At 44.1% G+C, this 178,357-nt stretch carries 164 protein-coding genes, 7 tRNA genes, 1 rRNA gene, 3 pseudogenes and 1 CRISPR repeat array; of the genes and pseudogenes, 141 read left to right on the top strand and 34 right to left on the bottom strand.

The features are described from left to right. The first annotated feature begins 26 nt into the window (after positions 1–26). A tRNA-Asn gene (locus tag C0979_RS10055) sits at positions 27–99 on the top strand. Here the strand turns inward: C0979_RS10055 and C0979_RS10060 are convergent. Further along, complete coding sequence (locus C0979_RS10060) at positions 100–435, bottom strand: YbaK/EbsC family protein (RefSeq protein WP_242962687.1); 336 nt, start codon at positions 433–435, stop codon at positions 100–102. Continuing rightward, entirely contained in the window at positions 425–592 is a 168-nt protein-coding gene (locus C0979_RS12150) for a proline--tRNA ligase (protein ID WP_242962688.1), read from the bottom strand. The genes C0979_RS10060 and C0979_RS12150 overlap by 11 nt, the downstream gene beginning before the upstream one ends. A 139-nt stretch (positions 593–731) precedes the next feature. Here C0979_RS12150 and C0979_RS12330 point away from each other — a divergent pair, with 139 nt between their 5' ends. The 5 genes from C0979_RS12330 to C0979_RS10080 all read left to right on the top strand — a co-directional run bounded on the left by C0979_RS12330 (position 732) and on the right by C0979_RS10080 (position 4,410). After that, positions 732–944, top strand: coding sequence for a LysR family transcriptional regulator (locus tag C0979_RS12330; protein ID WP_200816260.1), 213 nt, complete (start codon positions 732–734; stop codon positions 942–944). Continuing rightward, complete coding sequence (locus C0979_RS10065; RefSeq protein ID WP_200816261.1) at positions 941–1,564, top strand: LysR family transcriptional regulator substrate-binding protein; 624 nt, start codon at positions 941–943, stop codon at positions 1,562–1,564. Before C0979_RS12330 ends, C0979_RS10065 begins: the two co-directional genes overlap by 4 nt. Positions 1,565–1,663: 99 nt before the next feature. Then, the gene (locus tag C0979_RS10070; RefSeq protein WP_101695864.1) at positions 1,664–2,569 is read left to right on the top strand and encodes a S66 peptidase family protein; all 906 of its coding nucleotides are present in this window, start codon (positions 1,664–1,666) and stop codon (positions 2,567–2,569) included. Between the two features lie 40 nt (positions 2,570–2,609). After that, positions 2,610–3,698: a DUF3810 domain-containing protein gene (locus C0979_RS10075; protein WP_101695865.1), complete on the top strand. Its 1,089-nt coding sequence runs from the start codon at positions 2,610–2,612 to the stop codon at positions 3,696–3,698. A gap of 85 nt (positions 3,699–3,783) precedes the next feature. Continuing rightward, positions 3,784–4,410 (top strand): DUF1847 domain-containing protein, encoded by a 627-nt coding sequence (locus C0979_RS10080; RefSeq protein ID WP_101695866.1) that lies wholly within the window; start codon positions 3,784–3,786, stop codon positions 4,408–4,410. Between the two features lie 56 nt (positions 4,411–4,466). Here the strand turns inward: C0979_RS10080 and C0979_RS10085 are convergent, their stop codons facing one another. Continuing rightward, positions 4,467–6,680 (bottom strand): DNA topoisomerase III, encoded by a 2,214-nt coding sequence (locus tag C0979_RS10085; protein ID WP_101695867.1) that lies wholly within the window; start codon positions 6,678–6,680, stop codon positions 4,467–4,469. A gap of 188 nt (positions 6,681–6,868) precedes the next feature. Between C0979_RS10085 and C0979_RS10090 the strand changes: the two genes are divergently transcribed. From C0979_RS10090 to C0979_RS10115, 6 genes and pseudogenes are all read left to right on the top strand, one after another. Further along, a tRNA-Glu gene (locus C0979_RS10090) sits at positions 6,869–6,940 on the top strand. Positions 6,941–6,943: 3 nt separating this feature from the next. Further along, positions 6,944–7,014, top strand: a tRNA-Cys gene (locus C0979_RS10095). Between the two features lie 113 nt (positions 7,015–7,127). Continuing rightward, the gene (locus C0979_RS10100) at positions 7,128–7,508 is read left to right on the top strand and encodes a DUF6198 family protein (protein WP_101695868.1); all 381 of its coding nucleotides are present in this window, start codon (positions 7,128–7,130) and stop codon (positions 7,506–7,508) included. 244 nt (positions 7,509–7,752) lie between these two features. Further along, positions 7,753–7,823: transfer RNA gene (locus C0979_RS10105), tRNA-Cys, on the top strand. A 216-nt stretch (positions 7,824–8,039) separates the two neighbouring features. Next, the gene (locus tag C0979_RS10110; protein ID WP_101695869.1) at positions 8,040–13,349 is read left to right on the top strand and encodes a family 43 glycosylhydrolase; all 5,310 of its coding nucleotides are present in this window, start codon (positions 8,040–8,042) and stop codon (positions 13,347–13,349) included. Positions 13,350–13,540: 191 nt separating this feature from the next. Next, positions 13,541–13,817: pseudogene (locus C0979_RS10115) on the top strand (sugar transporter); the annotation flags it as partial. Positions 13,818–13,972: 155 nt separating this feature from the next. Here the strand turns inward: C0979_RS10115 and bilS are convergent. From bilS to C0979_RS10135, 4 genes are read right to left on the bottom strand one after another with little or no spacing between them, the layout of a single operon-like run. Beyond that, positions 13,973–14,500 (bottom strand): flavodoxin family protein BilS, encoded by a 528-nt coding sequence (gene bilS / locus C0979_RS10120; protein ID WP_101695871.1) that lies wholly within the window; start codon positions 14,498–14,500, stop codon positions 13,973–13,975. A 21-nt stretch (positions 14,501–14,521) separates the two neighbouring features. Further along, positions 14,522–15,268 (bottom strand): DnaJ domain-containing protein, encoded by a 747-nt coding sequence (locus tag C0979_RS10125; protein WP_101695872.1) that lies wholly within the window; start codon positions 15,266–15,268, stop codon positions 14,522–14,524. Positions 15,269–15,271: 3 nt separating this feature from the next. Next, positions 15,272–16,156, bottom strand: coding sequence for a DUF5685 family protein (locus tag C0979_RS10130; RefSeq protein WP_101695873.1), 885 nt, complete (start codon positions 16,154–16,156; stop codon positions 15,272–15,274). 11 nt (positions 16,157–16,167) lie between these two features. Further along, positions 16,168–16,563: a zinc ribbon domain-containing protein gene (locus C0979_RS10135; RefSeq protein ID WP_101695874.1), complete on the bottom strand. Its 396-nt coding sequence runs from the start codon at positions 16,561–16,563 to the stop codon at positions 16,168–16,170. 293 nt (positions 16,564–16,856) lie between these two features. Between C0979_RS10135 and C0979_RS10140 the strand changes: the two genes are divergently transcribed. The 7 genes from C0979_RS10140 (at position 16,857) to C0979_RS10170 (ending at position 21,751) form a co-directional block, all read left to right on the top strand. Further along, complete coding sequence (locus C0979_RS10140; RefSeq protein ID WP_101696012.1) at positions 16,857–18,197, top strand: L-cysteine desulfidase family protein; 1,341 nt, start codon at positions 16,857–16,859, stop codon at positions 18,195–18,197. Positions 18,198–18,209: 12 nt separating this feature from the next. Continuing rightward, on the top strand, positions 18,210–19,478 hold the full coding sequence (gene srtB, locus C0979_RS12265; RefSeq protein WP_101695875.1) for a class B sortase: 1,269 nt from the start codon (positions 18,210–18,212) through the stop codon (positions 19,476–19,478). Continuing rightward, positions 19,478–19,687 (top strand): DUF951 domain-containing protein, encoded by a 210-nt coding sequence (locus C0979_RS10150; RefSeq protein ID WP_101695876.1) that lies wholly within the window; start codon positions 19,478–19,480, stop codon positions 19,685–19,687. The genes srtB and C0979_RS10150 overlap by 1 nt, the downstream gene beginning before the upstream one ends. A 110-nt stretch (positions 19,688–19,797) precedes the next feature. Then, positions 19,798–20,085: a 30S ribosomal protein S6 gene (gene rpsF, locus C0979_RS10155; RefSeq protein WP_101695877.1), complete on the top strand. Its 288-nt coding sequence runs from the start codon at positions 19,798–19,800 to the stop codon at positions 20,083–20,085. Between the two features lie 21 nt (positions 20,086–20,106). Beyond that, positions 20,107–20,553 carry a single-stranded DNA-binding protein gene (locus C0979_RS10160; protein WP_101695878.1) on the top strand — a complete coding sequence of 149 codons (447 nt, stop codon included), beginning with the start codon at positions 20,107–20,109 and terminating at the stop codon, positions 20,551–20,553. A 20-nt stretch (positions 20,554–20,573) separates the two neighbouring features. After that, positions 20,574–20,840, top strand: a complete 267-nt coding sequence (gene rpsR / locus C0979_RS10165; protein ID WP_101695879.1) for a 30S ribosomal protein S18 — start codon at positions 20,574–20,576, stop codon at positions 20,838–20,840. Positions 20,841–20,947: 107 nt separating this feature from the next. Next, positions 20,948–21,751, top strand: a complete 804-nt coding sequence (locus C0979_RS10170; protein ID WP_101695880.1) for an MBL fold metallo-hydrolase — start codon at positions 20,948–20,950, stop codon at positions 21,749–21,751. A gap of 56 nt (positions 21,752–21,807) precedes the next feature. Here C0979_RS10170 and gnpA read toward each other — a convergent pair whose 3' ends face one another. Further along, positions 21,808–23,964 (bottom strand): 1,3-beta-galactosyl-N-acetylhexosamine phosphorylase, encoded by a 2,157-nt coding sequence (gene gnpA / locus C0979_RS10175; protein ID WP_101695881.1) that lies wholly within the window; start codon positions 23,962–23,964, stop codon positions 21,808–21,810. A 240-nt stretch (positions 23,965–24,204) separates the two neighbouring features. On the opposite strand from gnpA, the gene C0979_RS10180 reads away from it, so the two are divergent. Both C0979_RS10180 and nagB read left to right on the top strand, forming a co-directional pair. Beyond that, complete coding sequence (locus tag C0979_RS10180; RefSeq protein ID WP_200816262.1) at positions 24,205–24,837, top strand: carbohydrate-binding family 9-like protein; 633 nt, start codon at positions 24,205–24,207, stop codon at positions 24,835–24,837. Positions 24,838–24,867: 30 nt separating this feature from the next. Next, positions 24,868–25,605, top strand: coding sequence for a glucosamine-6-phosphate deaminase (gene nagB / locus C0979_RS10185; protein ID WP_101695882.1), 738 nt, complete (start codon positions 24,868–24,870; stop codon positions 25,603–25,605). A 28-nt stretch (positions 25,606–25,633) separates the two neighbouring features. Here the strand turns inward: nagB and C0979_RS10190 are convergent, their stop codons facing one another. Further along, positions 25,634–26,548 carry a helix-turn-helix domain-containing protein gene (locus C0979_RS10190; protein WP_101695883.1) on the bottom strand — a complete coding sequence of 305 codons (915 nt, stop codon included), beginning with the start codon at positions 26,546–26,548 and terminating at the stop codon, positions 25,634–25,636. 219 nt (positions 26,549–26,767) lie between these two features. Between C0979_RS10190 and C0979_RS10195 the strand changes: the two genes are divergently transcribed. The 9 genes from C0979_RS10195 (at position 26,768) to dnaB (ending at position 37,232) form a co-directional block, all read left to right on the top strand. Next, positions 26,768–28,069, top strand: coding sequence for an ABC transporter substrate-binding protein (locus C0979_RS10195; protein ID WP_101695884.1), 1,302 nt, complete (start codon positions 26,768–26,770; stop codon positions 28,067–28,069). A 118-nt stretch (positions 28,070–28,187) separates the two neighbouring features. Next, on the top strand, positions 28,188–29,093 hold the full coding sequence (locus C0979_RS10200; RefSeq protein ID WP_101695885.1) for a carbohydrate ABC transporter permease: 906 nt from the start codon (positions 28,188–28,190) through the stop codon (positions 29,091–29,093). A gap of 15 nt (positions 29,094–29,108) precedes the next feature. Beyond that, positions 29,109–29,993: a carbohydrate ABC transporter permease gene (locus tag C0979_RS10205; protein WP_101695886.1), complete on the top strand. Its 885-nt coding sequence runs from the start codon at positions 29,109–29,111 to the stop codon at positions 29,991–29,993. A gap of 48 nt (positions 29,994–30,041) precedes the next feature. Further along, positions 30,042–30,968, top strand: a complete 927-nt coding sequence (locus tag C0979_RS10210; protein WP_101695887.1) for a nucleotidyltransferase family protein — start codon at positions 30,042–30,044, stop codon at positions 30,966–30,968. Beyond that, positions 30,969–32,093: a phosphotransferase enzyme family protein gene (locus tag C0979_RS10215; protein WP_101695888.1), complete on the top strand. Its 1,125-nt coding sequence runs from the start codon at positions 30,969–30,971 to the stop codon at positions 32,091–32,093. 20 nt (positions 32,094–32,113) lie between these two features. Beyond that, positions 32,114–33,133 (top strand): UDP-glucose 4-epimerase GalE, encoded by a 1,020-nt coding sequence (galE, locus tag C0979_RS10220; protein WP_101695889.1) that lies wholly within the window; start codon positions 32,114–32,116, stop codon positions 33,131–33,133. A gap of 227 nt (positions 33,134–33,360) precedes the next feature. Continuing rightward, positions 33,361–35,415 carry a DHH family phosphoesterase gene (locus C0979_RS10225; protein WP_173814940.1) on the top strand — a complete coding sequence of 685 codons (2,055 nt, stop codon included), beginning with the start codon at positions 33,361–33,363 and terminating at the stop codon, positions 35,413–35,415. Further along, the gene (rplI, locus tag C0979_RS10230; RefSeq protein ID WP_101695891.1) at positions 35,416–35,865 is read left to right on the top strand and encodes a 50S ribosomal protein L9; all 450 of its coding nucleotides are present in this window, start codon (positions 35,416–35,418) and stop codon (positions 35,863–35,865) included. Between the two features lie 26 nt (positions 35,866–35,891). After that, positions 35,892–37,232: a replicative DNA helicase gene (gene dnaB / locus C0979_RS10235; protein ID WP_101696014.1), complete on the top strand. Its 1,341-nt coding sequence runs from the start codon at positions 35,892–35,894 to the stop codon at positions 37,230–37,232. Here the strand turns inward: dnaB and C0979_RS10240 are convergent. Beyond that, positions 37,215–37,574 (bottom strand): hypothetical protein, encoded by a 360-nt coding sequence (locus C0979_RS10240; protein ID WP_101695892.1) that lies wholly within the window; start codon positions 37,572–37,574, stop codon positions 37,215–37,217. The two genes, dnaB and C0979_RS10240, sit on opposite strands and share 18 nt — an antisense overlap. Before the next feature lie 175 nt (positions 37,575–37,749). Continuing rightward, positions 37,750–37,920, bottom strand: a complete 171-nt coding sequence (locus C0979_RS10245) for a 4Fe-4S ferredoxin (RefSeq protein ID WP_101695893.1) — start codon at positions 37,918–37,920, stop codon at positions 37,750–37,752. Between the two features lie 227 nt (positions 37,921–38,147). On the opposite strand from C0979_RS10245, the gene C0979_RS10250 reads away from it, so the two are divergent. Further along, positions 38,148–39,362 (top strand): substrate-binding domain-containing protein, encoded by a 1,215-nt coding sequence (locus C0979_RS10250; RefSeq protein WP_101695894.1) that lies wholly within the window; start codon positions 38,148–38,150, stop codon positions 39,360–39,362. 94 nt (positions 39,363–39,456) lie between these two features. On the opposite strand, the gene C0979_RS10255 is transcribed toward C0979_RS10250, so the two are convergent. The 3 genes from C0979_RS10255 to C0979_RS10265 are packed head-to-tail and all read right to left on the bottom strand — an operon-like array spanning position 39,457 to position 43,996. Further along, the gene (locus C0979_RS10255) at positions 39,457–40,875 is read right to left on the bottom strand and encodes a sensor histidine kinase (protein WP_101695895.1); all 1,419 of its coding nucleotides are present in this window, start codon (positions 40,873–40,875) and stop codon (positions 39,457–39,459) included. A gap of 11 nt (positions 40,876–40,886) precedes the next feature. After that, the gene (locus C0979_RS10260; RefSeq protein WP_101695896.1) at positions 40,887–41,591 is read right to left on the bottom strand and encodes a response regulator; all 705 of its coding nucleotides are present in this window, start codon (positions 41,589–41,591) and stop codon (positions 40,887–40,889) included. A 29-nt stretch (positions 41,592–41,620) separates the two neighbouring features. Then, entirely contained in the window at positions 41,621–43,996 is a 2,376-nt protein-coding gene (locus tag C0979_RS10265; protein ID WP_101695897.1) for an endonuclease MutS2, read from the bottom strand. 126 nt (positions 43,997–44,122) lie between these two features. On the opposite strand from C0979_RS10265, the gene C0979_RS10270 reads away from it, so the two are divergent. From C0979_RS10270 to C0979_RS10285, 4 genes are all read left to right on the top strand, one after another. Continuing rightward, positions 44,123–45,367 carry a S1C family serine protease gene (locus tag C0979_RS10270; RefSeq protein ID WP_101695898.1) on the top strand — a complete coding sequence of 415 codons (1,245 nt, stop codon included), beginning with the start codon at positions 44,123–44,125 and terminating at the stop codon, positions 45,365–45,367. Positions 45,368–45,419: 52 nt separating this feature from the next. Next, the gene (locus C0979_RS10275) at positions 45,420–46,361 is read left to right on the top strand and encodes a 3'-5' exoribonuclease YhaM family protein (RefSeq protein WP_101695899.1); all 942 of its coding nucleotides are present in this window, start codon (positions 45,420–45,422) and stop codon (positions 46,359–46,361) included. Between the two features lie 81 nt (positions 46,362–46,442). Next, on the top strand, positions 46,443–48,152 hold the full coding sequence (gene rlmD, locus C0979_RS10280) for a 23S rRNA (uracil(1939)-C(5))-methyltransferase RlmD (protein ID WP_101695900.1): 1,710 nt from the start codon (positions 46,443–46,445) through the stop codon (positions 48,150–48,152). 456 nt (positions 48,153–48,608) lie between these two features. Further along, entirely contained in the window at positions 48,609–48,821 is a 213-nt protein-coding gene (locus C0979_RS10285) for a hypothetical protein (RefSeq protein ID WP_101695901.1), read from the top strand. Positions 48,822–48,834: 13 nt separating this feature from the next. Here the strand turns inward: C0979_RS10285 and C0979_RS12400 are convergent, their stop codons facing one another. Continuing rightward, positions 48,835–49,044, bottom strand: coding sequence for a helix-turn-helix domain-containing protein (locus C0979_RS12400; RefSeq protein WP_101695902.1), 210 nt, complete (start codon positions 49,042–49,044; stop codon positions 48,835–48,837). 333 nt (positions 49,045–49,377) lie between these two features. Between C0979_RS12400 and C0979_RS10295 the strand changes: the two genes are divergently transcribed. The 10 genes from C0979_RS10295 (at position 49,378) to C0979_RS10350 (ending at position 57,380) form a co-directional block, all read left to right on the top strand. Continuing rightward, positions 49,378–50,034: an FxLYD domain-containing protein gene (locus tag C0979_RS10295; RefSeq protein WP_145995116.1), complete on the top strand. Its 657-nt coding sequence runs from the start codon at positions 49,378–49,380 to the stop codon at positions 50,032–50,034. Positions 50,035–50,112: 78 nt separating this feature from the next. After that, complete coding sequence (locus C0979_RS10300; RefSeq protein ID WP_278336534.1) at positions 50,113–50,370, top strand: hypothetical protein; 258 nt, start codon at positions 50,113–50,115, stop codon at positions 50,368–50,370. A gap of 110 nt (positions 50,371–50,480) precedes the next feature. Beyond that, positions 50,481–51,065 carry a hypothetical protein gene (locus C0979_RS10305; RefSeq protein WP_101695905.1) on the top strand — a complete coding sequence of 195 codons (585 nt, stop codon included), beginning with the start codon at positions 50,481–50,483 and terminating at the stop codon, positions 51,063–51,065. A gap of 177 nt (positions 51,066–51,242) precedes the next feature. Then, positions 51,243–52,739 (top strand): AAA family ATPase, encoded by a 1,497-nt coding sequence (locus C0979_RS10310; RefSeq protein WP_101695906.1) that lies wholly within the window; start codon positions 51,243–51,245, stop codon positions 52,737–52,739. Between the two features lie 16 nt (positions 52,740–52,755). Beyond that, the gene (locus C0979_RS10315) at positions 52,756–53,229 is read left to right on the top strand and encodes a hypothetical protein (RefSeq protein WP_101695907.1); all 474 of its coding nucleotides are present in this window, start codon (positions 52,756–52,758) and stop codon (positions 53,227–53,229) included. 361 nt (positions 53,230–53,590) lie between these two features. After that, a complete protein-coding gene (locus C0979_RS10320; RefSeq protein WP_101695908.1) occupies positions 53,591–54,136 on the top strand; it encodes a hypothetical protein in 546 nt (181 codons plus the stop codon). 203 nt (positions 54,137–54,339) lie between these two features. After that, positions 54,340–54,588, top strand: coding sequence for a hypothetical protein (locus C0979_RS10325; RefSeq protein WP_101695909.1), 249 nt, complete (start codon positions 54,340–54,342; stop codon positions 54,586–54,588). Next, the gene (locus C0979_RS12165; protein WP_242962689.1) at positions 54,588–56,360 is read left to right on the top strand and encodes a recombinase family protein; all 1,773 of its coding nucleotides are present in this window, start codon (positions 54,588–54,590) and stop codon (positions 56,358–56,360) included. Before C0979_RS10325 ends, C0979_RS12165 begins: the two co-directional genes overlap by 1 nt. A 257-nt stretch (positions 56,361–56,617) precedes the next feature. Next, complete coding sequence (locus tag C0979_RS10345; RefSeq protein ID WP_101695910.1) at positions 56,618–57,001, top strand: hypothetical protein; 384 nt, start codon at positions 56,618–56,620, stop codon at positions 56,999–57,001. Beyond that, on the top strand, positions 56,946–57,380 hold the full coding sequence (locus C0979_RS10350) for a hypothetical protein (protein WP_145995117.1): 435 nt from the start codon (positions 56,946–56,948) through the stop codon (positions 57,378–57,380). The genes C0979_RS10345 and C0979_RS10350 overlap by 56 nt, the downstream gene beginning before the upstream one ends. A 570-nt stretch (positions 57,381–57,950) precedes the next feature. Here the strand turns inward: C0979_RS10350 and C0979_RS10360 are convergent. From C0979_RS10360 to C0979_RS10370, 3 genes are all read right to left on the bottom strand, one after another. Further along, positions 57,951–58,508 (bottom strand): TetR/AcrR family transcriptional regulator, encoded by a 558-nt coding sequence (locus C0979_RS10360; protein WP_101695912.1) that lies wholly within the window; start codon positions 58,506–58,508, stop codon positions 57,951–57,953. Continuing rightward, positions 58,501–59,172 carry a hypothetical protein gene (locus C0979_RS10365; protein WP_101695913.1) on the bottom strand — a complete coding sequence of 224 codons (672 nt, stop codon included), beginning with the start codon at positions 59,170–59,172 and terminating at the stop codon, positions 58,501–58,503. The genes C0979_RS10360 and C0979_RS10365 overlap by 8 nt, the downstream gene beginning before the upstream one ends. A 177-nt stretch (positions 59,173–59,349) precedes the next feature. Continuing rightward, complete coding sequence (locus tag C0979_RS10370; protein ID WP_101695914.1) at positions 59,350–61,212, bottom strand: right-handed parallel beta-helix repeat-containing protein; 1,863 nt, start codon at positions 61,210–61,212, stop codon at positions 59,350–59,352. 227 nt (positions 61,213–61,439) lie between these two features. On the opposite strand from C0979_RS10370, the gene C0979_RS10375 reads away from it, so the two are divergent. Together C0979_RS10375 and C0979_RS10380 are read left to right on the top strand one after the other, a co-directional pair. Beyond that, entirely contained in the window at positions 61,440–66,758 is a 5,319-nt protein-coding gene (locus C0979_RS10375; RefSeq protein ID WP_159459875.1) for a beta-L-arabinofuranosidase domain-containing protein, read from the top strand. A 125-nt stretch (positions 66,759–66,883) separates the two neighbouring features. After that, the gene (locus C0979_RS10380; RefSeq protein WP_242962690.1) at positions 66,884–68,284 is read left to right on the top strand and encodes an MATE family efflux transporter; all 1,401 of its coding nucleotides are present in this window, start codon (positions 66,884–66,886) and stop codon (positions 68,282–68,284) included. Between the two features lie 56 nt (positions 68,285–68,340). Here C0979_RS10380 and C0979_RS10385 read toward each other — a convergent pair whose 3' ends face one another. From C0979_RS10385 to C0979_RS10415, 7 genes are all read right to left on the bottom strand, one after another. Next, entirely contained in the window at positions 68,341–69,267 is a 927-nt protein-coding gene (locus tag C0979_RS10385; protein ID WP_101695916.1) for an alpha/beta fold hydrolase, read from the bottom strand. 27 nt (positions 69,268–69,294) lie between these two features. Next, positions 69,295–70,287, bottom strand: a complete 993-nt coding sequence (locus C0979_RS10390; RefSeq protein WP_242962691.1) for a CPBP family intramembrane glutamic endopeptidase — start codon at positions 70,285–70,287, stop codon at positions 69,295–69,297. A 6-nt stretch (positions 70,288–70,293) separates the two neighbouring features. After that, complete coding sequence (locus C0979_RS10395) at positions 70,294–71,109, bottom strand: Cof-type HAD-IIB family hydrolase (RefSeq protein ID WP_101695918.1); 816 nt, start codon at positions 71,107–71,109, stop codon at positions 70,294–70,296. A 22-nt stretch (positions 71,110–71,131) separates the two neighbouring features. Further along, on the bottom strand, positions 71,132–72,502 hold the full coding sequence (locus C0979_RS10400; protein WP_101695919.1) for a UDP-N-acetylmuramoyl-tripeptide--D-alanyl-D-alanine ligase: 1,371 nt from the start codon (positions 72,500–72,502) through the stop codon (positions 71,132–71,134). Further along, positions 72,499–73,602: a D-alanine--D-alanine ligase family protein gene (locus tag C0979_RS10405; RefSeq protein WP_101695920.1), complete on the bottom strand. Its 1,104-nt coding sequence runs from the start codon at positions 73,600–73,602 to the stop codon at positions 72,499–72,501. Before C0979_RS10405 ends, C0979_RS10400 begins: the two co-directional genes overlap by 4 nt. Before the next feature lie 15 nt (positions 73,603–73,617). After that, positions 73,618–75,072 carry a nicotinate phosphoribosyltransferase gene (locus C0979_RS10410; RefSeq protein WP_101695921.1) on the bottom strand — a complete coding sequence of 485 codons (1,455 nt, stop codon included), beginning with the start codon at positions 75,070–75,072 and terminating at the stop codon, positions 73,618–73,620. 125 nt (positions 75,073–75,197) lie between these two features. Continuing rightward, positions 75,198–75,932: a lysophospholipid acyltransferase family protein gene (locus tag C0979_RS10415; RefSeq protein WP_101695922.1), complete on the bottom strand. Its 735-nt coding sequence runs from the start codon at positions 75,930–75,932 to the stop codon at positions 75,198–75,200. Positions 75,933–76,127: 195 nt separating this feature from the next. Between C0979_RS10415 and C0979_RS10420 the strand changes: the two genes are divergently transcribed. From C0979_RS10420 to C0979_RS10630, 44 genes and pseudogenes are all read left to right on the top strand, one after another. After that, positions 76,128–76,532 (top strand): protease complex subunit PrcB family protein, encoded by a 405-nt coding sequence (locus tag C0979_RS10420; protein WP_101695923.1) that lies wholly within the window; start codon positions 76,128–76,130, stop codon positions 76,530–76,532. 15 nt (positions 76,533–76,547) lie between these two features. Beyond that, positions 76,548–78,107, top strand: a complete 1,560-nt coding sequence (locus tag C0979_RS10425) for a DUF3794 and LysM peptidoglycan-binding domain-containing protein (protein ID WP_101695924.1) — start codon at positions 76,548–76,550, stop codon at positions 78,105–78,107. Between the two features lie 33 nt (positions 78,108–78,140). Further along, positions 78,141–79,016 (top strand): 4-(cytidine 5'-diphospho)-2-C-methyl-D-erythritol kinase, encoded by an 876-nt coding sequence (gene ispE, locus C0979_RS10430; RefSeq protein ID WP_101695925.1) that lies wholly within the window; start codon positions 78,141–78,143, stop codon positions 79,014–79,016. Positions 79,017–79,019: 3 nt separating this feature from the next. Continuing rightward, positions 79,020–79,697: a GntR family transcriptional regulator gene (locus C0979_RS10435; RefSeq protein ID WP_101695926.1), complete on the top strand. Its 678-nt coding sequence runs from the start codon at positions 79,020–79,022 to the stop codon at positions 79,695–79,697. A gap of 77 nt (positions 79,698–79,774) precedes the next feature. Next, positions 79,775–80,488 (top strand): stage II sporulation protein R, encoded by a 714-nt coding sequence (spoIIR, locus tag C0979_RS10440; protein WP_101695927.1) that lies wholly within the window; start codon positions 79,775–79,777, stop codon positions 80,486–80,488. Further along, the gene (locus tag C0979_RS10445; RefSeq protein ID WP_101695928.1) at positions 80,485–81,669 is read left to right on the top strand and encodes a cation diffusion facilitator family transporter; all 1,185 of its coding nucleotides are present in this window, start codon (positions 80,485–80,487) and stop codon (positions 81,667–81,669) included. The genes spoIIR and C0979_RS10445 overlap by 4 nt, the downstream gene beginning before the upstream one ends. Continuing rightward, positions 81,656–82,378: an acyl-[acyl-carrier-protein] thioesterase gene (locus C0979_RS10450; protein WP_101695929.1), complete on the top strand. Its 723-nt coding sequence runs from the start codon at positions 81,656–81,658 to the stop codon at positions 82,376–82,378. The genes C0979_RS10445 and C0979_RS10450 overlap by 14 nt, the downstream gene beginning before the upstream one ends. Positions 82,379–82,474: 96 nt before the next feature. Continuing rightward, positions 82,475–83,314 carry a CvfB family protein gene (locus C0979_RS10455; protein ID WP_101695930.1) on the top strand — a complete coding sequence of 280 codons (840 nt, stop codon included), beginning with the start codon at positions 82,475–82,477 and terminating at the stop codon, positions 83,312–83,314. A gap of 39 nt (positions 83,315–83,353) precedes the next feature. Further along, complete coding sequence (locus C0979_RS10460; RefSeq protein WP_101695931.1) at positions 83,354–83,587, top strand: polya polymerase; 234 nt, start codon at positions 83,354–83,356, stop codon at positions 83,585–83,587. 146 nt (positions 83,588–83,733) lie between these two features. Continuing rightward, positions 83,734–87,210, top strand: coding sequence for a DNA polymerase III subunit alpha (locus C0979_RS10465; protein ID WP_101695932.1), 3,477 nt, complete (start codon positions 83,734–83,736; stop codon positions 87,208–87,210). A gap of 63 nt (positions 87,211–87,273) precedes the next feature. Beyond that, positions 87,274–88,251 carry a 6-phosphofructokinase gene (pfkA, locus tag C0979_RS10470; RefSeq protein WP_101695933.1) on the top strand — a complete coding sequence of 326 codons (978 nt, stop codon included), beginning with the start codon at positions 87,274–87,276 and terminating at the stop codon, positions 88,249–88,251. 183 nt (positions 88,252–88,434) lie between these two features. Further along, a complete protein-coding gene (murI, locus tag C0979_RS10475) occupies positions 88,435–89,256 on the top strand; it encodes a glutamate racemase (RefSeq protein WP_101695934.1) in 822 nt (273 codons plus the stop codon). Positions 89,257–89,260: 4 nt separating this feature from the next. Then, positions 89,261–89,707: a YwiB family protein gene (locus tag C0979_RS10480; protein WP_101695935.1), complete on the top strand. Its 447-nt coding sequence runs from the start codon at positions 89,261–89,263 to the stop codon at positions 89,705–89,707. A 43-nt stretch (positions 89,708–89,750) separates the two neighbouring features. Then, positions 89,751–89,927, top strand: a complete 177-nt coding sequence (locus C0979_RS11900) for a DUF6472 family protein (protein ID WP_159459876.1) — start codon at positions 89,751–89,753, stop codon at positions 89,925–89,927. A 44-nt stretch (positions 89,928–89,971) separates the two neighbouring features. Beyond that, the gene (locus tag C0979_RS10485) at positions 89,972–90,481 is read left to right on the top strand and encodes a GNAT family N-acetyltransferase (RefSeq protein WP_200816263.1); all 510 of its coding nucleotides are present in this window, start codon (positions 89,972–89,974) and stop codon (positions 90,479–90,481) included. Positions 90,482–90,726: 245 nt separating this feature from the next. Continuing rightward, the gene (locus C0979_RS10490; protein WP_101695936.1) at positions 90,727–91,296 is read left to right on the top strand and encodes a glycerol-3-phosphate responsive antiterminator; all 570 of its coding nucleotides are present in this window, start codon (positions 90,727–90,729) and stop codon (positions 91,294–91,296) included. Between the two features lie 72 nt (positions 91,297–91,368). Then, complete coding sequence (gene glpK / locus C0979_RS10495) at positions 91,369–92,865, top strand: glycerol kinase GlpK (RefSeq protein WP_101695937.1); 1,497 nt, start codon at positions 91,369–91,371, stop codon at positions 92,863–92,865. A 16-nt stretch (positions 92,866–92,881) separates the two neighbouring features. Beyond that, the gene (locus C0979_RS10500; protein ID WP_101695938.1) at positions 92,882–93,592 is read left to right on the top strand and encodes an MIP/aquaporin family protein; all 711 of its coding nucleotides are present in this window, start codon (positions 92,882–92,884) and stop codon (positions 93,590–93,592) included. 167 nt (positions 93,593–93,759) lie between these two features. Continuing rightward, the gene (locus C0979_RS10505) at positions 93,760–95,196 is read left to right on the top strand and encodes an NAD(P)/FAD-dependent oxidoreductase (RefSeq protein ID WP_101695939.1); all 1,437 of its coding nucleotides are present in this window, start codon (positions 93,760–93,762) and stop codon (positions 95,194–95,196) included. 36 nt (positions 95,197–95,232) lie between these two features. Next, positions 95,233–96,498: an NAD(P)/FAD-dependent oxidoreductase gene (locus tag C0979_RS10510; RefSeq protein ID WP_101695940.1), complete on the top strand. Its 1,266-nt coding sequence runs from the start codon at positions 95,233–95,235 to the stop codon at positions 96,496–96,498. 3 nt (positions 96,499–96,501) lie between these two features. After that, a complete protein-coding gene (locus tag C0979_RS10515; protein WP_101695941.1) occupies positions 96,502–96,864 on the top strand; it encodes a DUF1667 domain-containing protein in 363 nt (120 codons plus the stop codon). A gap of 141 nt (positions 96,865–97,005) precedes the next feature. Next, a complete protein-coding gene (locus C0979_RS10520) occupies positions 97,006–98,409 on the top strand; it encodes a uracil-xanthine permease family protein (protein WP_101695942.1) in 1,404 nt (467 codons plus the stop codon). Between the two features lie 218 nt (positions 98,410–98,627). Next, on the top strand, positions 98,628–99,431 hold the full coding sequence (locus tag C0979_RS10525; RefSeq protein ID WP_101695943.1) for an FAD binding domain-containing protein: 804 nt from the start codon (positions 98,628–98,630) through the stop codon (positions 99,429–99,431). A 3-nt stretch (positions 99,432–99,434) separates the two neighbouring features. After that, a complete protein-coding gene (locus C0979_RS10530; RefSeq protein WP_101695944.1) occupies positions 99,435–99,917 on the top strand; it encodes a (2Fe-2S)-binding protein in 483 nt (160 codons plus the stop codon). A gap of 1 nt (position 99,918) precedes the next feature. After that, positions 99,919–102,210: a xanthine dehydrogenase family protein molybdopterin-binding subunit gene (locus tag C0979_RS10535; protein WP_101695945.1), complete on the top strand. Its 2,292-nt coding sequence runs from the start codon at positions 99,919–99,921 to the stop codon at positions 102,208–102,210. A gap of 40 nt (positions 102,211–102,250) precedes the next feature. After that, entirely contained in the window at positions 102,251–103,699 is a 1,449-nt protein-coding gene (yqeB, locus tag C0979_RS12270; RefSeq protein ID WP_101695946.1) for a selenium-dependent molybdenum cofactor biosynthesis protein YqeB, read from the top strand. After that, on the top strand, positions 103,656–104,321 hold the full coding sequence (gene yqeC, locus C0979_RS10545; RefSeq protein WP_101695947.1) for a selenium cofactor biosynthesis protein YqeC: 666 nt from the start codon (positions 103,656–103,658) through the stop codon (positions 104,319–104,321). The genes yqeB and yqeC overlap by 44 nt, the downstream gene beginning before the upstream one ends. Continuing rightward, complete coding sequence (locus C0979_RS10550; protein WP_101695948.1) at positions 104,302–105,366, top strand: XdhC family protein; 1,065 nt, start codon at positions 104,302–104,304, stop codon at positions 105,364–105,366. Before yqeC ends, C0979_RS10550 begins: the two co-directional genes overlap by 20 nt. Then, complete coding sequence (gene moaC / locus C0979_RS10555; protein WP_242962692.1) at positions 105,366–105,899, top strand: cyclic pyranopterin monophosphate synthase MoaC; 534 nt, start codon at positions 105,366–105,368, stop codon at positions 105,897–105,899. The genes C0979_RS10550 and moaC overlap by 1 nt, the downstream gene beginning before the upstream one ends. Positions 105,900–105,917: 18 nt before the next feature. Next, entirely contained in the window at positions 105,918–106,886 is a 969-nt protein-coding gene (gene moaA, locus C0979_RS10560; RefSeq protein ID WP_101695949.1) for a GTP 3',8-cyclase MoaA, read from the top strand. Between the two features lie 62 nt (positions 106,887–106,948). After that, positions 106,949–107,437 carry a MogA/MoaB family molybdenum cofactor biosynthesis protein gene (locus C0979_RS10565; protein WP_173814902.1) on the top strand — a complete coding sequence of 163 codons (489 nt, stop codon included), beginning with the start codon at positions 106,949–106,951 and terminating at the stop codon, positions 107,435–107,437. Between the two features lie 80 nt (positions 107,438–107,517). Further along, the gene (locus C0979_RS10570; protein ID WP_101695950.1) at positions 107,518–108,543 is read left to right on the top strand and encodes a molybdopterin-binding protein; all 1,026 of its coding nucleotides are present in this window, start codon (positions 107,518–107,520) and stop codon (positions 108,541–108,543) included. A gap of 3 nt (positions 108,544–108,546) precedes the next feature. Then, positions 108,547–108,984: an MOSC domain-containing protein gene (locus tag C0979_RS10575; RefSeq protein WP_101695951.1), complete on the top strand. Its 438-nt coding sequence runs from the start codon at positions 108,547–108,549 to the stop codon at positions 108,982–108,984. Positions 108,985–109,011: 27 nt separating this feature from the next. Beyond that, positions 109,012–109,839, top strand: a complete 828-nt coding sequence (gene modA / locus C0979_RS10580; RefSeq protein WP_242962693.1) for a molybdate ABC transporter substrate-binding protein — start codon at positions 109,012–109,014, stop codon at positions 109,837–109,839. 21 nt (positions 109,840–109,860) lie between these two features. Then, positions 109,861–110,532: a molybdate ABC transporter permease subunit gene (gene modB, locus C0979_RS10585; RefSeq protein WP_101695952.1), complete on the top strand. Its 672-nt coding sequence runs from the start codon at positions 109,861–109,863 to the stop codon at positions 110,530–110,532. Further along, on the top strand, positions 110,517–111,638 hold the full coding sequence (locus C0979_RS10590; protein ID WP_101695953.1) for a sulfate/molybdate ABC transporter ATP-binding protein: 1,122 nt from the start codon (positions 110,517–110,519) through the stop codon (positions 111,636–111,638). Before modB ends, C0979_RS10590 begins: the two co-directional genes overlap by 16 nt. A gap of 167 nt (positions 111,639–111,805) precedes the next feature. Continuing rightward, positions 111,806–112,807 (top strand): ABC transporter substrate-binding protein, encoded by a 1,002-nt coding sequence (locus C0979_RS10595; RefSeq protein ID WP_101695954.1) that lies wholly within the window; start codon positions 111,806–111,808, stop codon positions 112,805–112,807. Between the two features lie 91 nt (positions 112,808–112,898). Continuing rightward, a complete protein-coding gene (locus C0979_RS10600; RefSeq protein WP_101696020.1) occupies positions 112,899–113,837 on the top strand; it encodes an ABC transporter permease in 939 nt (312 codons plus the stop codon). 8 nt (positions 113,838–113,845) lie between these two features. Then, positions 113,846–114,643, top strand: coding sequence for an ABC transporter ATP-binding protein (locus C0979_RS10605; RefSeq protein WP_173814954.1), 798 nt, complete (start codon positions 113,846–113,848; stop codon positions 114,641–114,643). A 172-nt stretch (positions 114,644–114,815) separates the two neighbouring features. Further along, positions 114,816–115,440 (top strand): annotated as a pseudogene (locus tag C0979_RS12405) (DUF4143 domain-containing protein); the annotation flags it as partial. 320 nt (positions 115,441–115,760) lie between these two features. Continuing rightward, a complete protein-coding gene (gene yaaA / locus C0979_RS10615; protein WP_101695956.1) occupies positions 115,761–116,516 on the top strand; it encodes a peroxide stress protein YaaA in 756 nt (251 codons plus the stop codon). Between the two features lies 1 nt (position 116,517). Then, positions 116,518–117,102 (top strand): prolyl-tRNA synthetase associated domain-containing protein, encoded by a 585-nt coding sequence (locus C0979_RS10620; protein ID WP_101695957.1) that lies wholly within the window; start codon positions 116,518–116,520, stop codon positions 117,100–117,102. Beyond that, on the top strand, positions 117,099–117,755 hold the full coding sequence (locus tag C0979_RS10625) for a YkgJ family cysteine cluster protein (protein ID WP_101695958.1): 657 nt from the start codon (positions 117,099–117,101) through the stop codon (positions 117,753–117,755). The genes C0979_RS10620 and C0979_RS10625 overlap by 4 nt, the downstream gene beginning before the upstream one ends. Positions 117,756–117,792: 37 nt before the next feature. After that, complete coding sequence (locus C0979_RS10630; protein ID WP_101695959.1) at positions 117,793–120,564, top strand: translation factor GTPase family protein; 2,772 nt, start codon at positions 117,793–117,795, stop codon at positions 120,562–120,564. A 119-nt stretch (positions 120,565–120,683) separates the two neighbouring features. Here the strand turns inward: C0979_RS10630 and C0979_RS10635 are convergent, their stop codons facing one another. After that, a complete protein-coding gene (locus C0979_RS10635; RefSeq protein WP_101695960.1) occupies positions 120,684–121,145 on the bottom strand; it encodes a sporulation initiation factor Spo0A C-terminal domain-containing protein in 462 nt (153 codons plus the stop codon). 178 nt (positions 121,146–121,323) lie between these two features. On the opposite strand from C0979_RS10635, the gene C0979_RS10640 reads away from it, so the two are divergent. The 8 genes and pseudogenes from C0979_RS10640 (at position 121,324) to C0979_RS10675 (ending at position 129,840) form a co-directional block, all read left to right on the top strand. Continuing rightward, positions 121,324–121,683: a helix-turn-helix transcriptional regulator gene (locus tag C0979_RS10640; protein ID WP_101695961.1), complete on the top strand. Its 360-nt coding sequence runs from the start codon at positions 121,324–121,326 to the stop codon at positions 121,681–121,683. A gap of 286 nt (positions 121,684–121,969) precedes the next feature. After that, on the top strand, positions 121,970–122,713 hold the full coding sequence (locus tag C0979_RS10645) for a helix-turn-helix domain-containing protein (RefSeq protein WP_101695962.1): 744 nt from the start codon (positions 121,970–121,972) through the stop codon (positions 122,711–122,713). 85 nt (positions 122,714–122,798) lie between these two features. Next, positions 122,799–123,977 carry a flagellin lysine-N-methylase gene (fliB, locus tag C0979_RS10650; RefSeq protein ID WP_101695963.1) on the top strand — a complete coding sequence of 393 codons (1,179 nt, stop codon included), beginning with the start codon at positions 122,799–122,801 and terminating at the stop codon, positions 123,975–123,977. Next, positions 123,970–124,761, top strand: a complete 792-nt coding sequence (locus tag C0979_RS10655) for a nitroreductase family protein (protein WP_101695964.1) — start codon at positions 123,970–123,972, stop codon at positions 124,759–124,761. Before fliB ends, C0979_RS10655 begins: the two co-directional genes overlap by 8 nt. A gap of 170 nt (positions 124,762–124,931) precedes the next feature. Next, positions 124,932–125,465 (top strand): type II toxin-antitoxin system RelB family anti-toxin, encoded by a 534-nt coding sequence (locus tag C0979_RS10660; protein WP_101695965.1) that lies wholly within the window; start codon positions 124,932–124,934, stop codon positions 125,463–125,465. Positions 125,466–125,531: 66 nt separating this feature from the next. Further along, positions 125,532–126,611: pseudogene (locus C0979_RS12225) on the top strand (ABC transporter ATP-binding protein); the annotation flags it as partial. 497 nt (positions 126,612–127,108) lie between these two features. Then, on the top strand, positions 127,109–127,945 hold the full coding sequence (locus C0979_RS10670; protein WP_101695967.1) for an ABC transporter permease: 837 nt from the start codon (positions 127,109–127,111) through the stop codon (positions 127,943–127,945). A gap of 2 nt (positions 127,946–127,947) precedes the next feature. Continuing rightward, positions 127,948–129,840 carry an extracellular solute-binding protein gene (locus C0979_RS10675; protein WP_101695968.1) on the top strand — a complete coding sequence of 631 codons (1,893 nt, stop codon included), beginning with the start codon at positions 127,948–127,950 and terminating at the stop codon, positions 129,838–129,840. A 210-nt stretch (positions 129,841–130,050) separates the two neighbouring features. Here C0979_RS10675 and C0979_RS10680 read toward each other — a convergent pair whose 3' ends face one another. Next, positions 130,051–130,707 (bottom strand): Fic family protein, encoded by a 657-nt coding sequence (locus C0979_RS10680; protein ID WP_159459877.1) that lies wholly within the window; start codon positions 130,705–130,707, stop codon positions 130,051–130,053. 446 nt (positions 130,708–131,153) lie between these two features. Between C0979_RS10680 and C0979_RS10685 the strand changes: the two genes are divergently transcribed. After that, positions 131,154–131,555, top strand: coding sequence for a hypothetical protein (locus tag C0979_RS10685; RefSeq protein ID WP_101695970.1), 402 nt, complete (start codon positions 131,154–131,156; stop codon positions 131,553–131,555). Between the two features lie 105 nt (positions 131,556–131,660). Here C0979_RS10685 and C0979_RS10690 read toward each other — a convergent pair. After that, a tRNA-Leu gene (locus C0979_RS10690) sits at positions 131,661–131,743 on the bottom strand. 72 nt (positions 131,744–131,815) lie between these two features. After that, positions 131,816–132,934: a DUF4317 domain-containing protein gene (locus C0979_RS10695; RefSeq protein WP_101695971.1), complete on the bottom strand. Its 1,119-nt coding sequence runs from the start codon at positions 132,932–132,934 to the stop codon at positions 131,816–131,818. A gap of 178 nt (positions 132,935–133,112) precedes the next feature. On the opposite strand from C0979_RS10695, the gene sdaAB reads away from it, so the two are divergent. After that, positions 133,113–133,784, top strand: a complete 672-nt coding sequence (gene sdaAB / locus C0979_RS10700; RefSeq protein WP_101695972.1) for an L-serine ammonia-lyase, iron-sulfur-dependent subunit beta — start codon at positions 133,113–133,115, stop codon at positions 133,782–133,784. A 14-nt stretch (positions 133,785–133,798) separates the two neighbouring features. Next, positions 133,799–134,668 carry an L-serine ammonia-lyase, iron-sulfur-dependent, subunit alpha gene (gene sdaAA / locus C0979_RS10705; RefSeq protein ID WP_101695973.1) on the top strand — a complete coding sequence of 290 codons (870 nt, stop codon included), beginning with the start codon at positions 133,799–133,801 and terminating at the stop codon, positions 134,666–134,668. A gap of 16 nt (positions 134,669–134,684) precedes the next feature. Here sdaAA and C0979_RS10710 read toward each other — a convergent pair whose 3' ends face one another. Then, positions 134,685–135,317, bottom strand: coding sequence for an HAD family hydrolase (locus tag C0979_RS10710; protein ID WP_242962694.1), 633 nt, complete (start codon positions 135,315–135,317; stop codon positions 134,685–134,687). A gap of 99 nt (positions 135,318–135,416) precedes the next feature. Between C0979_RS10710 and C0979_RS10715 the strand changes: the two genes are divergently transcribed. Both C0979_RS10715 and C0979_RS10720 read left to right on the top strand, forming a co-directional pair. Next, a complete protein-coding gene (locus C0979_RS10715; protein ID WP_101695975.1) occupies positions 135,417–136,139 on the top strand; it encodes an NAD-dependent protein deacylase in 723 nt (240 codons plus the stop codon). Next, the gene (locus C0979_RS10720) at positions 136,140–136,430 is read left to right on the top strand and encodes a hypothetical protein (protein WP_101695976.1); all 291 of its coding nucleotides are present in this window, start codon (positions 136,140–136,142) and stop codon (positions 136,428–136,430) included. A 99-nt stretch (positions 136,431–136,529) separates the two neighbouring features. Here the strand turns inward: C0979_RS10720 and carB are convergent, their stop codons facing one another. After that, on the bottom strand, positions 136,530–139,757 hold the full coding sequence (carB, locus tag C0979_RS10725; protein ID WP_101695977.1) for a carbamoyl-phosphate synthase large subunit: 3,228 nt from the start codon (positions 139,755–139,757) through the stop codon (positions 136,530–136,532). A 209-nt stretch (positions 139,758–139,966) separates the two neighbouring features. On the opposite strand from carB, the gene C0979_RS10730 reads away from it, so the two are divergent. From C0979_RS10730 to C0979_RS10825, 20 genes are all read left to right on the top strand, one after another. Next, the gene (locus tag C0979_RS10730; protein WP_101695978.1) at positions 139,967–140,497 is read left to right on the top strand and encodes a ferredoxin domain-containing protein; all 531 of its coding nucleotides are present in this window, start codon (positions 139,967–139,969) and stop codon (positions 140,495–140,497) included. Positions 140,498–140,623: 126 nt separating this feature from the next. Further along, positions 140,624–141,814, top strand: coding sequence for a coenzyme F420-0:L-glutamate ligase (locus tag C0979_RS10735; RefSeq protein ID WP_101695979.1), 1,191 nt, complete (start codon positions 140,624–140,626; stop codon positions 141,812–141,814). Between the two features lie 76 nt (positions 141,815–141,890). Beyond that, a complete protein-coding gene (gene guaA / locus C0979_RS10740; protein WP_101696021.1) occupies positions 141,891–143,198 on the top strand; it encodes a glutamine-hydrolyzing GMP synthase in 1,308 nt (435 codons plus the stop codon). Positions 143,199–143,457: 259 nt separating this feature from the next. Then, positions 143,458–145,236: an LPXTG cell wall anchor domain-containing protein gene (locus C0979_RS10745; RefSeq protein ID WP_101695980.1), complete on the top strand. Its 1,779-nt coding sequence runs from the start codon at positions 143,458–143,460 to the stop codon at positions 145,234–145,236. Positions 145,237–145,360: 124 nt separating this feature from the next. Further along, positions 145,361–146,098, top strand: a complete 738-nt coding sequence (locus C0979_RS10750) for a hypothetical protein (RefSeq protein WP_145995118.1) — start codon at positions 145,361–145,363, stop codon at positions 146,096–146,098. Between the two features lie 2 nt (positions 146,099–146,100). After that, positions 146,101–147,117, top strand: coding sequence for a YeeE/YedE family protein (locus C0979_RS10755; RefSeq protein ID WP_101695982.1), 1,017 nt, complete (start codon positions 146,101–146,103; stop codon positions 147,115–147,117). Between the two features lie 187 nt (positions 147,118–147,304). Further along, entirely contained in the window at positions 147,305–149,449 is a 2,145-nt protein-coding gene (locus tag C0979_RS10760) for a CRISPR-associated helicase/endonuclease Cas3 (protein ID WP_101695983.1), read from the top strand. Between the two features lie 307 nt (positions 149,450–149,756). Beyond that, positions 149,757–150,224, top strand: a complete 468-nt coding sequence (locus C0979_RS10765; protein WP_101695984.1) for a DUF3990 domain-containing protein — start codon at positions 149,757–149,759, stop codon at positions 150,222–150,224. Beyond that, complete coding sequence (locus C0979_RS10770) at positions 150,208–150,648, top strand: hypothetical protein (protein WP_101695985.1); 441 nt, start codon at positions 150,208–150,210, stop codon at positions 150,646–150,648. The genes C0979_RS10765 and C0979_RS10770 overlap by 17 nt, the downstream gene beginning before the upstream one ends. Before the next feature lie 25 nt (positions 150,649–150,673). After that, positions 150,674–151,336, top strand: a complete 663-nt coding sequence (gene cas5c, locus C0979_RS10775) for a type I-C CRISPR-associated protein Cas5c (protein ID WP_101695986.1) — start codon at positions 150,674–150,676, stop codon at positions 151,334–151,336. Further along, the gene (gene cas8c, locus C0979_RS10780) at positions 151,333–153,087 is read left to right on the top strand and encodes a type I-C CRISPR-associated protein Cas8c/Csd1 (RefSeq protein ID WP_101695987.1); all 1,755 of its coding nucleotides are present in this window, start codon (positions 151,333–151,335) and stop codon (positions 153,085–153,087) included. Before cas5c ends, cas8c begins: the two co-directional genes overlap by 4 nt. Then, positions 153,088–153,999 carry a type I-C CRISPR-associated protein Cas7/Csd2 gene (gene cas7c / locus C0979_RS10785; protein ID WP_101695988.1) on the top strand — a complete coding sequence of 304 codons (912 nt, stop codon included), beginning with the start codon at positions 153,088–153,090 and terminating at the stop codon, positions 153,997–153,999. Then, on the top strand, positions 153,999–154,664 hold the full coding sequence (gene cas4, locus C0979_RS10790) for a CRISPR-associated protein Cas4 (protein WP_101695989.1): 666 nt from the start codon (positions 153,999–154,001) through the stop codon (positions 154,662–154,664). Before cas7c ends, cas4 begins: the two co-directional genes overlap by 1 nt. Next, complete coding sequence (gene cas1c / locus C0979_RS10795) at positions 154,661–155,692, top strand: type I-C CRISPR-associated endonuclease Cas1c (protein WP_101695990.1); 1,032 nt, start codon at positions 154,661–154,663, stop codon at positions 155,690–155,692. Before cas4 ends, cas1c begins: the two co-directional genes overlap by 4 nt. A gap of 11 nt (positions 155,693–155,703) precedes the next feature. Then, entirely contained in the window at positions 155,704–155,994 is a 291-nt protein-coding gene (gene cas2, locus C0979_RS10800) for a CRISPR-associated endonuclease Cas2 (protein WP_101695991.1), read from the top strand. 168 nt (positions 155,995–156,162) lie between these two features. Next, positions 156,163–157,314: direct repeats of the CRISPR family, unit length 32 nt; unit sequence GTCGCTCCCCTCGTGGGAGCGTGGATTGAAAT. A 247-nt stretch (positions 157,315–157,561) separates the two neighbouring features. After that, the gene (locus tag C0979_RS10805; protein WP_101695992.1) at positions 157,562–157,936 is read left to right on the top strand and encodes a PH domain-containing protein; all 375 of its coding nucleotides are present in this window, start codon (positions 157,562–157,564) and stop codon (positions 157,934–157,936) included. 192 nt (positions 157,937–158,128) lie between these two features. After that, positions 158,129–159,481 carry an MATE family efflux transporter gene (locus tag C0979_RS10810; protein ID WP_101695993.1) on the top strand — a complete coding sequence of 451 codons (1,353 nt, stop codon included), beginning with the start codon at positions 158,129–158,131 and terminating at the stop codon, positions 159,479–159,481. Between the two features lie 72 nt (positions 159,482–159,553). Continuing rightward, complete coding sequence (locus tag C0979_RS10815; RefSeq protein ID WP_101695994.1) at positions 159,554–160,309, top strand: MerR family transcriptional regulator; 756 nt, start codon at positions 159,554–159,556, stop codon at positions 160,307–160,309. A gap of 120 nt (positions 160,310–160,429) precedes the next feature. Further along, on the top strand, positions 160,430–161,302 hold the full coding sequence (locus C0979_RS10820; RefSeq protein ID WP_101695995.1) for a phosphoribosylaminoimidazolesuccinocarboxamide synthase: 873 nt from the start codon (positions 160,430–160,432) through the stop codon (positions 161,300–161,302). Between the two features lie 249 nt (positions 161,303–161,551). Next, positions 161,552–162,352 carry an SDR family NAD(P)-dependent oxidoreductase gene (locus tag C0979_RS10825; RefSeq protein ID WP_101695996.1) on the top strand — a complete coding sequence of 267 codons (801 nt, stop codon included), beginning with the start codon at positions 161,552–161,554 and terminating at the stop codon, positions 162,350–162,352. A gap of 93 nt (positions 162,353–162,445) precedes the next feature. Here the strand turns inward: C0979_RS10825 and C0979_RS10830 are convergent, their stop codons facing one another. Together C0979_RS10830 and C0979_RS10835 are read right to left on the bottom strand one after the other, a co-directional pair. Then, positions 162,446–163,144, bottom strand: a complete 699-nt coding sequence (locus C0979_RS10830; protein ID WP_101695997.1) for a DUF4234 domain-containing protein — start codon at positions 163,142–163,144, stop codon at positions 162,446–162,448. Between the two features lie 70 nt (positions 163,145–163,214). Then, positions 163,215–164,132: a LysR family transcriptional regulator gene (locus C0979_RS10835; RefSeq protein WP_101695998.1), complete on the bottom strand. Its 918-nt coding sequence runs from the start codon at positions 164,130–164,132 to the stop codon at positions 163,215–163,217. 196 nt (positions 164,133–164,328) lie between these two features. On the opposite strand from C0979_RS10835, the gene C0979_RS10840 reads away from it, so the two are divergent. From C0979_RS10840 to C0979_RS10855, 4 genes are all read left to right on the top strand, one after another. Next, entirely contained in the window at positions 164,329–165,786 is a 1,458-nt protein-coding gene (locus C0979_RS10840; protein WP_101695999.1) for an SLC13 family permease, read from the top strand. A 60-nt stretch (positions 165,787–165,846) separates the two neighbouring features. After that, positions 165,847–167,109, top strand: a complete 1,263-nt coding sequence (locus C0979_RS10845; RefSeq protein ID WP_101696000.1) for an FAD-dependent oxidoreductase — start codon at positions 165,847–165,849, stop codon at positions 167,107–167,109. 19 nt (positions 167,110–167,128) lie between these two features. After that, positions 167,129–167,686, top strand: coding sequence for a chorismate mutase (locus tag C0979_RS10850; protein WP_101696001.1), 558 nt, complete (start codon positions 167,129–167,131; stop codon positions 167,684–167,686). A 161-nt stretch (positions 167,687–167,847) separates the two neighbouring features. Beyond that, complete coding sequence (locus C0979_RS10855) at positions 167,848–169,257, top strand: alanine/glycine:cation symporter family protein (protein ID WP_101696002.1); 1,410 nt, start codon at positions 167,848–167,850, stop codon at positions 169,255–169,257. A 132-nt stretch (positions 169,258–169,389) separates the two neighbouring features. Here the strand turns inward: C0979_RS10855 and C0979_RS10860 are convergent, their stop codons facing one another. Then, positions 169,390–169,758, bottom strand: coding sequence for a VOC family protein (locus tag C0979_RS10860; RefSeq protein WP_101696003.1), 369 nt, complete (start codon positions 169,756–169,758; stop codon positions 169,390–169,392). A gap of 157 nt (positions 169,759–169,915) precedes the next feature. On the opposite strand from C0979_RS10860, the gene C0979_RS10865 reads away from it, so the two are divergent. The 13 genes from C0979_RS10865 to C0979_RS10925 all read left to right on the top strand — a co-directional run. Continuing rightward, positions 169,916–170,434 carry a YcxB family protein gene (locus tag C0979_RS10865; protein WP_101696004.1) on the top strand — a complete coding sequence of 173 codons (519 nt, stop codon included), beginning with the start codon at positions 169,916–169,918 and terminating at the stop codon, positions 170,432–170,434. Between the two features lie 17 nt (positions 170,435–170,451). Then, a complete protein-coding gene (gene tsaE / locus C0979_RS10870; protein ID WP_101696022.1) occupies positions 170,452–170,877 on the top strand; it encodes a tRNA (adenosine(37)-N6)-threonylcarbamoyltransferase complex ATPase subunit type 1 TsaE in 426 nt (141 codons plus the stop codon). Beyond that, complete coding sequence (gene tsaB / locus C0979_RS10875; RefSeq protein ID WP_101696005.1) at positions 170,865–171,602, top strand: tRNA (adenosine(37)-N6)-threonylcarbamoyltransferase complex dimerization subunit type 1 TsaB; 738 nt, start codon at positions 170,865–170,867, stop codon at positions 171,600–171,602. Before tsaE ends, tsaB begins: the two co-directional genes overlap by 13 nt. Continuing rightward, positions 171,583–172,617 (top strand): threonine aldolase family protein, encoded by a 1,035-nt coding sequence (locus C0979_RS10880; protein ID WP_101696006.1) that lies wholly within the window; start codon positions 171,583–171,585, stop codon positions 172,615–172,617. Before tsaB ends, C0979_RS10880 begins: the two co-directional genes overlap by 20 nt. Further along, on the top strand, positions 172,618–173,064 hold the full coding sequence (rimI, locus tag C0979_RS10885; RefSeq protein ID WP_101696007.1) for a ribosomal protein S18-alanine N-acetyltransferase: 447 nt from the start codon (positions 172,618–172,620) through the stop codon (positions 173,062–173,064). It abuts the gene before it with no gap. Positions 173,065–173,168: 104 nt separating this feature from the next. Continuing rightward, on the top strand, positions 173,169–173,408 hold the full coding sequence (locus tag C0979_RS10890) for a hypothetical protein (protein WP_101696008.1): 240 nt from the start codon (positions 173,169–173,171) through the stop codon (positions 173,406–173,408). Positions 173,409–173,436: 28 nt separating this feature from the next. Beyond that, complete coding sequence (locus C0979_RS10895) at positions 173,437–174,345, top strand: ribonuclease Z (protein WP_101696009.1); 909 nt, start codon at positions 173,437–173,439, stop codon at positions 174,343–174,345. 16 nt (positions 174,346–174,361) lie between these two features. Then, positions 174,362–175,390: a tRNA (adenosine(37)-N6)-threonylcarbamoyltransferase complex transferase subunit TsaD gene (gene tsaD / locus C0979_RS10900; RefSeq protein WP_101696023.1), complete on the top strand. Its 1,029-nt coding sequence runs from the start codon at positions 174,362–174,364 to the stop codon at positions 175,388–175,390. A gap of 51 nt (positions 175,391–175,441) precedes the next feature. Then, a complete protein-coding gene (ispD, locus tag C0979_RS10905; protein ID WP_101696010.1) occupies positions 175,442–176,161 on the top strand; it encodes a 2-C-methyl-D-erythritol 4-phosphate cytidylyltransferase in 720 nt (239 codons plus the stop codon). Between the two features lie 130 nt (positions 176,162–176,291). Then, a tRNA-Ser gene (locus C0979_RS10910) sits at positions 176,292–176,377 on the top strand. Between the two features lie 165 nt (positions 176,378–176,542). Then, positions 176,543–177,673, top strand: a complete 1,131-nt coding sequence (locus tag C0979_RS10915) for a CD225/dispanin family protein (RefSeq protein ID WP_101696011.1) — start codon at positions 176,543–176,545, stop codon at positions 177,671–177,673. Positions 177,674–177,846: 173 nt separating this feature from the next. Then, a tRNA-Ser gene (locus tag C0979_RS10920) sits at positions 177,847–177,935 on the top strand. 305 nt (positions 177,936–178,240) lie between these two features. Next, positions 178,241–178,357 (top strand): 16S ribosomal RNA (locus C0979_RS10925); the annotation flags it as partial.

Genomic DNA, 178,357 nt, shown 5'->3' on the forward strand with positions numbered 1-178,357 from the left:
TTTTTATTTACTTTATAATAAAATATTCCTCCTTAGCTCAGTCGGTAGAGCACTCGGCTGTTAACCGAGTTGTCGTTGGTTCAAGTCCAACAGGGGGAGCTAGAAGAACCGTAAATGTTTTACATTTGCGGTTTTTCTGTATTTAAAAAAAGAGAATTGTTTTTTTGAAAAAGCTGCCATGTTCAAAGAACTCAACATGGCAGCTTTTTCTAGGGGTATTTGTATTTCGATAATTACGGGTTTATGTTTGGAAAATGGTAAAAACTTATCAATAATATCTGCAGTTCGGAGTTTAAGGTAACAGGTAGTTGTTCCGTCGCTGCATCCGTAATAGTCTTCATTTGCAACGTCTTTGTCGATAATTACCTGTACATCTCTATCCAGGTCTAAAAGTGTTCCAAATACGGTTGCAGCACCGATTTTATTACCCAGCATTTCCTCCATCAGTTCTGCGGGAGCAAAAAATAGCTTCATCTGTGTCTACACGATCAAAGGGGATTTTCAGCTGTGCCAGGGCTTTGTAAGTCTCCTGCTGCAGATGGTTCTTATATTCGTCAGGTGCTGTTGTCATAATTTCGCTAATATAAAACATTTTTCTTCTCCGTATAAACATAAAAATTTGTCATTGCGCTATGACTTGTTAATAGTGTAGCATAATTTCATAGATAATAAAAACGAATAATTCTCATCCTATATACATGCTTTCAACTTAAATAAAGGAAATATATTTTATGGATGTAAATTTGCAAAAATATTTGGCTTTTGTAAAAGCCGTAGAATATAAAAATTTTACAAAAGCTGCTGCGGTACTAAATTATTCCCAGTCTGGAATCAGTCGTATGATTTCTGATCTGGAAAAGGAATGGAATGTGACTTTGTTGGAACGGAACCGCGCTGGAGTTCAGCTGACTTCTGATGGAAAGGAGCTGTGCCCTATGCGATGAGTCTCTGTGCAGAATATGAAAAATTACAAACTAAGGTAGACGATTTACATGGTTTGAAAGCAGGGCTTATTCGCATTGGTACTTTCTCCAGTGTGGCGACACATTGGCTCCCCAAGGTGATAAAAGCTTTTCAGAATGATTATTCGCAGATTGAATATGAGATTCTTTTAGGAGACTATACAGAAATTGAGAAATGGATTATTGAGAGACGTGTAGACTTTGGATTTTTAAGGCTGCCGACGCTGTCACAGTTTGAGACTATGTTTCTTGCACAGGATGAATTAATGGTTGTGCTCCCGGAAGCGCATCCGATGGCAGAGGCAGATGTATTTCCTATGGCTGCATTGTGTAAGGAGCCTTTTCTATTGCTTGAAAAAGATAAAAATATTGTTGTCTCGGATATTTTTAGAAAGAACCAATTAAAACCGGATATAAGGTTTACAACATGGGATGATTATGCCATTATGTCGATGGTTGAAGCAGGACTTGGTATTAGTATATTACCTAGTTTAGTTCTTCAAAGAATTCCTTATCGAATTGTGATAAAAAAGCTGGAAATGCCGCTTATCGGAAAATCGGTATTGCTATGCCTGATAAAAGGCAATGTTCTAAAGCAGTAAAAGAGTTTATCAAATATCTAGATAATAGATAAGCTTTCAGGAAAAATCAACAAAGCTTTCAGGTAGAGAAGTTGTGAAAAAGAAAGGATAGGTTTATTTATGCAGGAGATTATTTATCCGAGATCATTACAAAAAGGAGATCAGGTGTGTCTGATTGATCCGGCAAATGCATATACGGAGGCTGGAGTTGATGCGGCGGTTTCTTTTTTAGAAGGAAAGGGTCTGCAAGTAAGGGTCGCTGATGATATGGCATTTCGTCATGGGACGCCGATAGAACGGGCAGGAAAGCTGAACCGGATTTTTCAAGATGAAAACTGCGGGGGGATTTTTTGTATCTGGGGTGGATATGGAACCATGTCCCTTTTGGATTATTTAGATTATGATGCAATCAAAAAGAATCGGCAGGTTTTTACCGGTTTTAGTGATATTACAGCGATGCATTTGGCTATTGGCCAAAAATCAGGGCTTGTGACCTATCATAGCCCTGCGCTTTATAGCGAGAAACGGCCAACGACAGCGGAAGCTTTCGAGCAATTCTGGGATAAAATCGAAAACGTGGAGCGGGAGCGTGAACTAAAAAATCTGAATGGGGAAGATTTTCAGGTCCTTCGGGAAGGAGATTTTGAAGGGATTGTAACGGGTGGCAACATGACCCTTGTTAGTCGACTAATGGGAACGGAATACGAGATTGATACGAAGGGTAAAGTTTTATTTTTGGAAGAAGTAGGAGAAATGCCATATCGGCTTCATGGAATGCTTTCACAGCTTCGGATGGCTGGAAAGCTACAAGATGTGAAGGGGATTTTGATTGGCGCTTTAACGGATTGTGACACGAAAGGGCGACCGGGAAGTGCGATGGCATTGGTACAGGATGCATTAGAAGGAATTGACATTCCAATTATTGCAAACGTGCGGGCAGGTCATATTAAGGATCCGATTACGATTCCGCTTCATGGGAAATTAAAAGCTTCAGGAGGACGGATTTGGCAGTGTGCCGCAGAGTGAATGGATAGCGTATTACAGGAGTTAGAATAGGAGTAGGTGGATGCAGGAATGGATGAAAAGCAGAATGAATCAATGGAGTATCTGTTTGATATTATCAGCGTCTGCTTTAATAATAACAGCCAGATGTTCAAGTGAGTTTGCACATTGGTATAGTGTACACATTTATCAGGGAGTTGTAAATGTAATTGGAAGAGCAATGGGAATGATACCGATTTCTGTATCAGAAAGTCTGCTGTACCTTTTGATTTTTGCGGCTCTTTATCAATTCGTTAGAAGAATTTTCGGTACTTATAAGAGGAGGACTGGAGGAAGAAGTGTTTTTTTCCTGATGTCGGTACTGTATTTTTTATATGTGGTAAATTGCGGTGTGAATTATCAGCGGGAATCCTTTGCGGAAAATATTGGGTTGGAAATTCCATCTTATACGGTGGAAGATTTAAAGACGGTATGTCGAAAACTGACAAAAAAGGTCAATGAAACTGCAAATCAAGTATCGCGCGGGGAGGATGGAACTATGATCCTTTCAGAGGAGATAGACCGACAGGTGGTGGAAACGATGGAAGCGCAGGGGAAAGTATATGAAGTACTTTCCGGCTGTTATCCAAAGCCGAAGGGGCTTCTGTTTCCTTGGATTTTATCGATACAGAATTTGACAGGAGTATATTCTCCGTTTACCGTTGAAGCCAATTATAATACGGAGATGCCAGCTTATAATATTCCTTTTACAGCATGCCATGAACTCTCCCATCTTCGTGGATTTATGCAGGAGGAAGAGGCGAATTTTATTGCATATCTTTCGTCCAGTCAGTCGGATTATAAGGAGTTTCAATACAGTGGATCTTTGATGGGGTGGATTTATTGTATGAATGTACTTTATCAAGTGGAGTATGATTCCTGGGAAACGATTCGTGCAGAGTTATCGCCTCAGACAGAGGTTGATTTGGAGGAAAATAGCAAGTTTTGGGGAAAATATGATACGAAAGTGGCGGAAGTGGCAAATCAGGTTAATGATACGTACTTGAAAGCAAATGGCCAGAGTGATGGCGTAAAAAGTTATGACAAGGTGGTGGATTTAATCGTTGCGTATGAAATGCAGAAGGGAGGGCTGACATCAATCACGGGAAATTAGTGATTTCTCAAAGAATAAAGAAAATAGTCATGCACGGAAACAAAAAAGAGAAAACAAAAGAAAAGAGGAAAGGAAGGAAAAAGAAATGGAAAAGACGGAAATGTCATGTATTGATTGCGCAGTAAAAAACTGTGATAAAATGGACAGCAAATATCCAGAATTCTGTTTGACGACTCATATGGATGAACAGATATTGGAAGGAGCCATGAGATGCTATACAGAGGATGAGAATCATAAGGTCATGGTCGCCGCAGCAGAGGTGGAGGCAGATCATTACTGTCAGTATACAAGGGTAGAGGAAATTATTGCATTTGCCGAAAAGATAGGAGCCAAGAAGATCGGTATTGCGACCTGTGTTGGCTTGCTGAAGGAGAGCAGAATATTAGCATCTATTTTAAGAAATCGGGGATTTGAGGTATTTGGAATTACCTGTAAAGCAGGAGTACAGAAAAAGACTTCTGTAGGAATTCCGGAAAGATGTAATTGTGTAGGGGAGAATATGTGTAATCCAATTCTTCAGGCAAAGATGCTGAATGCAGCGAAGACGGATCTAAATGTGGTGGTTGGTTTGTGCGTGGGGCATGACAGCTTATTTTATAAATATGCGGAAGCGTTAACAACGACTGCCGTAACGAAGGATAGAGTGCTGGGTCATAATCCGGCGGCAGCATTATATACTGCGGATTCCTATTATTCAAAATTAAAAAAATAGAACGTTAAGAACAACAGCCTTCAGGAGAATGTGTTTCCTCCTGAAGGCTGTATGCATTAGTCTAGTTTAATTCCAGATAAAGCCTGGGCAAAAGCGTTATTGATGGGTTCATCCTTTTGTTTCTTCAGATATTTTTGAACATCCTTTTTGGAAACACCGGCGCCTTCTTTTTCCCGTCGTTTTTTGAAAGCGGACAGTTTTTCTTTGTATCCGCACTGACATACAAAGGTTTCTTCATCGCCCTTCTTGATCAGTTCCATTTTCTTATGGCAGTTTGGACACCGGGCATTGCTTGTGCGTGCGATGGTTTCGCGGTAGCCGCATTCACGATCCTGGCAGACCAGAAGGCGGGCATTTTTGCCATTGACGGCAAGCATTCGTTTTCCACAGCGAGGACATTTGCTGTTGGTTAAATTATCGTGGCGGAAGGTTCCGTCAGCTGTCTTGATTTCGGAAATCAGTTCCTTTGTATAGGTTTGGATTTCTTCAATAAAGGCTCGATCCTTTTGGGATCCTTGAGCGATTTTAGACAGCTTCATTTCCCATTTGGCAGTCAGTTCCGGCTTTTTAAGATCTTCAGGAACAAGCTCTAAAAGCTGGCGTCCTTTGGAAGTGATTAGAAGTTCGCTGCCCTTCTTTTCGATCAGAAATGAGTGGAATAATTTCTCGATAATATCAGCTCTAGTGGCAACGGTTCCAAGGCCGCCTGTTTCACCGAGGGTTTTGCGAGCCTGCGCATCCTTAGACTCCATATATTTTACGGGATTTTCCATGGCGGATAAAAGAGTACCTTCTGTAAATCTTGCCGGAGGAGTTGTCTTCCCGGTGGTCATAGATAGCCTGCGTATGGAAAGAGTATCACCTTTCGTCAGCTTGGGGAGCCTTTGGAGAGAACTGCTTTGCGCTTCTTTGTCATCAGGAAAATCACTGTCAGAATCATCTTCCCAGTCGGGAAGGTCCAGACTTTCATAGACGGCTTTCCAGCCAGCGGCAAGAACGACCTGTCCCTTAGCAGTAAATGTTTCTCCATTGACAGATGCTTTGATGGTCGTCTGTTCATATTCGGATGCCGGGTAGAAAACACTGATAAATCTGCGTACGACTAAATCATAAATTTTCCGCTCTTCGTTCGTCATATGTGTCAGTGGAACGGATTCTTCGGTAGGTATGATTGCATGGTGATCACTGACCTTGCTGTCATCGACAAATGCTTTCGAGGTTTTCAAAGGGGCTTTTAGAAGCGCTGGAATATAAGCTTTGTAAGGTCCTGTATTGCAGGCTTTTAACCGTTCTTTGAGGGTCGGAACAATATCATTTCCAATATAACGAGAATCCGTTCGAGGATAAGTCAGAACCTTGTGGTTTTCATATAGACGCTGCATAATGTTCAGTGTCTGTTTGGCAGAAAATCCAAAGCGTCTGTTGGCATCTCTTTGAAGTTCTGTCAGATCATAGAGACCGGGAGCGGGAATCTTTTTTGCTTTTTTCTGCACATCGGTGATGGTAAGATCGGAGTGGTTTATAAGTGACTGCAGATTTTGAATCCTCTCTTTATGAAAAGAACGGGACGTTCCATGCTTAGAATCCTGCCAGGAAAAGGAAGCCGCGTCAGTGACCGCTTTCAGACCATAATATTCCTGAGGCTGAAAAGAACGGATCTCATCCTCGCGTTTGGCAATCATAGCAAGAGTAGGCGTCTGAACACGTCCGCAGGAAAGCTGCGCATTATATTTGCAGGTCAGCGCGCGGGTTGCGTTGATACCAACCAGCCAATCAGCTTCGGCACGGCTTTTAGCGGCAGAATAAAGATTGTTGTATTGGCGGCCATCCTTTAAATTCGCAAAGCCTTCCCGAATTGCTTTATCCGTGACAGAAGAGATCCACAAACGTTTGATGGGTTTATGACAGCCGGTTTTCTCAAGAATCCATCTTGCGACAAGCTCTCCTTCGCGTCCGGCATCTGTTGCGATAATAATTTCTGAGACATCCTTGCGGAAAAGTTGAGATTTCACATGCTGAAACTGCTTGGATGTCTGTTTGATGGTTACCAGCTTCCAGTGATCGGGAATCATAGGGAGATAAGAAAGATTCCACTCTTTGAATTGCTTGTCGTATTCTTCCGGGTCTGCCAGTGTTACAAGGTGGCCAAGAGCCCAGGTTACAATATATTTACTGCCTTCGATTGCGCCAGGCAGAGCTTTGTGGCAGCTCAGCACTCGTGCGATATCGCGGGCAACGGATGGTTTTTCTGCTAATACTAGTGATTTCATAATCAGAACTCCTTCTATAAATCGAATCTGCTTTCAACATATCGAATTTATGGAGGTTTGTCAATCGAAAATAAAATGGAAGCGCATAAAAAAATCAAGAAATACAAATAAAATGTAAAAAACATCTTGCAAATATATAGAACTTATGTTATAGTATAACACGGTCACGTTTTAAGAATAAAATATATGGCTCCATGGTCAAGCGGTTAAGACATCGCCCTTTCACGGCGGTAACACGGGTTCGATTCCCGTTGGAGTCATTTGGCGCCATAGCCAAGTGGTAAGGCAGAGGTCTGCAACACCTTCATCACCAGTTCAAATCTGGTTGGCGCCTCTTGAGGAACACGGAAATCTTGAAAAAGATTTCCGTGTTTTTTCTTGTGCAACAGGATGGGCGGATGATATGATGAAGCAGGAACCAGTGAGAGAATTTATGGGGATATGCTTATGAAAAAATGGAAGATCAGCAGTGAAATTGTCTATTTGATTGGGACGGTGATTTTAGCACTTGCAACAGCAATGCTGACAGCGGCGGATTTTGGATTGTCCATGGTAGTTGCGCCGGCTTATATCGTTAGTTTAAAGTTTGATTTTCTTACATTTGGACAGGCAGAGTATATTGTACAGGGGCTATTATTTGTTGTGTTCTGTATGGTGGTGATCGTGGTATCGTTGCTGCTTCTTCATAAAATAGAAGGGATCGGCCCCGGAACGGTTGTACTTGCGGGATGCAATGGGATGTTGATCGGCTGGTATGGGAAATGGTTTGACAGAAAGTTTGAGGCAGAGCCGACGTGGAAGCGGCTGGCGGGGAAGTTTGAGTTGTAAAAGGGTTGAAGAATCGGTATTAAAAGTAATGAGTTCACATATACTAATGGAAGAATAGCGATGATCGCGATCATGGACGTAGTTGTGACGAAAATTGCGCTGAAAATGCAGGATGTATTTATTGAGAATGTATATAAGACACGTCAGGCGTTGGAAAAAGAAAAATAGTATTTATATAGAAAATAGAAGAGGTTAAACTTGACTATGTTATAAAGATTTGCTATACTAAAGAGGTCGGTAGCAAGGCGCCATAGCCAAGTGGTAAGGCAGAGGTCTGCAACACCTTCATCACCAGTTCAAATCTGGTTGGCGCCTTTAAAAAGAGACCAAAATCTTTAGAGGAGATTTTGGTCTCTTTTTATATATTTAAGGAAAGAATCTAACTAAATCTAACGGAAATTTTAAATTCTTTGAATCACAAAAAAAATGAAAAAACTTCCAAAAAAAATCTATTTAAAATAAAATAGCCCGGTGCTATTGTAGATATAAAATGAAATTTTTTTTATAAAAGGAGGAAAAGGAGGAAAAAGGATGAAAAGAAAGAGAAAATACTGGGGGGTGGCGAGTATTCTGCTTATTCTAGCCATGATATGTAGTTTACTCCCCGTAAATTATTTGGAAGCGTCTTCGTCTTCGGATAATGGAGATGGAACGTTTACAAATCCGGTTATTTATGCAGATGTTCCAGATTTGGATGTAATCCGTGTGGGAGACGCTTATTATATGGTAAGCACAACCATGCATTTGTCTCCAGGATGCCCAGTTATGAAATCTACGGACATGGTTAATTGGGAAATTGTCAATTATGTCTATGATACCTTGGGAGATGAAGACAAGCTGGCGTTGAGAAATGGAGAAAGCGATTACGGAAATGGTTCATGGGCAGCAAGTCTTCGGTATTTTAAAGAAAAATACTATGTGACTTTTGCAAGCTTAAGTACGGGAAAGACGTATATCTACTCTACGGCGGATATTGAAAATGGACCATGGCATAAGTCAGAGTTTAAGGGATATCTTCATGACATTTCTCTTCTTACGACAGAAGACAAGATGTATGTAGTGTATGGAAGCGGTACCGCTCTTTGCCGAGAATTGTCAGAAGATGAAAATGGAGATATTTCTTTTGGAGAAGAATCTACATTAATTAAACATACAGCACTTGATAACGAAGGAAATCCGGTTAATGGTGCGGTAAATTATGTTTCAGAAGGAATTCACGCATATCAGATCGGGGATTATTACTATCTGTTTATGATTCAATGGCCAAGCGGCGGACGCCGCCAGGAGATCTGCTGGAGATCGAAAACGCTTGATTCAAAAGGCTGGGAGAGCAGAAAGATCTTTGATTCAGGCTTAGAGTTCGATGGCAAGATGGATGAAGCTGGGGTTGCCCAGGGCGGAGTTGTAGAGACGAAAGACGGAAAGTGGTATTCATATTTATTCCAGGATCACGGATCAGTCGGAAGAGTTCCGGTGCTGGTTCCGGTGGAATGGAAAGATGGCTGGCCGGTGTTTGGTGATGAGAATGGCAAAGCAGAATCAGTTATGAAGATTCCGGGAGTCTCAAGTGATGAGAAGAATATTGTAGTATCCGATGAATTCTATAATGGAGAAACCAGAAAAGTTTATTCGGATAAAGATGCGGTTGTTCAATCTTCTGAAGAGCCAAAAAAGGCAGTGAAGAATAAAGAAAATAAGGCAGAGAAAGAAATAGTCGAAGTGCTGAAAAACGGCGGATTTGAAGAAGGAACGAAAGGCTGGACAACACAGCAGCCGGGAACACTTACGGAAGTAACAGATGTGATTGTAAGTGGAGAAAAGGCTGTAAAAGTGACGGATAGAACGTTGACCGCATCAGGTCCAAAGCAGGTGATTACCGGCAAAATAAAGGCTGGACAGAAAGTCAATGTCAGCGCCAAAGTAAAGTATGATGAAGGGCCAGACGTTAGGACTTTTAATATTTGCATTCAGAATAATAAAGATGGAAATGTATGGGATGGAATTGAAATTGCGGCCACAGCCGAAGTGAAAAAAGGAGAGTGGACGACAATTCAGGGAAGCTGTACGATTCCGGCCAATGCAGATATGTCTTATAGTGGACTTTTTGTTGAGACAGGATGGGTACCAGAGCCTTCCAAGGACAAGGATCTGATGGATTTTTATGTGGATGACGTATCCTGCAGTTATGAAGCGAATTACGGTATTATTGAAAACGGTGGATTTGAATCTGGTTTAGCCCCATGGCAGATGCAGGATGGCAAAGGGAACTTAGAAGTTACAGATACAGATGCAGCATCAGGAACATACAGTGTATTGGCAAAAGACAGAGTGGCAACAGGAAATGGTCCGATGCAGAACTTGACAGGTAAGGTGAATGCAGGCAGAAAGTATAAGGTTGCTGCGAAAGTAAAATATACATCAGGACCAGACAGCAGAGATTTTGCATTTACCTTCCGTTACGGAGATGGAACGTTTAAAAATGCCCAAATTGCAACGGTAAAGAAAAATGAATGGACACTGATAGAAGGAAGCTACAAGATTCCGGCAGATGCAGATATGTCAGATGTCTGTGCATTTCTTGAGACGACATGGACAGTAGAACAGGATAAGCGGAAGGATTTAATGGATTTCTATGTAGATGATGTCTCAATTGTCGAAGAACCAAAAGAAGAGCAGATTGAAAATGGCGAGAACGATTATAATGGATCAAATTTGAAGCTGGAATGGCAGTGGAATCACAATCCAAATAATAATAACTGGTCATTGACAGAGAGAAATGGTTATCTGCGTCTGACAACGGGAAATGTTGTGACGAATATTGTTGAAGCTCGAAATACTTTGACACAGCGAACATATGGACCAGCTTGTTCCGGCGATGTGGCTTTGGAGGTTTCAGGCATGAAAAATGGTGATGTAGCAGGTCTTGCTGCATTCCAAAAGCATTATGGATACGTCGGAGTCAAGATGGAAGGCGGAACCAAATATTTGGTTATGGTGAAGACGGAAAGTGATGATAACCCAAATGGAAATGAGATCGAACGGGTAGAACTTGATCCTTCTGTAGAGAGAGTTTATTTGCGTGCAGATATGGACTTTAAACAGAAGACGGATAAAGCGGTATTCTTTTATAGCCTGGACGGAAAAGAGTGGTCTCAGATTGGCGATACTCTGCAGATGGCATATACGCTTCCGCATTTCATGGGATATCGCTTCGGATTATTTAATTATGCGACTATAGAAGCCGGTGGATATGCAGATTTTGATTATTTCCACGTGGGAGATATGGGAGAAGAAAGTGCGCCGACAGGATTGAATGTATCGTTAGAGGATATCGAAGGAGTATCAGGAATTGCAAATGCAGAGGTGAAGCTCCCGATTCAAATGGACGCACTTCCGGATGGAGAGTATTCCGGAATTGAGATGTCTATGAATATTCCAGAAGAATTCCGAGTGGCAGATGTTGCTTTCCAGGACAAAAATGTATCAGGAAATACTTCTTATTCTTACTTGAATGGACGACTGGTTCTTTCAGTTACAGGGGATAAAGTTGATTACAACAATACAGAAGGACAGGAATTTGCAACGGTAACATTGCGATTAGCGGATTATCTTACCGAAGATAAGACGGTAACAGTGCGTACAGACTATGTAAAAGTGGCAGGAGGAAATGTAAGCTACAATGTAGACCAGGCAGTGTCCAATATCTCTATGACAAAGCTGAAAACGAGTGCATTGGCAAAAATCCCAGGCTACTCAAATCCAGTTATTGATTATGATTTTGGAGCGGATCCATTTGCGCTTACTTATGATGGCCGGGTTTACTTATATATGACAGCCGACCAGTTCGAGTATGATGCCGAAGGAAATTTGATTGATAATACATACAGTAAGATTAATAAGTTGCATGTGGTTTCTTCCGCAGATATGGTGAACTGGACAGATCATGGATTTGTTCAGGTGGCGGGAGAAAATGGAGTGGCTAAATGGGCAAATAATTCCTGGGCTCCGGCAGCAGCTTATAAGAAAATTAATGGAGAAGATAAATTCTTCCTGTATTTCTGTAATGGCGGAGGCGGCATCGGAGTGCTCGAGGGAGACTCTCCGGTGGGACCATTTAGAGATCCAAATGGAAAAGCACTTGTAGATGCCAGCACACCAGGAGCACAGGGAGTTACCTGGATTTTTGATCCGGCTGTTATGGTGGATGATGATGGAACTGGATATTTAGTGTTCGGCGGAGGAATTCCAAACGACAAGGATAATGCAAGCTGCCTGAATCCAAAGACGGCAAGAGTGATGAAGCTGGGAGATGATATGACCAGCGTTGAAGGCGAAGCTGTGATGATCGATGCACCGTGTATGTTTGAGGATGGTGGCATTCACAAGGTTAATGACCAGTATTATTATACCTATTGTTCTAATTTTGCGGGTGATCATTCAGCGATAGCAGGATATCCGGGATATGGAAACATTTGCTATATGGTAAGTGATAATCCGATGGGACCATATGAGTACAAGGGAGAAATTCTGCAGAATCCGCATACATACTTTGGTGTAGGCGGCAACAATCATCATGCTATTTTTAACTTTGACGGAAAATCCTATATCACCTATCATGCACAGACGCTGGGTCAGGCAATGGGTATTGAGAAAGGATATCGATCCACACATATTAATGAGGTATTCTATTATGCAGACGGAGGCATTAAGGAAATTATTGCCGATCGCGAAGGAATCAGCCAGCTTCACACAATAGATCCATATGCCAAGACTGCAGGAGAAACCATTGCATGGCAGTCTGGAATACAGGTGGAAGACTGTGAAGAAAAAGGAAATGGACTTTCAGCGGTAAACAATAGAAAAGTAACCGGTATTAACCCTGGAGACTGGGCAGCAGTGGCCGGTGCAGATTTTGGAATGGAGGGAGCAGCATCCTTCACAGCGAAAGTTGCATCTGAGGCAGGAGGAACGATAGAGCTTAGAGTTGATTCACCGGATGGAGAAGTGGTGGGAACACTTGACATTCCAGCAGGAGATGGATCCTGGAAGGAGTTAAGCTGCGAAGTAAAAGGCCTGACAGGAACACATAATGTTTTCTTTGTGTTTAACGGAGATTCCAAGGAAGATAATCTGATGAGCATCGATGAATGGCAGTTTACAGAAAAGAAAGCAACGGCGCCAGATAAGAGCAAGCTGGCAGAAGTAATTGAGCGGGCGTCTAAGGTAGAGGTTTCTAAGTATACAGAAGAAACAGTAGAAAAGATGCAGGAAGCATTCTCTGAAGCACAGAAAGTCTATGATGATCAGGAGGCAACAGAGAGCGAGATTGCAAAAGCCGTAAAAATGCTGGAAGATGCACTGGAGAATCTGAAATTAAAGGAGAATGAAGGTTATAAGGTGCTGGAAGGAAGCGACAGCAAGTGGACACGAGGCTCGAAAGAAGGTCTTACATTTAAAATCAGTAAAGGTAAGTTTGATCATTTAGAGATAAGCGGTGTCGTAGTTGACCCATCTCAATATACCTTTGATGCAGAAAATATGACAATCCTAGTTCGACCGGAGTATTTAGACAGCCTCGCGGAAGGTGTTTATACGGTTGCATTTGTTTATAGCGACGGCGGAGAGGCTTGTGCAAAACTAACGGTTGTAGTACCGGATGCTGGAGATGGTCAAAATAATGAAGGTAATCAAGGCGGCAGCGGTAATAGCCAGGGAGATGGCGGAAGTGGAAATGGTACGGTGAAAACCGGAGATTCGGCTAATGTTGTTTCCTGGGGTGTGCTGTTAATTCTGGCGATGTTCGGAGCTGGAATGGCAGTGCGGGCAAAAAGAAAAAAATAATATTGTAGAGTTGCCTGTTTAGGGACAGGGTGAAAGTTAATTGGGGACGTGTACAAATGAAAAAAACTCCGTCCCCAATGTAGTATAGAACATCATAATAAGTACTAACAGATATACTAAAAATCAATTGGCTTTTTGCGTGTGTGGTCGATATACTGAAACTAGTGTATAAAATAGAGGAGGTAATTAGTATGTCTATTACAGCGGAAACAGCGAAAAATCATGCAAAGGATCCGGCGGTATTATGCTGCAGAGCAGAAGCGGGAATCACGATTGAACCGGCGAACTTAGAAGATCCGGCGATCTTTGATGAGTTGGTTGATTCTGGGTTGTTGAATTTGGAGGGCTGTTTAACAATTGAGCAAGTCCTGGGAGCAAAGCTTACAAAGACGAGTGATTCACTTTCCCCATTGACTGTGGATAATGTGGAGGGAATCCAGGAAGTGTCCGCAGAAGAACCTAAGGAAGAGTCCCCGGCAGAGGCTCCGGTAGTGTCTGTGGAAGGGGCAGTGACTACAATTAAACATGGAAAAGTTGTAATTTCTATTAAAGAAGGAAGAGATATTTATTTAGAATTGCCTATTTAGGGACAGGGTAAAAGTTAATTGGGGACGGAGGTTTTTTCAAAAAACTCCGTCCCCAATTAACTTTAATATTCTATCCACAAATACCTTCGCATGTTCAAAATCCAGGCTATCCGGATGGGTGAGGGCATCGTCGAAATTGCGGATGCAAAAATCCATTTTTTCGGCGTTTTCCGGTGTGCGGAGCGTTTCATATTTTTTGCGTACTTGTTGAGGCATCCGCCCTTGGCAAAGGAAAGAACCCAGATACTGATTGTCAGATTCAATCCAGGCGCTGACGCTGCAGGAGATAGCCTGGTAGTATTCTGGGGAATCGCCCATTCCGCAGGTGCCGAACAGAGCGATTTGCTTGCCGCTTAAGCTGCTTAGGAAATCGCTGACGGTCATGCTGCAGGTACCCTGATGAACGCAGAAGCCTATGAAATAGATTTTGGCTTCCGGGATAGTTTTATCAGTGGTGATATCGATCAGGTCTTTTGAGTTGCCCGGAAGGCGCGAAAAAATAGTAGCAGCAAGCTTCCGGGTATTGCCTGTTTCGCTTTGATATAGTACAAGATAATCTAACATGGAAGATCACTCCTCTCTGTTTTAGATATAATTTCCGCCGGTTGGAACTCCGCCTCCGCAGCAAAGACCGCCGCCTCCGCAGCAGAGATTGCAGACCAGATTGGCGATGCAAAGCTTCATGCAGAAATTTCCGCCGCCGGTAAAGGTTGTCTGATAAGGTCCTTGTTGTTCCTGATACCAGATGCCGCCGCGCTCAAATCGGTTCACAAGCATTTGATACTGCATGTTGTCCGGTTCCAGCCGAAGAGCTTCTTTTGCGTGCTGCAGGGCGATAACGTTATTACCTGCACCGGAGTTGGCAAGCGCGCTGTAGTAATACCAGAGCGCATTTCGCCTAGTGATAGGATTTAGCAGGTTCAGAGCTTCCTGATAATGTCCGCTGTTAATAAAATTAAAGGCAGCCCGCATATGGAGCTCGTCCTCACTTTCTGCGGCGCCAGATCCGGCTTGTTGATATTGACCGTTAAAACCTCGGAAGGTTCCAAAACCGCCGAAGTCTCCGAAGTCGCCATATCCGCCGCCGTAGCTGCCGTATCCGCCGGAAGAACCGTAGTTGCCGGAAGCATTGGAAGTTCCATATTCCCGTTCCTTCATAATCTGTTGATAGGCTTGCTGAACTTCTTTGAATTTGGCTTCAGCCTGATCTTTGTTGGGGTTATTGATATTGGCATCCGGGTGATACTTCCGGCTGAGCGAGCGGTAAGCTTTTTTGATGTCATCGTCGGAGGCACTTTGTGATACACCTAAGATGCTGTATGGATCTAACATTTTTTATTCTCCTGTATTCTGATTTTTGGTGGCAGATGATGGATTTGCTGCTTCTTCCTGCTGCTTTTTCCTTTTGGCAGTGACTGCTGTGTACCGGCACCACACGCCGGAATATAGAATGTTGCGGAGAATTTCGGCGTGCAGGAGAATGGGAAGTTTCTCGAAGCTTCTGGAACATTCCGACATCATCAGAGTTAAGAGTGTTCGACAATCTTCAGCGAAATTTTTATTATTCTGAAAATCATTTTTTAACGGATTATAGTTCCCGGATGCGAGATCGTCCTCAACATCCTCATATGCGTCCATTAAGTAAATAAATTTCCCAAGAAAGAATCCTATTTTCCGAAGATAAGGTTCCCATTCATCTTTTTGATAGACAAAGCATTCCGCCATAATATTTCCAAATAGTCCGGCCATCCGGTCGATACTTTGTTCATTCTGTTTCTCAAGTCTGGAAATTTCCTGCAAATTCTGGGTCACGACAGCAACCTTTTGGGGATATTTCTGTTCGATTTCCCGAATGCAAGGGGATAGAACTTTCGCGGCGGCACGGCTTTTCAGCTTGTGCTCGTCTTCCCAGTCATCCTTGCATTTGTAATAGCAGAGAATCATGTTGATAGCGGCTGCATAATCGGTATATAAATTGGTTCTGGCAGCGTGTTTTTCCAGTGGGTGTGCAATACAGCTGATTGTGTCAAGCCTGGTGTCAGGCTCATACAATCCGGTTAACAGAACGACTAGAAAAGTCATGTCATAGGATAAAGTCATCTGACCTCTCTTGCCATAACATTCTTTTAGCTGTTTGCAAAGTCCGCAGTAGTAGGATTGATACATATCGAAATCTTTGAATTTCATTTCCGCCTTATTAATTGCAATATAACCAAACATTTCAGGTTCTCCTAACTGTTTTTGATAAATGTAGTATTACATTTGGGGCAGCGGATTTCAATGCGTCCCTTTCCTTTTGGAACACGGATTTTTTGGCGGCAGGTAGGACACTTATAGATGTGATGGGTTTTGCGTTGTGCCATCAGATTCTTCTGTTGTCCAAAGAAGCTGCGAATTCTATAGGTTTTACTCAGATACTGCTGATTTTCTGTAGCACGCTTGTAGGTGTGTCTGGAAAACATTCTATAATAAGAATAAATGATTAAGAACCAGGCAAGCAGTGAAAGCAGGAAGCTGTCCATCCAGTTAGACAGAAGTGCAGCGATTAATCCTGTAAAGATGGTGAACTTCCCAAATGAGTCAATACCGTATCTTCCGGCCATAAATCGTATTAGTTTATCTTTCATATGTCTGAACCTCCTCAAGTCTGAAATGGAAGAAGCCATTTCTATCATATCTTCCATCATACGATGAGACGTGGGAAAGTCAATAAACTACGCATAAACTTATTAGAAAATTATATAAAGTTTTTTTTAGATGTGTTACAATGTACGGAAAGGGCAGAGCCAGGCCGGAAGGCATGCATCGGCTGCGCTTGCGCAAAGAGAGGCATGCCTTCCGATCTGGCGAGCGAAGCGAGCGAGGAAAACCGGAGGTTTTGCGCAGCTGTGCCCGCGGAAAGGGTAGAAAGGGGATTGCAATGAGGGAATTAACCGAATTGATTCGAGCGGATATGCGTCCGGCGCTTGGCGTGACGGAGCCGGGAGCGATTGCATTTGCAGTGGCAAGTGCGAAGAGCCATGTTGCGGGAGAAGTGAAAAAGGTCCATGTAGCATTGAATTCAGGAATGTATAAAAATGCATTTACATGTGGAATTCCAAATTCTTCCCATTTTGGAAATTTATATGCGGCAGCACTTGGCGCAGTGGCAGCAGATGCTAAGAAGGGATTAGAATCACTGGATGCAGTTACGCCAAAGGATGACGTGTTGGCGGAGCAGATGGTTGCAGATGGAAAGGTTGAGGTGGTTTTAGATCACATCGGATCAGAGATCACGATTGATGCAAGGGTAGAGACCGAGACGGATAACTGTGTGGTCAGTATCCGTGGAAGTCATACAAATATTGTACAGATTGTGAAAAACGGAATCTGCATCTGGCAGATGAAAGAAGATGCAAAAGAAGAGGAGAAAGAAGAGCCGGCGAAAGTCGCAGGAGCTTTTTCGGAAGCCGATTGTAAGGGAACGGGCGCTGGTAGCGACACACCGGTCATTCACCGCTATACGTTGGCGCAGATTCTTTCTTATGTCCGGGAAGTTCCGGCAGAAGAAATAGCATTTATCGGGGATGCATTTACCATGAATCTGGAACTTTTGCAGGAAGGAATTCGTTCAAAGCGGACGACGATTACGCCGATGCTTTTAGAGGAAAATGGGCAGGAGCTGATCTCAGAAAATGCACAAAGTACAGCACAGCTTCTTTGTAATGGAGCGATCGAGGCCAGGGTGTTGGGACTTAGCCGTCCGGCAATGAGTATTACAGGAAGTGGAGCTCACGGAATTATTGCGACGATGCCATTGTATGCATATGCGAAGGTGCATAAGGAGCGTGTGTCAGAAGAAGCTCTTCTTAGAGCCACGGCGCTTAGTTACTTGATTACGATGTATATAAAAGAGTATTCCGGGAAGCTTTCGGCATTTTGCGGCTGTGGAATTGCGGCGGGAACAGGAATGGCGTGCGGGCTTGCCTATTTGCAGGGCGCAGAGGAAGAGGCATTTACGAATGTAATTCAAAATATGGCGAGCGGCCTTACGGGGATGATTTGCGATGGCGGAAATCATGGATGCGCAATGAAAGGTATTGTGGCGGTTGACGCAGCATTTCGAGCAGCGGATATGGCGAAAAAAGGCATTTGTATTGAACATATTCATGGGATTAATGGAAGGACACCGGAGGATACCATGCAATATATGGGAATGATTGCATCTCCGGGAATGGTAGAGACGGAAAAGACAATTGTAGAAATCATGGAACAGAAGTAGTGGGGAGTAGATATGAAGGAAGACGAGAAAATCAGAGATAAGAATAGAAGGGCACCACAAAGCGGGGGCGGAAGCAGGGAGGATGTGCCGCATAGAACCAGTATTAAGGCGGCAAGAGAAGCGCAGCATAGCCATCGGCCAAAGACGACGCAGCCGGCAGGGGAAGCGAAGAAGGCTTCAAGACCAGCAGGAGAACGGGTAAATCGCCCGGCAGGAGAGCGAGCAACTCGCCCGACAGGAGAACGAGCAAGTCGCCCGGCAGGAGAACGAGCAAGCCGCCCGACAGGAGAGCGGGCAACTCGACCAGCTGCAAGAACGGCGGGTCAGACGGAAGAAGGAAGAACTACGAGACAGACGGCGGAGCAGAAAAACGAGGAAAGAAAACAGACGAGGATTCATCCGGAACGCGAGACGAAGTCAAGAAGTATTCATCAAAAAGCAGATTCCCATGGAAAAAAAGCGGAAAAGAAATCAGGAAAGAAATCGGGGAAAAAAGCGGATGAGAAAAAAGGAAAAAAGAAGAGCAATCTGATTTTTAATATTATCTTAGTTGTTGCAATTATTGTATTTTGCGTGTCAGCATTTCAGCTGTTTAATATCTTCAAAGGCTACCATGAGGGACGCAGTGAGTACGATAAAGTGCGAAAACTGGCAGTGACAACGGATAAGAAGAAAGCGGATAAAGAGACTGGTGATGGATTTCAGGTAAATTTTGAAGAGCTTTTAAAAATGAATCCGGATACGATCGGCTGGATTCGGTTTACGCCGGAACCGGCTCAGATTAATTATCCGATTGTACAGGGACAGGATAACGAAAAGTATTTGAAGACGACCTTTACGGCAAATGAAAATACGCTGGGAGCTATTTTCTTGAATGTGGATAACATGTCCGATTATTCGGATAAGAATAGTATTATATATGGACACCGTATGAAGGATGGGTCTATGTTCCGGCACTTACAGGATTATGATTCAAAGTCATTTTGGGAAAAGAATCCGTACTTCTATATTTATACATTGGATGGACGAAAGCTGACGTATCATATTTATTCGGTAGGTCAGGTGGAAGACACTTCGGATACTTATTTGACGTCATTTGAGTCGGAAGAAGCGTATCAGTCATTTTTGGATATGACGAAAGAGGTGGCTATATATGATACTGGCGTAGAGGTTACGACAGAAGATAAGATTGTGACGTTGTCAACCTGTACCAGCGCCAGTGACGAGCATCGTTTTGTTGTGCGGGGAGTTCTGGAAAAAGAAGAGCAGGTGAAAAAGTAATGAATCAATATAATTATGAAGTTGGAGATGTTGTTACGTTGAAAAAGCAGCATCCATGCGGAAGCAAAGAATGGGAAATCCTGCGTGTTGGAGCGGATTTTCGCTTGAAATGCAGAGGATGCGGACATCAAATTATGATTTCCCGCCGAATCGTAGAGAAAAATACAAAGGATTTAAAGAAAAAGCTTGAAACGGATGGAAGAGTATGATATTATACTGAATTGTGATACGATAAATTTGCTGTGTGTAAATGCAGTAAAATCCTTGCTCCCACATAAGTTGAGCGGGGGCCAAAAGACCAGAAGGAGGTGCAGACGACATGAACAAATATGAATTAGCTGTTGTTGTCAGTGCAAAAATCGAAGATGACGAGAGAGCTCAGGTTATCGAAAAAGTAAAGGCTTTAGTAGAGCGTTTCGGTGGCAAGATCTCTGATGTCGATGAATGGGGTAAGAAGAGATTAGCTTACGAGATTCAGAAGATGAAAGAAGCATATTACTATTTCATCCACTTCGAGTCTGATGCTGAGACTCCAGGCGAAATCGAACAGAGAATTCGCATCATGGACAACGTGCTCAGATATTTATGCGTTAGACAGGAAGCATAAGCAGGAAGAAGAGGTATTTATATGAATAAAGTAATTTTGATGGGACGCTTAACAAGAGATCCTGAAGTGAGATATTCACAGGGAGAAAATCCTTTGGCGATTGCAAGATATACCCTGGCTGTTGACCGCAGATTTAAGCGTGATGGAGAGGCGAGTGCAGATTTTATTAACTGCGTGGCCTTTGGAAGACAGGCAGAACATGCTGAGAGATATTATCGTCAGGGACTTCGCGTTACAATTTGCGGACGCATTCAGACGGGAAGCTATACGAACAAGGATGGCGTGAAGGTGTATACAACAGAAGTTGTTGTAGAAGAACAGGAATTCGCAGAGAGCAAAGCTGCGAGCGATGCCAATGTGGGAAGTTTCCATGCTGCTCCATCACCGGCACCAGCACCAGTATCTGACGCGGGTGACGGCTTCATGAATATTCCAGATGGAATTGATGAAGAATTACCGTTCAACTAAGATTCAGGAGGTAAAGCAAGATGGCTTACGATAAAGGAAATCGTCCAGAAGGCGGCTTCAAGAGAAGAGGCGGCGGACGCAGAAGAAAAAAAGTATGCGTATTCTGTGGAAAAGAGAATAACGAAATCGATTACAAGGATGTAGCAAAATTAAGAAAATACATCTCTGAAAGAGGAAAAATTCTTCCAAGAAGAATTACAGGAAACTGTGCAAAGCATCAGAGAGCATTGACAGTAGCAATTAAGAGAGCTCGTCACATTGCATTAATGCCATACGTACAGGACTAATATTGATACGAATGTGTATGTAAAACCGCCATTACTTATGTGATGGCGGTTTTTCCGAATTAGGAAAACGAATAAAAAGGTTTTAAGATAAAAGGAGGCGGAGAAAGATGAAGTTGACAATACTGGGAACGGGAAATGCAACGGTATCAGAATGTTATAATACTTGTTTTGCGTTGACGGATGAGGAGAAGAGATGTTTCCTGGTGGACGCAGGAGGCGGAAACCGGATTCTGAAAGTTTTGAGGGATACTGGAATTGAACTGGGAGAGATTCACGATCTTTTTGTGACCCACGAACACATTGATCATGTGTTGGGAGTGATCTGGCTGATTCGTATGATTGGACAGCGGATGAACCAGGGGAAATATGACGGGGATTTACGAATTTATTGTCATAAAGAATTGGCTGAGAAGATTCAGACAATTGCGAACCTGACCATTCAGCAAAAGGTCTGTAAACACATGGGGGAAAGAATTCAGTTTGATGTAGTGGAAAATGGGGATAAACGCGAAATCCTTGGAAAAACCGTGACATTTTTTGATATCATGTCCACAAAAGCAAAGCAGTTTGGCTTTACTATGACGGTGGAAAATGGGGATAAGTTTACCTGTGTGGGAGATGAACCATACAATGAAGCGAATTATGAATACGTGAAAGGAAGCACCTGGCTTCTCCATGAAGCATTCTGCCTGTTTGATGAGGCAGATAAATTTAAGCCTTACGAAAAGCATCATAGTACGGTAAAAGAAGCCTGCCAATTGGCAGAAGAACTGGGCGTTCCGAATCTTCTGCTATATCATACGGAAGAGACACATCTGAGCGAGAGAAAGAAATTGTATACAGAAGAGGGTAGAAGATACTACCATGGTAATCTATATGTGCCGGATGATCTGGAAGTGTTTGAATTGTAGGAAAAATGTCAACGGGGACGGAGTTTTTTGAAAAAAACTCCGTCCCCGTTGACGTATTACCGCCACAAAATTTCGCAAGGTTCCAGCGTAATGCTTTCGCAATTTCCGTCGCCATCGTAGAAGTTTGTGGTCTGTGTTTCATTTGAGTTATTTAAGATTGCATATTTTCCACTCTCTGGATATGCATTTACTTCGCAATTTAAGTTATCGGCATACCAGATGTGGTACTGGTCTTCTTTTCCTGCTGCGTAGAACATTGCACGCATCAGGAGGCGAGTGTTCTCGTAACTGTAAGGAAGACCGGAGATGTAAACGCCGCGTCCTTTGCCATAGCGGTTGGATGCCATATGTACTTCGTTGTTAGAGTATTCGATAATTTCAGTATTAGCGCTCAGAGCATAAATGTCGTGCTTGCTTTCGCCAAAATCAAAGTCGGAGATCCGATCTTCGGTAATAAAATGAGCGTCTAAAGCTGTCTTAAAGTATTTGTCGGTAGACAATGTGAAGCCAAGTTCCTTGTCCACACCCATAATATCAGCAAGCTGGAAGAAACGGCCGCCGTGGTGAACTGCGGTTGGATCGCCAACGCCCAGGAAACCGCCGCCGTTATATACCCATTCACGAATTGTGGTGGTGAGTTTTTCATCCAGCCACTCTTCGCCGCCGGAGAATGCGGTTCCGGCGTCACCGGCATTGATGATGACATCGATGTCGGCAGGAACTCCATTTTCCCGGATATCATCAAAGCTTAAGAATTGTACGTCAACAGCCGCACCGCTTAGAGATTCTAGAATACCAAAGTAGGAGTAAGTCTGTTTGTACCACAGCGCGTGAGCAACCATGTACGGCTGCCAGGAGCGGATCTTGCCCCAGGAGTTTAAGATGCCAACTTTCAGTCCGCAGTAAGGTTTCTTTCCCTTTACATTATCGTAAATCAGGCGGAATTCATCGGTAACCTTTTCGATATAATCCACGAATTTCGGGAATTTATAAGCGAGGCTTAAGTATCCGCCGTAACCGATCCGGTCTACCGGATTTCTCATCAGTGCACGTCTTGCGCTGAGCCAGTTATCCACGGCTTCGATGCAAGGATCGTTTCCTTCATAGAAAGTATCCGGGAAGAAGTATGGAAGGAAGCGTCCTTCGGTATATTTTACGCCAGGAATGTCGGAGATGAGACGTAAGGTCGCACCGCCACCTACGCTTCCAACGACAGCGTCCAAACCAATGCTTTCAAAATATGGCCCATATGGTTCGGTTCCGATCCAGTTGTCACCTAAGAACATCATCGCTTCTCTTCCGGCCTCGTGGGTCAAGTCTACCAGCTCTTTTGCTTTTGTGGCAACGAATCTTTGGATGAAATCCATATAGTCGCGATATGCTTTGGTCGGTACGCGGAAGGTGGAGTTGTAATAGCCGTTGTCCACAATGTCCTCTGGTCTTAATGCATAACCGTATTCTTCTTCAAATTCTTCCAGTGCTTTAATGGAAACCGTTGCGCCGTATCCGAACCAGTCTACAAATTTTTCTTTGGCATCTGCGTTGAATACCAAAGTAAAATGATAGAAAAATGTAGTGAAACGAACCACGTCGGTAGATGGGTTATCGATCAGCCACTGTTTCAGGTAGTCCTTTGCGAAGGCACCGGAATTAGGCTGGCGCACATCAAAAGGAATTTCATGCGGCTTATCGCCCCAGTCATTGGTGATGTGGTTATACATCTGTGTTGGATCCCAGATCGCATACACGAAGAAGGATACTGTATATTCGTGGAATGGTTTTGCGTTCTTAATGGTAACCAGATCATTTTCCTGATCTACTTCCCAGTCAGAAGCAGGTACGACACCTCCTGTGGTGCGGTCGATGATTTCCCACCATTTTTTTGGATCGTGAACGTAGTCGGCAACAACCTGCTCGCGGTAATATCCATCCAGAAAGTCGATGGAGAGCGTGTCGCCGGTGGCCAGATTGTGCTTGGACATTAAAAGCATTTGCTGGCATTCGTCCATGTGCTGCTTAGCAAATTCGTTGTGTCCCCTTGCAACGAAATAAGTCGTATATATTTTGGCGTCTAAAGACTTGATGTCGTCGTCCAGTTTGGTTCCGTCACTGTCACGCAGAGCATCGGCGCCCCAACGGTCAAGCATCTCCTTTGTTTCTTCTAAAAAGTTAGATTCACTTGGTAATGTAACCCGTCCTTTTGTCTTTGACATAATTTTCCTCCTTGTCTTCTGACAGCCGTCTGTGGGCTGCGGTAATATGACTAACAAAAGTATAGGGGATAATGAATAGGATTTCAATAGCACAATTGTCGACTTTTTTTGTACATTGTAAAATACATTTGATTTTCGTAAATAATTTTGGACAACCTTGTTTTTGGTTGGGGGATTTGGTAGTATTATAATTAAGAAAGGTTGCAGTGTCATGGAGTCAAAAGAGAAAGGGAGATTATGATGGCAGCGTCTATAAAAGTAGAAACAATCAGGAGTCGGGAGGAATTAGAAGAGGTGACCCCGTTTCAGGTGGATAACTTGCTTTGGGGAACAAAGAAGATTCCGAAGACTTATGGATATCTTGGGTTCGTGCCGAATGATGGCTTTTATTTGAAAATGATCTGTGAAGAGGCAGATCCTCTTCGTACGTATACGAAAGACCAGGATCCGGTTTATCAGGATAGCGCGATGGAAGCGTTTTTCTTGTTTGAATCGGGCAAAGAACGGCTGCCGAAGCCTACCTATCTTAATTTTGAGGCAAATGCCAATGGTGCGCTGATTGCGGAGTACGGAACAGAGCGGACTTACCGAACTCGCTTTGGGAAGGAAACGAGGAGAGCGTTTGAATGTACGGCTTTGATGGAGGAAGGGAAGTGGAGTGTTTCACTTCGGGCGCCGATTACGGCGCTGGAAGAAGTCTATGGCTCGCTTTCCCTGGGAGTTGGCAGCACATTTTTCTGCAACTTTTATAAATTGTCCGAGACGGCAGCTGTGGAACATTATGCAGCGTATGCGCTGATTCCGACGAAGATTCCAAGTTTTCATGTGCCGGAATATTTTGCGGAAGCAGAGATTGTGGAAGGACGAAAATAAGGCGGAGACGCCATGAGGAGGAATGAATCAATGAAGATTCTGAAGACAAGAGATTACAATGATATGAGCAGAAAGGCAGCAAACATTATTTCTGCACAGATTATAACAAAACCAGACTGTGTGCTTGGCTTAGCAACCGGCTCGACACCGATCGGCGCATACAAGCAGCTGGTGGAATGGTATGAGAAGGGAGATCTTGATTTCTCAGAGGTGAAGACCGTGAACTTAGACGAGTACAAGGGACTTCCAAGAACGAATGATCAGAGCTACTACTACTTTATGCATGAAAATTTATTCGATAAAGTAAACATTAACCCGGAGAATACCCATCTTCCAGATGGAACCAAAGAGGATGCGAAGGCAGAGTGTGAAGCTTATGAGGCGCTTGTAGAGTCCCTTGGCGGAACAGATCTGCAGCTTCTGGGACTGGGACACAATGGTCACATCGGATTCAATGAGCCGGCAGCAGAGTTCCCGAAGACAACACATTGTGTGGATCTTCAGGAGAGTACCATTGAAGCAAATAAGAGATTTTTTGCATCTGCAGATGAAGTGCCAAGACAGGCGTATACGATGGGAATCGGTACGATTATGCAGGCGAAACAGATCCTGGTGGTAGTAAGCGGAGAAGACAAAGCGGAGATTGTGGCAAAGGCGTTCTTCGGTCCGGTGACACCAGAGGTTCCGGCGTCCATTCTGCAGCTGCACAGAAATGTGACAATTGTGGCAGACGAGGCAGCGCTTTCTAAAGTTCCGAAGAAAATCTAGAAGAAAAATAGCAATGGCTGGTGGAAGCTTAAAAGCTCCCATCAGCCATTGCTTTTATAGACGAAGCATACTCGGAAGGAGTCATGCCTGTGACTTTTTTGAACTGGCGGGAAAAATAATGAATGGAAGTATAACCCAGATGTTCCGAAATTTGAGTAAAGTTCATCTGATTGGTTCTCATCAATTCTTTTGCAGCATTGATTTTCATTAAGGAAAAATACTCGATAATTCCCATGTTGCACTGTTCTTTGAAAATTTTTTGAAGTTGAGATCGGCCGATTAGATTGTCGTGGCAGATCTGTTCAATGGTAACGCGGGTATTGAGCTTCTCTTCTAAGTAACCTACGATGCGGTTGAATACATCTGTGTCGCTTCTGCTTTTGGTTGCCTTAATGGATTCGAGCCGGGGAAGGCGCTTGTGAAGCATAAGCGGTGTAGAGTATCTTCGGATCAAGTGAATGATGAACTGCGTCAGAAGCAGATGAATCATCTGCTCTGCGCCAAAGAGATCTGGCTCTTTCATCGGCATATTTTGGAGATATGGATCATCCAGGCGGCAGTCGAAGCACCGTCTTGCTTCTATTATAATGTCAGCCAGAAGATTGCGCTCTGCTTCATCAATTTGTAAGATCTTTTTTTTGAAAAAACGCATGGCATCATCGGCGCACTGGAATGAAATGACAACCAAATTAGGGGCGATGCCGCTTACTGCCTGCACATTATGAAATTCGTTGGGCTGATGAAAAGCAATGTCCCACCTTTTTAAAATGGTGAAAGAATTGCCTGCGGTTACGCCCACCTCTCCTTTATCTACGCAGATGAATTCCCAGAAATTGTGGGATTCGCCTTCAAAAGAAAAGTCGTTCATATATTCAAAATAGTGAATACTGTAAATTTTGCCAATATTTATTGAATTATGGAGTATAATTCCGTCATATCCCATAGTGAAATCTCCTCTGCTGGATTATATGTAGAAAAAAATGCCTTCTTTTTGGTTAATATTACAAGGCTCTATCATGTATTATAGCCTGTTTTTGAGCAAAAATCAAAGGATAAATGCGAATTGTGCAAATTATGAAGAAGATAAGATAAAGATTTTTGATGGAGATTATACTACAATAGGGGTATCAACCAAATAAACTTTATTAGGAGGTAAAGTGTTATGAAAAAGAAAATCGTAAGTGTTCTTCTTTGTGCAGCTATGGTAGCTGGTCTTGCAGTGGGCTGCGGCGGTAAAGGAGAAGGCGGCGACAAAGGCGGAGACAAACTTGTATATTGGTCTATGTGGTCAGAGGAAGAACCACAGGCTAAGGTAATCAAGGAAGCCATTGAGAAGTATACAAAAGATACAGGCGTGGAAGTTGACGTTCAGTTCAAGGGACGTAACGGACAGCGTGAAGGTCTGGAGCCAGCACTTCAGGCAAAACAGAACATCGACTTATTTGATGAAGATGTAAACCGTGTAAACGGATCTTGGGGAAAATACTTAATGGATTTGGAGGATGTGGCTGCAGATTATGAGAAAGAGCATGGAAACGAGACTTTGTTCAAGATTGCTCGTACAGCAGGCGGCGGAACACTGAAATCCATTCCTTATCAGCCATCTATCTTTGGATTCTTCTACAATAAGACATTATTCAAAGAAGCTGGTATTGAAGCAGTTCCAACAACATGGGCAGAGCTTGATGCAGCATGCCAGAAGTTAGTTGATGCTGGTATTACACCAATCACTGGCGATACTACATATCAGACATCTACACTTGGATATCACTTAGGACGTTACCTTGGACAGGATGGAGTGAAAGCTTTGGTTAACGATCCGGCAATTATGGAAAAGGTAGAAGCTGGTGATGTAGAAGATGTAAACTGGGATGATGAGAGAGTTCTGAAAGCATTAAAAGACTATGAAGACTTCGCATCTAAGGGATATTTCTCTGACAAGATGGCTTCTAATGTATATCCAGACGGACAGAACAAAGAGTTCGCACCTGGAGATGCAGCAATCATCATCTGTGGTTCTTGGCTGCCAAACGAGATCAAAGGCATGGTAGCAGATGATCTTGAGTGGGGATACTTCAACTACCCAGCAGTAGAAGGCGGAGTAGATGGAGCTGAAGCTAACAACATTGCAAATCAGGTATTCGCAATCAATAAAGATTCTAAGAAATCTAAAGAAGCTATGGAACTGATTACCTACATTACAACAGGTGAGTTCGACAAGAAGATGACAGAGGAAGCTCTGTGTATCCCAACAGACAAAGCGAATGCAGATGCATGGCCGACAGAACTTACAGAAGTAAAACCAGGATTTGATTCTACAACTACTTATTATGACTGGGCAGTAGGCGCTGAGAACAATGCTGACTTAACATCTGCTATGCAGGAAGGATTTGTTAAGTTAATGGTTGGCGATATGACAGCAGAAGAGCTTGTAAAAGATTGTGCAGGCATCTGCGGTGAATAATCTGGAAAAATTACACTTGAATTAAGTGAAGAGTGAAATTTAAAAATATGGTGGCATAAGCGTAAAGCGCTGCCACCATATTTTTTAAGTAACAAAGTTTATCAAAGGGGGAAAACCGATGAAGAAAAACAAAGGAATGATAGTTGGGTTCCTGGCGCCGGCAGTGATCATCTTCCTGATCGTGTTTTTGTATCCGATTGTCAGAACGGTGATCATGAGCTTTTTTAATATCGAAAGTGTTACGGATGCTTTTGAATACTGGGAATTTGTGGGAATCGATAACTATACGAAATTGTTCAAAACACAAATTTTTGTATTGGCGATGAAAAATATTCTGAAGATCTGGCTGATTGGCGGCATCATTGTTATGGCGTTATCTCTGCTGTTTGGAGTGATCTTAACAAGTGGAATCCGCGGAAAGAAATTCTTCCGTGCAGTGATTTATCTTCCGAACATTGTCAGTGCGGTAGCGCTTGCAACCATGTGGAGACAGTATGTATTCGCGCCGGATTATGGACTTTTTGCAAAGTTCTTCCAGCTGATCGGAGCAGATAAGCTGGCCGAGATGCAGTGGCTTGCGCCGGAGAACTCATTCAAAGCGCTCTTAATTGCGTACTGCTTTGGTATGGTAGGTTATCACATGCTGATCTGGATGAGCGGAATTGAGAGAATCAGCCCGGACTTCTATGAGGCGGCTACCATTGACGGAGCAAACAAACTTCAGCAGTTCCGTTATATGACGCTTCCTCTTCTGAAGGGAGTATTTAAGACGAATATTACGATGTGGACGGTAACCACGTCTGCATTCTTCGTATGGTCACAGCTGTTCTCATCCGTAACGGCAAATAAGGCAACGATCGTACCGGTACAGTACATGTATCTGCAGATTTTCGGAGCTGGTAATGCGGTGACGGATCGTAATGCGGGATACGCAGCTGCAATCGGTATTATTCTGTGTCTGTGTGTTGTACTTGTATTTACGATTTGTAACGCATTCATCAAAGATGATGATTTGGAATTCTAGGAAGGAGGAGTAAAGATGGCTAAAGAAAAAGAGAAAAAAGTAAAAGATAAAATCAACTGGAAAAAAGAAGCGCGCCTTGCTCCTGGATATATTATCATCATTGCATGGGTAATATTTACACTCGTGCTGCTTGGATGGATTGTGGCAGCCAGCTTGTCTACAACGAAGGAGATTTTTGCCGGCGAAGTGTTAAAATTCGCTTCCGGTATTCATTTTGATAACTATATCGCAGCCTGGGGATCCGGAGGTGTTGCTACCTTCTTTATGAATTCTCTGTTGTATTCTGTGATTTCCTGTGTGGCATTGATTTTGATCTGTGCACCGGCAGCTTACGTGCTGGCAAGATATACATTCCTTGGAAATAAACTGATTCAGACCAGCTTTGTATCTGCCATGGGTGTGCCGATTACCATGATTGTGCTTCCGCTGTTCTGTCTGGTTGCCAATATGGGAATCTTAAATGACTTATTTGCAAGTAAGGTGACATTAATCTTCTTGTATATTGGTATCAATATTCCGTATACGACGATCTTCCTTTTAACCTTCTTCGCGAATTTGTCGAGAACATATGAAGAGGCAGCGGCGATTGACGGATGTCCTCCGACGAAGACCTTCTGGAAGATTATGTTCCCGATGGCGCAGTCCGGAATTGTAACAGTAACCATCTTCAACTTTATTAATATCTGGAATGAATATTTCTTATCCCTGATCTTTGCAAACAGCGATCAGCTTCGCCCGGTTGCGGTAGGCCTTTATGGAATGATTCAGTCCATGCAATACACAGGAAACTGGTCCGGTCTGTTCGCGGCGGTAGTCATTGTATTCCTGCCGACATTTATCCTGTACCTCTTCCTGTCAGAGAAGATTATCGGTGGTGTAACAGGCGGTATCAAGGGATAACAGCGCTTATAAAATAGTATCAGAGAAGCAGAACTTGGAGGTAGAGCGATGAATAAACCAGTATTAGTGATTATGGCTGCAGGAATGGGAAGCCGTTATGGAGGATTAAAGCAGATTGATCCGGTTGATGAGGAAGGGCATATTATTATGGACTTCTCCATGTACGATGCAAGAAGAGCAGGATTTGAAAAAGTTATCTTTATTATTAAGAAAGAAAATGAAGAGAACTTTAAAGAGGCAGTGGGCGACCGTATGGCAAAATATATGGATGTATCTTATGCATTCCAGGAGCTTGCAAATATTCCGGAAGGATATGAAGTACCGGAAGGACGTGTGAAGCCGTGGGGGACGGCGCATGCGGTATTAAGCTGTATTGATCAGATTGACGGTCCGTTTGCGGTGATCAATGCTGATGACTATTATGGTCAGGAGGCATTTAAACTGATCTATGATTATCTGGCATCTCACGAGGATGACGAGAAATATCGTTATACCATGGTGGGATATCATCTTGGAAATACGGTGACAGATAATGGACATGTAGCACGTGGTATCTGTGATATGAATGAGAACGGAGAGCTGGTGGCAATCCATGAAAGAACCAGAATCGAGAAACGTGATGGAGGAATCGCGTTTACAGAAGATGATGGAGAGACATGGACGTCTGTACCGGCAGATGCGACGGTGTCTATGAATATGTGGGGATTTACAAAGAGTATTTTGACGGAAATCAAAGAAGGCTTCCCGGCATTCCTTGAGGAAGGACTTCAGAGCAATCCGATGAAATGTGAATATTTTCTGCCGACAGTTGTCAGCGATCTTCTGGGGGAAGACCGTGCAACCGTTGCAGTGCTGAAATCAGCAGATAAGTGGTATGGTGTGACGTATAAAGAGGACAAACCGGTAGTCGTAGCTGCGATTAAGCGGATGAAAGAGGAAGGACTGTATCCGGTACATCTTTGGGAGGAAAAATAGATGATTCAGGTAACACAGAAGCAGAAAGAAGAGGCAATTGCACATTTTCAGTATGAAGGAGTTCTGACATCAGAGGGGCCTTATGGAAGCGGTCATATTAACGACACCTTTCTTCTGACGTTTGATGTGGAAGGCAAAGGAAAACGTAATGTAATCCTGCAGAGAATGAACAATGAAGTGTTCTCGGATCCGGTGGGGTTGATGGAAAATATCGTCGGAGTCACCTCCTACCTTCGTAAGAAGATTATTGACGACGGCGGAGATCCGGATCGGGAGACACTTAATGTGATTCCAACTGTGGACGGAAAAGATTATTATGTGGATGAAGCCGGGGATTACTGGCGCTCTTACAAATTTATTACAGATGCAACCAGCTATGACAAGGTTGAAAAGCCGGAGCATTTTTATCAGAGTGCAGTGGCATTTGGACATTTTCAGTGTATGCTGGCAGATTATCCGGCAGAGACCCTTCACGAGACCATTGCAGGATTTCACGATACGAAAGCAAGATTTGCCACATTTAAGAAAGTGGTAGAGGAAGATGTGATGGGACGGGCTGCGTCTGTAGAGAAGGAGATTCAGTTTGTGCTGGAGCATGAAGACGTGGCAAATTATTTCGGCGATCTTCTGGAAAAGGGAGAGATTCCGCTGCGTGTTACCCATAATGATACGAAGCTTAATAATATTATGATTGATAATGAGACCGGCAAAGGGATCTGTGTCATTGACCTTGATACGGTGATGCCGGGACTTGCAATGAACGATTTCGGGGATTCTATCCGCTTCGGTGCAAGCACCGCGGCGGAAGATGAGATGGATCTTAGTAAGGTTTCCTGTAGTATGGAACTGTTTGATCTATATGCAAAGGGATTTATTGAAGGCTGCGATGGAAAACTGACGAAGAGAGAGATTGAGTTGATGCCGATGGGAGCAAAGACGATGACCTTTGAATGTGGAATGCGTTTCCTGACCGATTATCTTCAGGGAGATACGTATTTTAAGGTTCACAGAGAAGGACATAATCTGGACAGATGTCGGACACAGTTTAAACTGGTTGAAGATATGGAGAAGAAATGGTATACTATGCAGGAAATAGTGAACAAGTATAGTAACAATGAAGTGTAACAAAACAGGAGGCAAAAGTCATGGCGAAGGTATTGATCACTGGAGGAGCAGGCTACATTGGAAGCCACACGGCGTTGGAGCTGTTAAATGAAGGATACGAGGTTGTTGTATACGATAACCTGTATAATTCATCTGAAGAATCCATTAAAAGAGTAGAGGAACTGACGGGGAAACAGGTAACCTTCTACGAGGGAGATGTATTGGATGAGAAAGCATTAGAGGCCATGTTTGAGGCGGAGAAGATTGATGCAGTCATTCATTGTGCAGCTTTAAAGGCTGTTGGGGAGTCTGTACAGAAACCGCTGGAATACTATCACAATAATATTACAGGAACATTGACATTAATGGGCGTGATGGACAGAATGGGAGTGAAGAATATTGTATTTAGTTCTTCCGCAACTGTTTATGGAAGTCCGGAGATTATTCCGATTACAGAGGAATGCCCGAAGGGCGAGTGTACCAATCCATATGGATGGACCAAATCTATGATGGAGCAGATTATGTCTGACGTTCAGAAAGCAAAATCAGACTGGAACGTTGTACTGCTTCGTTACTTCAATCCGGTTGGAGCTCACGAGAGCGGACGGATCGGAGAGGATCCAAAGGGAATTCCGAACAACCTGATGCCATATATCTCTCAGGTGGCAGTTGGTAAGCTTGAGAAGCTTGGCGTATTCGGAGATGATTACGATACACCGGATGGAACCGGAGTTCGTGATTATATTCACGTTGTAGACCTGGCAATCGGACATGTAAAGGCAATCGATTACATTTTGACCAATCCGGGACTGGATGTAATCAACCTTGGAACGGGTGTAGGTTACTCTGTACTCGATATGGTGAAAGCATTCTCCAAAGCATGCGGAAAAGAGATTCCATATGAGATTAAACCTCGCCGCGCAGGAGATATCGCAATGTGTTATGCAGATCCAAAGAAAGCCAAAGAGGTTCTTGGCTGGGAAGCAAAGAGAGGTCTGGACGAGATGTGTGCGGACACGTGGAGATGGCAGTCTCAGAATCCAAACGGCTATGCGAAGTAGAAGTATACTCGGCGTGTGAGATCTGAAATGTTGAATAGAAAGGCCACTGCGTTTTGTGCAGTGGTCTTTTTGTGCAAAATGGAAGGTGCGAGAATACATACGGAACCGTTCTTTTTACTCGCATTTTCAACTAAATGGTGTTATACTATATAGAATATGATAACTATTAGATATGCAATGCACGGCAGTCAGCTGCCAGTGTAATATGGATGGTTGAGGAAAAAGCAATGAGAGAGAAAGAAAAGGTGCATTTGACCGGACAGCTGAAATTGTACATGCAGTTTCCGGCTGTGATGGCAATCCTGTTGATTGGAATTAATCTTGGAATTTATCGAATGAACCAAAAAGCCGGAACGATTCTGTTTATTTTTGTGCTGATCTATGTCGTGATGGTGGGGATGATGTATTTCTATACCAAGTCTATTGTAATGAAGGATTTGGTGGAATTTGCAGCTCAGTATGGGGTTGTCCAGAACGTGCTTTTAAAAGAGCTATCGATTCCATATGCGATTCTTTTAGATGATGGAAAAGCTGTCTGGATGAATAAAGAATTTGAACAAATTCTGCACACAAAGGCAAAGGGAGATCCCTACATCAGTAAATATATGCCGGAACTGAATCGCAGCATTTTCCCGAAAGAGATGGACGATGTTGTTCACATGGACGTCTATTATGGGGAGCGAGAGTACCGTGCAACCCTTCGTAGAGTATCCGTAGAAGGCTTCAGTAAGACGGAGCATCTTTTGCAGATCCCGGAGGAGAAAGAATTCTTCGTTGCAGTTTATCTGGAAGATGTGACAGAGCTGAACCAGTATATTAAGGCGACGGAAGAGCAGCGCCTCGTAGCAGGGCTTATCTATATTGACAATTACGATGAAGTGATTGACAGTGTGGAAGAGGTACGCCAGTCTTTGTTGATTGCATTGGTAGACCGTAAAATCAATAAATATATTGCCAAGGTGGATGGAATTGTCAAGAAGATGGAGAACGACAAGTATTTCGTTGTGTTTAAGAAGAAATACTTCAAGCAGCTGGAGGAGGATAAGTTTTCTCTGCTGGACGATGTAAAGGGCGTTAATATCGGAAATGGAATTCCGGCGACCTTAAGTATCGGGCTTGGACTTGGAAACGACGCCTATGCCCAAAGCTACAATTACGCTCGTGTGGCCATTGACCAGGCGCTGGCCAGAGGCGGTGACCAGGCGGTAATCAAAGATGCGCACGGAATTACTTATTACGGAGGAAAGCGGGAACAGACATCTAAGAATACCCGTGTAAAGGCGCGCGTAAAGGCGGAGGCTTTGCGAGAATTCATCACGCTGAAAGATAAGATCTTTGTGATGGGACATAAGCTGACAGATGTGGATGCATTTGGTGCAGCCATTGGAATCTGCCGGGCGGCACAAGCCATGGAGAAGAGGGCTTATATTGTAATCAATGAAGTGTCTGCATCGCTGCGGCCGTTGTATGAGTGCTACGAAAAGGATGATAGCTATCCGAAAGATATGTTCCTTCGTTCGTCTCAGGCATTGGATATGGCAGATACGAACTCTATGGTAGTGGTCGTAGATACCAACCGCCCACAGATGACGGAATGTGAGGAACTGTTGGCGAAGACGGATACGGTGGTGGTTCTGGATCACCACAGACAGAGCAACGATAAGATTGAGAGCGCATTGTTGTCTTATGTGGAACCATATGCTTCATCCACCTGTGAGATGGTGTCAGAGATTCTGCAGTATATCGTAGACGATATTAAGATTCCGAAGCTGGAAGCCAGCAGTATGTACGCAGGTATTATGATCGATACGAATAACTTTGTAAATCGTACCGGTGTACGAACCTTTGAAGCGGCGGCGTTCCTTAGAAGAGCAGGCGCAGATATTACGCTGGTGCGCAAGATGTTCCGGGATGATATGGAGTCCTACCAGGCCAAGGCGGAGATTATCAGCAGTGCAGAAGTATACCATGAGATTTTTGCCATTGCAAAAGGCGTGGATCTGCATATTGAAAGTCCGACCATTATCGGGGCGCAGGCGGCCAATGAGCTTTTGGATATCAGCCAGATTAAGGCATCTTTTGTATTGACAGAATATAATGGAAGAATCTATGTCAGCGCCCGTTCCATTGATGAAGTCAATGTACAGGTAATGATGGAGAAACTGGGCGGCGGCGGACATATGAATGCTTCAGGAGCGCAGTTTGAACATACTAACATGAATGAGGCCGTTGCCGCATTGAAAAAAGTAATTGATGATATGATAGAAGGAGGAGACATCTAGATGAAGGTAATATTGACAGAGGACGTAAAGTCTCTTGGAAAAAAGGGAGAAATTGTAGACGTAAGTGACGGATATGCAAGAAATTTTATTTTAAAGAAGAAAAAGGGCATAGAAGCAAACAGTAAGAACTTAAATGATTTAAAGCTTCAGAAGGCGAACGATGATAAGATTGCGCAGGAGCAGTATGAGGCGGCGCAGGAATTGGGGCGTAAGTTGGAAGCAGGAAAGATCGAAGTATCCATTAAGACCGGCGAAGGCGGAAAGGCATTTGGCTCCGTTTCTTCCAAAGAAATTGCAGCAGAGGTAAAGGCGCAGTTGGGTCTGGAGATTGATAAGAAGAAGGTGCAGTTAAAAGACGCCATCAAAACGCTTGGAACGCACACCGTTCCGGTAAAATTACATCCAAAGGTAACTGCTGATCTGAAGGTGGTTGTATCCGAGGAAGCTTAGGAGGAGAGCGAATGGAAGGACAGAGCATGGAAGAGTCTCTGATTAAGAGAGTAATGCCCCACAGCGTAGAGGCCGAGCAGTCGGTTGTCGGCGCGATGCTGATGGATAAGGATGCGATTACGACGGCGTCAGAGATTGTCAGTGGCCAGGACTTCTACCAAAGCGCATATGGGGTAATCTTTGATTCCATGGTGGAGCTGTTCAATGAAGGAAAGCCGGTGGATCTGATTACGCTTCAGGAGCGTCTGAAAGAGAAGGATGTTCCGGCGGAGATTGCAAGCCTTGAATTTGTCAGAGATTTGGTGACGGCAGTGCCAACATCTGCCAATGTGAAATATTATGCGGAGATTGTCGCCGATAAAGCGATGATGCGCCGTTTGATTAAGTTAAATGAGGAAATTGCCAATACCTGCTATGCGGGGAAGGAATCACTGGAAGCAGTGCTTGAAAAGACAGAAAAATCCGTATTTGATTTGCTCCAGCGGCGAAATACGGGAGAATACGTACCCATTAAGCAGGTGGTATTAAATGCGCTTGAGAAGATTGAAAAGGCATCTAAGAGCAAGGGAACGGTAACGGGAATTCCGACGGGCTTTATCGATCTGGACTATAAATTATCCGGTCTGCAGCCTTCGGATCTGGTTCTGGTTGCAGCTCGTCCGTCTATGGGAAAGACTGCCTTTGTCTTAAATATTGCACAGTATATGGCATTTAAGAAAGATAAATGCGTTGCGATTTTCAGTTTGGAGATGTCAAAGGAACAGTTGGTGAACCGACTGTTCTCCCTGGAATCCCAGGTGGATGCGCAGGCGCTTCGTACCGGTAACATGAAGGATTCCGACTGGGAAAAGTTGATTGAAGGAGCTGGCATTATCGGCAAATCGAAGATGATTATCGATGATACTCCGGGTATCTCGGTATCAGAACTTCGTTCTAAGTGCAGAAAGTACAAGCTGGAACACGGGCTTGATATTATTATTATCGACTACTTGCAGTTGATGACGGGAAGTGTAGGAAAGAGTTCCGAGTCAAGACAGCAGGAGATTTCAGAAATTTCCCGTTCTTTAAAAGGACTGGCCAGAGAGCTGAATGTGCCTGTGGTTGCACTGTCCCAGCTAAGCCGTGCGGTGGAATCAAGACCGGATAAGCGGCCGATGCTCTCAGACCTTCGAGAGTCCGGAGCCATCGAGCAGGACGCCGACGTGGTAATGTTCATTTACCGAGATGAGTATTATAATAAAGATTCAGAGTATAAAAAGCAGGCTGAAATTATTATTGCAAAACAAAGAAACGGTCCTGTAGGGACCGTTCATCTGGCTTGGCTTGGCGAGTATACAAAGTTCGCCAACCTAAGCAGGCAGGAATAAATGTTTTAATTTCTGAACTGGACCGGTTTCCGAAGCGGCTTTCCGATAGGATTGCTGCTGACGGATCAGCTGGTCCAGTTTTTTGAATTCCTCTTCTTCCTGGCGTTCTTTTGCGTCCAGCAGGAAAGACATTTCCTTGCTGATCATAGAGAGCAGAACTTCGTTGTTATTCTCCAGCATTCGCTTTATGTAAAGCTGCTCTCTGGTTCGTCTGATGTCGGGAATCAATGCCTTTAACTCGGCAAATGGTACTCCCTGTTCGTACAGTTCCCGGATACATCCGAAAAGTCTGGCATCATCTTTTGTCTCACGTCTTAATTGTTCCAACGCGTGATTACCCATGTCGATACCCCCTTATCTATACTTGTCCCGTTGGGTAAGGATATCATAACATAGACGGAGTGTAAGAATCCGTCAGAACCCGTCGAGGATACAGAAAATTAAAAAAGAAAAAGACACTGCATATCACTTGGTGATATACAATGTCTTTTGTTACTTGGATTATTCTCGATATGTATTAGCCCTGAGAGATTGCTCCTGTTGGACACTGAGCAGCACATGCTCCACAATCTACACAAGCGTCAGCATCGATCTCATAATGATCTGCTCCCTGAGAAATAGCTCCAACTGGGCATTCAGCTTCGCAAGATCCGCAGCTTACACATTCATCACTAATTACGTGTGCCATAGTAGGTACCCTCCTTTTTGTTTAATCTACCCATATCATAATACAAAAGGGGCAATTATACAAGAGAAAGAGGATAAATTTCCGGGAGGTATGCAGTAAAATACAATTTTCCTAAAAATTAAGAAAAAAATCAACAATTTTTCACTGTTTTGGTGTATAGTGGTTGATGATGTAGAAAAGGCTTGAAAATGATGTATGAAGGATAGATAAGAGGAGTGTAGGATAGGATGAAAAGAAGGAAAAGTATCATAGTGGCTATGTTATGCGTGTCATTGCTGTCCACGGCCTGTGCAGCTTCTGATTCGGACGAAGGAACTGCCGGAAAAGATGCCGGAGCACAGCAGACGTCAGAAGCAGAGAAGGAACAGCCGAAAGAAAAAGAATATCAGGGTAAGCTGAATCTGATTCAGCCATCTGCCTATAATAATGTCGATGATTTGAACCTGGAGCCGGGATCGTATCTATCTATTATCGGGAAGGGCGACGGTGGTGCGTACTGGGAAGAAGTAAAAAAAGGTGCGGAGCAGGCAGTGGCTGATCTGAATCAGCTTCTGGGATATGAAGGAAAGAAGAAAATTAAGATCACTTATAGCGGACCGTCAGAGACGGATGATATTGATGATCAGGTCAATATTTTAGATGAGGAACTGGCGCGCTATCCGGTGGCGCTTGCGATTTCCGTTTCCGATGCATCTGCCTGTGAGGTGCAGTTTGATCTGGCGGCAGAAAGTGGAATTCCGGTGGTGGCATATGATTCGGGAAGTGATTATCAGGGACTGATGGCGACGGTTTCTACGGATAACGATGCATCTGCCAGGGAAGCGGCAGCACGTCTTGCGGAGGAAATGAAGGAAGAAGGAGAAGTTGTAATCTTTGCACAGGATACGAAGTCGAAGGCAGCGCAGATCCGTGAAGCGGCATTTAAAGAGGAGATCGCGGCGAATCACCCAGGCATTACGATTGTGGATGCCTATCATATGGATGATTTAAGCAGCTGGCAGGATGTAGTGGCAGCAGAGATGAATGCAGGAACTTATCAGCCTGAGGATGCGGCTTTGGCTGGGAAAGAAACGGTTTTGCCGGAAGAGCTGACAGAGGAACAGGTGGTAGACTATATTTTTGTAAAGCATCCGAATTTGAAGGGCATATTTGGAACCAATATCGATGCGCTGAAATTGGGACTTGCCGGAGTGGAACGGGCAGAAGGAGATGAGATTTCTGTAGTCGGATATGACATCGATACCGAGATGAAGAAAGCCCTGAAAGAAGGACAGGTAGATGGCCTGATTGTTCAGAATCCATTTGGTATGGGATATGCTTCTGTGGTGGCTTCTGCGAGAGCGGCATTAAATCTTGGAAATGAAGCAGTAGTGGATACGGGATATACCTGGGTAACCAAGAAGAATATGAAGGATGAAGCGGTTAAGAAAGTCTTGTATTAGGACAGGTTTGAATTGTTAAGTGATATATAAAAATAGTGGGTGGGTTAAATACCATCCACTATTTTTATATAGACTGCTTTTTTGAGCGATTATGTTAATTTGAATTTGTCCCTTTGGGAAGGGAGAAGATAAATTCGGTTCCTACGCCCTCTGTGCTGACTACATTGATATTTTCACCGTGCGCCTGGATAATCTCTTTTACAATGGCAAGGCCAAGTCCGGTTCCTTTCTTGTCCTTTCCGCGGGACAGATCCGTCTTATAGAAGCGTTCCCAGATCTTGGTCAGTGCGCTTCGAGGAATTCCAATTCCGTAGTCTTTAACGGAGGTGTAAATCTTATCACCCCGATCCGTGGTCTCGATGGTGATGTTCGAACCCGCATCGCTGAATTTCACCGCGTTGTCCAGAAGGTTGTGTAGCACTTGCTGGATTTTGTGCTTGTCAGCGGTTACATAGAGGTATTTGGATGCAAATAGCAGTTCAATTGTGATTTTTTTCTGTGTACACCGGCCTTCAAAAGCGGCGGCGGTACGTTTGATTACTTCGTGAATGTCGAAGATTTCTTTGTTCAGAAGCAGTGTCTTGGTATCAAATTCATTTAAGGACAATAGATCCTGCGTCAGATCAGTCAGGCGCTCTGTCTCAAATAAAATGATTTTTAAGTATTTTTCGTGTAGCTCCGGTGGAATGGTTCCGTCTGTCATAGCTTCTACGTAGCCCTTAATGGATGTAAGGGGAGAGCGGAAATCATGGGAGACATTTGCCACGAATTTTTTCTGATAATCCTTCATATCCCTCAGCTGTGAAGACATGTAATTGAGAGAGGCGGAAAGATAGCCAATCTCATCTTCGGAATTTACCGGGATCTCATACGCCAGGTTGCCGGAAGCGTATTGGGTTGCAGCTTCGGTAATCCTTGACAGCGGCTGATATACGAAAAAGTGAAAGCCCAGCAGGATTAAGAAAGACAGAATATAGATGACGAGCAGAGAAACATAAGCTGCGCGCATCATAATATCCTGAATATGGCCGATATCGGAGACGTACTTGTGAATCATCAGGTAGCCGTCTGGGGAATAGCCGCAGACGACGGGAGCGATGACGGTGATAACATCTTTGGAAAAACTGCCGTGATAATCGCTGATCTGGTATTGCTTTCCTCCGCTTTCAGCCGGATTGAAATCAGAAATTTCGTTTGGGGCTAAGGGGTAACCATCCGCCTGTGGGGAAAACAGCATTTGCCCGTCTTTATCTACAAACCAGACGGCGGCATCAAGCTGTCTTTCGATTCCGGAAAGCTGCATATGGACGTCGCCTGCGGAAATCTTTTTGGAAAAATATCCCGGCAGATAGTCATTTGCAACACGGGTGGTCTCCTTATAAATACTGGAGGCAACAGAATCAATCAGCGGTCCTTCCGTCAGACCGCTGCCCAATGTGGCGACTGTGAAAATCCCCAGAAAGCCGAAGATAATATACATAATAATAAACTTGAGATAAAGTGTACTTCTCATGGGAACTCCTTTTATTTGACCTCAAATTTGTAACCGATTCCCCAGACGGTACTAAGGCTCCAGGAAGGGTGATCCTTGATTTTCTCACGCAGACGTTTGATGTGAACATCTACTGTCCGGGTGTCCCCGATGTATTCGTATCCCCAGATTTGATCAAGAAGCTGCTCTCTGGTAAAGACCTGATTGGGAGAAGAAGCTAAGAAGTATAAAAGCTCCAGTTCCTTTGGCGGCATATCTACGGTGTGACCGTCAACAAGGACGGAATAATTGGTCAGATTAATTACGATGCCTGGGTATTCCACGCATTTGCCCCTGTCAGCGGAAAGCTCTTCTGGCTTTGGAGCTGCCTGGTAACGACGAAGGACGGCCTTGACTCTGGCAATAAGTTCCTTGGAATCAAAGGGTTTCATCATATAGTCGTCGGCGCCGAGTTCCAGTCCCAGTACCTTATCAAAGACTTCGCCCTTGGCGGACAGCATGATAATCGGCACGTTGGACCGGGAACGAAGTTCGCGGCAGACCTGGTAGCCGTCGATTCCGGGAAGCATCAGGTCCAAAAGAATCAGATTCGGATGATAGGTATCGTAGGCGATCAATGCTTTCTCGCCGTCGTGAACCATCATGGTATCGAAACATTCTTTCGCCAGATAGAGAGAGATAAGTTCTGCGATGTTTTCATCATCGTCTACGATTAATATTTTCTGTTTATTTACCATGGTTGAGTCTCCTTTTCATGTCAGCATCCTTATTTGAATTCTACGATGGTTACACCGGCATCGCCTTCTCCAAATGCGCCAAGCCGGAAAGATTTCACATGCTTTTGGCGGCGTAGGTAGGTGTGGATTCCTGAGCGCAGAGCGCCGGTGCCTTTTCCGTGAACGACGCGGACACTGCTTAAATGTGCCAGGTAAGCGTCATCCAGATATTTGTCAAGCTCTGCAATGGCTTCGTCCACTGTTTTGCCAAGCAGGTTGATCTCCGGGCTTACGGAGAAGGATTTGCCCATGCGCATTTTGCCTTTGCTGGTGCGTTTCATCTGTTTGGCGCTGTAAGACGGCGCTTCTTCGATGATCTCCAGGTCGGAAATATGAACCTGAGAACGTAAGATTCCCATTTGTACGGTAACATTTCCGCGGGAGTCGGGAAGGGAAGTGACCGTTCCCGTCAAATTCATGCTGAGAACTTTTACAGATTCTCCCAATTTGAAATCACCGGGCTTATGCTGGCGGTGTGGTTTGGTATCGCCAAGTTGGCTTTTGGAGGCTGTGGCTGCCATTTTCTGGCGCAGTTTCTCTCGTTCCTTTTCCATTTCGGCTGCGGAAATATTAGCCTTTCCGAACTTGTGGAAATTGCGCATGGTTTCGTCGGCTGTTTCTTTTGCATCGGCTAAAATGGCATGTGCTTTTTCATTTGCCTCTTTTAGAATCCGTTCTTTCTGAGCTTCTAGTTTTTCTTGTTTCTGGCGGGCTTCTGCTTTCAGCCGCTCCAGTTCCCGCTTATAAGAAGCGATTTCTTCCTGTTCCTTCTGGATGGTTCGCTTGCTGGTTTCCAGATCTGTCAAGAGATCTTCAAAGGATTCATCCTGCTCGGTCAGGTGTGTTTTGGCGTCTTCAATAATATAATCTGGAAGTCCTAATTTACCTGCAATTGCAAATGCATTACTCTTTCCAGGGATTCCGATCAACAGATGGTAGGTTGGAGCCAGTGTTTCCAAATCGAACTCGCAGCAGGCATTTTCTACACCCGGTGTAGACAGTGCGTAAACTTTTAATTCACTGTAGTGGGTGGTTGCCATCGTCCGGATGCCCTTTTGATGAAGGTGGCTTAAGATAGCGATGGCAAGAGCTGCGCCTTCGGTTGGATCGGTTCCGGCGCCCAGTTCGTCAAAGAGAACCAAAGAGCGCTCATCTACGTGCTTTAAGAAAGAAACGATATTCGTCATATGCGAAGAAAAGGTACTAAGACTTTGCTCAATACTTTGTTCGTCTCCGATATCGGCATATACATTTTCAAATACGGCAAGTTCAGAGCGATCCAATGCCGGAATGTGAAGCCCGGCCTGTCCCATCAGTGTAAAGAGTCCCACTGTTTTCAGGGAGACCGTCTTTCCGCCTGTGTTCGGTCCGGTTACGATGAGAAGGTCAAACGTGTCGCCCAGTGTCAGTGTAATCGGTACGACCTTACGCTTATCAAGAAGCGGATGGCGCCCTTCTCGTATATGGATTCGTCCCTCTGTATTAAGGATCGGTTTGGATGCATTCATGTTAAGAGCCAGAGAGCCCCGGGCAAAAATGAAGTCCAGATCGGTCATAATCTGGTAGTCGGTGCGAATGGCATCAACGTAATCCGCAGTGTCGGCGCTTAATCTGGCAAGGATGATTTGAATTTCTTCCTGTTCTTTTGCATAAAGTTCCTTTAAATCGTTATTTAGTTTTACGACAGCCATTGGTTCAATAAATAAAGTAGAACCAGTGGCGGACTGGTCGTGAATCAGTCCGGACACCTGGCTTCTGTATTCCGCTTTGACAGGAATACAGTACCGATCGCCGCGCATGGTGATAATCGGATCCTGCAGATAGGTACGTAAAGCTCCATTCACCAGGGAGGATAAGGTACTGTGAACCTTGTCGTTAATCTGATTCATAGAACGTCGGATCTGTTTTAGGGTGCTGCTGGCATCGTCGCTGATCTCATCTTCTTCCAGGATGCATCGGCGGATTTCTGTGGTTAGCAAGGTCAGAGGTTCCAACTGATCAAATAATGGATCCAGACAATCAGAAGAATCATCATTATTCTCATGGCGTCCATAAGCTTTGGCACGCCCTGCGGTCTCTAAGAGTTTGCAGATGCGAAGAAGTTCGCCGCTTCCAAGAGCGGCGCCGATCTCCAGTCGTTTTAAGGATTCACCTACCGGATTCGATCCGCCGAAAGAAGGGCGTCCCTTTTTGACGATTCTGGTAAATGCAGCTGCTGTTTCCTCCTGCATGAGCGTGATCTCTGCAAGGTTGGTCTTGGGTTTTAATCTTCGACAGCGTTCTTTTCCGCTGAAGGAAGACGCCTGTTCTGTCAGTAAATCAATGATTTTGTTATATTCTAATTTCAGTAATGTTTTCTTATTCATATGTATCCCCTTTTCATCTAAGACTTATTCTACCCTATTTGGGGGATAAAGAAAAGGATAAATATTGAACATTTGGTCGCCATACGCTATACTATAAAAAGGACTGAAAAGGAGAAGGATGCATCGATGGAAGCGCATAAAGATCCAGAAGAGGAGTATTCATTTTTAAAAGAAACGATTAAAGATGAAGCCTTAAAGACAAAGCTTAAAAGAGACGTTTTGCGTATGTCCTGGTTGGGATTGATATTTGGTGTCATTGCCAGCTTTAGTTTTAGTGCGTTTCATCCCCTGATGGACAAGCTGTTTAAAAGCGATCCACAGGAGGTTACCATCCCCGAAGAGAAGGAAGAAGAGGATGGGAAAGAAGAGGAGAAGCCAGAAGAGACAGAGCAGCAGATTTTAGATGCGCAGAGTTATCGGCAGATGCAGAAATCATTGACGGAGATTGCCGTGCAGGCCAAAAAGTCGGTGGTGGAGATTACCGGAGCCAAAAGTACAGAGGACTGGACGGCTGCGGCAGAGGAAGCGGAACATAGTGCGGCTGGTCTGATTATTGCAGATAACGGGCAGCAATTGTTGATTTTGGGAGAGAAACTCTCAGCAGAAGAAGCAGGAGAAGTTCAGGTGATATTCGGCGACGGTCAGGCATATCCGGCCAGACTGAAAAAGCAGGACGGAAATCTGGGATTGGGAATTTACGCAGTTGAGCGTTCGGCTATTGCAGATGCAACCTGGGCGCAGATAGAGACGGCAAAGCTTGGAAGTTCAAAATCTGTGACAGAGGGGGATCCGGTGATTGTCCTTGGAAATCCGTTTGGATCCGGTACCGCAATGGGATTTGGAACTATAGCTTCGACGCAGAAGTATCAGCGAATGGCAGATGGAAATTATCAGTTCCTGTGCACAGATATTGCAGCGGCAGAAAATGGAAGCGGCGTACTGGTGAATCTGGCAGGTGAGGTCGTTGGAATTGTGGCGAAGAGCACGCTGGCAGAGGAAGAACCGGCTCTGGTGACCGGATATGGAATTACCGAGTTAAAGAAGGTTATTGAGCTTTTGTCCAACGGGCAAAGTGTTCCATATCTTGGCATTTCCGGTGTGGATGTGACGGCGCAGGTAGTAGAACAGGGAATTCCTGAAGGGGTCTATGTCAAAGAAGTGGCAGCAGATTCCCCGGCTATGGGAGTGGGAGTTCAGACCGGTGATGTGATTACCAGCATTGGCGGTAAGAAGGTGATAACGCTTGCGGCATACCACCAGGAGTTATTCGAGAAAAGAAGCGGAGAAAAGATTAAGCTGAAGGTCAAACGGCAGGGATCGGGCGGCTATGTAGATGTAGAATTTGACGTGACAGTCGGAAGTAAAGAATAAAAGAAATGCAAAAAGAGATTCAAAAATAGAACAGATAGAAAGAGGAAGACAGATGAGATATATCAATACGCTCCATGAAGGGGAAACCATCAGGAATGTATACCTGTGTAAGGGGAAACGTTCCGCAGAGACTAGAAATGGAAAACCATACGATAATCTGATCCTGCAGGATAAGACGGGAACATTGGACGGTAAGGTTTGGGATCCGAACTCCAGTGGAATTGCAGATTATGATGAGATGGATTTTATCGAAGTATATGGAGAAGTTACAAGTTACAACAATAATCTTCAGCTGAATATTCGTCAGATCCGTGTTGCGCAGGAAGGAGAATATGTGGCTGCGGACTATATGCCGACGACGGAGAAGAGTCAGGATGGAATGTATCAGGAACTGCTGGGCTATATTCGTCAGATTAAAAATGAGTACCTGCGGAAAGCGGTAGAGTATTATTTTGTAGAAGACGAGGCGTTTGTAAAAAGATTTAAAGCACATTCTGCAGCAAAGACAGTGCATCACGGTTTTGCAGGCGGGCTTTTGGAGCATACATTAAGCGTGGTTCGCTTCTGCGAATATATGGCGGGGGCATATCCGATTCTGAATCGTGATCTTCTCTATGCGGCAGCGATTTGCCACGACATTGGGAAGACGAAGGAGCTTTCTTCTTTCCCGGAGAATGATTATACAGATGATGGACAGCTTCTGGGGCACATTGTAATCGGTGTGGAGATGATTGGCGATGCAGTTCGGGCGATTCCGGGATTCCCAGAGACATTGGCAAGCGAATTGAAGCACTGTATTATCGCACATCACGGGGAATTAGAATATGGATCTCCGAAGAAGCCGGCATTGGCAGAGGCACTGGCTCTTAATTTCGCGGATGCGGCAGATGCAAAAATGCAGACATTGACAGAAATTTTCAAAGATAAGAATACAACGGAGTGGCTGGGATATAACCGGTTGTTTGAATCCAACTTACGGAAAACTAAATTGTAAATTTGGGACGGAGTTTTTTGAAAAAAACTCCGTCCCAAATTGCAATTTACCCTGTCCCAAATCGAGAAAGGTAGTATAGATATGCAGAAGAATGATATTGTGAAGGTAGTAATAGAGGATGTCGGCGTTGGCGGTGAGGGCATCGGAAAGGTTAACGGATATACGCTTTTTATCAAGGATGCAATCATCGGTGACGTAGTGGAAGCGAAGGTTATGAAGGCGAAAAAGAATTATGGATATGCAAGGCTTATGAATATTCTTACGCCGTCAGAATACCGCGTAGAAAAACCGGTGTGCCAAGTGGCAAGAAAGTGCGGTGGCTGTCAGATTCAAGAGATGAAGTATGATCGTCAGCTGGAATTTAAGAATCAAAAGGTAAGAGGAAATCTTATGCGGATCGGGGAGGTTCCAGAGCAGCTTCTTGATCGGATCATGGAGCCGATCGTCGGAATGGATGAGACGGAAGGTCTTGGAGGCCCTTATCATTATCGAAATAAAGCTCAGTTTCCAATTGGGATAGATAAGGATGGCAATATTGTAACTGGCTTTTATGCGGGCAGAACGCATTCCATTATTTCTAATACAAACTGTGCGCTTGGTGTGGAGATTAATGAGCAGATTTTGAAGTTGATTCTAGATTTTATGAAGGAATATCATATCAGCGCATATGACGAAGGGAAGCATCAAGGACTTGTGCGTCATGTGCTGATCCGGTATGGATTTACAACAAAAGAAATCATGGTCTGCCTTGTGATAAATGGGGGAGGTCTGCCGCATGGTGAAGTGTTGGCAAAGCGTTTGGCCAAGATCGAAGGAATGACCAGTGTTACGTTAAGTATCAATAAAGAAAAAACAAATGTGATTATGGGAAATGTGATCAAACCGCTATGGGGGCAGATGTACATTACAGACTATATTGGAAATGTAAAATATCAGATTTCTCCGTTGTCGTTCTTCCAGGTAAATCCGGTACAGACAGAAAAATTATATAAACTGGCGTTAGAGTATTCGGGATTAAATGACGTTTCTTGTGGTAATCCAAGTGATAAGGTAGTGTGGGATCTATATTGTGGAATTGGAACGATTTCTCTTTTCCTTGCGCAGAAAGCGGGAAAAGTATATGGTGTGGAAATTGTGCCGCAGGCGATTGATGATGCCAGAAACAATGCGAAGATAAATGAAATTGAAAATGCAGAGTTTTTCGTTGGGAAGGCAGAAGAGGTGCTGCCTCAGTATTACGAAGATTATGCGAAAGAGCATGGCGGCGAGACGGCGCATGCCGATGTGATCGTGGTGGATCCGCCGAGAAAAGGCTGTGAAGAGACACTTCTTCAGACGATGGTGGATATGCAGCCGGAGCGGATTGTGTATGTAAGCTGTGACTCCGCGACGCTGGCTAGGGATGTGAAGTTCTTGCGAGGGAATGGGTATGAGCTTGAGAGAGTCAGGGCGGTAGATCAGTTCCCGCATACGGTGCATGTGGAGACGGTTGTTCAATTATCCCTCAAAAAAGATACACCAAAAATCGAAGTTATCATGGAGCCGGAGGAAGAAAGTAATTATACACCCAAAGGGAAGGCGTCGTATTCTAATATCAAGAAGTATGTGAAGGATAAATACGGTGTAAATGTACACAGTCGGTATATTGCAGAAGTAAAACGATTGTGTGGTTTAGAAATGGGTGAAAACTATCGGAAATCAAAGAAAGAAAATCCAGATATAAAATACTGTCCACCACAGAAAAAGGAATATATAAAAGAAGCACTACGATATTTTGGGGCGCTTGCATAGAGGTGTCAGATAAGGGTTACATCATAGTTTAAAGGATGGTGTAGCCCTTATTTTTTTATTAAATTTCTGCTTACGCAGTAGTGCCACGGAATAGAAAAACTATGCACAAAATCCTTTGAAAAAATCCGCTATTTATGAGGCATTACAGAGTACTTACGCAAGTTGCTGCAACTTGCTACAAAAATTGCATTTAAAAATCAACTTATTTTCGTGCCCATTTATATTCATAAATGAGGCAAAAACTTCCCCTGTCTCCCTCCGCTTACGCTACGGTCAGAAAGGGGAAAAGGGCATAAGGGGGACTGGCACAACTTCGTTGTGGTCGGCATAGCCGACAGTCCCCCTTATATCGGTCACCTTGTTCCCTCCAATGTTTTTTGATTCTGAATGCTGAAAAGCATTCAGAATCAAAGCGCCTGTCGGTGCCGAATGAAAAAGCAGGAGGTGAAAACATATATGTATACAGAAGAAACAATAAAAACAGCTATTCAATTTAGTCGTTTATGGGGGATAGCAGAAACACTGGAAGAAATTCCAATTAAAAATGCAGAAGATATTACGCAAATGTTATTGGAATGGACGCTAGAGTTTGCGAAACAAGGGAAACAAAAACAAGATATTGTAAAATTCTTCCTAGAAAAGAAAGAAACCTATCGAAACAAAGAATGATTCTGATAGGCTTTTATTCTGCTACGTCAGGAATGTAAGTGAGAATATCTGAAACATTACAATCCAAGATAAAACAAAGAGTATCGAGTGTTGATGTTGTAATAGGTTTTCCTTGTTTCATGCGGTACAGAGTGTGACTGGATATTCCATGATGGTAAATCAAGTCATATTCTGTTCGTCCTTGTTTAAACAAAGTATCATAAAAAGGAGCATATGAAATCATAAAAAAGATCCTTTCTTTAAAAGATACATATAGTTTATTACATTCAACATATTGACTATGCTTAATATATTGAGTATAATTTCGAATGGGTACTTAATGTTACATTGATATTTTGGTATATAAAAAAGGAAATTCAATGTGGCAAATAGTACAAACATAAACGGGGGAGAAAAAATGAATGAGAATCAAAAACAAAGCGATATAAAGGATAGAAAATTTTTCTGTTGGATTAGAAGTCATCCTGCGGAGATTTCCTTAATTGCTTCTCTTTTGGCACTAGGCAGAGTTATGGGGATTGCCAATTTATTTACGAAACCTGAGGATTGGAAAAGAATGATAGAATCAGAGGGGTTCTCTATGGTGCTTTCTTTGCCTGATATTCCGGCACTATTTTTGGCAGGGTTTGCAATTATGCTTGGGTGGAAAACCATGAAGAGGAATCGCGGACTTTCAAAAAGAGGAAAAGGCGGTTTTCTCATTGGTATTTTGTGCCTGATAATTTCAATTACTCCAATCGGCGATGCAATTACTCTTATGTCGATGTCTTTTCCTGTTTGGATAAGAGGAGTATATTATGGAATAACTGGACAGGAAGATAAGATGGCTGAAATCGGGCAGGCGATGGACGGGGGAAAAGAAATCATATTGACGGAGAAGGACTATTCGATAGATGCTCATGTTGATAAAACATTCAATCCGGCATTCGGAACAGAGTGGAAAGTAAAGGGAACGCTCACAAATAAAACTGAAAAGGAGTGGACATCCGTTGAGATTTTGGTAAGTGCAGTTGATGAGAATGGAGAAACAAAAAAGATACAGTCCTACAATAAAACATTTGCATTAAAAGCGACAATTTCTTATATACCGCCGGGAGAAACTGTACAATTTGAGACAGAGAAATATCCGGGGATTTTGGAATCAGATTATGAAGGGTTAGTAGATTATCGGATTGATAAGATTTGGTATTGGGAAGAATTTGAAGATGAGTAAATACAGATAATATTTCTTAAAATCAAAATACATATAGGAAAAGTAGAAAATATAAAATGATTAGGAACGAGTAGGCGGATAACGGGAACATTGACAAACCATACAGAAGAGGATTGGATGGAAATAGACTTGATTTTTCTGTTGGTAGATTTAGAACAACAGCCAGTAGAAAACGGTGGTATGGTACCCAAACTTCGAGCAGATATATCAGAGCTTTCTGATGGAGAGACGAAAGAATTTGTTATATCATGGTTTCCGGCAGTTCTGGAATCAGATTTTGACAAAGTAAAAGGTTATCAAGTAGAGAAATTAGAATATGATGATGGGAAAAAATAAAAAAGTTTTATTTTTTAAAACTTTTTCGGGAGCACATTTGGATAGGTAGTGAATAAAGGATTACAGGTGATCCTTTAAAATAAATATATATAAAAGGAAGGATGTATAAAATGAAGAAAAAAATTGTAAGTATTTTGGCGGTATGTATGACGGTTTTGGCTATATCTGCTTGTGGAAACAATAGTGAGTCTGATGTGCCAAATGAACAAGAGGCAACTAAGCAAGAAACGATATCAGAGGCATTAAAAACACACAAAATTTGGTATGTAACTAGAGAGCCTGCAAAAGACAGTCGTGTTTGGTATGTTGATTATTATGATGACGGTAAAGTAACAAGATATTATGTGCTTGACGCAAAGGTGGAAATGGGAGACTTCACTGGGTTATCAGATGAAGAAGTACTCAAAAAAGTTAAAACTATGGATGATTCACCAGAAACAGATTCATATATCTTGTCCTTAAAAACTGATGATACAGGAAATACCCCTATACTTGTAAAGATAGAGGGGCAGGATACAGGTACCATTTTTCATGAATCTACACCTTCACGGTCATACACAATATATCAAGATACTTATCAAGGTCTTACACAAGGAACAGGTGTGGCAGATGACCAATATATTACAAAAATCAAAGAAGATGAACCAATGTTTATTCTTGATGGTGTCGACACAGAAGGAATAGAAGTAGATTAAAAAAGAGATATACTACTTTTGTATAATATCACACAAATCAAATTATAAAATAATAATAAATAAAAGGGATATTCAGTTTATATGTGACTGGGTATCTCTTTTTGCATTTTTAGGGAAAAGTAAGAGGAAATCCACCACATAGAAACAAAAAGGTATCATGACAAAGGAGATAATCTTATGGAACAACAGAAATGGACACCGGAAACACTTGTAGAGAAATTAAAAGAAAATGTTATCGGACAGGACAGATACTTGAAAGATTTATGTACGTCTGTCTGGATGCATAGTCTGAACAAGGACGCAGAAGAGAAACTTGGATATTCCATAGACGGAGTAAAACTCAATATGCTTGTGCTGGGAAAAAGCGGAACAGGAAAAACATTTGCAATTCAGTCTTTGGCAAAATTACTTGACCTGAATCTTGTAATAGAAGATTCTTCTGTATTTACAGGGGCAGGGTGGAAAGGCAGAGAAGTTACATCCATAGTGAAAGATATTTTACAATCGGCAGGAGAAAAAAGAGTGAAAGCGGAATATTCCATTGTTGTATTGGATGAGATAGATAAAATGCTTGTTGATTCTGCACGAACAGGAAGTTTTTCGGCTTGGAGTAATTTCTTAAAAATGATTGAGGGAACAGACGTTGAACACACAGACGGTCAGAATGTGTATCGGATGAATACGGAAAAAGTCCTGTTTATTTGTCTTGGTGCGTTTGACGGTTTGGATGAAATCATCAAAAAGCGCATGAGAGCAGGAAAAGAAATTGGATTCTGTGCGAAACCAAAAGAGATACCACAAAATGATATTTTTCAGTATGCAGAAAAAGAAGATTTGATTTCTTATGGTATCAATCCACAATTTCTAGGGCGAATGGCAATGATTACAGCCACAAATGAATTAAAGGAAGAGGATTATGTCCGTATTCTGACAGAATCGAAATCTTCTGCTATCAGTAGATTAAATACTATTTTTCTGACAGGCATGGGTGTCAAAACAAGCATAAGCAAAAAAGCAGCGCAATATATGGCACAAAGGGCGTTCGAAGAGCAGACAGGGGGAAGAGCATTATTTTCGGAAGTGACAGAAGCGTTCAAAGAGGGGTTGTATCAGATTGCAGGGCGAAAGGATGTGAAAGAACTTCGATTAAGATATTCAATTACAGACGGATTGAAAATGCAGTTTGTGAAAGGCACAAGAGAAAAATTACCATTGTCTTATAAAGCAATGACAGAATTGTTTACGCAGGATTCTTGGCGGAGTGTACCAATGGAGATTACGAGATATGGATGTACCGTTTCCGGCACATATCAGTATGTAGAAGAACTTGTAGAAACAATCGAAATGGAGACTCGAAAATTGTCAAGAGAATATACTTATCGTCAGATAAGAGCGTCTATTTATTTGATTATGAGCGCAGTAGTGTGTGTTATGACAGAGGATGTTCCACAGACGATGTATGAAGTTGCAAATCAGGTATATTCCCTTGTGTCCTATCCGCCAGAATTTAATACAGAAAATGGAAAAATGGATAGTTATGCTACTCTGTACTGGAAATCATGGGAATATGAAGAAAATGTGGAATCCTCTCGTGATTTAGCAATTTATATTATAAAAGAATATTGCGAACAGAGAATGTGGATGGAAGAAAAATACAGTAGAACAGTTTCATAGAAAGGGAAAATAAACCGTGGAGTGGTTTCAGAACATTTATTCAATTGCAGAGTTGAGAAAAACATATCGAATCTTATTGAAAAGGTATCATCCTGATAATGAGGGTGGCAGTTTGGAAATTACACAAGAGATTAACAAGGAATATGACATGCTATTTTCCGAACTTCTGAAAAATGAAGATGTGGAAAATAAACAATATACAACAGAAGAAAATGAAAATTTCAAAAATGTTTTAAAGCAAATCATCAATTTTAATATAGAGATTGAGATTATTGGAAATTGGATATGGTGTTTTGAAGCCTACGGATATAAAGAACGTTTAAAAGAACTGGGATTCAAATGGGCGGTGAAAAAGAAAGCGTGGACTTGGCATAATGCACCATATCGAAAAAATCATGGTAGAGAAATACCTATTGAAGAAATAAGGGCAAAGTATGGAGGGGAGACTGTTCGTAGAAAAAGCAGACAGTCTCTTTTGAATAGTTGGTAAAATAATTTAGAGATTTTCAGAATTTTTGTGAATTTTGAAAAAACACTTGCACAGAACAAATATTCGTGTTATCCTCATAGAAAATTAAATAATAAATCACGACAAGATTGCCGAGGGGTGTGCAGACGAGTTCCATCGTTATAAGTCCACCTGAGAACAGAATAGTATCTGTGAGGAATCCGATAAAAAGCATTGCTTTTTGAGACTGATTCAGACTGACAATCTGATTTGGAATGGAAACAGCGTCTAACTAAGAGATTAGTGATTGCACGAAAGTGACAAGCGGTGAATTTAGGTTCAGTTTTATAACTGGGTTTAGGTTTACCGCTTTTTTGTTGTTTAAAAGAAAGGAGAAAAACTAATGAACAATTTAGAAAATTTAAAGGAAAGAGTAATCGGGATGTCTAAAAGTACAGAGTGGGAAGTTGCGAAAGACGAGTGGGAGGTTGAAAGATGTGAAGAGGATAAGAAGGCGCAAACGGATTGTGTATGCGGAAAGGAAAATATTAAATATCTGTTTACAATCAGAAATAAGGAAAATGGAAATCGGTTACATCCGATTGGAAGTACCTGTATCAAAAAGTTTGGAAGAAATGATTTGGATGAAGTGGCAAAGAAATATGTTGACAGATTCAAATTACTACATGCAGTAGAAGATGGGGAATTTATTGAGTTGTCTCCAAAATATTTTTCAAGAAAAATATTACTTTCATTGTATAAAGATGGCGCATTTAGGGATACTAAATACAATGGATATAATGGAATTAATGATTATGAGTTCTTATTAAAAATGTTTAATATGAGAAACAAAGAGAATATGACTGAGGGGCAAAGACGAAAGGTTTCGGCAATCATACTAAATGAAATTAAGCCATTTTTAAAACAAGAACTAGAAAATAAGATGTGAATAATAAATGAAATATAATTCTTCCGGTGGATAAATTATATGATACGGAAAATATCCTCTATCAAGTTTAAAATGCACGGACTTTGTCCGAACTTGACAGAGGATATTCTGTATCATTTGGAGTGGTCAAGGGAAGAAAGGACTATTGTTGGTTTACGGTGTAAAATCCAATTGAGACAAGGATTAAAACGAGGAGTATGTAAATGTTGTATATCAGAAAATTAAAGAGAGTTTCAAAAATTACAAAAGAAATGATTGTTTTTTGCAAATATCAAAAGAATAAAATTCCGTTTATCGTTCCATTGAAGGAATCTTTTGTTACAAGATTGCAGTTTCCATCTGCCCATAAGGAGAGAGTTGAGAAACAGGCACAACAGGAAAATTATGAAATGTTTGTCAGAATAATGGCGGATATAGTTCAGAAATATGCGCCGGAAATGGAGGTATCATAATGGATGAATTGTATAGTAGCAGAAGAGGAAAGAAGTGTGTGATTTATATTCGTGTAAGTTCAGAAAGACAGGTGCAGGGGTATAGTCTTGAAGGACAGAAACGATTTTTGAAAGAGTGGGCTGAATTTGAAGGTATGACAGTAGAGGACGTGTACATAGAACCGGGGAAAAGTGGAAAATCAGTATCTGGACGTGAAGTATTCCAGAAAATGCTTACGGATATTGAATCCGGCGAAAAAGTAATTGATTATGTAGTTGTATTTAAACTGTCACGTTTTGGGAGAAATGCAAAAGATATTTTAAATTCATTGACACACATTCAGCGTTATGGAGTGAATCTCATTTGTAAAGAAGATGGCTTGGATTCGTCTACATCTATGGGAAGAATGATGATTACAATTCTTGGTGCAGTTGCAGAGATGGAACGAGAAAACATTTTGGCACAAAGTATGCTTGGAAGAGAAGAAAAAGCAAAGCAGGGAGGGTGGAATGGTGGATTCGCACCCTATGGTTATGAGTTGAAGAATGGACGATTGGAAGTGAAGGAAGAAGAAGCACAGATTGTTACGCTTGTTTTCCGGAAATTTGTAGAGGAAGGCATGGGATATTCTACTATTGCCGGGTATTTGAATCGTCAGGGCATACCGAAATTCCCAGCAAAAAATTCACATGGCAGAACATTTATTGATTGGAATGTACATCATATTAAACGTATGCTTTCTAATCCGGTTTATACCGGACATGTGGCATTTGGTAGGACGAAAATGGAGCGGTTAAGTGGAACAGAGAATGAATATCGGCGTGTCCGTTCAGAGAATTATATTATGAGTGAAGAGATTTCTCATAAACCGATTGTAAACGAGGAAATCTTTGAAAAGGCACAAGTGCGGTTGAATGCGAAAAGTTCTAAAGGAAAGCCTACAATCGGGAGAAGTACAAAGCATTTATTATCCGGTATTTTAAAATGCCCAATGTGCGGTTCTTCCATGTACGCAGATATTGTACAATGGACCAATAAGGATGGCGAGCGTAAACAGAGATTAAAATATCAATGTGGACATTATGCAAAGGCGAAGTATGGGCAATGTAAGAAAAATGCGATACTTGGTGAATGGATAGAAGGCGAAGTGATTGCATACACAAAACTTCTTGTTCAGAATCCTAAATTTATTCAGGACATTCAAAGCAAGGTAGGGAAGAAAATAGATGTTTCAGATATTGATGAAGAAATCCGAAATTTTCAGAAAAGGATTGTTTCTTTAGAACGGAGTAAAAGCCGATTGGAACAGGATATTGATAATGTTTTGGAGGAAGATAAAAGTGCAGAACGCAAACGTAGAGACATGAATAAACGGCTAGACAAAATTTATGAAGAAATTTGTGCGATTGAGGAACGTATTGCTGATTGTGAGCAACGTAGAGTGGCGGCAGAACAGAAATACATTACGCAAGAGAGCGTTTATAAAATGTTGTTGGATTTTGACAGACTATTTGATAAAATGAATCCAGAAGAACAGAGGAAAGTAATAGAGAGCCTTATATCAGAAGTACAGTTACATCCGAAGGAAACATGGAAGGAAGATAAAAATCCGATAAAGGCGATAAAATACACGTTTCCGGTAGGTGGACATGTGTTGGAAGATTTGAGGGAAAATGCGTCATATGTGGAGACGGTTGTTTTGCTTTCCAAACTTAAAACGGATAAACATATCGATGTGGAATTAGAGATGGATGAACTAGATTTGACGGTGGCGGAGAGAAGCAACTTATGAGGAAATCAAGGAGTATGTTCTGAAGCAAAGGGGATTGAAAGTCAGTAACTTGTATATCGCACAGGTGAAGCAGAAATGTGAGATTATTGAGCGGGCAAATTATAACCTGTCGAAATCGGGAAATTCCAGATAGCCGAGGTATTCGCCAGAGAAAGAAGCCGCTATATGAGCTGTGTTGAAATTTTTGAGCATGGTATAAATAATTAAGGTATTATGTATTAGAAAGGGGATTGTATGTTAAGTAATATTATTGCGGAATGTATGGGGATAGCGATGAGTCATTTTTAAATACTCCGTATAAAGAACAGACTATCATAGAAATGTACGCGCCAGATGGTTTTGCGAACAAAGCGACTGGAATATGTCACTATTGTACGGTAGATACGCTTAAAGCAATTTTAAATAAGGAGTGTTTAAGGTTTAGTGATGTTCGATTTTTGAATGATTCAACAGATATTGATGTGCTTAGTATGTGGAATTATTATGCCCAATCTAGAGAAGGAGTCAACATAGTATTCAATCATCCATGGAATATATTTGATGGTAGCAATAGTTCAGAAGTAAACAGCAGTGATGAATTAGAAAATGGCATTGCAATTCATAGAGGACTTGTTATCTATAAAAACGAAGATAAGAAATAAAGCAAAGGATGATATTAAAAAATGCCAAGGTTATATATTATTTGCCTTTAAAGAGGCGGTAAATAATATGAGATGCTTTTTTAAAAATGAATATTTTGAATGTGAAAATGAATACAGAATTGTATTAAGGATTCCAGAAGTACGAAAGGAATGTCTCAGTGATATTGTAGAAAAAGGGCAATTTAAACGTGGTAATATATTGATACCCTATGTAGATTACAAATTTAGGAAAAGTAGTGTAAAACGAATTGTCATTAATCCTTACATTAAAGAAGAGAGTGATATATTTGAATTAGGAATCAAAGAATTATTGTGGATGAATCAAATGGAAGATATACATATTGTTCATTCTAATATTCCTGTTAGAAAATACAGTTAGAGGGAAAATGTAGCAGTTAAAGATATCATGACAGTATATGAAGTCGTAATTCTTAATAAAAAGGAACTAGAGATACTTCATAGGTATTTTTATCGTGTTTTTATCTTAGTGAGACATGAAATAGGAACTGTTTTCTGAAACCTTAAAAGAGAAAGTAAATGTTATTAAATCGTAATATGAAATGAAATTTTGAGAAAATATCAATAAATGGTTTGGAATGATAGGATGGTGAAAAAATGAAGAGATTCGGAGACAGCTTACATATGGTAGAGAACGAAATCCTCATCTATCAAAATGAAGATGGGCAGACGAAAATTGATGTTAAATTTCAAGATGAGACTGTTTGGCTTACACAGGCACAATTATGTGAGCTTTACCAAACCAGTAAATCTAATATCAGTGAGCATATTAAACATATCTTTGAAGAAGGCGAGTTAGAGGAAGCCGCAGTTGTTCGGAAATTCCGAACAACTGCAGCTGATGGAAAAAACTATAATACAAAGATGATGTTTTTTTACCTTCATGTAGTTTCCTCTTTCTATTTCAAAAAATGTTTTTTGAGATATATTTTTAATACAAATAATTTTTTACAAACTCTAGAAATGCTCCTCTGTCTGCTCTCTCGTCAAACAAGATTGATAAAAACAGTGTGAAAGTGTAATCTACATATACTTTTTCAGACAACTGTTCTGTAAATATCTGGGCGCGTGTTTTCTTGTCGTTTTCCAAAAAAATCAGCATCTGATGCTTCATTTTCTGGAAGTATTCTTCCATGACCTTGCGTCCTTCCCGTTTATCTCCCGCCGCGAAGCTTAGTGCATGCATAGAAAAAAACTGTGGATAATGTTGTTTGCTTTCTTCTGCGCTTTCCAAAAGAACTTTCAAATATTCTATTATATTTTCACAGTCTTTGGATATTTTATCGATTGGGAAAATATCTGCCCACACGGCTTCTACCGTTGCGGACAAAAGCTCTGCCTTGGAAGTGAAATAATTATATAAAGAACCGAGAGCAATCCCGCACTCTGATGCAACAGTCCGCATATTTACAGCGGTAATGCCTTTGCTTGCTGCAATGCTTCGGCTTACTTCCAATATTTCCTCTTTGGATGTCACTGCTTTATTCATTACGTTCCTGCTTTCTCATATCCTGATAGCCGATCACGACCGTCCATACATACGCGCATGTTTTTGGAATCATCAGCATTCCGATCATTGGAATGGTGTCTGCCCAAAGGACGACCGGAATATAAAAACCAAAGCTTAGCACAATGGTCAGCCACATAAATCGGAAAGAACGATCGTGGTTTTCTTTTGCGCTTTTATAAAATAACAGAATGACCAAAAGGCCCAGCAGCGCAAATGGGATATTTCTGTAAATCCCCCATGAAAGCGGCGCGTTTGCACTTGTCCATTTATTTTGCGGGAACATACAGAGGATCACTCGGATGAGTGAAAGCACGTAGACTGTAACCGTTAAATTTCTTTTCCCTTCTACGTGGTAGCGAAGCCGCCATACATAATAAAGCAGAATGTAAAATACGGTCATAGTCACCGAGGTAATCAGCTTCCCGATCCCCAGGGGGGCAGTATAATCTGCCAGGCCTGTCGTGCAAAGTGCGATTGCTCTCGGGACCAAATGAAATGCATCCCCAAGACCAAGTGTTACCGCCATAATTCCAAATAGTTTATACTGGACATTTCCTTTACATCCTTTGATCATCAATATTCCAATGGTAACGACACTGATGAGATAAACAATGTCAAATAAAGTTTCTGCAATTGCCTGCATTTTTTCTCCTCTCTTCTTTTCATTTTTATTCATATTGAACAATGTTCATTTTACTGTTCAATTTTATATCTGTCAAGAAAAGATTCCTTGCGGCAATTCTTTATTTAACAGTATCCGAAGGAGAGTAAAAGAAAACGGCAGCACCTTCTGACTTATTCAGAAAGCGCTGCCCTCTTTTTATTTATCGGCTTTTTTATTGTTATATCTTTTCATAACCAAGAGCGTAAGAAGTGAGCCAAGTGACAGTGTGAGTAACCAGCCAATATGATTGGTATCTCCGGTTTTAGGTACGCGGGAATTGGCAGGTTTCTGATTGGAAGTTCCACTGTTTTGGCCATTTGTCTGAGGCGTGTTAGGCTTAGTGTTTGGATCGGCCTTTCCACATACGGTACAGATGCCGTCTTTGTATTTGTGTCCCAAAGCTTTTAGTACCGTTTTTTCTTTTGAAATTTCTTGAGTCAGATCTGGATCTGAATAATGTTTGTTGCAGTAATCACAGTACCAGTATTCGATGTTTCCAGCAGTGTCACAGGTAGGTGCGACTGCTTCGATATGTTTGGCGTTGTGAAGCTTTTCCACGCTGCCAGAACCTTCTAGCGTACCGGTTCCGGTTGTATGGTCTGGAATTGTTACTTCTCCATGATTGGTTATGGTACCGTTATTTTCTAACTGGGTATCAAGGGAAACCTCAAATAAAGCCTCAGGATCGACAGATACGGTTCCCTGATTTTGAATGATAAGCTTTCCGCCTCCGGTTACCATTACGTTGCCCTGAATTGCCAAATCACCTGTGATTTCTAGGGTGGAACCTTCAGCAATTTCAAACGTAATCTTCTTGTCTGCTTCTATCACAAGATCCTTCAGTTTAAGATCCTTTTCGATCAGAACGGTATCGTTCGTATTTACCTGAATATTTCCGCTGTCTTTCTGAAGGAAGAACTGCTCCAAAGCGACATCGGACTGTGGCATAAATGTGATAGTTCCATCTTCATTATACCGATACTTATAATCGCGGTAGTCGGCTGGGCGAACATCACCAGGAGTGTCTGCCCATACCCAGTAGTTTACAGCGGGTTGTCCGGCAGGAAGCAGGATTGGAGTTGCAGCCACATCGATAATAATCAGGTCATTAGCGCCTGCTTGAAAAGTATTTTCCCTGAAATCGACAGGAGTTCCGATGCTTCCTTTTACTTGAATGTAATGTTCAAATTTATCATATTTAATGGTATTGCCGGTGAAGTCCGCCTGAGTTTGTAAATAAATAGATCCGGCGTTATCAAACGTATTATTCTTTACAACGATCTGGTTGTTGGCCGCAGTGGATGTTGTAATGGTAGTAGCTTCTAATCCGGCTCCGCTGGTAGGTCCATTGGAAACACTGTAAACACTGTTTGTGAAGTTACAATTTTCGATTAGGAAGTTACCGCTTACGTTCGGAAGCATAGTTCGGAATGCTCCATTGAACTCACTATTGGTAAAGGAGATTCTTCCGGTATCATCCTGGCCGTTAATATATAGCCCATAGGACCATTCAGGAGCCTCTATGGTGACGCCGTTATTATTTGGCGTATTGATGAAGTGGCAGCGATTGATTGTTATATCTGCTTTATTGCCACTTGCCGTTACAGCACTTCCACCATCTCTTTTCGTTACGGAATAGTGAACCGTAACATTTTCAAGTTGGATAGATGTGCTTGCACTGCTATTTCCCAGTGATAAAAGGCTTCCCTTAGAATTGGTTTCATTTGGCTTAAGTGTAAGATTCTGGAGTGTTCCTGCCTTTACAGTAGAAAGACCAGAAATAGTATACTTGCTGCCTCCGTCTACGGTGATATTTTTGTCAAACGTGATGTCTTCCGTAACGTCAGACAGCAGCGTGACGGTGCTTCCATCCGGAGCATTCTCTACTGCTTTTTTCAGGGTTTCGTATTTTGTTCCGTTTACTTCGGCGACATCTGAATTAGCAGCGAGAGATACAGCAGGGAAAAGACAGATTGCGGTTAAAAAACTTAAAACCATTGCGAATGCTTTCTTTTTCATAATTTATCCTCCCAAGAATGTTTTATGATACTGTCTATATAGTATCACAGAAAAATGGCACAGGCTATTTCTTTGGAAAGAAATTTTATGAAAATAAGAAAGAAAATCAATTTTTGAATATTTATTTGCATAAAAAAACCAACATTTATCGAAAGAAAGTCCATTTTAGGAGAGATGTATATAGCTGTATAATGATAGAACAAACTTACTATGAGGAGGAAGGAGAAATGAAAAGAAGATTTCTGGCAGGACTCTTGAGCGCTGCGATGATACTGACGATGACGACAGTCACCCCGGTTGGCGCGGCGCCAGAGGACAGCGAAGAAGCAGGGGCAAAATCAGCCGCAGTACTTTCTGACGAAGAACTTGGCACGAACATTGCTCCAAAAGCGACGGCGGATGCATCCTACACGAATGTGTGGAGCATCACTCCGGCGTCCATGAATGACGGGGAACTTGCTACGTCAGACCCTTATACCAGCTGGAACAGCTGGGGCGGAAATGACGACACGTACCCATTAACTACATCTCTTACCTGGAATGCAGAGCAGGTAATCACAGGAATGCGTGTGATCTGGTGGGCAGACAATGCTGAACTTCAGTCAAGTGCAAACGTAACATTCCCGAAGAGATGTGAAGTACACTATGTAGACGCGGAGGGAAATCCGCAGAGAATCACCGGAATGGTGAATGAAAAAGGCGACCCTTCTGATGAAGTGGGCGTTGTGTATGATTCCAGCTCCAACAACGGAATCAACGGAAACAACAAGTATTGGAACTATGTAAAATTTGCAGAGCCGATTACGACAAAAGAACTTCAGATGAAGATTGAACGTAACGGAAGCGGCAGCAACGGTGTTGGTATCAGTGAGTGGGAAGTATTTGGATATGAAACAATTGCATCAGGTACCAATGTAGCTCCAGAGTCTAAGGTGACTGCTTCTTACACGAACAAGGATCTGGCAGAGACAGCAGCATCCGTAACGGTAGATGGCAAATTAGCAGGAAACGATCAGAACACAACATGGAACAGTGCAGGGGCTTCTAAAGAGGAGTATCCGGTGAAGGTCAACCTGGACTGGGGAGAAGCTGAATATAATGTCTCCAGTATGAGAGTGATGTGGTGGTCTGACAATGGTGCTGTTAAGTTCCCATCCGACTGTAAATTACAGTATTACAATACCCGTTCTAAAGACTGGGCTGATGTGACAGATATGGTGGATGAGACGGGAGCAAATGTAAAGTCTGTTGGCGTGAAGTTCGGAAACGAAGGCAAGCCGGGCGAGAATGAAGCTGACTATACAGGTGAGAACAATCGTTACTGGAACGGCGTTTCTTTAAACGAGAATGTAAAGACGAATAAGCTTCGTCTGCTGGTTGGAAGTAAGAGCGCTTCTGAAGGCGTTGGAATCGGTGAGATCGAAGTGTATGGAACAAAGGCAGCCGTTACATTGGGAGAAAATGTGGCTCCAAATGCAGCAGCTTCCGCAAATGCACAGAACACACCTGTAACCAATGTAAACAATGGCGGATTAGCTGACGGTGCAGGATCCTCTTGGAATACCTGGGGCAGCAACACCTACCCAACGACCGTAGCGCTTACCTGGGACGCTCCTTATGAATTAAATGGCATGAGAGTTATGTGGTGGGCAGATAATGGTAACCTTCAGGCGAACGGTAACGTTACATTCCCGAAGAGCTGTGAGGTAGAATATTACGACCATGAGACCGGCTCCTGGAAGAAGATTACGGCTATGACAGATGAGACGGGAGCAAATGTTTCTTCTGTTGGTGTGAAATACGGAAGTGCAGATCAGGCTTCCAACCAGCCGGGAAATCACTTAAATGGAAACAACCGTTACTGGAATCAGGTGACGTTTGATGAATCAGTGAAGACGACTCAGATTCGAATGAATATTGACCGTAACGGATCCGGATCAAATGGTATCGGTATCGGTGAATGGGAAGTCTTTGGTGAAGAGATGACCGCAGAGTGGAATGAAATGGTTTCCGCACAGATTACCGGTAAAGACCGCATTATGAAGGGTGAGAAGGGCGTATTTACAGCAGAGAGCCTTCCGACCGGATTAGAAGGAATGAGCTATAAGTGGGAACTGGCAGAGGGCAGCGAATTTATGTCCATCGAAGGTGCAGATAATAAGAAAGAAGTTACGATCAAAGCAAACGAAAGTGGATATGGAAAGCTGAATCTGACACTCTCTCGTAAAGAAAATGACAAGACAGTGAAAAGAACTGCAAGCATGGATATCAAGGTTGACGGAATTGAGAGCATCGACGAATATGTGACAGCTACAGAAGCAGGCACAGCTCCGATTCTTCCGAAGATGGTAGTCGCTAACGGAATTGCATTCGACGATCCGACACCAGAGTATTTCGGACCAACAGGCCATAACTTCGCAGAAGAATTTAATTCTAAATTAGTCCCGGTTGAATGGGAAAAAGTAGATAAGAAATTATATGCAAAAGATCAGGTTGGAAAGACATTTGAGGTAAAAGGTAAAGTAACTGCTGGCGGAGAGGAATTCGATGCGGTTGCAAAGGTTACCGTTAACGAGCCGGTTGTTACACCGGTTGCAAACAATACCGTTACCTTTGAGAATGTACAGCTTAACGATAATTTCTGGAATCCAAAACAGAAAGTAAATGCAGTAAATTCTCTAAACAAGGCAATTGCTCAGATTGAGCAGCCATCCGGTGGAGAGCCAAACTTCAAGAATGCGATCAAGAAGTTAAATGGTGAGCCTTATGACGAGTTCCAGGGATTCGTATTCCAGGATTCTGATATTTACAAGAGTATTGAAGCGATTTCCTATACATTGTCTGTAATTCAGAATGACGATGATCCGGAAATGGTAGCACAGAAAGAAGTGCTGGAAAAGAAACTGGCAGAGTGGATTTCTCTGATTGAGCAGGTGCAGTACGCAGATGGATATATTGATACCCACTTTACGTTAAGAAGTACCGCACACGCTGGCGGAAGTTCTGCCGGAACACACAGATGGAGAGATTTCTCCAACCATGAGATGTATAATGCAGGTCACTTCTTTGAGTCGGTTGTTGCATATACCCGTTACAGAGAAGGTATCGGCGATCCTGACTACAGTCTTTATGTAGTTGGAAAACGTTTTGCAGATGAAATCGTATCTCTCTTTGGACCAGAAGGAACTCGTCACGAGGTTCCGGGACATGAAGAGGTGGAACTCGCCCTTGTGAAGTTTGCAAAACTGGTAGAAGAATATGAGGGTGAAGGAACTGGTCAGAAGTATATTGATACAGTAAAGACGCTGATTGACCGAAGAGGTGAAGCAAGCGGCTTACGTGAAAGTGGTTACCGTGGAGGAGAATATTCTCAGGATGCAACACCAATTAAGGAAGAGGTAAATGGTGTGGGACATGCTGTACGTGCATGCTATTTCTACGCTGGTGTTACTGACATTGCAACACTTCTTCCGGAAGGCGATGCTGATAGAGATGCTTACCTGAATACCATGGATAATATCTGGGATTCTGTAAAGAACAGAAAGACCTATATCACAGGTGGTATTGGAGTTAGAAGCCATGGAGAAGACTTTGGTGGCGACTATGAACTTCCAAACAACGATTCTTATTGTGAGATCTGTGCATCTATCGCACTTGCAAACTGGAACCAGAGAATGAATCTGATCCATGAGGATGCGAAGTATGCAGACGTAGTAGAGAGAACACTTTACAATGCGATCCTGGTTGGAACCAACTTAAGCGGAGATAAGTTCTACTATGACACAAGATTGGAAGTCGGCAACAGACAGGGACGCTCTGACTGGTTTGCATGTGCATGCTGTCCTCCGAACTTAATGCGTACCATTGCAAAATTAAGTGAGTACATGTATACCGTACACGGAGATGATCTGTTCGTGAACCTGTATATTGGAAGTGACGGAAACATTAACGTAGACGGAACGAACGTAGAACTGACTCAGAAGACAGAGTACCCATGGGACGGCGCTGTGAAGATGACCGTTGATCCGGCAAAAGATAAGAAATTCACGATGAATATTCGTATCCCAGGCTGGACACAGGAACAGAAAAACAAAGATGTTAAGATCGAAGTGAACGGCGAAGCAGTAAAAGCAGAAGCAGAAAATGGATATGTTGCAATTACCCGTACATGGAAAGCCGGCGACGTTGTTAAGATTGACATGCCAATGGAAATCAGAATGACAGAGGCAGATCCGAATGTCACAACAAACGCAGGAAGAATCGCATTAGAGAGAGGACCTGTCGTATACTGTATGGAGACAGCAGGAAATAAACAGCTGAATGAAGGAATTGCAAACTTCAAACCATTAAATCTTGTAATTCCAAGAGATGCGAAACTGACCGCTACATACAATAAAGATCTTCTGAACGGTGTTGTAGAGATCAATGGTGACGTACAGTACAATGACGGCGGAACCATGAAAGATGCGAAACTGCAGGCAATTCCATACTATGCATGGAATAACCGCGGTGACGACGGCGTACAGGGACAGAACTCCTGTACACAGATGCTGATTTGGACGAACGCAGTTGGCGAAGCAGCCGGCGCGGAAGTAACCATCAGCGGAGAACAGGAAGTGAAAGTTGGCGAGAGCCTTTCTCTGACAGCAGAAGCTTCAGGAATGGAAAATCCAGCCTACGCATGGAGCATCAAAGAAGGCGATGCAGTTGAGATCGCAGAAGGTGCAGACGCAGCGACTGTAAAACTGAACGGTCTGAAAGAAGGTACGGCAGTTATCACAGTGACCGCAACAAGCGGAGACGTATCTGTCAGCGCAGATTATACCGTAACCGTAACAGCGGCAGAACAGCCGGCACCGACGCTGGAAAGTCTTGAGCTTGCAGGACCGACAAAGGTTGAATATGTTCAGGGCGAACAGCTTGACTTAACAGGCCTTGTTGTAACAGCAGTATACAGCGATGGAACCAGAACAGAGATCCCATATGGAGAAGGTGGATACACGGTAAGCGGATACGATGCAAATGCAGTTGGAGAGCAGACCGTGACCGTAACCTATGAAGGAGTATCTGCTGAATTTACAGTAACCGTGAAAGAGGCAGAACAGCAGCTTCCAACACTGGATAAGATCGTTCTCGGAGGAGATGCGAAGACGAAGTATCAGCAGGGTGAAAAGCTTGACTTAACAGGCCTTGTTGTAACAGCAGTATACAGTGATGGAACAACCAAAGAAATTCCATATGGAGAAGGCGGATATACGGTAAGCGGATACGATGCTAACAAAGTTGGCAAGCAGACGATCACCATCACTTACGGCGGAAAGACAGCTGAATTTGAAGTGACGGTAGAGAAGAAGCAGACAACGGATCCAGAGAATCCGCAGAAGCCAAACAAGCCACAGAAACCATCTGGCAGCCAGACTGCAAACAAGACAGATGCAGCTGCTAAGACAGGAGACCAGGCAAATATGGTTCTTCCGGCAGTTGGACTTCTGATGGCAGCAGCCCTGCTTCTCATGGCATGGAAGAGAAGAAGAGTGGGAAGATAATACCGAAAGCTTAGAAGCGAAGGTATATCATAAGAAAGACACCCCAGACAGGAAATGATCCCTGTCTGGGGTGTTTTCCCGTTCGGGAAGAAAATGATTTGCGAAACTGCGGTGCAGAGTATACAATGATAACAGGAAAGAATGGAAGAGGGATGATAAAAGTGAATGCAGCAGTAAAGAAAAATAAATACGAAATTGATATGTGCAACGGTTCCATTATGGATAAGCTGATCTCTTTTTCCCTGCCTCTGATGTTGTCGGGAATTCTTCAGCTTCTGTTTAATGCAGTGGATATCGTTGTGGTGGGGAGGTTCACAGGAAGACAGGCGCTGGCGGCAGTAGGATCCACCACGGCTTTGATTAACGTGTTCGTAAATCTTTTCATTGGAATTTCTCTAGGCGCCAACGTGCTTGCCGCTCGGTTCTATGCGGCAAAAAAGGAGAAGGAAATGTCGGAAGTTGTACATACAGCGGTTACATTTGCCTTGGTCAGTGGAATTTTGATGGTGTTTGTGGGGTTTTTTTGTTCCAGGGGAGCGTTGGTTTTGATGGGGACGCCGGGAGACGTCATTGAGTTATCGGCGCTTTATATGAAGATTTATTTTATGGGAATGCCATTTTTCATGCTTTATAATTATGGAGCAGCCATTTTACGGGCGATTGGAGATACGAAGCGGCCGCTTTTGTTCCTGATTATCGCAGGAGGGATCAATGTATGTTTGAATCTTCTTCTTGTGATTGTATTCCATCTCGGTGTGGCTGGAGTCGCGATTGGAACCGTGATTTCCCAGCTGGTGTCCAGTGCGCTGGTGCTTTGGTGTCTGTGGCGTGCGGAAGGGAGTTATCAGCTGAGAGTGTCCAAATTGAAGATTCAGAAGACCCATTTGAAGCAGATTTTTCAGATTGGAATTCCGGCGGGGATTCAGAGTATGGTAATTAATTTTTCCAATGTTCTTCTTCAATCCTCAGTGAACTCTTTTGGGTCAGTGGCAATGGCGGGCTATACGGCGGCGAACAATATTTTTGGATTCCTGTATGCATCCGCAAATTCCGTTTCTCAGGCATGTATGAGTTTTACCAGTCAGAACTACGGAGTAGGAAAATGGAAACGGATGGATCGGGTGCTTGTGGATTGCATGATCCTTACGACAGGGGTGATGCTGGTATTAGGAGGGGGCGCGTATGTATTTGGTCATCAGCTTCTTGGAATCTACACCTCAGATGCAGAGGTGATTCAGTGCGGAATGGAGATCCTCCTGTATACGACGGTAACCTATTTTCTGTGTGGACTGATGGATCTGTTCCCAGGATCCATGCGGGGAATGGGATATTCGCTGGTGCCAATGATTATCTCTGTGATCGGTACGGTCGGACTTCGGATTGTATGGATTGGATGGATATTCCCGGCGCATCGTTCTCTGGATGTACTGTTTATCTCTTATCCGGCATCCTGGATTCTGACGATTATCATGCAGGTGATCTGTTTTTACTTTGTGCGTAGGAGAGTGCACCGGAAAGTGGTATAAAGAGCGAAGGAAAGAGCGAAAAAGAGAATGGTATAAAGCGCGAAGAAAGGGGAAGCTTAGGAAAGCTTCCCCTTTATCCACGTCCAAATATCTTCATAGACTGTCATATAATCCGTCTCATTCAAAATCTCATGGCGGTCATTTTCGTAGAGTTTCACTTGCACATCTTTGATTCCGTTTTGGCAGAATGCATCGTAAGCCTTCTGGATCCCCTTGCCAAAATCACCAACCGGATCATCGGCTCCGGACACCAGCAAAATCGGAAGTGCCGAAGGAATTTTCTGGATGTTTTTTGGTTTATGTACATAAGAGATACCGCGAGACATCTGATAGTACCCGTTTAGTGTAAAGATAAAGGTACAGAATGGATGTGCACGGTAGGCATCGACAATTGCCTCGTCCTTCGTAAGCCAGTCCTGCGGAGTACGGGCTGGTTCAAATCGTTTGTTATAAGAAGCAAATGCCATATTGTCAACGAATTTGCTTCGATAATTCCATCCTTTGAACAGCGCCAGAATGTGGCAGGTCAGCTTGGCAAAAAAGAGTTTTACAGCGGGCTGTGTTCCGGTTCCCATGACGATGACGCCCTGAAGTCCTTCGCCGTGCAACATCATATACTGGCGGATCAGGAAGGAACCCATACTGTGGCCAAGCATAAAATAAGGAAGTCCTGGATATTTCTTCTCTGTTATTTTCCGAAGACGGTCAATGTCTTTGATGACACATTCATTTCCGTTTGGGTGGGCAAAGTATCCGTGTCGATCCTCACACGTAACAGACTCGCCGTGCCCTAAATGATCGTTTCCAACGACATAGATGCCATGCGCATTTAAGAGGCTGGCAAAACGATCGTATCGGTCAATAAATTCTACCATACCGTGGCTGATCTGAAGAACAGCGTGGACATCTTTTTGGGGAATCCATTCGATTCCATGAATTGTCGTAATCCCATCAGAAGAGGGATAGTAAAAATCTTTTTTCATAACAGATCACATCTCCTTTGTGTGCAATCAGGCAAATAACTGCAGGATAATTTGAATTGCCCAGAATCCGATGTACAGAATTGTCCCCACATTGAAAAGCATTGCCAGTAACAACTTATCTTTGGGCAGTGCGATGATTCCGGGACGGCAGCGGAACTTCTTAAAGCTTAAGATGAACAAGACGATTCCTCCGATCACAAGCCCCATCACCAGAGCCATGTAGATTCCAATAAGAATCATCTGGAAGGGATGTGTGACGATGATATCAATCAATGCCGCAGAATCAGAAGCCGACTGCTCGATTGCCTGAAATACGTCGGATCTAAGCATCAAAAGTCCGGGGACGCTTCCCATGAAATTAATTCCCATATGAAGAAGAACACTGTACCTGAGCATTCCGGTTTTGGCGTAAACAAAGCCAAATAGAAGTCCCAGGGTAAAGGCGTATACGAACTGGTTTAAGTTGCCGTGGAACAGTGCGAAGAAGAAGGCGGACAGCAGGATTCCTGACAGTTCGCCGTATTTTACGGAAGTACGGTCGATAATTAATTTCCGGAAAATGAATTCTTCAATAATCGGAGCACAGATCACGGTAAACAAAATAGCAGTTCCCAGGTGTAGTTCTGTTACGATGTCCTGAATCGGATTAGCGATGCTGTCTCCCTTTAAGAACCCAATGAAGGTCGTCATAAATTGTCCTATCAGGTTCGAGAAATACATCAGTGCGTAAGAGATACAAAAAGCAGATAAAAGCTGAGGAACCTTCATGCTCTTTCGCGGAATCGGAACAGCGGGAACCATTCGCACCAGCAGTACCAGAAGCGGCATGCCGATCAGATACATGGATCCGGTGCCGACGATCAGGGACAGATCTGCATTTCCCAAAATATCAGGGAACAGAATGCTGACCATTACAGATACTCCGGTCTGGACGCTTACGATAATCAGTGTGCCCAGGAAGAACATCAGTCCCAGCTGCGAAAAGTGCGATTTTGTATTTCGGATAATTTGTTTCTCCATAAGCATTTACCTCATAAATTCATTGATCACATGAAGAACCCCGTCTTCATCATTTGACTTCGTGATATAGTCCGCCTTTTCTAATACTGCCGGCTGCGCATTTGCCATGGCAACGCCAAGTCCTGCTGTCTCAATCATCGTCAGATCGTTATACCCGTCTCCACAGCAGATCATCTGATCGGCGGAAAGCCCGATGCTCGTTAGAAGCTTCAAAAGAGAATGGGCTTTGTCGATACCAGGCGGCATAATCTCCAGGAAAAACGGATCGGAGCAGTATGCATAGAGATAGGTGCGGAAGTGACGGTTCACGACCTCTCCTATCTCTTCAATTACTTCAGGATCTCCGGTTACCAGGAATTTATTCTGTGGTCCGGTAACGTCCGATAGAAAATCTTCGGAAGTGACGATCGGTGTATGATTGATCCGGGATTCAAGCTTCGTGTACTGATTTGGGCAGATCCCGGAGATCAGGGTATCTTGCGCATAGGCAATGATATCAATGCCGCGATCTTTGTAACGAGATACGATCTCATAGAGAGGTGCTTTGCAGTCATCGGGAAGTGTTTTGTTATAAATGATATTCCCGGTGCGACAGTCGGTGATCCGTCCTCCGTTAAAAGAGAGAATGTAACTTCCGTATTTTTCCAGCTGAAGTTGTTTCGCAAGTGGAAGGACGCCCTGTGTTGGGCGTCCGCTTGCAAGCACTACTTTTTTGCCGTCTTCCTGGATCTCGATCAGAGCGTCCAGCGTTGGTTTGGTGATTTCTTTTTTTGAATTGGTAAGGGTACCATCAAGATCCAGTGTAAGAATCTGATAATCCATATAAGTGCCTCCTCATGCCGAATTAGAATTTTGCCAGTTCTTCTACGACTTCAGATAATGCTACGCCATGAGAAGCCTTTACTAACACGTTGTCGCCATCCTTGATGATGTCGTTCATGGCAGCGAGAAAATCTGCTTTTGTCTCAAACCAAAGAGCTTTGGTAGAAGCGCCTTTTCCTGCTGCTTCTGCAAGATCCTTGGCAAAGCCGCTGATTCCGCAGACAAGGTCGATGTTATGAGCGGCTGCATATTCGCCGACTTCCCGGTGAAGCTCTTGTGCATTATCTCCCAGTTCACCCATGTTTCCAAGAATGGCAACCTTGCGTCCGACGGCCATATCAAGAACATCGATAGCCGCCTTCATAGAAATTGGGTTTGCGTTGTAGCAATCGTCCAGAATGATGATCCGGTCAGTTTTGATAATATTGTTGCGTCCCGGCATAGACGGAAGATTTTCGATACCAGCCTTGATTTCTTCAGGCGTTAGACCAAGAGAGAATCCAACGGCTGCTCCGGCCAGTGCGTTGGAAACCATATGTGCCCCCGGAAGCGGGATGACGCAGTCAAAAGAGCTTCCATCCGGCAGGAAGATGGTGCAGGAAGTTCCTGCAAGTCCCATGGTTTTGATGTTCTTGGCACGGAATGCGCAATTTTCTCCAAGACCGAAGAAGGAAGGGGTAACACCCTTGACCGGTCCCATCTGGGAGAGAAGGTCATCGTCTCCGTTTAACAGGATGCTGCCGCCGGCTTTCATATCCTGGATCATCTGGGATTTCTCCTGAAGAATTCCTTCTCTGGTTTTGAAGAACTCCAGATGTGCGATGCCGATATTGGTGATGACACAGATGTCAGGGCTTGCGACAGAAGAGAGTCTGCGCATTTCACCAAAATGGTTGACGCCCATTTCTAATACGGCAACCTGATGAGATTCATCCATGCCGAAGATGGTAAGAGGAAGTCCCCATTCATTATTTAAGTTCCCCTGATTTTTATGTACACGGTACTTCTGTGATACGACAGAAGCGATCATTTCCTTTGTGCTGGTTTTTCCGACGCTTCCGGTGATTCCAACCACTTTGATATCAAAGGAATCCCGGTAAAGTTTGGCAATGTCAAGAAGCGCCTGCCCAGTGGATTCCACCAGAATATATGGGAAATCTGTTTCTCCTAGATCTTCATGGGAAACGACGCAAAGAGCGCCTTTCTCGATCGTATCCGGGATAAATTGATGTGCGTTGAAGCGCTCTCCGTCGATAGCAACAAAGAGGGCATCCTTTTCTACTTTACGGCTGTCAATTACAACATCGGAGACTTCTCGGTCAAGAAGAGCTTCGTCTCCGTGATAGGTGCCCTGGCAGGCGGTGGTAATATTTCTTAATGTAAGGTTTTTCATGATTTTCCTCCTTCAAGTGTGCGGCCCGGGGTATGTGTGTAACGAGCCTTAAAAGATTGGTCGATAATGATCTCACACAGATCCCCGTATTCAATACCAATTGCTTTTGCTGCCTTTGGAAGAAGACTTGCAGGAGTCATACCCGGCAGTCCGTTCATCTCCAGACAGTAGAATTTCCCATCGCTTTCATCGACGATAAAGTCGGCGCGGGAATACACATCCATGCGGAGTGCGGCGAACGCTTTTTCAGCGGCTTTTTGCATTTTTTTCTGTGCCTTTATATCTAATGACTGCGGAGGGCAAAGTTCCGTAGCGCCTCCGGTCTGGTATTTATTTTCATAGTTAAAAATGCCGTCTTTGGGAATGATTTCCACCAGTGGAAGCGCCTTTCCGGCAATGAGTCCACAAGCATATTCCCGTCCTTTTAAATACGGTTCAATGACAACCTCATCCTGCTGATCCTCTTCAAAGGAACGGCGGATTGCCTCGGTGTATTCTTCCTCAGTATGAACGATGTAAACGCCGATACTGGAACCGCCGGAGCATGGCTTGATCACAAGCGGCAGGTAATAACCCAGCTCGCTAAGCGGGGTATCCTTGGTTGCGGCAGTCAGAGAAGTTCCTCTTGGTGTTGGAACTCTTGACATTTTAAAAACCTGCTTGGCAACCAGCTTGTTCATAGACAAGGAACAGCCCAGAGAATTTGGCCCGGTATACTTGATTCCCAGAATATCGAAGGTTGCCTGAAGCTTACCGTTCTCTCCTACGGATCCGTGAAGCGCCATGAAAGTAATGTCCGCCATGCGGCAAAGTTCTATGACGTTCGGTCCTAAGTAGCAGTCTGACTGATCCGGTCGGGCTGCCTTTAACGCGGCGAGATCCGGTGTGGTTGTCTTGATTCCTTCAGCAATAGAAAGACCGGAATCCGGTAGGCTAAAAACTTCTTCTAGGCGGTCGGGATCATAGGGAAGACCAAAGAATACATCCAGCAGAAATGCCTGATGACCCCGTTCCCGTAAGGTTCTGCAGATACCGGCTCCGGAAATTAAGGATACGTCTCTTTCGGGGCTGAGCCCGCCTGCTAATACAATGATTTTCATATAGATGAATCTCCTTTATTTTTCTGTGCTTAACTGATCTAGTAAATCTTTTTTCGCATTGTAGAGTTTCGTTGAAAGATCGACGTAAACTCTGTGCGGGTAGAAGAGACGTTTGGTCTCTTCCCATAAAGTGCTTTTTTCTTCTGCGCAGTATTTTGCGATTTCCCGGACAGACGGAGATTTATAGATACATTCTCCGTTTCGGAAGATCGGAACCAGGATTTCTCGCATCGTATAAGAGCCGCCCGGAAGTCTGGTCTTTTTCCAAGTGTCTTTCGGATCGAAGAGCAGAAGGTCTTCGCTGGCATCGAAGGTTTCGTCTGCAAAGCAGATGAGGTCTGCCTTGATTTTTCCGGTGGCTTTATCATAAATCCGGTAAATCGTCTTGTTGCCCGGATTGGTAATTTTTTCCGTGTTTTCGGAAATCTTAATCTTTGGTACAAATTCTCCGTTCTCATTTTGGATGGCGGCAAGCTTGTAGACACCTCCAAAAGATGGACAATCCTTGGAGGTAATTAGGTTGGTACCGACACCCCAAGAATCAATAGCGGCTCCCTGCATCTTCAGATCATGGAGCAGATATTCGTCCAAATCGTTGGAAGCGCAGATAGACGCATCTGAAAAACCAGCATCATCAAGCATCTTGCGAGCCTTTTTGGAGAGGTAGGCGAGATCACCACTGTCCAAACGGATTCCATATTTCTTGAATGCCTTTCCCGATTCTTTATATTCCTTGAATACTCGGATGGCATTTGGAACACCGGATTTCAAGGTGTCGTAGGTGTCCACCAAAAGTGTACAGTTGTCAGGATAAAGATCAGCATATGCTTTGAAGGCAGTGTACTCGTCCGGGAAGCTCATAATCCAGCTGTGGGCATGAGTTCCCATAACCGGAACATCAAACAGTTTTCCGGCAAGGACGTTGGAGGTTCCGACACAGCCTCCAATTATAGCAGCTCTAGCACCGTAAAGGCCAGCGTCCGGACCCTGTGCTCTTCGAAGACCGAATTCCATAATGCCATCTCCGTTTGCGGCGAAGACAACGCGGGAAGTTTTGGTTGCAATTAAGCATTGATGATTTAAAATATTTAAAATTGCAGTTTCCACAAGTTGCGCTTCCATAATTGGGGCAATGACTTTTAAGATAGGTTCCTTCGGGAAAATCACGGTACCTTCTGGAATGGCATAGATATCTCCGCTAAAGTGAAAACCACTTAAATATTGAAGAAAATCTTCTTTAAAAATACCAAGACTTCTTAGATAATCCACATCTTCATAGGTAAAATTCAGATTCTTTATATAGTCAATCACCTGGTCAAGACCGGCGCATACAGAATAACCGTTGTTGTTGGGATTTTGGCGGAAGAAGACATCGAAGATTACCGTTTCATTCTGTCCTTTCTCATAATATCCCTGCATCATCGTAAGTTCGTACAGGTCAGTCAGTAAAGTAAGATCCTGTCTGTTCATAATTTTTAAAAACTCCTTTGTGATGGCAGTACGATGACTGCGTGTAGTGTCAATATATTCCGTTACATTATAGCATTAGACGAAAGAAATGTAAAAGGGAAAAGAAAACGTGAAAGAACCAGGCGTTATACAAGCGCCTGGTTCTTATTGATCGTTTCTTGAATGATATTCTGACAGTAGTCGGCCAAATGCTTTCTGGTTTCTTTATCCAGATCATTTGGATAGATCGGCTTTCCATACTCCAGAATGACGTGCGTTTTCTTAATTCGGGGGAACTGCTTCTCGAAGATGGATATTGTGTTGTTCATGCTCATCGGAATAATGGCGCAGCCAGTCTTGTCTGCAATTTTGAAGGAACCGCTGTGGAATGGGAGGAGACTTAATTCTTCTCCGGTGTTGCGGGTACCTTCCGGGAAAATACAGATGGAGATTCCCTTCTTAATATAATCGATGGCGGTGAGAATGGTTTTTAAGCCTTCCTTCGGGTTCTCGCGATCCAGGAACAGGCAGTAGAGCCGTTTCATCCAGTCGCGGAGAAGAGGATAGCCTAACATTTCCTTCTTCGCTACGTATCCGGTACGTCTGCGGCAGCGGGAATAGGTAATCAGAATGTCAAAGTAGCTCCGATGATTTCCGATGAAAAGAACCGGCTCATCAGGAATATTTTCCTCTCCGATTACGGTTACTTCTACGCCTGCAACCTTCAGGATCAGGCGAAATGCCCACTGAACCATCCGCAGGCACTGGTAATCACTGGTTTCTTTTTTACATTTGCCGATCAGCCATTCGACACCAAGTACCGGGATGCCGAGGATGAGATATAGGAATAGAATCAACATAACTAAAATAAATCTTATCATATTTTTACCCTCTCAATGTTTCTTCGTTTTGGATTACATGTAATGCAATCATTATACCATGTTTTGTGTGATTGGCAATTATATTTATGATTGCAGTAAGGGGGCCATGGGGATTCCGTCTTTGATTTTTCAGTCATGTTTTAGCGGAAAGCTGTGTATGATAGTAAAGAGAAACAAAAGGCAGGCACAAAAGCTATGAGGCGAATGGTTGTGGCGGTACTTGCCTTTGCCATAGTATTGTCAGCATGTTCCGTCAAAAAAATGGATACAGACAAGATAGAAAACGTGGAATTTTCTGTGGTGAAACCGGAAGAAATCCCTGCGGAACTGGCGGTGGAAATCGAGGATGGAAAGCAGCAGGAAATGAAACGAACCTATGGTGATAAGGGAAAGCTCTATGTGGTAAGAGGATATGGGGTACGTGATGTTGCCGGGTATCAGGTGGAAGTGACCGGATGTTATGAAGCGAAAGATGCAGTGGTGGTAGAGACTAAGCTTTTAGGACCGCCAAGAGGAGAGAAGATACGAAAGGAAAAGACGTATCCATTTGTAGTGATTCAGATGGAATATACGGAGAAGCCGATTGTATTTGATGCATAGCAGGGAGGCAAAAACATGGAGTATGTAACGAAAAAGGTGCAGACATATCAGAATGGAAAGATGGTGACGGATCAATTTTATCTGGATGATGATTACAATGTTCCAGATTCCAAAAGTGATGTCAAGCGAGTGATGCTGGGAGAAGGAACGCTTGTGGTTGAGGAAATGAAGTCGGTGGAAAATTACATACGGGTGGCGGGAAAGCTTCATTTCCGGGTATTGTATGTGACAGATGAGGTGGAAAATCGCTTGGCATCGCTGGAAGGACGAATTCCCTTCGAGGAAATGGTTTACCGGGAAGAGCAGTTGGAAGAGGGAGTTTTTCTGTCTCATTCCTCGGTGGAACTGACGGTGACGATGATTCATTCCCGCAAATTAAATATCAAAGCGCTGGCAGAAATTTCTCTGCAGGGGGAGACGAGTCGGGAGCAGGAGCTTACGCTTGATATTGACAGTGAAGAAGCGATCTACAAAAAGAAGGAAGAACAGGAGATTTTGAAGCTGGCAGCGGCGAAGAAAGACACCTGTCGGATCAAGGAAGTTGTTTCGATTGGAGGCACGAAAGAAAATATGGGAACAATCCTGTGGTCGGAGGTCACAGGAAGGAAGCTGGACACCCGGCTTGAGCAGGATGAATTAAAGCTAATGGGAGAGCTTCTTTTATTCTGTTTCTATGAATCACCGGACGGTAAGATTGACTGGGTAGAGCAGACGATTCCTTATGAAGGACGTATAGAATGTGAAGGAGCCGCAGATCATATGTATCATCAGATCTATGAGGAACTGACGGATATCCATGTGGAACCAAGGATGGATGAAGACGGTGAAATGCGGATGATCGGCGTTGAGGCAACATTAGAAGTACGAGTGGCCGTTTATGAGGAGGAGAAGGTCAGTCTACTTGCAGATCTATACTCTCTTAGGAAAGACTGTATTGTGGAGACGGAAGAGGTAGAGCTTTCCCGCCTGCTGATGCAGAATCACTCGAAGTGCAAGGTGTCCGAAGAATTGCAGCTTCCAGAGGTGAAGGATAATATTTTACAGATCTGTCACAGCAGCGGACGGATTCAGGTGGAACGGGCAGAGCCGGTAGAAGGAGGAATTCAGACGGAAGGTGTGCTTCATGTGAGTTTCCTCTATGTAAAAGCGGATGATGATGTGCCTTTTGATACCTGGCAGGGAATGATTCCATTTTCCTATCTGCTGGAGAGCCGGGAGACGGCGGAGGATATGACATACACGGTAAGCCATGCGGTTGAACAACTGTCGGTGAACCTGCTTGGGGGAGATCGGATCGAGATCAAGGCGGTGCTTGCGTTTCATAGTTTTGTGAAGAAGCCGGTAATACTGCACAATATGAAAGAGGTACGGCTTGAGTCTCTTAACTGGGAAGAAGCGGAGAAAGGGCCGGGAATCATTGGCTATATTGTACAGGAGGGCGACGAACTATGGGATCTGGCAAAGCGTTACAGCACGACGGTGGAAGGAATCAAGGAGATCAATGAACTGGAATCAGACGAGATAAAAGCAGGGAAGAAAATATTGATTTTTAAGGAGAATATGAGTATACTGTAGGTGCACTGTATACAAGATACAAGGAGAAAACATATGGATAAGATGGAATTGAAAGCACTGGGAAAGATTAACCTGGGACTGGATGTGCTGGGGAGAAGAGAAAATGGCTACCATGATGTCCGCATGGTGATGCAGACACTGTATTTATATGATCAGATTACAATTGAAAAGACAGAAAAGCCGGGGATTGAATTGTCCACCAATTTATTCTATCTCCCGGTGAATGAAAATAACCTGGCGTACCGTGCCGCAGATCTTCTGATGCAGGAATTTGGAGTGGAAGAAGGAGTTAAAATTACGCTGGAGAAGCATATTCCGGTGGCAGCAGGTATGGCGGGTGGAAGCTCGAATGCAGCAGCGGTGCTGTATGGAATCAACCGTATGTTTTCGCTGGGGTTATCACAGGAAGAGTTGATGGAGCGAGGCGTGAAGTTAGGGGCGGACGTTCCATACTGTATTATGCGGGGAACTGTTCTGGCAGAAGGAATCGGCGAGATATTAACGCCGCTTCCGGCCATGCCGCGCTGCACGGTACTGGTGGCAAAACCGCCTATCAGCGTATCTACAAAGCTGGTTTACGAAAAACTGGATGCGCATGAAATAGAGAATCATCCAGACATTGACGGGGTTCTGGAAGGATTAGAACGACAGGATCTTAAGAAAATTGCGTCCAGTATGGGAAATGTACTGGAGAGAGTGACGGTGGAAGAATATCCGGTTATCGAAGAGATTAAGGAAATGATGAAGGAAAATGGCGCGCTCAATGCGATGATGAGTGGCAGCGGGCCGACGGTCTTTGGGCTGTACAGCGATAAGCGGATGGCAAAAGAAGCGGCGCAGAAGATAAAGGAATCTGGAATTGCAAAGCAGGTGTATGTGACCAACATACATAATGCAAGGAGGAAATAACCGATGGAAACGAATTTTAATGTCAGTATGAATGAATATCTTCCGCTTCGGGATGTGGTATTCAATACACTGAGACAGGCGATTTTAAAAGGGGAATTAAAACCGGGCGAGCGGTTGATGGAAATACAGCTGGCGAATAAGCTTGGGGTAAGCCGGACACCGATCCGAGAGGCGATCCGTAAGCTGGAGCTGGAAGGACTGGTGCTGATGATCCCAAGGAAGGGCGCAGAGGTGGCGGATATTACCGAGAAGAGCCTGCGGGATGTGCTGGAGGTTCGGAAAGCGTTAGAAGAGTTGGCTGTTCAGCTTGCCTGTGAGAAGATTACAGAAGCAGAGATTGAAGAACTTAAGAAGGCAGCAGAAGATTTTAAGAAGATTTTGAAGAGTAACGATGTGACTCAGATCGCAGAAGCGGACGTTCATTTCCATGATATTATTTATATGGCAACCGACAATCAGAAGTTGATCCAGCTGCTGAGTAATCTAAGAGAGCAGATGTACCGCTACCGGGTTGAGTATTTGAAGCGGGAAAGTGTCTACCCGAAGCTGATTGCGGAGCATGAAGAGATTATTCATTTTATTCAGGAAAAGAATAAGACGCAGGCGGCAGAAATGGTCAGCCGTCATATTGATAATCAGGTAGATGCAGTTATGGCAGTGATTCGTAACAAGCAGAATTAAATTATTTGACAGGGTTTGAATAAGATCTAAAGTTACTGGAAAGAATCTCTCTATCAGGACAGGGAGGTTCGATACATATGGAAGACAGGAAGACAGGAAAGAATACAAAGAAATGGATCTGCATGGCGGCAGCTGTAGGAATCGCGCTTTTTCTGACGGGATTGTTGGCGGGAGAACGAACCCGTATGGTGCAGGCGAAGGTGGCGAAGACGCAGGAATCGCTTGCAGAAGAGGTTTTCCGTTTCCATGTGCTTGGGAACAGCGACAGTCGTAAAGATCAGGAAGTGAAGCTCAAGGTGCGGGATGCCGTGATCGACTATATGAAGCGGGATATGGGAGAGTGGGAAGACGTATCAGGTGGAGAAGATGCCGCTAAGGCGGAAGCGACAAAGCGCTGGGCCAAGACCCATCTTCGTAAAATCGAAGATACAGCAAATCAGGTACTGGAAGAGGAAGGATATTCCTACCGTGCAAAAGCGGAAGTCACCACCTGCTACTTCCCGGACAAGCGGTACGGAGACGTGCTGTTTCCGGAAGGGGAGTATGAGGCCTTAAGGATCAAGCTTGGGAAGGCGAAAGGGCGCAACTGGTGGTGTGTACTGTATCCCAATCTCTGCTTTATGAATTCTACCTGCGCGGTGGTAGAGGAAGACGGAAAGAAAGTATTGAAAGAAGCGCTGACAGCCGAGGAATATGAGATGGTAACGGCAGCTTCAGACTTTAAGATAAAATGGTTTTTCTTCGGAGACAAGGAGAAGGACGAGAAGATACATGGAGGCAATCAAAAATGACAGAATTTTTAGTGAAACATTTTGTGAAGGATTATGAGGAGATCGAGAAGGTGTCCGTCCGCACAGCCTACGGCGTATTGGCAAGTGCGGTGGGCATCTTTTGTAACGTTTTGCTGTTCATTGTGAAATGTGCAGTTGGATTTTTCTTAAACAGTATTTCCGTTATGGCAGATGCATTCAACAACCTGTCGGATGCAGGCTCTTCGGTAGTCGGGCTTGTGGGGGTAAAGATGGCAAGCAAACCGGCGGATGAAGATCATCCCTTCGGACATGGAAGGATCGAGTATATTTCCGCGTTGGTGGTGGCGTTTCTGGTACTGCAGGTTGGCTTTACTTTCTTCAAGGATTCTATTGGGAAGATTCGGGAGCCGGAAGAAATGAAGTTCCAGCTGATATCGGTGGTCATCCTGATTCTCTCGGTGGGTGTGAAGCTTTGGATGGGAATGTTCAACCGCAGACTTGGGAAGAAGATCGACTCCAAGGTGATGCTGGCGACGGCGACGGATGCCATGGGAGATGTGGCGACTACTTCTGTTACGATTCTGTCAATTCTGTTTTGGAAACTGACGGGAATGAATATTGACGGATTCGTGGGAATTATCGTTTCATTGGTTGTGATGTGGGCAGGAATCGGAATTGCCAGAGATACTTTAGAGCCGTTGATTGGCGAGGCGGTAGCGCCGGAAGAATATGTTCGTATCTCACGGTTTGTCGAGAAATATGAAGGGATCGTTGGAAGTCACGATCTGATTGTACATAATTACGGACCGGGAAGAAGCATGGCTTCTATTCATGCAGAGGTTCCCAATGATGTGGATATCGAAGTTTCCCATGAGGTGATCGACCGGATTGAGCGGGATGCGGCGAAGAAGCTTGGCATTTTCCTGGTAATTCATATGGATCCGGTAGAGACCAGGGACAAGCACGTGCTGGAAGTGAAAAATCAGGTGGTGGAAGTTCTGGCGGCGCTGGATCCGGCCGTGTCTATCCATGATTTCCGAATGGTAGACGGGAAAGAGCAGATCAATCTGATCTTCGACATGGTGGTGCCGTTTGAATACGACCATCAGAAACAGGAAGAACTCAAGGATTCTCTGAAACGGCTGCTGAAAATGCATGACAGCCGATATGAGTTTGCGATGACGGTAGAAAGGAGTTACGTGGCAAGTGCAAAGAACTAATCAATATACATTTGACAGCAGAGTAAGATTTAGCGAAGTGGATCATACCAAGCAGATGACGCTTCCGGGAATCATTAATTATTTTCAGGACTGCAGTACGTTTCAGTCTGAAAGCCTGGGATATGGGGTAGACTATTTCACGAATTATGGGAAGGCCTGGGTATTGTCCTACTGGCAGGTAGAAGTAAAACGGTATCCGGCGATGGGAGAAAAGATCAAAGTCTCTACCTGGGCGACGGAGTTTAGCGGGCTTCTGGGGCTTCGTAACTTCTGTATGCAGGATGAAACGGGAGAGGTGGTTGCCTATGCCAATTCGGTATGGGCGTATATGGATCTTAAGAAAGGAAGGCCATGCCGTCCGTCAAAAGAGGAGGTTGCAGCGTATGGAATCGGAGCCCCTCTTGAGATGGAATATAAATCAAGGAAAATTGATCTGCCAAAAGAGACGAAAGAAGGGGATGCGTTTCCGGTGCGAAGATACCACATTGATACCAATGAGCATGTGAATAACTGTCAGTACGTTCAGATGGCATTGGAGATGATCCCGGAAGACAGCAAGATAAAGGAACTGCGTGTGGAATACAAGAAGTCGGCAGTTCTAGGGGATGTGATTTATCCGAAAGTGGCGATGGAAGAAGAGCGGATGGTAGTGGAGCTGTGCGACGAAGGAGGAAATTCTTACGCGGTGGTAGAACTTAAGGAAGAATAGGCGAAGGAGTCTGGGAAAGTTTCCGTTGAGTTTTACAGAGGATATGCGTATAATGCAGATAGAAGAAAAGAAGTAAAATCCGGGGAGGAGATTGAGATGAGATTAGCGGATGAGCTGGGAAAAAGACGACAGTTAATGGTAGTGAAAAAGGTAGACTTTGGCGTTTATCTTGGTACCAATGATGATAAAGTGCTGCTTCCGAAAAAGCAGGTGCCAAAGGATATAGAAGTGGGAGATCCGATAGAAGTATTTCTGTATAAGGATTCTTCAGATCGATTGATTGCCACAACGCAGGAACCAAAGATCACGCTGGATCAAATGGCGGTTCTTAAGGTGGTTGATACCGGGAAGATCGGGGCGTTCCTGGATTGGGGACTGGAAAAGGATCTGCTGCTTCCATTCAGAGAGCAGACAGCGAAAGTGAAAAAAGGCGACGAAGTATTGGTGTCACTCTATGTGGATAAATCAGGAAGACTTTGTGCAACCATGAAGATTTACCATAAGCTAAAGACAGACTCCCCTTATAAAAAGGATGACCAGGTGGAAGGAATTGTCTATGAGCTCAGCGATAATTTCGGTGTTTTCGTAGCAGTGGACAATCAGTATTCCGCATTGATTCCCAAGAGGGAAGACGGCGGCAGGCTGAAGGTGGGCGATCGGGTACATGCCCGTGTTTCTAAAGTAAGAGAAGATGGAAAGCTGGACTTAAGCGTGCGGGAAAAGGCTTTCCTTCAGATGGATGCAGATGCAGATGCCATCGTGAAGCGGATGGAGGAATACGGCGGAAAACTGCCGTTTACAGATAAGGCAGATCCGGAATTGATCAAAAAGGAATTTGGATTTAGCAAGAACGCATTCAAGCGTGCAGTGGGACGGCTTCTGAAAGAAGGAAGAGTGGAAATTTTCGAGAAATCTATTGAATTTGTGGAAAAATAAGGTAGAATATAGATAATACCTTGAAAGGAGAGCGAAGAGATGAAAGTACAGAATATTTCTGATATTGATGGATTTTTTAAAGTGGTAGATGCCTGCAGCGGAAAAGTAGAGCTGGTAACAGGAGAAGGCGACAGATTAAATCTGAAATCAAAATTATCTCAGTATGTATCGATGGCGAACATCTTCTCTAATGGAGAGATTCCAGAGCTTGAGATTATTGCATATGAGAAAGAAGATATCGATAGACTGGTTAGTTTTATGATTAACGGTTAAGGATGAAGAAGGGGAAATACGAAGCCTTAAAGGGGGGGATGTATTTCCCCTTTTTTCTATGCTTGGATTTTTTGCTGAATTTTGCTATAGTATAGGGATAAGACGGCGGTAACTGGCAAATAGTGAGATTAGAAAGCAGGAAAAATATGAGTTTTGCACATCTTCATGTCCATACAGAGTACAGTCTTTTGGACGGTTCAAATAAGATCAAAGAATGTGTCGCGCGGGTGAAAGAGCTTGGCATGGACAGCGTGGCGATTACGGACCACGGCGTGATGTTCGGCGTGATCGATTTCTATCGCGCGGCGAAGGCGGAAGGGATCAAGCCGATTCTGGGGTGTGAAGTCTATGTGGCTCCCGGGTCAAGATTTGATAAAGAACCCGGAGTGCGCGGTGAGGATCGTTATTATCATTTGGTGCTATTGGCGGAAAATGATCAGGGATATCACAATCTGATGAAAATTGTATCGCGGGGATTCACAGAAGGATATTATTATAAACCGCGTGTGGATATGGAGGTATTAAGAGAGTTCCACGAAGGAATCATTGCGCTCAGTGCGTGTCTGGCGGGAGAGGTTCAGAAGAATGTCCTTCGGGGAATGTATGAAGAAGGAAAGGCGGCGGCTCTTCGCTATCAGGAGATTTTCGGAGAGGGGAACTTCTTTTTGGAGCTTCAGGATCACGGCATGCAGGAACAGAAGCAGGTGAATCAGTCGCTCCTTCGGATGTCGCAGGAGACGAGGATCCCTCTGGTGGCGACCAATGACGTTCATTATACGTATGCGGAAGATGAGAAGCCTCACGATATGCTTCTTTGTATTCAGACGGGAAAGAAGCTGGCAGATGAGGATCGGATGCGCTATGAGGGCGGTCAATATTATATTAAGTCGGAAGAAGAGATGAAAGGGCTCTTCCCCTACGCGCTGGAAGCTCTTGAGAATACGCAGAAGATTGCGGACCGCTGTAACGTAGAGATTGAGTTTGGTGTTACGAAGCTTCCGAAATACGATGTGCCGGAAGGCTATACATCATGGGAATACTTGAATAAGCTTTGTTATGAAGGGCTAAAAAAGCGATATCCGGACGGAGATGACTCCTTAAAAGAGCGGCTGGAGTATGAATTATCCGTGATCAAATCCATGGGATATGTGGATTACTTCCTGATCGTATGGGACTTTATCAAGTATGCGAAAGACCATGGAATTATGGTCGGTCCGGGAAGAGGATCAGCGGCGGGAAGTATTGTGTCCTACTGCCTGGAAATTACCAGCATTGATCCGATTAAGTATCAGCTTCTGTTCGAGCGCTTCCTGAATCCGGAGCGTGTGTCCATGCCCGATATTGACGTGGATTTCTGTTTTGAGAGGCGTCAGGAAGTGATTGACTATGTGGTGAGAAAATATGGCTCCGACCGGGTGGTGCAGATTGTCACCTTTGGTACCATGGCGGCGCGGGGCGTGATCCGAGATGTAGGACGTGTCATGGATCTTCCCTATGCATTTGTAGATTCGATTGCGAAAATGGTTCCGACAGAGCTGAATATGACGCTGGATCGTGCACTGACGATGAATCAGGAATTAAAAAAGCTGTATCAGGAAGATGCTCAGGTGCAGGAGCTTATCGATATGTCCAGACGTTTGGAAGGACTGCCAAGACATACATCTATGCATGCGGCGGGAGTCGTTATCAGTCAGAAATCTGTCGATGAATATGTTCCGTTGTCTCTTGGGTCTGACGGATCGGTAACCACGCAGTTTACCATGACGACACTGGAAGAGCTTGGACTTCTGAAAATGGACTTCCTGGGACTTCGGACGCTGACGGTGATTCAGGATGCAGCGAAGCTGGCAGAGAAGAGTTCGGGGAAGGCAATCGACATGGGCGCCATCGATTATAATGATAAGAAGGTGCTGGACTCCATTGGAAGTGGAAAGACGGAAGGCGTATTCCAGTTGGAAAGCGGCGGCATGAAGAACTTTATGAAGGAATTAAAACCGCAGAATCTGGAAGATATTATCGCGGGAATTTCCCTGTACCGTCCAGGTCCGATGGATTTTATTCCGCAGTATATCAAAGGAAAGACGCATCCGGAAGAGATTACCTATGACTGTCCGCAGTTAGAGCCGATTCTGGAGCCGACCTACGGCTGTATCGTTTATCAGGAGCAGGTAATGCAGATTGTGCGGGATCTGGCAGGATATACGCTTGGCCGAAGCGATCTTCTGCGCCGTGCCATGTCGAAGAAAAAGGGCGATGTGATGCAGAAGGAACGTCAGAACTTTGTCTATGGGAATAAAGAGGAAGGCGTGCCGGGCTGCATCGCCAATGGAATCGATGAGAAGACGGCAAATAAGATCTACGATGAGATGATCGACTTTGCGAAATATGCTTTTAACAAATCCCATGCGGCGGCATATGCGGTGGTGGCCTATCAGACGGCGTGGCTGAAATATTATTATCCGGTAGAATTCATGGCAGCTTTAATGACATCTGTAATTGATAATCCGGGAAAGGTCTCGGAATATATTTACACCTGTAAGCAGATGGGAATTGCAGTGCTTCCGCCGGATATCAACAAGGGAGAGGGGAATTTCTCCGTTGATAATGGCAATATCCGTTATGGATTGGCGGCAATTAAAAGTATCGGAAAACCGGTTATTCACGCTATTTTGGAGGAACGAAAAGCCGGAGGACCGTTTAAGACGCTGAAGGATTTCATTGAGCGTCTGTCCAGTCGGGAAGTGAACAAACGAACCATTGAAAGCTTTATTAAGTCAGGTGCGTTTGACAGCCTGGGGGGAACGAGAAAGCAGTTTATGATGGTCTATGTGAAGATCTTAGACCAGGTAAATCAGGAGAGAAAATACTCTATGACAGGGCAAATGTCCTTGTTTGACATGGTATCGGACGAGCAGAAATCAGAGTTTGATATTCCGCTTCCGGATGTGGGCGAGTATGAGAAAGAGACGAAGCTTGCGTTTGAAAAAGAAGTGGTAGGCGTCTACTTAACGGGCCATCCATTAGAAGACTATGCAGAAAAATGGAAGAAAAATATCTCCAAGACGACGCTTGATTTTCAGGTGGATGAAGAGACCGGGCACGCCAAAGTTTATGACGGGGCGAAAGAGATTGTAGGCGGAATGATTTCAACAAAAACAATCAAGTATACGAAGAATAATAAAACCATGGCATTTATCACTTTGGAAGATCTGGTCGGATCGGTAGAAGTGGTGATTTTTCCGAAGGATTATGAGAGGAATCAGCAGTATCTGACGGAGGAGAATAAAGTATTTATCAAAGGGCGGGTATCGGAGGAAGATGACGCGCCAAGTAAACTGATCTGTGAGACGGTGATTCCGTTTGCGCAGACAAAGCAGGAATTGTGGCTTCAGTTTCCGGATAAGGAAACGTATCTGGCAAGGGAAAAGGAGCTTTTAGATCTGATGAAGGATTCGGATGGTTCGGCATCTGTAGTGATTTATATCCGCAAGGAAAAAGCGGTAAAAAGGCTTCCGGCGAATCGAAATGTGCAGATTGATGAGGTGTTATTAAGCAGATTGACGAATTATATAGGAGAATCTTGTATAAAAGTAATAGAAAAACCCATTGAAAAGCTGAATTAATTCCTGTACAATGTAGCACGTGAGAAAGTAATGGAATGAAATAAATACGATGGAGGAATAATCATGGCAGACAAAGTAATACGTACGATCGGTGTATTGACAAGTGGCGGAGATGCTCCTGGTATGAATGCAGCAATCCGTGCGGTAGTAAGAACAGCATTAGGGAAAGGTCTGAAAGTCAGAGGAATCAGAAAAGGATACCAGGGACTTTTAAATGAAGAGATTATTGATTTATCCGCCAGAGACGTATCTGATACTATTCAGCGTGGAGGAACGATTCTCCAGACAGCGCGCTGCGACGAGATGCGTACGGAAGAAGGACAGCAGAAAGCGGCAGCAATTTGTAAGAAATATGGAATTGATGGTCTGGTAGTGATCGGCGGAGACGGATCTTTCGCGGGAGCACAGAAACTGTCAAATCTTGGAATTAATACAATTGGTATTCCAGGTACCATTGATCTTGATATCGCATGTACCGAGTATACAATTGGATTTGATACAGCAGTAAATACTGCAATGGAAGCAATTGACAAGGTTCGCGATACTTCTACTTCCCATGAGAGATGTTCTGTAATCGAAGTAATGGGAAGAGATGCAGGATGGCTGGCTCTGTGGTGCGGTATTGCCAATGGTGCAGAGCGTATTCTGATGCCGGAAGAGCATGACTATGATGAAGCGGCGATTATTGCAGATATTCAGGAGTGCAGAAAGCGCGGCAAGAAGAATTACATCATCATCAATGCAGAAGGTATCGGTGATTCTCTGAACATGGCAAAGAGAATTGAAGAAGCTACAGGTATGGAGACTAGAGCAACGATCATCGGTCACATGCAGAGAGGTGGAAGCCCATCTTGTAAAGACCGTGTCTATGCGTCTATTATGGGAGCTATGGCAGTGGATCTTCTGTTAGAAGGAAAGACAAACCGTGTGGTAGGATTCAAGCACGGCGAGTATGTGGATTTTGATATCAATGAAGCGCTGAAGATGCAGAAGCAGATTCCGGCATATCAGTATGAGATTGCCAAAGAACTGGCATTATAGAATCCGATGGAATAAGATGGCAGTATGCCTAAGAAGACAGTGTCTTGATGGACACTGTCTTTTTTGCACTGAAGGATTATCTGCGGTACAGGGATTATCCGTGGCAATCCCTTGCAATTGTGCCGGGTAACCGTTACAATATTGAGTAATGTTAGATGAAAGGTAGTAAAGGAGATCGATATTGTGGAGATAGAAAATAGAAAGGCGGCGCCGATCGGAGTGTTCGATTCGGGAATCGGCGGACTGACGGTGACAAGGGAGATTATGCGCCAGCTTCCGGATGAAAATATCGTGTATTTTGGGGATACGGCAAGAGTGCCCTACGGAAGTAAATCAAAGGAGAATATTATCCGATTTTCCAGGCAGATTGTCCGCTTTTTAAAAACGTGTCATGTAAAGGCAATTGTAGTGGCCTGTAATACGGCCAGCGCTTTGGCGCTTGATACACTCAGACAGGAGACGGACATTCCGGTTATGGGAGTCGTAGAACCGGGAGCGAGAGCGGCCGTCAGGGAAACCAGGAATGGCAAGATCGGCGTGATTGGAACGGAGGCAACGATCCGAAGCGAGATGTATACCCAGGTGATCCGCCGGATGCTGCCGGATGCAGAAGTGATCGGGAATCCCTGCCCATTGTTCGTACCGCTGGTGGAAGAAGGGTTTGCGAAGCATAAGATTGCCGAAGAGGTAATCGATATTTATCTTTCGGAATTAAGGAAAACAGATATTGACACAATGATTTTGGGGTGTACCCATTATCCGCTTCTGCGTTCTCGTATTATGGAATACTTTGGAGATGCGGTACATATCGTCAATCCGGCATATGAGACGGCGATGGAGTTAAAAGCGATGCTGGAAGAAAAAGAGATGGCGCACCCTGTTGGCGGAGAGGCTTCTTATGAATTTTATGTTAGTGATGCGGCGGAGAAATTTACAAAATTTGCGAATTCCATTCTTACATATGATGTGGCGGCAACAAAGCTGGTGAATATAGAGGAGTATTAGAAGAATGACAAAAGATGTATTGCTGAGTATATCCGGTCTTCACTATGATGTGACCGGAATGGTACAGGAAGAAGAACAGGAAACCATTGAGGTGATTACTCCTGCAGCCTATTATTACAAAAATGGGAAGCATTATGTAATTTACGATGAGGTTGTAGAAGGCATGCCGGGGGTAATTAAGAATAAGATCAAGATCTATGAAGACGGGAAGCTTGAAATTATGAAGAGCGGGCTGTCCAATACCCATATGACCTTTGAACGGGAGAAGATCAACATGACGGAGTACGAGACTCCTTATGGGAAACTGATGATTGGAATTCATACCCGGGAGCTGGCTGTGGAAGCAGAAGAGAAGAAGATCCATGTTCATGTGAATTATGCACTGGATGTGAACGGAGATCAGATTGCAGACTGTAATATCGAGATGAATGTAAAAGCATTGGATCATTAAGATTCAATGCTTTTGTAGAAGAAGGTCAGGAGGAGATATCGTTATGGCAATGAACTGTGACTATTGTTCCAATTATATCTACGATGAGGAGGACGACTGCTATTATTGCGACGTCAATCTGGATGAGGATGAATATTACCGATTGGTGCATAACAATTATAAGAACTGCCCATATTACCGATCAAATGACGATTATAAGATTGTGCGCCACCAAATGTAGAAGGGGCAGAATGAGCAGAAAGAATGTCAAAGGAGAAGATAGAGATGAACGATTTGGAAAAGCGATTTGAGTTCCGGGATATCCGGCAGGAAGAGAAGGATCAGGCGGCAGCGATCGAGCAGGCATGCTTCCCTCCGACAGAGGCATGCTCTGAGAAAATGATGTTCGACAGAGTCGCGCGTGCGCCGGAATTGTTCCTGGTAGCGGTGGACCGCAGCACAGGGAAGCTTGCCGGATTCTTAAACGGGCTTGCAACCGATGAGGAAGTATTCAGAGATGAATTCTTTGTGGATGCAGAGCTTTATAATCCCGATGGGAAGAATGTGATGCTGTTAGGGCTGGATGTGCTTCCTTCGTATAGAAGGCAGGGGCTTGCCAGTGAGATTATGCGCCGTTATGTGGAACGGGAGAGAAAGAAAGGAAGAAGCAAATTGATTCTGACTTGTCTGGATTCCAGGGTTCCTATGTATGAGAAAATGGGATATCAAAACCATGGCGCAGCCAATTCATCCTGGGGAGGAGAAGCATGGAACGAGATGAGTTATCTTCTGTAAAAGGTTGTTTCCGGAAGGCTTTTGCGCATAATACACAAAAAGGCTTATAAATAATTGTGAAATGATACAAAAAAATATAGAATACGAAACTTATCTTGTATAAGATGACGGATTGTGTTATAGTTAACTCAATTGAAAGACGTGTGCTGAGATGAGGAGAGCAAAATGAGACAACAGAGATGTTGTTTTTCGTTTTGCTCTTTTTTGCTTTATAGGAAACTTTTTGCTGGATAAAGGGGCGAATTATGAAACAGGAATATTACGATATTGTAGAAGCCAATCCGGTTATTGCGGCAGTAAAAGATCAGGAAGGTTTAGAAACATGCTGCAGACTGGAAGAGATCCAAGTGGTGTTCATTCTTTTTGGAAATATCTGTACGATTTCAGAGATTGTAAGAAGAGTGAAGGAAGCGGGAAAGATGGCGGTTGTTCATATAGACCTGATTGGCGGGCTGGGATCGAAGGAGATTGCCGTAGATTTTATTAACAGTCAGACGGAGGCAGATGGAATTATCAGTACGAAGCCGCCAATGATCGAACGAGGCCGAAAGCTTGGGATGTTCACGATCCTTCGATACTTTCTGATAGACTCTCTGGCGCTTACCAATATCAGACATCCACAGCACAGCACGAAGCCGGATATGATAGAAGTGCTACCGGGGTTGATGCCTGAAATGATCAGGAGGATCTGTAAATCAACCAAAACGCCCATTATCGCAGGCGGCTTAATTGAAGATAAGGACGCTGTGATGGCGGCTCTCTCGGCGGGAGCGATTGCAGTATCTACAACGAATCCGGGAGTTTGGGAATTATAGAATCAGATCACCGAATGATGGTGGTTTAGATAAAAAACATGGTGTGGGGACACCAAAAAGGAGGAAAAGAACATGGCAAAATATGTAATGGCTCTGGATGCAGGAACGACGAGTAACCGGTGTATTCTTTTTAATGAAAAAGGGGAAATGTGCAGTGTGGCACAGCGGGAATTCACCCAGTATTTCCCACAGCCGGGCTGGGTAGAGCATGACGCAGATGAGATCTGGGCAAGTCAGCTTGGTGTTGCGGTTGAGGCAATGAGTGTAATCGGAGCGACGGCAGAAGATATTGCGGCAATCGGAATTACGAACCAGAGAGAGACTTCTATTGTGTGGGATAAGAATACAGGAGAGCCAGTTTATCATGCCATTGTGTGGCAGTGCAGAAGAACATCCGAATATTGCGACTCGCTGAAAGAAAAAGGACTGACCGAGAAATTCAGAGAGAAGACAGGACTTGTAATCGACGCATACTTCTCTGGTACGAAGGTAAAATGGATCCTGGATAACGTTCCGGGAGCAAGAGAAAAGGCAGAGCGCGGAGATTTGTTGTTTGGAACGGTTGAGACATGGCTGATCTGGAAGCTGACCAAAGGTGCAGTGCATGTAACGGATTACTCCAATGCATCCAGAACGATGTTGTTCAACATCAATACCTTAGAGTGGGATGATGAGATTCTGGCGGAGCTTAACATTCCGAAATGTATGCTTCCGGAAGTGAAGCCATCAAGCTGTGTATATGGGGAAGCAGATCCTTCTTACCTTGGAGGCCCAATTCCGATTGCAGGAGCAGCAGGAGATCAGCAGGCAGCATTGTTCGGACAGACCTGTTTCAACGCAGGAGAGGCGAAGAATACATACGGAACAGGATGTTTCCTGTTAATGAATACAGGAGAAAAGCCGGTATTTTCCAAAAACGGACTGGTTACGACTATTGCCTGGGGCTTAGATGGAAAAGTAAACTATGCATTGGAAGGTTCTATCTTCGTAGCAGGAGCGGCAATTCAGTGGTTGCGAGATGAGATGCGCCTCATTGACTCCGCACCGGATTCTGAATACATGGCAAAGAAAGTAAAAGATACCAACGGCTGCTATGTAGTTCCGGCATTTACCGGACTTGGCGCGCCACATTGGGACCAGTATGCGAGAGGAACGATTGTAGGAATTACTCGTGGCGTTAACAAGTATCATATTATTCGGGCAACTCTGGAATCTCTGGCATACCAGACCAACGATGTGTTAAAGGCGATGGAAGCAGACTCTGGCATTACATTAAGTTCTCTGAAGGTAGACGGCGGCGCAAGCGCCAACGACTTCCTGATGCAGACGCAGGCAGATATTATCAATGCTCCTGTAAACCGTCCACAGTGCGTGGAGACAACGGCGATGGGCGCAGCTTATCTGGCAGGATTGGCAGTGGGATATTGGAGCAGTAAGGAAGATGTGATTCATAACTGGGCAATTGATAAGACTTTTGCACCATCTATCGATGAAGCAAGCAGAACAAGCCGGATTGCCGGTTGGGACAAAGCTGTGAAATATGCATACGGCTGGGCAAAAGAAGAGTAAGAAGGAGGGATGACAAATGTTGCCATATATTGCTGAATTTATAGGAACAATGCTTTTGATTCTGTTAGGTGATGGAGTTGTTGCAAATGTAAATCTTAACAAATCTGGAATGAAGGGCGGAGGCAGTGTTCAAATTACGCTTGCATGGGGACTTGCGGTTCTGATTCCAGCATATATATTTGGGGTGGCTTCAGGAGCATCCTTTAACCCGGCGCTTACGCTTGCACTGGCGGTAGATGGAAGCTTTGCATGGTCGATGGTACCGGGATATCTCGTGGCACAGTTCGCAGGCGCCTTTGTTGGAGCGATACTGGTTTATATCCTATTCAAAGGACAGTTTGATGCGACGGAAGATCAGAAGACGAAATTGGGGGTGTTCTGTACCAGCCCATCCATTCCAAATCTTACATTAAATATTTTAAGTGAAGCGATTGGAACGTTTGTATTAGTATTTGCAATCAAAGGACTTGCCAATGTACCGGATATTGCAAGTGGAGTAGATAAACTGTTCGTATTTGGAATTATCGTATCCGTAGGTATGTCTTTGGGCGGCTTGACCGGTTATGCAATCAATCCGGCGCGTGACTTGGGACCGCGTCTTGCACACACCATTCTGCCAATCAAAGGAAAAGGTGATTCCAACTGGGGATATGCGATCGTTCCGCTGGCGGGACCAATCATTGGAGCGATTGCAGCCGTATTACTTTATGGAGCGATTCCGTGGTAAAATTATTGTCAGAAATACCATATTAGAAGTATCGTATTAGAAATGCTGTATTAGCAATATAGGAATCGATAAAAAGAAGACAGTATATGAGCACGGGAGCGTAAGAAGCATCCGGCGTCGGTAAGGAAACGCCGGATCCTCCCGTCAGGAAAGGAGATAGAAAGGTAATGTATGATGTAATTATAATAGGAGGCGGAGTATCAGGGGCGGCGGCAGCGAGAGAACTTTCCCGCTATCAGGTCAAGGCCTGCGTACTGGAGAAGGAAGAAGATGTGTGCTGCGGAACATCCAAAGCAAACAGCGCAATTGTGCATGCCGGTTACGATGCGGCGACAGGATCTCTGATGGCAAAATTGAACGTACAGGGAAATGAGATGATGGAGCAGCTTTCTAAAGATCTGGATTTTCCTTTCCAGAGACGGGGCTCTCTTGTGATCTGTCTTTCCGAAGAAGACATGCCGGAGCTTCAGGCGCTGTATGACCGTGGAGTGGCGAACGGCGTCAAGGGCCTTCAGATTTTGAACCGGGAAGAGGTTCTTGAGATGGAACCTAACGTAGTAGATCAGGTTTACGCAGCTTTGTATGCACCGACGGCTGGGATCGTCTGCCCGTTCCATCTGAATATTGCATTGGCTGAAAATGCATACGCAAATGGAGTTGACTTCCGATTCAATACAGAAGTATTGGATATTAAAAAAATGGAAGAGGGATATGAACTGATTACCAACCGCGGAATTTATCATACCAGATATGTGGTGAATGCGGCGGGTGTGTATGCAGATCGTTTTCACAATATGGTCAGCGAGCATAAAATCCACATCACGCCAAGGCGCGGAGATTACTGTCTGTTAGACAAGAGCGCAGGAACGCATGTAAGCCGCACCATCTTTTCCCTTCCTACTAAAAAAGGAAAAGGCGTGCTGGTAACACCGACGGTACATGGAAATCTGCTGGTAGGACCGACTGCTATTGATATTGAAGATAAGGAAGGAACTAACACGACCAAAGAAGGAATGGATCAGGTCATTACGAAAGCAGGGCAGAATGTGAAGAATCTTCCAATGCGTCAGGTCATTACATCTTTTGCAGGCCTTCGGGCGCATGAAGATGGCCATGAGTTTATCATCGAAGAGGTGGAAGATGCGAAAGGCTTTATCGATTGCGCAGGAATTGAATCTCCGGGACTTACCAGCTGTCCGGCTATCGGTGTGATGGTGGCAGATCTCCTAAAGGAGAAGATGGGGCTTGTAAAGAAAGAGAATTTCATTGCCACCAGAAAAGGAATTCTTGATCCGGATACCTTGTCAAAAGAAGAGAGAAAAGCTCTGATCAAAGAAAATCCGGCATATGGAAATATCATCTGTCGTTGTGAGATGGTCACAGAGGGTGAGATTATCGATGCGATCCGTCGTCCGCTGGGCGCCCGTTCTTTGGATGGAGTGAAGAGAAGAACAAGAGCTGGAATGGGACGATGCCAGTCAGGCTTTTGTTCTCCGAGAACGATGGAAATTCTGGCACGGGAATGTGGCATGAGTATGTTTGATATTACAAAGTCCGGCGGAAAATCACAGATCGTGGTTGGAACCAACAAGGATGTATTGTAGAGACACTGGATGCGAAAAGAAAGGAAGGATTCGAACATGAAACAGTATGATATTGTAATCATCGGCGGCGGTCCTGCCGGTCTGGCAGCGGCAGTCTCTGCAAAGAACAGCGGAATAGACAGTATTTTGATTCTGGAGCGTGACAAGGAACTGGGCGGAATTTTGAATCAGTGTATTCACAATGGATTTGGGCTTCATACCTTTCAGGAGGAGTTGACCGGACCGGAGTATGCGTCCAGATTTATTGAACAGGTTGAGGATCTGAAAATTGAATATAAGCTAAATACCATGGTAATGGACATCACAGAAGACAAACTGGTAACGGCTATGAACCGGGAAGAAGGTTTGTTTGAGATTCAGGCAAAAGCAGTGATTCTGGCAATGGGATGCCGGGAGCGTTCCAGAGGAGCGCTGAACATTCCGGGATACCGTCCGGCGGGGATTTACTCTGCAGGAACTGCGCAGCGGCTGGTGAATATGGAAGGGTTTATGCCGGGACGGGAAGTAGTCATTTTAGGATCCGGCGATATTGGACTGATTATGGCAAGACGGATGACGTTAGAAGGCGCGAAGGTAAAGGTGGTGTCAGAGTTGATGCCATATTCCGGAGGGTTGAAGCGAAATATCGTACAGTGCTTAGATGACTATGGAATTCCATTGAAGCTTAGTCACACCGTTGTCGATATTAAAGGAAAGGAACGCTTAGAAGGGGTTACATTGGCAGAGGTAGACCAGAAAGGAAAGCCAATTTCGGGAACCGAGGAATTCTACTCCTGCGATACCCTGCTTCTGTCGGTTGGTCTGATTCCGGAAAATGAGATTTCAGGCGGAATGGGTGTGGAGATGAACCCGGTAACGTCTGGACCGAAGGTGAACGAGAGTCTGGAAACTAATATAGAAGGTGTATTTGCATGTGGAAACGTACTCCATGTACATGATCTGGTTGACTTTGTATCCGAGGAAGCGGCTTCTGCAGGAAAGAATGCGGCTGCTTATGTAAGAGAAGGAGATCGGCTGGAGAATGAGAAGGAGATTGTCTTAAATCCGGTAGAGGGCGTACGCTACACGGTACCGGGAACCATCTGCGTGAACCGGATGGATGAGAAACTGACGGTAAGATTTCGCGTGGGCGGCGTGTTTAAAAATTGTTACGTAAGCGCGTATTTTGATGAGGAGCGAGTGATTCACAGAAAGCGTCAGGTGGTAGCGCCAGGCGAGATGGAACAGATTCAGCTCACCAAAGAAATGCTGCTGAAGTATCCGGATCTGAAAACGATTACGGTGAAGATTGAGGAGGCGTAAGAGATGGAAGTAAGAAATCTGACATGTATCAGCTGCCCGATGGGCTGTGCACTTACGGCGACACTGGAAGGTGGAGAAGTAATCAGTGTTACCGGCAATACCTGTAAGCGCGGCGATATCTATGCAAGAAAAGAAGTGACCAATCCAACCCGAATCGTTACGTCAACGGTACGTGTGACGGGAGGAACGGCAGATATGGTTTCCGTAAAGACGAAAGAAGATATTCCAAAGGGAAAGATTTTTGACTGTGTAACTGCACTGAAGGATGTGACGGTGCAGGCTCCGGTGAAAATCGGTGATGTAATTCTATCAGATGTAGCCGGAACCGGAGTGGATATCATAGCAACAAAATCGGTGGAAGTTTAAAAGACTTCCACCTTTCTTATGAATACCCATTAAAAATACTAATGATCGATCTAGTAGTCCGTCATTGACGTATATTTTCTCCTTTTGCTATAATGGGTGCGCAAAAATGTCAAAATAGGAACAAAGGAAAAGAGAGAAAATATGGAAAAGAAATATGCAACCCCTTATGAAATGGAGGGAAAACTTCCGCTGAAACAGGCGATTCCCCTTGGACTTCAGCATGTGCTTGCGATGTTCGTGGGAAACTTAACGCCGTTGATTTTGATTACCGGAGGTGCAGGATGCGCGTTGAATGACAGCGCTCTTTTGGTTACCCTTCTGCAGAATGCAATGCTGATTGCGGGAGTCGTAACATTGATTCAGGTTTTTGCAATCGGTCCGGTAGGTGCAAAGCTTCCAATCGTTATGGGAACCAGTTCCGGATTTATCGGAGTGTGCAACAGTGTGGCAGTTGGAATTGGCGGCGGAAGCTATGCTTATGGCGCGATTATGGGAGCTTCCCTGTTGGGAGGATTGTTTGAAGGTGTGCTTGGCTTTTGCCTGAAGCCTCTGCGGAAATTCTTCCCGGCGATTGTAACAGGAACGGTGGTGCTGTCCATCGGGCTGTCTTTGATTTCGGTCGGTGTAGGATCTTTTGGAGGCGGTGCGAACAATGGAGACTTCGGATCTCTTGAGAACTTGTTTGTAGGATTTGTGGTATTGGTTGTGATCGTAGCGTTAAAGCATGGAACCAAAGGAATCACCAGTTACGCGTCTATTTTTATCGGAATCATTGTAGGCTATATTGTAGTAACTATTATGGCGCAGGTACTTCCGACGACTTACGAATATGTGAACGCGGCAGGTGAGACCATTACCGCAACGAAATCCTGGGTATTAGACTGGCAGCAGGTGAAGGATGCAAGCTGGTTTGCCGTTCCGAAGCTTCTTCCGGTTGGGCTGAAATTTGATGCAAGAGCGATCATTCCAATTGGAATCATGTTTATCGTGACGGCAGTAGAGACGGTGGGAGATATCTCTGGAATTACCGAAGGCGGTATTGGAAGAGAGGCTACCGATAAAGAACTTTCCGGTGGTGTAGTCTGTGATGGATTGGGATCAGCGCTGGCAGCAGTATTTGGTGTGCTGCCGAACACTTCTTTCAGTCAGAATGTGGGACTGATTACCATGACGAAGGTTGTGAACAAATTTGCCATTGCCATTGGTGGTGGATTCCTGATCGCCTGCGGATTATTCCCGAAACTGGCAGCAATCATCTCCATTATGCCGGACAGCGTACTTGGCGGTGCAGCCGTGATGATGTTCTCATCCATCGTAGTAAGCGGTATTCAGCTGGTAACGAAGAATCCGGTAACGGCAAGAAGCGTTACGATTCTGTCTGTTGCACTGGGACTGGGATATGGTTTGGGAGCGAATACAACCATTCTGCAGCATATGCCGGATCAGATTCAGCTGATCTTCGGAGGCTCAGGTATTGTACCGGCTGCAGTTGTTGCAATCCTCTTAAATGTGATTCTTCCGGCGGAGAAGGAGCATAAAGCGTAAGAGTGTAAAGGCAATCAGAAGTGATCCTGAATATTAGGATATCAGGATATCAGAAATAGTGAATAGTAAATACTGTGTGGGAACTTTCCGAAATTTTTTGAGGAATTTCCTGCGCAGTATTTTTTCTTGCTATCTCCTACAATACCAATTACAATAAAAATGAAAAGAATTGTTTTGAAAAACGATAGAAGAGCGATCTGAAAGATACAGGAGGATGTATGATTACGATTCAGAATTATAGAAAGGTAGAGGATCTGGCAGAAGCTTATGAACTGAACCAGAAAAAAGCCAACCGCATTGTGGGCGGTATGATGTGGCTTAGAATGAGCAAGGGGCGGGTGCAGACGGCAATTGATCTGTCTGGACTTGGGCTTGATACTATTGAAGAGGATGAACAGGAATTTCGCATTGGATGCATGACAACTCTTCGGCAGCTGGAACTGCATGAAGGACTTCAGAAGTATTTTGGCGGAGCCGTAAGAGAAAGTGTGCGCCATATTGTGGGCACTCAGTTCCGCAACGGGGCAACCGTAGGCGGCAGTATCTTCGGACGGTTTGGATTTTCGGATGTGCTGACTTGCTTTCTTGCCATGGACAGCTATGTAGAACTGTATCAGGGCGGAATTGTGCCGTTGCGTGAATTTGTACAGATGGAAAGAGACCGTGATATCCTGGTGCGTCTGATTGTGAAAAAAGATGGAAGAAAGGCGGTCTGTCTGTCAGAACGTGCGTGCAGTACCGATTTCCCGATTCTTGTCTGTGCAGTATCAATATCAGAGGGAAGGGTTGAGGTAGCCATCGGCGCAAGACCGATGAAGGCAGAGGTGGTAACCCTTGCGGAAATGGCAGAAGATCAGGCGTTGGCTGAACTTACGGAAGATAAGATAGAAGAATTGGCAGAAAAGGCGGCAGAAAGCTTCCGGTTTGGAAGCAATATGCGCGGAAGCGCTCAGTATCGTCAGCATCTTGCGTATGTGCTGGTGAAGCGCGGACTGAAAAAATTGTGGAAAGAGGAGGCGTAGGACATGGAGATACAGTTTATTTTAAATGGAAAGAAAACGACCGCAGAAGCGGCGGATGGAACCATGCTGCTTCTGCTTCTTCGAAGTCTTGGATGCTACAGTGTGAAATGCGGATGCGAAACAACCAACTGCGGACTTTGTACCGTGTGGATTGACGGGGTACCAAGCCTGTCATGCTCCGTGCTTGCAGCCAGAGTAGAAGGAAAACAGGTGACAACATTGGAGGGACTTCAGGAGGAAGCGGAAGAATTTGCCGCTTTCCTGGCAGCAGAAGGGGCAGAACAGTGTGGATTCTGTTCTCCGGGATTTGTGATGAACGTGCTGGCGATGGTGCGGGAACTTTCGGATCCTACGGAAGAAGAAATCAAAGAATATCTGGCGGGAAATCTGTGCCGGTGTACGGGATACATGGGACAGCTTCGCGCTATTAAAAAGTATATGAGCCAGAAGAAAGAGAATGCGGACATGGGAAAGGAGGGCGTGTAAGATGAAGTACGTAAATCAAGCGGTTCCGAAAGTAGATTCCAAGGCATTGATTACCGGAAAACCGGTGTATACCGACGATCTGGCGCCGAAGGACTGTCTTGTGGTGAAGGTGCTTCGAAGCCCTTATGCTCATGCATTGATTCAGGATATTAAGATGGACACGGCGATGAAGGTACCGGGAATCGTCTGTATTCTGACCTACAAGGACTGCCCGAACAAGCGGTTTACCATGGCAGGACAGACCTATCCGGAGCCAAGCCCTTACGACCGCCTGATCTTAGATCAGAGGGTGCGCTTCGTGGGGGATGCGGTGGCAATTGTGGCCGGAGAGACAGAGGAAGCGGTAGACCGCGCCATGAAGATGGTGAAGGTTACTTATGAAGTGTTAGAGCCGGTGCTGGATTTCAGAAGCGCGAAGGACAATGAAGTTTTGGTGCATCCGGAAGATAATTGGGAGAGCCTGTGCCCGGTAGGAGCGGACAACAAAAGAAACCTATGTGCCAGTGAAGAGAATATACACGGAGATCTGGAAGGGACCTTTGCAAAATGTAAATACGTTGTGGAAGAGACTTATCATACGAAAGCCAATCAACAGGCCATGATGGAGACTTTCCGCACTTATACCTATATGGATGTGTACGGAAGATTAAACGTAGTGTCATCTACGCAGGTTACCTTCCATGTTCGGAGGATTCTTGCGACGGCGCTCGATCTTCCAAAGTCCAAGATTCGCGTAATAAAGCCAAGAATCGGAGGCGGTTTTGGAGCGAAGCAGACGGTGGTGACGGAAGTTTATCCGGCTCTGGTTACCATGAAGACCGGGCGTGCGGCCAAGATCGTTTATACCAGAGAAGAGTCTATGATTGCATCTTCTCCAAGGCATGAGATGGAGATTACCGTTCGAGTGGGAGCGGATGAACAGGGAATCATCAAGGCGATGGATGTCTATACATTGTCTAATACCGGAGCATTCGGCGAACATGGACCGACGACAGTAGGGCTTTCCGGTCATAAGTCTATTCCGCTTTATGGAAATATTGAGGCATTTCGGTTTGCATTTGACGTCGTTTATACCAATGTGATGTCAGCCGGCGCGTACAGAGGATACGGCGCGACACAGGGAATCTTTGCAGTAGAGTCGGCAGTGGACGAGCTGGCGGCGAAGATGGGTGTCTCTGCAATGGAACTTCGGGAGAAGAATCTTGTGAAAGAAGGGCAGATCATGCCGGCATATTATAATGAACCGGCAAATAGCTGCGCACTTGACCGCTGCCTTGCGAGAGCGAAAGAAATGATCGGATGGGATGAAAAATATCCGGTGCGTGACATGGGAAATGGAAAAGTACGAAGCGTAGGAGCGGCTATGGCAATGCAGGGCTCCGGCATATCCGGCGTGGATACGGGCTCCGTAGCGATCAAAGTCAATGATGATGGATTCTACAGCTTGATGATCGGCGCTTCCGATATGGGAACGGGCTGCGACACCATTCTTGCACAGATGGCGGCAGACTGTCTGGATTGTGAGATGGATCAGATTATCGTGTCAGGCGTGGATACGGATGTGTCTCCGTATGACTGCGGATCTTATGCGTCCAGTACGACCTATGTAACCGGAATGGCAGTGGTGAAGACTTGTGAGATGCTGCGTAAGAAGATTGTGGAACGCGGCGCACAGTATCTGGAAATTCCGGCAGAGGAAGCAGAATTTGACGGGAAGAAGGTAGTACATCTTCCGAGTGGAAAAAAGATTTCCTTAAAAGAGATTGGAAATCGGGTGATGTGCAGCAGCAATGATCCGCTGATGGCATCCGAGGCAAGCTCTTCTCCGATCTCTCCGCCGCCATTTATGGCAGGAATTGCAGAGATTGAGCTGGATAAAGAAACCGGGAAAGTGGAACTGATCGACTACGTAGCAGTGGTAGACTGCGGAACAGTGGTGAATCCGGCGCTTGCAAGAGTACAGGTGGAAGGCGGAATTGCTCAGGGAATCGGAATGGCGCTCTATGAAGATGTAGTTTACAATAAAGATGGAAAGAACTTCAGTAATTCATTTATGCAGTATAAGATTCCGACTCGTTTGGATGTGGGAACGGTGCGTGTTGAATTCGAGAGCAGTTATGAGCCGACGGGACCGTTTGGTGCAAAATCAATCGGAGAGATTGTAATCAACACACCGTCTCCGGCAATTGCCAATGCGATCTATAATGCGTCTCATGTGCGGCTTAGAGAGCTGCCGATGACGGCAGAGAAGGTTTACATGGGAATGCAAAAGCTTCAAAAGGCAGAAGTCTAGAGGCTGCCCGGAAGTTGTCTAGAAGGAGTAGGACAAAGGCATGAAAAAAATACATGCAATTTTGCTGGCGGCTGGAAACAGCCGCCGGTTTGACGGTAATAAATTGTTATATCCATATCGTGGGAAACCAATGTATCGGCATATTTTAGAACGAATTTCAGAAGCGGCGGTTTCGGAATCGGAAGGATGTAAGATGGGAATTCGCGTTTTGGTTAGCCAGTATGAAGAGATTCTAAAGGACGGAAGCGAAGAAGGATATCTCTGTCTGAAAAATACAAAGCCAGAGCAGGGGATTTCCCGGTCAATCCGCATGGGAATTGAAGCGGTGGAAGAGTCCGAAAGTTATGAGCCGGGCGATGGAATTCTCTTTTCTGTCTGCGACCAGCCAAAACTTACCCTGGAGACGCTTAAGCGTCTGATGGAAAGCTTTACTTCGTCCGAGAAAGGTATCTGCGCAGTGGCGGCAGCAGGAGACGAGGCGAAGATGGGAAATCCAGTCATCTTTTCCGATCGGTACTGGGGAGAGTTAAAGTGTCTGATGAAGGATCAGGGCGGAAAAGTCGTGGTGAAGAAGCATCTGGAAGATACGGTATCTGTTCCGGCAGGAGACGAAGCTGAGCTTCAGGACATTGATTGCCGGGCAGACTTAAAGCCATTTGTGATTGTGCGTGGAGGCGGCGATCTGGCGACGGGAACAGCGCACCGCCTGCACAGGGAAGGGTGCCGGGTATTGATTTTGGAAACGAAGCGCCCGGCCTGTATCCGAAGACAGGTGTCTTTCTGTGAGGCAGTCTATGAGGGCAGTATGGAAGTAGAAGGCGTGACGGCAGTTCGGATGGATGGAAGATTGGATCTGAAAAAAGAGATGGAGAAGATCTGGGCAGAAGGCAAGATTCCGGTACTGGTTGATCCGGCAGGAAGATCCATTGAAAACCTTCATCCAGACGTTCTGGTGGATGCCATTCTGGCAAAGAAGAACCTTGGAACCACGAAAGAGATGGCGCCGCTTACCATCGGACTGGGGCCGGGATTTACGGCAGGTCAGGATGTGGACGTGGTGATTGAAACCATGCGGGGAAGTACGCTTGGGAAGATTTACAAGGAAGGAAGCGCGATCCCCAATACGGGAGTGCCGGGGATGGTTGCGGGCTACAGTAAAGAGCGGGTGATTCATGCGCCGGGATCGGGGACGTTTCAGCCGGAAAAAGCAATCGGAGACCTGGTAGCAAAAGGCGACGTCCTAGGCTTTCTTATGCCGGATCACATTCCGGTGACAGCATCCATGCCGGGACTTTTACGGGGGATGATCCGGGAAGGTTACCCAGTGACCAGAGGATTGAAGATCATGGACATCGAACCTCGTATAGAGGAGAGAGACCTTTGTTTCCAGATCTCGGATAAGGCGAAGAAAATCGGAGATAGTGTATATCAGGTGATCAGAGAGTATGAAGATTCTAAGACCGAAGGACAGTGTTCTTGCGTTAATTGAATATGAAAAGAATCGTCCCCATATTCTATCCGTTGTGGGAGCGGGCGGGAAGACGACACTGATCTTTCGTCTGGCAGAGGAATTTAAGAAGCAGGGGCTTCGGGTTTTGATTGTCACCACGACGAAGATGTATGTGCCGGATCGTTTCTATGTACCCTGGGAGGAAGGAAGGGAACGAAAGACGGAAGAAAAGATCCGGCTTCAGCTTCTTCGAGAGGGGATTGCAGTCACGGGAAGGACAGAAGTAGGGACACATCCGGAGAAGTTCTTGGAAGTTCCGGAAGAATATCAGGAGCGCCTTTCACTGCTGTGTGATGTGCTGCTGGTGGAAGCAGACGGATCTAGACAGAAGCCGGTAAAGGTTCCGGCAGAACATGAGCCAGTGCTGTTTTCTGGAACAGAATTGGTGATCGGCGTGCTGGGCATGAAGAGTGTTGGGCAAAGGATCAAAGATGTGGCTCACCGACCAGAAGATGTGGCAGCATTTTTGCAGACGGATGTGGAACATCAGATTACGCGGGAGGATCTGCGGAAAATAGCAGAAAGTCCCCAAGGCTTGAAAAAGGGAGTAAACTGCGCATTTGTGGCAGTTGGAAATGAATATGAATCGGAAGTATTATGAAGCGTTATATGCGTATTTCAAGGAGAATCAGGAAGAGGAACTTCTGTCGCTGACTTACCTGGAAGGAAAACGCGCCGGAGAGAAATATCTGGTGAAAGCATCCGAAACAGGAGAGGAACTTAAGGCGGCAGAAGGAGAAGAAATAGCAGAAATAGAAGGAATAGAAGGAATAGAAGGAATCCAAGGAATCCAAGGAGTGACCACAGGAATCAAGGCGACTTCTTGCGGACGGGTATTCGCGGAGCGGATTTGCCGCGCTCCGGTGTGTGTCATCTGCGGAGCCGGGCATGTGGGGCTTGCCATGATCCGTTTGGCGGCGTTTGCCGGATTTGAGGTGATTGTGGTGGAAGATCGGCCGGTATTTGCCGATCAGGCAAGAAGGGCCGGAGCACATCGGGTGATCTGTGATTCTTTTGAACAAGGCCTTGCCATGATTCCCGGAGGGCGGCAGGTATTCTTTGTGGTGATGACCAGAGGTCACCGCTATGATAAAGACTGCCTGATCGAAATTTTAAAGAAGCCCTACGCATATGCAGGCATGATGGCAAGCCGTGGGCGGGCGGCCAGAATGCGAGAGCATTTGCTGGAGCTGGGCGTGGAAGAAGCGAAGACAGAAGCACTTCACACTCCGATTGGATTGTCGATCCATGCGAAAACACCGGAGGAAATTGCGATTTCCATTCTTGCAGAAATGATAGAAGTGAAGAACCGTGACGGAATCGGTGCGTCTTGTGACCGGGAGATTCTGGAACAGATTGCGAAGAAGGAAGAAAAAGAGCCCTGGGCGCTGGCAACGATTATCAGGAGAGCCGGATCGGCGCCGCGGGATGTGGGAACAAAAATGTTGATAAAAGCGGACGGCATGACAGTGGGCTCCATTGGAGGCGGTTGTATGGAGGCAGAAGTCATTCAGGCAGCACGCTTGTTTCTTGGGAAATCAGATGCTGTGAAGATAGTAACGGCAGATATGTCCAAAGCAGATGCAGAGAATGAGGGAATGGTCTGCGGCGGTCAGATAGAGGTACTGTTGGAGGTGGTGAGATAATGGCAAAGGAAATGGCAAAAGAATGGACACATTTTGACTTGAAGGGAAATGCAAGGATGGTGGATGTGTCAGAGAAGGAAAGTACCAGGCGTCTGGCGGTAGCGTCTGGTGAGATCGCCGTTAATGAGGCGGTGATGCAGGCGGTAACCGGGCACACGGCGGCCAAGGGAGACGTTCTTGGCGTGGCAAGAGTCGCCGGGATTATGGCGGTGAAGCGGACGGCAGAACTGATTCCCATGTGCCATACGATCCCGATTGAGAAATGTGAACTGGCATTTTTCGTCTCTCCGGATGAGGGAACGATCCGTGCAGAGTGTACGGTGATTACAGAAGGAAAAACAGGCGTGGAAATGGAAGCGTTAACGGGAGTGAACATTGCTCTTCTTACCATCTATGATATGTGCAAGGCGATGGATCGGGGCATGGTCATTTCAGACGTCTGCCTACTTCAGAAATCCGGAGGGAAAAGCGGAGTATATCAGAGAATGCCAAAGATCAGTGAGAAGAAACAAGGCGGGATAGACCTGCTGTAGCAGAAGGGAAAGAAAGTTATGATAGACCGTTACGGGAGAACCATTGATTACATGAGAATATCGGTGACGGACCGTTGCAATTTAAGATGTGTATACTGTGTTCCGGAATGTGGTGTAACAAGGATTCCCACGGAACGGCTGCTGACAGAGGAAGAACTGCTTCGGATTACGAGGGCTGCGGCGAAGGAGGGAATTGCCCACGTCAAAGTGACGGGAGGGGAACCCCTTCTTCGACCCAATCTTGCGTGGCTGGTTCAAAAGATTAGAGGAATTCCGGGAATCGAGACGGTGACCCTTACCACCAATGGAATCCTGCTGCCCGATCAGATTGATGCGCTGGTGGCAGCTGGGATTTGCGGAATTAATATCAGCTTGGATACGCTGAATAAAGAACGCTACCGAAGCCTGACGCGTGGCGGGGAACTGGAACGCGCGCTGGCAGGACTGGAGGCAGCGAAAAGGCAGAAGAGTGTGACGGTGAAGGTGAATGCTGTTCTCTATGAGACTCATTGGGAAGAGGATACGCTGACACTGGCGGCGTTGGCTAAGAAGGATCCGGTTCATGTGCGGTTTATTGAGCACATGCCTCTTGGGACGGAGACGGAAGAACGTCCCGTTCGGGAGGATGCGATTCTGGCATTGCTTCAGAAGGAGTATGGAAAGTGTGAAAGTTACCAAGGGAAGATCGGAGAAGGACCAGGGCATTATGTTACATTTCCGGGAATGACCGGGAAAATCGGGTTTATCAGCGCGATCAGCCACAAATTCTGTTCCGGCTGTAACCGACTTCGTCTGACGGCAGATGGAGATCTTCGTATGTGTCTGCAAAGCAAAGAAGGAATTCCTCTGCGAGAACTGTTAAGAGACGGGGCGACGGATGAGAAGGTTCAAGAGGTATTTCGTGGGTGTATCCTGCAGAAACCGGAGGGGCATCAGATGACGGAGCAGAAAATTGAGGCAGAGGGCATGTGCCAGATCGGCGGATAAGATATAGATCGAAGGCTAAGACACGAATCGAGGACTAAGACATAAGGAGGAGGCGTTTGATAATGAAAGCAGTTGTAATTGTGGCAAGTACCAGTGGATATCTGGGACAAAGAGAAGATAAGAGCGGTCCGACTCTGAAAGCCCGGCTGGAGAACATGGGCTTTACGGTGCCGGAGATTCTGCTGCTTCCGGATGACCGAAGGAAGCTAAGCGAAGCAATGCGAGAACTTGCGGATGAGCAGAAGGTGGAACTGATTGTAACCACCGGAGGCACAGGCTTTGCAAAGGATGACTGTACGCCGGAGGCAACACTGGACATTGTGGAGCGAAGAGCCGACGGGATCCCGGAAGCGATGCGTGCTTACAGCAGTCAGTTTACGGATCGCGCAATGCTTTCTAGAGCGGCAGCGGGGATTCGAGGGGAGACCGTCATTATCAACCTTCCGGGCAGTGTAAAAGCAGTAGAAGAATGTATGGATTGTGTGGAGAATAGTTTGATCCACGGGATTGAGATTCTGACGGGGAAGACCGGAGAATGCGGGAGACAGTAGAGTACAAAAGACAGTAGCATATTGGAAGGCAGCCGTCGGAGTAAATACAGTCATCAGGAAAGAGGAAAGAAGGAGCACACATGAAAGAGATTGAAACTATCCATGCCGAGGGGCATGTAATCTGCCATGATATTACGGTTATTATTAAGGATCAAATCAAAGACACGGCATTTCGCAAAGGTCATATTGTGACGAAGGAGGATATTCCCAAGCTTCTTTCTCTGGGGAAGGATCACCTTTACGTATGGGAAAAAGAAGAAGGAATGTTGCATGAAAATGAAGCGGCCAAGATTCTGGCGTCGGTGTGCCGGAATCAGTATATGAAGGAAACACCTGTAAAAGAAGGAAAGATTGAACTTGTGGCAGAGTGCGAGGGCGTCTTTTTGGTAGATGTAGAGAGACTTCGGAAAATCAATAGTCTGGACGCCATGATGATTGCGACCAGACACACCAATCAGGCAGTATGTCCGGGAGATAAACTGGCCGGAACCAGGATTATTCCGCTGGTCATTGAAGCAGAGAAAATGGAGGCGGTTAAGGAGATTGGCGATGGGCGGCCGATTTTAAAGATTTGCCCCTATGTGAGGAAGAAGGCGGCAGTGATCACGACTGGAAACGAGGTTTATCATGGACGGATTCAGGATACCTTTACGCCGGTGATTCGAGAAAAGCTGGCGGCATTCGGTGTGGAAGTGATCTTTCACGAGACGGTTCCGGATGAGACGGATCAAATCCAGGCGGCCATTCTAAGGGCGAAAGAAAGCGGGGCGCAGTGCATTCTCTGTACCGGTGGAATGAGTGTCGATCCAGATGACCGCACACCGGGTGCGATTCGGGATTCGGGTGCGCGGATTGTAACCTATGGAGCTCCAGTGCTTCCGGGAGCGATGCTGGTACTTGGCTACTATGAGGATGGAACACCGATTATGGGACTACCCGGATGCGTCATGTATGCGGCAGTAACCGTATTTGATCTGCTTCTTCCAAGAGTGCTGGCAGATGTAGAGATTACGCGAGAAGAGATTGCCGGGATGGGACACGGCGGGTTGTGTCTGGGGTGTGAGACTTGCCATTATCCGGCGTGCAGTTTTGGAAAGGGATATTAAAGAATGGGAATCGTAAAAGCAGTCTGCATCAGCAGGGAGAAAGGGACAAGAAAAGAGAATGTAAAAGAAGCCGTTTTCATCGAGAATCATGGACTTCAAGGGGATGCGCATGCAGGGAACTGGCATCGTCAAGTGAGCCTTTTATCCTATGAAAGAATCGAAGAATTCCGGGCGAAGGGTGCGAAGGTAGAATTTGGTGATTTTGGAGAGAATCTGGTAGTGGAAGGCTATGATTTTAAGAGTCTGCCGGTAGGGACAAGATTTCGCTGCGGAACGGTGATTCTTCGGATGACGCAGATTGGAAAAGAGTGCCACCATGGATGCGAGATTTTTCAGACGATGGGCGACTGTATTATGCCAAGAGAAGGAGTATTTTGCGTGGTAGAGCAGGGGGGAACGGTAAAAGTGGGAGACGAATTAGAAGAAATTTCCAGCGAATAATTTCCGTGAATAGAAGGAGGGAATCCGTTGAAGAACAAAAGGATAAGAAGAGCGGCGATGGTAACGGTGGTTGCTATGCTGGCAGTTCTCACCGCCTGTGGACAGACAGAAAGTAAGAGTGAGAAAGAGACCGGAGAAAAGAATGAGGGAAAGAAACCGGTGACAGAGCTTACCGTTTTGGCGGCGGCAAGTATGACAGACGCCATGCAGGAGATTGGAGAAGCTTATCAGGAAACGCAGGAAAATATCGAGATTACCTATCAGTTCGATTCTTCCGGTACGTTAAAGACACAGATTGAAGAGGGCGCTCCGGCGGATATTTTTATCTCTGCGGCAACAAAGCAGATGGATGAACTGGTGCAGGGAGAGCTGGTAGAGGAAGATAGTGTATTTCCGTGGCTGGAAAATAAGGTGGTTCTGATTGTGCCAAAAGATTCCGAAGATGGACCGGATTCTTTTGAGGATGCAGCGAAAGAAGAAGTTCCTATGATTGCCATTGGAAATGAAGATGTACCAGTGGGACAGTATACGCAGACGATCTATCAAAATCTGGGACTTTTGGAGAACATTCAGGCTAAGGCAAATCTTGCTTCTAATGTGCGGCAGGTGCTGGACTGGGTGGCAACCGGAAATGCACCCTGTGGCGTGGTCTATGCGACTGACGCGCAGATAGAGGAAAATGTGAAGGTAGTATGTGAAGCTCCAAAAGGAAGCTGTGATCCGGTGATCTATCCGGCTGGAATGGTGTCCGCGTCGAAGGAAAAAGAAGCTTCAGCTGAGTTTTTGGAGTATCTTAAGACGGAAGCGGTTTCCGAGATTCTGGAAGCATATGGTTTCACACCTTATCAATCATAACTTAGAAGGAGTAATTGGAGTATGGATTTCACACCGCTGTTCCTGTCGCTTAGGGCGGCGGGAATCGCAACGATTTTGGTAATCATAATTGGAATTCCGGTGTCCTACCGCGTGGCTTATATGAAGCGGGGAAGGGGAATTGTGGATGCAGTGTGCACCCTTCCTATGGTACTTCCGCCGACGGTGGTAGGATTCTTTTTGTTACTCTTTTTTGGGAAAAATAGTATGGTTGGGGCATGGCTGATGGAGCGGGGAATTCCCGTTGTCTTTTCCCAGACGGGAATGGTGATTGCATCGGCGGTGGTTTCTTTTCCTCTTTTGTACCGGACAGCAAGGGGAGCCTTTGAGCAGATGGATGAGACACTGGTGCAGGCGGCACAGACACTTGGAATTGGGGAGGGAAGAATTTTCTTTCGGATTGTGTGCCCGAACTGTATGCCGGGGATTCTGGCTGGGGTGATTCTTTCCTTTGCCAGAGCCATGGGAGAATTCGGAGCGACCATTATGCTGGCTGGAAATATTCCGGGAAAGACGCAGACGGCAGCGATTGCAGTCTATACAGCGATGCAGAGTGGGAATCGTCAGCTGGCGTTTCAGTGGGCCTTGCTGATTATAGGAATTTCTCTCTTTTTTATGCTGCTTCTGAATTTGGTGACAGGCAGAAGAGGAGGACGTGTATGGCTCTGGAAGTAAGGATCAAAAAGCAATTTCCCGATTTCCTTTTGGACGTGGAATTTCAGACGGAAGAAGAGATCTTCGGTGTGCTGGGAGAAAGCGGCTGCGGGAAGAGTTTGACGTTAAAATGTATTGCAGGGATCGAAAGACCGGATCAGGGGCGGATCGTCTTAAATGGAAGGGAACTGTTTGATTCCAAGAAGGGGATCAATCTTCCGGCGCGTGAGAGAAAAATCGGATATCTGTTTCAGGAATATGCGTTGTTTCCCAATATGACGGTAGAAGAAAATATTGCGGTTGGAATCAAAGAGAAAAAGAAGGGCGAGAAGAAAAAGAAGATTCACGATTATATCCAGAAATTCTTTTTGGAAGGGCTGGAGAAGAAGCATCCTTCTTCCTTATCTGGAGGTCAGAAACAGCGTGTGGCGATTGCGCGGATGCTGGCGGCAGAGCCGGAGCTGATTTTGTTGGACGAGCCGTTCTCTGCTGTGGACAGTTATTTGAAATGGAAGTTAGAGCAGATGCTTCTGGAATGGCTGGAAGAGGTACAGGTGACGACGCTTCTGGTGTCTCATAATCGGGATGAAGTCTATCGTCTGTGTGACAGAATGGGGATTATTCATAAGGGACACATGGAAGTATGTGGAAAAAAGCAGGAGATTTTTCAGAATCCGGGAACGGTATCGGCGGCGATCCTTACCGGATGCAAGAATATTGCAAGGATTGCAACGATTACAGAGGGGCGCGCAGAGGTTGCGGACTGGAGAACCGCTCTTCCTCTTCCGGATGGAGGCGTGGGTGAGGCGTTTACGCATGTGGGAGTTCGGGCCCATGATATCCGAATGCTGACGGTGGATGAAGATGGCAGAGGAAGTTTGGGAGATGGCAGAAGGGGCTTAGAAGACATCAAGAATACAGAAGAGTTGATCGCAGTGCTTCCGGCAGTGGTGGAACGAAAAATCGAAGGGCCTTTTGATGATATCTATGTACTGCGGCTTGCGATGCAGAAAGAGACAGATACAGTTTTTCGGGTGGAAATTGCAAGAAATGAAGGCGCCGTATTTATAGAAAAACAAAATGTGAAGCTGGGAATTCCCAAAGAGAAAATCCTATGGCTTCGGTAAAGAGAGAGAGAAGATCTGTCAAGAATTTTTGAAAAATGATTCTTGACAGATCTTTTTTTCGTGCTATAATAAGCACTATCAAAAAAACTTTCACACATTAAAGTTTGAAACTTTCAAGCAATGAAGTGATAAGACGAAGAAGAAAGGAAATAAGGGAGGAAACTTACATGAAAAAGAGAATGGCAGCAATACTTATGACAATGGCACTGGCAGCATCCATGACCGCCTGCGGTGGTTCAGAATCTGGCAATAGTGATAAAAAGGCCAAGGCGGATTCCGATAAAATCTATCAGATCGGCATCTGCCAGATGATGGAGCATGCGGCGCTTGATGAAGCGACGAAAGGCTTCCAGGATGCCTGTAAAGAGAAATTTGGAGAGGATAAGGTGAAGTTCGATCTTCAGAATGCACAGGGAGAGCAGGCGATGTGCAGCACCATCGTGAATAATTTCGTCTCATCAGATGTAGATTTGATTCTTGCAAATGCAACGCTTCCGCTTCAGACAGCAGCACAGGCAACGGCGGATATTCCAATCGTAGGAACCTCTATTACGGATTATGCAACAGCCTTAGAGATAGATGACTGGACTGGAGTGACAGGTGTAAATATTACGGGAACCAGTGATCTGGCGCCGATTGAGGAACAGGCAGAGATGACACTGGAGCTGGTTCCGGATGCGAAGACGATAGGAATCCTGTATTGTTCAGCCGAGCCAAACTCTAAATATCAGGCAGAATTGTATCAGGAAGCGATGGAAGAAAAGGGTGTGAAGTGTGAAGAATACACAGCAGCAGACTCCAATGAAATTCAGTCAGTCGTATCCAGTGCGGTTGAGAACTGTGATGCCATTTACGTTCCGACGGACAATACGATTGCAGCAAATACAGATATTGTAAAGAATGTATGTGTTCCGGCAAAGGTTCCGGTTATTGCAGGAGAAGAGGGAATCTGCTCTGGATGCGGAATTGCAACTCTTTCCATTAGCTACTATGATATCGGATACAAAGCTGGAGAGATGGCTTATAAGATTCTGGCAGAGGGTGAAGATATTACCAAGATGGAGATTGAAGGAGCACCAAAGGTGGTCAAAGAGTACAACGAGGAGATCTGCAAGGAGCTTGGAATTACCGTGCCGGAAGGATACGAAGCCATTCCGACAGAGGAATAGATAGCAGAGAGTGGAATGCAGAGGAGCGAACGCAGGGAAATAGAAAAACCGGAATAGAGAATGAGAGGAAAGGAAGAAGAAAGACATGGTGATGGAATATTTGGGATCATTGGATCCGACCGCCCTTTTAAGGGCGCTGCCGGGCAATGTGGCACAGGGACTCATATGGGGAATTATGGCGCTTGGAGTGTATATTACATTTCGGATTCTGGATTTTGCAGATTTGACGGTAGATGGTTCACTGGCGACAGGCGGAGCAGTTGCCGTGATGCTGATCCAGGGAGGCATGCACCCGGCTGCAGCGCTTGTCTTTTCCTTCCTGGCAGGCATGGCAGCAGGATTCGTAACCGGATTCTTGCATACGGCGCTTGGGATTCCGGGGATTTTGGCAAGTATTCTGACACAGATCGCACTTTATTCTGTAAACCTTGGAATTATGGGAAAGTCAAACCAAAGTATCGGACTTGGACAGGAAAATCTGGTGGCGTCCCTTCGATATGTCACGGCAGACGATCGGGTGATATTCTTTGCAAAACTGATTCTAGGATGCCTGGTTTTAGTGGCGGTCGTTTATTGGATGTTCGGAACCGAGATTGGCTCTGCCATTCGTGCGACAGGATGTAATGCACAGATGGCGCGTGCGCAGGGAATTAACACCAATTCCATGAAAGTGGCGGCGCTTATGATCTCCAACGGTTTGGTGGGATTATGCGGTGGAATTTATGCTCAGTATCAGGGGGCGGCAGACGTTAACGCAGGCCGCGGAGCCATCGTTATCGGTCTGGCTGCGGTCATTATCAGTGAAGTGATTTTCGGAAAACTGTGTGCCGGAAGAAAGCTGGCATTTGCTTATACATTGATGGCAGTATTTGTAGGAGCGATTCTTTACTACGTGGCATATGCACTGGTACTGTGGCTTAAGATGCCCTCTGATTATATGAAATTATTCTCAGCAGTTGTTGTGGCGTGCTTCCTGGCAGTACCATATCTGAAAGAAAAATATGCGGTGAAACGGAGGATGGCAGGATAATGGGATACATGCTTGAAATTCAGGATTTACATAAGACGTTCAATATTGGGACAATCAATGAGAAGGTGGCGCTGGACGGCGTAAATCTTCAGTTAAATGAAGGGGATTTTGTGACCATCATCGGCGGAAATGGAGCCGGGAAATCGACGACGTTAAATGCCATTGCAGGGACCTGGCCGGTGGATCGGGGAAAGATCCTGATTGATGGAAAAGATATTACCCGTCTGTCAGAACATAAGCGGGCGGCATATCTTGGACGGGTGTTCCAGGATCCGATGATTGGAACGGCGGCAACCATGGGAATTGAAGAAAATATGGCGATTGCAGCAAGAAGGGGAGAACGAAGAAGTCTTCGATGGGGCATTTCAAAGGCTCAGAGAGAAGCGTTCCGCAAAAAACTGGCGGAATTGAATCTGGGACTGGAGGATCGCATGGGAAGTAAGGTAGGACTCTTATCCGGAGGACAGCGTCAGGCTATCACACTTCTTATGGCAGCGCTTAAAAAACCTAAGCTTCTTCTTCTAGATGAGCATACGGCAGCGTTAGATCCGAAGACAGCGGCAAAGGTTTTAGAGATTTCGGATAAGATTATTGCAGAAAATGGACTGACAGCTATGATGGTAACCCATAATATGAAGGATGCCATTGCACACGGCAATCGTTTGATTATGATGCACGAAGGACGCGTGATTTACGATGTGTCAGGAGAGGAAAAAAAGAAGCTGCATGTATCAGACCTGTTAGCGAAATTTGAAGAAGCAAGCGGCGGTGAATTCGCAAACGACAGGATGATGCTTGCAAAATAAGTAAGAAGAGAGGGAAAAAGAAGGAGCGTTTCAAGATGAAGCGCTCCTTTTCGTTGTTATGGCAAATCCCTGTTTTGCATTGTGGAGTTTTTCGTTGATCTGAAAAACGAAATTTTGATAAAAGTGTGATTATAAAACATAAAACTCCAATAAAAATGTGAGGAGTGATTCTATGGAACGATTTATCTTAAAAAAGTTACTGGATTGGAAGAATTCTCCCTACCGCAAGCCTTTAATCTTGAAGGGCGTACGTCAGGTGGGTAAGACTTGGGTTCTGACAGAGTTCGGCAGACGCTGTTATGAAAATACAGCTTACTTTAACTTCGACGAAAACGAAGAATATAAGCAATTTTTTGAAACAACCAAGGACGTGGACAGAGGCACGGGATGTTTCTGCCATGCAGAAAGCATTGTCCGGAATCATTGGAGCCTATGAGCGTGACTTTGCAAAACATTCTAATCTCAGCGAGTTTCCGAAAATCTCAATGATCTGGAAGTCTGTTCCTTCTCAACTGGCAAGGGAGAACAGGAAGTTCATCTATAAAGTGCTCAAGGAAGGCGCACGAGCCCGTGAGTACGAGAATGCTTTGCAATGGCTGGTGGATGCCCGTTTGGTGCATAAAATTTATCGCAGTTCAGCTCCCGGCCTGCTGATTGCAGCTTACGATGACTTGTCTGCTTTCAAGAATTATTTGGTAGATGTGGGACTGCTTCGCCGTCTGGCACAGTTGGCCCCCACGGCCTTTGGCGAAGGTAACCGCCTATTTACTGAATTCAAAGGCGCATTGACCGAAAACTGAAAAACAAAGTGATTGGCAGAAATAAAAGAACACACAAGAAATCCACTGTACTTACTATTTTATAAATACAGTGGATTTTTAAATTATCTCGTCCAATGGAACTTACCTCTCTTTTCTATTTTTTGAGTTAAAAGCTTATGTTTTTGGTGGTCCGTCCTCCTTTTCTTTTGTTGATCTTATAATATCTCATAAATAAGGAAATGTCAATAGAAAATTAGAAAAAAATAAAATAAAGTTAAAAATAACTGACAATTAAATGCCTTTGACCGGAGGACACAGGATATGATAGGATAAATAAATGAAAGGAGAGAGACATTATGAGGATTATCATTTCTCCGGCGAAAAAAATGAATGTAGATACGGATACATTTGCCTGTCAGGGGCTGCCGGTTTTTATAGAGAAGGCAGAAACATTAAAAGAATATATAAAGAGCTTGTCCTATGAGGAGGTCAAGAAGCTGTGGGGCTGTAATGATAAACTTGCGAAGCTGAATTATCAGCGGTTTCAGGAGATGGATTTGAAGAAAGGGCTGACCCCTGCGTTAATTTCCTATGAAGGGATTCAGTACCAGTATATGGCGCCGGAAGTGTTTTCTGAGAAAGAATGGGCGTATGTACAGGAACATCTTCGGATTCTATCAGGCTTCTATGGTGCGCTTAAGCCGTTAGACGGTGTGACGCCTTATCGTCTTGAGATGCAGGCGAAGGCGGCTTTGGAAGGATGTAGCAATCTGTATGCATTTTGGGGAGAGCGATTGTATTTGGAAGTGAAGGGAGAGGATCGCCTGATTTTGAATCTCGCATCGAAAGAGTATTCCAAAGCAGTGGAAAAATATTTGACGGATCAGGATCGGATGATTACGTGTGTATTTGGAGAGTGGAAGGGTGGAAAGATTGTGCAGAAGGGGACACAGGCGAAGATGGCAAGAGGTGAGATGGTGCGCTTTCTTGCAGAGCATCAAATTGAGGATCCGGAAGAGGTGAAGAGATTCGATCGGCTGAGGTATCGCTTCAGAGAAGAATTATCTTTGGATCGTGAATACGTATTTGTAAAAGAGGCAGAGGAGGGATAGCGTGAACGTATACCATGGACGTCCGGAGCAGATGTCTGGGCGAAGTGAAAGAGAGCAGAAGGTCTATGAATTCCTGGATTTACTTGGAATAGATTATGAGAGGGCAGACCATGAGGCGGCTGCGACGATTGAGGCATGCAAAGAGATTGATCAGGCATTGGGAGTCTCCATGTGTAAGAACCTGTTTTTATGTAATCGAAGGAAGACAGAGTATTATCTTTTGCTTTTGCCTGGAGAAAAGCCGCTTCGGACGAAGGAATTATCCGCACAGATTCCTACGACAAGACTGTCCTTCGCATCAGGAGAGGATATGGAGGAATATCTACATGTGACGCCGGGCTCAGCGACCGTACTGGCGTTGCTGTTCGATACAGACCAGAAGGTAAAGCTTCTGGTGGATGAAGAGTTATTGAGGGAGGATTATATAGGATGTCACCCTTGTGTGAACACCTCCAGTCTGAAGATTCAAAACGAAGATCTGTTTGGGAAAATTCTAAAGGCTTTGAATCGTGATTTTATAGTGGTACACCTAAGTGGTGAAGAAAATGACGGTGAGAAAATCGCGAAGGAGGGGGTGAGTTTATGAGAAGGAATATCCGATTAGAAGAGATTTCTGACGGGCGCCTTTATACGGCGAATGATATGGTCAAGGCGGATTGTCGGGATTGTGAAGGGTGTTCGGCCTGCTGCCAAAACATGGAGGCGGTGGTACTGGATCCATTGGACATTGCAAATCTGTGTCAGGGACTTGGAAAGACCTTTGAAGAGCTAATGGGAAGCGCGATCGAATTAAAGATTGTAGACGGAGTGATCCTTCCCCATCTGAAAATGACAGGAGAGGAAGAAACCTGTTCCTTCTTGGATCAGAATGGGCGGTGCAGCGTACATTCGTTCCGTCCGGGAATCTGCAGACTATTCCCTCTGGGACGCTATTACGGCGAGGAAGGACTTCGCTATTTCCTTCAGGTGCATGAGTGCAGGAAGGAAGACAGAAGCAAAATCAAGGTGAAGAAATGGTTGGGAATCCCCGACCTTGCTTCCTATGAGAAATACATTTTGCAGTGGCATGCGTTCCTACAGACCTGTGAGAAAGCAATGGCGACACTGGATGATGAGAATCAGAGGATTTTTCAGCTTTATATTCTGCGGACGTTTTATCAGACGCCTTATGGACAGGAGTTTTATCAGGAATTTTATCAGCGAATGTGTGAATTGAAAGCACGGCTGGGATTGGAATAGAGCATGGAGGAAATGGGAAAATCAAAGGAAGAAAATTATGGGAGAAGTTAGAAGATATATGACACTGGGCATTCTCGCCCACGTGGATGCCGGAAAGACGACGCTGTCAGAGAGCATTTTATACTTAAGCGGCAAGATCCGTACTCTGGGAAGGGTGGATCATCAGGACGCGTTTCTGGATACTCATGTCTTGGAGCGGAACCGGGGAATTACCATATTCTCCAAGCAGGCGGTGCTGGAGCTTGGGAATACCAAGGTGACGCTTCTGGACACGCCTGGGCATGTGGACTTTTCAGCAGAAATGGAGCGTACGCTTCAGGTGCTGGACTGTGCGATTCTCGTGATCAGCGGTGCGGATGGTGTGCAGGGACATACCAGAACATTGTGGAAACTATTACGAAGATATCGGGTTCCGGTGTTTGTATTCGTGAACAAGATGGATCAGGAAGGGACGGACAGAGATCGCTTGCTTGGGGAATTAAAGCAGTCATTGAGTGATGGGATTACGGCATTTGATCTGATAGAAGAAAAGCAGGACCTGGAGGAATTTTACGAGAATATCGCTATGTGCGACGAGGTGGCTTTGGAATCCTATCTGCAGGAGGGAGCATTGTCGGATGAGAAGATAACAGAGCTGATTCATAGGCGGAAGGTGTTTCCCTGCTATTTTGGCTCGGCATTGAAGCTTGAAGGGGTGAAGGAGCTGCTGGCAGGAATGGAACGTTACACGCATTGGAATCCAACGGGACGTGCAGGAGGTGTGGAAGAATCGTCTTGCAGGAAGTTTAAGGGAGAGGGATTTGGTGCGCGGGTCTTCAAGATCTCAAGGGATGGACAGGGGAATCGGTTGACCCATCTTAAGATCACAAATGGCATGCTGCATGTAAAGGACATGTTACAAAATAGCGGCGAGGAAGCAGAAAAGTGGGAAGAAAAAGTAAACCAGATCCGTATCTATTCAGGAGAAAAATATGAGACGGTACAGCAGGCGGAGACTGGAGACATCTGTGCAGTAACGGGGCTTACCCACACATATCCCGGCGAGGGGATCGGAACTGAGAGGCGGGCGGAAGCACCGAAGCTGGAGCCGGTTTTAAATTACCGGGTGCTGTTTCCGGAAAATGTACATGTACATACGATGCTCCAACATTTGCGTATGCTGGAGGAAGAAGATCCCATGCTTCGGGTTGTGTGGGATGAAGAATTGGAGGAAACCCATGTACAGCTGATGGGAGAGGTGCAGACGGAAGTGCTGCAAAGTGTCGTGGAGGAACGTTTTGGTGTCCGGGTGTCTTTTGACAGCGGCAGTATTGTTTATAAGGAAACGATTCAAAATACGGTGGAAGGGGTTGGTCACTATGAACCGCTTCGCCATTATGCAGAGGTACATTTGATTCTGGAGCCGGGAAGTCCGGGAAGTGGGCTGGTATTTGACACGGTCTGCAGTGAGGATGTGCTGGATCGGAACTGGCAGCGTCTGATTCTGACACACCTTGGAGAAAAGCGGCATCGCGGTGTTTTGATTGGGGCAGAGATTACGGATATGAAGATTACGCTGGCAGCAGGGCGCGCGCATCTAAAGCATACGGAAGGGGGAGATTTCCGCCAGTCTACGTATCGGGCGGTGCGCCAGGGTCTGATGCAGGCAGAATCGGTACTTTTGGAGCCTTATTATGAATTCCGGCTGACGGTTCCTCAGGAGATGGTAGGACGCGCCCTTACGGATATACAGCGGATGTACGGAGAATTTGCCCCTCCGGTGACGGAAGGAGAATTTGCCGTGATTAGCGGAAGTGCGCCTGTATCAGAGATGCGCGCATACCAGCGTGAAGTCATTAGCTTTACCAGGGGGCTGGGAAGCTTAAGTTTGGTGTTCCAGGGATATGCGCCGTGTCACAATGCGCAGGCAGTACAGCAGGAAGTAGGTTACGATCCGCAAGGAGATATGGAGAATCCGACAGGATCTGTATTCTGTTCTCACGGGGCAGGATTTTATGTGCCCTGGGATCAGGTTCCTGACCATATGCATATAGCAAGTCGGCTTCCCCGATTTTTGGCAGGGGAATTGGAAGAAGAGACGGATGCAGAAGCTTTGGCTGGAAGGACGGCAGTGTCTGCCGGGCGAAGAGGCGCTTCCTATGGGGGAAGCTATGATCCGGAAGAAGAGAAAGAATTAGAAGAAATCTTTATGAGGACTTACGGGAAGGTGGAAAGTAAGCGGCCAGGGTGGAGAAGAGAGATTCACGCTTCTTCCGGCAAAACTTCCGGGAAGCAGAAAGAAAATCTAAGAGAATATCTGCTGGTGGATGGTTACAACATTATTCATGCATGGGAAGACTTAAGGGAGCTTGCGAAGGTGAATATTGAAGCGGCGCGTGGCAGGCTGATGGATATTCTCTGTAATTATCAGGGGTTCAAACGGTGCACCATGATTCTGGTCTTTGATGCCTATAATGTAGAAGGCGATATTCTAGAGATTCAGAAGTATCACAATATTCATGTGGTATATACGAAAGAGGCGGAGACGGCCGACCAGTATATCGAAAAAGTAGTTCACGAGATTGGACGAAAATATCATGTAACCGTTGCGACCTCGGATGGTGTAGAGCAGGTAGTGACGCTGGGACAGGGCGGAACCCTGATTTCTGCCAGAGAGTTCTTAGAAGAGGTGCGATATGTGGAAGCGGCGATCAGAGAGGAAGCCAAGGCTCGCCGGGAGAGTGTGAAGACGTATCTATTCGATCATGTGGATGAGGACCTGGCCGGGAAGATGGAAAAGGTTCGCCTGGGGGAAGAGGAGTCTTTGTAAGAGGTAGTCGCCGAATATGATAGAAACTTATAAAATGTGATAGAAGAACAACAGCCCGGTACAATTTTCTATGTGCCGGGCTGTTGTTTGATCGTAAATATTTGTTTTTTTATCATCCGTTATATACCTGCTATGGAGAATTTTTCAATGACAAGATCCAGTTCCTGTGCAAGGTGATCGATGACTTCCTGGTAGATCTGCTGACGGATAGCACAATTTTTGGAAGTGCAGACAGGTTCTTGGTGTTCCTCGACTTTGCGCTGCTGATCCTGTTTGATTCGGATATAGAGTGTGCGCAGAAGATTGGAATTCTGTGTATTGACCTGATCGAGATAGTAGTCTACTTTTTCCGGGGCACCTTTGAGAAGGGCGGTTTCAAATGCGTGACGCATAGCGCGCTCGACCCTGGATGAAGTAGTGTTGTGTTTTTGAGCAATGTCGTGATATAATGCACAGATTTTTCCGTCCGCATAATACGGATCGCTATCGAAGATTTCCATAGCGTCACAGATATAATTAAACCCTTTGACGCCGGCTGGAATTCCGATGCTGAGCAAGATATCCACCGTGCTTGTTTTCATGATTGATGCCTCCCATTCCATTTTGTTTTACATGAAAAAATATAATAATGCAACTAATGAGTGTTGTAATACAACAAAAAATGACATAATTTTTGTTGACAATGGCGTAAAAATACCGTACCATTACCTATGATATAATACGAATCTGCGATATGAACCGGAAAGGATGACGGGATAATTGAAAAAACGTATCAAATTAATCAGGCAGAATGCCGGACTTACACAACAGGAATTCGCAAAGCGAATCGGTGTATCTAGAAATACAATTGCCACTTACGAGACGAGTGGCCGTAATCCGATTGATGCGATTGTACGTGCTATGTGTCGTGAGTTTAACGTAAATGAGGAATGGCTTCGCACAGGAATCGGGGAAATGTATCTAGACAGTAATCCCGATGTAGAACTGTCGAAATGGTTTGGACAGTTGCTGCGCGAAGATTCGGATTCATTTAAAAAACAGTTGATCCTAAAGCTTTCCAAAATGACAGATGCAGAGTGGAAGCTTCTTCAGAAAATGTTGAAAAGCCCTTGCGACTAGGAATGGCCAAGCAGGGCTTTTATAAATTCATAGATGCATTTCAGCTGTCCCGGATCAGCATCTTTAATCATCAGGATGATCTTCTGTCTTTTATCCATGATCCCTCCGTACCCAAAGTAAGTCTTTACGCCGGTACAACCTTACAATTTTGATGACGATATCAGTTTACGATAGTTTGTCAGAAAAGTCAATCGATTTTACAAGATTCTTGCAAAAATAAAGATTGAAATTCCAAGAATCTTGTAATATAATGAAAATATAAAAGTGGGAGACTAGGAGGATTTTTATGGGAGTAGGTTCAAGAATCCAGGAACGCCGGCGGGAATTGGATATGTCTAGAAGCGAACTTGCAAATCAGGTTGGTATCACGCCCTCTGCGATTGCGAATTATGAAAACAGTGTTAGTTATCCCAAAAAAGAAATATTGATTGCGTTGATGGCGACATTACAGGTAGATGCCAATTATCTGTATCGAGACTATCTGTCGGATCAGATGGTTCGTACGCTGTGTGACGGGATGGTGCCAGAGAGAGAGCAGGAGTCGATCGACAAGTATCGAAAGCTGTCCGATGCGGGTAAAGAAGTTGTGAATATGGTTATTGATGAAGAGTATCAGAGATTGGAACGGCACGGATGGGATCATTATCCATGTTGGAAGCCAGGGGAGAGATTGAAGAATACCGGCTTTATATTACAGGAGCATCGACATGTGCTGTATGTTCCAGAGGGCAGTATCCCCAAAGAAGCCGATTTTTGTTTTCAGATTCAAATTGATCGTTACGAACCGGTTTTTAAGAAATATGATATTGTTGCATTGGGGAGGCGGCCAACCGGCCATAATGAGATGGGCGTGTTCTACCTCAATGATGCGTGCTATATCAGGCGGCTCTATCATGTGGGTGGTGAGCGGATTTTGAAAGCTTTGAATGTGATGGATCCGGATGTAAGGGTAACAGAAGAAGATGATTTCAGGTGCTTCGGAACCATTCTTGGAAAGGTTCAGGGAGAGTATGAACTAAGGATGGAGTAAAATAGAGAAGAAAAGGCCGAAGAAAACGAAGATAGAAAAGAAGAGATAGAAAGAAATAGAAAAAGATAGAATAGGAAGAGAGCAGATGCTGTATATAGTTCCCGATTATTATGAAGAATTTGCCTGCATGGCGGATAGGTGTGAGGATACCTGCTGTGCCGGGTGGAAAATTATGATCGATCGAAGATCACTGATACGTTATGGAAAGGTCAAGGGACCTTTTCGGAAGCAGCTTCACAAGGCGATTTGCTGGCTGGATGGAACCTTTCGGCAGTCAAAGGAGCGTAGATGCGCTTGCCTGGATGAACAGAATCTATGTGAAATTTATAAGAATCTAGGCGGCGAAAGCCTGTGCCGTACGTGCAGGCTCTATCCGCGGCATATCGAGGAATTTGAGGGAGTAAGAGAGATAACGCTGTCGGTATCCTGTCCGGAGGTGGCAAGGATTCTTTTAAATAAGAAAGAACCGGTGCGATTTCTGAATTGTGAGACGGACAAATCGGAGGAATACGAAGAGTTTGATCCGTTCCTATATTCCATGCTGGTGGATGCCAGAAGTACGATGATACAGATTTTGCAGAACCGTGAACTTTCAGTTGAAGTCAGAGCCGGACTGATACTGGGACTTGCCCATGATATTCAAAGCCGGGTTGACCGGGAGCGGATATTTGCGTGTGAAGAATTGTTTGAACGTTATCAGAGACCAGAGGCTTTCTTATATGTGGAGAAAGCGCTGCAGGAATATCAAAATTGTCTGAAGCGGCGACATTATCTAGAATGGCAGATGTTGGAAGAGCTGCATTTTTTAGAGCTTTTAAGACCACAGTGGCAATCTCTTCTTCTAGAGTCTCAGGCGATTCTGTACGGACAGGGCAGCGAAGGTTTTCGCAGTATTTTTGAAGAATTCGATGAATGGATGGCGCATCATATGCCGGATTGGGAGATAAAGTGCGAGCAGCTTTTGGTGTATTTTATCTTTACCTACTTTTGCGGAGCGGTCTATGACGGGCGGGTTTACAGCAAGGTGCAGATGGCGGTAAGCAGTGTTCGTTGTATCTATCAGCTGATGGCCGCAAGATGGAAGAAGAATGAGAAGGAACTTCAAGTGGAAGATATTGTAGAGCTTGTGTATCGGTATTCCAGAGAAGTCGAGCATTCGGATCAGAATCTGGAGCAGATGGAACGGATGATGGAGGAACATAACTGGCTGGCAAAAGCCTGTGAAAAGAAACGGTTGAAGAAAGGAGAAGGGAAAGATGATTGAGATTTTAACAGAACGATGTACCGGATGTGGCGCTTGTGTGGCGGATTGTCCGGGAAGGGCGCTTAAGCTGGTAGAAGGAAAGGCGGAATATGTCAGAGACTGTATTCACTGCGGACACTGCGTGGCGATCTGTCCGGTGAGGGCGGTATCTATTCCGGAATATGATATGGACGATGTGGAAGAATACAGGGAAGAAGACTTTACAGTGGCGCCGGAAAATTTCCTGCGTGCTGTAAAATTCAGGAGAAGTATTCGGCGGTTTAAAGAGGAACCAATTGAAGAAGAAAAGCTTTCAAGGATTCTGGATGCGGGACGCTATACAGCAACAGCGAAGAATCGGCAGGCCTGTCGCTTTATTTTGATTCAGGATCGGCTTGAGGAATTCAAAGATCTGGTGTGGCAGGAGATGCCAAATGTAGTGGAACGGTTAAGAGAGACGGCGCCTGACTATGCAAGAGCATTTGAACTTTTCTATCTGCGCCATCAGAAGGATCCGGCGAATGATACCTTCTTTTTTAATACCACATCCTTTTTAGTGATTGCCTCCCGGAACTTATTAGACGGAGGGCTGGCGGCTGCCAATATTGAAAATATGGCAGTGGCAGAAGGAGCGGGGGCTCTGTACAGTGGATATATGATGCGTGTGATTGAGAACAGTCCGGTTTTGAAAAAATGGCTGGATATTGAAGGGATCCCAGTATCCTGCTGTATGCTGCTTGGGTATCCTGCGGTTCATTACCAGAGGACAGCGCCCAGAAAAACAGGAAATATCGTATGGTGGTAGACTTCAGATAAATGAATACTGCATAAGTTGCTGCAAAGCCTAGAGGATAGAAAGGCTTTGCGGCAATTTTTTTGCGCACATCCATTGCATTTTCTACTGGAATATGTATAATAAAAGCGTTCGATATTTTTTAACAGAAAGTATAGTATTAGAAAACTAGAGGTGATTTGGTGGACATTGGAAAGAAATTAAAAGAGCTGCGTCTGCAGAATGATCTGACCCTTGGAGATCTGGCCTCAAGAAGCGAGCTTACCAAAGGGTTCCTCTCCCAGGTTGAGCGGAATCTGACAACGCCAAGTATTGCGACGCTGGCGGATATTGTGGAGGCGTTAGGAAGCAATCTGTCCGAGTTTTTCCATGAGGAAGAGGAGAGGCAGATCGTATTTTCCAGTCAGGATTTCTTTGTGGATGAGCAGGATGAGTATCAGATCGAATGGGTGATTCCCAATGCACAGAAAAATCAGATGGAGCCTATTTTGCTGACGCTTCAGCCTCACGGAAGGAGTCAGGAGATGCTGTCCTATCAAGGAGAAGAGTTTGGCTATGTGTTAAAGGGCTGCATTACCATTGTGCAGGGAAGCAAAAAGTATAAGGTGAAGGCGAAGGAGACGTTTTATATGAACGGGGATAAGAGTCATTACCTGTATAATCATGGAAACGCTGAGGCGAAAGTGTTGTGGATTACAACGCCGCCCATGTTTTAAATACAAAAGATGTGCAAAGAAGGCTGGGGAAGAACTGAGATTTCGGCACAGGGAAGGAGATGCGAGATGGAGGAAAACAAGATTATTGAGTTTCGCGGAATCGTGAAACAATTTGATAACCAGATTGTATTGAAGGGGATTAATCTGGACATTTATGAAAATGAATTTGTAACCCTTCTAGGACCAAGTGGATGTGGAAAGACGACACTGCTTCGGATTCTGGGCGGCTTTTTAGATGCAGACGAAGGAAAGGTGATTTTTGCGGGAGGAGAAATCAGTAAGAAACCGCCCTATGAGCGGGAACTGAATACGGTATTTCAGAAATATGCACTGTTCCCGCATTTGAGTGTATACGAAAATATTGCCTTTGGCTTGAAAATCAAAAAAGTAAGTAAGGACGTGATTGATCAGAAGGTGATGAAAATGCTTCGTCTGATCGGTCTGGAAGGGTATGAAGATAAGAATACTACCTTATTGTCAGGAGGACAGCAGCAGAGAGTGGCGATTGCAAGAGCTTTGGTTAACGAGCCGAAAGTGCTGCTTCTGGATGAGCCGCTGGCGGCTTTGGACTTAAAGCTTCGGAAAGAAATGCAGTACGAGTTGAAGCGGATCCAGCAGGAGGTTGGAATTACCTTTATCTTTGTTACCCATGATCAGGAAGAGGCGCTTACTATGTCAGATAAGATCGTGGTTATGAAAAACGGTGAGATTCAGCAGGTAGGGTCTCCGCAGGATATTTACAATGAGCCGGCCAATCGGTTTGTGGCAAACTTTATCGGAGAGAGCAATATCTTGTCGGGAACGATGCTGGAGGATTATAAGGTACAGTTTGACGATATCGTATTTGATTGCGTGGATTTTGGATTCCGTGAAAATGAAAAAGTGGATGTGGTGATTCGTCCGGAGGACATTGATATTGTGGATGTGAAGGACGGAAAGATGACGGGTGAGGTGCTTAGTGTTCTCTTTAAAGGAGTGCATTATGAGATCATGGTCGAGACCGTTCCGGGTACCCGTGTGACGGTAAATATGCGGGTGATCCGCAACCACGACGTAACCAGTGAAGATGGAAGCGAGAAGATCAGCGCCAATAATTTCTACATTGATATTGATGATGTGGCGCAGATGGATGACAAAGAGATTATTGCCCTTGCCAATGCTCAGGCGTGGGATGTAGAAAGTGATGAGTATATATCTATCGCCAGTGTGGAATATGAACTGGAAGAGGAAGAAGGACAGTATCCGGTTGCCTTTACGACTTCCAATGGAACGAGTATTGAGTGTACGATTTTTGTGGTGGATCAGCCGTTCGTAAAGAACGAGAAAGCAAACGAGGCGGTAATGGCGTTTAACTTCATTAAGACGGTAGATGAAATCAGAGAGTCGCAGGCGCTTGACACGGATCTGAAGACCTGGGCAAATGCGCAGGGATGGAAGCTCAGTGATGAAGAGCAGAGCGTGGATATCAGTGTGGACTATGATTTTGATGCGGACGAGGTAATAGAAGGTGTCTATCCGATTACCTTCTCGACTCCCGGACGGGAATTTAAGATTCATACGACGGACTATACGGAAGAAGGTCAAGAGGTCGGCCTGACATTCTTCCCGGAAGACATCCATGTGATGTCTAAGGTGACATACTAATGAAGAAATTCTCGCAGCTGGCGCTGCCATATATTATTTGGGCGGTATTCATGCTGGTGCTTCCGATGGGGCTGATTGGGCTCTATTCTGTGATGGAACACGGCAACAGTATTATATCGTTCTCCTTTACGCTGGAGCATTATGTGAAGTTCTTTACCGACCCGGACTTCCTGCTGATACTTTGGCGTTCCCTTCTGATTGCGGTGAAGACAACTCTCATCTGTCTGCTTCTGGGTTACCCGGTGGCATATTTCATTGCAAAAAGTAAGGAAAAGGTACAGAATGCACTGATCTTGTGTATCACGCTTCCGATGTGGATTAATATGCTGGTGCGTACCTATGCGTGGATCGGAATGCTCAGTGAGGGGGGGCTGATTCAGAAGGTACTGCAGATTTTCGGACTGGGAAATACGGATCTTCTATACACGGAAGGAGCTGTTCTTCTTGGAATGGTGTACAACTTCCTTCCCTTTATGATTTTGCAGATTCAGACGTCGCTGTCAAAGATGGACAATTCTCTTCTGGAGGCTAGTGCAGATTTAGGAGCCAGTCCGATTCAGACCTTCCGGCGCATTACGCTTCCATTGTCTCTTCCGGGAGTGATCAATGGAATTACACTGGTATTCCTTCCGGCGGTAAGTTCCTTCTTCATCCCGAAGCTTTTGGGCGGAGGACGGTATTTCCTTATCGGAAATATGATTGAAAACCAGTTTATTACCGTAGGTGAATGGAACTTTGGAAGCGCGATTTCTATGATTATGGCAGTGATTATGATGCTGCTTATGATGGTAGTGCGCAAAGTTGAGATTCGTAATCAGGGTGGAAAGGAGGAGTAATCATGCAGAACAAAGGAAAACGGCCATTTGGAAAAGTGTTGATGGTTCTGATGATCATCTTCTTCTATCTTCCGATTGCGTATATGATTATTTTTTCCTTTAATGATGGAAAATCACTGACCAGTTTTACCGGATTTTCTCTTCGATGGTATCAGCATATGCTGGAATCGCAGGATATGAAGGAGGCGCTTTACACGACATTCAGTGTGGCCATTCTTGCTACAGTGATTTCTACGATCGCGGGAACGATCGCGGCAATTGGGCTTAGTAAATCGAAGAAGGTGATCCGGAATCTGATGGATCAGGTCAATAATCTTCCGATGATGAATCCGGAGATTGTCACGGCAATCGGTTTTATGCTGTTGTTTATTACGTTTAAAGTGGAAAAGGGATATATGACCATGCTGCTTGCGCATGTTGCGTTTTGTATTCCTTATGTTATGCTTTCGGTGATGCCAAAGATCAAACAGCTGGATCCCAACCTTGCGGATGCGGCAATGGATCTGGGGGCTACACCGTGGCAGGCGCTTCGCAAGGTTATTGTGCCTCAGATTATGCCGGGAATTATCTCCGGTGGACTGATTGCATTTACCATGTCCATTGATGATTTTATTATCTCTTATTTTGTAACGGGCGGCGGTGTAAAGAACCTAAGTATCATTGTGTATACCATGAGCAAACGAGTCAATCCAAGTATCAATGCGATTTCGACTTGTATGGTACTGATTATTACATTCATGCTTCTGGTTATTAATCTGGCGCCGGTTCTGTCTGCAAAGAGGCGGAAGAAAGAAGAGATTAAAAAACGCAGAATTCTGCCGGGAATCCTGGTGACAGCAGCGGCGGTATTGTTGGTTGTATTTGTGAAATTTGGCGGAAGCAAAGAAGAAAGACCATTTGAAGGGCAGACGCTTCATATTTACAATTGGGGAGAATATACCGGAGAAAATATTATCGCAGACTTTGAAAAAGAAACCGGGGCGACGGTGATACAGGAGAACTTTGATTCCAATGAACAGATGTACATCAAAGTGGCGAATAAAGAGCCTTATGATCTTCTGGTGCCGAGTGATTATATGATTGAGCGTCTGATTCAGGAAGATCTTCTGCAGAAGCTTGATCACTCCAAGCTGACTTGTATGGACAAGCTGGCAGATGCGGTGAAAGGTCTGCCGTACGATCCCGATAATGAGTATTCGGTGCCATATTTCTGGGGAACCGTTGGTATTGTATATGACAAGACGAAAGTTGATATCAAGGATCTGGAAGAAGAGGGATTCGGTATCTTCTTGGATGAAAAATACAAAGGAGACGTCTACCTCTATGACTCCGAACGTGACTCCTTTATGATGGCGTTAAAGGCTTTGGGATATTCCATGAACACTACCGATGAGCAGGAGATTCAGGAGGCTTATGAGTGGCTGGTTCAGTGTGTAGAAACCATGGATACGGAGATTGTAACAGACGAGATCATTGACAACATGGCACAAGGCCGGAAGGCTTTGGGATTGATTTATTCCGGGGATGCAACCTATGTTATGGATGAAAATGAGAACATGCGATATTACATGCCGAAGACTGGAACGAATCTTTGGTCTGATGCGATGGTCATTCCGAAGAATGCGAAGAATCCAGAGCTCGCGCATGCATTTATCAATTACGCCAGCGATTATGCCGGAGCATATGATAATTCCAGCTACGTCGGTTATACTTCTGCAAACAAGGAGGTTATGGATGATATTTACGGCGAGGGCGGCGATTACGAAGGAATCGATGCCTATATTCCGCGAATAGACAATCCGAAGGATGAAGTATTTGTCTACAATGAAGATATGAAGAAAATCATGGGAGATCTGTGGAGCCGGGTGAAGATTGCGGCAAGTAACGCAGATTAAGGCGTGGAAAGAGAAGAATAGAGAAGGTTGATTTAGCAAAAAGGCAATTGGTTTTGGCGAAGACCGATTGCCTTTTTTATCGAAACAGAAAGACCTCTCGGTTTTTGCCAAGAGGTCTTCTATAAAAAAGAAAAATTAACGGTCTAGCTTTTTATCTAATTTTCGTTCCGGCATACATGTAGCGGTACGTTCCATACATTGTTTCATAGATTACTCTTCTATTAATTTCGGTTCTTCTACATAGCTATTACACTTAATAATTTCATTCGTATCTCGGCACAAAAATTTTTCATACACATTTTCCAATCTATGATATGTTTCCAAAATTCCTTCTGCAATCACATACTCCATCAAAGATGTTTCCCCGTTTTTGTCATATCTTCTAAATGCCTGTCTATATTTTGACTGATCCTTGATGATTGCCGGAAGTATTCCTTGATTTAATAACTGTTGATGCATAATGACTCTTCCGGTTCTTCCATTTCCATCCTTAAATGGGTGAATACGTTCAAATTCAATATGCTTTCTGGCCACATGTGCGATCACATCTTTCGCCTGTATTGTTTCTGGTATTGGGAGATCTTCTGTATACCTTTTCATCAATTCAGGAACCTTTTGATATTTTGGAGGGTAATACACGACTTCCACTGGTGTCCCTATATACACATCCTCTTTTCGAAATTCACCATCCTTTTGCATAATCAGATAGTTTGTATCTTTTATCCATTGCAAGTCAATCTTTGTATTCCCTTTAAATGTCATTTTTTGAGAAAGTGCTGCATACATAGTTTTTGCTTCTTGATATTCTGTAAAAGTATGACCAGATCGCACTTCATCATATTCAATAACTTGAATGGTTTCTTCCAAAGATAGGGTATTCCCTTCCAATGAATTAGAGTTCCAGCTTAATCGAAAAAGGAGATCCTTATGAAAAGGATTCCAAACCAAATGATTCTTCTTCCATTCTTCGCATTTTTCCTTGTATCGTTCGATTTCACTTAATTTATTTGAAATGTCTATTTTCATATCCGTATCACCAATCTTTATTTTATACCCATAGTATACACTACATTTATATATTACATCAACTGAAATCAGGAGTGTTAGTGCAGCGTGGTCTTGATGGAGGGCGACAGTATATTTTTCTTTTTATTGAATCTCTTTGCCTAGTTAATAAAGGCAATCCTTAGCCGCCTATTCGATAGGAAAGAATCAACTTTTGCGAGAGAGATTTTATATAAAATAATACAGTCGGCTAGTATTTATTATATATGGTATAACAAATACTAATTTAAAAGAAATGGTGATGATGAATGAAGCAATGCCCAAGATGTAAAAAGGTGTTTTATGGTGATGTTACGTTTTGTCCAGTATGTGGATTTGCTGATAACAATCCAAAAAGTGAAGAACCTTCTTTTAAAATATGTCCCAAATGCAACAAAGAATACTTAGGTGTAATAGATCATTGTATTGAATGTGGTTATTCGACGGACTCTTATAAAAAGAAAATGAAACGCTTAAGTATGGAATTAACTGATCCAGTTGACTATATCCCTCCCATCATTCTTAAATGCCCGATATGTAGATCGGCGAATATCAAGGAGATTTCTGCAACGAGTAAAACACTAGGAGCAGTTGGTTTTGGGATATTTAGTAAAACTGCCAGAAGTCAATTTAAATGTAAGAGTTGTGGATATAAGTGGTGGTATAAATAGATAAAATATAATTATTTTCATAGCAGCTTAATATTACCGCTTAATGTAAATAAAAAAATAAGAGGAATCCTTGTGTTTTCAAGGAATCCTCCATCTTAATCAAGATGCGGAGAAAGGGACTTGAACCCTCACAGGATAACTCCCACTAGAACCTGAATCTAGCGCGTCTGCCATTCCGCCATCTCCGCTCGACAAAAAGTATCATACCATAAAATGAGATTTTTGGCAAATACTTTTTGTAATTTTTTAAAAAAATTTTTTTAAAAAACTTCAATTCCGTTGACTTCCAGATGATTATCGATTGCGATTACCAGACATCGGCGTCCGTCGATTTCGCGAGTTTCAACAAGGTCGGATCTTTCAGGATTTACCTTGACAATTACGTCCGGTGTTTCAATCTGGAATGTCTTTACGCTGGCAATATTGGAGGCCATAAAAGTACTTTTTTCTCCGGCGATTTCTTCAAATTCCTTGTCAAAGACTTCCATGCGCTCAGGAGAAACCCCGCTTTTTTGAAGGAGACGTTTGACATCTGGTTTGGCAAGCTCCAGAGGTTCCGGCGCTTCTTTGCTTTCCTCGATCATCTCGTTGAGATTGTCGTGGATATTGCGGATAACTTCGTAGTCGCACTCTTCGCCAAGGGTATCGCTGACAATGGCCTGGAAAGAAGTTTTCTGATCCTTGGCGGTCAGTGGAATCGTGCTGCCAAGTACGTTGGCGATCAACTCCGGCTGCAAATCTTCCGGCTTTTTGGAATAGTAAAGAATATTGTGGACATCACTGGCGCGGTCCTGGAAGGCAGGGAATAAAAAGCCTTTCATCGGCGCTTCTACGATCCAGTCGCGAATCCGGTCTTCGATATTATTCGTTTCTGCGTTGTAAGTAAGTCCGGCCTTGGTCAGATTCACCGGACAGAGGCTGCACATAATATGCTCGTATACAGTGTCAGATGCGTCGAACATTTCCATGCCGTCAGACGCTTTACCTGGGACATCGTAGACTGCGTGGATGAGAATGATGTAATAATTCTCGGCATAAACATAGTTTTCAATAATTTTGTCATAGAATTCTTCAATCAGCAGATCATCTTCCAGTTTGCTGTCACGAAGTTTTAACAGGAATTCCTGTGTGCCGCCGGGAAGCTCCTGATCGAGAGGAAATTCCATATTAATTAGATTTTTTCCAATAGTACCGGATAAAGTGTGGCGGAAAATGTCAAAATATTTAAAGGCTTCTTCCTCAGGAAGAGAGAGAAAGGCTTTTTTTAATTCGGTTTTTTTCTCTTTTTCGTGATCCACATAGCATCCGCAGATTCGGGTGATTGCACAGTTTTCCGGAGTAAACTGTTTTCGAATCTCGAGGACTTCTTTTTTGTTCATTGTATACACTCCCTCGTAATAAAATTTGCATATATTTGAATGAAATGATATTTCAGCGTACCTCATGTTAGCACATTCAGATGAAATTTACAACATTCAACTATTCATTGTCAACCGGGAATAATACCAGTATAATGAAAGAAGAGACAGGTAAGTATAGGAAAAGAGAGGGACAGGTATGGCAAGTATATTTGATATTTTGGGACCGGTAATGGTTGGTCCATCCAGTTCTCACACGGCGGGGGCGGCAAGGATTGGGCTGATTGCAAGGCAGTTGTTTGGCAGACAGCCAGACAAGGCACAGGTGTATTTGCATGGCTCATTTGCGGCTACAGGAAAAGGACACGGAACAGATAAAGCGTTGATCGCAGGACTTCTGGGAATGAAGCCGGACGATATGCGGATTCCGGAAAGCTTCGAGATTGCAAAAGAGATGGGGATGGAATTTCAGATTGCAGAGAAGGATATCCGTGAGGCGCATCCCAATACTGCTCAGATTATCATGGAAGCAGAGGGCGTCAAGACGATGAAGATCCAGGCGTATTCCATTGGCGGAGGCCGGATCAGGGTCAGCAAGCTGGATGGCATTGATGTGCATTTCAGCGGAGAAAGTAATACGCTGATTGTGCGGAACGTAGATCAGCCGGGCCGGATTACGGAAGTCGCTGCGGCGCTTAGCAAATGCGATATCAATATCGCGACCATGCAGGTGTTCCGGGACAAGCGAGGCGGTTTTGCGGTTATGGTAGTAGAGACGGATCAGGTGGTTTCACAAGAAGCGATTGAAAATCTGGAGAAGAAGGAAGGAATTATTAAAGTGACCTTTCTTGATGTAAGTGGAATGGTTTAGAAGGGGGGAAATGTATGTCATATCAATCAATGGAAGAGGTATATGAAAGATGCGAAAAGGACGGCATTTCATTTTGGAAGGCCATCCAGCTTGGCGATGCAGCGGAACGGGGAGTTACAGAAGAGGATTCCTGGGAGAGAATGAAGGGCATGTGGCAGGCGATGCAGGACAGTTTGGACGCTTATGATCCGGAGCTAATGTCCAGAAGCAGGTTGGTAGGAAAAGAAGGCGGTCAGATGGATCATTACCTGGAACAGAACGCTCCGCTGTGCGGAACCTATATGGCGAAGGTGATGGCAAATGCGTTGAAAATGGGTTGTAATAATGCTTGTATGAAGCGAATTGTTGCAGCGCCGACGGCAGGAGCCTGCGGAGTTCTTCCGGCAGTTCTTGTTACCTATTACCGGGAATACAATGTGCCGGAAGAGAAGATGATAGAAGCGATGTATGTGGCTGCCGGTGTGGGGCAGGTGATCGCGAATCGTGCATTTCTGGCCGGCGCATCCGGCGGATGTCAGGCGGAGATCGGTTCCGGATCTGGTATGGCGGCAGCAGCAATTACACATGTACGGGGAGGAAGTAAGGAACAGCTGGGACATGCCTGTGCGATGGCTTTGAAAAACCTGATGGGTCTGGTCTGTGATCCGGTAGGCGGTCTGGTAGAAGTGCCTTGCGTCAAGCGAAATGTCGGTGGGGCAGTCAATGCAATGGCGGCAGCAGATATGGCTTTGGCAGGAATTGAAAGTCAGATTCCCGTAGATGAAGTAATGGATGCGATGCGCGAAGTTGGTGTGAAAATGGATGTAAGTCTTAGAGAGACGGGACTTGGCGGAGTGGCAGGAACGCAAAGAGCGAAAGAGGTCGTAGAAGCGTTGGATATGTAGAGAAGAGAGGGTTGGATTAAAAGCCAATCCTCTCTTTTACAATGTCGATATCTTCGGTAAATACAAGTCCATCCATTCCGGCATCTTTTGCAGCTTGGATGTTTTCTGGTTTGTCGTCTAAGAAAAAGCAGTCGGCGGGAGAAAGATGATAGGTATGGAATAGATGGTGGTAAATTTCGGGCTGGGGTTTCGCCATTTTGATGGGGGCGGAAAACACAATGCCATCAAACAGGCTTGTGATTTCATAGCAATCAGCGGCGTGTTCGGCGAAATCAACCGGAGCATTGGATAGGATGTAGAGCCCATACCCTTGCTCCTTTAATTCGCGGATAAACTTCCAGGTATCCTCAAGAGGAAGCAGATAACGATACCAGCTTTCAAAGAAGCGAAGTACAAGGTTCTGATATGCTGTTGGCGTCTTGGAGATCGCTTCGGCCCTGGCCATTTCCGGTGTTATGGTTCCGGCATCCAGTTCATCCCAGTGCTCGAAGAGGATATCCGACAGCAGAGGAAAAGCTTCCTTATCATCGCAGAACTGCCCTAGAAGATAGTCGGGATCAAATTTAGCCAGTACGTTTCCAAAATCAAAAACAATATGTTTGTATGTCATTTCTATATCAAAATCCTTTCTGTTCTTTTTCTTAATCATAGAAAATGCAGTGGGAAAAGTCAATAAAGAAGCGTATAATGAAGGCAGAACAGCTGGGAACATATGCGAATATGAGGAGTTGGAAAGGAGAATGTCCGTATGTATGAATTAGAAATAGAACAATTGCAGAAAATTATTGATGATAGTGAAAATATCGTATTCTTTGGAGGGGCAGGAGTGTCTACAGAAAGTGGGATTCCGGATTTTAGAAGTGCAGACGGTATCTATCATCAGCAGTACCGCTATGCACCGGAACAGGTGGTAAGCCATACGTTTTTTATCCATCATACAGAAGCCTTTTACGATTTTTATAAAAGTAAAATGATGTTTCTTAACGCAAAGCCCAATGCGGCTCATTTGAAATTAGCAGAACTGGAAGAACGGGGGAAATTAAAGGCGGTTATTACTCAGAATATTGATGGACTTCATCAGGCGGCGGGAAGCAAAACGGTCTTTGAACTTCATGGAAGTATTCATCGTAATTACTGCAGAAAGTGTGGGAAGTTCTATGAGGCTTCTTATGTGAAGCAGGCAGATGGAGTACCGCGGTGTGAGTGTGGCGGCTTGATTAAGCCGGATGTGGTGCTCTATGAGGAAGGATTGGATTCGGGTGTGATTCAGAACAGCATTCGTGCGATCAGTGAGGCGGACACTCTGATTATTGGAGGAACATCTCTGGTAGTATATCCGGCGGCAAGTTTTATTGACTATTTCCGTGGCAAACATCTAGTGGTAATTAATAAGAGCGCGACGGCAAGAGAAGTGGGCGCGGAGCTTACCATAGCGGCGCCGATTGGCGAGATTATGAAGGGGATTAGATAGATGGCAGAGATTGTAAGTATATTGGATGACATTCAGAATCGGGCGAAGAGGGATGCGGATTTAAGAAAAAGATTTCTGCATACGAGAGAGGAATCCGAGCCGGTAGCAGCATTCTGCGAGGTTTGCCGAGAACTGGGATATGAGATTTATGAAATGGAACTGATTATGGCAGGGGAGACGTTTCATGCGGAAATGAAAAGAAGTACCAATGGCGGTGGGGAAAATTCTCCGATGATTGAGGGTGAAGATGATTTCTATGAACTTTTCCTTGCTGCGCTAGAAGAAAGATAGGATCTGAAAAAGTATTTCGCTTCCTTATAAGTTGAAAAAATCAGGCTGACGCCTTGCGATATTTATCGCTTTGGCGCCAGCCTGATTTATTGAATAGGATTACTCTTTATCTTTAATTTCGCTGTGCAGTTCCTGCAGAGATTTTACTTCGTCCTGACCGTATTTCTTCACATTGTGAATTCCCTTTGCAGTTGCCTTTGCGGCTGCAATTGTGGTCATATAAGGAATCTTTGCTTTGATTGCAGATTTACGCAGGTAACTGTCATCGTGGATGCTGTCTTTTCCAACCGGAGAGTTGACGATCAGGTCAATCTTGCCATTGGTAATCAGATCCAGAATATTTGGACGGCCTTCCTGCAGCTTGTTGACTTTTTCGGCAGGGATACCAGCTTCATTGATCAGCTTGCATGTAGTTTCGGTTGCAATGATCTTAAATCCGTCTTCTGCGAAGAGGCGTGCAACTTCTACAACTTCTGCCTTGTCTTTGCGGTTTACAGAGATCAGTACCGTTCCTTCCAGTGGAAGCTTGGACTGTGTTGCTTCCTGTGCTTTGTAGAATGCTTCTCCGTAGTATGGAGACAGTCCGAGAACCTCTCCGGTAGAACGCATTTCAGGTCCGAGAAGTGGGTCAACTTCCTGGAACATATTGAACGGGAATACCGCTTCTTTTACTCCAAAGTATGGGATATCCTGTTCTTTTAAGTTTGCAACCGGTGACGGACGTCTTGTCAGTTCGGAAGTGATGATGTCGGTTGCCAAAGGTACCATGCGGATATTACATACCTTAGATACCAATGGAACGGTACGGGATGCACGTGGGTTGGCTTCCAGTACATATACTTTTCCGTTTTCGATTGCATACTGCATATTCATAAGACCGCGTACGTGCATTTCTTCTGCGATCTTTCTGGTATATTCTTTAATGGTCTTTACATTTTCCTCAGAAATATGCGCAGACGGGATGATACATGCAGAGTCACCGGAGTGAACGCCGGCAAGCTCAATGTGTTCCATAACGGCAGGAACGAATGCGTGTGTTCCGTCGCTGATTGCATCTGCTTCACATTCCAATGCGTGATTTAAGAATCGGTCAATAAGGATTGGACGATCTGGTGTTACGCCAACAGCAGCCTTCATGTAGTTGGTCAGGCTTGCGTCATCGTATACCACTTCCATTCCGCGTCCGCCCAATACATAAGAAGGACGAACCATAACCGGATAGCCGATTTCTTTTGCGATTGCAAGTGCTTCGTCTACGGTAGTAGCCATTCCGGACTCCGGCATCGGAATCTCTAATTTATCCATCATCTCACGGAACAGATCGCGGTCTTCTGCCAAGTCGATTACAGAAGGAGAAGTTCCGAGGATCTTCACGCCATTTTTCTCCAGGTCAGCAGCAAGATTCAGAGGAGTCTGTCCGCCGAACTGAGCGATTACGCCGACTGGCTGTTCTTTCTTGTAAATGCTTAATACGTCTTCTAATGTCAGCGGCTCAAAGTACAGCTTGTCAGAAGTATCATAATCCGTAGAAACGGTTTCTGGGTTACAGTTTACGATAATGGTTTCGAAGCCAAGCTTTTTAAGAGCTAAGGATGCATGTACACAGCAGTAGTCGAACTCGATACCCTGACCGATACGGTTTGGACCGCCGCCAAGAATCATGATTTTCGGCTTGTCTGTGTTTACAGGATTCTTATCTTCTGCGTTGTAAGTAGAGTAGTAATAAGCGCTGTCTTCAGTTCCGCTTACGTGAACGCCTTCCCAGGCTTCCTCTACACCAAGCTCGATTCGGTGATTGCGGATCTCATCTTCTGAAATTTCCAGAATCTGGCTTAAGTATTTATCAGAGAAACCGTCCTTCTTTGCAGAGATTAAGAGCTCGTCAGCAGGCATAGAACCTTTGCTAGCTGCCAGTGCTTCTTCTTCCTCTACCAGTTCCTTCATCTGTTCGATGAACCATTTCTTTACTTTGGTGATCTCGTGAATTTCATCAACGGATGCGCCTTTACGAAGAGCTTCATACATAATGAAGTGACGTTCACTGGATGGAGTGATCAGCATTTTCAGCAGATCTTCTTTGGATTTTGTGTCAAAATCTTTCGCGTGTCCCAGTCCATAGCGTCCGGTCTCTAAGCTTCGGATAGCTTTCTGGAATGCTTCCTTATAAGTCTTACCGATACTCATAACCTCGCCGACTGCACGCATCTGTGTACCCAGCTTGTCCTCTACGCCTTTGAATTTCTCAAATGCCCAGCGAGCGAATTTGATTACGACATAGTCTCCGCTTGGAACGTATTTATCAAGAGTTCCGTATTTTCCGCAAGGGATGTCCTTTAATGTAAGTCCGGTTGCCAGCATTGCAGATACCAGGGCGATCGGGAATCCGGTTGCCTTGGAAGCAAGTGCGGAAGAACGGGAAGTTCTTGGGTTAATCTCAATGATGATGTCTCTGTCTGTCTTTGGATCATGTGCCCACTGTACGTTACATCCGCCGATTACTTTAACGGAATCTACGACCTTGTGGGATTTTTCCTGCAGACGCTTCTGAACTTCTTCGGAAATGGTAAGCATTGGAGCAGAACAGAAGGAGTCTCCGGTGTGAACACCAAGTGGGTCAATATTTTCAATGAAGCATACGGTGATCATATTGCCTTCTTCATCGCGGACAACTTCAAGTTCCAGTTCTTCCCAGCCGAGAATGGATTCTTCTACCAGAACCTGTCCAACTAAGGATGCCTGAAGACCTCTTGCCATAACGGTCTTTAATTCTTCTTTATTATATACCAGTCCGCCGCCGGCGCCGCCCATGGTGTAAGCCGGACGAAGAACAACCGGGTATCCCAGTTCGTCAGCGATTGCGAGACCTTCCTCTACAGAATAAGCGACCTGGCTTCGCGCCATATCGATGCCAAGCGCATCCATAGATTTCTTGAATTCGATACGGTCTTCTCCACGTTCAATGGCGTCTACCTGAACACCGATAACCTGAACATTATATTTTTCCAGAATGCCCTCTTTTGCAAGCTCTGCACAAAGGTTCAGTCCTGACTGTCCGCCAAGGTTCGGAAGAAGTGCATCCGGGCGCTCTTTTGCAATGATCTGTTCCAGTCTGTCTACGTTTAATGGTTCGATATATGTTACATCTGCTGTCTCCGGATCGGTCATAATGGTAGCCGGGTTGGAATTGACCAGCACGATCTCATAGCCGAGCTTCCGAAGTGCTTTACATGCCTGTGTTCCGGAATAGTCAAACTCGCAGGCCTGTCCAATAATAATCGGTCCGGAACCGATGATTAATACTTTATGTATATCTGTTCTCTTTGCCATAGGTATCCTCCTGATATATATAATGTAAAATTCTCCAGATACTATTATATAGGAGAATGATGAAAAATAAAATAGGAAATAAAAAAAATAACGGCTATGAAGTGACAGAATATAACAAATGTGATACCGTATATTTATATGATTTACACAAATAAAAAAGAAATTGGCCGATCAAAGGGCAGATTTACGGATAAAAGGAGGAAAAGCTTATGATGATTCGTGAAAAGGAAGCAGAAGAAGGAAGAATTGTTGAAGTGGCCAAAGCGATGTGTGTGGCAGCGAGAACCGCGCCAAAGGCAAAAGGGGTCGATAAGCTTCACACGGCGATTTTAACAGGTGAAGAGAAAGAACAGTTGGCAAACGAGATGGATCGAATTGCAGAGGAACTTGGATTTGGATTTTTCCACAGAGATGCCAATAACCTGCGAGCGTCTCAGGCGGTTGTTCTGATTGGAGAAGAAAATGCGGTTCGCGGACTGAATGCGGGATGTAATTTCTGCGGAATGGGAGAATGTAAGTCCTGTATGGAGGCGGGCGCAAGATGTGCCTATACGGGAATCGATCTTGGGATTGCTGTCGGCTCAGCAGTCAGCATAGCAACAGACGCGAGAGTGGACAATCGCATCATGTTTTCTATCGGACGGGCAGCCCAGGAAATGCACCTTCTTGGTGAAGATGTATGTCAGATTATGGGGATTCCACTCAGTGCATCTGGGAAATCTCCGTTTTTCGATCGGTAAAAAGTGAAAAAAACTGATTTCTACAGATGGGAAAGCGATTGTCAAAGTAAATGGTCTATGCTAAAATACAAGAATGGTAGATTTATTACTGTTTAGATATTATTTTGATACAAGGGGATTAAGAAGATGGAAAGAAAAGTAGGTACTATATCAAGAGGAATCCGTTGTCCAATTATCAGAGAAGGAGATCAGCTTGCTGATATTATTGTAGAGAGCGTGCTGGAAGCAGCAGAAAGTGAAGGATTTGAGCTTCGAGACCGCGACGTTATTGCAGCAACCGAGTCTATTGTGGCAAGAGCACAGGGCAATTATGCATCTGTTGATGACATTGGTGCAGATGTTAAAGCAAAGCTTGGCGGAGAAACGATCGGAGTGATCTTCCCAATCCTGTCCAGAAACAGATTCTCTATCTGTTTGAAAGGAATGGCAAGAGGAGCGAAAAAGATTGTGCTGATGTTAAGCTATCCAAGTGATGAGGTTGGAAACGAACTGGTATCCCTGGATAAACTGGATGAGGCAGGCATTAATCCATATAGCGACGTGCTGGATCTGAAGAGATACCGCGAATTATTCGGAGAGAATATTCACCCATTTACTGGTGTGGATTATGTGGCATATTATAGTGAACTGATTGAAAAAGAAGGCGCAGAAGTAGAGGTGATCTTCGCAAATGATCCGAGAGCAATTCTGGACTATACGAAGAATGTATTGACTTGCGATATTCACACAAGAGAGAGAACGAAACGTCTTCTTAAGGCAGCAGGTGCAGAAGTAGTCGTTGGAATGGATGACATTCTGACAAGCCCGGTAAACGGAAGCGGATGCAACGAAAAGTTTGGACTTTTGGGGTCAAACAAATCTACGGAGGAGTCTATAAAGCTCTTCCCAAGAGACTGTACAGATCTTGTACTGGATGTGCAGAAGCAGATCTTGGATAAGACTGGAAAACATGTTGAGGTGATGGTTTACGGAGACGGAGCATTCAAGGATCCAGTTGGGAAAATCTGGGAACTTGCAGATCCATGTGTATCCGTTGCAAATACAGAAGGTTTGGAAGGAACGCCAAACGAGCTGAAATTGAAATATCTGGCAGATAACGATTTCAAGGAACTGTCAGGAGAGGCATTAAAAGAAGCAATTTCCAAGAGAATTGAAGAGAAGAACGGAGATTTGGTCGGAAAGATGGAAGCACAGGGAACAACCCCACGCCGCCTGACGGATCTGATTGGTTCACTGTGTGACTTAACCAGTGGTTCCGGAGACAAGGGTACGCCGGTAATCCTGATTCAGGGATATTTTGACAACTACGTAAGCTAAGTAAGCGAACGGTCAAAGGAAACATAGGTGGAATACAGAGTTTAAAGCGAATGTGTATATAATGGGAGAGCAGACGATGAAACAGGATATGATCGTAATATTGGATTTGGGAAGTACGGAGAATACTGTAATTGCAAGAGCCGTACGTGCACTTGGCGTGTACAGTGAGATTCATCCGCATGATATCACCGCAGAAGCATTAAAAGAACTTCCGAATGTAAAAGGAATTATTTTAAATGGCGGACCAAACCGCATGGTGGACGGCGAAGCAATTGATGTCAGAGAAGAGATATACAGTGCCGGAATTCCGGTTGCAGCTGTGGATCATGCACCGGCAAAATGTGAGAAACTTTGCGAATGCTGGCCGGAAGATGAAGAGGCAGTAAAAGAACTTTTAAAGCCGTTCGTATTTGATACGTGCAAAGCAGAAGCAAACTGGAATATGAAAAACTTTGTGGAGGATCAGGTAGATAAGATTCGTAAACAGGTTGGAGATAAGAAGGTATTGCTTGCGTTGTCTGGTGGAGTAGACAGTTCCGTTGTAGCTGCACTTCTGATTAAAGCAATCGGAAAACAGCTGGTATGTGTCCATGTAAATCATGGTCTGATGCGAAAAGGAGAGTCTGAAAGCGTTATCGAAGTGTTCAAGAATCAGTTGGATGCCAATCTGGTTTATGTGGATGCATCTGAGAGATTCCTTGGAAAGCTGGCGGGAGTAGCTGATCCTGAGCAGAAGAGAAAGATTATCGGAGCAGAATTTATCCGTGTATTTGAAGAAGAAGCAAGAAAGCTGGAAGGAATTGATTTCCTTGCACAGGGAACGATTTATCCGGATATTGTGGAGAGCGGAACGAAGACAGCGAAAGTTGTAAAATCCCACCACAATGTAGGTGGACTTCCAGAAGATCTGAAGTTTGATCTGGTAGAACCATTATACTATTTGTTTAAAGATGAAGTTCGTGCATGTGGTCTGGAACTTGGACTTCCGCATGATATGGTATTCCGTCAGCCATTCCCGGGACCGGGACTGGGCGTAAGGTGCTTAGGCGCAATTACGAGAGAGCGTCTGGAAGCAGTGCGTGAGTCGGATGCAATCCTTCGTGAAGAGTTCGCGAATGCTGGACTGGACAAGAAGGTATGGCAGTATTTTACGGCAGTGCCGGATTTCAAATCAGTAGGTGTTAGAGATAATGCAAGATGCTTTGAGTATCCAGTGATCATCCGTGCGGTGAATACGATCGATGCGATGAGCGCAAGTATTGAGCAGATCGATTGGCCGGTGCTGATTAAGATCACGGATCGGATCTTGAAAGAGGTTCCGAATGTGAATCGTGTTTGCTATGATTTGAGCCCGAAGCCGACGGCGACGATCGAGTGGGAATAAGTTAACAAAAGCCGATAACCTTTGAATGATCAAGGGGATCGGCTTTTTTTGTCGACAAATTCCCTAGATTGTTAGTGAAGTGAAAAAGATGTCGGAAAAATCATGTTCTAATGGATGGAACTTTGTTATAATTGACTGTATTTATTGACATTTTCTATGGATATCAGGTAAATATTCCTTGAAAATATTTAATGAAATGATATACTATGGTTAAATGCTACAATAATAAATCAAATATAGGAAAAGAGAGGAAAACATTATGAAAACAGGTAAACGTATCAAGGGATTAATGGCGTGTCTTCTTGTCACTACTTTGATGATTCCCAATGTCGCCCATGGTTCACAGCCGCCTTATAGCGATAAGGCAATACAAAGAGTAATGGGCAAGATATATGAACCTACTACTGTTGACCTTACTGGTATGAAGGTGGTGGATCAAGCGGGGGCACCGCTCAATGCAGAGCTTAAATTTACGCTTTTTGACACAACGATTCAGGAGTATTCACCAGAGATTCACGCAAATAACGGAGTGTTGGATACAACAACTCTGATAAAGGGACATCACTATATTCTCAGTCTCGCAGATGCAAATTATGAAATGAAGAACAAATACTTTACTCTTGATGCAACTGGGGAGCTTCCGAAAGATGATAAGACGAATAAAAATAGTGATTCTCCGGAAAGAGAATCATTTGACAGCATTACAGTAACTAAAAGAGAGCAGACCCTGACCGAAGAGGAACTTAAGAAAGTGAATCGAATTCCTTTCTGCGATGACAACAACGGGGCAGGTAAATTCGTTTCGGAGTTGAGTGGTACAGTGGACATGCCGGATATGGCAGATATGTATATAAATGATTATGATGTGAAATTCAAGCTTGTTAACCAGTATGAAACTGTAGAACTTACGGTTGATGAGTTTGGTTTCCTTCAGGGAGATATGATTGAAGATTTAAACTATGCAGTAGTTATGGAAACAACCGATCCGGAGTTGCAGAATTATGTTCTTTTGCAGGATCTTGTTACTTCAAAAAACCATCAGGAGCAAGGGGAAAATGTATTGACCCGTACTTATACACACTATACATGTAATCCGATAGGTGGAATTTATCTTGCGGATAGTAGCTACGAGGAAGGTCAGAGTATGATAGAGGATTGTACCTATGCTCCATTGCCGAGCTACTCAAAGAAGTCAACCTTAGATGGAATTAGAGTTTTCATCGATCGTGGAAGAAAAATTAATACGGACATGCCAGGGGCATTATTTAAGGTTTTTAGAGATGAGTTCGTCTTTAATGAAAGAATTCTTGAAGAAACAGATGAAAAGCTTGTAATGGATTTTGATACGATTAATATGCACAGAGATGAAATCTGTAAACTGCCACACGGAAACTATACGATTACGACAACACTTCCAACAGAGAAGGCTGTTCAGGCGGTTTATAATGTAGACCGGGCAGGCAATAAGGTTGAAGATTGTACTTTTACACAGGAAGGTGCTAATCTTTCTATCAAGACCCAGAGTATTTCTCTTTATAACACCGTTATTGAATTTCAGCATGTACATGAATTTGAGAAAATAGATGGTATAGAGTCTACCTGTACAACAGAAGGTGTAAAAGAACATTGGAAGTGCAATTCATGTGGTAAGTTATTCTCAGATGAGCAGGGTGCGAATGAGATTCAGACAGAAGACACAGTAAGTCCTCTGGCGCCTCATAAATATGAGAATGGAAAGTGTGTTGTTTGTGGAGCGTCTGATCCGTCAATCAAAGATCCGGTAACTCCGGGTGGAGGAGAGCCGACGAAACCAGGAACAGGAAGTGGAGTGGATCAGGGAACAGGAAGTGGAGTGGATCAGGGAACAGGAAGTAAGCCGGCCCCAGGAAAAGGAAATGTATCAGCCGTGAAAAAGAATACAGTAACAGTTCCGGCAACTGGTGATAATAATCCGTTTGCACTTTGGACAATTCTTGCACTTACATCTATTGTAGGCATAGGTGCTGTTATGGTAACAAAGAAGAGAAAGAGTAACTAATTTGGCGATTTATAGAGTTTAATATTTTGCATCGGTCTTGAGAGTAAAGACCGATGCAAATATTTTTTCACATTCTATACGTACTCAATTTCAAGCTTTTAGAAAATTTAAGGGAGATGTTTGTATGGAGAGATTAAAAAAAATCATGAGCTCTAAGTTGTTTCAAAATCACACTGGTGCGATTCTTCTCTCGCTATACGTAGTCGTAATTTTAGGAGTTTGCTCAATATCTTTTGCTGCTTCAAGTAGAAGTAATTTGGTTTCTAATGAAGAAAATTCAGCTGAAGTAGCAGAAAAAAAGTTAGAGGCAAAAACAGAGGGGAAGAAATCTGGTAAAAAAGCATTGGCAGAAGAGGATAAGTTGAAAAAATCTGATTCAAATACCAATGAGAAAGAGAGCAGTGACGTTGGTTCAAGTGAGTCTTCATCAAATTCGGAAACGGATCAGAGTTCTGCATCAGATTCAGCAACAGGCCAGAGCTCCGTATCAAATCCGGCAACAGGTCAGAGCGCATCATCAACCCCGACAACAGGTCAAAGCGCTCCATCAAACCCGGTAGCAGGCCAAAGCGCCCCGGCAACACCTAATAGAGTTTGGGTCGAACCTGTTTATGAAACGATTGAGCATCCCGCTGTGACAAAGCAGAGAAAATATCTTGCGGGTGTGACATGTGCATGCGGTGCATATTTTTCCAATGCTAACAATTCTGCTACAGGAGATTGGCAGGCACACAGACCCGTTCCGTGCGATGGGAACCACGTGTATTACACCTCTCATTATGAAATAGAGACGATTGTTGTTCAGGAAGCATGGACAGAGCGGGTTCTTGTTCAAGAAGGATATTGGAAGGAAGGTAATTAGAGATGCTGGTTATTCTTTTACTTGGATTAATTTTGGGAGTTGTAATCAATTACTTTTCCGTTGGCTTCTGCGGTGCCGTTTATTGTACAACAAAGAAGATGAATTCCTATGGTTTTCGTATGCTTCTTATCAGTATTCTTATAGGGGGTACTGGTATATTTTTTCTTAAAACATTGTCGGGAGCAGAAACTAATTATGTAGGAGTAATGGGGATTGATTTTGCACTCGTAATTGGAGCCTTTATTTTTGGAATAGGTATGATGCTCAGTGACGGATGTATTCTTGGAGTGGTAAGAGATCTCGGAAATGGTTACCTTGGTCACATTATAACATTTGTGTTTGTGATTATTGGAACACTAATCGGGAATGTTACATATAAAAGCATGTGGGTGCCGTTAAAGAAGCATTCGCTGTATGTATACTTCCCAGAGACGTTCGGTACGATTGCAGGGTTTGTTTTATTTATACTTTTAGTAGCATTTATTTACTTCGAGTTTTGTGTGTGGGATAAAAAAAATCTCAGTGAAAATTGGCGGCTCCCGAAAAGAAGCATTGTCGGGGGGATTGTACTTGGTATTTATATGATTGGATATCAATGGATTACTGGATTAAATATAGGTATTTCAGGAGCATTTCCTTACTTTGGTGCGTGGGTAGCCAATCTATTTGGCGCACATTCTGAGAAGTGGAGTTTCTTTCAATTAGAAAGCTCACAAAAAATAATTAGCGGCGGCATATTCAGATATGAAACATCTGTTTTGATTATTGGAATTATTATAGGTTCTCTGATCATTGCAATATTGACCAAAAAATTTAAAATCCACAAACCGGAATCGCTAAAAGAAGTGGGTGGCTATGCTACGGGGGGATTGCTTATGGGATATGGAGCATGCATTGCAGCGGGCTGTAATCTATCAGGCTTTTTAAGTAGTGCAGCGAATCTTAGTCTTTCTGCTTGGGTTTATTTGCCGTTTATGATGCTTGGCAGTATGCTTGTAATTAAAGTGTTTAAATTGTAATAAGGTATGTGAACAAAAGAAAGCTGATGAATAAACGGGAGTCTGCCAAGGCGCCATTTATTTTGCAATGAAAAAATAGTGAAAGAGTTCTGGAAAATGTACTAAGGCATTTATTAATAATAGCAAAAGTTTGATACCAGAAAATAGAGTGGTGGTAAAATATAAAAGATAGGAAGGCGATGAACATATGGAATATATAGCCCATCTTGATGGTGAAAGAATTCAGACGGTAAAAGAACATTTAGAAGGAACAGCGAGGTTGGCAGGGGAATTTGCAGAGAAATTTGGAAAGCAAGACTGGGGTTATTGTTGTGGAATGCTTCATGATATTGGAAAATACTCCATGGATTTTCAACAAAGAATTTTAGGAGAGAATAATCAACGAGTAGATCATTCAACTGCAGGAGCAAGAGTGTGTAGAGAAAAAGGCGGTAAATATTCCTTTTTGGAATATTGCGTAGAAGGTCATCATACGGGATTGCCGGACTTTGGAAGCAATTTTGATGATGGGATTGCACCGACTTTGCTAGGGAGAAGAAAGAAGAAAATTAGTGATTATGAGGTGTATCGAACAGAAATTGAGCTTCCGGAAATAAGTTCTTATCCAATTAATATGGAAAAGGCAGTTGACAGAGATTTTTCACTTAGCGTTTTTATGAGAATGATTTATTCATGCTTAGTGGATGCAGATTATTTAGATACAGAAAATTTTATGAAAAAGGGAGAACAGGGGAGAGAGGCGGGGCAGAATATAAAAGTTCTTTTTGGAAAACTGGAAAACTATATTTCTGGATGGCTTAAAAATCAAGATATTGATACTGTGAATGGAAGAAGAACAGAAGTTTTAAGACATTGTCTAGAATTGGGTAAATCTGAAAAAGGACTTTTCCGTTTGACTGTTCCAACAGGAGGTGGAAAAACCATTGCATCTCTTGCTTTTGCATTACGACATGCATTGGAAAATCGAATGGATAGGATTATTTATGTAATTCCATATACAAGTATTATCGAGCAGAACGCAAAAGTGTTTCGAGGCATTTTAGGTGATGAAAACGTATTGGAAAGTCATTGCAATGTTGATTATGAAAGTGTGGATGAGCTTCGACCAATGCATCTTGCAAGTGAAAATTGGGACAAACCGATTGTTGTTACTACGAATGTACAGTTTTTCGAATCTTTGTTTGCTAATAAATCTTCAAAATGTAGGAAGTTACATAATATTGCTAATAGCGTTATCATTTTTGATGAAGCACAGATGTTGCCGAATGATTATTTGAAGCCATGTACTGCTATGATAGAAGAACTTATTAATAACTACGAAGTAAGTGCTGTTTTATGTACAGCTACTCAACCGGCATTGAAGAGTTTTTTTAAAAGCGGAATTTCAGCAACAGAATTATGTCCGAGAATGGAAGAGCAGTTTGAATTTTTTAAACGGACAGTATTTGAAGATACAGGGATATTAACAGAAGAAAAGTTGGTTGAAAAAATAAATAAAGAATATCAAGCGTTATGTATCGTTAATACAAAGAAAAGAGCACAAAGGCTTTATAAAACGTTAGAAGGAGAAGGGATTTATCATTTATCCACGAGTATGTATCCGAAGCATAGAAAATGCGTATTGCAGGAGATAAGGAACAGACTTAGGAGAAATGAAAGATGTATTCTTGTTTCTACTAGTCTTGTGGAAGCAGGGGTGGATTTGGATTTTTGCTCAGTTTATCGAGAACTTGCCGGAATAGATGCTATGATTCAAGCTGCGGGAAGATGCAACAGAGAGGGGGAGCGAGCGTTAGGTGAAAGTAAAGTGTTTATTTTTAGGTTTGAAGAAAAACAGAATATTTTAGGACAAAGGCAGCAAATTGATGTGGCAAAAAGTTTGATCTCAGATGGAAGAAATATTTCGGATGCAGAAACCATTACAAAGTATTTTGAGATGTTATATCATATCAAAGGTGATAGTTTGGATAAGAAAAAAATATTGGATGAGTTTCAAGGTAAGAATATGAGATATAATTTCGCTAAAGTAGGAAAAGAATTTAAATTGATTGAGCAAAATACAAAAACAATCTTTATAAATCGAGAAGAAGTAGCGAATGAAATTTTAAGACGACTGAAAGAACGAGGGGTTACGCGTCAGGAGATGAGAAAAGCCGGTCAGTATTGTGTTACTGTATATGATCAAGAATTCGATAAAATGTATGGAATGGGAATACTTCAACAAATTGCCGATGGTATTGAAGATTTTTATGAACTGACAGATAGTAATAAATATACGAATGAAATGGGTCTGGAGTTGGAGATTGATGATGGTGCAGCTTTATTTTTCTAAGAAATACAGGTAAATGAAGGAAGCGGTGGATGTGTACATATATTATGCTGTACGCATTCACCGCTTCCCTTAAAACGTTCTAAACCAAAGTTAATATTTCAATCCGCAGAGGGTAACTCTGACGTACTAAATATAGCATATAGGTTTTTGGTTTTCAAGATTTTGAAATAATAAATTTCATTAAATTTGGATCAGAACAAAAGAAACTGAATTGATTTTGGGCTAAAAGTATGATATATTAAGAATAAATAAAGAATAACAATAAAAAAACAGAATAATCTGGTTGGCTATAGAGAGGAAGAAGAAAATGATTTTATATCATGGGAGTAATGTCGTAGTAGAATATCCAGAAGTTCGAAAAGCGAAATATAATAAGGATTTTTATTTTGGGTTTTATGTGACTAAGTATCCGGAGCAGGCGAGGCGTTGGGCGACACGTTATGGAAAAAAAGGCTTTATTAATAAATATGAATATGTACCAAATAAAAATTTAAATTGTCTTATATTTGAAGAAATGACCGAAGAGTGGTTAGATTTTGTTGTTGCCTGTCGTCGAGGGAAATCACATAAATATGATATCGTAGAGGGACCAATGGCAGATGACACGATTTATAATTATATACAAAATTTTATAGATGGGAAAATATCAAGAGCTGCCTTTTGGGAGTTGGTAAAATTCAAATATCCTACACACCAAATTAGCTTTCATACAATTTCAGCGCTTGATACATTGAAATTTATAGGAAGTGAGGTTGCGTATGGCCAGAAAAAATAATAATGATTTGTTTTTTACATGTAGTTTGATTGAATATATCGGCCGTAAGGTAAAAAGAACAAGGAGAGATGTTGTAGAGTCTCTAGGAAAAGAGCGGTTGATGCGTATTTATGAGTATGCAGACGTGTTCCATTGTGAGCCGATAGAAAAAGTAGCAGACGAATTTATAGAAGAAAGTAAGGTGATGGTAGGAAACTTTGATAACGAGAAAGAATGTAAATATTTAGTGCCCGATTATTGGAGTATAGGAGAGGTATATGAACGATTAATAGAGGATTCATATGCAGATAACGAAATTGTGAAAGGGATTTGGGAAGTGTATCATTCGTGGATTGATAAGCATATTTCAGATTATAATACAGATTTTTATTATCAGCCCAGAGATTATATAGCGGCATGTTATGAGGAAGGAGTAATCTTGTGATGAAAAGGAAAGGAGAGTTGAGCTTATGGGAATGGGAGTAAAAGTAAAAGTTTGGGGAGATTATGCATTATTTTCTCGTCCTGAATTAAAGGTAGAAAGATACTCTTATGATGTGATGACGCCATCTGCTGCAAGAGGAATCTTGGAAGCGATTTACTGGCATCCGGGTATGAAATGGGTAATTGATAAAATCTATGTGAAGAATCCTATCAGTTTTACCAGTGTTCGAAGAAATGAAGTCAAGAGCAAGATTTCTGCGAACAATGTTTTATCGGTATATAACGGAGCGAGAAAACCTCTTTACATCAATAGCAAAGAAGAGATTGTTCAGAGGGCATCTATAATTCTGGCAAATGTGGAGTATGTGATAGAAGCACATTTTGAAATGACAGAAAAAGCGAATGAGACAGATAATCCGGGGAAATTTAAAGATATTATAATGAGGCGACTGCGCAGGGGAGAATGTTATCACATGCCATATTTTGGATGTAGGGAATTCCCTGCGCATTTTGCATTATGTGAAGAGGAAGAAATTCAAACAGCGTTTGATGATGTGGCGGAAAAAGATTTGGGATTGATGCTATTTGACATGGATTATACAGATAAAGAAAAAATTGAGCCGCTGTTTTTTCGGGCAATTATGAAGCGGGGAGTGATTGATCTTAGAAATTGTGAGGTGATACGATGATTTTGCCGGCACTTGTGAAACATTATGAAAATTTGGCGGAGAAAGAAATGGTATCAAAACCTGGCTGGTGTAGTGCGAAAGTTTCCTATCAGATTGAACTATCCAGTGCAGGTGAGGTAAAGGGAATTATCAGTTTGAAAAGAGAAGAAGAACGAGGAAAGAAAACGGTATTGACGCATCAGATATTGCCAGTGCCAGAGATGGTAACAAGGTCCTCAGGAGTTTCAGCTAATTTTTTGTGTGACAATGCGAAATATCTTCTTGGAATGAGCCGGGAAAATGATGCAAAGAATAAAAAAAGAGCAGAAGAATGCTTCCAAGCAGCAAAGGGAAAGCATCTTTCCTTGTTGGAAGGGGCAAAAGGAAAGATGGCGAAGGCTATTTGCTTGTTTTTTGAAAAATGGGATCCGGTAAGTGCAATGGAATGTCCGGAAATCAGAGAAAACTGGGAAGAAATTACAGATGGTGGAAATCTGATTTTTGGTATGGAAGGGGGGTATGCGCAGGATGATATAGAAATTAAAGAATTGTGGAACAACCGAAAACAGGAAGAGAATGAAGATATAGAAGGTGTTTGTCTGGTGACAGGACAACGGTCAGAAATTGCAAGAATTCATAGAGGGATAAAAGGTGTGCGGGGGGCGCAGTCGAGTGGCGCAGCTTTAGTTTCCTTTAATGCTTCTTCATTTGAGTCTTATGGGAAAGAACAAAGCTACAATGCGCCGGTAGGGAAATATGCAGAGTATGCCTATACTACGGCACTCAATTTTTTGCTATCAGATAGAGAGCATTCTCTTCAAATTGGAGATACGATGGTTGTGTTCTGGGCAGAAAGCGGTGAAAAGAATTATCAGGATGCGTTTATGGAGTGTATGGATCCACCAACAGATAATCAAGAAGAGTTGAAATATTTGTTTAAAAAAGTACAAAGTGGAGAGAGGATAGAAATTTTTGGAAATGAATTAAACCCAGAACAGAAATTTTATGTATTGGGATTATCGCCGAATGCAGCTAGATTATCTGTGAGATTTTTTTATGAAAATTCATTTGGGAAGATTCTAAATAATATTTCAGAGCATTATAGAAGGATGTCGCTCGTAAAACCCAATTGGGAGACGAAAGAATATTTGAATGTGAAGGAGATGCTGTTTGAAACGGTAAATAAGAAGGCGAAAGATAAGAAACCGGTATCCAATATGGCAGCAATGACATTTCGTGCTATTTTGTCAGGAGAGAGGTATCCAGCAAGATTATATTCCGATATTATGATTCGAATTCGAGCAGAGCAGGAAGAAGGAAAACTTAGCTGGAGAAAGATAGCCATTTTGAAAACATATCTGATACGAAATTGTAATTGGACGGAAGGAGAGAATTATATGGGATTAAATGAGGAGAGCAATGATACTGCATATGTACTTGGAAGATTGTTTGCTATATTAGAGGGGATACAAGCAGAGGCAAATCCGGGAATACAGGCAACAATTCGTGATCGTTATTATAATTCGGCATGCGCAACGCCGGCAGCAATTTTTCCTGTTTTAATCAGATTAAAAAATAGTCATATGAAAAAGTTAGGACGGGAAAAAGAGAGTGCAAAAAATTATTACGAAAAACTTTTTTCGGATATTATGTGGAAAATAGATGGGGAGGAAGGATTCCCAAAACGATTATCCTTAGAAGAGCAAGGGAAGTTTGCAATTGGCTATTATCATCAAAGACAGAAAAAATATGAAAAAAAGGAGGAAAAATAAATGAGTGAAGTGATTAAAAACAGGTATGAATTTGTAGTTTTGTTTGATGTGGAAAATGGTAATCCCAATGGGGATCCGGATGCAGGGAATATGCCGAGAATTGATCCGGAGAGTGGACTTGGTCTGGTGACTGATGTGTGTTTAAAAAGAAAAATTCGAAATTATATAGAAACTGTAAAAGAAGATGAAAAGGGATATAAAATTTATATAAAAGATGGTGTTCCGTTGAATAAAAGTGATCGTGAAGCGTGTGAAAGCTTGGGGATTAGTGATACCGATGAGAAAAAGGTGACGGAGTCTTTAAAGAAATTAAAGAAAAATGATGAAGAGGCCGATGTTAAGATCAGAGACTATATGTGCCGGAATTTTTATGATATAAGAACGTTTGGTGCAGTTATGACAACATTTGTAAAAGCAGCTTTAAATTGTGGGCAGGTTAGAGGTCCGGTACAGATTGGATTTGCAAGAAGTGTAGATCCAATTGTATCCCAGGAAGTTACTATTACGAGAGTAGCGATTACAACCGAGAAAGATGCCGAGAACAAAAGTACAGAGATGGGGAGAAAGAGTGTTGTTCCTTATGGATTGTATCGGGTAGAGGGATATGTATCTGCCAATTCGGCAAGAAAAGTGACTGGATTTACGGAGAGGGATCTTGAGTTATTGTGGGAGGCAATTATTAATATGTTTGAGCACGATCATTCAGCTGCTCGTGGTAATATGGCAGTTCGTGAGCTGATAGTATTTAAACATAGTAAAGAACTGGGGGATTGTCCAGCGTATAAGCTGTTTGATTCAGTTGAAGTAAAGAAGAAAGATCAAGTAGAATATCCGAGGAGTTTTCGAGATTATATTGTTGAAGTGTATGAGGAAAATATCCCTGAATCAGTAGAAGTAAAAAGGATGATTTGATGGAATATACAGAAGATGATTATTTGATGTTGTCAGGTATTCAACATTTTAAATTTTGCAGAAGACAGTGGGCATTAATTCATATCGAGCAGCAGTGGGCAGAAAATATACATACAGTTGTAGGTGAATTGATGCATAAAAAAGCACATGATCCATATCTCACGGAAAAAAGAAAAGATTTACTTGTGGCAAGGTCTCTTCCTGTTGCTTCAAAAGCAATGGGGGTAAGTGGAGAGTGTGACGTTGTTGAATTTCGTAGGTGTGAAGATGGAATAAAACTGCATGGACATAGAGGTACATTTTTGGTTTATCCAATTGAGTACAAAAAAGGAAAACCCAAGGTTACAGAAGAGGATAAGCTTCAGCTTGTGGCGCAGGCTTTGTGTCTTGAGGAAATGTTTTCTACAAATATTTCAGAAGGAGCATTGTTTTATGGAGAAACAAGAAGACGTGAAGTGGTTATAATTACGGAAGAGTTGAGGCAGGAAGTCATAAAGATGTTTCAGGAAATGCATCAGTATTTTGATAGGAAATATACGCCAAAAGTAAAATATAATAAAGCGTGTAATTCTTGTTCGTTGAAGGATATTTGTCTCCCAAAACTTGAGAAATCAAACTCGGTGGAAAAATATATTACCCAGATGCTGAAGGGGGAAGAAAAATGAAAAAATTGTTGAATACATTATATGTGACTTCTGAGAACAGCTATTTGGCATTAGATGGAGAAAATGTTGTGATTCTTGAAGATACAGTTGAAATTGGACGGTTGCCTTTACATAATTTGGAAGGGATAATTTCGTTTGGCTATAGAGGGACGAGTCCAGCGCTTATGGGAGCATGTGCAGACCGAAATATTTCTCTTTGTTATATGACGCCGCAAGGAAAGTTTTTAGCAAGAATAACGGGTAAAATAAAAGGAAATGTTATATTGCGTGAACAGCAATATTCTAGTGCGAAAAACAAAGAACAAAGTTTAGTGATAGCAAAAAATTGTATTTTAGGGAAAGTGCACAATGCAAGATGGGTATTGGAACGAGCGATTCGAGATCATAGTCTTCAGATTGATGTGGGACAAGTAAAAAAAGCATCAGAATATTTAAAGAATTCTTTGAGTTATATTCAAGATAGTCAATCGAAAGATCAGTTAAGAGGATATGAAGGTGAAGCTGCAAGCGTTTATTTTGGAGTATTCGATCAGTTGATATTACAACAGAAAAAAGAGTTTAATTTTCAGGGGAGAAACAAGAGACCACCACTGGATAACGTCAATGCATTATTATCTTTTGTATATACTTTATTAACAAATCAAATCATATCGGCGCTTGAATGTGTAGGGTTGGATCCTTATATTGGCTATCTTCATACAGAGCGGCCGGGGAGAGCATCTTTAGCGTTAGATTTAATAGAGGAATTAAGAGCGGTATTGGCAGATCGTTTTGTATTGTCTTTGATTAATAGAAGGATAATCACAGGAAAGAATTTTGTGACAAAAGAAAATGGTGCAGTGCTGATGGATGATGAATTAAGAAAAAGGCTGTTAACGGAATGGCAAAATAAAAAGAAGGAGACACTGACTCATCCATATCTTAAAGAAAAGATTGAATGGGGAATGGTTCCGTATGTGCAAGCCATGCTGTTAGCACGGTATTTAAGAGGAGATTTAGATGGTTATCCTGTATTTCTCTGGAAGTGAGGCGGAAGGGAATGTTAGTGCTGATTACATATGATGTAAATACAGAAACTGCAGCTGGAAAAAGAAGATTGCGCCAAGTTGCAAAACAATGTGTAAATTACGGGAGAAGGGTGCAAAATTCAGTGTTTGAATGTATTTTAGACAATGCTCAATGTGTTATGCTTAAAGCAAAGCTGACAGATATTATCGATGAAGAAGTTGATAGTTTGAGGTTCTATTACTTGGGAAATAAATATAAAACAAAAGTAGAACATGTTGGTATAGATCGAGGTATTGCAGCTGATGAGATTCTTATTATGTAATGGAGGTGCGAATGGCAAGCATACATAAAAATATCGAGAGATTCGCACCCAAAATAATGTACAAAAATTTTTTTACTGTATACTGCTGTAATGAATAAATGGTGAAGAGTAAAGATAAAATTAGTAATCTTAGATAAAAGAAGAGTATAAAATTTAGGCAAAATTGAAGTCGCTCCCCTCGTGGGAGCGTGGATTGAAATAAACATTAAAACTTGCTTTTGATCTGTTAAAATTGTCGCTCCCCTCGTGGGAGCGTGGATTGAAATACAGAGGGAATCAATTTTATCGCAGTTAAGGGAACGTCGCTCCCCTCGTGGGAGCGTGGATTGAAATACATTAACAATATCATATTCCCAAGCGTTCGTGGTCGCTCCCCTCGTGGGAGCGTGGATTGAAATCGTACCCTGCATATCCTACACCAACTGGGTTGCCGTCGCTCCCCTCGTGGGAGCGTGGATTGAAATAAACCAAATTTTAAAACTATCGTCATATTGTTTGTCGCTCCCCTCGTGGGAGCGTGGATTGAAATTCCGCTCAAATCAGAAACAACATATCCTCTAATGTCGCTCCCCTCGTGGGAGCGTGGATTGAAATAAATTGAGCAAAGGAAAACAAACAGTGTTGGCGCGTCGCTCCCCTCGTGGGAGCGTGGATTGAAATAGATTGTTAAGAATGATAAGAGATACAAGGATGAGTCGCTCCCCTCGTGGGAGCGTGGATTGAAATCAATATTCCGGGGTGTAAAAATGTACCGGGTTGCGTCGCTCCCCTCGTGGGAGCGTGGATTGAAATTAAAATAACAGTATCTCTATTTCATAGAACACTTGTCGCTCCCCTCGTGGGAGCGTGGATTGAAATCACAATCCGTAGTCTGCCGCTACCACAGAGGACCGTCGCTCCCCTCGTGGGAGCGTGGATTGAAATGATTATTGCCGATCGGCTCGGAACACTGGTGTGGGTCGCTCCCCTCGTGGGAGCGTGGATTGAAATTGCTCTCTAATTGCCTTCTGAATAATCTGCCTTGGTCGCTCCCCTCGTGGGAGCGTGGATTGAAATTCTTGTATCATCACCATGCCATGCTTGATACGTTGTCGCTCCCCTCGTGGGAGCGTGGATTGAAATAATGACAATAAAGACTGTCAGCCTCTTGGCAGCGTCGCTCCCCTCGTGGGAGCGTGGATTGAAATATCGGAAGTTTTATGCCAGGAAGATTAAATCTTGTCGCCCCCCTCGCGGGAATGTGGATTGAAACATTCTGTTTTTGCAGAAAGAGAAGAAAAAGGAGTAAGTCGCTCCCCTCGTGGGAGCGTGGAGTGGAATGCTAACTTTCTTTTCGTCCATCTTCTCGCCTCAGTCATGTCCTTCGAGGTAGATGAGCAAAAAATATTAATAACAGTAGAGGATAAATATATAGTTGTCTAGCTTTTTTTTGTTTGCGTATAGGTTGGCAGGTGTTATAATATAGTCATGGTGAGAAAAAGAGGCATTAGTCGTAACAGATATTAGGAAAGTAACTAATAATATGATTTGTTTATAGCTATAAAGCAGAAGAGAGGAAGGGAAAACTATGATTGATTTTACAAACAGCGCTTATGTGAAAATGAAACCAGTAAATCCAAGTGCAGTCATCGGAGATATTCAGCCGCTTCTTATTAATGGAGAAGAGATCATTGGTGCGTACAAAGCGATGCGAGATTATTGCGTGTTTACAAACAAACGAGTGATTGCGGTCAATGTTCAGGGAATGACAGGAAAGAAGAAAGACTTCACATCACTTCCCTACTCAAAGGTAAGTGCATATTCAATAGAAACTGCCGGCGTATTTGATCTGGACAGTGAATTGGAAATGTATTTCAGCGGACTTGGGAAGGTGAAGTTTGAATTTTCGGGACAAAGTAACATTGTACAGATTGGACAGGTTATCAGTTCTTATATTCTATAATTCCATGATCTATTTTCTGGCGGTCGGAAGATAAAAGTAGATGTGAAAAATAGAATTAAAAAATAGTGAATTGGTTAAGACAGAGAAGACATCCATGTTAAAGTGGATGTCTTTTTTGCATGAATTTGTTATAATAAAAATAGTATGAATAGAAATCAAAAAAGAATGAGTAGAAGGTTATTTGGAGGAAGAATGAATACAACATACAAAACGAAAAATCAGATTACCGAAGGCGTAATCTGGAAGCAATTACTGATCTTTTTCTTCCCGATTATGGTGGGAACGCTGTTCCAACAGCTTTACAATACGGTGGATGCAATTATTGTAGGGCGATTTGTGGGAAAGCAGGCGCTGGCGAGTGTAGGAGGTTCATCTGCGGTGTTGACTAATTTTGTGATTGAATTTTTCACGGGATTGTCTGCCGGGGCAACCGTTGTGATTTCGCAGTTTTACGGAGCGCGGGATTTGAAGCGTCTAAGCAAGGGGCTTCATACGGCATATGCATTTTCTATTGCTACAAGTATTCTGATTTCGGTGGTGGGCTGGTTTGCGACGCCGTCGCTTCTACATTTATTAAAGACGCCGGCAGATGTGATTCCCGATTCCATTCTGTATCTGAGAATTTATTTTCTAGGAATAATTTTCACGTTGATTTACAATATGGGATCGTCGATTATGCGTGCAGTTGGAGATTCCAGACGCCCGCTTATGTATCTGGTGGTTTGCTGTGTCATTAATATTGTTTTGGATATTGTATTGGTAATCGGCTTTCGTATGGGAATTGCGGGAGCGGCTATTGCGACGGTGATTTCGCAGGGGGTCAGCGCGGTACTGGTAACACGGGCGCTCATGTATTCCTACGGAATTTTGAAATTGGAACTTCGGGCGATACGGTTCCATGCATCTTTGTTAAAGGCGGAACTTCGTATTGGAATTCCGGGAGGAATTCAGTCCTTTGGGTACAGCATTTCCAATATTATTATCCAGGCGGTGATCAATGATTTCGGGACCGATACGGCAGCAGCCTGGGCGGCTTACGGGAAGATGGACGCGATTTTCTGGACGGTCTGCGGAGCATTTGGAATCGCAATTACGACATTTGCGGGGCAGAACTTTGGAGCGGGCAGATACGATCGGATTAAGAAAAGCGTGCGGGTTTGTCTGGGAATGGCGCTGGGGGTCGGCGGAAGTCTGATCCTATTCTTGTTCGTATTCTGCAGGCCGCTTTACCATGTGTTTACAACGGATCAGGCGGTAATCGATATCGGGGTCTTTATGCTTCGGATGATTATACCAAGCTATGTGATTTTTATTTTTGTGGAAGTTTTTTCAGGTGCACTAAGAGGAATCGGAGACGTACTGATCCCGTCTGCTATGACGCTTGGAGGAGTTCTGTTGGTACGAATGGTGTGGGTTCTTGTGGTTACGCCGATGACGGGCGAACTCTCTACGCTATTGTACAGTTATCCGCTTGCATGGGGAGCCACAGCGATCCTCTTGGTTCCATATTATTTCTATCGGCGGAAGAAAGTACTGAATCGATAAAATCAAAAATGAAAAACTGCTTGACTCTTCCGTTACGTCAACTGTTATAGTGATTTCAGGGAGGGAAAGAAAATGGAGTACTCAATCAGAGAATTGTCACAGCTGTCCGGAGTGACCACCCGCACTTTGCGATGGTATGATGAAATTGGTCTGTTAAAGCCGGCATATGTAGCGGAGAGTGGATACCGCTATTACAGAGAGGCGGAGGTAGATCGGTTACAGGACATTTTGTATTATCGGGAGCTGGGGGTGGAGCTTGCGAAAATCAAGGAATGTCTGGACAATCCTTCCTTCAGACGTCTGGATGCATTGCAGAGCCATTTGCGGGAGCTGGAATGCAGGAAACTACGGCTGGATCAACTGATTCAGTCAGTCAAGGATACGATTTACGCGGAGGAAAAGCAGGAAATGATGAACGATGAACAGAAATTTGAAGCGTTTAAGAAACGCGCAGTAGAGAAGCATGAGGAATGTTATGGTCAAGAAGCACGGGAAAAATATGGAGACCGTGAGGTGGATGAGGTGCAGGAAACGGTGAAGAACCTGACCAGGGAACAGTATCAGGAGTGGACATGCTTAGGAGAAGAAATCCTGCAGCGCCTGGAAGCGGCTGTTACAAAGAAAGTTTCGCCGCAGAGTGATGAAGGAAGAGACATTACAGCGCTTCATCGTAGGTGGCTTACGCTTACTGGTAACCGGTATGATAAGGAAAAACACAAGGGAATTGCGAATCTCTATATTATGGATGGACGGTTTACCGCCTACTATGACAGAAAAGTCACTGGCTGCGCGCAGTTTTTGCGGGATGCAGTAGTGCATTGGGTGTGATTTCATTGTAAATTCACTGCAATTTTTATGAAAATTTTATACAAATTCCGGCTTGCAATACGATATAAAAAATGATACGGTAAATATGTTTCAAAGAATAACGTATGCGAGGTATAGAAGATGAAAGAAATGAAACCAATCAAAGAAGGTAAAGTACGTGAGATCTATGATAATGGTGACAGCCTAATCATGGTTGCCACAGACCGCATCAGTTGTTTTGATGTTATCTTGAAAAATGAGATTACCAAGAAAGGAACCGTTCTTACACAGATGTCTAAGTTCTGGTTTGATTTGACGGAAGATATTTTGCCGAACCACATGATTTCTGTTGATGTGAAGGATATGCCGGAGTATTTCCAGCAGGATAAGTTCGATGGCAACAGTATGATGTGTCGAAAACTTAACATGCTGCCAATTGAGTGTATTGTAAGAGGATACATAACAGGAAGTGGCTGGGCAAGCTATCAGGAGACAGGAAAAGTATGCGGAATCGAGCTGCCGGAAGGTCTGAAAGAGTCTGATAAGTTGCCGGAGCCAATTTACACACCATCTACAAAAGCTGAAATCGGAGATCATGACGAAAACATTTCTTTTGAGCAGAGCATCGACCACCTGGAGAAGCAGTTCCCGGGAAAAGGACGTGAGTATGCCGAGAAGCTTAGAGACTATACGATTGCATTATATAAAAAATGTGCGGAATATGCATTGAGCAAAGGAATCATTATTGCAGATACCAAGTTTGAATTTGGACTGGATGAGGAAGGCAACATTGTAGTAGGAGATGAGATGCTGACACCGGACAGCTCCCGTTTCTGGCCGGTAGAAGGATATGAGCCGGGACATGGACAGCCATCTTTTGATAAGCAGTTTGCACGTGATTGGCTGAAAGAGAATCCGGACAATGACTGGACTCTGCCAGAGGAGATCGTAGAGAAGACGATTGGCAAATATCTTCAGGGATACAAGATGTTGACTGGAGAAGAGTTAAAATAAGAAAAGAGAATGAAAGTGAAATAGGGATCTCCCTTACTGCAGAAGCGGTTGTTTTGCGGTGAGGGAGATTTTTTTTGTATCAGAAAATAATTGATAAAATATCAATAATAATATTAAACATTGTTAATTAATAGATAACGATATTGAAATATTGAAATAATTAGAAAAATGTGATATTTTATTGATGTGGAATAGAAATAAGCCATTAAAATAAATTTAGAAAGGCAACGAGAAAGGAGAGACAGAATTATGGGATTTTTAACGGGAAAAACAGCGATTATTACAGGGGGAGGACGCTCGATATTGAGTGATGGAAGATGTGGATCGATTGGTTACGGAATTGCAACCGCATATGCAAAAGAAGGCGCGAATTTGGTTATTACCGGACGAAATATGAAAAAGCTGGAGGCAGCGAAGGAAGAGTTAGAGCGGTTGTATCAAATACAGGTTCTGCCGGTACAAGCAGATGTGTCCGCAGGTGGAAATAATGAGGAAGCGGTAGAACGCGTGGTGAAGGAAGCAATTCAGAAATTCGGTCGGATTGATGTACTGATTAATAATGCACAGGCATCCGCATCCGGAGTGACGCTGGCAGACCATACGACAGAGCAGTTTGATTTGGCGATGTATTCCGGATTATATGCCGTTTTCTATTATATGAAAGCTTGTTATCCATATTTGAAAGAGACCAAGGGAAGTGTTATTAATTTTGCATCAGGAGCAGGGCTGTTTGGAAATTACGGACAAAGCGCTTATGCAGCGGCAAAAGAAGGAATTCGTGGACTTTCCAGAGTGGCGGCAAATGAATGGGGGCCGGATGGGATCAATGTTAACATCGTTTGTCCGCTGGCGTGGACGGCGCAGCTTGAGAAGTTCTCAAGTGATTATCCGGAAGCCTTTCAGGCAAATGTGAAGACACCGCCAGTAGGGCACTTCGGTGATACGGAAAAGGAGATTGGACGTGTGTGTGTACAGTTGGCATCTCCGGATTTCAAATATATGAGTGGTGAGACGATTACCCTGGAAGGTGGTCTGGGACTTAGACCATAAAATAAAAGCATTGAGGCGTCAGTCGGATGAGCGGTTGACGTCTCAATGCTTTTTATGGTTACTCATCCAAAAAGAATGAGCAGATCGTCTTTGCTATGCAACGGCGTGGTTGATGGTATCTTGCATCAGGCAGTAGCTAACGATGCTGAGTCCGAAGATTCCAAGAAGCAGATACAGAAGTCCGGAGTTGCCGGCATTTCCTTTGATGCGGTCACAGCGTTCACCCATCTGATACATCCAGTATAAGCCGTAGATGCCGCAGGTAACAAGAGACAACAGAAATACCATACCGCCGGTAGTAGCATTTGGCTCAAGGGCAAGGACATTAACCTCGTCATTTAGCTTGATCATCCAGTAAATTCCGTAGATACCGCAGGTGACAATAGAAAGAAGGATTGCCACAGGAATGCTTCTTCTTGCGATTCCAGCGTAAGGAACGCCGCTAAAAGGCTGGTTGTAGCCATTGTTAGGCTGTCCGTTCGGAGCGCCGTTGTAATTTGGAGCGCCATTGTAGTTAGGCTGTCCATTTGCATTGCTGTAATAGTTGCCGCCGGAATAATTGGAACCGGCATTTGTTCCGTTCTGATAAGTGTTGCCTGTGCTTGTGTTATAGTTGTAATTATAATTGTAGTTTGGATCGTTTGCTGCATTGTTAGAAGCTGTGCTGTTTGCTGTCGTGTTGTCTGCGCTTGCGCCAGCCATATTCTGGTTTTCCGGTAAAGGTGCGCCGCATTCTTTACAGAATTTTTCTGTATCGTTACACTGCGCGCCGCATTTGGTACAATATTTCATTTGAAAAATCCTCCTAATTGTAATGAATATCTAAAATATGTATTTATAGTAACATATTTTAGAGGGTAATTCACTCTTTTTCTGTTTCAAATTGTGTTTTAAAGTCATATTGCTGAACGTATTCGGTAAAAGACCGGATGGGCGGATATTCCAGCAGTTCGTTCAAGGTTACATAATAGATGGTGCGGGGGATGTATTCTTCTAAAGGAATGATGGCAGTAGCCTCTGTTTTTAATGCCTGGGCAATAGAATTAGAAGAAAATCCGATACCAAGATTCTGGGCAGCCAGCTTCATTACGAAGTCGGATTGGCTTGTCTCGCAGATCATGGATGGTGCAACCCCATAATGGTCAAATGCCTGAATGAAATTTTTGTGAACGGAAGATTCTTTCGCGGGCATAATGATGGGCTGTTCGTGGAGTTCTTTCAAGGAGAGTGAACGTTTAGAGGCAAAAGGGTGTTTGGAGGGAACAACTGCGACAAAGTGGTCATCCAGAATTTTGTGGCAGAAAAGTTCTTCGTGGTTTTTCAGTGCGTTTTCGATTCCTAAAAGAAATGCAGCATTGATAGAGCGTGCATATAGCATCTCCAGAAGTTTTTTGCTTCCGTTTACTTTCAGGGAATAGGTGATTCCCGGATGTGTTTCCTGGTAATCAGAAATGACTTTTGCAAGATCCAGATATCCGGCAATCCACAGAAGTCCCAGGTGAAGTGTTCCGCCTTGAAGAAGGCTGTATTTTTCCATCAGATCAGAAAGCTGCTCTTTTTCATTTAAGATCCGTTTTGCAGATTGGACGAATTGTTCTCCGGCATCTGTCAGGGTGACAGACTTGGAATGGCGGACAAAGAGCGGAATGCCAAGTTCCTTCTCCAAATTGATAATCTGCTGGGACAAAGAGGGCTGAGAGAGATACAATTTTTTCGCGGCTGCAGATATACTTTTTTCGTTGGCAACTTCCAGTACGTAACGAAGTTGGTGGAATTGCATAAAAAGACCTCCTTTTGTATGTTTAAACGTTCCTGTCATTATGCAAGTATACGAAAATAATCCATGCTATAGGATTTTCCTATAGAAAACATAATATACTAATACTTTACAAATAACAATAGATGAAATATTATAAAGTTGGTTAAAAAATTAGCAATGGATCATTGTAAAGGAATGAGAAGAAAGGAGAATGATTATGGCTAAGAAAAATACAAAAGCAAATATCATTCTTGTTCTGGCATTGGTTGTGATGTTCGGGGCAAGATTGCTTCCGGGGGCAGGAGGATTGTCCGCAGATGCGGTTGCAGTTCTGGGTGTGTTCTTCGGATCTCTGATCATGTGGATCGGAATTTCCATTGATTGGCCGAGTATGATTACTCTGCTGGCGTTAGGACTTCTTCCGGTGTTTGGTTTTGGACCGACATTTGTGGGAGCATTTGGAAATACAACGGTTGCATTTTTGATCTTTACATTTATGTTGGTATATCCGCTTTCTAAGACGAATTTTGTAAGACGGTGTACCATTTCATTTATTACGAATAAAATTGCAAGAAAAGGACCATGGCATTTTATCTGTGTTCTGTTTGCAGCAGTGACATTTATGGGATTGTTTATCTCACCATCTGTTTTGTTTGTAGCATTTATGCCATTTTTGGAAGATATTTTCCAGGTGCTGGAAGTGAAAAAGGGTGGAAAAACCGGAAACCTGATGATGATGGGAACCGCATTTTGTATCAGCCTGTCTTCTGGTATGACAGCAATCGGACACGTATGGCCGACCATGGCGATTGGCTATTATACAGCGGCAACGGGAAAGGATGTCAATCAGTTCCAGTATATGGCAATGGGAATTCCGGCTGGTATTCTGCTGATTATCCTGCTGATTCTGGTATTTCGTTTCATTTATCGCCCAGATGATGTAAATGATATTTGTCCGGAGAAGGCAATGAGTCTTCGTGGAACGGTTCCGGCAGCTGATAAAAAGGAGAAGATTATTCTTAGTGTTATGCTGCTTACCGTACTTCTGTGGGTAGCGCCAAGCTTAGTAAAAGGTGTACTTCCAGATCTGTATGCGACGGTAAATGGATGGTCTACCGCAATGCCGCCGCTTCTTGGTTGTGTACTGCTCTTTATTTTCCAGGTGGACGGAGAACGGATTATGAACTTTAAAGAGGTGACAAGCAAAGGTGTGCTGTGGGGAAGTATTCTGATGACTGCAGCAGCAACACAGCTTGGCTCCTGTCTGACCAATGAAGAGATCGGAATCAGCTCCTGGCTGACTAGCGTGCTTGAGCCGTTGACTGGAAATCTTCCGGTAATCGGATTGATCCTGTTCTTTATGACATGGGCAGTAGTAGAAACCAATTTCTCTTCTAATATCGTGACAACGACGGTAGTAAGCGCTGTAGCGTTGTCTGTGTTGACTGCACTTCCGGAAGGAAGCGTCAATGTGGCGGTAGTTGTATGTATGGTTGGATTTGCGGCTGGAATCTGTAACATGACGCCGGCTGGCCAGAGTACGGTCAATACGGTTGCTATTGGATCCGGCTGGACGGATACCAAGTCTATGTTCGTGTGGGGCGGTGTGTTTGCCGTGATGGCAATTTTGGTGCTGAGTTTTGTTGCATACCCGATTGGTACATTGGTAATGTAGGAAATGTAGGAACAGTCAGTGACCAGCAAGAAGTGTGTGAAATGAGGAGATAGAACAATCATGGTGGAAAGATGTTATCCGTTTGATGTGGCGGTTGTCGGCGGAGGAACCGCCGGTGTGGCAGCGGCGGTTGGAGCCAGCCGCACTGGAGCGCGGACGGTATTAATTGAACGCAGTCCCTATTTGGGCGGAGAGGCAACGAATTCCGGCGTGGCAGCATTCTGTGGGTTTTATACCTGTGGAGAGAATCCGGTGAAGGTGGTTGCCGGTGTCGGAGATCTGGTGCTTCAGGAGATGGAAAGTCTGGGACCTACTTTGGAGTATGTAGTGTCTGCGACAGGAAATAAGAATATTAATTTCCAGCCGGAGTATCTGAAATGTGCGCTGGATAACCTGGTGGAGAAGGAGGGGGTGGAGCTTCTTCTTCACACCAGTCTGATCGACGTAAAGGTAAAGGATGGTCGAATTCAAAGCCTTCAGTGTATGGATGATGAGGGAGCTTTCACCGTCGAGGCGGACTGCTTCGTAGACGCCAGTGGCGATGCGGCGCTTGCACATCTTGCCGGGGCCAATACGCTCTGGGGCGATGAAGAAGGAAGGGTACAGGTAGCAACATTGCCGTTTCGTTTAAGTGGTGTGGATACGTCCAAAGATATGACGCCTGCGGCAGTTGAGCAGGCAGTGATCCGGGCCAAGGAAGCGGGAATTCCATTTCTTACGAAAGAAAGGGGATTTGTACTTCGCAAAGAGGGTTCGAGTACGGTGTCGGTGCTGCTCCCAAGTGTTATGCCGACAGGGATTTCGGCGAAAGAGATGACGCAAATGGAGCGTGAAACGAGACGGCAGGTTCTTTCTTATGTAAAGGCACTTAGGGAATATATGCCGGGAATGGAACATGCTGAACTTGCAGTGATCGGACCGGCAATCGGTCTTCGGGAGACTAGAAGGATTTGCGGAAAAGACAGGATTACGGCAGAGGATGTTCTGGGCAGGAGGAAACGGCCGGACACTGTGGCAAGAGGTGGTTGGAAGCCTGAGATCCACAAGGATGTTAATAAGATGGGCACGTATATGGAAGTAGAAGGCGGAAGCTATTTTGATATTCCGCTTGGTGCATTGCAGTCAGAGAGTTTTGAAAATCTTTATGGCGCGGGAAGAATGATTTCCTCAGATGATGCAGCATTTGCAGCGGTGCGTGTCATGGGAACTTGTTTTGCAACAGGACATGGCGCGGGTGTGGCAGCTGCATGGCAGGCGCTTCACGGGACAGCTGAAGTGGTAAAGATACAAGAGGAGTTAAGACGGCAAGGAGCTTTAGTCTGATTTTCGGGGGTATGAGAAAATGACATTAGAGGAGATTCGGGTACAAATTGACGCAGTGGATACACAGATGAAGCCTCTCTTTTTAAAACGTATGGAGTGCGCAGGATGCGTGGCAGAGACAAAGAGAGAGACTGGCGGAGACGTGTTCGTCCTGGAGCGGGAATTGGCAATTATTGAAAAACGCGCAGGAGATGTAGCGCCGGAAGTCCGAGATGAGTATGTGATGTTCTTGCGGCATTTGATGAGTGTAAGCCGCAGATACCAGTACGGGATTTTGACGGAGAAGCAGGATCGGGTGCTTGCGGAAGCGCTGGAGGCGGCAGGATTGTCGGCAGAAAAAGAGCACTCTCAGATTGAGATCGCGTTTGCGTGCGATGCGGAGGCAAGCGACTTTAACTTGTTTGTGAATATGGCGAAATTAAACCAGATTTCGATTATTTCTCTGAACTTAGAGACGGAAGAGGGAAGACAGAAAATCAGAATGATTTTGAAAGGGAATTTGAAGGATCAGAAGATGCGGCAGCTGCTGTGTCAGATTGGAAAAGAAGCAGAAGGATTCCAGATAGTTGGAATGTAAATTGAAATGGGGACGGAGGTTTTTTCAAAAAACCTCCGTCCCCATTTCATTTTTACCCTGTCCCTAATAGAATAGTTGCTGACAAAATGCCTGTATATATGCTATAATTGGCGTGCTGTGTAAGATGATGCACAAATATAGTACAGAGAGGAAAAGAGGGAATGCAGATTAATGACATTTTGACGCAGATTAACGATTTCATGTACACGTATGTACTGATCATCCTGCTGGTGTTTGTAGGAGTTTATTTTACGATCAGAACACGTGGCGTGCAGCTACGACTTTTGAAAGATGGATTAAAGTCGCTGCTGGAGAAAGCGGGAGAAGATGAGCAGGGTAAAAAGAAGGTATCGTCCTTCCAGGCGCTGATGATTTCAACAGCTTCCCGTGTAGGAACTGGTAATATCGCAGGAATTGCAACTGCAATTGCGGCAGGAGGTCCGGGAGCCGTATTTTGGATGTGGCTGATGGCAGTAATTGGAGGCGCATCCGCCTTTATTGAAAGTACACTGGCACAGATTTACAAAGTAAAAGAAGGCGGCGAGTTCCGAGGGGGTCCATCCTATTATATGGAGCGTGCGCTTGGCAAACGTTCCTTAGGTGTTCTGTTTTCAGTTCTGCTGATTATCTGTTTTGCATATGGATTTAACGGATTACAGTCTTTTAATATGTCGTCCGCGCTGGAATACTATATTCCAAATTATTCTGATTCCATGTATCCGATGCTGGTAGGAGCAATCCTTGCAGTAGCAACAGGTTTAGTAATCTGGGGAGGCGTGCACAGAATCGGATTTATCAGTTCAGTGATCGTTCCGATCATGGCAACAGCCTACATTCTGATTGGAATCGTAACAATGATTATGCATGCAGGCGAGATTCCGCACGTATTTGCTGTCATTATGGAAAATGCATTTGATTTTCAGGCAATAGCCGGTGGTCTTGCAGGAAGCGCTGTCGTAATTGGTATTAAGCGTGGATTGTTCTCAAATGAGGCAGGTATGGGGAGTGCTCCAAATGCATCCGCATCCGCAGATGTAGAGCATCCGATAAAGCAGGGGCTGGTACAGGCTATTTCTGTATTTATTGATACACTTCTGATCTGCTCTAGTACGGCAATGATGCTGCTGGTATCTGGAGTAGAAGGAGAAGCTGGCGTATTGGATGGAATTCCGTATGTACAGCAGGCGATTAGTTCCAATGTGGGACAGTGGGGAATTCATTTTATTACATTCTCCATTTTTGCATTTGCGTTCAGCAGTTTGATTGGAAACTACTATTATGCAGAGTCCAACATTCGCTTTATCAAAAATGATAAGAAGGTATTATTCGTATTTAGAATTACGTGTATTGTGGCAATTTTCCTGGGTGCTCAGGCGGATTTCTCACTGGTATGGAACTTGGCAGACATCACGATGGGATGTATGGCAATTGTCAATATTATAGCGATCTTCTTATTAAGAAATATTGCATGCAAAGCACTTCGCAATTATGAAGAGCAGAAAAAAGCCGGAAAGAATCCAGTATTCAAGGCGGCTGATATCGGACTTTATAACACTGATGTGTGGAAATAGGTTTCCGTGGAACGGATAAGAGGAAAAGAAAAAGTGAAATAGAAAGAAACCACTGGTTTTATGAGGGGTATATCGCTCATAAAGCTAGTGGTTTCTTTTGTTATTTATTACTTGGGAAAGATGTTTGTTTCTTTACTGCGCCGGACAGATTTCAATCCAGTATCCATCCGGATCGTTGATAAAGTAAATCCCCATATCCGGATTTTCAAAGCAGACGCAGTCCATTTCTTTGTGGAGTTTAAGCGCCGTGTCCATATCATCCGTTTGAAGGGCGAGGTGGAATTCGTTGTCCCCCAGATTATATGGCCGGTCCATGTCGCGAAGCCAAGTCAGCTCCAGAAGATGGGGCGTGGTTTGATCGCCCATGAACACAAGCTTGAAGCTGCCGTCTTCGGCTTCGGTCTCCCTGGTAATGGTAAGACCAAGCGCCTTTTTGTAGAATTCGATGGATTTTTCCAAATCCAGTACATTGATGTTGTTATGATAGAAATGAAAGTTCATAAGGGTTTCCTCCTGTAGTTTATTTGGTATAAAAATAAGTATAACATCAGTGGCAGAAGAAAAAAAGATATGTTATAATATTCGGAAAAGATGAAATCCGGAAGATGACAAAGGATAAAGCAAGAAGCGAAAAGAAAATATACAGGAGGGTATAAAGATGCCGATAAAAATTGAAGTGAAAATGGATTCAGAGTCTATGGCGGAATTTATGATATACCATATTTACACAGGGATGTCAGGGATTCTAGCGCTGGTGTTAGGGTTTTTGAATGTGGGATTTACGATTTCCTTCGTTATGAGAGGAAATTATCTGCTGGCGGGAGTATTTTTGATTTTCGTAGCAGTAATACTGTTCTTATTCCCGCGCTTTATTAAGAAGAGTGTGACAAAGCAGATGGAGAATTCTAAACTTACCAATCCGGTAATCTATGAGTTTGATGAAAATGGTGTGAGGACAAAGGCGGAAGATGATGAAGAAGGCAAGTTCCTTGCGTGGTCTGGTTTTAAAAAGGCAATTTCAAGAAAGCGGATTGTGATTTTGTACGATACGCAGAAACGTGCTGTCATTCTTCCGATTGAACAGATGGGAGAAGATTATGCGGCAGTGACAGATTTGATCGCTGCAAAGATGCCGGCATCCGCAGTGCGGATCCGTCGTGGAGATGGGAAGAAGTAGAGAGGATGAAGGAAACGATGATTCTGGAAAGCAGAAGCGAGAAAGAGACCTATGAATTGGGTGTAAAGATTGGCCGTCAGGCAAAAGCGGGTCAGGTTTACACGCTGGTAGGAGATCTTGGCGTTGGTAAGACCGTATTTACGAAAGGACTGGCGGCAGGACTGGAGATCGAAGAACCGGTCAGCAGCCCGACGTTTACAATTGTGCAGGTTTATGAAGAAGGGCGTCTGCCCTTCTATCATTTTGATGTTTATCGGATTGGCGACGTGGAAGAGATGGAAGAGATCGGATACGAAGATTATATTTATGGTGAAGGCGTCAGTTTGATCGAGTGGGCGAATCTGATTGAAGAGATTTTGCCGGAACATTATACAGAGATACGAATTGAGAAAGACCTGGAACAGGGATTTGATTATCGGAGGATTGAAGTATGCGAATATTAGCATTGGACAGTTCAGGACTGGTGGCAAGCGTTGCCGTGGTGGAGGGAAACACCAGAGAAAGCCAGACGATTGCAGAATATACTATGAATTATAAGAAGACACATTCCCAGACACTTCTGCCTATGCTAGATGAAGTGGCGAAGATGACGGAATTGGATTTGAAAAGTATCGATGCGATTGCAGTCGCAGCAGGGCCGGGCTCCTTTACCGGACTTCGGATTGGCTCGGCGACGGCAAAAGGCTTGGGGCTTGCTCTTGATAAGCCGCTGATTCATATTCCGACACTGGAAGGGATGGCGTATAATCTCTGCGGAACGGCGGACATCGTGTGTCCGATTATGGATGCCAGAAGAAGACAGGTCTATACAGGAATTTATACGTTTGAGGGTGACAAGCTGAAGGTGCTGGAAGATCAGATGGTGATTGGAATTGAAGAACTAGGGGAAAAGCTTCAGAAGTATGAAGGGAAAATCGTGTTTTTGGGAGATGGAGTGCCGGTTTTCCGAGAGGATTTAACAGAGAGAATTTTAAAAGATAGAGAAATATGGTTCGCGCCGGCGCAGATGAATCGGCAGCGGGCGGCATCGGTAGGAAGCCTGGCGCTTTGGTATTATGAAGCTGGGAAGGTGGAGACGGCAGCAGAGCATCAGCCGGACTATCTAAGGGTATCCCAGGCAGAACGAGAGAGAAAGGAGAGACTTGGTCATGATTCGGTTTCAATGTGATTATGCAGAGGGAGCGCATCCATTGATTTTGCAGAAAATGGCGGAGACAAACGAAGAACAGACAGTTGGGTATGGAAATGATCCTTATTGCGAGCGCGCAAGAAAGAAGATCCGTACGCTGTGTGATGCGCCAGAGGCGGATGTTCATTTTTTGGTGGGAGGAACCCAGACGAATTTTACAGTCATTCGTTCGATTCTTCGCCCGCATCAAGGAGCAGTTGCGGCCAATACAGGTCATATCAATGTGCATGAGACGGGAGCGGTAGAGGCGACCGGACATAAGGTGCTTCCACTTCCGAGTGAGGATGGGAAGATTACGGCGGATCAAGTGAGGGAGTATTACGAAGCACATTGGCAGGATGCGGATCACGAGCATATGGTTCAGCCGGGGATGGTTTATATTTCGCACCCAACAGAAAATGGAACGTTATATAGTAAAGAAGAGCTGAAGGCTCTTTACGAGGTCTGCCAAGAATTGGGACTTCCGCTGTTTTTGGATGGAGCAAGATTGGGATATGGAGTCATGTCGGAAGCGTCTGAACTTGGACTTGCAGATATTGCAGCATTTACGGATGTGTTTTATATAGGCGGAACAAAGGTGGGCGCCTTATTTGGCGAGGCGGTTGTGATTACAAATCCTGCACTGAAAAAGGATTTCCGCTATTTGATCAAGCAAAGCGGCGGTATGCTGGCGAAAGGTCGTCTTTTGGGGATCCAGTTTGACGTATTGTTTACCGATGATTTGTATTTTCGGATATCAGATCATGCAGACCGGCTGGCTATGCGCCTGAAAGAAGCATTTGTGAAGAAGGGCTATGCACTTCGTTATGATTCTTATACAAATCAGCAGTTCCCGATTCTTCCGGATGAACATCTGGAGAAGCTGAAGGAAAAATATTCCTTTGGATTCTGGGAACGCATGGATGCTTCCCGTTGTGTGGTTCGTTTCTGTACAAGCTGGGCGACGAAGGAAGAGGCTGTGGAAGAGCTGATTCGAGATATCGAGGTACTGTAAATGTGGGAAGTAAAGGGGCTTGAGGAGACGGACCTTCCGAGGATTGCAGACCTGGAGCTGGCGATCTTTCCGGATGCGTGGAGTCTTCCGGCACTGCGGGAGAGCCTGCATCAGAAGAGCCGGACCTGGCTTGGCGGGATTTGGCTAGATAGTTTGTTGATCGGATATGTCATCTTTTATTATGTACTGGATGAGGGCGAGATTGCCCGGATTGCAGTAGATCCGGCGTATCGAAGGAAAGGGGCTGCAGCCCGGCTGCTTCATGCGGTGGAAGATTTCTGTGAAGAGAAGGGAATTGACCGCCTGATGCTGGAAGTTCGTAAGAGCAATGTGCCGGCCATTTCCTTTTATAGAGAGTACGGATTTGCAGAAGATGGAATTCGAAAAAACTATTATAAAAATCCAGTGGAAGACGCGGTGCTGATGAGCCGGAAGGCTGGCAGATAACTGGCAGTGTTGACATGGATTCCCAATAGGAATATGCGGATTAGAAAGTTATAATATAGGCGTAACAGAAGGTGAAAGAAAAGGATTCACACAGGAGGAATTGTATGCGCCAGTATCATAGAATTGTAAAAGAAACACAGGAACTTGACACCATCGTTTGCAACTGCTGCGGGAAAAGGATTCCGGTGATCGAAGGGGTTCCGGCGGAGGATGTGCTGGAAGTGGAAAAGCGCTGGGGCTATGCGTCAGGCAAAGATAATCAGGTCCATCGGTTTGAACTTTGCGAAGATTGCTATGATGAGATGGTGAGACGTTTTCGGGTAAAACCGGAAGGTTGGAGCTAGAAGGGAAAATAAAGGACAGAGGTAAAATATGTTAGATGTATGTTTGTTAGGAACTGGCGGTATGATGCCGCTTCCGTACCGTTGGCTGACTGCGCTGATGGTCAGATACAATGGGAGTAGTTTGTTGATTGACTGCGGCGAGGGAACGCAGATTGCGATCAAAGAAAAAGGCTGGAGTTTTAAGCCGATTGATGTGATCTGTTTTACTCATTTTCACGGGGATCATATCAGCGGACTGCCGGGGCTTTTGCTCACGATGGGAAATGCGGATCGCACAGAGCCGTTGACGCTGATTGGGCCAAAAGGTCTAGAGCGTGTGGTAAATGCACTTCGTGTGATTGCTCCGGAACTGCCGTTTGCTATCAAATGTATTGAAATTACGGAACCGATGCAGACTTTTGAGATGAACGGTTATCGGTTGAAGGCATTCCGTGTTAATCACAATGTGACGTGCTATGGATATACAATGGAAGTGGATCGCGCTGGAAAGTTTGATGTGGAGAGAGCCAATGCATCTGCGATCCCACAGCGTTTCTGGGGAATGCTTCAGAAGGGAGAGACGGTGGAAGATGGAGGCAACGTCTACACGCCGGATATGGTGCTTGGTCCTGCACGAAAGGGAATTAAGTTGACTTACTGTACCGATACGCGGCCGACAGATTCTATTCGGGAAAATGCGGCCGGTGCAGATTTGTTCATCTGTGAAGGAATGTATGGAGAGAAGGATAAACAGAAAAAGGCGAGAGAGTATAAGCACATGACTTTTTATGAGGCGGCACAGCTTGCGAAAGACGCTGGGGTCAAAGAAATGTGGCTGACGCACTATAGCCCGTCCCTGATCAAACCGGAAGAATATATGGATGAGGTAAGGGCGATCTTCCCGGCATCTGTAGCGGCAAAGGATCGTCGAACTGTCGAGCTGGTATTTGAGGATTAGGAAGAAGGATATGGATATGAGTGATAAAAAAGAAGTGTTGATTCTTGCAATCGAAAGTTCCTGCGATGAGACGGCTGCGGCTGTGGTTCGAAATGGGAGAGAAGTGCTGTCAAATGTGATTTCTTCGCAGATTGCGCTTCATACCCTGTACGGGGGCGTAGTGCCGGAGATTGCATCCAGGAAGCATATTGAGAAGATTAATCAGGTGGTTGAGGCTGCGCTTGCAGAGGCAGATGTAACGTTGGCTGATATTGATGCCATTGGCGTGACCTATGGACCGGGATTAGTGGGAGCGCTTTTGGTGGGCGTTGCGGCTGCGAAAGCAATTGCCTACGCGGCGGGAAAGCCACTGATAGGGGTTCACCACATTGAAGGGCATATTGCGGCTAATTTTATTGAACACAAAGAATTGGAGCCGCCATTTTTCTCATTGGTAGTATCTGGCGGACATACGCATCTGGTAAGAGTGAAGGATTACGGACAATTTGATATTATCGGCAGAACCAGAGATGACGCGGCGGGCGAAGCCTTTGATAAGGTGGCAAGAGCGATCGGTCTTGGGTATCCGGGAGGTCCGAAAATTGACAAAGTGGCAAAAGAGGGAAATCCAGAAGCGATTTCTTTCCCGCGTGCACATGTGGAAGATGCCCCGTATGATTTCAGCTTTAGTGGTGTGAAGTCGGCTGTGCTGAATTACATTAATGGATGTCAGATGAAAGGGGAAGTTTATTCTCAGGCAGATGTGGCTGCATCGTTTCAAAAGGCGGTGACCGATGTACTTGTGGCAAATGCTATGCATGCAGTGGAAGAGTATCAGGTGGATAAGCTTGCAATCGCAGGAGGAGTTGCGTCCAACAGCGCACTTCGCGAAGCGATGAAAACAGCGTGTGAGGCGAAAGGTGTGGAATTCTACTATCCGTCTCCGATTTATTGCACGGACAATGCGGCGATGATCGGTGTGGCGGCTTATTACGAATATTTGAGCGGCACACGTCACGGATGGGACCTGAATGCAGTGCCTAACTTGAAACTGGGGGAACGGTAACGTTAGGAGAATGGTGACGGTAAGAGAAGGTAGAACCAGGAGAACGAGATAATGACAAAGCATGGGAAGAAAAAGTGTACAGCAATTGTGCTTGCGGCAGGACAGGGGCGGCGGATGGGCAGTGCTGTGCAGAAACAATATATTGAGTTGGAAGGGAAACCGCTGATTTACTACACATTGCAGACGTTTGAGAAATCGGAAGTGATCGACGATGTGATATTGGTGGTAGGACCAGGCCAGATTGCATATGTTCAGGAAGAAATTCTGGATCCCTATCATATAGAAAAGGTTCACACTATTGTGGAAGGCGGGAAGGAGCGTTATGAGTCGGTCTTTAGAGGACTTCGGGCGGTAAAGGATTCAGAATGCTATGTGTTTATCCATGATGGAGCCAGAATGTTTGTAGATGAGGCGATTCTGCAAAGAGGCTATGAGTATGTAGAAAAATATGGCGCCTGTGTAGCAGGAATGCCAAGCAAAGATACGGTCAAGATGGTGGATGAAGAGAATTTTGCAGTGTCAACTCCCGACCGGAGATTTGTATGGACGGTGCAGACACCTCAGGTGTTTGAATATTCTTTAATAGAGGAAGCATATTCCAAGCTGATGAAGGAAGAGGGGACTCAGGTGACAGATGATGCAATGGTGGCGGAGCAGATGCTGGGAGTGTCGGTCAGATTGTTTGAAGGTTCCTACAGGAATCTAAAGATTACAACACCGGAAGATTTGGAAATTGCGGGAACATTTCTGCAAAATGCTTCTGCTAGTTAAAGGTTTTCTAGCATTTTTAAACAAGCTTCTGAACAAGATGAGTAAAATGAGAAAATAAAGCTTGACGAGGATCACTTTTTGTGCTATGATTAATTACGTTGCTGAACAAGTGACAGAAAAGTGAATACGTGGAGAGGTATCGAAGTGGTCATAACGAGGCGGTCTTGAAAACCGTTTGTCCGAGAGGGCGCGTGGGTTCGAATCCCACCCTCTCCGCTGAAAAAAAGAGTTCTGTTTTCAGAACTCTTTTTTTGTTATCTATTCCTGTTTGAATGTTCGGAAAATTCTGTAAAAACTTGTTGCGAAATGCGTGTTTTTATATTATATTAATCTAAAGTGCTTTATGCAGAATTGTACAGCTTGAGGAAGGAGAGGAAGTTTATGAAATGTAAGTTTTGCAGAAATGATGTGCCGGATGGAGCAAAGATCTGTCCAACATGTGGTTCTGTTGTTGAACCAGAGAATATGTCCGCTGCGGAGAACCAGGGGGAGGGGAATCCGAATGCAGAAGGAACAGCATCTTCGGCGCAGGGAGATTTTGGATATCAGTATGGCGCGCCAGATCAGGGAATGAACGGACAGAATAATTACAACCAGCAGGGATATAATCAGCAAGGATACAACCAGCAGGGGTATAATCAACAAGGATATGGTCAGCCGGGCAAACCAGTTAATGGAACTCCGTACATGATCTTTTCTATTTTGGCTACGCTGCTTTGTTGTCTGCCGCTTGGTATCGCGGGAATTGTGTATGCAAGCCGAATTAATTCGCTGCAGAGATCTGGGGATTATGCTGGGGCGCAGGCTGCCGCAAAAAAAGCGAGATTATTTACCATTATCAGTGCAGTTATTGGTTTGGTTGGAAGTATCATCTATGGAGTGTTTGTCTTTAAAGCTGCAAGTGAGGAAGTTCCATCCACTGTAATTTCGGATGATTTTGCTGAAGAAGATCTTGATGATCAGCCGGATGCTGATGAGGGGAAGAAGCCAGCGGCTAAGCCGGCAGAAGCAAGTGATGAACTTGGAGCAAACTGGGATAGTTATACAGTACAGATTAACGATGCAGTTTTGACACTTCCATGTACAGTAGAAGATCTGGAAGCAACAGGTCTGAAATTGGATACGGAAGATACGCCGGAAGAATATGTTGTAAATCCGGGTGAATACACATTGGCATATTTTGAAAGTGGCGATGATGAGCTCATGGTACATTTGGTAAATATGACCGATGGAACCCAGACTGCAAAAGAGTGTCTGGTGGGCGGAATCTCTGTAGATGAATATATGATTGATGATGGTGGGTTCAGTGTGGTATTCCCAGGAGGAATTACCATTGGAACTGGTAAAGCTGATGTGGTAGAGGCATACGGAGCGACCGAAGAAGTGTATGAAGGAGACAGTCTTCATATGTATACATGGTATGCGGAAGACAGTTATTTCAAAAATTGCGAAATCGATTTTGATGCGGAAACAGAATTGGTACAGGGAATGAATCTGACTTGTTACGAGTAGAAGTTCCTGTGAGTTTAATCCTTTAAATGTCAATTTGGGACGGAGTTTTTTGAAAAAAACTCCGTCCCAAATTGTATCAAGAAGACTTTTGGAACTAATACTCGAAAAAAGTTGAAAAAGGTACTTGACAGGAAGCTGCAATAAAGGCTATAATGTCAATCGTGCTTACGCAAGGAGAAATACCCAAGAGGCTGAAGGGGCTCCCCTGGAAAGGGAGTAGGTCGTTAATAGCGGCGCGAGGGTTCAAATCCCTCTTTCTCCGTTTGTTGGGAATTAAATTCTTATTTGAAAGTTCATTAAAAAATGTTCAAAAAAATATGAAAAAAGTTCTTGACATAAAACGACAGAAATGTTATTATGATTTAGCTGACTCACGAGAGACAGCAATGAAACAAGAACCTTGATAATTAAACAATAGACAACAACCCTGAAAATTCTTTCAGAGAATTATTCAGAACAGACATTTTAAAATGTCAACCTTAAAACAGTAAAAGGGATAAGAAAGCTAGTAGTTTTCTTGGACCTGGAACGAACTTGAACTTAACCTGCTTGAAGCAGGAAGAGATTTTTAACGAGAGTTTGATCCTGGCTCAGGATGAACGCTGGCGGCGTGCTTAACACATGCAAGTCGAGCGAAGCGCTTAAGTTTGATTCTTCGGATGAAGACTTTTGTGACTGAGCGGC

The organism is Dorea phocaeensis (assembly GCF_900240315.1).
Classification (GTDB): Bacteria; Bacillota; Clostridia; order Lachnospirales; family Lachnospiraceae; genus Dorea_B; species Dorea_B phocaeensis.

Coding starts and splice junctions, on each gene's coding strand:
- C0979_RS10245 (WP_101695893.1), bottom strand. CDS start 37,920: ATGGCACACGTAATTAGTGATGAATGTGTAAGCTGCGGATCTTGCGAA.
- pfkA (WP_101695933.1), top strand. CDS start 87,274: ATGGCAGACAAAGTAATACGTACGATCGGTGTATTGACAAGTGGCGGA.
- C0979_RS12330 (WP_200816260.1), top strand. CDS start 732: ATGGATGTAAATTTGCAAAAATATTTGGCTTTTGTAAAAGCCGTAGAA.
- C0979_RS10405 (WP_101695920.1), bottom strand. CDS start 73,602: ATGAAAATCATTGTATTAGCAGGCGGGCTCAGCCCCGAAAGAGACGTA.
- C0979_RS10375 (WP_159459875.1), top strand. CDS start 61,440: ATGAAAAGAAGATTTCTGGCAGGACTCTTGAGCGCTGCGATGATACTG.
- C0979_RS10600 (WP_101696020.1), top strand. CDS start 112,899: ATGGAATATTTGGGATCATTGGATCCGACCGCCCTTTTAAGGGCGCTG.
- C0979_RS10590 (WP_101695953.1), top strand. CDS start 110,517: ATGGCTCTGGAAGTAAGGATCAAAAAGCAATTTCCCGATTTCCTTTTG.
- C0979_RS10465 (WP_101695932.1), top strand. CDS start 83,734: ATGAGTTTTGCACATCTTCATGTCCATACAGAGTACAGTCTTTTGGAC.
- modB (WP_101695952.1), top strand. CDS start 109,861: ATGGATTTCACACCGCTGTTCCTGTCGCTTAGGGCGGCGGGAATCGCA.
- C0979_RS10810 (WP_101695993.1), top strand. CDS start 158,129: ATGAATACAACATACAAAACGAAAAATCAGATTACCGAAGGCGTAATC.
- C0979_RS10595 (WP_101695954.1), top strand. CDS start 111,806: ATGAAAAAGAGAATGGCAGCAATACTTATGACAATGGCACTGGCAGCA.
- C0979_RS10710 (WP_242962694.1), bottom strand. CDS start 135,317: ATGATTAAGAAAAAGAACAGAAAGGATTTTGATATAGAAATGACATAC.
- C0979_RS10410 (WP_101695921.1), bottom strand. CDS start 75,072: ATGAACAGACAGGATCTTACTTTACTGACTGACCTGTACGAACTTACG.
- C0979_RS10455 (WP_101695930.1), top strand. CDS start 82,475: ATGAGATTAGCGGATGAGCTGGGAAAAAGACGACAGTTAATGGTAGTG.
- C0979_RS12165 (WP_242962689.1), top strand. CDS start 54,588: ATGGATGAATTGTATAGTAGCAGAAGAGGAAAGAAGTGTGTGATTTAT.
- C0979_RS10750 (WP_145995118.1), top strand. CDS start 145,361: ATGGAGAGATTAAAAAAAATCATGAGCTCTAAGTTGTTTCAAAATCAC.
- C0979_RS10370 (WP_101695914.1), bottom strand. CDS start 61,212: ATGAAAAAGAAAGCATTCGCAATGGTTTTAAGTTTTTTAACCGCAATC.
- tsaD (WP_101696023.1), top strand. CDS start 174,362: ATGAGTGATAAAAAAGAAGTGTTGATTCTTGCAATCGAAAGTTCCTGC.
- cas2 (WP_101695991.1), top strand. CDS start 155,704: ATGTTAGTGCTGATTACATATGATGTAAATACAGAAACTGCAGCTGGA.
- C0979_RS10890 (WP_101696008.1), top strand. CDS start 173,169: ATGCGCCAGTATCATAGAATTGTAAAAGAAACACAGGAACTTGACACC.
- rimI (WP_101696007.1), top strand. CDS start 172,618: ATGTGGGAAGTAAAGGGGCTTGAGGAGACGGACCTTCCGAGGATTGCA.
- C0979_RS10420 (WP_101695923.1), top strand. CDS start 76,128: ATGAGGCGAATGGTTGTGGCGGTACTTGCCTTTGCCATAGTATTGTCA.
- C0979_RS10190 (WP_101695883.1), bottom strand. CDS start 26,548: ATGGGATATGACGGAATTATACTCCATAATTCAATAAATATTGGCAAA.
- C0979_RS10295 (WP_145995116.1), top strand. CDS start 49,378: ATGATAGAATCAGAGGGGTTCTCTATGGTGCTTTCTTTGCCTGATATT.
- C0979_RS10500 (WP_101695938.1), top strand. CDS start 92,882: ATGTTGCCATATATTGCTGAATTTATAGGAACAATGCTTTTGATTCTG.
- C0979_RS10390 (WP_242962691.1), bottom strand. CDS start 70,287: ATGGAGAAACAAATTATCCGAAATACAAAATCGCACTTTTCGCAGCTG.
- C0979_RS10880 (WP_101696006.1), top strand. CDS start 171,583: ATGATTCGGTTTCAATGTGATTATGCAGAGGGAGCGCATCCATTGATT.
- C0979_RS10305 (WP_101695905.1), top strand. CDS start 50,481: ATGAAGAAAAAAATTGTAAGTATTTTGGCGGTATGTATGACGGTTTTG.
- C0979_RS10435 (WP_101695926.1), top strand. CDS start 79,020: ATGGAAACGAATTTTAATGTCAGTATGAATGAATATCTTCCGCTTCGG.
- rlmD (WP_101695900.1), top strand. CDS start 46,443: ATGCAGAAGAATGATATTGTGAAGGTAGTAATAGAGGATGTCGGCGTT.
- C0979_RS10850 (WP_101696001.1), top strand. CDS start 167,129: ATGACATTAGAGGAGATTCGGGTACAAATTGACGCAGTGGATACACAG.
- fliB (WP_101695963.1), top strand. CDS start 122,799: ATGCTGTATATAGTTCCCGATTATTATGAAGAATTTGCCTGCATGGCG.
- C0979_RS10635 (WP_101695960.1), bottom strand. CDS start 121,145: ATGAAAACAAGCACGGTGGATATCTTGCTCAGCATCGGAATTCCAGCC.
- C0979_RS10535 (WP_101695945.1), top strand. CDS start 99,919: ATGAAGTACGTAAATCAAGCGGTTCCGAAAGTAGATTCCAAGGCATTG.
- tsaB (WP_101696005.1), top strand. CDS start 170,865: ATGCGAATATTAGCATTGGACAGTTCAGGACTGGTGGCAAGCGTTGCC.
- C0979_RS10150 (WP_101695876.1), top strand. CDS start 19,478: ATGAATCAATATAATTATGAAGTTGGAGATGTTGTTACGTTGAAAAAG.
- C0979_RS10225 (WP_173814940.1), top strand. CDS start 33,361: ATGAGAGAGAAAGAAAAGGTGCATTTGACCGGACAGCTGAAATTGTAC.
- C0979_RS10400 (WP_101695919.1), bottom strand. CDS start 72,502: ATGAAAAACCTTACATTAAGAAATATTACCACCGCCTGCCAGGGCACC.
- C0979_RS10415 (WP_101695922.1), bottom strand. CDS start 75,932: ATGATAAGATTTATTTTAGTTATGTTGATTCTATTCCTATATCTCATC.
- C0979_RS10080 (WP_101695866.1), top strand. CDS start 3,784: ATGGAAAAGACGGAAATGTCATGTATTGATTGCGCAGTAAAAAACTGT.
- C0979_RS10730 (WP_101695978.1), top strand. CDS start 139,967: ATGATGATTCGTGAAAAGGAAGCAGAAGAAGGAAGAATTGTTGAAGTG.
- C0979_RS10425 (WP_101695924.1), top strand. CDS start 76,548: ATGGAGTATGTAACGAAAAAGGTGCAGACATATCAGAATGGAAAGATG.
- C0979_RS10655 (WP_101695964.1), top strand. CDS start 123,970: ATGATTGAGATTTTAACAGAACGATGTACCGGATGTGGCGCTTGTGTG.
- moaA (WP_101695949.1), top strand. CDS start 105,918: ATGATAGACCGTTACGGGAGAACCATTGATTACATGAGAATATCGGTG.
- glpK (WP_101695937.1), top strand. CDS start 91,369: ATGGCAAAATATGTAATGGCTCTGGATGCAGGAACGACGAGTAACCGG.
- rpsF (WP_101695877.1), top strand. CDS start 19,798: ATGAACAAATATGAATTAGCTGTTGTTGTCAGTGCAAAAATCGAAGAT.
- C0979_RS10130 (WP_101695873.1), bottom strand. CDS start 16,156: ATGTTTGGTTATATTGCAATTAATAAGGCGGAAATGAAATTCAAAGAT.
- cas7c (WP_101695988.1), top strand. CDS start 153,088: ATGAGTGAAGTGATTAAAAACAGGTATGAATTTGTAGTTTTGTTTGAT.
- C0979_RS10140 (WP_101696012.1), top strand. CDS start 16,857: ATGAGGGAATTAACCGAATTGATTCGAGCGGATATGCGTCCGGCGCTT.
- C0979_RS10325 (WP_101695909.1), top strand. CDS start 54,340: ATGTTGTATATCAGAAAATTAAAGAGAGTTTCAAAAATTACAAAAGAA.
- C0979_RS12400 (WP_101695902.1), bottom strand. CDS start 49,044: ATGATTTCATATGCTCCTTTTTATGATACTTTGTTTAAACAAGGACGA.
- C0979_RS10865 (WP_101696004.1), top strand. CDS start 169,916: ATGCCGATAAAAATTGAAGTGAAAATGGATTCAGAGTCTATGGCGGAA.
- srtB (WP_101695875.1), top strand. CDS start 18,210: ATGAAGGAAGACGAGAAAATCAGAGATAAGAATAGAAGGGCACCACAA.
- C0979_RS10685 (WP_101695970.1), top strand. CDS start 131,154: ATGAAGCAATGCCCAAGATGTAAAAAGGTGTTTTATGGTGATGTTACG.
- C0979_RS10830 (WP_101695997.1), bottom strand. CDS start 163,144: ATGAAATATTGTACCAAATGCGGCGCGCAGTGTAACGATACAGAAAAA.
- C0979_RS12150 (WP_242962688.1), bottom strand. CDS start 592: ATGTTTTATATTAGCGAAATTATGACAACAGCACCTGACGAATATAAG.
- C0979_RS10210 (WP_101695887.1), top strand. CDS start 30,042: ATGAATAAACCAGTATTAGTGATTATGGCTGCAGGAATGGGAAGCCGT.
- C0979_RS10310 (WP_101695906.1), top strand. CDS start 51,243: ATGGAACAACAGAAATGGACACCGGAAACACTTGTAGAGAAATTAAAA.
- C0979_RS10855 (WP_101696002.1), top strand. CDS start 167,848: ATGCAGATTAATGACATTTTGACGCAGATTAACGATTTCATGTACACG.
- C0979_RS10630 (WP_101695959.1), top strand. CDS start 117,793: ATGGGAGAAGTTAGAAGATATATGACACTGGGCATTCTCGCCCACGTG.
- tsaE (WP_101696022.1), top strand. CDS start 170,452: ATGATTCTGGAAAGCAGAAGCGAGAAAGAGACCTATGAATTGGGTGTA.
- C0979_RS10485 (WP_200816263.1), top strand. CDS start 89,972: ATGAACGATTTGGAAAAGCGATTTGAGTTCCGGGATATCCGGCAGGAA.
- C0979_RS10510 (WP_101695940.1), top strand. CDS start 95,233: ATGAAACAGTATGATATTGTAATCATCGGCGGCGGTCCTGCCGGTCTG.
- C0979_RS10060 (WP_242962687.1), bottom strand. CDS start 435: ATGCTGGGTAATAAAATCGGTGCTGCAACCGTATTTGGAACACTTTTA.
- C0979_RS10720 (WP_101695976.1), top strand. CDS start 136,140: ATGGCAGAGATTGTAAGTATATTGGATGACATTCAGAATCGGGCGAAG.
- C0979_RS10765 (WP_101695984.1), top strand. CDS start 149,757: ATGATTTTATATCATGGGAGTAATGTCGTAGTAGAATATCCAGAAGTT.
- rplI (WP_101695891.1), top strand. CDS start 35,416: ATGAAGGTAATATTGACAGAGGACGTAAAGTCTCTTGGAAAAAAGGGA.
- C0979_RS10205 (WP_101695886.1), top strand. CDS start 29,109: ATGGCTAAAGAAAAAGAGAAAAAAGTAAAAGATAAAATCAACTGGAAA.
- moaC (WP_242962692.1), top strand. CDS start 105,366: ATGGCAAAGGAAATGGCAAAAGAATGGACACATTTTGACTTGAAGGGA.
- C0979_RS10380 (WP_242962690.1), top strand. CDS start 66,884: ATGATAACAGGAAAGAATGGAAGAGGGATGATAAAAGTGAATGCAGCA.
- yqeB (WP_101695946.1), top strand. CDS start 102,251: ATGAAAAAAATACATGCAATTTTGCTGGCGGCTGGAAACAGCCGCCGG.
- rpsR (WP_101695879.1), top strand. CDS start 20,574: ATGGCTTACGATAAAGGAAATCGTCCAGAAGGCGGCTTCAAGAGAAGA.
- C0979_RS10240 (WP_101695892.1), bottom strand. CDS start 37,574: ATGGGTAATCACGCGTTGGAACAATTAAGACGTGAGACAAAAGATGAT.
- C0979_RS10565 (WP_173814902.1), top strand. CDS start 106,949: ATGAAAGCAGTTGTAATTGTGGCAAGTACCAGTGGATATCTGGGACAA.
- C0979_RS10670 (WP_101695967.1), top strand. CDS start 127,109: ATGAAGAAATTCTCGCAGCTGGCGCTGCCATATATTATTTGGGCGGTA.
- C0979_RS10135 (WP_101695874.1), bottom strand. CDS start 16,563: ATGAAAGATAAACTAATACGATTTATGGCCGGAAGATACGGTATTGAC.
- C0979_RS10255 (WP_101695895.1), bottom strand. CDS start 40,875: ATGAGAAGTACACTTTATCTCAAGTTTATTATTATGTATATTATCTTC.
- C0979_RS11900 (WP_159459876.1), top strand. CDS start 89,751: ATGGCAATGAACTGTGACTATTGTTCCAATTATATCTACGATGAGGAG.
- C0979_RS10825 (WP_101695996.1), top strand. CDS start 161,552: ATGGGATTTTTAACGGGAAAAACAGCGATTATTACAGGGGGAGGACGC.
- C0979_RS10835 (WP_101695998.1), bottom strand. CDS start 164,132: ATGCAATTCCACCAACTTCGTTACGTACTGGAAGTTGCCAACGAAAAA.
- C0979_RS10575 (WP_101695951.1), top strand. CDS start 108,547: ATGGGAATCGTAAAAGCAGTCTGCATCAGCAGGGAGAAAGGGACAAGA.
- galE (WP_101695889.1), top strand. CDS start 32,114: ATGGCGAAGGTATTGATCACTGGAGGAGCAGGCTACATTGGAAGCCAC.
- spoIIR (WP_101695927.1), top strand. CDS start 79,775: ATGGAAGACAGGAAGACAGGAAAGAATACAAAGAAATGGATCTGCATG.
- C0979_RS10480 (WP_101695935.1), top strand. CDS start 89,261: ATGACAAAAGATGTATTGCTGAGTATATCCGGTCTTCACTATGATGTG.
- C0979_RS10715 (WP_101695975.1), top strand. CDS start 135,417: ATGTATGAATTAGAAATAGAACAATTGCAGAAAATTATTGATGATAGT.
- gnpA (WP_101695881.1), bottom strand. CDS start 23,964: ATGTCAAAGACAAAAGGACGGGTTACATTACCAAGTGAATCTAACTTT.
- bilS (WP_101695871.1), bottom strand. CDS start 14,500: ATGTTAGATTATCTTGTACTATATCAAAGCGAAACAGGCAATACCCGG.
- C0979_RS10755 (WP_101695982.1), top strand. CDS start 146,101: ATGCTGGTTATTCTTTTACTTGGATTAATTTTGGGAGTTGTAATCAAT.
- C0979_RS10695 (WP_101695971.1), bottom strand. CDS start 132,934: ATGAACAAAAAAGAAGTCCTCGAGATTCGAAAACAGTTTACTCCGGAA.
- ispE (WP_101695925.1), top strand. CDS start 78,141: ATGGATAAGATGGAATTGAAAGCACTGGGAAAGATTAACCTGGGACTG.
- yqeC (WP_101695947.1), top strand. CDS start 103,656: ATGAAGATTCTAAGACCGAAGGACAGTGTTCTTGCGTTAATTGAATAT.
- C0979_RS10530 (WP_101695944.1), top strand. CDS start 99,435: ATGGAGATACAGTTTATTTTAAATGGAAAGAAAACGACCGCAGAAGCG.
- C0979_RS10360 (WP_101695912.1), bottom strand. CDS start 58,508: ATGAATAAAGCAGTGACATCCAAAGAGGAAATATTGGAAGTAAGCCGA.
- C0979_RS10345 (WP_101695910.1), top strand. CDS start 56,618: ATGTATGGGGATAGCGATGAGTCATTTTTAAATACTCCGTATAAAGAA.
- C0979_RS10915 (WP_101696011.1), top strand. CDS start 176,543: ATGAAATGTAAGTTTTGCAGAAATGATGTGCCGGATGGAGCAAAGATC.
- yaaA (WP_101695956.1), top strand. CDS start 115,761: ATGAGGATTATCATTTCTCCGGCGAAAAAAATGAATGTAGATACGGAT.
- C0979_RS10745 (WP_101695980.1), top strand. CDS start 143,458: ATGAAAACAGGTAAACGTATCAAGGGATTAATGGCGTGTCTTCTTGTC.
- C0979_RS10070 (WP_101695864.1), top strand. CDS start 1,664: ATGCAGGAGATTATTTATCCGAGATCATTACAAAAAGGAGATCAGGTG.
- sdaAB (WP_101695972.1), top strand. CDS start 133,113: ATGGCAAGTATATTTGATATTTTGGGACCGGTAATGGTTGGTCCATCC.
- C0979_RS10770 (WP_101695985.1), top strand. CDS start 150,208: ATGGCCAGAAAAAATAATAATGATTTGTTTTTTACATGTAGTTTGATT.
- C0979_RS10085 (WP_101695867.1), bottom strand. CDS start 6,680: ATGAAATCACTAGTATTAGCAGAAAAACCATCCGTTGCCCGCGATATC.
- C0979_RS10445 (WP_101695928.1), top strand. CDS start 80,485: ATGACAGAATTTTTAGTGAAACATTTTGTGAAGGATTATGAGGAGATC.
- ispD (WP_101696010.1), top strand. CDS start 175,442: ATGACAAAGCATGGGAAGAAAAAGTGTACAGCAATTGTGCTTGCGGCA.
- C0979_RS10675 (WP_101695968.1), top strand. CDS start 127,948: ATGCAGAACAAAGGAAAACGGCCATTTGGAAAAGTGTTGATGGTTCTG.
- C0979_RS10840 (WP_101695999.1), top strand. CDS start 164,329: ATGGCTAAGAAAAATACAAAAGCAAATATCATTCTTGTTCTGGCATTG.
- C0979_RS10125 (WP_101695872.1), bottom strand. CDS start 15,268: ATGTTAGATCCATACAGCATCTTAGGTGTATCACAAAGTGCCTCCGAC.
- cas8c (WP_101695987.1), top strand. CDS start 151,333: ATGATTTTGCCGGCACTTGTGAAACATTATGAAAATTTGGCGGAGAAA.
- cas1c (WP_101695990.1), top strand. CDS start 154,661: ATGAAAAAATTGTTGAATACATTATATGTGACTTCTGAGAACAGCTAT.
- C0979_RS10525 (WP_101695943.1), top strand. CDS start 98,628: ATGATTACGATTCAGAATTATAGAAAGGTAGAGGATCTGGCAGAAGCT.
- C0979_RS10270 (WP_101695898.1), top strand. CDS start 44,123: ATGGAAGCGCATAAAGATCCAGAAGAGGAGTATTCATTTTTAAAAGAA.
- C0979_RS10625 (WP_101695958.1), top strand. CDS start 117,099: ATGAGAAGGAATATCCGATTAGAAGAGATTTCTGACGGGCGCCTTTAT.
- C0979_RS10605 (WP_173814954.1), top strand. CDS start 113,846: ATGCTTGAAATTCAGGATTTACATAAGACGTTCAATATTGGGACAATC.
- C0979_RS10895 (WP_101696009.1), top strand. CDS start 173,437: ATGTTAGATGTATGTTTGTTAGGAACTGGCGGTATGATGCCGCTTCCG.
- C0979_RS10570 (WP_101695950.1), top strand. CDS start 107,518: ATGAAAGAGATTGAAACTATCCATGCCGAGGGGCATGTAATCTGCCAT.
- C0979_RS10860 (WP_101696003.1), bottom strand. CDS start 169,758: ATGAACTTTCATTTCTATCATAACAACATCAATGTACTGGATTTGGAA.
- C0979_RS10350 (WP_145995117.1), top strand. CDS start 56,946: ATGGCATTGCAATTCATAGAGGACTTGTTATCTATAAAAACGAAGATA.
- C0979_RS10065 (WP_200816261.1), top strand. CDS start 941: ATGAGTCTCTGTGCAGAATATGAAAAATTACAAACTAAGGTAGACGAT.
- C0979_RS10385 (WP_101695916.1), bottom strand. CDS start 69,267: ATGAAAAAAGATTTTTACTATCCCTCTTCTGATGGGATTACGACAATT.
- dnaB (WP_101696014.1), top strand. CDS start 35,892: ATGGAAGAGTCTCTGATTAAGAGAGTAATGCCCCACAGCGTAGAGGCC.
- guaA (WP_101696021.1), top strand. CDS start 141,891: ATGAAACAGGATATGATCGTAATATTGGATTTGGGAAGTACGGAGAAT.
- C0979_RS10260 (WP_101695896.1), bottom strand. CDS start 41,591: ATGGTAAATAAACAGAAAATATTAATCGTAGACGATGATGAAAACATC.
- C0979_RS10845 (WP_101696000.1), top strand. CDS start 165,847: ATGGTGGAAAGATGTTATCCGTTTGATGTGGCGGTTGTCGGCGGAGGA.
- C0979_RS10275 (WP_101695899.1), top strand. CDS start 45,420: ATGAGATATATCAATACGCTCCATGAAGGGGAAACCATCAGGAATGTA.
- C0979_RS10460 (WP_101695931.1), top strand. CDS start 83,354: ATGAAAGTACAGAATATTTCTGATATTGATGGATTTTTTAAAGTGGTA.
- C0979_RS10550 (WP_101695948.1), top strand. CDS start 104,302: ATGAATCGGAAGTATTATGAAGCGTTATATGCGTATTTCAAGGAGAAT.
- cas4 (WP_101695989.1), top strand. CDS start 153,999: ATGGAATATACAGAAGATGATTATTTGATGTTGTCAGGTATTCAACAT.
- C0979_RS10170 (WP_101695880.1), top strand. CDS start 20,948: ATGAAGTTGACAATACTGGGAACGGGAAATGCAACGGTATCAGAATGT.
- C0979_RS10195 (WP_101695884.1), top strand. CDS start 26,768: ATGAAAAAGAAAATCGTAAGTGTTCTTCTTTGTGCAGCTATGGTAGCT.
- C0979_RS10820 (WP_101695995.1), top strand. CDS start 160,430: ATGAAAGAAATGAAACCAATCAAAGAAGGTAAAGTACGTGAGATCTAT.
- C0979_RS10760 (WP_101695983.1), top strand. CDS start 147,305: ATGGAATATATAGCCCATCTTGATGGTGAAAGAATTCAGACGGTAAAA.
- C0979_RS10160 (WP_101695878.1), top strand. CDS start 20,107: ATGAATAAAGTAATTTTGATGGGACGCTTAACAAGAGATCCTGAAGTG.
- C0979_RS10285 (WP_101695901.1), top strand. CDS start 48,609: ATGTATACAGAAGAAACAATAAAAACAGCTATTCAATTTAGTCGTTTA.
- carB (WP_101695977.1), bottom strand. CDS start 139,757: ATGGCAAAGAGAACAGATATACATAAAGTATTAATCATCGGTTCCGGA.
- C0979_RS10805 (WP_101695992.1), top strand. CDS start 157,562: ATGATTGATTTTACAAACAGCGCTTATGTGAAAATGAAACCAGTAAAT.
- C0979_RS10100 (WP_101695868.1), top strand. CDS start 7,128: ATGAAAAAATGGAAGATCAGCAGTGAAATTGTCTATTTGATTGGGACG.
- sdaAA (WP_101695973.1), top strand. CDS start 133,799: ATGTCATATCAATCAATGGAAGAGGTATATGAAAGATGCGAAAAGGAC.
- C0979_RS10395 (WP_101695918.1), bottom strand. CDS start 71,109: ATGGATTATCAGATTCTTACACTGGATCTTGATGGTACCCTTACCAAT.
- C0979_RS10215 (WP_101695888.1), top strand. CDS start 30,969: ATGATTCAGGTAACACAGAAGCAGAAAGAAGAGGCAATTGCACATTTT.
- C0979_RS10110 (WP_101695869.1), top strand. CDS start 8,040: ATGAAAAGAAAGAGAAAATACTGGGGGGTGGCGAGTATTCTGCTTATT.
- C0979_RS10735 (WP_101695979.1), top strand. CDS start 140,624: ATGGAAAGAAAAGTAGGTACTATATCAAGAGGAATCCGTTGTCCAATT.
- C0979_RS10075 (WP_101695865.1), top strand. CDS start 2,610: ATGCAGGAATGGATGAAAAGCAGAATGAATCAATGGAGTATCTGTTTG.
- nagB (WP_101695882.1), top strand. CDS start 24,868: ATGAAGATTCTGAAGACAAGAGATTACAATGATATGAGCAGAAAGGCA.
- C0979_RS10815 (WP_101695994.1), top strand. CDS start 159,554: ATGGAGTACTCAATCAGAGAATTGTCACAGCTGTCCGGAGTGACCACC.
- C0979_RS10490 (WP_101695936.1), top strand. CDS start 90,727: ATGAAACAGGAATATTACGATATTGTAGAAGCCAATCCGGTTATTGCG.
- cas5c (WP_101695986.1), top strand. CDS start 150,674: ATGGGAATGGGAGTAAAAGTAAAAGTTTGGGGAGATTATGCATTATTT.
- C0979_RS10505 (WP_101695939.1), top strand. CDS start 93,760: ATGTATGATGTAATTATAATAGGAGGCGGAGTATCAGGGGCGGCGGCA.
- C0979_RS10515 (WP_101695941.1), top strand. CDS start 96,502: ATGGAAGTAAGAAATCTGACATGTATCAGCTGCCCGATGGGCTGTGCA.
- C0979_RS10250 (WP_101695894.1), top strand. CDS start 38,148: ATGAAAAGAAGGAAAAGTATCATAGTGGCTATGTTATGCGTGTCATTG.
- C0979_RS10365 (WP_101695913.1), bottom strand. CDS start 59,172: ATGCAGGCAATTGCAGAAACTTTATTTGACATTGTTTATCTCATCAGT.
- C0979_RS10200 (WP_101695885.1), top strand. CDS start 28,188: ATGAAGAAAAACAAAGGAATGATAGTTGGGTTCCTGGCGCCGGCAGTG.
- C0979_RS10645 (WP_101695962.1), top strand. CDS start 121,970: ATGGGAGTAGGTTCAAGAATCCAGGAACGCCGGCGGGAATTGGATATG.
- C0979_RS10265 (WP_101695897.1), bottom strand. CDS start 43,996: ATGAATAAGAAAACATTACTGAAATTAGAATATAACAAAATCATTGAT.
- C0979_RS10180 (WP_200816262.1), top strand. CDS start 24,205: ATGGCAGCGTCTATAAAAGTAGAAACAATCAGGAGTCGGGAGGAATTA.
- C0979_RS10320 (WP_101695908.1), top strand. CDS start 53,591: ATGAACAATTTAGAAAATTTAAAGGAAAGAGTAATCGGGATGTCTAAA.
- C0979_RS10520 (WP_101695942.1), top strand. CDS start 97,006: ATGGAAAAGAAATATGCAACCCCTTATGAAATGGAGGGAAAACTTCCG.